The 226,745-nt window shown below is 68.5% G+C and carries 211 protein-coding genes, 1 tRNA gene, 1 pseudogene and 1 riboswitch (2 of these 214 running past the window's edge); of the genes and pseudogenes, 98 read left to right on the top strand and 115 right to left on the bottom strand.

What is annotated here, in order from left to right; genetic code table 11:
• Positions 1-693, top strand: partial view of a beta-ketoacyl-ACP synthase III gene (locus tag AC4HOU_RS10020; protein ID WP_163810442.1) — the 3' portion only. Its footprint begins 339 nt before the window's first position; only the last 693 of its 1,032 coding nucleotides appear in the window; the start codon falls outside the window, past its left edge; the stop codon is at positions 691-693.
• A 24-nt stretch (positions 694-717) separates the two neighbouring features.
• Here the strand turns inward: AC4HOU_RS10020 and AC4HOU_RS10015 are convergent, their stop codons facing one another.
• Complete coding sequence (locus AC4HOU_RS10015; RefSeq protein WP_163810445.1) at positions 718-1,173, bottom strand: SRPBCC family protein; 456 nt, start codon at positions 1,171-1,173, stop codon at positions 718-720.
• A 388-nt stretch (positions 1,174-1,561) separates the two neighbouring features.
• On the opposite strand from AC4HOU_RS10015, the gene AC4HOU_RS10010 reads away from it, so the two are divergent.
• From AC4HOU_RS10010 to mnhG, 11 genes are all read left to right on the top strand, one after another.
• Positions 1,562-3,229 (top strand): NAD(P)/FAD-dependent oxidoreductase, encoded by a 1,668-nt coding sequence (locus AC4HOU_RS10010; RefSeq protein ID WP_163810447.1) that lies wholly within the window; start codon positions 1,562-1,564, stop codon positions 3,227-3,229.
• Positions 3,230-3,238: 9 nt separating this feature from the next.
• Positions 3,239-4,708, top strand: coding sequence for an ATP-binding protein (locus tag AC4HOU_RS10005; protein WP_163810449.1), 1,470 nt, complete (start codon positions 3,239-3,241; stop codon positions 4,706-4,708).
• Positions 4,705-5,061: a UBP-type zinc finger domain-containing protein gene (locus AC4HOU_RS10000; protein WP_194990608.1), complete on the top strand. Its 357-nt coding sequence runs from the start codon at positions 4,705-4,707 to the stop codon at positions 5,059-5,061. The genes AC4HOU_RS10005 and AC4HOU_RS10000 overlap by 4 nt, the downstream gene beginning before the upstream one ends.
• Positions 5,062-5,259: 198 nt before the next feature.
• Positions 5,260-5,688, top strand: a complete 429-nt coding sequence (locus AC4HOU_RS09995; protein ID WP_228806443.1) for a hypothetical protein — start codon at positions 5,260-5,262, stop codon at positions 5,686-5,688.
• 55 nt (positions 5,689-5,743) lie between these two features.
• Positions 5,744-7,981, top strand: coding sequence for an AAA family ATPase (locus tag AC4HOU_RS09990; protein WP_490724397.1), 2,238 nt, complete (start codon positions 5,744-5,746; stop codon positions 7,979-7,981).
• A 186-nt stretch (positions 7,982-8,167) separates the two neighbouring features.
• Positions 8,168-10,993 (top strand): Na+/H+ antiporter subunit A, encoded by a 2,826-nt coding sequence (locus AC4HOU_RS09985; protein ID WP_490724396.1) that lies wholly within the window; start codon positions 8,168-8,170, stop codon positions 10,991-10,993.
• Between the two features lie 150 nt (positions 10,994-11,143).
• Positions 11,144-11,527, top strand: a complete 384-nt coding sequence (locus AC4HOU_RS09980) for a Na(+)/H(+) antiporter subunit C (protein WP_163810457.1) — start codon at positions 11,144-11,146, stop codon at positions 11,525-11,527.
• The gene (locus AC4HOU_RS09975) at positions 11,524-13,119 is read left to right on the top strand and encodes a Na+/H+ antiporter subunit D (RefSeq protein WP_195020177.1); all 1,596 of its coding nucleotides are present in this window, start codon (positions 11,524-11,526) and stop codon (positions 13,117-13,119) included. Before AC4HOU_RS09980 ends, AC4HOU_RS09975 begins: the two co-directional genes overlap by 4 nt.
• The gene (locus tag AC4HOU_RS09970; RefSeq protein WP_194990612.1) at positions 13,116-13,646 is read left to right on the top strand and encodes a Na+/H+ antiporter subunit E; all 531 of its coding nucleotides are present in this window, start codon (positions 13,116-13,118) and stop codon (positions 13,644-13,646) included. The genes AC4HOU_RS09975 and AC4HOU_RS09970 overlap by 4 nt, the downstream gene beginning before the upstream one ends.
• Positions 13,643-13,903, top strand: a complete 261-nt coding sequence (locus tag AC4HOU_RS09965; protein ID WP_036540808.1) for a monovalent cation/H+ antiporter complex subunit F — start codon at positions 13,643-13,645, stop codon at positions 13,901-13,903. The genes AC4HOU_RS09970 and AC4HOU_RS09965 overlap by 4 nt, the downstream gene beginning before the upstream one ends.
• The gene (gene mnhG / locus AC4HOU_RS09960; RefSeq protein ID WP_195020178.1) at positions 13,900-14,250 is read left to right on the top strand and encodes a monovalent cation/H(+) antiporter subunit G; all 351 of its coding nucleotides are present in this window, start codon (positions 13,900-13,902) and stop codon (positions 14,248-14,250) included. The genes AC4HOU_RS09965 and mnhG overlap by 4 nt, the downstream gene beginning before the upstream one ends.
• A 159-nt stretch (positions 14,251-14,409) precedes the next feature.
• Here mnhG and AC4HOU_RS09955 read toward each other — a convergent pair whose 3' ends face one another.
• The 5 genes from AC4HOU_RS09955 to napA form a co-directional block, all read right to left on the bottom strand.
• Positions 14,410-15,726, bottom strand: a complete 1,317-nt coding sequence (locus AC4HOU_RS09955; RefSeq protein WP_195020870.1) for a phosphatase PAP2 family protein — start codon at positions 15,724-15,726, stop codon at positions 14,410-14,412.
• 125 nt (positions 15,727-15,851) lie between these two features.
• The gene (locus tag AC4HOU_RS09950) at positions 15,852-16,997 is read right to left on the bottom strand and encodes a glutamate--cysteine ligase (protein ID WP_104360719.1); all 1,146 of its coding nucleotides are present in this window, start codon (positions 16,995-16,997) and stop codon (positions 15,852-15,854) included.
• 12 nt (positions 16,998-17,009) lie between these two features.
• Positions 17,010-17,723 (bottom strand): superoxide dismutase[Cu-Zn], encoded by a 714-nt coding sequence (gene sodC, locus AC4HOU_RS09945; protein WP_163810465.1) that lies wholly within the window; start codon positions 17,721-17,723, stop codon positions 17,010-17,012.
• 122 nt (positions 17,724-17,845) lie between these two features.
• The gene (locus tag AC4HOU_RS09940; protein ID WP_175585792.1) at positions 17,846-18,394 is read right to left on the bottom strand and encodes a LytR C-terminal domain-containing protein; all 549 of its coding nucleotides are present in this window, start codon (positions 18,392-18,394) and stop codon (positions 17,846-17,848) included.
• A gap of 18 nt (positions 18,395-18,412) precedes the next feature.
• Positions 18,413-18,754, bottom strand: a complete 342-nt coding sequence (gene napA, locus AC4HOU_RS09935) for a nucleoid-associated protein NapA (RefSeq protein ID WP_163810467.1) — start codon at positions 18,752-18,754, stop codon at positions 18,413-18,415.
• 217 nt (positions 18,755-18,971) lie between these two features.
• Here napA and AC4HOU_RS09930 point away from each other — a divergent pair, with 217 nt between their 5' ends.
• From AC4HOU_RS09930 to AC4HOU_RS09890, 9 genes are all read left to right on the top strand, one after another.
• Positions 18,972-19,559 carry a peptide deformylase gene (locus AC4HOU_RS09930; RefSeq protein ID WP_138449983.1) on the top strand — a complete coding sequence of 196 codons (588 nt, stop codon included), beginning with the start codon at positions 18,972-18,974 and terminating at the stop codon, positions 19,557-19,559.
• Complete coding sequence (locus AC4HOU_RS09925; RefSeq protein WP_195020179.1) at positions 19,552-20,532, top strand: N-acetylglutamate synthase, CG3035 family; 981 nt, start codon at positions 19,552-19,554, stop codon at positions 20,530-20,532. The genes AC4HOU_RS09930 and AC4HOU_RS09925 overlap by 8 nt, the downstream gene beginning before the upstream one ends.
• 45 nt (positions 20,533-20,577) lie before the next feature.
• Positions 20,578-21,393, top strand: coding sequence for an exodeoxyribonuclease III (locus tag AC4HOU_RS09920; protein ID WP_195020180.1), 816 nt, complete (start codon positions 20,578-20,580; stop codon positions 21,391-21,393).
• Positions 21,394-21,456: 63 nt separating this feature from the next.
• On the top strand, positions 21,457-22,077 hold the full coding sequence (locus AC4HOU_RS09915; protein WP_163810473.1) for a TetR/AcrR family transcriptional regulator: 621 nt from the start codon (positions 21,457-21,459) through the stop codon (positions 22,075-22,077).
• A gap of 100 nt (positions 22,078-22,177) precedes the next feature.
• Positions 22,178-23,374, top strand: a complete 1,197-nt coding sequence (locus AC4HOU_RS09910) for a homogentisate 1,2-dioxygenase (protein WP_195020181.1) — start codon at positions 22,178-22,180, stop codon at positions 23,372-23,374.
• Positions 23,371-24,546, top strand: a complete 1,176-nt coding sequence (gene fahA, locus AC4HOU_RS09905; RefSeq protein ID WP_195020182.1) for a fumarylacetoacetase — start codon at positions 23,371-23,373, stop codon at positions 24,544-24,546. Before AC4HOU_RS09910 ends, fahA begins: the two co-directional genes overlap by 4 nt.
• A 148-nt stretch (positions 24,547-24,694) precedes the next feature.
• Entirely contained in the window at positions 24,695-25,168 is a 474-nt protein-coding gene (locus AC4HOU_RS09900) for a VOC family protein (RefSeq protein ID WP_195020183.1), read from the top strand.
• Positions 25,169-25,384: 216 nt separating this feature from the next.
• The gene (gene thiC, locus AC4HOU_RS09895; RefSeq protein ID WP_178127494.1) at positions 25,385-27,046 is read left to right on the top strand and encodes a phosphomethylpyrimidine synthase ThiC; all 1,662 of its coding nucleotides are present in this window, start codon (positions 25,385-25,387) and stop codon (positions 27,044-27,046) included.
• A 245-nt stretch (positions 27,047-27,291) separates the two neighbouring features.
• On the top strand, positions 27,292-28,017 hold the full coding sequence (locus AC4HOU_RS09890; protein WP_194991766.1) for an HD domain-containing protein: 726 nt from the start codon (positions 27,292-27,294) through the stop codon (positions 28,015-28,017).
• A gap of 49 nt (positions 28,018-28,066) precedes the next feature.
• On the opposite strand, the gene AC4HOU_RS09885 is transcribed toward AC4HOU_RS09890, so the two are convergent.
• From AC4HOU_RS09885 to AC4HOU_RS09875, 3 genes are read right to left on the bottom strand one after another with little or no spacing between them, the layout of a single operon-like run.
• Positions 28,067-29,053, bottom strand: a complete 987-nt coding sequence (locus tag AC4HOU_RS09885; protein ID WP_324197363.1) for an ABC transporter substrate-binding protein — start codon at positions 29,051-29,053, stop codon at positions 28,067-28,069.
• A 34-nt stretch (positions 29,054-29,087) separates the two neighbouring features.
• Complete coding sequence (locus tag AC4HOU_RS09880; RefSeq protein ID WP_163810486.1) at positions 29,088-29,819, bottom strand: ABC transporter ATP-binding protein; 732 nt, start codon at positions 29,817-29,819, stop codon at positions 29,088-29,090.
• Positions 29,816-30,634, bottom strand: a complete 819-nt coding sequence (locus AC4HOU_RS09875; protein WP_228815173.1) for an ABC transporter permease — start codon at positions 30,632-30,634, stop codon at positions 29,816-29,818. Before AC4HOU_RS09875 ends, AC4HOU_RS09880 begins: the two co-directional genes overlap by 4 nt.
• A 359-nt stretch (positions 30,635-30,993) precedes the next feature.
• Between AC4HOU_RS09875 and AC4HOU_RS09870 the strand changes: the two genes are divergently transcribed.
• Positions 30,994-32,130: a GTP-binding protein gene (locus AC4HOU_RS09870; protein ID WP_163810488.1), complete on the top strand. Its 1,137-nt coding sequence runs from the start codon at positions 30,994-30,996 to the stop codon at positions 32,128-32,130.
• 63 nt (positions 32,131-32,193) lie between these two features.
• Here AC4HOU_RS09870 and AC4HOU_RS09865 read toward each other — a convergent pair whose 3' ends face one another.
• Positions 32,194-33,327: an epoxide hydrolase family protein gene (locus AC4HOU_RS09865; RefSeq protein WP_195020184.1), complete on the bottom strand. Its 1,134-nt coding sequence runs from the start codon at positions 33,325-33,327 to the stop codon at positions 32,194-32,196.
• 90 nt (positions 33,328-33,417) lie between these two features.
• Between AC4HOU_RS09865 and AC4HOU_RS09860 the strand changes: the two genes are divergently transcribed.
• The gene (locus AC4HOU_RS09860; RefSeq protein WP_163810493.1) at positions 33,418-34,071 is read left to right on the top strand and encodes a TetR/AcrR family transcriptional regulator; all 654 of its coding nucleotides are present in this window, start codon (positions 33,418-33,420) and stop codon (positions 34,069-34,071) included.
• Between the two features lie 3 nt (positions 34,072-34,074).
• On the opposite strand, the gene AC4HOU_RS09855 is transcribed toward AC4HOU_RS09860, so the two are convergent.
• Together AC4HOU_RS09855 and AC4HOU_RS09850 are read right to left on the bottom strand one after the other, a co-directional pair.
• Complete coding sequence (locus AC4HOU_RS09855; protein ID WP_195006839.1) at positions 34,075-34,698, bottom strand: NAD(P)-dependent oxidoreductase; 624 nt, start codon at positions 34,696-34,698, stop codon at positions 34,075-34,077.
• A 142-nt stretch (positions 34,699-34,840) separates the two neighbouring features.
• On the bottom strand, positions 34,841-36,091 hold the full coding sequence (locus tag AC4HOU_RS09850) for a KasA/KasB family beta-ketoacyl-ACP synthase (RefSeq protein WP_194991621.1): 1,251 nt from the start codon (positions 36,089-36,091) through the stop codon (positions 34,841-34,843).
• A 31-nt stretch (positions 36,092-36,122) separates the two neighbouring features.
• Between AC4HOU_RS09850 and AC4HOU_RS09845 the strand changes: the two genes are divergently transcribed.
• The 3 genes from AC4HOU_RS09845 (at position 36,123) to thiD (ending at position 38,219) form a co-directional block, all read left to right on the top strand.
• Positions 36,123-36,680, top strand: coding sequence for a TetR/AcrR family transcriptional regulator (locus tag AC4HOU_RS09845; RefSeq protein WP_163810500.1), 558 nt, complete (start codon positions 36,123-36,125; stop codon positions 36,678-36,680).
• 45 nt (positions 36,681-36,725) lie between these two features.
• Positions 36,726-37,244: a nitroreductase/quinone reductase family protein gene (locus AC4HOU_RS09840; protein ID WP_194991622.1), complete on the top strand. Its 519-nt coding sequence runs from the start codon at positions 36,726-36,728 to the stop codon at positions 37,242-37,244.
• Positions 37,245-37,364: 120 nt separating this feature from the next.
• Positions 37,365-38,219, top strand: coding sequence for a bifunctional hydroxymethylpyrimidine kinase/phosphomethylpyrimidine kinase (gene thiD, locus AC4HOU_RS09835; protein ID WP_194991623.1), 855 nt, complete (start codon positions 37,365-37,367; stop codon positions 38,217-38,219).
• Between the two features lie 133 nt (positions 38,220-38,352).
• Here the strand turns inward: thiD and AC4HOU_RS09830 are convergent, their stop codons facing one another.
• The 3 genes from AC4HOU_RS09830 to AC4HOU_RS09820 are packed head-to-tail and all read right to left on the bottom strand — an operon-like array spanning position 38,353 to position 40,265.
• Positions 38,353-39,087 (bottom strand): TetR/AcrR family transcriptional regulator, encoded by a 735-nt coding sequence (locus tag AC4HOU_RS09830; protein ID WP_324197364.1) that lies wholly within the window; start codon positions 39,085-39,087, stop codon positions 38,353-38,355.
• Positions 39,088-39,142: 55 nt separating this feature from the next.
• The gene (locus tag AC4HOU_RS09825) at positions 39,143-39,754 is read right to left on the bottom strand and encodes a PIN domain-containing protein (RefSeq protein WP_195020185.1); all 612 of its coding nucleotides are present in this window, start codon (positions 39,752-39,754) and stop codon (positions 39,143-39,145) included.
• A gap of 52 nt (positions 39,755-39,806) precedes the next feature.
• Positions 39,807-40,265 carry a helix-turn-helix domain-containing protein gene (locus AC4HOU_RS09820; protein ID WP_195020186.1) on the bottom strand — a complete coding sequence of 153 codons (459 nt, stop codon included), beginning with the start codon at positions 40,263-40,265 and terminating at the stop codon, positions 39,807-39,809.
• A gap of 186 nt (positions 40,266-40,451) precedes the next feature.
• Between AC4HOU_RS09820 and cutA the strand changes: the two genes are divergently transcribed.
• Positions 40,452-40,790, top strand: a complete 339-nt coding sequence (gene cutA, locus AC4HOU_RS09815) for a divalent-cation tolerance protein CutA (RefSeq protein ID WP_163817906.1) — start codon at positions 40,452-40,454, stop codon at positions 40,788-40,790.
• Here cutA and AC4HOU_RS09810 read toward each other — a convergent pair.
• Positions 40,787-41,500: an AraC family transcriptional regulator gene (locus AC4HOU_RS09810; RefSeq protein ID WP_228815174.1), complete on the bottom strand. Its 714-nt coding sequence runs from the start codon at positions 41,498-41,500 to the stop codon at positions 40,787-40,789. The genes cutA and AC4HOU_RS09810 overlap by 4 nt on opposite strands.
• Before the next feature lie 16 nt (positions 41,501-41,516).
• Here AC4HOU_RS09810 and AC4HOU_RS09805 point away from each other — a divergent pair, with 16 nt between their 5' ends.
• Complete coding sequence (locus AC4HOU_RS09805) at positions 41,517-42,083, top strand: VOC family protein (RefSeq protein ID WP_228815175.1); 567 nt, start codon at positions 41,517-41,519, stop codon at positions 42,081-42,083.
• 62 nt (positions 42,084-42,145) lie between these two features.
• Here AC4HOU_RS09805 and AC4HOU_RS09800 read toward each other — a convergent pair whose 3' ends face one another.
• Genes AC4HOU_RS09800 through AC4HOU_RS09785 form a run of 4 tightly spaced genes read right to left on the bottom strand, consistent with a single transcriptional unit; the run spans position 42,146 to position 44,406 of the window.
• Positions 42,146-42,619, bottom strand: a complete 474-nt coding sequence (locus tag AC4HOU_RS09800; protein WP_163817900.1) for an SRPBCC domain-containing protein — start codon at positions 42,617-42,619, stop codon at positions 42,146-42,148.
• Positions 42,616-42,981, bottom strand: coding sequence for an ArsR/SmtB family transcription factor (locus AC4HOU_RS09795; protein ID WP_163817897.1), 366 nt, complete (start codon positions 42,979-42,981; stop codon positions 42,616-42,618). Before AC4HOU_RS09795 ends, AC4HOU_RS09800 begins: the two co-directional genes overlap by 4 nt.
• A 51-nt stretch (positions 42,982-43,032) precedes the next feature.
• On the bottom strand, positions 43,033-43,491 hold the full coding sequence (locus AC4HOU_RS09790) for an NUDIX domain-containing protein (RefSeq protein ID WP_194991626.1): 459 nt from the start codon (positions 43,489-43,491) through the stop codon (positions 43,033-43,035).
• A complete protein-coding gene (locus tag AC4HOU_RS09785; protein WP_194991627.1) occupies positions 43,492-44,406 on the bottom strand; it encodes an XRE family transcriptional regulator in 915 nt (304 codons plus the stop codon). It lies immediately after the preceding gene.
• 120 nt (positions 44,407-44,526) lie between these two features.
• On the opposite strand from AC4HOU_RS09785, the gene AC4HOU_RS09780 reads away from it, so the two are divergent.
• Together AC4HOU_RS09780 and AC4HOU_RS09775 are read left to right on the top strand one after the other, a co-directional pair.
• Entirely contained in the window at positions 44,527-44,994 is a 468-nt protein-coding gene (locus AC4HOU_RS09780) for a hypothetical protein (protein ID WP_195006840.1), read from the top strand.
• Positions 44,995-45,000: 6 nt separating this feature from the next.
• Positions 45,001-45,192: a hypothetical protein gene (locus AC4HOU_RS09775; protein ID WP_194992275.1), complete on the top strand. Its 192-nt coding sequence runs from the start codon at positions 45,001-45,003 to the stop codon at positions 45,190-45,192.
• 98 nt (positions 45,193-45,290) lie between these two features.
• Here the strand turns inward: AC4HOU_RS09775 and AC4HOU_RS09770 are convergent, their stop codons facing one another.
• On the bottom strand, positions 45,291-47,027 hold the full coding sequence (locus tag AC4HOU_RS09770) for a GMC oxidoreductase (RefSeq protein WP_194992276.1): 1,737 nt from the start codon (positions 47,025-47,027) through the stop codon (positions 45,291-45,293).
• Between the two features lie 282 nt (positions 47,028-47,309).
• On the opposite strand from AC4HOU_RS09770, the gene AC4HOU_RS09765 reads away from it, so the two are divergent.
• Positions 47,310-48,101 carry a phosphatidylethanolamine N-methyltransferase family domain-containing protein gene (locus tag AC4HOU_RS09765; RefSeq protein WP_194992277.1) on the top strand — a complete coding sequence of 264 codons (792 nt, stop codon included), beginning with the start codon at positions 47,310-47,312 and terminating at the stop codon, positions 48,099-48,101.
• Between the two features lie 45 nt (positions 48,102-48,146).
• Here the strand turns inward: AC4HOU_RS09765 and AC4HOU_RS09760 are convergent, their stop codons facing one another.
• The 7 genes from AC4HOU_RS09760 to AC4HOU_RS09730 form a co-directional block, all read right to left on the bottom strand.
• Positions 48,147-48,767, bottom strand: a complete 621-nt coding sequence (locus tag AC4HOU_RS09760; RefSeq protein WP_163817377.1) for a TetR/AcrR family transcriptional regulator — start codon at positions 48,765-48,767, stop codon at positions 48,147-48,149.
• Between the two features lie 4 nt (positions 48,768-48,771).
• Positions 48,772-49,554 carry an enoyl-CoA hydratase family protein gene (locus AC4HOU_RS09755; protein ID WP_163817375.1) on the bottom strand — a complete coding sequence of 261 codons (783 nt, stop codon included), beginning with the start codon at positions 49,552-49,554 and terminating at the stop codon, positions 48,772-48,774.
• Positions 49,555-49,565: 11 nt separating this feature from the next.
• Positions 49,566-50,726 carry an acyl-CoA dehydrogenase family protein gene (locus AC4HOU_RS09750; RefSeq protein WP_104362114.1) on the bottom strand — a complete coding sequence of 387 codons (1,161 nt, stop codon included), beginning with the start codon at positions 50,724-50,726 and terminating at the stop codon, positions 49,566-49,568.
• A gap of 80 nt (positions 50,727-50,806) precedes the next feature.
• Positions 50,807-52,873: an acetyl/propionyl/methylcrotonyl-CoA carboxylase subunit alpha gene (locus tag AC4HOU_RS09745; RefSeq protein ID WP_195020189.1), complete on the bottom strand. Its 2,067-nt coding sequence runs from the start codon at positions 52,871-52,873 to the stop codon at positions 50,807-50,809.
• 11 nt (positions 52,874-52,884) lie between these two features.
• On the bottom strand, positions 52,885-54,483 hold the full coding sequence (locus tag AC4HOU_RS09740; protein ID WP_163817370.1) for an acyl-CoA carboxylase subunit beta: 1,599 nt from the start codon (positions 54,481-54,483) through the stop codon (positions 52,885-52,887).
• The gene (locus AC4HOU_RS09735) at positions 54,480-55,628 is read right to left on the bottom strand and encodes an acyl-CoA dehydrogenase family protein (protein WP_195020190.1); all 1,149 of its coding nucleotides are present in this window, start codon (positions 55,626-55,628) and stop codon (positions 54,480-54,482) included. The genes AC4HOU_RS09740 and AC4HOU_RS09735 overlap by 4 nt, the downstream gene beginning before the upstream one ends.
• Positions 55,625-57,349: an acyclic terpene utilization AtuA family protein gene (locus AC4HOU_RS09730; RefSeq protein WP_195020191.1), complete on the bottom strand. Its 1,725-nt coding sequence runs from the start codon at positions 57,347-57,349 to the stop codon at positions 55,625-55,627. The genes AC4HOU_RS09735 and AC4HOU_RS09730 overlap by 4 nt, the downstream gene beginning before the upstream one ends.
• A 344-nt stretch (positions 57,350-57,693) precedes the next feature.
• Between AC4HOU_RS09730 and AC4HOU_RS09725 the strand changes: the two genes are divergently transcribed.
• Positions 57,694-57,849 carry a hypothetical protein gene (locus AC4HOU_RS09725; RefSeq protein WP_194992121.1) on the top strand — a complete coding sequence of 52 codons (156 nt, stop codon included), beginning with the start codon at positions 57,694-57,696 and terminating at the stop codon, positions 57,847-57,849.
• Positions 57,850-57,882: 33 nt separating this feature from the next.
• Here AC4HOU_RS09725 and AC4HOU_RS09720 read toward each other — a convergent pair whose 3' ends face one another.
• The 6 genes from AC4HOU_RS09720 to thiO all read right to left on the bottom strand — a co-directional run bounded on the left by AC4HOU_RS09720 (position 57,883) and on the right by thiO (position 63,018).
• On the bottom strand, positions 57,883-58,755 hold the full coding sequence (locus tag AC4HOU_RS09720) for an adenylate/guanylate cyclase domain-containing protein (protein ID WP_194992124.1): 873 nt from the start codon (positions 58,753-58,755) through the stop codon (positions 57,883-57,885).
• Positions 58,756-58,988: 233 nt separating this feature from the next.
• Positions 58,989-59,747 carry an ABC transporter permease gene (locus AC4HOU_RS09715; protein WP_195020872.1) on the bottom strand — a complete coding sequence of 253 codons (759 nt, stop codon included), beginning with the start codon at positions 59,745-59,747 and terminating at the stop codon, positions 58,989-58,991.
• A complete protein-coding gene (locus AC4HOU_RS09710; RefSeq protein WP_490724395.1) occupies positions 59,747-60,700 on the bottom strand; it encodes an ABC transporter ATP-binding protein in 954 nt (317 codons plus the stop codon). The genes AC4HOU_RS09715 and AC4HOU_RS09710 overlap by 1 nt, the downstream gene beginning before the upstream one ends.
• A gap of 242 nt (positions 60,701-60,942) precedes the next feature.
• Complete coding sequence (locus AC4HOU_RS09705; RefSeq protein WP_195020192.1) at positions 60,943-61,716, bottom strand: thiazole synthase; 774 nt, start codon at positions 61,714-61,716, stop codon at positions 60,943-60,945.
• A complete protein-coding gene (thiS, locus tag AC4HOU_RS09700) occupies positions 61,709-61,927 on the bottom strand; it encodes a sulfur carrier protein ThiS (protein WP_163817359.1) in 219 nt (72 codons plus the stop codon). The genes AC4HOU_RS09705 and thiS overlap by 8 nt, the downstream gene beginning before the upstream one ends.
• Positions 61,924-63,018 carry a glycine oxidase ThiO gene (gene thiO, locus AC4HOU_RS09695; RefSeq protein ID WP_195020193.1) on the bottom strand — a complete coding sequence of 365 codons (1,095 nt, stop codon included), beginning with the start codon at positions 63,016-63,018 and terminating at the stop codon, positions 61,924-61,926. Before thiO ends, thiS begins: the two co-directional genes overlap by 4 nt.
• A gap of 52 nt (positions 63,019-63,070) precedes the next feature.
• Between thiO and thiE the strand changes: the two genes are divergently transcribed.
• Positions 63,071-63,769 carry a thiamine phosphate synthase gene (gene thiE, locus AC4HOU_RS09690; RefSeq protein ID WP_163817355.1) on the top strand — a complete coding sequence of 233 codons (699 nt, stop codon included), beginning with the start codon at positions 63,071-63,073 and terminating at the stop codon, positions 63,767-63,769.
• A 57-nt stretch (positions 63,770-63,826) separates the two neighbouring features.
• Here the strand turns inward: thiE and AC4HOU_RS09685 are convergent, their stop codons facing one another.
• Positions 63,827-64,519, bottom strand: coding sequence for an NUDIX hydrolase (locus AC4HOU_RS09685; protein WP_195006843.1), 693 nt, complete (start codon positions 64,517-64,519; stop codon positions 63,827-63,829).
• A 261-nt stretch (positions 64,520-64,780) separates the two neighbouring features.
• On the opposite strand from AC4HOU_RS09685, the gene AC4HOU_RS09680 reads away from it, so the two are divergent.
• From AC4HOU_RS09680 to AC4HOU_RS09670, 3 genes are all read left to right on the top strand, one after another.
• A complete protein-coding gene (locus AC4HOU_RS09680) occupies positions 64,781-66,136 on the top strand; it encodes a GlnX family signal transduction membrane protein (protein WP_163817350.1) in 1,356 nt (451 codons plus the stop codon).
• A complete protein-coding gene (locus AC4HOU_RS09675) occupies positions 66,133-67,098 on the top strand; it encodes a glutamate ABC transporter substrate-binding protein (RefSeq protein WP_194990387.1) in 966 nt (321 codons plus the stop codon). The genes AC4HOU_RS09680 and AC4HOU_RS09675 overlap by 4 nt, the downstream gene beginning before the upstream one ends.
• Before the next feature lie 875 nt (positions 67,099-67,973).
• Entirely contained in the window at positions 67,974-70,127 is a 2,154-nt protein-coding gene (locus AC4HOU_RS09670) for a serine/threonine-protein kinase (protein ID WP_228815176.1), read from the top strand.
• 48 nt (positions 70,128-70,175) lie between these two features.
• On the opposite strand, the gene AC4HOU_RS09665 is transcribed toward AC4HOU_RS09670, so the two are convergent.
• The gene (locus AC4HOU_RS09665) at positions 70,176-71,378 is read right to left on the bottom strand and encodes an acetate kinase (protein WP_194990388.1); all 1,203 of its coding nucleotides are present in this window, start codon (positions 71,376-71,378) and stop codon (positions 70,176-70,178) included.
• A gap of 100 nt (positions 71,379-71,478) precedes the next feature.
• Entirely contained in the window at positions 71,479-73,551 is a 2,073-nt protein-coding gene (gene pta / locus AC4HOU_RS09660) for a phosphate acetyltransferase (protein WP_195020194.1), read from the bottom strand.
• A gap of 69 nt (positions 73,552-73,620) precedes the next feature.
• Here pta and AC4HOU_RS09655 point away from each other — a divergent pair, with 69 nt between their 5' ends.
• Positions 73,621-74,127, top strand: a complete 507-nt coding sequence (locus tag AC4HOU_RS09655; protein WP_163817522.1) for a nitroreductase/quinone reductase family protein — start codon at positions 73,621-73,623, stop codon at positions 74,125-74,127.
• Positions 74,128-74,320: 193 nt separating this feature from the next.
• Here AC4HOU_RS09655 and fgd read toward each other — a convergent pair whose 3' ends face one another.
• Positions 74,321-75,331 carry a glucose-6-phosphate dehydrogenase (coenzyme-F420) gene (gene fgd, locus AC4HOU_RS09650; RefSeq protein ID WP_163817528.1) on the bottom strand — a complete coding sequence of 337 codons (1,011 nt, stop codon included), beginning with the start codon at positions 75,329-75,331 and terminating at the stop codon, positions 74,321-74,323.
• 326 nt (positions 75,332-75,657) lie between these two features.
• Here fgd and AC4HOU_RS09645 point away from each other — a divergent pair, with 326 nt between their 5' ends.
• Positions 75,658-76,416, top strand: coding sequence for an HAD-IIA family hydrolase (locus AC4HOU_RS09645; protein ID WP_228815787.1), 759 nt, complete (start codon positions 75,658-75,660; stop codon positions 76,414-76,416).
• 72 nt (positions 76,417-76,488) lie between these two features.
• A complete protein-coding gene (locus AC4HOU_RS09640; RefSeq protein WP_195020196.1) occupies positions 76,489-77,274 on the top strand; it encodes a thioesterase family protein in 786 nt (261 codons plus the stop codon).
• 10 nt (positions 77,275-77,284) lie between these two features.
• Here AC4HOU_RS09640 and AC4HOU_RS09635 read toward each other — a convergent pair whose 3' ends face one another.
• From AC4HOU_RS09635 to AC4HOU_RS09610, 6 genes are all read right to left on the bottom strand, one after another.
• Positions 77,285-78,433: a serine hydrolase domain-containing protein gene (locus AC4HOU_RS09635; protein WP_195020197.1), complete on the bottom strand. Its 1,149-nt coding sequence runs from the start codon at positions 78,431-78,433 to the stop codon at positions 77,285-77,287.
• 158 nt (positions 78,434-78,591) lie between these two features.
• A complete protein-coding gene (locus AC4HOU_RS09630; RefSeq protein WP_163817513.1) occupies positions 78,592-79,068 on the bottom strand; it encodes a MarR family winged helix-turn-helix transcriptional regulator in 477 nt (158 codons plus the stop codon).
• Complete coding sequence (locus tag AC4HOU_RS09625) at positions 79,065-79,703, bottom strand: DJ-1/PfpI family protein (protein ID WP_195020198.1); 639 nt, start codon at positions 79,701-79,703, stop codon at positions 79,065-79,067. Before AC4HOU_RS09625 ends, AC4HOU_RS09630 begins: the two co-directional genes overlap by 4 nt.
• A 114-nt stretch (positions 79,704-79,817) precedes the next feature.
• A complete protein-coding gene (locus AC4HOU_RS09620) occupies positions 79,818-81,032 on the bottom strand; it encodes an O-succinylhomoserine sulfhydrylase (RefSeq protein ID WP_195006845.1) in 1,215 nt (404 codons plus the stop codon).
• Positions 81,029-81,445, bottom strand: coding sequence for a rhodanese-like domain-containing protein (locus AC4HOU_RS09615; protein WP_163817507.1), 417 nt, complete (start codon positions 81,443-81,445; stop codon positions 81,029-81,031). The genes AC4HOU_RS09620 and AC4HOU_RS09615 overlap by 4 nt, the downstream gene beginning before the upstream one ends.
• Positions 81,446-81,464: 19 nt before the next feature.
• A riboswitch (SAM riboswitch) is annotated at positions 81,465-81,579 on the bottom strand.
• A gap of 65 nt (positions 81,580-81,644) precedes the next feature.
• Complete coding sequence (locus tag AC4HOU_RS09610; protein WP_163817505.1) at positions 81,645-82,115, bottom strand: Rv0361 family membrane protein; 471 nt, start codon at positions 82,113-82,115, stop codon at positions 81,645-81,647.
• Positions 82,116-82,280: 165 nt separating this feature from the next.
• Here AC4HOU_RS09610 and AC4HOU_RS09605 point away from each other — a divergent pair, with 165 nt between their 5' ends.
• Positions 82,281-83,672: an FAD-dependent oxidoreductase gene (locus tag AC4HOU_RS09605; protein WP_163817503.1), complete on the top strand. Its 1,392-nt coding sequence runs from the start codon at positions 82,281-82,283 to the stop codon at positions 83,670-83,672.
• Positions 83,673-83,726: 54 nt separating this feature from the next.
• Positions 83,727-84,596 (top strand): amidohydrolase family protein, encoded by an 870-nt coding sequence (locus tag AC4HOU_RS09600; RefSeq protein ID WP_490724394.1) that lies wholly within the window; start codon positions 83,727-83,729, stop codon positions 84,594-84,596.
• Between the two features lie 6 nt (positions 84,597-84,602).
• Here AC4HOU_RS09600 and AC4HOU_RS09595 read toward each other — a convergent pair whose 3' ends face one another.
• Positions 84,603-85,100, bottom strand: coding sequence for a C40 family peptidase (locus AC4HOU_RS09595; RefSeq protein WP_490724393.1), 498 nt, complete (start codon positions 85,098-85,100; stop codon positions 84,603-84,605).
• 43 nt (positions 85,101-85,143) lie between these two features.
• Between AC4HOU_RS09595 and AC4HOU_RS09590 the strand changes: the two genes are divergently transcribed.
• Positions 85,144-85,419 (top strand): hypothetical protein, encoded by a 276-nt coding sequence (locus AC4HOU_RS09590; RefSeq protein WP_256673559.1) that lies wholly within the window; start codon positions 85,144-85,146, stop codon positions 85,417-85,419.
• Positions 85,420-85,603: 184 nt separating this feature from the next.
• Here the strand turns inward: AC4HOU_RS09590 and AC4HOU_RS09585 are convergent, their stop codons facing one another.
• Positions 85,604-85,927 (bottom strand): hypothetical protein, encoded by a 324-nt coding sequence (locus AC4HOU_RS09585; RefSeq protein ID WP_490724392.1) that lies wholly within the window; start codon positions 85,925-85,927, stop codon positions 85,604-85,606.
• A gap of 146 nt (positions 85,928-86,073) precedes the next feature.
• Entirely contained in the window at positions 86,074-86,556 is a 483-nt protein-coding gene (locus AC4HOU_RS09580; RefSeq protein WP_490724391.1) for a DUF456 domain-containing protein, read from the bottom strand.
• Between the two features lie 276 nt (positions 86,557-86,832).
• Between AC4HOU_RS09580 and AC4HOU_RS09575 the strand changes: the two genes are divergently transcribed.
• On the top strand, positions 86,833-87,927 hold the full coding sequence (locus AC4HOU_RS09575; protein ID WP_195020204.1) for a CaiB/BaiF CoA transferase family protein: 1,095 nt from the start codon (positions 86,833-86,835) through the stop codon (positions 87,925-87,927).
• Between the two features lie 154 nt (positions 87,928-88,081).
• On the opposite strand, the gene yczR is transcribed toward AC4HOU_RS09575, so the two are convergent.
• Positions 88,082-89,569 carry a MocR-like transcription factor YczR gene (yczR, locus tag AC4HOU_RS09570; RefSeq protein ID WP_490724390.1) on the bottom strand — a complete coding sequence of 496 codons (1,488 nt, stop codon included), beginning with the start codon at positions 89,567-89,569 and terminating at the stop codon, positions 88,082-88,084.
• 61 nt (positions 89,570-89,630) lie between these two features.
• Between yczR and AC4HOU_RS09565 the strand changes: the two genes are divergently transcribed.
• Positions 89,631-89,891: a hypothetical protein gene (locus AC4HOU_RS09565; RefSeq protein WP_194989479.1), complete on the top strand. Its 261-nt coding sequence runs from the start codon at positions 89,631-89,633 to the stop codon at positions 89,889-89,891.
• An 85-nt stretch (positions 89,892-89,976) separates the two neighbouring features.
• Positions 89,977-90,540: a methylated-DNA--[protein]-cysteine S-methyltransferase gene (locus tag AC4HOU_RS09560; protein WP_163817171.1), complete on the top strand. Its 564-nt coding sequence runs from the start codon at positions 89,977-89,979 to the stop codon at positions 90,538-90,540.
• A 113-nt stretch (positions 90,541-90,653) separates the two neighbouring features.
• Here AC4HOU_RS09560 and AC4HOU_RS09555 read toward each other — a convergent pair whose 3' ends face one another.
• Entirely contained in the window at positions 90,654-91,061 is a 408-nt protein-coding gene (locus AC4HOU_RS09555; protein WP_490724389.1) for a MarR family winged helix-turn-helix transcriptional regulator, read from the bottom strand.
• 101 nt (positions 91,062-91,162) lie between these two features.
• On the opposite strand from AC4HOU_RS09555, the gene AC4HOU_RS09550 reads away from it, so the two are divergent.
• A complete protein-coding gene (locus AC4HOU_RS09550; RefSeq protein WP_194989480.1) occupies positions 91,163-91,558 on the top strand; it encodes a RidA family protein in 396 nt (131 codons plus the stop codon).
• Between the two features lie 52 nt (positions 91,559-91,610).
• On the opposite strand, the gene AC4HOU_RS09545 is transcribed toward AC4HOU_RS09550, so the two are convergent.
• Both AC4HOU_RS09545 and AC4HOU_RS09540 read right to left on the bottom strand, forming a co-directional pair.
• Positions 91,611-94,211 carry a helix-turn-helix transcriptional regulator gene (locus tag AC4HOU_RS09545; protein ID WP_194989481.1) on the bottom strand — a complete coding sequence of 867 codons (2,601 nt, stop codon included), beginning with the start codon at positions 94,209-94,211 and terminating at the stop codon, positions 91,611-91,613.
• 269 nt (positions 94,212-94,480) lie between these two features.
• Positions 94,481-95,773 carry an adenylosuccinate synthase gene (locus tag AC4HOU_RS09540; RefSeq protein ID WP_163817162.1) on the bottom strand — a complete coding sequence of 431 codons (1,293 nt, stop codon included), beginning with the start codon at positions 95,771-95,773 and terminating at the stop codon, positions 94,481-94,483.
• A 325-nt stretch (positions 95,774-96,098) separates the two neighbouring features.
• Here AC4HOU_RS09540 and AC4HOU_RS09535 point away from each other — a divergent pair, with 325 nt between their 5' ends.
• A complete protein-coding gene (locus AC4HOU_RS09535; RefSeq protein ID WP_178128377.1) occupies positions 96,099-96,758 on the top strand; it encodes a hypothetical protein in 660 nt (219 codons plus the stop codon).
• On the top strand, positions 96,755-97,534 hold the full coding sequence (locus AC4HOU_RS09530) for a site-2 protease family protein (RefSeq protein ID WP_163817158.1): 780 nt from the start codon (positions 96,755-96,757) through the stop codon (positions 97,532-97,534). Before AC4HOU_RS09535 ends, AC4HOU_RS09530 begins: the two co-directional genes overlap by 4 nt.
• 364 nt (positions 97,535-97,898) lie before the next feature.
• Here AC4HOU_RS09530 and AC4HOU_RS09525 read toward each other — a convergent pair whose 3' ends face one another.
• The 3 genes from AC4HOU_RS09525 to AC4HOU_RS09515 all read right to left on the bottom strand — a co-directional run bounded on the left by AC4HOU_RS09525 (position 97,899) and on the right by AC4HOU_RS09515 (position 100,167).
• On the bottom strand, positions 97,899-99,002 hold the full coding sequence (locus AC4HOU_RS09525; protein WP_163817185.1) for an FUSC family protein: 1,104 nt from the start codon (positions 99,000-99,002) through the stop codon (positions 97,899-97,901).
• 76 nt (positions 99,003-99,078) lie between these two features.
• Positions 99,079-99,522 carry a DUF3151 domain-containing protein gene (locus AC4HOU_RS09520; RefSeq protein WP_163817156.1) on the bottom strand — a complete coding sequence of 148 codons (444 nt, stop codon included), beginning with the start codon at positions 99,520-99,522 and terminating at the stop codon, positions 99,079-99,081.
• An 87-nt stretch (positions 99,523-99,609) separates the two neighbouring features.
• Complete coding sequence (locus AC4HOU_RS09515; RefSeq protein WP_195020207.1) at positions 99,610-100,167, bottom strand: hypothetical protein; 558 nt, start codon at positions 100,165-100,167, stop codon at positions 99,610-99,612.
• Positions 100,168-100,372: 205 nt separating this feature from the next.
• Here AC4HOU_RS09515 and AC4HOU_RS09510 point away from each other — a divergent pair, with 205 nt between their 5' ends.
• Both AC4HOU_RS09510 and AC4HOU_RS09505 read left to right on the top strand, forming a co-directional pair.
• A complete protein-coding gene (locus tag AC4HOU_RS09510) occupies positions 100,373-102,175 on the top strand; it encodes an Rv0361 family membrane protein (RefSeq protein ID WP_490724388.1) in 1,803 nt (600 codons plus the stop codon).
• A 98-nt stretch (positions 102,176-102,273) separates the two neighbouring features.
• Positions 102,274-103,332: a fused (3R)-hydroxyacyl-ACP dehydratase subunits HadA/HadB gene (locus AC4HOU_RS09505; RefSeq protein ID WP_490724387.1), complete on the top strand. Its 1,059-nt coding sequence runs from the start codon at positions 102,274-102,276 to the stop codon at positions 103,330-103,332.
• A 9-nt stretch (positions 103,333-103,341) separates the two neighbouring features.
• Here the strand turns inward: AC4HOU_RS09505 and AC4HOU_RS09500 are convergent, their stop codons facing one another.
• Positions 103,342-104,802 (bottom strand): glycoside hydrolase family 183 protein, encoded by a 1,461-nt coding sequence (locus tag AC4HOU_RS09500; RefSeq protein ID WP_194991869.1) that lies wholly within the window; start codon positions 104,800-104,802, stop codon positions 103,342-103,344.
• Between the two features lie 286 nt (positions 104,803-105,088).
• On the opposite strand from AC4HOU_RS09500, the gene AC4HOU_RS09495 reads away from it, so the two are divergent.
• A complete protein-coding gene (locus tag AC4HOU_RS09495) occupies positions 105,089-105,421 on the top strand; it encodes an excalibur calcium-binding domain-containing protein (protein WP_490724386.1) in 333 nt (110 codons plus the stop codon).
• Positions 105,422-105,426: 5 nt separating this feature from the next.
• Here the strand turns inward: AC4HOU_RS09495 and AC4HOU_RS09490 are convergent, their stop codons facing one another.
• Entirely contained in the window at positions 105,427-106,545 is a 1,119-nt protein-coding gene (locus tag AC4HOU_RS09490; RefSeq protein ID WP_490724385.1) for a BTAD domain-containing putative transcriptional regulator, read from the bottom strand.
• Positions 106,546-106,573: 28 nt separating this feature from the next.
• Positions 106,574-107,608 (bottom strand): class II fructose-bisphosphate aldolase, encoded by a 1,035-nt coding sequence (gene fbaA / locus AC4HOU_RS09485; RefSeq protein WP_163817144.1) that lies wholly within the window; start codon positions 107,606-107,608, stop codon positions 106,574-106,576.
• A gap of 225 nt (positions 107,609-107,833) precedes the next feature.
• Between fbaA and AC4HOU_RS09480 the strand changes: the two genes are divergently transcribed.
• Positions 107,834-108,496 carry a DedA family protein gene (locus AC4HOU_RS09480; RefSeq protein WP_228806908.1) on the top strand — a complete coding sequence of 221 codons (663 nt, stop codon included), beginning with the start codon at positions 107,834-107,836 and terminating at the stop codon, positions 108,494-108,496.
• A 5-nt stretch (positions 108,497-108,501) separates the two neighbouring features.
• Positions 108,502-109,188 (top strand): DedA family protein, encoded by a 687-nt coding sequence (locus AC4HOU_RS09475; RefSeq protein ID WP_163817142.1) that lies wholly within the window; start codon positions 108,502-108,504, stop codon positions 109,186-109,188.
• 155 nt (positions 109,189-109,343) lie between these two features.
• Here the strand turns inward: AC4HOU_RS09475 and AC4HOU_RS09470 are convergent, their stop codons facing one another.
• From AC4HOU_RS09470 to AC4HOU_RS09460, 3 genes are all read right to left on the bottom strand, one after another.
• Positions 109,344-110,429: a glycoside hydrolase family 76 protein gene (locus AC4HOU_RS09470; RefSeq protein WP_490724471.1), complete on the bottom strand. Its 1,086-nt coding sequence runs from the start codon at positions 110,427-110,429 to the stop codon at positions 109,344-109,346.
• Positions 110,430-110,551: 122 nt separating this feature from the next.
• Positions 110,552-111,235 carry a TrmH family RNA methyltransferase gene (locus tag AC4HOU_RS09465; protein WP_490724384.1) on the bottom strand — a complete coding sequence of 228 codons (684 nt, stop codon included), beginning with the start codon at positions 111,233-111,235 and terminating at the stop codon, positions 110,552-110,554.
• Between the two features lie 51 nt (positions 111,236-111,286).
• Positions 111,287-111,700, bottom strand: a complete 414-nt coding sequence (locus tag AC4HOU_RS09460) for a DUF4190 domain-containing protein (RefSeq protein WP_324191335.1) — start codon at positions 111,698-111,700, stop codon at positions 111,287-111,289.
• A 183-nt stretch (positions 111,701-111,883) separates the two neighbouring features.
• On the opposite strand from AC4HOU_RS09460, the gene AC4HOU_RS09455 reads away from it, so the two are divergent.
• Both AC4HOU_RS09455 and AC4HOU_RS09450 read left to right on the top strand, forming a co-directional pair.
• On the top strand, positions 111,884-113,254 hold the full coding sequence (locus tag AC4HOU_RS09455; RefSeq protein ID WP_490724383.1) for a sensor histidine kinase: 1,371 nt from the start codon (positions 111,884-111,886) through the stop codon (positions 113,252-113,254).
• Complete coding sequence (locus AC4HOU_RS09450; RefSeq protein WP_490724382.1) at positions 113,251-113,922, top strand: LuxR C-terminal-related transcriptional regulator; 672 nt, start codon at positions 113,251-113,253, stop codon at positions 113,920-113,922. Before AC4HOU_RS09455 ends, AC4HOU_RS09450 begins: the two co-directional genes overlap by 4 nt.
• Before the next feature lie 51 nt (positions 113,923-113,973).
• On the opposite strand, the gene AC4HOU_RS09445 is transcribed toward AC4HOU_RS09450, so the two are convergent.
• From AC4HOU_RS09445 to AC4HOU_RS09435, 3 genes are all read right to left on the bottom strand, one after another.
• Positions 113,974-114,516 carry a dihydrofolate reductase family protein gene (locus AC4HOU_RS09445; protein ID WP_280213387.1) on the bottom strand — a complete coding sequence of 181 codons (543 nt, stop codon included), beginning with the start codon at positions 114,514-114,516 and terminating at the stop codon, positions 113,974-113,976.
• A gap of 70 nt (positions 114,517-114,586) precedes the next feature.
• Positions 114,587-114,892, bottom strand: a complete 306-nt coding sequence (locus tag AC4HOU_RS09440; protein ID WP_490724381.1) for an excalibur calcium-binding domain-containing protein — start codon at positions 114,890-114,892, stop codon at positions 114,587-114,589.
• A gap of 162 nt (positions 114,893-115,054) precedes the next feature.
• Positions 115,055-115,507 carry a nuclear transport factor 2 family protein gene (locus tag AC4HOU_RS09435; RefSeq protein ID WP_490724380.1) on the bottom strand — a complete coding sequence of 151 codons (453 nt, stop codon included), beginning with the start codon at positions 115,505-115,507 and terminating at the stop codon, positions 115,055-115,057.
• A 177-nt stretch (positions 115,508-115,684) separates the two neighbouring features.
• Between AC4HOU_RS09435 and AC4HOU_RS09430 the strand changes: the two genes are divergently transcribed.
• Positions 115,685-116,131 (top strand): DUF3592 domain-containing protein, encoded by a 447-nt coding sequence (locus AC4HOU_RS09430; protein ID WP_163817129.1) that lies wholly within the window; start codon positions 115,685-115,687, stop codon positions 116,129-116,131.
• 48 nt (positions 116,132-116,179) lie between these two features.
• Here AC4HOU_RS09430 and AC4HOU_RS09425 read toward each other — a convergent pair whose 3' ends face one another.
• The 6 genes from AC4HOU_RS09425 to clpB all read right to left on the bottom strand — a co-directional run bounded on the left by AC4HOU_RS09425 (position 116,180) and on the right by clpB (position 123,357).
• The gene (locus tag AC4HOU_RS09425) at positions 116,180-116,872 is read right to left on the bottom strand and encodes a lysoplasmalogenase (RefSeq protein ID WP_490724379.1); all 693 of its coding nucleotides are present in this window, start codon (positions 116,870-116,872) and stop codon (positions 116,180-116,182) included.
• Positions 116,873-116,876: 4 nt separating this feature from the next.
• A complete protein-coding gene (locus AC4HOU_RS09420) occupies positions 116,877-117,935 on the bottom strand; it encodes a beta-ketoacyl-ACP synthase 3 (RefSeq protein WP_163817124.1) in 1,059 nt (352 codons plus the stop codon).
• A gap of 63 nt (positions 117,936-117,998) precedes the next feature.
• The gene (gene pyrE, locus AC4HOU_RS09415) at positions 117,999-118,547 is read right to left on the bottom strand and encodes an orotate phosphoribosyltransferase (RefSeq protein WP_036541023.1); all 549 of its coding nucleotides are present in this window, start codon (positions 118,545-118,547) and stop codon (positions 117,999-118,001) included.
• Positions 118,548-118,663: 116 nt separating this feature from the next.
• Positions 118,664-119,848 carry a hypothetical protein gene (locus AC4HOU_RS09410; protein WP_490724378.1) on the bottom strand — a complete coding sequence of 395 codons (1,185 nt, stop codon included), beginning with the start codon at positions 119,846-119,848 and terminating at the stop codon, positions 118,664-118,666.
• An 85-nt stretch (positions 119,849-119,933) separates the two neighbouring features.
• Positions 119,934-120,731, bottom strand: coding sequence for a DUF5666 domain-containing protein (locus AC4HOU_RS09405; RefSeq protein ID WP_490724377.1), 798 nt, complete (start codon positions 120,729-120,731; stop codon positions 119,934-119,936).
• Between the two features lie 70 nt (positions 120,732-120,801).
• Positions 120,802-123,357 (bottom strand): ATP-dependent chaperone ClpB, encoded by a 2,556-nt coding sequence (gene clpB, locus AC4HOU_RS09400; protein ID WP_195020214.1) that lies wholly within the window; start codon positions 123,355-123,357, stop codon positions 120,802-120,804.
• Positions 123,358-123,697: 340 nt separating this feature from the next.
• Here clpB and AC4HOU_RS09395 point away from each other — a divergent pair, with 340 nt between their 5' ends.
• Both AC4HOU_RS09395 and AC4HOU_RS09390 read left to right on the top strand, forming a co-directional pair.
• A complete protein-coding gene (locus AC4HOU_RS09395; protein WP_163817594.1) occupies positions 123,698-124,855 on the top strand; it encodes an FAD-binding oxidoreductase in 1,158 nt (385 codons plus the stop codon).
• Positions 124,856-124,863: 8 nt separating this feature from the next.
• The gene (locus AC4HOU_RS09390; RefSeq protein WP_163817592.1) at positions 124,864-125,649 is read left to right on the top strand and encodes an FAD-binding oxidoreductase; all 786 of its coding nucleotides are present in this window, start codon (positions 124,864-124,866) and stop codon (positions 125,647-125,649) included.
• Positions 125,650-125,665: 16 nt separating this feature from the next.
• Here the strand turns inward: AC4HOU_RS09390 and AC4HOU_RS09385 are convergent, their stop codons facing one another.
• The 9 genes from AC4HOU_RS09385 to AC4HOU_RS09345 form a co-directional block, all read right to left on the bottom strand.
• The gene (locus AC4HOU_RS09385) at positions 125,666-126,835 is read right to left on the bottom strand and encodes a globin domain-containing protein (protein WP_163817600.1); all 1,170 of its coding nucleotides are present in this window, start codon (positions 126,833-126,835) and stop codon (positions 125,666-125,668) included.
• A gap of 374 nt (positions 126,836-127,209) precedes the next feature.
• The gene (locus AC4HOU_RS09380; protein ID WP_163817589.1) at positions 127,210-127,611 is read right to left on the bottom strand and encodes a heat shock protein transcriptional repressor HspR; all 402 of its coding nucleotides are present in this window, start codon (positions 127,609-127,611) and stop codon (positions 127,210-127,212) included.
• Positions 127,611-128,774, bottom strand: coding sequence for a molecular chaperone DnaJ (dnaJ, locus tag AC4HOU_RS09375; RefSeq protein ID WP_163817587.1), 1,164 nt, complete (start codon positions 128,772-128,774; stop codon positions 127,611-127,613). The genes AC4HOU_RS09380 and dnaJ overlap by 1 nt, the downstream gene beginning before the upstream one ends.
• Before the next feature lie 51 nt (positions 128,775-128,825).
• Positions 128,826-129,506, bottom strand: coding sequence for a nucleotide exchange factor GrpE (grpE, locus tag AC4HOU_RS09370; protein ID WP_490724376.1), 681 nt, complete (start codon positions 129,504-129,506; stop codon positions 128,826-128,828).
• Complete coding sequence (dnaK, locus tag AC4HOU_RS09365) at positions 129,503-131,350, bottom strand: molecular chaperone DnaK (protein ID WP_163817582.1); 1,848 nt, start codon at positions 131,348-131,350, stop codon at positions 129,503-129,505. The genes grpE and dnaK overlap by 4 nt, the downstream gene beginning before the upstream one ends.
• Positions 131,351-131,948: 598 nt before the next feature.
• Positions 131,949-132,593: an HhH-GDP family DNA glycosylase gene (locus AC4HOU_RS09360; RefSeq protein ID WP_490724375.1), complete on the bottom strand. Its 645-nt coding sequence runs from the start codon at positions 132,591-132,593 to the stop codon at positions 131,949-131,951.
• Between the two features lie 45 nt (positions 132,594-132,638).
• Positions 132,639-134,153, bottom strand: a complete 1,515-nt coding sequence (locus AC4HOU_RS09355) for a dynamin family protein (protein WP_490724374.1) — start codon at positions 134,151-134,153, stop codon at positions 132,639-132,641.
• Between the two features lie 4 nt (positions 134,154-134,157).
• Positions 134,158-136,023, bottom strand: a complete 1,866-nt coding sequence (locus tag AC4HOU_RS09350; RefSeq protein WP_490724373.1) for a dynamin family protein — start codon at positions 136,021-136,023, stop codon at positions 134,158-134,160.
• Between the two features lie 35 nt (positions 136,024-136,058).
• Positions 136,059-139,052, bottom strand: coding sequence for an IniB N-terminal domain-containing protein (locus AC4HOU_RS09345; protein WP_490724372.1), 2,994 nt, complete (start codon positions 139,050-139,052; stop codon positions 136,059-136,061).
• A 291-nt stretch (positions 139,053-139,343) separates the two neighbouring features.
• Between AC4HOU_RS09345 and AC4HOU_RS09340 the strand changes: the two genes are divergently transcribed.
• From AC4HOU_RS09340 to AC4HOU_RS09315, 6 genes and pseudogenes are all read left to right on the top strand, one after another.
• Positions 139,344-141,152: an Hsp70 family protein gene (locus AC4HOU_RS09340; RefSeq protein ID WP_490724371.1), complete on the top strand. Its 1,809-nt coding sequence runs from the start codon at positions 139,344-139,346 to the stop codon at positions 141,150-141,152.
• The gene (locus AC4HOU_RS09335; RefSeq protein WP_490724370.1) at positions 141,145-143,634 is read left to right on the top strand and encodes a LuxR C-terminal-related transcriptional regulator; all 2,490 of its coding nucleotides are present in this window, start codon (positions 141,145-141,147) and stop codon (positions 143,632-143,634) included. The genes AC4HOU_RS09340 and AC4HOU_RS09335 overlap by 8 nt, the downstream gene beginning before the upstream one ends.
• A gap of 1,420 nt (positions 143,635-145,054) precedes the next feature.
• A pseudogene (locus tag AC4HOU_RS09330) lies at positions 145,055-145,312 on the top strand (helix-turn-helix domain-containing protein); the annotation flags it as partial.
• A gap of 2 nt (positions 145,313-145,314) precedes the next feature.
• The gene (locus AC4HOU_RS09325; RefSeq protein WP_490724369.1) at positions 145,315-146,499 is read left to right on the top strand and encodes a hypothetical protein; all 1,185 of its coding nucleotides are present in this window, start codon (positions 145,315-145,317) and stop codon (positions 146,497-146,499) included.
• 169 nt (positions 146,500-146,668) lie between these two features.
• Positions 146,669-148,015 (top strand): S1 family peptidase, encoded by a 1,347-nt coding sequence (locus AC4HOU_RS09320; RefSeq protein WP_163816133.1) that lies wholly within the window; start codon positions 146,669-146,671, stop codon positions 148,013-148,015.
• Between the two features lie 375 nt (positions 148,016-148,390).
• The gene (locus AC4HOU_RS09315) at positions 148,391-149,665 is read left to right on the top strand and encodes a S1 family peptidase (RefSeq protein WP_163816056.1); all 1,275 of its coding nucleotides are present in this window, start codon (positions 148,391-148,393) and stop codon (positions 149,663-149,665) included.
• Between the two features lie 417 nt (positions 149,666-150,082).
• On the opposite strand, the gene AC4HOU_RS09310 is transcribed toward AC4HOU_RS09315, so the two are convergent.
• Complete coding sequence (locus tag AC4HOU_RS09310) at positions 150,083-150,826, bottom strand: DUF8020 domain-containing protein (RefSeq protein ID WP_490724368.1); 744 nt, start codon at positions 150,824-150,826, stop codon at positions 150,083-150,085.
• Positions 150,827-151,285: 459 nt separating this feature from the next.
• Here AC4HOU_RS09310 and AC4HOU_RS09305 point away from each other — a divergent pair, with 459 nt between their 5' ends.
• Positions 151,286-154,588: a (Fe-S)-binding protein gene (locus AC4HOU_RS09305; protein ID WP_195020226.1), complete on the top strand. Its 3,303-nt coding sequence runs from the start codon at positions 151,286-151,288 to the stop codon at positions 154,586-154,588.
• A gap of 108 nt (positions 154,589-154,696) precedes the next feature.
• On the opposite strand, the gene AC4HOU_RS09300 is transcribed toward AC4HOU_RS09305, so the two are convergent.
• Together AC4HOU_RS09300 and AC4HOU_RS09295 are read right to left on the bottom strand one after the other, a co-directional pair.
• Entirely contained in the window at positions 154,697-155,056 is a 360-nt protein-coding gene (locus AC4HOU_RS09300; protein WP_195020227.1) for a hypothetical protein, read from the bottom strand.
• On the bottom strand, positions 155,053-155,472 hold the full coding sequence (locus AC4HOU_RS09295) for a hypothetical protein (RefSeq protein ID WP_194990529.1): 420 nt from the start codon (positions 155,470-155,472) through the stop codon (positions 155,053-155,055). The genes AC4HOU_RS09300 and AC4HOU_RS09295 overlap by 4 nt, the downstream gene beginning before the upstream one ends.
• A 227-nt stretch (positions 155,473-155,699) precedes the next feature.
• Here AC4HOU_RS09295 and AC4HOU_RS09290 point away from each other — a divergent pair, with 227 nt between their 5' ends.
• Both AC4HOU_RS09290 and AC4HOU_RS09285 read left to right on the top strand, forming a co-directional pair.
• Complete coding sequence (locus AC4HOU_RS09290; RefSeq protein WP_163816064.1) at positions 155,700-156,929, top strand: acyl-CoA dehydrogenase family protein; 1,230 nt, start codon at positions 155,700-155,702, stop codon at positions 156,927-156,929.
• A complete protein-coding gene (locus AC4HOU_RS09285) occupies positions 156,929-158,077 on the top strand; it encodes an acyl-CoA dehydrogenase family protein (RefSeq protein WP_490724367.1) in 1,149 nt (382 codons plus the stop codon). The genes AC4HOU_RS09290 and AC4HOU_RS09285 overlap by 1 nt, the downstream gene beginning before the upstream one ends.
• A gap of 54 nt (positions 158,078-158,131) precedes the next feature.
• Here AC4HOU_RS09285 and AC4HOU_RS09280 read toward each other — a convergent pair whose 3' ends face one another.
• Positions 158,132-158,662, bottom strand: a complete 531-nt coding sequence (locus AC4HOU_RS09280; RefSeq protein WP_195020231.1) for a YdcF family protein — start codon at positions 158,660-158,662, stop codon at positions 158,132-158,134.
• 118 nt (positions 158,663-158,780) lie between these two features.
• Here AC4HOU_RS09280 and AC4HOU_RS09275 point away from each other — a divergent pair, with 118 nt between their 5' ends.
• The 3 genes from AC4HOU_RS09275 (at position 158,781) to AC4HOU_RS09265 (ending at position 162,547) form a co-directional block, all read left to right on the top strand.
• Entirely contained in the window at positions 158,781-159,596 is an 816-nt protein-coding gene (locus tag AC4HOU_RS09275) for an aminotransferase class IV family protein (RefSeq protein WP_280499199.1), read from the top strand.
• A 157-nt stretch (positions 159,597-159,753) separates the two neighbouring features.
• Complete coding sequence (locus AC4HOU_RS09270; RefSeq protein WP_490724366.1) at positions 159,754-161,076, top strand: UDP-glucose dehydrogenase family protein; 1,323 nt, start codon at positions 159,754-159,756, stop codon at positions 161,074-161,076.
• 145 nt (positions 161,077-161,221) lie between these two features.
• Complete coding sequence (locus AC4HOU_RS09265; RefSeq protein ID WP_228815185.1) at positions 161,222-162,547, top strand: DUF7159 family protein; 1,326 nt, start codon at positions 161,222-161,224, stop codon at positions 162,545-162,547.
• Positions 162,548-162,754: 207 nt separating this feature from the next.
• Here AC4HOU_RS09265 and AC4HOU_RS09260 read toward each other — a convergent pair whose 3' ends face one another.
• Positions 162,755-164,029: a YibE/F family protein gene (locus AC4HOU_RS09260; protein WP_163816074.1), complete on the bottom strand. Its 1,275-nt coding sequence runs from the start codon at positions 164,027-164,029 to the stop codon at positions 162,755-162,757.
• A gap of 560 nt (positions 164,030-164,589) precedes the next feature.
• Entirely contained in the window at positions 164,590-165,837 is a 1,248-nt protein-coding gene (locus tag AC4HOU_RS09255; protein ID WP_163816077.1) for a pyridoxal phosphate-dependent aminotransferase, read from the bottom strand.
• 97 nt (positions 165,838-165,934) lie between these two features.
• Between AC4HOU_RS09255 and AC4HOU_RS09250 the strand changes: the two genes are divergently transcribed.
• Positions 165,935-166,630: a hypothetical protein gene (locus tag AC4HOU_RS09250; RefSeq protein ID WP_194990582.1), complete on the top strand. Its 696-nt coding sequence runs from the start codon at positions 165,935-165,937 to the stop codon at positions 166,628-166,630.
• 6 nt (positions 166,631-166,636) lie between these two features.
• On the opposite strand, the gene AC4HOU_RS09245 is transcribed toward AC4HOU_RS09250, so the two are convergent.
• Entirely contained in the window at positions 166,637-168,013 is a 1,377-nt protein-coding gene (locus tag AC4HOU_RS09245) for a helix-turn-helix domain-containing protein (RefSeq protein WP_163816080.1), read from the bottom strand.
• A gap of 213 nt (positions 168,014-168,226) precedes the next feature.
• On the opposite strand from AC4HOU_RS09245, the gene AC4HOU_RS09240 reads away from it, so the two are divergent.
• On the top strand, positions 168,227-168,676 hold the full coding sequence (locus tag AC4HOU_RS09240) for a hypothetical protein (RefSeq protein ID WP_163816082.1): 450 nt from the start codon (positions 168,227-168,229) through the stop codon (positions 168,674-168,676).
• Between the two features lie 145 nt (positions 168,677-168,821).
• Here the strand turns inward: AC4HOU_RS09240 and dcd are convergent, their stop codons facing one another.
• Positions 168,822-169,403: a dCTP deaminase gene (gene dcd, locus AC4HOU_RS09235; RefSeq protein ID WP_036541157.1), complete on the bottom strand. Its 582-nt coding sequence runs from the start codon at positions 169,401-169,403 to the stop codon at positions 168,822-168,824.
• A 75-nt stretch (positions 169,404-169,478) separates the two neighbouring features.
• Between dcd and AC4HOU_RS09230 the strand changes: the two genes are divergently transcribed.
• Positions 169,479-169,859, top strand: a complete 381-nt coding sequence (locus tag AC4HOU_RS09230) for a VOC family protein (RefSeq protein ID WP_195020235.1) — start codon at positions 169,479-169,481, stop codon at positions 169,857-169,859.
• Positions 169,860-170,007: 148 nt separating this feature from the next.
• On the opposite strand, the gene AC4HOU_RS09225 is transcribed toward AC4HOU_RS09230, so the two are convergent.
• From AC4HOU_RS09225 to AC4HOU_RS09210, 4 genes are all read right to left on the bottom strand, one after another.
• Positions 170,008-171,438: an amidase gene (locus AC4HOU_RS09225; RefSeq protein WP_163816086.1), complete on the bottom strand. Its 1,431-nt coding sequence runs from the start codon at positions 171,436-171,438 to the stop codon at positions 170,008-170,010.
• 100 nt (positions 171,439-171,538) lie between these two features.
• The gene (locus tag AC4HOU_RS09220; protein ID WP_195020236.1) at positions 171,539-172,108 is read right to left on the bottom strand and encodes a hypothetical protein; all 570 of its coding nucleotides are present in this window, start codon (positions 172,106-172,108) and stop codon (positions 171,539-171,541) included.
• Entirely contained in the window at positions 172,105-172,674 is a 570-nt protein-coding gene (locus AC4HOU_RS09215) for a TetR/AcrR family transcriptional regulator (RefSeq protein WP_163816090.1), read from the bottom strand. The genes AC4HOU_RS09220 and AC4HOU_RS09215 overlap by 4 nt, the downstream gene beginning before the upstream one ends.
• A gap of 119 nt (positions 172,675-172,793) precedes the next feature.
• Positions 172,794-172,864, bottom strand: a tRNA-Gly gene (locus AC4HOU_RS09210).
• A 353-nt stretch (positions 172,865-173,217) separates the two neighbouring features.
• On the opposite strand from AC4HOU_RS09210, the gene AC4HOU_RS09205 reads away from it, so the two are divergent.
• Positions 173,218-173,424 carry a hypothetical protein gene (locus tag AC4HOU_RS09205; RefSeq protein ID WP_195020237.1) on the top strand — a complete coding sequence of 69 codons (207 nt, stop codon included), beginning with the start codon at positions 173,218-173,220 and terminating at the stop codon, positions 173,422-173,424.
• Positions 173,425-173,439: 15 nt separating this feature from the next.
• Here AC4HOU_RS09205 and AC4HOU_RS09200 read toward each other — a convergent pair whose 3' ends face one another.
• Complete coding sequence (locus tag AC4HOU_RS09200; protein ID WP_195020238.1) at positions 173,440-173,790, bottom strand: DoxX family protein; 351 nt, start codon at positions 173,788-173,790, stop codon at positions 173,440-173,442.
• Between the two features lie 9 nt (positions 173,791-173,799).
• Between AC4HOU_RS09200 and AC4HOU_RS09195 the strand changes: the two genes are divergently transcribed.
• Positions 173,800-174,519, top strand: coding sequence for a helix-turn-helix domain-containing protein (locus AC4HOU_RS09195; RefSeq protein WP_195020877.1), 720 nt, complete (start codon positions 173,800-173,802; stop codon positions 174,517-174,519).
• Between the two features lie 12 nt (positions 174,520-174,531).
• Here AC4HOU_RS09195 and AC4HOU_RS09190 read toward each other — a convergent pair whose 3' ends face one another.
• From AC4HOU_RS09190 to AC4HOU_RS09155, 8 genes are all read right to left on the bottom strand, one after another.
• On the bottom strand, positions 174,532-175,536 hold the full coding sequence (locus AC4HOU_RS09190; protein ID WP_195020239.1) for a DUF8176 domain-containing protein: 1,005 nt from the start codon (positions 175,534-175,536) through the stop codon (positions 174,532-174,534).
• Positions 175,533-176,753 carry a hypothetical protein gene (locus tag AC4HOU_RS09185; protein WP_195020240.1) on the bottom strand — a complete coding sequence of 407 codons (1,221 nt, stop codon included), beginning with the start codon at positions 176,751-176,753 and terminating at the stop codon, positions 175,533-175,535. Before AC4HOU_RS09185 ends, AC4HOU_RS09190 begins: the two co-directional genes overlap by 4 nt.
• On the bottom strand, positions 176,750-177,073 hold the full coding sequence (locus AC4HOU_RS09180; RefSeq protein ID WP_163816100.1) for a hypothetical protein: 324 nt from the start codon (positions 177,071-177,073) through the stop codon (positions 176,750-176,752). Before AC4HOU_RS09180 ends, AC4HOU_RS09185 begins: the two co-directional genes overlap by 4 nt.
• Positions 177,074-177,235: 162 nt before the next feature.
• Complete coding sequence (locus AC4HOU_RS09175) at positions 177,236-177,733, bottom strand: flavin reductase family protein (protein WP_163816103.1); 498 nt, start codon at positions 177,731-177,733, stop codon at positions 177,236-177,238.
• On the bottom strand, positions 177,726-178,235 hold the full coding sequence (locus AC4HOU_RS09170; protein ID WP_195020241.1) for an NAD(P)H-dependent oxidoreductase: 510 nt from the start codon (positions 178,233-178,235) through the stop codon (positions 177,726-177,728). Before AC4HOU_RS09170 ends, AC4HOU_RS09175 begins: the two co-directional genes overlap by 8 nt.
• A 17-nt stretch (positions 178,236-178,252) precedes the next feature.
• Positions 178,253-179,557 (bottom strand): acyl-CoA dehydrogenase family protein, encoded by a 1,305-nt coding sequence (locus tag AC4HOU_RS09165; RefSeq protein ID WP_195020242.1) that lies wholly within the window; start codon positions 179,555-179,557, stop codon positions 178,253-178,255.
• Complete coding sequence (gene sfnG / locus AC4HOU_RS09160) at positions 179,554-180,669, bottom strand: dimethylsulfone monooxygenase SfnG (protein WP_195020243.1); 1,116 nt, start codon at positions 180,667-180,669, stop codon at positions 179,554-179,556. The genes AC4HOU_RS09165 and sfnG overlap by 4 nt, the downstream gene beginning before the upstream one ends.
• A 127-nt stretch (positions 180,670-180,796) precedes the next feature.
• A complete protein-coding gene (locus AC4HOU_RS09155) occupies positions 180,797-182,188 on the bottom strand; it encodes a styrene monooxygenase/indole monooxygenase family protein (RefSeq protein WP_490724365.1) in 1,392 nt (463 codons plus the stop codon).
• A gap of 96 nt (positions 182,189-182,284) precedes the next feature.
• Between AC4HOU_RS09155 and AC4HOU_RS09150 the strand changes: the two genes are divergently transcribed.
• Complete coding sequence (locus AC4HOU_RS09150; RefSeq protein ID WP_194992498.1) at positions 182,285-182,767, top strand: GAF domain-containing protein; 483 nt, start codon at positions 182,285-182,287, stop codon at positions 182,765-182,767.
• Positions 182,768-182,879: 112 nt separating this feature from the next.
• On the opposite strand, the gene AC4HOU_RS09145 is transcribed toward AC4HOU_RS09150, so the two are convergent.
• Positions 182,880-184,310, bottom strand: a complete 1,431-nt coding sequence (locus AC4HOU_RS09145) for an LLM class flavin-dependent oxidoreductase (protein WP_195020245.1) — start codon at positions 184,308-184,310, stop codon at positions 182,880-182,882.
• On the bottom strand, positions 184,307-185,518 hold the full coding sequence (locus AC4HOU_RS09140; protein ID WP_195020246.1) for an acyl-CoA dehydrogenase family protein: 1,212 nt from the start codon (positions 185,516-185,518) through the stop codon (positions 184,307-184,309). The genes AC4HOU_RS09145 and AC4HOU_RS09140 overlap by 4 nt, the downstream gene beginning before the upstream one ends.
• A 95-nt stretch (positions 185,519-185,613) precedes the next feature.
• On the opposite strand from AC4HOU_RS09140, the gene AC4HOU_RS09135 reads away from it, so the two are divergent.
• The gene (locus AC4HOU_RS09135) at positions 185,614-185,916 is read left to right on the top strand and encodes a DUF1905 domain-containing protein (protein ID WP_309139032.1); all 303 of its coding nucleotides are present in this window, start codon (positions 185,614-185,616) and stop codon (positions 185,914-185,916) included.
• 20 nt (positions 185,917-185,936) lie between these two features.
• Here the strand turns inward: AC4HOU_RS09135 and AC4HOU_RS09130 are convergent, their stop codons facing one another.
• From AC4HOU_RS09130 to AC4HOU_RS09120, 3 genes are all read right to left on the bottom strand, one after another.
• Positions 185,937-186,269, bottom strand: a complete 333-nt coding sequence (locus AC4HOU_RS09130) for a hypothetical protein (protein ID WP_163816121.1) — start codon at positions 186,267-186,269, stop codon at positions 185,937-185,939.
• A 155-nt stretch (positions 186,270-186,424) separates the two neighbouring features.
• Positions 186,425-186,721 (bottom strand): type II toxin-antitoxin system PemK/MazF family toxin, encoded by a 297-nt coding sequence (locus AC4HOU_RS09125; protein ID WP_163816123.1) that lies wholly within the window; start codon positions 186,719-186,721, stop codon positions 186,425-186,427.
• Positions 186,708-186,941 carry a hypothetical protein gene (locus AC4HOU_RS09120; protein ID WP_194992847.1) on the bottom strand — a complete coding sequence of 78 codons (234 nt, stop codon included), beginning with the start codon at positions 186,939-186,941 and terminating at the stop codon, positions 186,708-186,710. Before AC4HOU_RS09120 ends, AC4HOU_RS09125 begins: the two co-directional genes overlap by 14 nt.
• Positions 186,942-187,049: 108 nt before the next feature.
• Between AC4HOU_RS09120 and AC4HOU_RS09115 the strand changes: the two genes are divergently transcribed.
• Complete coding sequence (locus tag AC4HOU_RS09115; protein ID WP_163816127.1) at positions 187,050-187,829, top strand: alpha/beta fold hydrolase; 780 nt, start codon at positions 187,050-187,052, stop codon at positions 187,827-187,829.
• Positions 187,830-187,844: 15 nt separating this feature from the next.
• Here AC4HOU_RS09115 and AC4HOU_RS09110 read toward each other — a convergent pair whose 3' ends face one another.
• Complete coding sequence (locus AC4HOU_RS09110; protein WP_195006855.1) at positions 187,845-188,609, bottom strand: crotonase/enoyl-CoA hydratase family protein; 765 nt, start codon at positions 188,607-188,609, stop codon at positions 187,845-187,847.
• 197 nt (positions 188,610-188,806) lie between these two features.
• On the opposite strand from AC4HOU_RS09110, the gene AC4HOU_RS09105 reads away from it, so the two are divergent.
• The 4 genes from AC4HOU_RS09105 (at position 188,807) to AC4HOU_RS09090 (ending at position 193,236) form a co-directional block, all read left to right on the top strand.
• Positions 188,807-189,568 carry a crotonase/enoyl-CoA hydratase family protein gene (locus tag AC4HOU_RS09105; RefSeq protein ID WP_195020247.1) on the top strand — a complete coding sequence of 254 codons (762 nt, stop codon included), beginning with the start codon at positions 188,807-188,809 and terminating at the stop codon, positions 189,566-189,568.
• A gap of 161 nt (positions 189,569-189,729) precedes the next feature.
• Positions 189,730-190,833, top strand: a complete 1,104-nt coding sequence (locus AC4HOU_RS09100) for a glycoside hydrolase family 183 protein (RefSeq protein WP_163814516.1) — start codon at positions 189,730-189,732, stop codon at positions 190,831-190,833.
• 213 nt (positions 190,834-191,046) lie between these two features.
• Positions 191,047-192,270: an erythromycin esterase family protein gene (locus tag AC4HOU_RS09095; RefSeq protein WP_163814515.1), complete on the top strand. Its 1,224-nt coding sequence runs from the start codon at positions 191,047-191,049 to the stop codon at positions 192,268-192,270.
• A 276-nt stretch (positions 192,271-192,546) separates the two neighbouring features.
• Positions 192,547-193,236, top strand: a complete 690-nt coding sequence (locus AC4HOU_RS09090; protein WP_195020248.1) for a class I SAM-dependent methyltransferase — start codon at positions 192,547-192,549, stop codon at positions 193,234-193,236.
• A gap of 162 nt (positions 193,237-193,398) precedes the next feature.
• On the opposite strand, the gene AC4HOU_RS09085 is transcribed toward AC4HOU_RS09090, so the two are convergent.
• Complete coding sequence (locus AC4HOU_RS09085; RefSeq protein ID WP_163814513.1) at positions 193,399-194,004, bottom strand: alpha/beta hydrolase family protein; 606 nt, start codon at positions 194,002-194,004, stop codon at positions 193,399-193,401.
• A 233-nt stretch (positions 194,005-194,237) separates the two neighbouring features.
• On the opposite strand from AC4HOU_RS09085, the gene AC4HOU_RS09080 reads away from it, so the two are divergent.
• The 3 genes from AC4HOU_RS09080 to AC4HOU_RS09070 all read left to right on the top strand — a co-directional run bounded on the left by AC4HOU_RS09080 (position 194,238) and on the right by AC4HOU_RS09070 (position 198,510).
• Positions 194,238-196,073, top strand: coding sequence for an acyl-CoA dehydrogenase (locus AC4HOU_RS09080; protein ID WP_163814512.1), 1,836 nt, complete (start codon positions 194,238-194,240; stop codon positions 196,071-196,073).
• A 291-nt stretch (positions 196,074-196,364) separates the two neighbouring features.
• Positions 196,365-197,453: a glycoside hydrolase family 183 protein gene (locus AC4HOU_RS09075; protein WP_195020878.1), complete on the top strand. Its 1,089-nt coding sequence runs from the start codon at positions 196,365-196,367 to the stop codon at positions 197,451-197,453.
• Between the two features lie 322 nt (positions 197,454-197,775).
• The gene (locus AC4HOU_RS09070) at positions 197,776-198,510 is read left to right on the top strand and encodes a helix-turn-helix domain-containing protein (protein ID WP_163814510.1); all 735 of its coding nucleotides are present in this window, start codon (positions 197,776-197,778) and stop codon (positions 198,508-198,510) included.
• Between the two features lie 41 nt (positions 198,511-198,551).
• Here AC4HOU_RS09070 and AC4HOU_RS09065 read toward each other — a convergent pair whose 3' ends face one another.
• On the bottom strand, positions 198,552-200,564 hold the full coding sequence (locus AC4HOU_RS09065; RefSeq protein ID WP_163814509.1) for a VanW family protein: 2,013 nt from the start codon (positions 200,562-200,564) through the stop codon (positions 198,552-198,554).
• Positions 200,565-201,739: 1,175 nt separating this feature from the next.
• Here AC4HOU_RS09065 and gnd point away from each other — a divergent pair.
• From gnd to AC4HOU_RS09040, 5 genes are all read left to right on the top strand, one after another.
• Complete coding sequence (gene gnd, locus AC4HOU_RS09060) at positions 201,740-202,771, top strand: phosphogluconate dehydrogenase (NAD(+)-dependent, decarboxylating) (protein ID WP_163814508.1); 1,032 nt, start codon at positions 201,740-201,742, stop codon at positions 202,769-202,771.
• Positions 202,772-202,962: 191 nt separating this feature from the next.
• On the top strand, positions 202,963-203,628 hold the full coding sequence (locus AC4HOU_RS09055; RefSeq protein ID WP_163814507.1) for a hypothetical protein: 666 nt from the start codon (positions 202,963-202,965) through the stop codon (positions 203,626-203,628).
• A gap of 217 nt (positions 203,629-203,845) precedes the next feature.
• Positions 203,846-204,733: an ABC transporter ATP-binding protein gene (locus AC4HOU_RS09050; RefSeq protein WP_195020249.1), complete on the top strand. Its 888-nt coding sequence runs from the start codon at positions 203,846-203,848 to the stop codon at positions 204,731-204,733.
• A 34-nt stretch (positions 204,734-204,767) separates the two neighbouring features.
• Positions 204,768-205,532, top strand: a complete 765-nt coding sequence (locus tag AC4HOU_RS09045; RefSeq protein ID WP_195020250.1) for a DUF2705 family protein — start codon at positions 204,768-204,770, stop codon at positions 205,530-205,532.
• Between the two features lie 74 nt (positions 205,533-205,606).
• Positions 205,607-206,098 (top strand): GbsR/MarR family transcriptional regulator, encoded by a 492-nt coding sequence (locus AC4HOU_RS09040; RefSeq protein WP_163814504.1) that lies wholly within the window; start codon positions 205,607-205,609, stop codon positions 206,096-206,098.
• Positions 206,099-206,107: 9 nt separating this feature from the next.
• Here the strand turns inward: AC4HOU_RS09040 and AC4HOU_RS09035 are convergent, their stop codons facing one another.
• The gene (locus tag AC4HOU_RS09035) at positions 206,108-206,485 is read right to left on the bottom strand and encodes a hypothetical protein (protein ID WP_195020251.1); all 378 of its coding nucleotides are present in this window, start codon (positions 206,483-206,485) and stop codon (positions 206,108-206,110) included.
• Between the two features lie 327 nt (positions 206,486-206,812).
• Here AC4HOU_RS09035 and AC4HOU_RS09030 point away from each other — a divergent pair, with 327 nt between their 5' ends.
• Positions 206,813-208,276 carry an alpha/beta hydrolase gene (locus AC4HOU_RS09030; RefSeq protein WP_195020252.1) on the top strand — a complete coding sequence of 488 codons (1,464 nt, stop codon included), beginning with the start codon at positions 206,813-206,815 and terminating at the stop codon, positions 208,274-208,276.
• A gap of 74 nt (positions 208,277-208,350) precedes the next feature.
• Here AC4HOU_RS09030 and AC4HOU_RS09025 read toward each other — a convergent pair whose 3' ends face one another.
• On the bottom strand, positions 208,351-209,772 hold the full coding sequence (locus AC4HOU_RS09025; RefSeq protein WP_490724470.1) for a lipase family protein: 1,422 nt from the start codon (positions 209,770-209,772) through the stop codon (positions 208,351-208,353).
• Positions 209,769-211,037: a hypothetical protein gene (locus tag AC4HOU_RS09020; protein WP_195020253.1), complete on the bottom strand. Its 1,269-nt coding sequence runs from the start codon at positions 211,035-211,037 to the stop codon at positions 209,769-209,771. The genes AC4HOU_RS09025 and AC4HOU_RS09020 overlap by 4 nt, the downstream gene beginning before the upstream one ends.
• Positions 211,038-211,593: 556 nt before the next feature.
• On the opposite strand from AC4HOU_RS09020, the gene AC4HOU_RS09015 reads away from it, so the two are divergent.
• Complete coding sequence (locus AC4HOU_RS09015) at positions 211,594-212,154, top strand: dihydrofolate reductase family protein (RefSeq protein WP_194991612.1); 561 nt, start codon at positions 211,594-211,596, stop codon at positions 212,152-212,154.
• Between the two features lie 193 nt (positions 212,155-212,347).
• Here the strand turns inward: AC4HOU_RS09015 and AC4HOU_RS09010 are convergent, their stop codons facing one another.
• Positions 212,348-213,670 carry an acetyl-CoA C-acetyltransferase gene (locus tag AC4HOU_RS09010; protein ID WP_163814499.1) on the bottom strand — a complete coding sequence of 441 codons (1,323 nt, stop codon included), beginning with the start codon at positions 213,668-213,670 and terminating at the stop codon, positions 212,348-212,350.
• 270 nt (positions 213,671-213,940) lie between these two features.
• Between AC4HOU_RS09010 and AC4HOU_RS09005 the strand changes: the two genes are divergently transcribed.
• The gene (locus tag AC4HOU_RS09005) at positions 213,941-215,296 is read left to right on the top strand and encodes a 3-oxoacyl-ACP reductase (protein WP_194991195.1); all 1,356 of its coding nucleotides are present in this window, start codon (positions 213,941-213,943) and stop codon (positions 215,294-215,296) included.
• Positions 215,293-216,162, top strand: a complete 870-nt coding sequence (locus AC4HOU_RS09000; protein WP_138451261.1) for a MaoC family dehydratase — start codon at positions 215,293-215,295, stop codon at positions 216,160-216,162. Before AC4HOU_RS09005 ends, AC4HOU_RS09000 begins: the two co-directional genes overlap by 4 nt.
• Before the next feature lie 69 nt (positions 216,163-216,231).
• On the opposite strand, the gene AC4HOU_RS08995 is transcribed toward AC4HOU_RS09000, so the two are convergent.
• The 3 genes from AC4HOU_RS08995 to AC4HOU_RS08985 form a co-directional block, all read right to left on the bottom strand.
• Positions 216,232-217,428 carry a DUF5685 family protein gene (locus tag AC4HOU_RS08995; RefSeq protein WP_195020254.1) on the bottom strand — a complete coding sequence of 399 codons (1,197 nt, stop codon included), beginning with the start codon at positions 217,426-217,428 and terminating at the stop codon, positions 216,232-216,234.
• A gap of 282 nt (positions 217,429-217,710) precedes the next feature.
• Positions 217,711-218,310 (bottom strand): TetR/AcrR family transcriptional regulator, encoded by a 600-nt coding sequence (locus tag AC4HOU_RS08990; RefSeq protein WP_490724364.1) that lies wholly within the window; start codon positions 218,308-218,310, stop codon positions 217,711-217,713.
• 106 nt (positions 218,311-218,416) lie between these two features.
• Positions 218,417-219,580: a glycoside hydrolase family 3 N-terminal domain-containing protein gene (locus AC4HOU_RS08985; RefSeq protein WP_195020255.1), complete on the bottom strand. Its 1,164-nt coding sequence runs from the start codon at positions 219,578-219,580 to the stop codon at positions 218,417-218,419.
• 142 nt (positions 219,581-219,722) lie between these two features.
• Between AC4HOU_RS08985 and AC4HOU_RS08980 the strand changes: the two genes are divergently transcribed.
• The 4 genes from AC4HOU_RS08980 to AC4HOU_RS08965 all read left to right on the top strand — a co-directional run bounded on the left by AC4HOU_RS08980 (position 219,723) and on the right by AC4HOU_RS08965 (position 226,344).
• On the top strand, positions 219,723-220,190 hold the full coding sequence (locus AC4HOU_RS08980) for a universal stress protein (RefSeq protein WP_163814495.1): 468 nt from the start codon (positions 219,723-219,725) through the stop codon (positions 220,188-220,190).
• 109 nt (positions 220,191-220,299) lie between these two features.
• Positions 220,300-221,391: an isochorismate synthase gene (locus tag AC4HOU_RS08975; RefSeq protein ID WP_163814494.1), complete on the top strand. Its 1,092-nt coding sequence runs from the start codon at positions 220,300-220,302 to the stop codon at positions 221,389-221,391.
• Between the two features lie 124 nt (positions 221,392-221,515).
• Complete coding sequence (locus AC4HOU_RS08970) at positions 221,516-221,686, top strand: DUF2613 domain-containing protein (protein WP_081597515.1); 171 nt, start codon at positions 221,516-221,518, stop codon at positions 221,684-221,686.
• A 332-nt stretch (positions 221,687-222,018) separates the two neighbouring features.
• The gene (locus AC4HOU_RS08965; RefSeq protein ID WP_490724363.1) at positions 222,019-226,344 is read left to right on the top strand and encodes an alpha-(1->3)-arabinofuranosyltransferase; all 4,326 of its coding nucleotides are present in this window, start codon (positions 222,019-222,021) and stop codon (positions 226,342-226,344) included.
• A 103-nt stretch (positions 226,345-226,447) separates the two neighbouring features.
• Here AC4HOU_RS08965 and AC4HOU_RS08960 read toward each other — a convergent pair whose 3' ends face one another.
• Positions 226,448-226,745 carry the end of an acyltransferase family protein gene (locus AC4HOU_RS08960; protein ID WP_195020257.1) on the bottom strand. The gene runs 887 nt beyond the window's last position, so 298 of the gene's 1,185 nt are visible here — the last part of the coding sequence; its start codon lies beyond the right edge, outside the window; its stop codon occupies positions 226,448-226,450.

The raw sequence follows: 226,745 nt of genomic DNA, 5'->3' as shown, positions 1-226,745 counted from the left end.
GCGGCCGCCTTCGATATCTCCGCCGGATGCGCCGGCTTCTGCCATGGGCTGGCCCTCGCCTCGGATCTGGTCCGCGCGGGCACATCGAAGAACGTGCTGGTTGTCGGGGTGGAAAAGCTCACGAACACGATCAATCCGACCGACCGCTCCACCGCGTTCCTGTTCGCCGACGGCGCGGGCGCGGTCGTGGTCGGCCCGTCCGAGGAGCAGGGCATCGCGCCCACGGTGTGGGGTTCGGACGGCACCCAGCATCACGCCATCCGCCAGGACAAGGACTGGATGGAGTTCTTCGCCGAGATCGACGAGAAGGGCCTCGACGCCGTCCGGCCGTATCTGGCGATGGAGGGCACGGCGGTGTTCCGCTGGGCGGCGCACTCGCTGGAGAAGGTGTGCCGGGAGGCCATCGACAGGGCAGGCCTGTCCACCGGCGATCTCGACGCGATGATTCCGCATCAGGCGAACGGCCGGATCATCGAGATCATGGCGCGGGTGCTGGAGCTGCCCGAGCATTGCGCGCTCGCGAACGATATCGAGGAGACCGGTAACACCTCGGCCGCCTCGATTCCGCTGGCGATGGAGCAGCTGCTGCGCACCGGGCAGTCCAAGCCGGGCGATACCGCCCTGCTCATCGCCTTCGGCGCGGGCCTGTCCTGGGCCGCGCAGGTGGTATCGCTGCCGAACTGGCAGTCCTGACGGCGCAGGCGAGGCGGGTGCGGACTACGCGCCCGCCTCGACCGCTACCTTGATCTTGGCCAGGGTTTCGTTCATGCCCTTGGTCAGCGCGTCCTCGAAGGCCTGTTCACCGCCGAGCACCCCGTCGATGGCCTTGCGCACGAGCCAGGTGACGCCGTTGGGCACGTCTCGGCGCTCGATCAGGCGGGTACCGGTGGCGCTGGGCTCGAGGGTGTAGCTCCAGACGGTGCGGTTCTCGTTCATCCGGAATGCGAAGGCCTGGTTGGGCTCGTACCGCACGATGCGCGAGGTGGTCGGCCAGCGCTTGAACCCGTCTTTGTTCAGATTGATCGTCCAGGTCCCGGCCTTCGGCGTGCCCAGCGGGACCATTTTGACGCACTGCGGACTGAACTCCGGCATCCGCTTCAGATCGGAGACGACCTTCCAGACCTTCTCCGGCGGCGCGGCGATGTCGATGGCGGCTTCGAGATTGTTCGGCAACACTGCCTCCGGTTATGTGCGACTACGAGTGACGCGCATCCTAATCGTAATGATGGCCAGGTCACATTTTCGCATGTCTGCGGGCCCGAATGTAACGAGCGGCGCACAATGGGGATAGACGAGAGAACACAGCCACCAGCGAACCGCCCGCAACAGTGAGGTGATCGGCCGTGAAACTGCGCTCCCTCCTACATCGTCATCCGCCGCAATCGAGGTCGGCAGCATCGAACCTTCCGCAATTGCCGCTGATCGAACCCGACGGTGAATCCACCCCGCGCGTCGAGGAACGTCTCGAAAGACTGCTCACCCCAAGCGAACTCGAACTGGTACTGCGTCACCGCGTGTGAGCGCACGCTCCGCCGCTACGACAGCAGCGCATACTCATGAGGTGAGTTCCCCCGCTGCACCCAAGCCGGCCATTCTCAGCGTCGACGACGACCCGGGAGTCTCCCGGGCCGTCGTGCGCGATCTGCGCCGCCGCTACGGCGCCGACTACCGCATCCTGCGCGCGGAATCGGGCCCGGCGGCCCTAGAGGCGCTGCGTGAATTGAAACTGCGCGACCAGCCGGTCGCGGTGCTGATCGCCGACTACCGCATGCCGGGCATGGACGGCATCGAATTCCTCGAACAGGCCATGGACCTGCACCCGTACGCGCGGCGGGTGCTGCTCACCGCCTACGCCGACACCAATGCCGCGATCGACGCGATCAACGTCATCGATCTCGATCACTATCTGCTCAAGCCGTGGGATCCGCCGGAAGAGAAGCTCTACCCGGTGCTGGACGCCTTGCTGGAGGCATGGCGCGGCAGCGACCAGAAACCGGTGACCGGGACCAAGGTGATCGGCAATCGATGGTCGCCGCGCTCCTCACAGGTGCGCGAATTCCTGGCCCGCAACCAGCTGCCCTACCGCTGGTACCTGGCCGACGAACCCGAGGGCGCGCGGCTGCTCGAGGCCGCCGGCGCCGATCCGCAGCGATGTCCGGTGGTGATCACCGCCGACGGGCGGGCGCTGCTGCAACCCAGCGACAGTGAACTGGCGGGCAGCGTCGGGCTCAGCACCGAACCGGTCGGCGATTTCTACGATCTGATCGTCGTCGGCGGCGGACCGGCCGGACTCGGCGCGGCCGTCTACGGCGCGTCCGAGGGTTTGCGCACGGTGCTGGTGGAACGCACCGCCACCGGCGGGCAGGCCGGGCAGAGTTCCCGGATCGAGAACTACCTCGGCTTCCCGGACGGCCTGTCCGGTGCGCAACTGGCCGACCGCGCGCGACGGCAGGCCGCCAAGTTCGGCGCCGAGGTGATCACCACCCGCGAAGTGGTCGGACTCGAGGTCAACGGGTCGGCGCGCACCGTGCGCTTCGCCGACGGCGGACGGCTGTGCGGGCACACCGTCATCATCGCGACCGGAGTGGACTATCGGCGCCATCCGGCGCCCGGGGTGGACGAATTCACCGGGCGCGGTGTGTATTACGGCTCGGCGATGACCGAAGCGGCCGAATGCGCCGAACACGACGTCTACATCGTCGGCGGTGCGAACTCGGCGGGTCAGGCCGCGATGTTCCTGTCCCGCAACGCGCGCACGGTGCATCTGGTGGTGCGGGCGGATTCGCTGGAGAAGTCCATGTCCTACTACCTGATCCAGCAGATCGCGCAGACGCCCAATATCCGCGTGCACACCCGCACCGAGGTGGTCGGCGTGGACGGCGACGATCACCTGCACACGATCGTCTTGCGCGACAACGAGACCGGGGCCGAGGAGAAGGCCGCCACCGAGCGGCTTTTCCTGTTCATCGGCGCGGCACCGCAGACCGACTGGCTCGACGGCGTGGTGGCGCGCGACGACGACGGCTACGTGCTCGCGGGCCCCGATCTGCTGGTCGAAGGCTCGCGTCCGGCCGGCTGGGAACTGCCGCGGCCGCCGCATCACCTCGAGACCAGCGTGCCAGGGGTGTTCGTGGCCGGCGACGTCCACGCCGAATCGGCCAAGCGGGTCGCCTCCGCCGTCGGTGAGGGCGCGATGGCGGTCATGCTCGTCCACCGGTACCTGGCGTAGGAGGCGGCCATGGGCTCCGAAATGATCTGCGACCCCACGGAACTGCGGACGCTGTTCCTGTTCGAGAAACTGAACGACGAGCAGCTGGCGTGGTTGTGCGCCGACGGCCGGATCGAACGCATCGAGCCGGGACCGGTCTATCGCGAAGGTGAACCGGCGACCTGTTTCTACGTGCTGATGGACGGCGAGGTGCGGTTGACCAAGCTGTCGGGCGGCCAGGAGATCGAGATGGTGCGCACCGACCATCGCGGCTCCTACGCCGGGGCGTGGGCGGCCTATCTGGGCGAGCGCGCCGATCAGCACTACGGCGGGTCGATGTACGTCACCCGGCCGTCGCGGTTCTTCGTGCTCGATGCCACCACCTTCGCGCGGATGATGCACGAATGGTTCCCGATGGCGGTGCATCTGCTGGAGGGCGCGTTCTTCGGCCAGCGCAACAACAACGCCCGCATCGCCCAGCGGGAACGCCTGCTTGCGCTCGGCTCGCTGTCGGCCGGGCTGACCCACGAACTGAACAATCCGGCCGCCGCCGCGGTGCGCGCCACCTCCGGCCTGCGCGAGCGCATCGCCGGCATGCGGCACAAGCTCGCCATGATGGCACAGGGCAAGTTCGACACCGCCTCGCTGGAATCACTGGTGCGCTTGCAGGAGGAGGCCGCGGCCCAGGTCGCCAAGGCGCCCGAGCTGACGCCGCTCGAGGCCGCCGACCGCGAGGACGTGCTCGGCGAATGGCTCGACGAGCACGGCATCGCCGACGGCTGGGATCTCGCGCCGAACTTCGTGCAGGCCGGTTTCGACGCCGACTGGCTGGACCGGGTGGCCGCGACGCTCGAGGACTGCACCCCGCAGGTGCTCGAAGGCGCCATCCGCTGGCTGAACTACACCATCGAGACCGAACTGCTGATGAACGAGATCGCCGACTCCACCGCGCGCATCTCCACCCTGGTCGGCGCGGCCAAGCAGTATTCGCAGATGGATCGGGCCCCGTTCCAGGTGGTCGATCTGCACGAACTGCTCGACAGCACGCTGGTGATGCTCAACCGCAAGATCGGCGATTCGATCCAGGTGGTCAAGGATTACGACCGTGCGCTACCGCCGGTGCCCTGCTACGCCGCCGAGCTGAATCAGGTCTGGACCAATCTGATCGACAATGCCGTGTACGCGATGGACGGGGCAGGCACGCTGACCATCCGCACCCGCCACGACAACGACTGCGCCGTCGTCCAGATCAACGACACCGGCCCCGGGGTGCCCACCGAGGTCCGCGACCGCATCTTCGAGCCGTTCTTCACCACCAAGCCGGTCGGTGAGGGCACCGGGCTCGGCCTCGACATCTCGTTCCGGATCGTGGTCAACAAACATCACGGCGACATCCGGCTCGAATCCCGCCCGGGTGACACCACATTCACCGTCTGGCTGCCGCTGCACCGGAAAGAGGACGAACCGGCGAATCTGGAATCGACAGGAGATCCGGCATGACCGAGCTACCCGAGGGCATTGATCCGGCCGTTCCGCCGAGCGGGCCCGGCTGCGTGGAATGCGAGGCCGCCGCGGGCTGGTGGGTGCATCTGCGCCGCTGCGCGCAGTGCGGACATATCGGCTGCTGCGACAGTTCACCGCAACAACACGCGAGCAAGCATGCCGCGGCGACCGGCCACCCGTTCATCCAGAGCTATGAGCCGGGCGAGGACTGGTACTGGGATTTCCGCACCGAGGAGATGTTCAGCGGCGGGCCGGAGCTGGCGCCGCCGCATCATCATCCAGAGGATCAGGGTGCGCCGGGCCCGCGGGCGCGAGTGCCCGCCGACTGGCAATCGCTGATCCACCGCTGAGCTGCGGCGACGGGAGCGTTCAGCGATCGATAAGGCGGCGGCAAGGCCCATCGCCGACAGTGGGCCACGCACCTGTCCGCGCGCCCGGCGGGCGCTCGATCCTGTGAGGCACCCATGTCGAAGAACCGTCCCTACCCGGTACGCTGCATCGGACGCGCCGGAGGCTCCGGCGCCGCTGATCACCGGGGAACCCACGATATGAAGCGAATTCCTGCGACGATTCTGTCCATCGGCGCCTTGGCGTTGGTCCTGGCCGGCTGCGGTCCGGACGAGTCCACCGAGGCGAGCGGGCTGCGCAAGGGCACAACCGATACCTCGAGCGCCTCGACCACCACCTCGGCCCGCGCGACCACCACCTCGGAGTCCAGCGAGACCTCCTCGGCGCCCACCACGACGCGCACCGGGGGCAGCACGTCCGGAACCGCTTCGCAGACCACCTGCGCCGAATTCCGCCAGCTCGACATCGCCGCGGAGAAGGCGCTGATCGAGGCGATCCTGGCCGAACACCCGGAAAGCCCGTTCGCGGGCAGCCCCAACGTCGCCCTCGGCACCGCCAAGCTGGTCTGCCTGTCCGACGAGATGGCGAACACTCCGGTCGCCGAAGCCGCGGGCATCGTCGAACCCTGAGTAGCGCCGTCCGCGACGCCGCAGGCGGCGCGAATCAGATGCAGAATGGTCAGCGATGGCTGATTTGGCTCTTACCGCGCGTCTGAATCCCTCTGCCGCCGATGCCCGCCGCGGCGTCGTGCGGTTGCATGCCGAGGTGCTCACCGCCCTCGGGCTGCGGGAATGGGATGGGATCACGCTCGTCGGTTCCCGGCGCACGGCCGCGGTGGCCGGTCTCGCGCCCGCGGGCACGCCCGCCGGGGTGGCCCTGCTCGACGACGTCACGTTGTCCAATGCCGGCCTGCGGGACAGCGCGACCGTGGTGGTCTCACCCGCGACCGTCCACGGCGGTCGGCGGATCTCGGTGAGCGGCTCGGCGCACGCCACCGGGTCGATTCCGGCGGCGACGCTGCGGCAGGCGCTGCTCGGCAAGATCGTCACCGTCGGCGATACGGTCTCGTTGCTGCCGCGTGATCTCGGCCCGGATCTGCCCGCCTCGGCCGCGAGTCAGGCGCTCTCGCGCACCTTCGGCATCGCCTGGACCACCGAACTGCTCACCGTCACCGCCACCGATCCCTCGCCGGGCCCGGTGAGCGTGCAACCCAATACCGCCGTGGACTGGGGGCCTGGAGCCATCGCACCGGTGGGCGGTAACGGCAGGCCCGCCACCGGCTCTGCCCGGGAGGACTCCTCCGCGAGCATGACCGCCGATCCGACCGGCACCGTCGCCGCCGCCGCCCGCTCCGCCCCGATCCCGGTCGAGGATCTGGTGGGCGCACACACCCAGGCGGCCAAGCTCACCGAATGGCTGACGCTGGCCCTCGATGAGCCCGAACTGCTGAAAACCCTTGGCGCATCCCCACATCTGGGTGTGCTGATCACCGGTCCGGCGGGCGTCGGCAAGGCGACGCTGGCCAGAGCGGTCACCGCACCGCGGCGCATCATCGAACTGGATGGCCCCGCCGTCGGCGCCGCCGAGAGCGGGGCACGGCTGCGTGAGGTGGCGCAGGCGGTGGCCGAGGTGAGTTCCGGGCAGGGCGGCATCCTGCTCATCACCGATATCGATGCGCTGCTGCCCGCGACCGCCGACCCGGTGGCCACGCTGATCCTGGATCAACTGCGCGCGGCCATCGCCGAACCGTGCGTCGCTTTCCTGGCCACCACCGCGCATCCGTCCGCGCTCGATCCCCGGCTGCGCGCCCCCGACCTGTGCGATCGCGAGATCGCGCTGACGCTGCCGACGGCCGCGGTGCGCCGGTCGCTGCTGGAACAACTACTGCGCAAGGTCCCGACGGGTGATCTGAAACTCGACGAGATCGCCGCGAAGACACCCGGTTTCGTGGTGTCGGATCTGGCCGCGGTGTGCCGGGAGGCGGCGCTGCGCGCGGCCTCGCGGGCCAATCGCGATCAGGCCGAACCGCAGCTGTGCCAGCAAGACCTGGTCGGGGCGCTCGAGGTGATCCGGCCGCTGTCGCGTTCCGGGATGGAAGAACTGGCCATCGGCAGCCTTGGCCTCGACGACGTCGGCGATATGGCCGAGACCAAACAGGCCCTCACCGAGACCGTGCTGTGGCCGCTGCGGCATCCGGATTCCTTCGCCCGCCTCGGTATCGAACCGCCGCGCGGGGTGCTGCTCTACGGTCCGCCCGGCTGCGGCAAGACCTATCTGGTCCGTGCGCTCGCCGGGACGGGCCAGCTCAGCGTGCACGCGGTCAAGGGTGCGGAGCTGATGGACAAGTGGGTCGGCTCGTCCGAACGCGCGGTGCGTGAGCTGTTCCAGCGGGCGCGGGATTCGGCGCCGTCGCTGATCTTCCTCGACGAGGTCGACGCGCTGGCGCCGCGCCGCGGGCAGAGCTCGGACTCCGGCGTCGGCGACCGGGTGGTCGCGGCGCTGCTCACCGAGCTCGACGGCGTCGAACCGCTGCGTGAGGTGGTGGTGCTCGGGGCCACGAACCGGCCCGAGCTGATCGATCCCGCGCTGCTGCGGCCCGGCCGCTTGGAGCGGCTGGTGTTCGTTCCGCCGCCGGACGCGCAGGCCCGGCTGGCGATCCTGACGACGGCGGGACGGTCGGTGCCGCTGGCCGCCGACGTCGATCTGGCGGCGCTGGCCGAGGACCTCGACGGGTATTCGGCCGCCGACTGCGCCGCGCTGCTGCGTGAAGCGGCGCTGGCCGCGATGCGCCGCGATGTGGCCGCGGCCGACGTCACCGCCGCCGATCTGGCCGCGGCGCGTTCGGTGGTGCGGCCCTCGCTCGACCCCGACCAGGTCGAATCGTTGCGCCGCTACGCCGACGCCAGGGCCGGCGACCGCTGAGGGCGGCGCCGCACCCGGGTCCGACCGGTTTTCCGGCTCTCCTCACCACGGCCGAAAGATCTGCGGAGGTATAGCCGGTTCGGCCGAATATGGCGGAGCACATAGCCACCTGGACACAAGTCCTACTATCCACCCACGTAGGATGGGAGCGCAGCACCCCGCCGCACCGACCCGACGGAGTGAAGTTTGCTCGGAATTCTGCTCGCCCATGCCCTGGCCGCTCTGGTGGCGCCGCTGTGCGTTCGGGCGATCGGTCGCAATGCGTTCTATCTGCTCGCCCTCGTTCCGCTCGGCAGCCTCGGCTGGGTCGCCGCGAACTGGAACGAGACGGTGCGGTCGCGGGTCAGCTGGGCGCCGAGCATCGAGATGAACATCGATCTGCGCTTCGATTCGCTGGCGGCGGTCCTGTGTGCGCTGGTGCTCGGGATCGGGTCGCTGATCCTTTTCTATTGCGGACGCTACTTCGACGACTCCGAACCGAAGCTCGGCATTTTCGCCGCGCAGATGGTCGGCTTCGCCGGCGCCATGTTCGGTCTGGTCACCAGCGACAATATGGTGTTGCTGTTCGTCTTCTGGGAGACCACGACCGTCCTGTCGTTCCTGTTGGTCGGCCACAACTCCGAACAGGCGCAGAGCCGGCGCGCGGCGATCCAGGCGCTGCTGGTGACGGCGGCGGGCGGGCTGGCGATGCTGGTCGGCATCATCATCCTCGGGATGAGCACCGGCAGTTATCTGCTGTCGGATCTGCTCGCCGCCGAACAGCCGCCAAGTGGTCTCGCGGTGAACGTCGCGGTGATGCTGATCCTGGTCGGGGCGCTCAGCAAGTCGGCCATCGTTCCGCTGCATTTCTGGTTGCCCGGCGCCATGGCCGCGCCCACCCCGGTCAGCGCCTATCTCCATGCCGCCGCCATGGTGAAGGCCGGTGTGTATCTGGTGGCGCGGCTGGCGCCGGTATTCGCGACCAACCCGGTCTGGCATCCGGTCGTGCTGGTGCTCGGCGGCGCCTCGATGCTGCTCGCCGGGGTGCGCGCGTTGCAGGTCAGCGACCTGAAATTGGTGCTGGCGTTCGGCACCGTCAGCCAGCTCGGGTTCCTCATCCTGATGGTCGGCATCGGCACGCCCGATGCCGCGCTGGCCGGGCTCGCGCTGATCGTGGCGCACGCGCTGTTCAAGGCCTGCCTGTTCATGGTGGTCGGCATCGTCGATCACGGGGCGGGCACCCGTGATCTGCGTGCGCTCACCGGCCTCGGGCGACGTGCACCGGTGCTGTACGCGGTGGCGGTGGCGGCCGCGCTGAGCATGGCGGGAATCCCGCTGATGGTCGGGTTCGTGGCCAAGGAGGGCGCCCTCGATGCCACCTTGCACGCCGACATCCTCAGTGATCCGGCCCGCATCCTGTTGACCGTGGTGGTGACGCTCGGCTCGATGCTGACGGTCGCCTATAGCGCCCGCTTCCTCTGGGGCGCGTTCGGCGACAAGCCCGGCGTCACCGAACCGGACTGGCATCGCCCCGGCGTCCTGCTGCTCGGCGCGCCGGCCGTACTGGCCGCGGGCAGCCTGGCCGCGGGCCTGGCCGCACCCGGCCTGGACAAGCTGATCAGCCCGTACGCGCGCTCCATCCCCGGGGTGCTCGGCACGCATCTGCTGCTGTGGCACGGCTTCACCGACGTCCTCGCGCTGACCATCGTGATCGTCGCGGCGGGCCTGGTGATCTTCACTTTCCGCGGCCGGATCGGGGAATCTCCACGACCGCTGCTGGGCAACGCCGACCGCGCCTACGACGCCACCCTGCGCGGTATGGACAAGCTCTCGCTGCGGATGACGGGCTCGGTGCAGCGTGGTTCGCTGCCGGTCAGCCAGGCGATCATCCTCGGCACGCTGATCATCCTGCCGTCGGTGGTGCTGGCCATGGGCACCCGCACCGGGGTGCAGCTGCGGCTGTGGGATTCACCGTTGCAGCTGGCCATCGGCGCGATCATGGTGGCGATGGCGCTCGGCGCGACGGTGCTGCGCAACAGGCTGGCCAGCGTGCTGGTCGTCGGCGTCACCGGCTACGGGTGCGGGGTGATCTTCGCGCTGCACGGCGCGCCCGATCTCGCGCTCACCCAGTTCCTGGTGGAAACGCTGACGCTGGTGGTGTTCGTGCTGGTGCTGCGCGCCTTCCCGGCCGAGATCTCCGGCTCGCGCACCGCCGGATTCAACGTCCGGCGGGCGGTGCTCGCGGCCTGCGTCGGCGCCACCGTCACCGTGCTCGGCGCGTTCGCCGTCGCGGCCCGCAGCGCCGAACCGATCTGGCATCGCATTCCCGGCGCGGCCTACGAATTCGGCGGCGGCAAGAACGCGGTGAACGTGCTGCTGGTCGACATCCGCGCCTGGGACACCCTCGGCGAGATCTCGGTGCTGGTCGTGGCGGCCACCGGTGTGGCCTCGCTGGTCTTCCGCAGCAGGCGTTTCGGCAGTGCGCCGCGCGCGGTGGACGCGCCCAACTACCGGCCGGGGCTGGTGAGCTGGCTGCCCGCGGGCCGGCTGGTCGACCGCCGCGAACGCTCGATGGTCATGCAGATCACCACCCGCCTGGTCTTCCCGACCATGATGGTGCTGTCGGTCTACTTCATCTTCTCCGGCCACAATGCCCCCGGCGGCGGGTTCGCCGGCGGTCTCACCGCCGGACTCGCACTGGTGCTGCGGTACCTGGCCGGTGGACCCTACGAACTCGGTGAGGCGCTGCCGGTGGAAGCGGGGCATCTGCTCGGTGCCGGGCTGGCGCTGGCGGCGGGCACCGCGACCACCTCGCTGATCTTCGGCGCACCACCGTTGTCGTCGGCGATTCTGGAGGTCACGCTGCCGCTGCTCGGCCACGTCAAGCTGGTGACCTCGCTGTTCTTCGATCTCGGCGTGTATCTCATCGTGGTCGGACTGGTGCTCGACGTGCTGCGCAGCCTCGGCGCGCGGCTGGACCGCGAGCTGTCCGAATCGCCGGAACCGGCCGAGGTGCGGGAGGCGACCGCATGACCGGGTCAGCGCCCGGAGGAGGCAGCTTGGGTAACCACGGAGGGCGCCCCGGGCATGCGCAGGAGGGCACCGCATGACCGGGTCAGCGCCCGGAGGAGGCAGCTTGCGTAACCACGGAGGGCGCCCCGGGCATGCGCAGGAGGGCACAGCGTGAGTGTGAACCTGACGCTGCTGATCGTCGTCGGCGTGCTGGTGGCCTGCGGGGTGTATCTGATCCTCGAGCGGGCGGTGTCGAAGATGCTGCTCGGCATGATCCTGTTCGGCAATGCGGTGAACCTGCTGGTGCTCACTATGGCGGGCGGGGACGGGAAACCGCCGATCAGCGGCGCCACCGATGACGCCCATGAGGAGATGGCCGACCCGCTGGCCCAGGCCATGGTGCTGACGGCGATCGTGATCACCATGGGCCTTGCCGCCTTCGTGCTCGCCCTCGCCTACCGCTCCTACACCCTGACCACCACCGATGATGTCGAGAACGACCCGGAGGATGTCGGGATCGCGGCCACGCGCGAGCAGGAGGATCCCGAGGAATGATGCTGTCGTCCGACCTGCTGCCGGTGCTGACGCCGCTGCCGGTGCTGATCCCGATGCTCGCGGCCGCGACGACGCTGGTGTTCGGCCGGCGTCCGCGCACCCAGCGCCTGGTCGCGCTGATCGCGCTGTCGGTGGCGGTGGTGGTCTGCGGCCTGCTGCTGTTCCTGGCCGACCGGGATGGCACCACCGCCTTGCAGGTCGGCGCCTGGGAGACGCCGATCGGCATCACCCTGGTGGTGGACCGGCTCGCGGCCGCCATGGAGCTGGTGTCGTCGATCGTGTTGCTCGCGGTCGCCATCTACGGCGCGGGCCAGAACATTCGCGATGCCGATTCCGAGCAACCCACCTCGATCTTCTGGCCCACGTATCTGGTGCTGAGCGCCGGCGTGTCGATGACGTTCCTGGCAGGCGATCTGTTCAACCTGTTCGTCGGTTTCGAGATCCTGCTGGTCGCCTCGTTCGTGCTGCTCACCCTCGGCGCCACCGAGGAACGCATCCGTGCGGGCGTGTCCTATGTGATGGTCTCGATGCTGTCGTCGCTGATCTTCCTGACCGGCATCGCCTTGACCTACGGCGCCACCGGCACGTTGAACATGGCCCAGCTGGCGCTGCGGATGGACGAGGTGCCGGTCGGCATCCGCAATGCGGTGTACGCGGTGCTGCTGGTGGCCTTCGGCATCAAGGCGGCGGTGTTCCCGCTGTCGAGCTGGTTGCCCGACTCCTATCCGACCGCGCCCGCGCCGGTGACCGCGGTCTTCGCCGGCCTGCTCACCAAGGTCGGTGTGTATTCGATCATCCGCACCTACACGCTGATCTTCCCCGACGGCGGCTTCGATAATGTGCTGCTCATCGCGGGCCTGCTGACCATGCTCGTCGGCATTCTCGGTGCGATCGCGCAGAGCGATATCCGCCGACTGCTGTCGTTCACGCTGGTCAGCCACATCGGCTACATGGTCTTCGGGGTCGGCTTGGCCAGCCGGATGGGCCTGTCGGGCGCGGTGTACTACATCGCCCACCACATTCTGGTGCAGACGGCGTTGTTCCTGGTGGTCGGCCTGATCGAACGGCAGGCGGGCTCGGCGTCGCTGCGCAGGCTCGGCGGGCTGGCCGCGGCGAGTCCGCTGCTGGCGATCTTGTTCCTGGTCCCCGCGCTGAATCTCGGTGGGATTCCGCCGTTCTCCGGCTTCGTCGGCAAGGTCGCCCTGCTCCAGGCGGGCGCGCAGAACGGCAGCGTGCTGGCCTGGACGCTGGTCGCCGGTTCGGTGGTCACCAGCCTGCTCACCCTGTATGTGGTGGCGCGGGTGTGGAGCAAGGCGTTCTGGCGGCCGCGCGCCGAGGCCACCGAAGGCCATCTGGCCGCCGCCACGCTGCCGACCCTGGTGGAGGATTCCACCGACACGCTCTACGACGAGCGCGCCGATCCCGGCCGGATGCCCGCCCTGATGGTGACCTCGACCGCCGCCCTGGTCGGGGTGGGGATCGCGCTCACGGTCTGGGCCGGGCCGATCCTGAACATCGCCGACCGGGCCGCCGACGACCTACGCGACCGCGGCGTCTACATCACCGCCGTGCTCGGATCGGAGCCGCGATGAGCCGGGAAACCGTGATCCGGATCGCCGTCCTGTGCTGGCTGGCCGCCGTGTGGGTGGCGCTGTGGGGCCGGCTCAGCGTGGCCAATGTGCTGGCCGGGCTGGTGGTCGGCGCGCTGATCATGGTGACGCTGCCGCTGCCGCGGGTACCCGTCACCGGCTGGGTGCGCCCGGTACCGCTGATCCAGCTGATCGCGGTGAGCATCTATTACGCGCTCGAATCGAGTGTGCAGGTGGCCTGGTTCGCGGTGCGGCCGGCGCCGCCGCCGATCTCGGGCGTGCTGCGGGTGTACTTCAGCTTCAAATCGGATCTGGTGCTCGTGCTGTGTACCAATCTGCTCAATCTCATTCCCGGCACCATGGTGCTGGAACTCGATCGCGAACGCTGCGTGGTGTACGTGCACGTCATGGATGTGGGCAGCGATAAGGCGGTGGACAAGTTCTACAGCACCACCCGCCGGTTGGAGCGGCTGCTGATCGCCAGCTTCCAGCGTCCGGCGGCCCGTTCGGTACCGGAGGTGAGCGCATGATCGTCGTCGCCGTGACGGCCGCGATCCTGTTGGTGGCGGCCGCGGTGATCACCGCCTACCGCACCCTGGCCGGGCCGAGCACCCTTGACCGGGTGGTCGGCATCGACTCGCTGGTGGCGATGGCCATCTGCGGGCTCGCGGTGTGGGCCGCCTACAGCCGCGACACCACCGTGGTGCCCGCCATCGTGGCGCTGGCGCTGGTCGGGTTCCTCGGCTCGGCCGCCGTCTCCCGATTCCGCGTGCGGGACGACCGATGATCGCCATCCTGGACTGGATCTCCGGCATCCTGATCGTGCTCGGCGCGGGCCTGGCCTTCACCGCGGCCATCGGCATCGTCCGGTTCCCCGACACCCTGATGCGCATGCACGCGGCCACCAAACCGCAGGTCATCGGTCTGAACCTGGTGCTGGTCGGCACCATCATCCGGGTCTACGACAGCCCGGACGCCTGGATGCTCGTGCTCGTCGGCCTGTTCACCCTGCTCACCGCACCGGTGATCGCGCATCTGATCGGCCGCACGGCCTACCGCGAGCAACGGCACCGCGACGGGTTGCTCGCCGTCAACGAACTGGGCAACGAGTTGGACCAGCGGCCGGGGAACTGAGCGGCGGGCCGGCTACTCGGCTCATCGCGTCGAATTTCGCGCGATCGAACAGCGCTCGACCAGGGCCGGGGAACCGAGCTCGGGGGCCGGCTACTCGGCTCATCGCGCTCCGCGCCGTCGAACAGCGCTCGACCGGGTGGGAACGAACCCGTGCCGCGCCTACTCGGCCGAGGCTCCGACCGATTCCAGGTCCTCGGCCCGCGCCTTCTGCCGACGGGCGAACCACGTCCCGTGGAACGCCGCCGCCACCGCCGCCAGCAGCGCCAGCACGATGGTGCCCGCGAGCACCGGATACTCCGCCATCGGCACGGCCAGGTAGCGGTAGGAGATCAGCAGCGCGGCCAGCACGAACGCACCGCCTGCGACCAGCCGGATGCGGAACCAACCCCACCCCCGCTCGGGCTCGCGCAGCGCCGACTCCACGGTCAGGCACAGCACCGCGCCCGCCACCAGGTCGACGCCGTAGTGGTAGCCGAAGCCGAGCGTCGCGGCCAGCGTGCACAGCAGCCAGAACATGCCACCCCAGCGCAGCCAGCGCGGGGCCAGGCTGCCGTCGGCAGCCCGACGGGTGTGCAGGAACACCGCGAGCGCCCATGCGGTGTGCATCGACGGCATGCAGTTGCGCGGGGTCACCGAGTCGAAATCCAGCGCCGAGGGATTGCGGTCGATCGGCGGCACCACCTGCGGCCAATAGTTGCCGAGCTGGAATCCGGCGCCGTCGGCGCCGAAGGCGAACATCGGGCCCACCACCGGGAACAGCACATAGATCAGCGGGCCGACCAGGCCGAGCACCAAGAACGTCCGCACCAGGTAGTGGCCGGGCCAGCGTCCGGTCGACACCACCCCGCGCAGCTGCCACACCGCCACCACGATCGCCGCGGCGGGCAGTTCGATGTACACCCAGTGCAGCACCGCCTCGACCGAGGGGCCGAGGGTCTCCAGCACCCGCCCCATCACCCAGGACGGGTCGCCGAGCGCGTGATCGGCGAGCATCACGTATTCGTCGAGCACCTGCGGCTGGGTGAGGATCGTGACGTGCAGCCAGACGTCACCGACCTTGGTGGCCAGGATCAGCAGCGCGCCGAGAGCCGCCGCGTGCAGGGCATTGCGCCGTTCGACGCCGTCCCAGCGCACCAGGGCCAGCACCGCGATCGCGGTCAGCACGATCACCGGGCCATTGCCCACCGTGAACGGCTCACCGGCCAGCATGCGCGCACCCGCGCAGACGACGTCGATGCCGACCGCCGCGCACAGCGCGATGATCCGCCGCCGCGCCGGCAACCCGACCAGCGCCAGCACCAGGCCGGCCCACGGCACCGTCATCGACTTCGGCGTGCCCGCGTAATCACGCCACAGACTCTCCAGCGGACCTTCGAACCCCTGCGTGGACGCCACCACCTGGAGGGCGATCAACAAGACAGGCACGGCGGCGATCGCGGTGCCGAGTGCGAGGACCCGAATCCGAGTACGCGGCATGGACAATCGGGCCGCGGCGCCAACTCTGGAGTTCGGATCTTCGACTAGCACATCGACCATGTTAAACGGCAGGTGAACGTCATCCCCCTGGCCGAGGGAACGTCAGGCGACCACGGCCCGCGCCGTTACTGGTCGAGTTCCTTGACCAGCGCGTCGACCACCGCGACAAGATCGCCCTGTGCGGCCGCCGCCACCTTGCGCTGACGCTGGTAGGAGGCGCCGCGGACGGGGATTTCGGCCACCGAGGCGAGCTCGTCGGCACAGCCGAGCAGTTTGGCCGTCGGCTCCAAACGGTTCAATAGCTCATCGAGGTCATCTGTGACGAGTCGCTCATTACTGTCGGCGTCCACGATGACGATGGCGTCGAGCCCGTAGCGCGCGGCCCGCCATTTGTTCTCCTGCACATGCCACGGCGGCAGGGTCGGCAGTTGTTCGCCGTTGTCCACCCGCCGGTCCAGGTCGACGATGAGGCAGTGGATGAACGCCGCCATCGCGGCCAGCTCGGCGCGGGTGGAGATGCCATCGCAGACGCGCACCTCGATCGTGCCCCATTTGGGTGCAGGCCGGATATCCCAGTGCATGCCGCCGAGCTGTTCGAACACACCGGTTTTGAACTGATCGTGCACGAAATACTCGAACTGGGTCCAGTTCTCGAACTGGAACGGCAGCCCCGCGGTCGGCAGCTGCTGGAACATGAGAGCGCGATTGCTGGCATAACCGGTATCGGATCCCGACCACATCGGCGAGGACGCCGACAGCGCGAGCAGATGCGGATACGACAGCAGCAGCGAGTTCAGGATCGGAAAGACCTTGTCCTGGTGCGACACTCCGACGTGCACATGCACGCCCCAGATGAGCATCTGCCTGCCCCACCACTGGGTGCGCTCGATCAGCTCGTCGTAGTGCGGTGAGCGGGTGAGCTGCTGGGCCGACCACTGCGCGAACGGATGGGTGCCGGCGCAGAACAGGTCGACGCCGAGCGGATCCGCGGCACGGCGCACCGTGTTCATGGTCGCGCTCAGGTCGTCCATCGCCTCGCCGACGCTGTTGTGCACGCCGGTGACGAGTTCGACGGTGTTGCGCAGCAGCTCCTTGGTGACCTGCGGGGTGCCGTCGTGGGCGCGCAGATCACCGACCGAATCGAAGACCGCCGCAGCGGTATTGGACAGATCGCGCGTCACCTTGTCGACGAGCGCGATCTCCCATTCGACGCCGATGGTCGGGCGGGGCGAACCGTGGAAGACAACCCTCTCGATCCCAGCCCCACCCATGCCGGCACGCTCCTACTGGATCACGCCGCAGGCGACCCGGCCGCCCGCGTCGCCGGTCGCGAGGGTCGCCTGATCCGGGCCGGTCCCGCCGGGATGGCTGTAGCGGCTGGGGATATTGGCGAAGTTGTCCGAATCGGCGTGGATGATCAGCGCCTTACCGCGGATATCGGACATGCTCACCTTGTCGGTGGTGGTGACCAGGGTGGCGTTGCCGTCCTCACGCACCTGCAGCGAGGTCAGGTCGCCGCTGGCCGGATGCGCGTTGGCGGCGCCGACCTGCAGGTGGCCACCGGCGGAGAGGAAGTCGCCCGCCGAACCACCGGTGGGTGCCACCGAATTGGGCTCACACTTGCCGACCTGGTGGATGTGCAGGCCGTGGAAACCGGGGCGCAGGCCGTGCGCCTCGATGCTGATCTTCAGGAAGCTGCCCGCCTCGGCGATGTCGGCGGTGCCGACGGTGGTGCCCGCGGCGTCCTTCAGCTCGACCTTGGTACCGCCGGCGGCCGGGGTTTCACCGTGCCCGCCGGCGCCGGTGCTGCCGTGGCCACCGCCGTGACCGCTCTCGGCACCGGCCGGAGCGGGTGAACTCGTCCACACCGGCGGGGTGGTTCCCTGGACGTCACTCGATTCCTGGCTGTTCGTGCAGGCGGTGAGGCCGAAGACGGCGATCGCCAGCACCGGGGTCACGGTCCGCCAGGACGGGCGACGAGTTGTGGACGGTGCCATCGGGGAACTCCTTTACGAGTACCGAGTTTACGAGTAAAGCTGGGTGGACACGTTGTTTTATCGGTCAAGATGATGCCACGCCCGCCGTGTCGCTCGATCCTCGGGCCGTGTCGGACTCTTGATCAGTTACCCGTCACCACGACGACCACGCCGGCGGAACCGCCGCCCAAACCAGGAATCATCGGTGCCACACCGGCGCCCAGAATCGCCGCGACGGCGTCGGCTGCCGCCTTGTCGCCGGCGGCGTTGCCGTAATAGACGGTGGTCGCGGGGATCGTGGAGCCCGCGTAGTTGCCGGCGGACGCGTTGGTCCAGCCGTTGGCCTTCAGCTGGTTCACCGTCCGGGAGGCCAATCCGGCGACCAGACTGTTGTTGAGCACCCGGATCGGCGTCGACTGATCCAGCACCGGGGTGGTGGAGGTGGTGGTGGTCGGGGCCGCCGTCGTCGTGGTCGGTTTCGCGGTGGTGGTGCGCGCGGAGGTGGCCTGCGGAGCCACCGCGACCGAGGTGGTCGTTGCCGGCGCGCTGGTCTCGGCGGCCGTCTCGGTCTCGGAGTCCGCGCTCGACAACGACATCGCGCCCAGACCGGCGAAGACGATGGCCAGTGCGATCAGCACCATCGCCAGCGCTCGCAGCGGGATCCCGCCGGAAGTGGGTTTCGGGTAACTCACCTGTTCGAGCCTAGTCCGTCACACCTGGAATCCGAGCTTGCGCGCGTCACGAGCTTTGCGCCTGCTGGCCCGAAGCCTGCGCAGCCGTTTGACCAGCATCGGGTCGGCGGCCAGCGCCTCCGGGCGGTCTACGAGCGCGTTGAGCACCTGGTAGTACCGGGTGGGCGACATCGAGAACAGCTCGCGGATGGCTTCTTCCTTGGCACCCGCGTATTTCCACCATTGGCGTTCGAAGGCCAGGATGTCGTGTTCGCGGCGGCTCAGGCCGTCGTCATCGGCCTGCTGAGTGGCCGTGACCTCGTCGCTCGTAGAAGGGCTGTCCTGGATTGCGGAAAGGTCCCGCGCTGCTGCGCCGTCCATCTTGCTCCCTCGCCGAGTCACCGTCGGACGAAATGATGCTTGTACGTCGCCGATCATTCAACCATGGGGATAGCCGATCGTGCGGTCTGTCCGACGGCGTGTCCGGTACCAGCGGTTACGCGTCGCGACGGCGGGCCGCGCGCGTTTCCCGGCTTCCGAACGGACCCGCCGAGGGGCGGCGCGCACCGCGCGAGGACGAGGCGGCAAAATTGGGCGCATGGCAATCCTCCCTATCGTCATCGTCGGCGATCCCGTTCTGCACAACCCGACCGAGCGGGTGACTCAGTCGCCGGAGGAGCTGGCCGGGCTGATCGCGGACATGTACGAGACGCTCGACGCGGCCAACGGCGTGGGCCTGGCCGCCAACCAGGTGGGGAAGCCGCTGCGGCTGTTCGTCTACGACTGCCCGGATCAGGCCGCCGACGGCACCGTCACCCGGCGTCGCGGCGCGGTGATCAACCCGGTGCTGGAGACCTCCGAGATCCCCGAGACCATGCCCGATCCCGATGACGACGAAGAGGGCTGCCTGTCGGTGCCCGGCGAGCAGTTCCCGACCGGCCGGGCCGAGTGGGCCAAGGTCACCGGCATCGACGAGCACGGCCAACCGGTGGAGATCGAGGGCAAGGGTTTCTTCGCCCGGATGTTGCAGCACGAGGTCGGCCATCTCGACGGCTTCCTCTACGTCGACGTGCTGATCGGCCGCAATGCTCGCGCCGCCAAGAAGGCGATCAAGCGCAATGGCTGGGGCACACCGGGTTTGAGCTGGCTACCCGGCACCGTGCCGGATCCGTTCGGGCATGACTGATTCCGCAGGTATTCCGCTCGGTCGCCGGGTGGTCATGCGGTATCTGCTGCCGGAGGGCTACCCGCAGCCGATGACGGATGTGATCGGCGAGTTGGTCTCACTCGACCCGCCGACGGTGCGCGGCGCCGACGGCCAGGTGGTGTCGGTGTCGACCGATCGCGTCGTCGCGTTGAAAGCGCTGGGCCCCAGGCCGATCCGTACCCGCGAGATCCGCGCGCTGGAGGCCGCGGCGGCCGACGGCTGGCCCGGCGCCGAGCACGCCTGGATCGACGGCTGGCTGGTGCGCGCCGGTAACGGCTACACCGACCGCGCGAACTCCGCTGTCCCCCTGGGCAATTCCGATGGACCACCGCTGGTTTCGGCCGACGCGCTGCAGCGGATCGGTGCCTGGATGGCCGAGCGTGGCCTGCCGTTGCGGCTGCAACTGCCCGACCGGCTGGCGCCACCGCCGTCGGGCTGGCACACCTGGGGCGAGACGGCGGTGCTCGGGATCGATCTGGACAACTTCGTGCTGCCGCGTGGTCCGTCGATGGTGCGCATCGCCCCCGCCCCCGATGCGGCGTGGCTTGACCTGCATCGCCGCCGCGGGGAGGAACCCGGCGATCCTGCCGCACCGCTGCCCGATCTCGATGTACTCACCTCGGTTCGGGCGGGTGAGGTCCGCTTCGCCTCGCTCGGACTGCCCCAGCCCATCGCGATCGGCCGTGGCGCGCTCACCGTCGCCCCGGACGGCAGGCATTGGATCGGGCTGACCTGCGTGGCGACGGCGGCTCAGCATCGCAGGCACGGCTTGGCCTCGCTGGTGTGCGCCGAGCTGATCCGCTGGGGTCGCGACCGCGGCGCCACCCACGCCTACGTGCAGGTGGAGGCCGACAACGCGGGCGCGCTCGCGCTGTACCGGGAGCTCGGCTTCCTCGACCACCATCACTACCGCTACGCCGCCCCCGGCCCCCGCATCCCGGTGGTCCGGTAGAACGGGATCAGGCCGTTCATTCACCTCTCTTCGACAAGGAACCCCGTGCGCCTCGCGACCTGGAACGTCAACTCGATCCGCTCCCGGATCGACCGAGTCGCGGCCTTCCTCGACCGCCAGGACATCGACGTGCTGGCCATCCAGGAAACCAAATGCCGCGATGACCAGTTCCCCTACGACCGCTTCGACGCGCTCGGCTACGAGGTGGCGCATCTGGGCATCAACCAGTGGAACGGGGTGGCCATCGCGTCCAGAGTCGGGCTGGCCGATGTGGAGTTGGCGTTCCCCGACCAGCCCGGCTTCGACAAGAACGCGGGCGAATCGCTGATCGCCACCCCGGTGGTGGAATCGCGCGCCATCGGCGCCACCTGCGACGGAGTGCGGGTGTGGAGCTTGTACGTGCCCAACGGCCGCGCACTCGACGACCCGCACTACGCCTACAAGCTGGAATGGCTGGCCACCCTGCGCGATAACGCCGCCCGCTGGCTCGCCGAGGACCCGCAGGCCAAGATCGCGCTGGTCGGCGACTGGAATATCGCTCCCACCGACGACGACGTCTGGTCTCCGGAGTTCTTCGCGGGCAAGACGCACACCTCGCAACCCGAACGCGACGCGTTCGCCGCGGTGCTCGACACCGGCTTCGCCGACGTCATGCGCCCCTTCGCGCCCGGCCCGGGCGTCTACACCTACTGGGACTACACCCAGCTGCGTTTCCCACGCAAAGAGGGCATGCGCATCGATTTCGTCCTCGCCTCCCCCGCGCTCGCGGCCACCGCCACCGACGCGGTGGTCGATCGTGAGGAGCGCAAGGGCAAGGGCGCCAGCGACCACGCGCCGGTGATCGCCGAGTTCACCGGCTGAGCACGCCGGTAGCGCGCAGTCCGAGGCTGCGGCGACCGGTCGCGGCACTGATACCGTTGGCGCATGAGTACCGAATCCGCGGTGCGGCCGCGTGCGCAGCATCTCGGGCCGCAACGGCGCAGGCCGCAGGTGCTCGACGCCGCCTTGGCCATCGCCATCGAACAGGGCATCGCGGCCGTCACCATCGCCGCGGTCGCCGAGCGGATGAACGTCACCCGTCCAGTGGTGTACGCGTGCTTTCCCGATCGGGTGGCGCTGATCGAGGAGTTGATCCGACGCGAGGAGGGCTACGTCGCCGACGGGGTGTTCGGCGCATTGCGCGAACGGGACGTCGACGCCGGCGAACCCGTCTTCGTCGAGGGCTTCCGCGCCCTGCTCGAAGTGGTCGCGGCCCGGCCGGAATCGTGGCTGCTGCTCTACGGCAACCCGGACCCGGCCGTCGCTGGTTCGTTCGGCCGTGGCCGCGCGCTCGTCGTGCAGCGCTGCACCCGGCTGCTGCGCCCGACGCTGCGGGCCTGGGGCATCGAGGACGCCGACCGTAAGCTTCCGGTCCTGGTCGAGCAGTGGATCTCGGCCGGTGAGGGCGCAGTGCGCAGCCTGCTCGCCGATGACGGGCAGTGGACGCCCGAGGAACTGGGCGCGTTCGTCGGCGCCGCGGTCTACCGGGCGCTGCGCAACGCCTGAGCCGGGTCGCGAGCACCTCCCATCGCGAGCCGCCCCTGACACCAGTGGTCGCGGCATACGATGGAACCGGCTGTCCGTCCGTTCGGCGGGAGGTGTGGTCATGGCTTTCTATCGGCAGGTGGGGTCGGTGCCGCCGAAGCGGCATACCCAGCATCGCGACGATCAGGGGCGCCTGTTCTACGAGGAGCTCATGGGTGAGGAGGGCTTCTCCGGCGACTCCTCGCTGCTGTATCACCGCGGGCTGCCGCCGGCGATCGTCGAGACGACGGTATGGGAGCTGCCCGATCAGTCGACGACCCCCAATCATCCGCTGCACCACCGGCATCTGCGGCTGCACGAGCTGTTCCCCGGCGACAGCTGGGCCGAGATCGACGTGGTCACCGGACGCCGATTGCTGCTCGCCAATGCCGACGTCCGCCTGTCCTACGTCGTCGCGGGCACCGCCTCTCCGCTGTACCGCAATGCCATCGGCGACGAGCTGGTCTATGTGGAATCCGGCGCCGCCGTGGTGGAGACGGTCTTCGGCGCGCTGCCCGCCCGGCAGGGCGATCAGGTGCTGATCCCGCGGGCCACCACCCACCGGTGGCTGCCGATCGGGCCCGACCCGTTGCGCACCTATGTGATCGAGGCGTCGAGTCACATCGCGCCTCCGAAGCGCTATCTGTCGAAATACGGTCAGCTGCTGGAGAATTCGCCGTACTGCGAACGCGATCTACACGGCCCGGCCGAACCGCTGCTCGCCGTCGGCACCGACATCGAAGTGCTGGTCAAGCACCGGCCGGGTGCACAGATCGCCGGCACCAGAATGGTGTACGCCACCCACCCGTTCGATGTGGTGGGCTGGGATGGCTGCCTGTATCCGTTCACCTTCAATATCAGCGATTTCGAACCGATCACCGGACGGGTGCATCAGCCGCCGCCGGTGCATCAAGCCTTCGAGGGCACCAACTTCGTGGTCTGCAATTTCGTGCCGCGCAAGGTCGACTATCACCCGCTGTCGATCCCGGTGCCCTACTACCATTCCAATGTCGATTCCGACGAGATCATGTTCTACTGCGGCGGGAACTACGAGGCCAGGCGCGGCTCGGGCATCGGGCAGGGCTCGATCTCGGTGCATCCGGGCGGCTACGCGCACGGTCCGCAGCCCGGTGCGTACGAGGCGAGCATCGGAGTGGAATTCTTCGACGAGCTGGCCGTGATGGTCGACACCTTCCGCCCGCTCGAACTCGGCGAGGGCGCGCTGGCCTGCGAAGATCCCGGTTACGCGTGGACCTGGTCCGGGCGGGGCCCGCGGTGAAGACGCGCATCGAGGTCGCGCCGGATGCACCGTTCGGGCCCGAGCATCTGCCGTACGGGGTGTTCGCCCCGGGGGGCGACGAATACCGCGTGGGGGTGCGGGTGGGCGATCACGTCATCGATCTGGCCCTCGCCCTGGACGATCCCGTCTTCGCCCGGCCCGATCTCAATGCCTTTCTGGCGCAGGGCCCGCAGCGGTGGGCGCAGGTGCGGGAGCGGGTGCGCGAACTGGTCGAGGGCGAACTCTCCGCCGATGCGGTCTGCCCGCTGGCCGCGGCGCGGCTGGCGCTTCCGGTGCGGATCGGCGACTACGTCGATTTCTACGCCAGCATCGACCACGCCACGAATCTGGGAAAGCTGCTGCGCCCGGGATCCGAACCGCTACTACCGAATTGGCGGCACCTGCCGGTCGGGTATCACGGCAGGGCCGGAACGGTCGTGGTGTCCGGCACCGATATCGCGCGTCCGCGCGGCCAACGGCGAACCGATTCGGCCACACCGGATTTCGGGCCTTCGCGGCGGCTGGATATCGAGGCCGAGCTCGGGTTCGTGGTCGGCGTCGGTTCCCCACTCGGCAGCTCGATCAGTACCGCCGCCTTCGCCGAGCATGTCTTCGGCGTCGCGCTGATCAACGACTGGTCCGCCCGCGATATCCAGGCCTGGGAATATCAGCCACTCGGGCCCTTCCTCGGGAAATCCTTCGCGACGTCGATGAGCGCGTGGATCACCCCGCTCGCGGCCCTGGAATCGGCCCGGATATCGCCACCGCCGCAGGACCCGGCGCCCCTGCCCTACCTGCGCGAAACCGAACCATGGGGCCTCGATATCGAGCTGGCCGTGCACTGGAACGGCGTTCCGGTGTCGCATCCGCCGTATGCCCGGATGTACTGGTCACCGGCCCAGATGCTGGCGCATCTCACCGTCAACGGCGCCGCCACCCGCCCCGGCGATCTCTACGCCTCCGGCACCATCTCCGGCCCCGCCGCCGGAGAATGTGGTTCGTTCATGGAACTGTCCTGGGGCGGCACCGAGCCGATCAGCCTGGACGGCGCCGAACGCACCTTCCTGCTCGACGGTGACGAGGTCACCATCACCGCCACCGCACCGGCGGCCGACGGTACCCGCCTCGGACTCGGCGAAGTCACCGGACGGATCCTGCCCGCGCACGAATGACTCCGCCGGCACGGTGGCGGGCCTCCTGTCTCGATCTGCCCGATCAGCCGGCCGCCGCTGCGCCGTTCAGCGGAAACCGCGATGAATTCCGCGCGAGCGCGCAGTCTGAATCGATAAGCCCAGTTCATCGAGCGGGAGGACACCGATCATGCAGAAGATCGTCACCAACCTCTGGTACGACGGCAACGCCGAGGAAGCCGCCGAATTCTACTGTTCGCTGTTCCCGGACTCCACGATCATCCGGGTGCTGCGGTTCAGCGACAGCGGGATGGGCGAACCGGGAGCGGTCATGACCGTCGACTTCGAACTCGCCGGTCAGCGCTTCACCGCCATCAACGGCGGCGGCGAGTTCCAGTACACCCACGCGATGTCGCTGCTGATCAATTGCGACAGCCAGGACGAGGTCGATCGGCTCTGGGACGCCCTGCTCGCCGGCGGCGGCACGGAGATCGAATGCGGCTGGCTCTACGACAAGTACGGAGTCCCGTGGCAGGTGTGGCCCACCGAAGCCGATGAATTGCTCACCGGCGATCCGGCCGCGGTCGACCGCGCGACCGCGGCGATGCTGAAGATGAAGAAGATCGACCTGCGGGCGATGCGCGCCGCCTACGAGAACGCCTGATCTGCTCACCCGGTGCGGTATCCGGCGGTGAGTTCGGATGCCGCGCCCAGGTCTGCTCCGGGCGCGCAGCGGGGCGGGTATGGTCGGGCGGGTACGCATCACGCCAACGGGGGCTCGCACCAGCGGGCTGAGAGGACGGCTAGCCCGATGCCGGGCGGATCAGGGCCGTCGACCGTATGAACCTGACCGGGTAATGCCGGCGTAGGGAGGAAAAATATGGGTTCCACCGGCCGTTCCGCGACCACCGCAGGGGTCGACACGGTGACCACCGGCCCGATCGAGGGCAGCGTCAAGCACTACGAAGAGGTCGAGGCCGACGGGCTGACCTTGCGCATCCCGGTGCGCCGGATCAATCTGACCACCGGCGCGCACTTCGACGTCTACGACACCTCGGGCCCGTACACCGACGACACCGCGACCATCGACCTCGAAGCCGGCCTGCCCAAGCTGCGCGACGAATGGCCCAAGCCGCAGATCGACGGCCCGCGCACCCAGCTGGCCTGGGCGCGGGCGGGCATCATCACCGCAGAAATGCGCTATATCGCCGCGCGCGAAGGGGTTTCACCGGAACTGGTGCGCGACGAGGTCGCCGCGGGCCGCGCGGTGATCCCCGCCAACCACCGCCATCCCGAATGCGAGCCGATGATCATCGGCAAGAAGTTCGCGGTGAAGATCAACGCCAATATCGGCAACTCCGCCGTCTCCTCCTCCATCGCCGAGGAGGTGGAGAAGATGGTGTGGGCCACCCGCTGGGGCGCCGACACCATCATGGACCTGTCCACCGGCAAGAACATCCACGAGACCCGCGAGTGGATCATGCGCAACTCGCCGGTCCCGGTGGGTACGGTGCCGATCTACCAGGCGCTGGAGAAGGTCAACGGCGATCCCACCAAGCTGACCTGGGAAATCTACCGCGATACCGTCATCGAGCAGTGCGAGCAGGGCGTCGACTACATGACGGTGCACGCGGGCGTGCTGCTGCGGTATGTGCCGCTGACGGCCAAGCGCGTCACCGGCATCGTCTCGCGCGGCGGCTCGATCATGGCGGCCTGGTGTCTGGCCCACCACAAGGAGTCGTTCCTCTACACCCACTTCGAGGAACTGTGCGAGATCCTGGCCCGCTACGACGTCACCTTCTCCCTCGGTGACGGCCTGCGCCCCGGTTCCATCGCCGACGCCAACGACGAGGCCCAGTTCGCCGAGCTGCGCACTCTCGGCGAGCTCACCAAGATCGCGAAATCGCATGGTGTGCAGGTGATGATCGAAGGCCCAGGCCACGTGCCGATGCACAAGATCGTGGAGAACGTGCGGCTGGAGGAGGAGCTGTGCGAGGAGGCGCCGTTCTACACTCTCGGCCCGCTGGCCACCGATATCGCCCCGGCCTACGACCACATCACCTCGGCCATCGGCGCCGCGATCATCGCCCAAGCCGGCACCGCGATGCTGTGCTACGTCACGCCCAAGGAGCATCTGGGCCTGCCCAACCGCGATGACGTCAAGGTCGGCGTGATCACCTACAAGATCGCCGCGCACGCCGCCGACCTCGCCAAGGGTCATCCCCGCGCCCAGCAGCGTGACGACGAATTGTCCAAGGCCCGTTTCGAATTCCGCTGGGTCGACCAGTTCAACCTGTCGCTGGATCCGGACACCGCCCGCGAATACCACGACGAGACCATGCCCGCCGAGCCGGCCAAGACCGCGCACTTCTGCTCCATGTGCGGCCCGAAGTTCTGCTCCATGCGCATCTCCGCCGACGTGCGCGAATACGCCGAGAAGCAGGGCCTCACCGATGTGGAGGCCATCGAGGCGGGCATGGCGGAGAAGTCCGCGGAGTTCGCCGACGCAGGCAAGAAGGTCTACCTGCCGGTCGTTTCCTAGCAGCACCGAGAAACGCACGCCCCCGGCCGGATTCGGCCGAGGGCGTGCGTTTGTTTCTCAGCTGTCCGGACCCCGCGGTCCATTACCATACCGACAATCGGTAATGACTCGATCAGACGCGGATAGGTGTGGGTATGGACGGCCAGGAAATACGCCAGGCGAATCTCCCCCGTACAGAACCCGCCGCACCGCGGCGTGGTTCGGCATCGGAGGCGCCTGAACGACCGTCTCGACCGCGCGGTGCGATGGACCGCAAGCAGAAGATCGGTTTCGCACTACGCGCCGCTACCGCGCAACTAGCCGGACTGCCCGGTGTCATCAAGACGACGCTGGGCGTCGGCGGCCGCTCGACAGCGGTGGAGCTGCCCGAGGCGCCACCGGACAGCAGACTCACCCGGCGTGCCTTCGAGCTGGCCGAATCCGTCTACTGCGGTGAACTACAGCAGCACTGCCTGCGCTGCTGGTACTTCGGCACAGCGTTCGCACAGATGGCCGGACACCGCTTCGACCCAGAGTTGCTCTACGTCGCAACGCTGCTGCACGACATCGCGCTGACCGATCGGTATCGGCCCACGCCGGAGCAGTCACCATGTTTCGCCGCACACGGCGGGACGGTGGCGCGAGCGCAACTGCTGACGTGGGGAGCCGCGGCTGAATTCGCCGACCTCGTCGAGGAGGCCATCGACCTGCACATGGACGTCAGAGTGGATCCCGCGCAGGGGGTGGAGGCGCACCTGTTGCACGCCGCCGCGCACCTCGATGTCGCCGGCAGCCGGATCGGCGATCTGCCACGTGCACTTCTGGCCGACATCGTGCGGATCCACCCCCGCGACCGGTTCACCGACTCCTTCCTCGTCGCCATGCGACGGGAGGCGCACGAGCGACCGGATTCTCGAGCGGCGGTGATGTGGAAGCTGGGCATGCGAGTTCCGGTGCAGTTGAATCCACTGAACAAGTCCCTGTCCAGTTGACATACACCGAGCGGCATGAGCTCCGTATGGCCGCACGCGACGGCGGCTTCTACTGTTCGAAGCGCTGATCGACGAAGTCGGCGAAGGCGACCTTGCCGGGGATGGCGCCTGCCTCGGTGAAGGCGTCGGCGATTTCCTGTTCGGAGGCGACCACCTCGTCGGTCAGCGGGATCGGCTCTTTGATCGAGCGGGTCCAGGTGGTGCGGGAGGCGTCGACGGGGATGGCGGTCAGTTCGGCGTACTTGGTGGACCACAGCTCGAGGTTGTCCGACGACCACTTGGTGGCCGCGGCGTAGCGGGTGAAGAAGTCGCGGATGGCAGCCGACTTTCCTGGGTCGTCGACGGCCTTGTTCGAGGCGACCCAGAAGTTGTAGCCGTTGGCGGCCTGATCGGCGGAGGCGATGGACTTGGCGCCGACCTCCTTTTCCGCGATGGCGGTGTAGGGATCCCAGACCGCCCAGGCGTCGACATCGCCGCGGGTCAGCGAGGCGTAGCCATCGGCGGGCGCCAGGTAGACCGGTTCCACCTCGTCCAGGCTCAGGCCCGCTTTCTGGAGTTGCAGCAGCAGGTTCGCGTTCGCCGAGCTGCCCTTGGTGACGGCGACCTTCTTGCCCTTCAGATCGGCCACCGAGGCGACCTTCGAGTCCTTGCCGACGAGAATCGCATCGCCCTTACCGGTGGCCGCCAGCGCGCCGACGATCTTGATATCGGCATTCGCGGCGGCACCGAAGATCACCGGGGTATTGCCGGTCTGCGCCAGATCGATGCCCCCGGCTCCGGCCGCCTCGATCAGCGGCGGGCCGGCTGTGAAGGTGGAGAACTCGATCTTGTACGGCAGATTCTCCAGCTGGCCGGAGGCCCGCAAGAGCACCTCGATCGAAATGGCCTTCTGATCCCCGACTTTCAAGGTCACCGCACTGAGGTCCACCGGCCCGCTCGGCGCGGGCGCGGCCTCCTCACCGCATGCGGAGGTGGCGAAGACAGCGGCGGCCACCATGGCCGCACCTGCGAGCCGGAATATCGAGAGTCGTTTCACCAGAACTGCTTTCCTGCGTAGTGGAGCGGGTGGATCAGGCGTCGACGCCGAGTAGCCGCAGCAACCGGGCGACGTGCTCGGCGGCCTCCGGCGACGAATGCGGACGCGGACGGGCGAGATCGATGCGGACCTCATCGGCGATGCGGCCGTGCTCTAGCACCAGCACACGATCGGCCAGTGCGACCGCCTCCGCGACATCGTGGGTAACCAGCAGCACCCCGAATCCGCGTTCGGCCTGCAACCGCAGCAGTAGATCGTGCATGGCCAGGCGCGTGAGCGCGTCAAGGGCGCCGAACGGTTCGTCGAGCAGCAGCAATGTCGGGTGCGCGACCAATGCCCTGGCCAGGGCGACGCGCTGGGCCTCACCGCCGGAGAGGGTGAGCGGCCAGGCCTCGGCGCGCTCGCGCAGATTCACCTGCTCGAGCAGCTGCCGGGCGATCTTCTCGTCGGCCCGGCGATTACGCGGGCTCGGCCGCCCGAGCGCGACATTGCGCACGACCGGAAGCCACGGAATGAGCCGCGCCTCCTGGAAGACGATCGTCGGCTGCGCCTGCACCGTCACTGTTCCGCGATCGGCCTGTTCGAGGCCGCCGATGATCCGCAGCAGCGTCGACTTCCCGGAGCCGCTGCGCCCGACCAACGCGACGATCTCACCGGCGGCGATCTCGACGTCGACGCCATCGAGCACGCTGCGCCCGCCGAAGCTCTTGTCCAGGCCACTGATTCGAGCCGCCGCACGCGCGGCCACTTGCTGGGTGACGGTCATGGTTGGACTCCTCGGTCGACGGACGGACGCCAGCGCAGCGCACGTTGTTCGAGCGCGCGCACGATCGCATCGGTGGCGAGCCCGAGCAGGCTGTAGATGAGCAGCCCGAAGATCACGATGTCGGTGCGCAGGAATTCGCGGGCATTGTTGATCACGAAGCCGAGGCCGGCGCTCGCGTTGATCTGCTCGGCCACGATCAGCGACAGCCAGGCGATGCCGAGACTCTGCCGCGCACCGACCAGGATCTGCGGCAACGCACCGGGCACGATGAGCAACCGCAGGCGTTCGGACAGCGACAGTTGCAGGGTGCGGCTCAGCTCCAGCAGCTTCGGATCCAGCTGACGAATACCGGCGAAGGTATTCAGGTACAGCGGGCAGAACACACCGAGGGCGATCAGGTAGATCTTCGGTTCCTCGCCGATCCCGAACCAGATGATGAACAGCGGGATCAGCCCGAACAGCGGGATGGTTCGCACCATCTGCAATGGCGGATCCAGCACGTATTCACCGGTCGTGCTGATTCCCGCGAGAATGCCGAGCACCAGCGCGAGCACCGCGCCGAGCAGGAATCCGTACAGCGCCCGCTCGCCCGACACCAGCAGCGCCTCGCCCAGTTGCCCGGACCGATACAGCTCCAGCCCGGCGTCGAGCACCACCGACGGCGCGGGAAGTTTCTTCGCCGACACCCACCCACTGCTACTGGCGATCTGCCAGATCACCAGCAGCGCGATCGGAGCCAGTGCACGCAGGAACCCCGGACGTCGATACAGCGGAACCCGCTGCTCGGCCCGCTCGGTGCGCCTCTCCATAAGCATTCGTGCATGATGCGGGCCGGCGCGGGCCCGCCGACAGGGTTGTACTCAGGGTGAATCGATCGCGCGGCCGGTCGGCCGTTTCGTCCCCGTAGAGTCACGCTCCGATGACTTACTGTCCGCCGCAGAAGAATCCGCCGTCCGAGGGGCCCGCCGGGAATCCACCGCCCGCGAACCCACCGCACCCCGGGCCCGGTCCCGCGCCGGCGCAGTATCAGTACCCGCCGCAACCGTACGGTCCGCCGCAGCTGCCGCCCGAGCCGACGTCGACACGGTCGTCGGCCCCCAGATCCAGCACGTCTTCGACACCCTGCGCGGATAGCGCGTGACCGCTCGTTAATGACAATGGTTATCATTAGCGGATGACCACAGCGCAACTACCCGTCACCGTCCTGTCCGGATTCCTCGGCGCGGGCAAGACCACCCTGCTCAACCACATCCTGGCCAACCGGGAGGGTCGCCGGGTCGCGGTGATCGTCAATGACATGAGCGAGGTGAATATCGACGCCGCGCTGGTCGCCGGGCAGGGGCATCTCGATCGCACCGAGGAGAAGCTGGTCGAGCTGACCAATGGCTGCATCTGCTGCACCCTGCGCGAAGACCTCATCGAGGCGGTGGCCCGGCTGGCCGGGGAGGGGCGGTTCGATCAACTCGTCATCGAGTCGACGGGCATTTCCGAGCCGATGCCGGTCGCCGCCACCTTCGACTGGGAGTTCGAGGACGGGTTCAGCCTCGGATCCGTCGCCCGGCTCGACACCATGGTGACGGTGGTCGACGCCTCGACCTTCCTGGCCGAGATCGCCCGCGGCCAGGCGCTGGCCGAACGGAATATGCAAGCGGGCGAGGGCGATGAACGCGGAATCGCCGATCTGCTGGCAGATCAGGTGGAATTCGCGGATGTGCTGCTGATCAACAAAACCGACCTGGTGAGCGAGAGCGCGGCCGGAGCCGTGGAGGCGGCGGTGCGGCGAATGAATCCGCGCGCCAAGGTCTTACGAACCCGCCACGGCGTGGTCGAGCTGAGCGAAGTATTGAACACCGGCCGCTACGACCCCGTCGCAGCAGCCTCCACCGAGGGCTGGGCGGAGGAGTTGGCGGGCGGTCACGTCCCGGAGACCGAGGAATACGGCATCAGCAGCCTCACCTACACCGCCGAACGCCCATTCCATCCGCAGCGGTTGTCCGAGGCGTTGGAACAACTGCGCGGCCTGCTGCGCAGCAAGGGTTTCTGCTGGATCGCGAGTCGATCCGACCTTGCCGCCATCTGGTCGCAAGCCGGGCCGAATCTGGTGTTCGAACCGGCCGCGTGGTGGTCCTCGCTCGAGATCCCGGCCGGGCAGGAGATCGTCTTCATCGGCATAAAGCTCAATCGCGACCATATTCGGGCCCTGCTCGACCGCGCGCTGCTCACCGACGCCGAAATGGATGCGGGCCCGCAGGCCTGGGCGAGCTACCCCGACCCGTTCCCCGCCTGGGGCGAACTCCACGAACACGCCTGAGCCGCCTCCCGCACGGCGACGGCCCAGGTCCGCCGGCGGGACCTGGGCCGGTGCGCGAGGATGTCAGCTCAGCTTCTCGAAGAACTGCCGGATATCGCCGGTCAAGACCGCCGGCGCCTCGTGTGCGGCGAAATGCCCTGCGGCGTCATTGGGTCCGCCGACGACCGAAACGACATCGTAGGAATTCCAGCTGACGATATTGCTGTGGTCGCGTTCGGCGAATCGCCGCATCGACTGGAAATCGCCCGTGAACATGGCCAGCGCGGTCGGCGTCGTAGTCGGCTCCGCGGGCTGCTCGCTCGCATGGGCCTGCTCGTAGTAGAAGCGAATCGAGGTGGGGCCGGTGCCGGTCAGCCAGTACAGCGCGATGTTCGCGATCACGAACTCCTTGTCCAGGCTCTCGCCGAACAGCTGCGCATTCCATCCGAGCAGCCCGAGCGGGGAATCCGCCAGCGCGTACGCCAGGGTCTGCGGCTGCTGGCTGCAGAAGACGTTGAATCCCATCTTGTTGTCCTGGAACCACTTCAGATGTTCGAGCGCAGCCAGGTCGTCAGCGGAAATGCCCTCGAACTCGGCCGGATCGCCCGACGGGAACGAGAACAGCTGGGTGACGTGCACGCCTACCACCCGATCTGGCGCGATCCGGCCGATCTCCGGCGAGATCATCGAGCCGCCATCGTTGCCGATCGCCCCGAACCGCTCATAGCCCAGCTGGGTCATCAGCTCCACCCACGCCTTGGCCGTGCGCTGCACGTTCCATCCGGTGCTGCGGGTCGGGCCGGAGAAACCGAACCCGGGCAGCGATGGGATCACCACGTGGAAGGCGGGTGCGTCGGGCGATTCCGGCGCGGTCAGCAGCTCGATGACGTCGAGGTATTCCAGCACCGAACCCGGCCAGCCATGGGTGAGGATCACCGGCAGCGCGTCCTCGCGCTCGGACCGGACGTGCAGGAAGTGGATGCTCTCACCGTCGATGTCGGCGATGAACTGAGGGTAGGCATTGAGCCGCGCCTCCACCGCCCGCCAGTCGAACTCGTCGAGCCAGTATTCGGCGAGCCCGCGCACCCGATCGCCCGGCACGCCATAGGAATCGCCGACGCCGGGCAGCTCGTCCGGCCACAGGGCGCGCTGCAACCGCTCGGTCAGGTCGTCGAGGCGGGCCTGCGGGATGTCGACAGTGAAGGGACGGACGGTCATGGCGAGCTCCTCGGGATTGGAACGGAATGGTTCGTTCTGTTCACACCGTAACAGAACGGATCATTCCGTTTCAAGTGCTAGCCTGAAGCCATGCCGAAAACATCCGACGCACCAGCTCAGAAGGGGTTGCCCGGCCGCAAGGCCCAGGCCGCCCGCAATGACAGCATCATCCTCGACGCGGCCCGGGCGGTGTTCCTCGCCGATGCCGCCGCCCCGATCTCGGCCGTCGCCGAACGCGCCGGCGTCGGCATCAGCGCGCTCTATCGCCGCTATCCGAGCAAGGACGTGCTGCTGCGCACCCTCTGTTACGACGGCCTGCGCCGTTACAACACTGAAGCCGAAGCGGCACTGGAGGATTCGGATGGCTGGCGCGGTCTCGTCGGTTTCCTGGAGCGAGTGGTGGACGCCGATGTCCACTCCCTCACCGTGCGTCTGGCGGGAACGTTCACGCCGGACGATTCGATCGTGCCCGACGTGCAGCGCTCCGGTGAGCTGACGTCGGAACTGGTCCGGCGGGCCCACGCCACCGGCCGGCTTCGCCCCGAGGTGACCGACCTCGACCTGGGATTGGTGCTCGACGCCTGCGCTGCCGTCGGCACCCCCGAACCCGAACGCACCAGACAATTGCGTCGACGAGTACTCGCCCTGCTGGTCGAGGGCATGGCCGCCGCAGGCGAACTACCCGGTCCCGCACCGCAGCCGGGAGAGTTCGCCTGGCGCTGGCAACCGCGCACCGGCCGGTGAGCATCAGTTCGAGATGCCGACCGCCCGATGCAGATAGGTGCGGTCGGTGAGCTGATCCAGCATGAAATCGGCAATGTCGGCGCGTGAGATCTTCAGCGACAGCCCGGCTTCGTCGCCGGCGAAGCCCTGCCGATAGGTGCCGGTCGCGGGCCCATCGGTGAACGCGCTCGGGCGCACGATCGTCCAGTCGAGATCGCTGGCGCGCACATACTCCTCCTGGCGGACGTGGTCGTTGTAGGCCGGCCGCAGCACCAGGCCGAACAGGATGTACTTCCACAGGAAGTTCAGGTTGGGCCTGCTGTCGCCGACACCGAGGGTGGACTGGCAGATCAACCGCTTGACGCCGTTGCGGCGCATCGCCTCGATGACGGTGCGCGTCCCCTCGGCCCGCACCACCCCCTTGCGGCCGTTGCCGAGTGAGATCAGCACCGCGTCCTGACCCGCGACGGCGCCCTCGACGGCGGCCGGGTCGAGCACATCACCCTCGAGCACCCGCAGGTTGTCGTGGGTGGTGCTCACCCGGCTCGCGTCGCGCGTGAGGGCGGTGACCTCGTGGCCCTGCCGCAAGGCCCGTTCGAGGACGTGGCGGCCGAGGGTTCCGGTGGCTCCGAAGATCGCGATTCGCATGGTGTTCTCCTGAATTCTCGAAAGCTGTTGTTTCGTTGGTGAAACCAGTACACCCGCAGCGATCGAGACGTTCCATGGTCTGCGATCTCGCAAACATAAGCGGGCGTCTCACTCCCGCTCATGATCGCTGGGCTTCAGAACCTCAGGCCCGGCCGAGCGCGAGCGCAACATTGTGCCCGCCGAAACCGAACGAATTGGTCAGCGCGTAGTCGATCCGCTGCGGACGCGCCGCGCCGGCGACGATATCGAGGTCGACGTCCGGATTCTCCAGATTGAGCGTCGGCGGCACGACCTGTTCGCGCAGCGTCAGGGCGGTGATGATGGTTTCCAACGCACCGACCGCGCCGATGGAGTGCCCGAGGGCCGATTTCGGAGCGTAGATCGACGCCGTCGGCGTGACCGCGGTGATGGCATTGGCCTCGGAGGCGTCGCCGATCGACGTCGACGTGGCGTGCGCGTTGACATGCTGGATATCCGAATCCGTCAGTCCCGCGGTGCTGATCGCCTTCCGCATCGCGCGTGCGGCACCGTTGCCCTCCGGTTCGGAGGCGACGATGTGGTAGGCGTCGGAGGTGATGCCCGCACCGAGCACCCTGGCGTGCGGGCGCGCACCCCTGGCCCGGGCGTGGCGCTCGGATTCGAGCACGACCAGCGCTCCCGCCTCACCGAAGACGAAACCGTCACGATCCCGGTCGAACGGCCGCGACGCGCGTTCGGGCTCGTCGTTGCGGGTGCTCATGGCCCGCATCATGGCGAAACTCGCGATCGGCACCGCATGGATATGGCCTTCGACGCCGCCCGCGACGACCACGTCGGCCTCGCCGGTACGGATCAGCCGCCAGGCATGCGCGATCGCCTCCGACCCCGACGAACATGCTGAGACCGGAGCGTAAACCCCTGCCCTGGCGCCGATTTCGAGACTCACCGCGGCGGCCGGACCGTTCGGCATGACCATCGGGACGGTCATCGGCGCCACCTTCCGATAACCGCCCGCGCGCATCGCGTCGACCGCGTCGATCAGGGCGTCACCACCACCGAGGCCGGTACCGATGACGACCGCGAGCCGCTCGCCGTCCACCTCCGGCGCGCCGGCCGCCCGCCACACCCGGCGGCCGAGTACCAGCGCCAGCTGTTCCACATACGAATGCCTGCGCTGCTCGACCCTGGTCAGCTCGCCCGCCGGATTCTCGGCCAGTTTGCCGCCGATCCGGACCGGAAGGCCTTCGGCGAAGTCGTCGTCCAGCGGGCCGATGCCGGTGCGGCCGCGCAGCAGCTCCGACCAGGTCGCGTCCATATCGGCGGCCAGCGAGGTGGTGGCCGCGTACGCCGTCATGACCACGCCGTCCGTCGTCACCGGAGTTTCCGAAGCGACTGTTACATTCACGATTGACATGGATACCTGTACCAATCGCTACAGTCAACCCATGGCCCGCCCTCTCGACCACGCCAAACGCACCGAGCTCCTGGCCGCCGTGGTGCGGTATATCGCCGAGCACGGCCTCGCCGACCTGTCACTTCGCCCGCTCGCCGCCGAGCTCGGCACCAGTTCACGGATGCTCATCTACTACTTCGAGACCAAGGAGAATCTGCTGGTCCAGGCGCTGGCGACACAACGACCCGATATCGCCGCCCTGTTCGCAGGCATCACCGATGCGGCCGCACTGCGGGAGCGGCTGTGGGATTTCTGGGTCGCGAACAGCGCGGGCGAGGGCGTCACCAGTGTCAAGGTGATGATGCAGGTGCTCGGCGCGGCGTGCGCACCCCACGGTCCGTACGCCGGTTACGCCGAGGAGGCCATCGGCGTCTTCGTGCAGAGCCTGTCCGCGGGCCTGCGCCGCGTCGACACCATCGACGACCCGGAAGTCGTTGCCACCCTGCTGATTTCCGGACTGCGCGGCATCCTGCAGGACCGGCTCATCACCGGCGATGCCGACCGCACCGACCGCGCGGCCCGCCGCCTGATCGAGCACACCGTGCGCTGATTCCGGTCCGCCGTTTCTGTCGGTACCCACTGCCATACTGCCGGCATGGCTGAATCCGGTAGCACCCCAGATACCAGCAAGACCATTTCCTACGACGATCCCGACGCCCCCTGGAATCGGGAGTACTCGCCCGAGGAGGTCGCCACCTGGAACGACGACATCATCCGCGAGTTCCGGGAGAACGGCGGCGCGGTCGGCGGCGATTACGCCGGCTCCACCCTGCTCATCCTCACCACCACCGGCGCCAAATCCGGCCGCCCCCACACCGTCGTCCTCGGCGCCCTCTACCGCGACGACACCCTCTATGTCAGCTCCTTCATCGAAGACCGCTACCCCGCCTGGTATCACAATGTCCGGGCGAACCCCGAGGTAACAGTCGAACTCGGCCCCACCACCTACCGAGCCACCGCCGAAGCGCTCACCGGCGAACGCTACGACGAATTCGCAGCCTGGGCGCTCCGCGAGAACCCACTGTTGGCCGATTACCAATCGAAGGTGTCGAAGCCGCTACCGCTGGTGGTGCTCACACTGGGCGAGCCGATCGAGGCGGGCAAGTCCGAATAGCCGGGCTCGAGGTCTGGTCGCAGTCCTCCCTGATGGCTCGACGACGACGCCGACTGCACCGCCCGTCCGGCTCGGGGTGACGTGCGAAACCGCCGACCGGCACCCCGATAAGGTGGGCGGGTGGAATTGCTGCCCTTGGTACCCAGTGGTCGGACGCCGGTTCGGGCGCTCACTATCGCCGGAACGGACTCGGGTGGTGGGGCCGGGATTCAGGCGGATTCGCGGACCATGGCGATGTGCGGGGTGCACGCATGTGTGGCGGTGGCAGCGGTGACGGTGCAGAACTCGGTGGGGGTGAGCGGGTTCCACGAGATTCCGCCGCAGATCGTCGCCGATCAGGTGCGGTCGGTGGTCGGGGATATCGGAGTGGGCGCGGCGAAGACCGGAATGCTGGCGTCGACGGCGATCATCGAGGCGGTAGCGGAGGTCTGCCGGGAGGTAGGTATCGGGCGGGACGGGGAGATTCCGCTGGTGGTTGACCCGGTGGCGGCCTCGATGCACGGTGATCCGCTGCTGCACGAAGAGGCACTGGACGCGGTGCGCAACACACTGTTCCCGATTGCCACCATCGTCACGCCGAACCTCGACGAAGTGCGCCTGATCAGCGGCGTCGAGGTCACCGATGAGGCGAGTGCACGCCGGGCCGCCGAGGCCCTGCACGCCTTCGGGCCGCGCTGGGTCGTGGTCAAGGGCGGGCATCTGCGCTCCTCGGAGAACAGCACCGACCTGCTCTTCGACGGCGAGCAGTTCCTCGAATTCACCGCACCCCGCATCCACACCGGCAACGACCACGGCGGCGGCGACACCCTCGCCGCGGCCCTCGCCTGCGCGCTCGCGCACGGCCACTCGGTGCCGGACGCGTTCGAATTCGCCAAGGAATGGACCCGCCGCTGCCTGGCCGCCTCCTACGACCTGGGCAAAGGCCATGGCCCGGTGTCACCGCTGTGGCGTTTGGAGTCCACGGGCCTGTCGTGACCCGTTTTTGTCGGTGGGTCGGCGCATACTGAGGTCGTCGCGAAGCACCGCTGGCCTCAACGGCGCGGCACAGCGAGAACAGCGTGGTTCGAGTGCACGCGGCACAGTTGGTCCAGCCGCGGGGCGGATTCGCTCACTCCGCGGTGAAAGCGAGGTGCAATGGCTGATCGGCATCGATGGTGAAACCGCTGAGCCTGGCATCCGCGCGGGCCAGGGCCGAGACCATCTCGGTGAGGTAAGCGACGAAACGCTCCACCGGCATCGGATCCTCGCGGAGGTTGGCGCCGAGCCACCAGTCGGTGGCCGAGGCCACCGCACCGAAAACCGAATAGATCACCAGCTCGACACCATTCGGGTCGATCGGACGTTCGTGCACCGTTCCCATGAACAGATCGGCCACCTGCCCGGCCGCCTGCCGCGCCGATAGCAGCGAACGCGGTGACTGCGCTGCACTGTCTCGGCGCTGGGCGAAATGCCCGTTCAGAATGAACCGGAAAACGTTCGGATGCTGCGTCACGACCGCCACGTATTCGTGCGCTCCACGCCGAATCAGTTCGCGCACAGGGTCATTGGTGAGATCGACGCCCTCGACGATCCGCTCCCACAGCAGGTCCCGCATCCGATCCACGATGGCGTCGTACAGATCCGCCTTATCCGCGAAATGCCGATACAGCTTGGGCTTTGCCGCCCCCGCCGCCTTGGCGATCTCCCCCATGCTGACCTCGGGCCCGACATCCCCCAGCGCCCGAAACGCCGCGTCGACGAATTCCGCCCGCACCTTCACCCGATGCTCGGCCCAGCGCTGCGTCCGCGCGTCCACCCGTCGCCCCGGAACCTCCCCCACCCCCCGGCCGCCGCGTTTCACCACGTCCGGGATCGTACTCACCGCCGGCCGACGCCAGCGGTCAGGGAGCCACCCGCCGTCACACCGCGGACAAAGAGGCGAGTACGCGCTCGGCATCCGCCGATTGCAGATGCTGCCTGATCCGTTCGGCAAACGCAGGCGCGCCTGCCTCACGCATCGCTTGAGGCAGTGCCTTCCCCCGGCGAGGAACCCAGTAGGCGAGCTGCTCACAGACCACTTTCCGCACAAGTCGGTGATTGTGGTCGTCGATCAGCGGGAAGAAGTCGTCGGCACTGTGTATCTCGTAGATCAGGTCGTCGATGCCCTCGAAGTCACAACCATTCGCGGTCAGCACGATGTCGATGTCGGCGTGGACGGCAGCACAGTGGACGTGGGCGTCGAACGAATCCGGATAGTCCAGCCCCTTGTCCACGGTGTATCCAGTGATCAGGCTGTTCTCACCAAAGGTCTGGGCGATCTTGCGACGGATACCTCCCACCTGCTCCTCAGCGAGAAATGGGTTGTTCCTTCGCCTGTGGTAGAGGGTTTCGGCCATGATGTCTTCGGTCCAGAAGACCTCGAACATCTCGTGGCCGCCGCGTAGGTAGAGCAGGCTGAGCCAATCTCGAAGAGTGCGGGAGTACAGAATGTTCGCGTCCACAAGCACTCTCGTCGCCCGCCCACCGATCATGCCGACATGCTACAAGTCGGCGAGCAGGCTACGGGTACAGATGGTCTCAGGTTCAGTCGAGCACGCCCCACTCTTCCTCCATGGCGCGGAGTTCGTCGAACGCCCTACTCTGGCGCTCCAATTGGGACCGCCGGAATGCGAGGACATCCCTGCTGTAGAGCCTGGTGTGCGAACCGACCTTGTGGGCTGGAATCTTGTTCTCCCGAACGAGTTTCATCAGAGATGGTCGCGAGACGCGCAGCATTTGCGCGGCGGCGGTTGTTGTCACCTCGTCCGGGATCGTGCCGATGGTGACCGTGGATCCGCGACCGATCAGCTCGACGATCTGCATGACGAGCGCCGACAGCTCGGGCGGCATCCTGAGGCATTGGCCGTCACCGGTGGACAGTGTGACACTCGCCGCCTGAGCTTCGGCGGCGCCGTCAGCGGAGGCCAGCACCTCGCGTGCCTGCTCGACCTCTCGCGGACTGACCGACACAGTGGCTCGCCCATCGCGATGCAGGGTCTCCATCAGTCCTCCTTCCCGAATGCGAATCGCTGTTGCTGCTGGTAGCACACTCAGCCTAGCCGTGTTTCAGTTATATGTGCAACCTTTTTCGGTTACAAATGGAGCAAGACCCCCGATCGGAGACCGAGTGAGAATGTCCCGACCGGCACAGCGTCAGCGCCCTCGGGGCCGCTGCGAGACAATGCCCTCATGTCCGAGGAAATCGTTGATGTCTCGATCACCGCGAACGATCCGGAATGGCTGGCCGAATTCACGCGGAGCCTGATCACCGACCGGCTGGCCGCCTGCGGCAATATCATCTCCGGTGTGCGGTCGATCTACCGCTGGAACGACGCCGTGCACGCCAACGGCGAGAACCTGGTGATCCTGCACACCCGGCGTTCACTGGTGAGCGCGATCATCGAACGCGCCGACGCCCAGCACGCCGACGAGACACCACAGGTGCTCGCCGTTCCGGTGGTGCAGGCGCATCCGGGGTACCGGCAGTGGGTGCTCGATTCCACCCTCGAGCCGACACTGTTCGCCTAGCCGGCGGCCGGGCGAACGGCCACCAGCTCGGCGGGCGTGTACGCGGTCAGCTTCCTGGATTCCCGGATCAGGTGCGGCTGGTCCGAATAGCCTGCGGCCGCTGCGAGTTCGGCAATGCTCGTGCCGGGTGCGGCTGCGGCGAGGCGGCGAAACCGCTGGAAACGCAGAATGCGGACGAGGGTCTTGGGTCCGTAGCCGAAGCTCTCGTCGAAGCGCCGGCGCAACGTGCGTTCGCTGAGGGCGAGTGCGCGGCCGAGAAACGGGATCAGTTGCGCCTGCGGCGGGGTGCCGCGCTCGATCAGCCGGTAGGCGGCGAGCATCGCAGGATCTGTTGTCCGCGAATCTCTTTCGACCGCCAGCAGCCGGGCGAGTGACGCTATCGTCGCCTCGGCCGAGGTCGCGTCGACCCGGCCCGCGAGGCGCCGAGCCCGGGCACCCAAGAACTCAGCGAGATCGACGCGCTGCCCCATCAGTTCCGATGCCGGGACGCCCAGCCAGGCCGACGCGGTAGCGGGCCGGAACCGCAGACCGCAGACGGTCGCACCAGCGGCGAGGACCTCGGTCTGCGGTTCCCGGTCGGGCCCCGCGACCCGCAGCCCGCCATCGATCCACTGCACATCGATGGTGGCGTCCGGGGTGATCAGCACCGGAACAGATCGCTGATCCGGCATCCGGTGGACCCAGGCCCAGCCGAAAGGTCCGATGGACATCGGCTGTTCCCGGTAGATGCCGACCGCGCCGGCGAGTTCCGCCCTCATCGGCAGTGGCCGAAACGTTCAATACCGGAGAGCCGAGGGCAAGCAGGATCGAATTCGAGCGGTCCGGGCCGGTACCGGGATCGCACCGAGTCGACGAAGGAGTTCAGCAGTGCAGCCACGAATCAGCGTCCTCACCATCGGTGTGGATGACCTGCGAAAATCGGTTGAATTCTATCGAGATGGGCTCGGCCTCGTCACCGAGGGGATCGTCGGCACCGAGTTCCCGCATGGATCGGTCGCGTTCTTCGACCTTCAGCCCGGGCTGAAACTGGCGCTGTACGCTCGCGCCGATATCGCCCACGATGCCGGCATCGACCGGTCGGATCGCAGCCCGACCGAGTTCACCATCGGCCACAATGTCGGCAGCCGCGCCGAGGTGGACCAGGTGATGGCGGCGGCGGCCGGGGCCGGAGCCCGGATCGTCAAATCGGCGCGGGACACCTTCTGGGGCGGGTATGCGGGCTATTTCCAGGACCGCGACGACCATTTGTGGGAGGTCGCGTTCAACCCCGCGTTTCTCCCCGAGCAGCAGTAGCCGTCACCTCGAATTCCGGCCGGGGCCGGAATCGACCGGCCGTCGCGGTCGACCCCGCGGCGTTAGGCCTGCGCGGTGAGGTATTCGACGAGGGCGTCGACGATGGTGCGGGTGCCCTCCTCGCGCTGGGCTCCGGTGTCGAAACCGTCCAGGTGAGCGCCGAATTCGACGAGCGTGAACTTGGTTCCGGTCGCGGTGGGCTCGAATTCCCAGGTGGCGACGGATGTGGAGATGTGCTGGCCGTTGACCCACATGTCGTAGGTGTAGACGATGCGTTCGTTATCGACGATGTCGGTGTAGGTGGCCACGAAACGCGAGGTCATCTTCTTCTCGAAGGTGCCCTCGTTGATCTCCTGGCCGCCGACCCGGAAATCGACCGAGACCTCACCCTGCTCCCAGCCTTCTTCATTGCCGAACCATTTGCTCTTGATGGTGGGGTCGGCAAAGGCCTGGAAGGCGACGGCGGGGGCGACGGGCACCTCGCGCTCGATGGTGAACTGGGCGTGGTTGATGGAACGGGTCACAGTGTCGGTCATGGTCGTTCTCCTTCGGTGGTGGTCGTTGATTCGGTGAGCAATGCCTCGAGCCGGTCCACCCGGCGCTCGGCCGGCGGACGCTGCCGCCGCATCCAGTCGATCGCGGGCCCGAAGGCACCGGGAACCAGCTGGTAGGTCCGCACCCGCCCGATCTTCGCCGAGCTGACGATCAGCCCGGCTTCCAGCGCCTTGAGGTGCTGCACGATCGTCGGCATGGCGACCTCGAACGGCGCGGCCAGATCCGAAACCGAAGCGGGCCCCTGCGCCAGCCGCTCCACGATCGCCCGACGAGTCGGATCGGTCAGCGCCCGGAACACACTGTCCAGGCTCCCGTCCGGCTCATCCCGTGAATACTTAGGCACATGCCTAAGTATTCACATCGTTGCGTCTTCGCGCAACCCCTGGATCAACTTTTAGAGCGCGATCTCCCCGTTCTCGAGGAAGACGGTCCGACCGGCTTTGTGTGCAGCGTGGGCATGCCGCAGTCGGCGGGTGAGGCGCGGGATCGTGTAGTCGGCCAGTTCGTCGACGTGGACCCATTGCCAGTGGTCGAGTTCGTCCAGCTGGAGTGTCACTTGCTGTTCGTCACCGAGCCCGCCGCAGTCGAAAACGAAGAGTATCTTGTCGCCGTCGGTGGGAGTCGGTGCCCAATCAAGCGCGAGCAGCCGCACGGGCGGACGGTCGATACCGAGTTCTTCCAGGACTTCGCGATGACATGCATCAGTCGGAGATTCGCCGGGCTCCACGTAGCCCCCGGGGATGTCCCAGCCGTTGCCGTATACCTTGTGCACGAGCAATACCTCGTCACCGCGCACGAATAGGGCGCCGGCAGCAAGACGCGCCCGGGCGAACAGCGGCTCTTCAGTCGACATTCAACACCTCACAATCCGCATTCGTTGGGCAAGACCCTGCAATGCGAACGGCGGGATTCCGCGCGTATTGCGCATCCAGGTAAGCACGAGTTGCCTGCTCAGGTAGTGATGACGGACTTGTTCGGGGGCCGCCTGCTCGGCCGCCAGAACAGCGGTGACCGATTCCTGTTTGCGGCCGGCGAGATTCAGTGCCCGCGCAAGTTCGAGCTGATGGCGAATGCGCCGCTCCAATGGGAGCGCGGAGGTGTCGATGGTCGGACCCAATCGCAGTGCGATCTGCACATCTCCGAGTTCCATTGCGGTACCGACCCTGTGGATGGCCACGTTGGATGGCCCGAACGCCGTCCACAGCCGATTCTGGTCACCGCCCAGCCGCGCGGCCGCGCGATCAGCTTCTGACAGAAACCCTTGCACAATGTCGCGTCTGTCGTCGCGGGCGCCTGCCATCGACCCGACGAGTAACAGCGTCCCGTACACGGAGAGCAGATCCTCACCCGCACCATTCAGATGCCGGTCCAAATAGCCCGCACCCGCATCCACGAGGTCGGCCGCAGGCCGGACACGACCGGTCGCCATCACGGCGAATGCCACCGATCTCAGCAGCGAGCCGACGATCACCGGATCGTCGGTGTGCTGTGCAGCGGCCAGCCCCCGCTCGGCAGCGTTCCACGCCAGATCGGTTTCGCCCAGCTTGGTCGCGACAGATGCTGCCGCCTGGTAGCTCAACGCCAATAGGCGGTGGCCGCTTCCGGTGTCATCGTTCCGGGCGAGGGTCATGGCGGCGGTCAACAGACTTGGCAGCCGCGACGCGGCCAGGCCGAACTTCGAAGCTTGATAAGCCTCGAACACGGCCGTCAAATCTCGCTGGACCGATGCAACATCGAAGGACGCGCGCCCTATGTCCGAGCCGCGCACCCAACAATCTTCCATCGAGCTGGTTCGGAGACCCCGGAAGGAAATTCTGGGGATCTGCGCCGATCAGGGCACAGGCTACGGGTCAAACCGAAACCACCAACGCTGGATGAGGCGGAACCCGTGAACAGCAATGAGTTGGAGGCCGTGCATGCGTGGGCTGCGTACTACCGTCAGCAGTTCCATCTTCCAGCCGAAGAACGCGGCGGTTACGTCCTGCTGCCCGTAACGCACACCGTCGGCATCGTGCATGTGCCGATGGTTCTCGCCGACAGAGTCATGGGATCAATGAGGGCTCGACACTGCTCCGGCCCTGTGCTGGCTCGTCATATCCGCCGGACCTTCGTCGCCGCCGTGGATTACTTGCCCGGACGCGAAGTTATGGAAGCGCTCAGCGGCCACGGCGTCTGCATACCCGTTGCCGGAACGGCGCTGATGCTTCCGACCGGACTCGGGCGCTGGACTCGCGAGGGTGCGTACTGGGTGGAGCAACCGAGACGTGACAAGCTCTTGCCGCCATTGTCGACCGTCGTCACCGCCACACTCGAGTCGACCGGCCGGGCGACCCCGTCGTCAGCCCATCGGCGGTGATTCACGATGGCGCACAAAACGTTCGTCCACGCGGACGGAGTGCTGGCCGAATCGATGTGTCAGGTCTATCTCGTGGACCTGACACCGGCGCGGGCCTGGGAGTTGCGGCATCTGCACCGATTCCATCGGCCCGACGAGTGCATCGTGCACCTCGAGGCGGCGTACCTATTGCTATTGGACGAGAGCGGTTGGCGATGATTCGCTTCGGGTGCTGCGCTCGACAGGAAAGACCGATGCTCGCCTGAGCGCCGTCAGAAACCGGTGGACAGGCGTGGGCCGCAGCGAGCGCGCGACGATTACGCGCCGACCGCGCCGGGTTTCGGGGTGGGCTGCGGCCCGAACCCAACGATCGGCAGGCGCAGCGCGGCCGGGGCGTGGGGTGGGACGATCGGGTGGCGGGGTGGGATCGGGGGGATGCGGCGGTGGGGGGTGCCCATGGGTGGGCGGGTGTCTTGTTCGCCCTTGTTCGGCCAGAGGGCGGCAGCGCGTTCGGCTTGGGCGACGATGGTCAGCGACGGGTTGACGCCGAGGTTGGCGGAGATGGCGGCGCCGTCGACGATGCTCAACGTGGGGTAGCCGTAGACGCGGTGGTAGGAGTCGATGACGCCGTGGTCGGGGTCGGCGCCGATGGCGCAGCCGCCGATGAAATGGGCGGTCATCGGGACGTCGAACAGGTCGGGCCAGGTGCTGCCAGCGGTGGCGCCGAGCTTCTCGGCGACGCGGCGGGTGGCCTCGTGACCTGCGGGAATCCAGGTGGGGTTTGGCTCGCCGTAGCCTTGTTTGCTGGCGAATTTGCGGCCGAACAACCCGCGCTTGGTGTAGGTGGTGATCGAGTTGTCGAGTGACTGCATGACCAGCAGAATCAGCGTGCGCTCGCTCCACTGCCGGGTGCGCAGCAGGCGGACGGTGCGGATCGGCTGCTTCAATGCCACCGGCAGCACCCGCACCCATGGCGGGATCCGGTGGCCGCCGTCGATGAGATAGGTCTGCAACAGGCCCATCGCATTGGAGCCCTTGCCGTAGCGCACGGGTTCGACGTGCGTATCGGGGGTGGGATGGAACGACGAGGTGATGGCGACGCCGCGAGTGATGTCCATATTCGGGTCGACCTCGGTGCGGCCGGCGCCGAGAATGGCCTCGGAATTGGTGCGGGTCAGCACGCCGAGCCGCTTCGAAAGGTTCGGCATGACGCCGGTGTCGCGCATCGTGAACAGCAGCCGCTGGGTGCCCCAGGTGCCGGCGGCCAGCACCACCCGACCGGCGCGGAAGGTGCGCTTCCCGCGCCGGGTCCAGGAACCGGTGCGGTGGGTGTCGACGAGCCAGGTGCCGTCGGGCTGGGGGCGGATCGCGGTGACCGTCGTCATCGGATGCACTTGCGCCCCAGCCTTTTCGGCGAGGCCGAGGTAATTCTTGACCAGCGTGTTCTTGGCGCCGTGCCGGCAGCCGCTCATGCATTCGCCGCATTCGATACAGCCGGTGCGGTCCGGTCCCACTCCGCCGAAATAGGGGTCGGGCACGGTTTTGCCCGGCTCGCCGAAATACACACCGACAGGCGTGGGCACGAACGTCTCGCCGACGCCCATGTCCGTGGCCACCGCCCGGATGACGTCGTCGGCGGGCGTCATATGCGGGTTGCGCACCACCCCGAGCATTCGCGCCGCCTGCTCGTAGAACGGGCTCAGCTCGTCGTCCCAGTCGGTGATATCGGCCCACTGCCGATCGGCGAAGAATGCGGGACCTGGTTTGTACAGGGTGTTCGCGTAGTTCAACGATCCCCCGCCCACTCCGGCGCCGGCCAGGATGAAACAGTCGCGCAGCCGGTGAATGCGCTGAATGCCGTAGCAGCCGAGCTTGGGCGCCCAGAGATATTTGCGCATATCCCAGTTCGTCGCCGCGAACTCGTGGTCGGCGAAACGCCGCCCCGCCTCGAGCACCGCGACCCGATAGCCCTTCTCCGTCAGCCGCAGCGCCGACACGCTGCCACCGAACCCGGAACCGACGATGAGAACGTCGACATCGAGTTCCCCGCTCATCTGCCACCTCCGCCGCCGACGTTAACAGCCGTGGACGTGCGGTTACCCAAAATTGTGCAGTATCGCAACAGTCGCGCGGCGCCCGTTCCGACGCGTCACAATGCGCCCGTCGAGCGGCGACGCCGCGTGCTCCGCCGGCGGATGACCGGAGCGCAGCACCGAACGGAACGGCACGGACGCCGCGCGGCGTGCGATCCGGGTATCGACACAAACTAGAACGTGTTCTACTTTGTTGGTGTCGGCCGAGGCCGGCCCCGCTTCGTCTCGACACCGAGGATCTCGATGGATTGGTACACCGGAAACACCGTTTACGACACGGTGCTGACAATCGCCTTCGTCTTCGCGGCGTTCGTCATCGTGGGCGGGCTGTTCGTGCAGAGCCCGTACGGGCGCTTCGCTTCGGCGAATATCGGCTTCAATCTCAACCCGAAGCTCGGCTGGTGGTTGATGGAGATTCCCGCCACCATCGTCTTCGCCGTGTTCTACCTGACCGGGCCGGACCGCTTCGAGCCCGTTCCGCTGGTCCTGGCCGGAATCTGGCTGTTGCACTATGCCAACCGCGGCTGGTTCTTCCCGCTGTCGATCCGGCAGGTGCCCGGCAAGCGCAGCAGTTTCAACATTTCCGTGCTGTCGGCCGGCGTTTTCGTCACGGCCGTGCACGGCTACCTGAACGGTTCCTTCTTCAGCCACGACTATCTCGACCAGTACGGGACGCAATGGCTGACCGATCCGCGCTTCCTGATCGGCGTCGTGGTCTATCTCGCGGGGTTCTCGCTGTTGGTCCGATCGGAATGGATCGTGCGGAATCTGCGGGACAAGAACGATCCGGGCGCGACCGAATACCGCATCCCGTTCGGTGGCGGATTCCGGTTCGTGAGCAGCCCGGCCTATCTGGGCGAACTGGTGGCCTGGGCGGGTTTCGCACTGCTCACGTGGTCGCTGGCCGGTGTGGTCATCTTCCTGATCACCGCGGGCAATCTGGTGCCGCGTGCGTTGGCGACGCACCGGTGGTACCGGGAGAAGTTCGCCGACTATCCGCGTGAGCGGAAAGCCTTGGTGCCGTATCTGATCTGAGCACCGGACGAACCGACGCGCCGAACCCGGCGGCTCGGCAGGTGCCTACACCGCACGCCCGTTCTCCAGCGCCGCGTGCAGCGTCACCGCCCACTGGTGGACGATCTGCTTACGGCGCGCGGAGTCATCGGTCAGCACGTCGGCGAGCCCGAGGCCACGAGCCATGTCCAGGGTGGCCTGGACCAGGTGGTGGGCCACCGGATCCGCATCGTCGACGCCGAGCGCCTCGACCGCACGGCGGTGCGAGACCCGGCCGAACCGCGCCTCCAGCGGGACGATGCGTTCGCGCAGTGCCGGGTCGGCGGCGGCGTGGGTCCACACCTGCAGGGCCGCTTTGAACAGCGGGCTGGTGTAGGACTCCACCAGACCCGCCACCACGGCCTCGGTGCGCCCGACACCGACGGCGGTGGCGGCAACGGTCGCCGCCTCCGCCTTGGCCTGCTCGGTCCTGGTGTCGAACATGTACTCCAGCGCCGCGGTGATCAGGTCTTCCCTGGTGGGGAAGTGGTGCTGGGCGGCCCCACGCGACACCCCGGCGCGCTCGGCGACGACGGCCACCGTCGCGGCCGCCCAGCCCATCTCGGCCAGACAGTCGATGGTCGCCTCGAGCAGCCGCTGCCGGGTGGCCCGGCTGCGGTCCTGCTTCGGTTCGTGGGGTGTCGCCATGGGCCTATTGTGCCCAGCTGGGTGGGCGCTTCTGCAGGAAGGCCGTCATGCCTTCGATCACCTCGGGGGTGCCGAAGAAGCTGCCGGAGCGCTGCGCGAGTTCCTCGGCTTCGGCATCGAACCCGGCCAGCAATGCGGCATTGACCAGCTTCTTCGATTCCGCCAGCCCCTGCGGTGAGCCCTTGCGCAGCTCCCCGCACAACCGCTTGACCTCGGCCGCGGCATCGTCGGCGGCAATGGTGACGAGCCCGATCTCCTGCGCCACCGCAGTGTCGAATTTCTCACCGGTGAGGTAGTAGCGACTGGCCGCACGCTGGTTCAGCCGCGGCAGCAGAGTCAACGAGATCATGAACGGCGCCATGCCGATCCGCACCTCGGTGAGCGCGAAACTGCTGGACGGACCGGCCACCACCAGATCGCAGGCGGCAATGATGCCCATGCCGCCCGCCCGCACATTGCCGTCGATCTGCGCGATCACCGGCTTCGGCGCGGCCACCAGTCCGCGCAGCACGTCGATCATCTGGCGGGTGCGCTGATCGGCCGCGGTGGCGGGATCGGAGTTCGCGGCCTCGCTCAGATCCGCGCCGGCACAGAAGGTAGTGCCGGTGTGGGTGAGGACGATGCCGCGCACGGCGGAATCGTCGACTGCGCGCTCGATCCCGGCCAGCAGTTCGCGAACCAGCTTGGACGACAGCGCGTTCCGGTTGTGCGGTGAATCGAAGGTCAGCGTGGCGAACCCGTCGGCCACCTCGTAGCGCACGAACGGCGCATCGGTTGTCTCGGTCATGATTGCTCGGCTCAGTAGGACTTCGGCAGACCCAGCGAATGCTGGGCGACGAAGTTGAGGATCATTTCCCGGCTCACCGGCGCGATCCGCGCGATGCGTGCCGCGCCGAGCATGGCGGCCAGGCCGTATTCGCTGGTCAGACCGGCGCCACCGTGGGTCTGGATGGCCTGGTCGAGAGCCTTGATACTCGCTTCGCCCGCCGCGTACTTGGCCATGTTGGCGGCCTCGGCGGCGCCCATCTCATCGCCGGCGTCGTAGAGGGTGGCGGCCTTCTGCATCATCAGTTTGGCCTGTTCGAGCTCGATCTTCACCTGCGCCAGTGGATGCGCGATGCCCTGGTGCGCGCCGATCGGCGTCTTCCAGACGGTGCGTTCCTTGGCGTACTCGACCGCTCGGTCGATGGCGTAGCGGCCCATGCCGACGGCCATCGCGGCACCCATGATGCGCTCCGGGTTCAGCCCGGCGAACAGCTGCATGAGTGCGGCGTCCTCCTTACCGACCAGGGCGCTCGCGGGCAGGCGGACGTCGTCGAGGAACAGCGTGAACTGGTGATCCGGCTCGATGATGTCCATCTCCTGCGGCGTCTTCTGGAAGCCGGGAGCGTCGGTGGGGACGATGAACAGCGCCGGCTTGAGCTTGCCGGTCTTGTGGTCCTCGGTACGCGAGACGATGAGCACGGCCTCGGCCTGATCGACGCCGGAGATGAAGATCTTGCGGCCGTTGAGGATCCAGTCGTCGCCGTCGCGGCGGGCGGTGGTGGTGATCTGATGCGAGTTGGACCCCGCGTCCGGTTCGGTGATGCCGAAGACCATCTTGCCGCTGCCATCGGACAGCTTCGGCAGCCAGGCCGCCTTCTGCTCGTCGGTGCCGTACTTGGTGATGATGGTGCCGCAGATGGCCGGGGAAACCACCATGAGCAGCAGGCCCGCGCCCTGAGCGGCCAGCTCCTCCATCACCAGCGCGAGCTCGTACATGCCCGCACCACCGCCGCCGTACTCCTCGGGCAGGTTGACGCCGAGGAAGCCGAGCTTGCCCGCCTCGGCCCACAGTTCGTCCAGCGGCTCGTTGGCGCGTGCCTTGGGAAGCACGTAGTCGCGGTAGTTGTACTTCGAGGCGAGTGCGGCGACGGCGGCCCGCAGTTCCTTGCGCTCGTCGGATTCGATGAAGCTCATTCCCTACTCCTGTGTCCAATTGGTCATGACCGGGGGCCCTACGTGGTTACGCTTCGCTGCCGCCTCCGGGCCTGACCCGGTCATGACGGATCTTCCGAGGGCTCGTCCACCACGGCGAGCACCGCGCCGACCTCGACCTGCTGGCCGACGGTCACATTGAGTTCGGTGAGGACGCCGGTGGCCGGGGCGACGATGGTGTGTTCCATCTTCATCGCTTCCAGCCACAGGATCGGCTGCCCGTGTTCGACCTGATCGCCGACGGCGGCGCCGAGCCGGATCACGCTGCCGGGCATGGGCGCGAGCAGCGAACCGGCGGCCACCTGATCGGCCGGGTCGGTGAAGCGCGGCAGCCTGCGCACGGCGACCGGGCCGAGCGGAGAGTCGACGCAGACCAGATCGCCGTACCGGGAGACCTCGAACTGCCTGCGCACCGGCCCGCGCTCACCGGGAACCCCGAGCACCACCCGTTCGGGCGACAGGTCGATCAGCTCGAGACCCTCATGGCCCTCGATCTGCACACCGGTACGGGTGAACCGGTAGCGCACCTCGTGGGTACCGCTGACGCGACTCTCATATGACTTGGTCTGCGGAGCAGAGGCGAGATTGCGCCAGCCACTGGGGATTCCGCCGTCCACGCGGGCGGCGCGACGGTTGGCCGCGGAATCGGCCAGCGCAGCCGCCACGATGGACAACGCCTCGTCGGCCTCGCTGACCAGCGGCGCCGACAGCGCCTCGAGACCGTGCGTATCGAAGAATGCGGTGTCGGTGTCACCGGCAAGGAAGGCCGGATGCCGCAGCACCCGTACCAGCAGGTCACGGTTGGTGACCAGGCCGTGCACCTTCGCCCGCTGCAGGGCGGTGGCCAGCAGATGTGCGGCCTCGGCGCGGGTCTCGGCGTAGGAGATGACCTTGGCCAGCATCGGGTCGTAGTGCACGCCGACCACCGAACCGTCCACCACGCCGGTATCGAGTCGCACACCCGGCTGTTCCAGGACGGTGAATTCACCTGCGGTGAACGGGATGTCGAGCTTGTGCACCGGCCCGCTCTGCGGCTGCCAATCATGGGACGGGTCCTCGGCGTAGAGCCGTACCTCGATGGAATGCCCGCGCTTGGCAGGCTGCACCGGCGGCAGCGGCAGCCCCGACGCCACCTGCAACTGCAACCGCACCAGGTCGAGTCCGGTGGTCTGCTCGGTGACCGGATGCTCCACCTGGAGACGGGTGTTCATCTCCAGGAAGAAGAAATCGCCCTTCTCGTCGGCCAGGAATTCGACGGTGCCGGCTCCCTCGTAGCCGATCGCCTCGGCGGCCAAGCGCGCGGCTTCGAAGAGCCGGTCCCGCATGCTGCGTCCATCTGCGCCGCTCACGGCCCCTGCGTGGTTACGCTCCGCTGCCGCCTGAGCTCGCAGCGCGTCGATCTTCTCGACCAGCGGCGACGGCGCTTCCTCCACGACCTTCTGATGACGACGCTGAATCGAGCATTCGCGCTCGCCGACGGCCCAGGTGGTGCCGGCGGTATCGGACATGATTTGGACCTCGATATGCCGCCCGGTCTCCAGGTACCGCTCGCAGAACACCGTCGGATCGCCGAACGCCGATTCGGCCTCGCGCCGCGCCGCCTCGATCTGGCCGGGCAGCTCGCTCAGCTCACGCACCACGCGCATGCCCCGGCCACCACCACCGGCCGAGGCCTTGATCAGCACCGGCAGCTGATCCTCGGTGACCTCGGCCGGATCCAGTTCGGCCAATACCGGAACACCGGCGGCGTCCATCATCTTCTTGGATTCGACCTTCGAGCCCATCTGCTCGATGGCGGCCACCGGCGGACCGATCCACACCAGGCCCGCATCCAGCACCGAACGCGCGAATACGGCGTTCTCGGAAAGGAATCCGTAGCCAGGATGAATCGCGTCGGCTCCGGCGGACAGTGCCGCCTCGATGATCAGCTCACCGCGCAGATAGGTCTCACCGGGGGTATTGCCGGGCAGCCGGATCGCGGCGTCGGCCTCGGCCACATGCGGGGAGTCGGCGTCGGCATCGGAGTAGACCGCGGTGGTGGCGATGCCCATGCGACGGCAGGTGGCGAACACCCGGCGCGCGATCTCACCGCGATTGGCGACCAGGACATTGGTAATCGGAGTTGTCATCGCCGAGCGCCTCACATTCGGAAGACGCCGAAGCCCTCGGCGCCCTGGATCGGGGCTGTGTGAATGGCCGACAACGCCATTCCCAGCACGGTGCGGGTATCGCGCGGATCGATGATGCCGTCGTCGTAGATCCGGCCGGACAGGAACATCGGCAGCGATTCGGCCTCGATCTGCGCCTCCACCATCGCGCTCATCGCGGCGGCGCCGTCCTCGTCGAAGGTCAGGCCCTTCGCCTCGGCGGCGGCGCGCTGCACGATGGTGATGACGCCCGCCAGCTGCGCACCGCCCATCACGGCGGACTTGGCACTCGGCCAGGCGAACAGGAAACGCGGATTGAACGCGCGCCCGCACATGCCGTAATGGCCCGCACCGTAGGAGGCGCCGATCAGCAGCGAGATGTGCGGCACCTTCGAATTCGACACCGCGTTGATCATCATCGAGCCGTGCTTGATGATGCCGCCCTGCTCATACTCCTTGCCGACCATGTAGCCGGTGGTGTTGTGCAGGAACAACAGTGGCGTATTGGACCGGTTGGCCAGCTGGATGAACTGGGTGGCCTTCTGCGATTCCTCGGAGAACAGCACACCGCGCGCGTTGGCGAGGATGCCGATCGGGTAGCCGTGCAGTTCGGCCCAGCCGGTGACCAGGCTCGATCCGTACATCGGCTTGAACTCGTCGAAATCGGAGCCGTCGACGATGCGGGCGATCACCTCGCGCGGATCGAACGGGATCTTCAGATCCGATGGCACGATCCCGAGCAGTTCCTCCGGGTCGTACAGCGGCGAGATCACCTCCGCGCGCGGCTGCGGGCCCTGCTTCTTCCAGTTCAGCCTGCGCACGATGGCGCGGCCGAGCCGGATGGCGTCCTGCTCGTCGGCGGCGAAGTAATCGGCCAGACCCGAGACGCGGGCGTGCATTTCGGCACCACCGAGGGATTCGTCGTCGGATTCCTCACCGGTGGCCATCTTCACCAGCGGCGGGCCGCCGAGGAACACCTTGGCACCCTCCTTGACCATCACCACGTAATCGGACATGCCGGGGATGTAGGCGCCACCCGCCGTGGAATTGCCGAACACCAGCGAGATGGTGGGAATGCCCGCCGCCGAGGCCTGGGTGAGATCGCGGAACATCGCACCACCCGGAATGAACACTTCCTTCTGGGTGGGCAGATCGGCACCGCCGGACTCCACCAGCGAGATCACCGGCAGCCGGTTCTGCTTGACGATCTCGTTGATTCGCAACGTCTTACGCAACGTCCACGGGTTCGAGGTACCGCCGCGCACCGTCGGATCCGGCGCCACGATCATGCATTCGACGCCCTCGACCACACCGATACCGGCGATGGTCGACGCACCCACCTGGAATTCGCTGCCCCAGGCGGCCAGCGGGCACAGCTCCAGGAACGGCGAATCCTCATCGAGCAGCAATTCGATGCGCTCACGCGCGGTGAGCTTGCCGCGCTTGTGATGCCTTGCCACCTTGTCCGGGCCGCCACCGGCGATGGCCTTGGCGAATTCGGCCTCCAGCTCGGCGAGCTTGCCCGTCATCGCCTCCGCGGCCGCGGTGTATTCCGGCGACGACGGGTCGAGGGTGGATCGGAAGGTCGTCATGACTGGTACCCCAATACTTTCGACGCCAGCATGGTCAGGATCTCGTTGGTGCCACCGCCGATGCCGAGGATGCGGACATCGCGGTAGATGCGTTCGATCTCGGATTCGCGCATGTAGCCCATGCCGCCGTGCAGCTGCACGCCCTGGTTGGCCACCCATTCGGCGGTCTCGACGGCGGTGTTCTTGGCGTGGCACACCTCCGCGATCAGGTTCTGCTCCCCCGCGGTGTGCCGCTCGACCAGTGCGCGGGTGTACACCCGGGCCAGGTCGACGCGGCGGTGCATCTCGGTGAGCGTCATCTGTACCGATTGGCGGCTGATCAGCGGACGGCCGAAGGTCTCACGGTTGCGGCACCATTCGAGGGTCAGGTCCAGCGCGCGCTGCGCCTGCGCGTACGCCTGCACCGCGAGGCCGACCCGCTCGCTGACGAACGCCGTGGCGATCTGGGCGAATCCGGTGTTCTCCGCGCCCACCAGGTTGTCCACCGGCACCCGCACATCCTGATAGGACAGTTCGGCGGTGTCGGAGGCCAGCCAGCCCATCTTCTCCAGCCTGCGCGCCACCGTGAAGCCCGGCGTATCGGTGGGCACGATGATCAGCGAAACCCCACCCGCGCCCGGCCCGCCGGTGCGCACCGCGGTGACCACGAAATCGGCGCGGCAGGCCGAAGTGATGAAGGTCTTGGCGCCGTTGATGACGTAGTGGTCGCCGTCGCGGACCGCCGAGGTGGTGAGGTGCCCGACATCGGAGCCGCCGCCCGGTTCGGTGATCGCCAGCGAACCGATCAGGTCGCCGGCCAGCGTCGGCTTCACCCAGCGCTCGATCTGTTCGGTATTGCCGGACCCGATGATGTGCGGAACCGCGATACCGCAGGTCATCAAGGATGCCCAGGCGCCGCCGGAGGCGCCCGCCTGGTGGAACTCCTCGCAGAGAATGACCGTTTCGATCGCATCACCGCCGGACCCACCCGCGGATTCCGGGAACTCGAGGCCGAGCAAGCCGAGTTCGCCCGCCTTCTTGTGCAGTTCGCGCGGGAGTTCGCCGCCGCGCTCCCAGGCGTCGAGGTCGGGCAGGATCTCCCGCTCGACGAACCGGCGCACGGTGGCGCGCAACTCTTTTCGTTCCGGCGTATCCCAGACGCTCATCGGGCACCCTCTAGCAACTCGGTCGGAATATCGACATGACGGGAGCGCAGCCATTCGCCGAGCCCCTTGGCCTGCGGATCGAAACGGGCCTGGTAGGCCACGCCCTTGCCGAGCAGGCCGGAGATGATGAAATTCAGCGCCCGCAGGTTCGGCAGCACATGCCTGGTGACCTCGAGCGAGGCGGTTTCCGGCAGCAGCTCACGCAGCCGCTCGACGGTGAGCGTGTGCACCAGCCAGCGCCACTGCTCGCCGGTGCGCACCCACACGCCGATATTGGCGTCGCCGCCCTTGTCGCCGCTGCGGGCCAGCGCGATGCTGCCCAGCGGGGCGCGCCGAGTGTCGTTGCCGGTGAAGGGTTCCGGAAGCTGCGGGGTCGGCACCGGCTCGAGCGCGCGGGTGTCGGAGGCCTGGGCGATATCGACCCGGGTGCCGTCGGCCAGCACGGCGATATGTGGCACCTCGCTCGCGTCGACGAAGCCCGGCGTGTACACGCCGTAGGGCGAACCGTTGCCCGGCAGGGTGGTGAAGCTACAGCCCGGGTAGCTGGCCAGTGCCAGCTCGACGGCGACGCTGGAGAAGGCCCGGCCCACCTTGTTCGGATCCGGATCGCGCACCACGCAGCGCAGCATGGCGCTGGCCTGTTCCTCGGTGTCGGCGTCCGGACGGTCCAGGCGGGCGAGGGTCCAGTCGAGTTCGGCGGGGCGCACGGTCAGCCAGGATTCCAGCTGACGTTGCGCCAGTTCGGCTTTCGCTTCGATATCGAGCCCGGTGAGCACGAACTCCATCTCATTGCGGAACCCGCCGAGCGTATTGAGCGAGACCTTCAACTGCGGCGGCGGCGCTTCGCCGGTCACGCCGCTGATCAGCACCCGGTCGGTGCCCTCCTGCTCCACGCGAATGGTGTCGAGCCGGGTGGTCACGTCGGGTCCGGCGTAGCGCGCGCCCTGGATTTCGTACATGAGCTGGGCCTGAACCGTGTCGACGGTGACCGCGCCGCCGGTGCCCGGATGCTTGGTGATGACGCTGCTGCCGTCGCGGCGGATCTCGGCGATCGGGAATCCGGGGCGGCCGAGGTCTTCGAGTTCGGTGAAGAAGGCGTAGTTGCCGCCGGTGGCCTGGGTGCTGCATTCGATGACGTGCCCCGCCACCACCGCGCCCGCGAGCCGGTCGTAGTCGGTGCGTTCCCAGCCGAAGTGCGCGGCGGCCGGGCCGACGATCACCGAGGCGTCGGTGACCCGCCCGGTGACGACGATGTCGGCACCGGAATTCAGGCATTCCACGATGCCCCACGCGCCGAGGTAGGCGTTGGCGGTGAGCGGGGAGCCCAGCTCGAGTTCGGCGGCGCGACCGGACAGATCGTCGCCCTCGACATGCGCGATCTTGGCATCCAGGCCCAGCTCGGCGGCGACCTTGCGCAGTTTCTCGGCCAGGCCGGCCGGGTTGAGCCCACCCGCATTGGTGACGATCTGGACATTGCGTTCCAGCGCCAGTGCGAGGCATTCCTCGATCTGCTTGACGAAGGTCTTCGCGTAGCCGAGGCTCGGATCCTTCATCCGGTCCCGGCCGAGGATCAGCATGGTCAGTTCGGCGAGATAGTCGCCGGTCAGCACGTCGAGCGGGCCGCCTTCGAGCATCTCGCGCATCGCGCTCAACCGGTCGCCGTAGAACCCGGAACAGTTGCCGATCCGGATGACGTCCGGATCGTCGGCCAGCCTACTCATCAGCGGTATGCCTCCTGTCGCGCTGGGTCGGGCCGTCGCGGCGATCGCGGGCCACCGCCACGGCGCCCGGAATCCGCGTACGGCACCAGCATCACAGGCAGTCAGGAAAAAATCAAGCTTGCGTGCTTGTTAATTGAGAGCTATCGTCCGCGGCGCATCGTCGCAGGCGAGAAGGCCGGCGGTAGCGGGAGGGCACAGCGGCAGACGCCGCCGCCAGGCGGCAGACAAGCCGCCGCCGGCATCACGGCCCACCCGAGGCAGCCGGTCCGTACCGAGGCCGACGACAGCCCGGCCGGGACGGCCCGACTGCGGGCGCGCGGCCCACAGACGGCACAATCGGCGTCATGTCCTCCAATGTCGCCGTGGTCTTTCTCTTCGCTCTCGCCGGATTCCTCATCGGCGGGGCGTACACGACCTGGAAGACAGCACGTCCACTGGCCATCGCCCTTGGCGTGTGCGCGGTACTGGCGGCGGTGGGCGCGGTCGTCTGGCTCATCTGAACGGCGAGCCCCGAAGTTCCCGGCCGCGAATGATCAAACAGAGGTGAGCCGGAAGATGCGTAGGTCTTCGGGCACACCGCTCAACGGCGCGGCGAACATCCCCCGCCGATACGGCTTCACCGTGTACCCGAGTTCTTCGAGCACCCCCGGCGAAACCGAGCGCAGGGTGGCCTCCGACAGCATGGTGCGGCCGTTGCCGCCCGCTTCCATCACCCGTGCCGCGATGGTGACGTCGACGCCGAGCCAGTCGCCGCCGATCTCCCTCGGTGTGCCGGTGTGCAGGCCGATCCGCATCTGCGGGGTATAGCCGTCCACGCTCACCTCGGCCAGCGCCCGTTTGGCCGCCACGGCCGCCTTCACCGCCGCGTCAGCGGTGGGGAACACGGCCATGACGCCGTCACCCATGCGTTTCACCACCTGACCGCCCCGTTGGGCGATGGGCGGCTCGATGGCCTTTGCCACCCGGCGCAGCAGTTCGAGGGTGGCCTCGTCACCGGCCGACAGCGACCATCGGGAGAACGACACCAGGTCGGTGAACATGACGGTGACTTCCTGGCTGCCCCGGCCGCGCCCCACCCGCTCCAGCGCCGCCTGCCAGACCTGAAGCGCGCCGAATCCGATCTCCCGGGCCGCACTCGGACGGGGACCGACGAACTTCTCCGCAGCCCGCGCGACCGCTCGCGGGCCGCCGGGACCCGAGACCGAGAGCGGATCACCGAAGGACGGATCGCCGGGGAGCTGTTCGCGGGCCTTGCGTAGCGCGCCGATCACGTCCGGGCGCTGATTGGCCGCCGTCATCAGGGCCGCGATCGCGCGCGGCCGGTGGCGACGGGAGGGCCCGGCTTCCGCCGGGGAGTCGACCGCGCCGGGATCGGCGCCGTTCGCTTCCGGTTCCGGTCCGGACACCGCACCGCCGGAAGGTGTTCTGCTCACGCCCCGAGGGTATCCCAGCCGCCCCGCACCGGTGACGCCCGTGAACGGCGCCGGCCCGGTGCGAAAGTTCGCACCGGGCCGGAAAGTACCGCACCGTCCGCCGGGCAGTGGCGGACGGTGCGAGGGGCCGCGGACCTCCCGACAAGGTCTGCTACCCACAACCCGAGTGGCGAGGGAGGGCTACTCGGGTAGTCCATATATTCGGGCTAGGCGTCGCGCTCGTTCACCGCGAACAGCGAAGCACCGAACACGATCGCGACGAAGGCGACGAAGTAGAGCAGGCTGCCCCACACGTTCCAATGCCAGTTGCCCACGGGCTCTTCCACCGCGAGGAAACGGTTGGCGTTGGCGAAGGGCAGGAACGGGGTGACGTTGCGGCCGAAGCTGCCGAAGGCGCCGAGCAGCGGCTCGATGAGCAGCGACCACAGCACGATCAGCGAGATGGCCGCCGCCGACTGCCGCACCAGCACACCGACCGCGATGGCCAGCGCCACACACAGGAAGGTGTAGATGGGCAGGCCGTAGATCGTGCGCCAGTGGCCTTCCAGCACCAGCGTGGCGGAGGCTTCGGACCCGCCGACCAGCTTGCCGACCAGGAACGCGCCGAACGCGAGCACCGTGGTGAGCACGGCGCCGTAGAACCCGACGAGCGCGGTCTTGGTGAGGATCACCAGGTTGCGGTTCGGCACCGCCTGGAACGTGGTGCGGATAACGCCGAAGCGGTATTCGCTGGTCACCGTGAGCGCCGCCATGATCATCAGCACCATGACGCCGAAACCGGACACGCCCGCGGTGACGGTGCCGATGTCGAGCGAGGGCACCTCACCCGATTCGGTCCCCGCCGTGCGCACGACCAGCGCGAACAATGCCGCGAGGCCGAGGCCGAGCACGACGACGATCGCCGAGCACCACCACGGCGACCTGGTCGAGGTCAGTTTGATCCGTTCCGCTTCCAGCACGCCGATCACAGCGCACCTCCCATCACCTGATCGTCGGTCCCGACGCCGCCACCGTGGTACTGCACGGCGCCGCCGGTCATCCGCATGAACGCCTCCTCCAGCGAGGCCCGCTGCGGCGCGAGTTCGAACAGCGTGATGTCGTTCGCGCCCGCCAGCTTGCCGACCGCGTCACTGGTGACACCGGCGATCATGAGGGCGGGGCCGTCCTGGCCGGTGCCGTCCTCGCGCACGGTCATGCCGTTGGAGGTGAGAATGCTGCGCAGCTGATCCAGCTGCGGGCTGCGCACCCGCACCGACGACTCGGAGGCGCGGTCGATGAATTCCTGGGTGGTCGAATCCGAGATGAGCTTGCCGCGCCCGATCACCACCAGGTGTTCGGCGGTCTGGGCCATCTCCGAGAGCAGATGGCTCGACACCAGCACGGTGCGGCCCTCCGCGGCCAAGCGCTGCATGAACCGGCGGATCCACAGGATGCCCTCCGGGTCGAGGCCATTGACCGGCTCGTCGAACAGCAGCACCGGCGGATCGCCGAGCAGGGCGCCGGCCAGGCCGAGTCGCTGGGACATGCCGAGGGAGAATCCGCCCGCGTTCTTACCGGCGACCTCGGACAGGCCGACCAGCCGCAGCACCTCCTCGACCCGCGATTTCGGGATGCCGTTGGAGGCGGCCATCCACTGCAGGTGAGCGCGTGCGGAGCGGTTGGGATGCACCCATTTGGCGTCGAGCAGGGCGCCCACTTCGCGCAGCGGATGGTCGAGGTCGTGGTACGGCCTGCCGTTGATCAGGGCGGTTCCGGCGGTCGGCCGGTCCAACCCGAGGATCATGCGCATCGTGGTCGACTTGCCCGCGCCGTTCGGTCCGAGGAAGCCCGTCACCTGTCCGGGACGAACGGTGAAGGTCAGATCCTGAACCGCGACGGTCTGCCCGTAGTGCTTGGACAGGCCCTTCAGTTCGATCATGCCTACAGCATTGCGCAGATCGCGCCGGCGCGCGTCGGTATAAAGGCTTGTCGTCGGTCATCCTCGAGGATGATCCGTCCCTCGGTGGTACCCCGGGTCGACCCCGAGGGACCGCTGACCGTCGCCGAGGGCGGCACACCGCCGGCGACCGGTCACCGCCGACTCTCCGGCGATGACAGACGAACGGCGGGGCTGTGCATGGCGGCGAATCGGTCTGCCGTCGCGTCAGCCGGGCGAAACGATCAGCCGAGCGCGGGCGAGGACGCCTGCGCCCAGAACCGCTTCGGGATGCGACCCGCCTCGCGGGCCAGCCGTCCCGCGCGCACAGCGTCGGCCATGGCGGCGGCCATGAGAGCCGGTTGCCTGGCGCGGGTGACGGCCGTGGCCAGCAGCACGGCCGAGCAGCCGAGTTCCATGGCCAGCGCGGCATCGCTCGCGGTACCGATCCCGGCGTCCAGGATCACCGGGACACCCGCCTCGGCCACGATCATCTCGATATTGTGCGGATTGCCGATGCCGAGGCCGGTGCCGATGGGAGCGCCGAGCGGCATCACCGCCGCACAGCCCGCCTCTTCGAGCCTGCGAGCCAGGATCGGATCGTCATTGGTGTAGGGCAGCACCACGAAACCGGCGTCGACCAGCTTTTCCGCGGCGTCGAGCAGTTCGATCGGATCGGGCAGCAGGGTGCGCTCATCGGCGACGACCTCGAGCTTGACCCAGTTGGTGTCGAGCGCCTCGCGGGCCAACTGCGCGGTGAGCACCGCCTCGGCGGCCGTGCGGCAGCCCGCGGTGTTCGGCAGCGGGGCGATATCGAGGCGCTTCAACAGATCGAGCACGCCGGTGCCGCCCGCCGCGTCGACCCGGCGCATGGCGACGGTGGTCAGCTCGGTACCGGAAGCCACCAGGGCCTCCTCCAGCACGGCCAGGCTCTCGGCGCCGCCGGTGCCCATGATGAGCCGGGAGCCGAACTGCCTGCCCGCGATCTCGAGCGGGGTATCGGCGGCCAGGTCAGCCACCTTGAACCGCCGTCAGCACGTCGATCTGCCAGCCGCGGCCGACCGGCTCGTCCCAGCGCGATTTCGGGAACACCGCACCGTCGACGGCCAGCGCCACACCCTGACAGGGCAGATCGAGCCGAGTGAGCAGTTCACGCACGGTGAGCGGTTCGGCGAACTCGTGGTCCCGGCCGTTCACGGTGACACCGATGGGCACAGATATCGCGGTCATCGAACTCCTCCTGCGGATGGGACAGCCGGCGCGGACGGCGCCGAGAAGCGTTGCGGATCAGCGGAAGCCACCTCGGGCAGCGGGGCGCCCGCCAGCTCGGCGAGCACCGCGTCGGCGGTGATGGCGGTGGTGAGCATGCCGTTGCGGCCGTGGCCGGTGGCGGCGATGATCCGGTCGGTGAGCCTGCCGATCAGCGGCAGATTGTCCGGTGTGCCCGGGCGCGAACCCGCATTCGCCTCGACCAGTTCGTATTCGCCGATACCGGGCAGGATGGCTTCGGCGTCGGCGATCAGGTCGCGGACGCCGCCGACGGTGACGGCCCGATCGAAGCCCGCCTCGTATTGCGTTGCGCCGACCACGATTCCGTCTTCGCGCGGCACCAGATACACCGGCCTGCCGTGCACCCGGGCCCGGATCACCCGGTTCGGAACGGGCTGTGCACCCGGCCGATGCCGCAGCCGCAGGATCTCGCCCTTGACCGGACGAACGGGCAGCATCGGGCACAGCCGAGCCGAGGCGGCGCCTGCGGCCAGCACGATCTGATCGTGCGGCAGGGCATCGATGTCGTCGACGGCTTCGGCCCGCACCTCGACCCCGACGGCGTCGACGGCCACCCGTAGCGCACCGAGCAACAGCCGGTTGTCGATGGCGGGTTCGGCGGTGGCGAGCATGCCTGCCCGGACGGTGCGGGCCAGTCCCGGCTCGAGTTCGCGCACCCCCGCGCGGTCGAGGATGCGCAGATCGTGGCCGTGGCCGCCGACCCAATCGGCGATGGTGTGCAGGTCAGCGGCATCGGCGGCGTCCAGCGCCACCGTCAGGGTCTGTTCGGCGACGTACACGTCGGTGCCGGTGGTGGCTTCGAGCCGCGCCGCGAAGGCGGGCCAGTGCGCGAGGGCGGCGGCGCCGAAGGCGAGGACGGCGTCCTCACCGGGCCAGCCCTCCGACAGCGGCGCCAGCATTCCGCCGGCTACCCAGGAGGCGCCGGAGGCGACGGCCGGATCGAACAGGGTGACCGTCCACCCGGCCTCGCCGGCCCGCCATGCCGCGGCGAGCCCGATGGCGCCGCCACCGACGACGGCCAGAGTGGGCATCGGTTCCTCCTCGTGTTCGCATACCCACGGTAGCGCGGCTACGGTCGAAGGCGTGCAACCCTCCCACCCGAACCGACCGCTGCCGCCACGGGAGCGCCTGGCTACCGCGCGGTTGTATCTGTGCACCGACGCCCGCAGGGAAAAGGGCGATCTGGCCAAGTTCGCCGAGGCCGCGCTCGCGGGCGGGGTCGACATCATCCAGCTACGCGACAAGGGGTCACCGGGCGAGCAGAAGTTCGGCCCGCTCGAGGCCAAGGCCGAACTCGGCGCCCTCGCCGAATTGAAGGCCGCCGCCCGCAGGCACGGTGCGCTCGTCGCGGTGAACGACCGGGCCGATCTGGCGCTGGCCGCCGGCGCGGACGTGCTGCATCTCGGTCAGGGCGATCTGCCGCCGTGGTACGCCCGGCGCATCCTCGGCCCCGACGTGGTGATCGGCCGCTCCACGCACAATCGCGCCCAGGCCGGGCTCGCCGCCATCGACGAGCACATCGATTACTTCTGCACCGGGCCGGTCTGGGCCACGCCCACCAAACCGAACCGGCAGGCCGCCGGGATCGACCTGGTCCGCTCGACCGCTGAAGCGCATCCGACCCGTCCCTGGTTCGCCATCGGCGGTATCGATACGCAGAACCTGGCGGAAGTGCTGGCCGCCGGGGCCGACCGGGTCGTGGTGGTGCGGGCGATCACCGAGGCTCGTGACCCGGAAGCCGCGGCGCGGGAGTTGAAAGCGGCGTTGCTCGCGAACGTTTGACCGCGACAGCGGCAGCGCGTGGGGCCCGCGCCCGGCACGTGGCAGGCCGATCGCCGATCAGGACAGGATCTGGCCCGTGGTCAACGCCAGCGTGGTCGACGTCTCGACCTGGTGCGCTGCGATGTCCTTCGCGGTCAGCTCCGCGAGCCCCTCGACGATCGTCGCGAAATCGCCCGGCCCGTCGGCCACCGCGTGCAGCCAGATGAAGCCCTGCTCGGCGAGGTCGACGGTGCGTGGGAGGGCCGCGGCCAGGGCCGGAGCCTGGGCGATGCCCGCCAGATCGACGCGCGCGGGCACGGCGCGCAGTTCGGGCCAGGCCAGCGCGAAACCCGGGTGCAGGGGGCGGGCGTCCACTTCGTCTTCCGGTACCCAGGCCAGCTCGACGCTCTCCCGGTTCGCACTGGTCGCCAAGGTGTGCGCCGCGTCGGCGACGACGGTCGTATAGGTCCAGCCACTCGGCGCGCAAGCCGTCACCCGTTCGGCGCGCACCCGCACGTCGGTCGAGGCGATTCCGGCTTCCTCCCATGCCTCGCGGACCGCGGCGTGCATGGGTGTCTCATGGCTGTCGCGTGCCCCGCCGGGCAGCGCCCATGTGCCGCCCTGGTGGCTCCACGGGGCACGATGCTGCAACAGGACCGCCGAGCCGCCGCCCTCCAGCGGCGCCCGCAGCAGTAGGCCGGCAGCCCCGAACTTTCCCCAGTGGCGGACCCCATCCGGTCCGCGCGACCAGCCGTCGCCGTCACCACGCATTTCGCACCATCCTCGTCACCTGGCACTCCCTATAGTGCCGCACGCGCCGCCTCGTGTGGGCGGCCTCCGCGCGACACCCGGCGAACCCGGCCGGGAACGGCGACACGCCACACACATCGGCCTCATGGCACTAACCTTGGCCGGTTGACGACGCCGACGACCGGTCACCGAGGCCGGATGAGTTGTCGGCGCACGGGACGGGGCCGGACAGAATAGGCTCCGAAACAGCGCAAACAGGCGCCCCTGAGCGGGGAGGTGGACATGACGCGGTTGGCAGCGGATCGGGCGGCGGCGGTACTGGAGCCGGCGACCGATTCCGAGCCGCCGAACGGGAGTGGGCGACGGCTCCCGGTGCGTCCGCATGTGCGGGCGATGCGTGAGCAGCTCGACCCGGCCAATCTACGGTCCTTCGCCCGGTCCACGCCGGGCCGGTTGATCGGGGTGGGCCTACTATTGGCCGTGGTGTGCCTGGCCGCCGGTGCGACGACGGCGGCGACGGTCAACGAACGCCAGAACGGGCTCGACGTACTCCTGGTCGAAACCGAACCCGATGCGCATTCCGCACACCGGATCTACACCTCGCTCTCGGTGGCCGACGCCGCCGCGGCGACCGCGTTCATCTCCGGTGGACTGGAACCACAGCACGTGCGCGACCGCTACAGCCAGGCGGTCGGCGAATCGGCGGCCGAACTCGCCGCACTGTCCGGCGAAGGCCCCGACCAGCGGTTGCGCACCGGCATCGCGACCGGGCTCCCGGTGTACACCGGGTTGATCGAGACGGCACGGGCCAACAACCGCAGCGGTTACCCGGTGGGTGCGGCCTACCTGAGCGAAGCGTCGAACCAGATGCAGACCACGCTGCTGCCGATGGCGGGTGAACTCCAGCAGCACCGCTCCGACGCGGTCGACGACGCCCAACGTCGTCATGTCCGGCCGCCGTGGATCGCGATCGCGCTGCTGGTCCTCGCCCTGGCCGGATTGGTCTGGGCCCAAGTCGATTTCGCGCGGCGCTGGCACCGCACGTTCAATCCGGGGCTGCTGCTCGCCGCGGGCGCGGTGCTGCTGTTGCTGATCTGGACGGTGGTGGCGGGATCCATCTCGGCCACCGCGATGATCCGCGGCCGCGATGACGCTGCCCGAGCGGCCGACCGCCTGACCGAGAGCCGCATCCTGGCCCAGCAGGCCAGGTCGGCGGAAACCCTGAAGTTGGTGCGCCGCGACGCCACCGGCGATTACGACCTCACCTACGACGCCAACCGCACCAGGCTCACCGAACTACTCGCCGACGACGCCCCCGGCGCCGCGGACGCTCGTGCGGCACTCGACCGTTGGCATGCCGCGCACCAACGGATGAACGAGGCCCTCGACCGTGGCGATTTCGTCGCCGCCGCGGCGGTGGCGACCGGCCCCGGCGCCGGCGATTCCGCCGCCCAGGTGGACGCCCTCGATCAGGCACTGGCCGCCGGAATCGCCGATACCAGGGACAACCTGCGCGACGACATCTCACAGAGCGCGCGGGTGCTGGATTTCCTCGCCCCGGGCGCGCTGATCCTCGGCATCCTCGGCGCGGCCTGCGTCGCCCTCGGTGTCTGGCCCCGACTGCGGGAGTATCGATGAAAACCGTTCGTACCGCGCTCGTCTTCGCCGCGGTCGCACTGATCGGCGGCTGTACGGCCGAGCCGGTCACCCGCACCGGCATCGACGGTATCGATTTCACCGAGCCGCCGCTGCCCGCGCAGGCGGCCACCATCGCGACCGACGCGAACGTCTCACCCGAACCCGAACCCGATTGCGGCGATCCGACTGCGAGCCTGCGGCCCGACAATGCCGCCGACGGGCCGACTCTCGACGCCATCCGCGCCCGTGGACGGCTGGTGGTCGGCTTGGACGCGGGTTCCAATCTGTTCAGCTTCCGCGATCCGATCAGCGGCGCCATCGTCGGCTTCGACGCCGATATCGCCAGGGAGGTCGCCCGTGATCTGCTCGGCAGCCCGGATCTGATCGAATACCGCAGCTTGTCGTCGGCCGATCGGGAGAAGGCGCTGCAAGAGCATTCGGTCGATCTGGTGGTCAAGACCATGACCGTGACCTGTGATCGGCGGCAACGGGTTTCGTTCTCCACGGTCTATTTGCTCGCGCATCAGCGGGTGCTCGCCGTGAAGGGCTCCGGCATCGAAAGCCTCGCCGACCTGGCCGGTAGGCGGGTCTGTGTGGTGGCAGGCACCACCTCGGTGGATCACATCCGGCGCTACGAGCCCAAGGCCACCATCCTGACCGTGCCCACCTGGGCCGACTGCCTGGTGGTGCTGCAACAGCGCCAGGTCGACGCCGTCAGCACCGATGACTCGATCCTGGCCGGCCTGGCCGCACAGGATCCCTACACCCATATCGTCGGGCCGAGTATCAGCGATGAGCCGTACGGCATCGGCATCTCCAAGGGCAACGACGATCTGGTGCGGTTCGTCAACAAGACCCTCGCCCGTATCCGCGCGGACGGCACCTGGACCCGCATCTACGACCGTTGGCTCTCGGTCCTCGGCGAAACCCCCCGCCCGCCCGAACCGGTCTATCAGGACTGACCATGCACGACACCGGCGCAGGCCCACACGAACCCGCGGCATCCGGCGATGCCGCGGGACCGAGTGCTGCCGCGGATCCCGGTGCGGCCGTGCCCGCCGGGGCCGATCCGGCGGACGCCGAACCCACCCGGCCCTCCGAACGTCCGGCCGGAACCCGAGGCAGGCACGCCAAAGCCGACACCGGTGCGACCCCGAGGCCATCCGATACCGTCCCGCCGCCGGAGACACCGGCCCCGATCGCGGTTCCCGCACCGACAACGATGGTCACGCCCGAGCATGCTCCGGTCGCCGCAGCCGCCGCAGACCTGCCCGGAGCAGCCGAATCGGCTGCGCACCAACCCCCGAGCACCCGGGCCACCCCAGCCGAGCCCGGCGCCACCGAGAACCGACCCCCGGCATTACCCAGCACACCGGCGGTGTCCGGCCCCCACACCGAAGCGGACGCACCACCGTCCCCCGGCACCCAAGCGTTCCCAGGGCCACCCGCCTCCCCCGGCACCCAACTCACTCCCGGCGCCCCAGATCCCCGCAACATCCACACCGACGCCGGCACCCCACCGTCCCCCGGCACCCAAGCGTCCCCGGGGCCACAGGCATCCCCCGGCACCCAAGCATTCCCAGGGCCACCCGCCTCCCCCGGCGCCCAACTCACTCCCGGCGCCCCAGATCCCCGCAACATCCACACCGACACCGGCACCCCACCGGCACCCGGCACCCAAGCGTCCCCGGGGCCACAGGCATCCCCCGGCACCCAGGCATTCCCAGGGCCACAGGATTTTCCCGGCACGCAGCTCGGCCCCGGCACCCAGGCGTTCCCCGGCACTCGAGCAACTCCTGGCCGAGTCCCCACATCAGCGAGTGATTCGGCCGCAACCATGCGCACCTCTGGTCGCAGTGTGCGCACGGCGCTCTCGCGTCCTGCGGTGCGCAAACTGGGTGCCGGGCTGGTGGAGATTCCGACGGTGGAGCCTGCCGACCCGCGCTCGGCGGTGCTCGCGAATCCGGTGGTGGCGGAGGGGAAACGGTTCTGCTGGCGGTGCGGTTCCCCGGTCGGCCGCACCACGCCGACGCATCCCGGCACCACCGTCGGCACCTGTGACAATTGCGGCGCGCCATTCGATTTCCGCCCCTCCCTGCATCCCGGCGACATGGTGTCGGGTCAGTACGAGATCCAGGGCTGCCTGGCGCACGGTGGGCTCGGCTGGATCTATCTGGCGATCGACCGAAATGTCAGTGATCGGTGGGTGGTGCTCAAGGGACTGCTGCACACCAAGGACGCCGAGGCACAGGCCGTCGCGATGGCGGAGCGGCAGTTCCTGGCCGAGGTCGCGCATCCGAGCATCGTCAAGATCCACAATTTCGTGGAGCACACCGGTTCGGACGGCACCACGGTGGGCTACATCGTCATGGAGTACGTGGGCGGGCGATCGCTGCGCGACATTCTCGACAGTTATCCGCGACCCGAGCGGATGCCGATCGCCGAGGCCATCGCCTATGTGCTCGAGGTGCTGCCCGCGCTGGACCATCTGCATTCGATCGGCCTCACCTACAACGACCTCAAGCCCGACAACGTCATGGTGACCGAGGACCAGGTCAAGATCATCGACCTCGGCGCCGTCGCCACCATCGAGGCCTACGGAAATCTCTACGGCACCAGGGGTTTCCAGGCGCCGGAGATCGCCAAGACCGGGCCGACCGTTGCCACCGACATCTACACCGTCGGCCGCACGCTCGCGGTACTGACGGTCGATATGCCGATGGAACACGGCCGCTACCTCGACGGCATCCCCGATCCGGCCGACCATCCCGTGCTGGCTCGGCACGAGTTCTTCTACCGGCTGCTGCTGTGCGCCACCGACCCGGATCCGGCGCGCCGCTTCCCCTCCGCCCGCGCCATGTCCGCGCAGTTGGCCGGCGTGCTGCGCGAGATCCTCGCGATGGAGACCGGCGTCGAACATCCACAGCTGTCCACAGTGTTCAGTCCACAGCGGGCCGGGTTCGGCACCGAGGAACTGCTGGGACAGACCGACGCCTATGCCGATGGCGTTCCGCGCAGCAGCAAGTTGTCCGCGCGTGAGGTGGCCCTCGCCCTTCCGGTGCCGGTCGTCGACCCGGCTGATCCGTCCGCACCACTGCTGTCGGCCGCCGTGCACCCCGACCCCGAGCATGCGCTCGAGGCCCTGGACGACGCACGCGAACGCGCCGCCGCCGACCCGGACAACGCACCGCCGAATCTCGAGACGGAGCTGCGGCTGGCCGAGGCACGGGTACATCTGGATCGCGGGGAACCGGCGGCCCTCACCCATGTCCTCGCCGGTATCCCGGCCGCCGAACGGGATTGGCGGGTCGATTGGTACACCGGCCTGGCCGAGCTGGTCGAACTCGATTTCGAGAAGGCCTTCGCCCGCTTCGACGCGGTGCTGAGCGTGCTGCCCGGTGAGATCGCACCCAAGCTGGCGCTCGGCGCTACCGCGGAACTGGTACTGCAACACTGGGATTCGCCCGATCCCGAGCAGTGGCGCGCGTACGCGGAGAAGTTCTACGCGACCGTCTGGCGCACCGATCACGGGGTGGTGAGCGCGGCGTTCGGTCTGTCCAGGCAGCTGATCGCGGCCGGCCGGGTCGACGACGCCGTCCATGCCCTCGACGAGGTCCCAGCCACCTCCCGTTACTTCACCACCGCGCGGATGACGGCGGTCCTGCTCCTGCTCACCGCGGCTGCGCCCGCCGAACTCGATGAGACCACCGTGCAATTCGCGGCCGCTCGAGTGCAGGCCTTGCCGTCGAACGAGCATCGCGCGGTGCAATTGCGCTTGCTGGTGCTCGGCACCGCCCTGGCCTGGTTACAGGCCGGCCACACCCCCAAACGCCCGGACGCGACGCTGCTGGGCGAGCCGTTCACCGAACGCGATCTGCGCGACGGCACCGAATCCGGCCTGCGCACCCTTGCCCGCATCTCCCCCAATCGCACCCATCGCTACGCACTGGTCGATCTCGCCAACGCCATCCGGGCACAGACCTGGTTCTGAGCGCGCCGGACGCTCCGATCCGTAACGGGGACCGGAGGACACCGACGCCTATCCGTGCTCTGCCACGACCGTCTGCGCCGCCCGCGCGATGGCGAGTTCCTCGTTCGTCGGCACGACGAGCACGGCCACCTCCGCGTCCGGAGGCGAAATGATCCGCGCCGAACGGTCTTTCGCCGTGTTGCGCTCCGGATCGACCGCGATGCCGAATCGCTCGAGCCCGGCCAGGGCGTCCGCGCGGACATCGGGGCTGTTCTCCCCGACCCCCGCGGTGAAGGTGATCGCGTCCACCCCGCCGAGCTCGATCAGGTAGGCACCGAGATAGCGGCGCAGCCGGTGGATGTAGACGTCGTAGGCCAGCCGCGCGGCCTGATCACCGCCATCGATGAGCCTGCGCAGTTCACGGAAATCGTTGACGCCGGACAGTCCCTTGAGTCCCGAATTCCGGTTGAGCAGTTGGTCGACCCGGTCGATATCCATGTTCGCGGTGCGCATCAGATGCGCGATGATGCCGGGATCGAGGTCGCCGGAACGCGTGCCCATGACCAGGCCTTCGAGCGGGGTCAGGCCCATGGTGGTATCGACCGCCCTGCCGCCCCGGATCGCCGACGCCGAGGCGCCGTTGCCGAGGTGGAAGACGATCTGCGAGACCTCTTCCGGCGCCCGCCCGAGCACTTCGGCCGCCCGCCGCGATACGTACTCGTGCGAGGTTCCGTGAAACCCGTAACGGCGAATACCGTGCGCCTGCGCGACTTTCGCGTCGATCGCGTAGGTTTTCGCGGCGTCGGGCAGATCATGGAAGAACGCGGTATCGAACACCGCCACCTGCGGGGTATCGGGCAGCAGTTCTCGCACGGCTTCGATACCCATGACATTGGCCGGATTGTGCAGCGGTGCGAGCGCGGACAGTTCGGAGATGGTGGCGATGGCGCGATCGTCGAGCAGGGTCGGCCGGTAGAACACCTCGCCGCCGTGCACCACCCGGTGCCCGACCGCGGCCACCCCCTCGCCGGACAGGTCGTGCCCGGACTCGGCGAACATCCGGAACGCCAGCCGCAGCCCCGCGGTGTGATCGGCGATCGGTCCGCGCCGCTCGACCGTCTGCCCGTCCACGGTGTGTTCGACCCGGCCGTCGTCCTCACCGATGCGCTCCACCAGGCCGGACGCGGCGACGATCCCGGATTCGGGTTCCAGCAGCTGATATTTGATCGATGACGAGCCGGAGTTGATGACCAGCACCCGTTCGTTACCCATCACGCCTCCTCCGCCGGCGCGAGCACCGCACCGCCACACCACCGGTAACCCGCCCCCCCGACCCGCTTGTTCCGCGCTGTGACCGGCCGGACAGCCGGGCTCATTCGCCCTGCGCCTGGATCGCGGTAATGGCGACGGTATTGACGATATCGGTGACCAGCGCACCGCGAGACAGATCGTTGACCGGCTTGCGCAGACCTTGCAGCACCGGACCGATCGCGATCGCACCCGCGCTGCGCTGCACCGCCTTGTAGGTGTTGTTACCGGTGTTGAGGTCGGGGAAGATGAACACCGTTGCCCGCCCGGCGACTTCGGAATCGGGCAGTTTGGCGTCGGCCACCGTCGGCTCGATCGCGGCGTCGTACTGGATCGGGCCCTCCACCAGGAGCTGGGGCGCGCGCTCACGGACCAGTTTGGTGGCCACCCGCACCTTGTCCACATCGGCGCCGCTACCGGATTCACCGGTGGAGTACGACAGCATCGCCACCCGCGGATCGATCCCGAAGCGCTCGGCGGTCGCGGCCGAGGAGATCGCGATATCGGCCAGCTGCTCCGAGGTCGGGTCGGGCACCACGGCACAGTCGCCGTAGGCGAGCACCCGGTCGGCCAGGCACATCAGGAACACGCTCGACACCGTGGACACGCCGGGCACCGTCTTGATGATCTCGAACGACGGCCGGATGGTGTGCGCGGTGGTGTGCGCGGCACCGGACACCATGCCGTCGGCAATGCCCTTGTGCACCATCATGGTGCCGAAATAGGAGATGTCGGTGACGGTTTCGCGGGCCCGCTCCAGCGTCATGCCCTTGTGTTTGCGCAGTTCGGTGTACTCCCGGGCGAACTCTTCGAGGTGTTCGGAAGTGCGCGGATCGAGCACCTCGGCGTCGGCGATGTCGACGCCGAGTTCGGCGGCGCGGGCCCGGATCGCGGTCTCGTCGCCGAGGATGATCAGGTCGGCGATCTTGCGCTGGAGCACCCGGCCGGCCGCGCGCAGGATCCGGTCGTCGTCGCCTTCGGGCAGCACGATGCGTTTACGGTCGGCCCGCGCCCGCTCGATGAGCTGGTATTCGAACATCTGCGGGGTGACCACCGTCGAGCGTGGCACCTCCAGCCTGCGCAGGAATTCGCCGGCGTCGACGTGCTGTTCCATCAGCGCCAGCGCGGTATCGACCTTGCGCGGATTGTCGGCCGACATGCGGCCGCGGGTGCGGTGCGCGGCGCCAGCGGTGTCGTAGGTGCCGAGGTTCGTGGTGAGGATCGGCAGCTTCGGCTTCAGACCCGTCATCAGGCGGGCGATGGCCGGATGCGGCAGCAGGCCGCCGTTCATGATGATGCCCGACAGCGACGGAAAGCCTTCGGCCTCATGCGCGTTCACCACGCTGAGCAGCACGTCGGACCGGTCGCCCGGTGCGATGACGACTTCCCCGTCTTCCAGCCGTTCCAGAATGTGCTCGGCCGTCATCCCGCCGACCATGATCTTCATGGCCTCGCGATGCAGCAGCTCCGGGTCGCCGCTGTACATCTCGCCGTCGATCGCGGCGCACAGTTCGGCCATGGTCGGCGCGATCAGCAGCGGCACTTCCGGCAGCGTCCACGACGGCACCTCGAAACCGGACAGCTCCGCGCACACCTGTTCCAGCTGATCGGGAGCGCAGCGATTGGCGATGATCGCGACCAGTTGCGCGTGCTCGGCCGACAGCTCCGACGAACACAGCTCGGCCAGCTGCTTCACCTCGTCGGGAGTGCGCTCGGAACCACGTACCACCAGCAGCACCGGGGCACCGAGATTCACCGCGATCCTGGCGTTGTAGCGCAGCTCGCTCGGGCTGGCCACGTCGGTGTAATCGCTGCCGACCACCACCACCGCGTCACAGGACCTGGCGACCTCGTGGAAGCGCATCACGATCTCGCTGATCGCGGCGTCCGGATCGGCGTGCACCTGCTCATAGGTGACGCCGATGGCCTGCGCGTACTCGATATCGGCCGTGCTGTGCTCGAGCAGCAACTCCAGGATGTAGTCGGGCTCGTCGGTGGAGCGGGTGATCGGCCGGAACACCCCGACCCGCGCGGTGGTCGCGCACAGCATCTGCAAGACGCCGAGCGCCACCGTGCTCTTGCCGGTGTCGCCTTCGGGTGACGCGATGTACACGGTGGACAGAGCTAGGTCGGCCATATCGCAGAGCTTAGTGAACCGGCGGCAATCGGACCGGGTGACGTTCGCCCCGCCGATATAGTCCCCGGAATGGCCGAGCCGTTTCCGAATACGCAATGGGGTTCCCGCGACAGTCTGCTCTCGCGGCTGGCGCATCCGATCGCCGCGAGCAAGCCCGGATCGTGGTTGATCCGCACGCTGACCCCCGCCGACCGCGCGGTGCTGCGCCGTACCAACGGCAAGCGCACCCTGCTCGGGCCGATCGGCGCGCCGGTCATCCTGCTCACCAGCACCGGACGCAAATCCGGGCAGCCGCGCACCCAGCCGCTGCTGTACGTGCACGACGGCGACACGCTCTACGTGGTCGGCAGCAACTTCGGCCAGGCCCACCACCCCGCGTGGACGGCGAACCTGCTGGCGAATCCGGCGGCGACGGTCGTCATCGCGGGTGAAACGATCCCGGTCACCGCGACGCCGGTGCCGGACGATGCCAAAGACGCCATCTACGAGCGATTCGTGGAAGTCACCCCGGCATACGCCGCGTACCGCGAACGCACCACCCGCGATCTGCGCATCTTCGCGCTCACCCGCGCCTGATTCGCGCCTGTCCGGGCGATGCCCGTCGAGCGCATGGTCATCCGGCACGGGCGGCGACCAGCCGATCGCCTACGCCGGCATCCGGATCCGCGTGCCATCGGCGTGCTCGGTCGACACCGGCGCCGACGACCTCTCGCGGCGGTAACCGGAGATCATGGCCCGGCCCACCGTACGAGCCGGGCCCGGCAGCCGACTAACCCAGCGCCCGCAACCGCGGCGCCAGATCGCGCTGGAACAGATCCAGGAACCGGCGCTGGTCGTGCCCGGGGGCATGGAAGACCAGGTGGTTGAGGCCCGCGTCCAGGTACGGCTTGATCTGGGCGACGGCGTCGTCGGGATCGCTGGCGACGATCCAGCGCTTGGCGATCTGCTCGATCGGCAGGGCGTCGGCGGCGGCCTCCATCTCGATCGGGTCGGTGATGGAGTGCTTCTGCTCGGCGGTCAGCGACAGCGGCGCCCAGAACCGGGTGTTCTCCAGCGCCAGTTCCGGATCGGTGTCGTAGGAGATCTTGATCTCGATCATCCGGTCGATATCGGCGACCTCGCGGCCGGCCTTGGCCGCGCCCTCGGCGACGGCGGGCATCAGCTTCTCGGTGTAGAGGTCCATGCCCTTGCCGGAGGTGCAGATGAAACCGTCACCGGCGCGGCCGGCGTACCTGGCGACCAGCGGGCCACCGGCGGCGATGTAGACGGGGATACCGCCCTTGGGCACGTCATAGATCGAGGCGCCGACGGTGCGGTAGTACTGCCCGTCGAAATCGGTGCGCTCGCCGGTCCACAGCGCGCGCATGAGCTCCACCGACTCGCGCAGCCGTGCGAAACGCTCCTTGAATTCCGGCCATTCGCCGGTGTAGCCGGTGGCGATCTCGTTGAGCGCCTCACCGGTGCCGACGCCGAGCATCACCCGGTTCGGATACAGACACCCCATGGTGGCGAAGGCCTGCGCGATCACCGCCGGGTTGTAGCGGTAGGTCGGGGTGAGCACGGAGGTGCCGAGCAGGATGCGCTCGGTGCGTTCACCGGCCGCGGCCATCCAGGCCAGCGAGAACGGCGCGTGCCCGCCCTTGTGCCGCCACGGCTGGAAGTGGTCGCTGACCGTCGCGCTGTCGAGGCCGTGTTCCTCGGCCAGCACCGCCAGCTCCACCAGCTCCCTCGGCCCGAACTGTTCGGCCGACGCCTTGTACCCGAGTTTGAGATCCGCCACCTGCGCCACTCCTGTCGCTTCGTGCGGGGTAACCGCACACCATTGCACCGCTTCCGCGATCGCCCGATACAGCCGAGGGCCGCCGGGGATTGTTCCCGGTGCCGCGCCCGATATCGCTGCCGCGCCGCACTGAGCGCGACCCGCCCTCGACCATAACCAGCGCTGCCCGGCTGCTGAACCCCCGCCGGGAGAATCGCCGCTCGGACGCACTGGCCGGGCGCGCATAGGGGTGATGTGTCACGCAATGCGGGCCGCGGCGCGGCCGATAGCGGACAATTGGCCGGGTGACCTCTGCAGACGATCGGATCCTTTCCTACCTGACCGATATGGACGGTGTGCTCGTGCACGAGGATCATCTGATCCCCGGCGCCGACGAGTTCCTCGCCGAACTGCGCGACAAAGAGATCCCGTTCCTGGTTCTCACCAACAACTCCATCCGCACGCCGCGCGATCTCCAGGCCAGGCTGCGCCACAGCGGGCTCGACATTCCGGAGTCGGCGATCTGGACCTCCGCGCTGGCCACCGCCACCTTCCTCAACGATCAACGCCCCGAGGGCACCGCCTATGTGGTCGGCGAATCCGGGCTCACCACGGCATTGCACGAGATCGGCTACGTGCTCACCGACAGCGACCCGGACTATGTGGTGCTCGGCGAGACCCGCACCTACTCGTTCGAGGCGATCACCACCGCGATCCGGCTGGTCGAGCGCGGCGCCCGGTTCATCGCCACCAACCCCGACGCCACCGGCCCCTCCCGCGACGGCGTGCTGCCCGCGACCGGATCGGTCGCCGCCCTGATCACCCGCGCGACCGGCCGGGACCCGTACTACGTCGGCAAACCCAACCCGCTGATGATGCGCTCGGCGCTGCGCCGCATCGGCGCGCATTCGCGGACCAGCGTCATGATCGGCGACCGCATGGACACCGACGTCATCTCCGGGATGGAGGCGGGCATGCGCACCGTCCTGGTGACCTCCGGCATCTCCAGCCGCGCTTCGGTCGAGCAGTACCCGTACCGCCCCACCCTCGTGGTGGATTCGGTCGCCGATCTCATCGGCCGCACCGAGACGCCGTTCGCCGGCTGAGCGGCGGGCCCGCGGAAAGCGGCACGTGTTACCTTTCGCAGAACGAACGATCGCGCGAAGGGTGCCGACGGGATGGTCAGTTTCTTCACCACCGACGGGGACCTGCTCGTCCCGGAACGGTTCGCGGTCAGCCGCTGGTCGTCGAATCAGATCGGCGGCACCGGCGTCTGCGCGGCGCTGGCCAGGCAGCTCGAACGGCATTGCCCGGCGGGGTTTGTTCCGGCCCGGCTGACGGCCGATCTGTTCCGGCCGGTGCTGAACGAGCCGCTCGCGGTGCGCAGCGAAGTGGTGCGCGAGGGTAAGCGGATCCTCGTGGCCGATGCCGAAATCGTGCAGAACGACGAGGTACGGGCCCGCGCGACCGCGGTGTTCCTGACCACCGGTTCGGAGCCGCCGGGCCAGGTGTGGAGCCCGGAGCTCGAGCTGCCGGTGCCGGAGCGGCGCCTCTCCCCCGAGGGTGAGCGCGGCCTGTTCAAGAGCGGCGACCAGGAGTGGACCCATGACATCGCCGCGAACCAGAACGCCGACCGCAAGATCTCCTGGCACAGCCTGCCGCCGCTGGTCGCCGGCGAGGAGATCACGCCATTCCAGCGCGCGGCGTTCCTCGGCGACTCCACCAACCATGTGTGCCATTGGGGTTCGGACGGCCAGGGCTACATCAACGCCGATATGACGCTCACCCTCGCGCGGCTGCCGATCGGTCACGAACTCGGGCTGCGCGCCGACAACACCATTGCCTCGGCGGGCATTTCGGTCGGCTCGGCCACCCTCTACGACCGCACCGGCCCGATCGGCACCTGCGTCGTCACCGCACTCGCCAACGCCCACCGCCAGATCGATTTCACCGCGCCGCGCTGACCTCGGCGGCCTACAGCGCCGCGTACACCGCCTCGACGAGGTCGTAGGCGCGGCGATCGCCCGCGAGCCCGTCGCGGCGCAGATTCGGGATGAAGGCGAACGCGACATCGTGGTCCGGGTCGCCCAGGCCGATCGAACCTCCCGCGCCCGGATGGCCGAAGGCGCTCGCGCGGGCCGCGGGCGGCAGCCGGAAGCTGGGCGATGGCCGCATGAAACCGAGCCCGAAAGCGCTGTCCAGCAGCAACACCTCATCGGCTCCGCGCACCCGTTCACGGATGGCCTCGCGCACTGTGTCCGGGGCGAGCAGCCGGCCACGCAGCAGATCGCGATAGAAGGTGGCAAGCGCGCGCGGGGTGGTGACCATCCCGGCGCCGGGCCAGCCGCCACCCAGCACAGCGGGATCGTTGTAGGAGCCGGCCGGATTCGTGGAGGCCCGCATGAGCAGCGAACCGGGGTCGCGGTAGGCGGCGGCCAGGTTCTGCACCGTATCGTCGCCGATCGCGAGTTCTTGTGCTGTCCACTGCGTCTGGGATTCCGGCGGGAAGCCGACGCGGGCCGCGCGAGCAGCTACCTCGGCCGGGGCACCTATCCACAACTCGCTACCGATATGCGCCCGCACGAACTCGCCGACCGTGTCGCCGGTGCGCCGTCGCACCAATTCGCCGACCAGCCAGCCGAAGGTCAGCGCGTGATAGCCGTGCCGTGTCCCCGGTGTCCATATCGGCTCCTGCGCGGCCAGGCGCGCGGCCATCGCCGCGGCGTCGGCGGCATCGGCGGGAGTCAGCGGCTGCGTGAACGCGGGTAGTCCGGCGCGGTGGGTCAGCAGGTCTTCGGTGGTGGTGTTCTCCTTGCCGAGCCTCGCGTACTCCGGCCACCAGCGGGCGACCGGCGCGGTGGGGTCGATGCCTTCCCGCTCGGCGACCATCAATGCCGCCGCCGCGGTGACGGCCTTCGTGCACGAGAACGACACGCATGGCGTATCCCGATCCCAGGCCCGCCCCGTCTTCACGTCCGCCACCCCGCCCCAGAGATCGACGACCGGCTCACCGCCGACGAAGACGGCCACGGCCGCCCCCGTATCCCGGCCGTCGGCCAGGTTGGCCTCGAACACCTCGCGTACCGCGCGAAACGCTGGATCGCATCTGCCGTCGACCGCCATAGCGAAATTAGAACACGTTTCAGCCCCGGCGAGCAGCCGTTTCATCCTGCGACCCACGACAGGTGCAGGGGTTACCCCGCAGGCCGTCTCGCCGCGGCCGTCGTCGATGGAGCCCGAGCAGGTCCCCGGACACGCCGGGTCCGCGACCGACTGCCCGCCTATTCGCGCGGTGTGCCGATGACGTCGAGCGCCGCACTGAGGCGCACCAACGCGGCAACGGTCGGCGCGAAATCGGGGCCGAGTTCGTCGGCCAACCGCTGGGCCATCACCGCATGGTGCGGACGGATCAGGGCGATCGCCGCGCGGCCGGATTCGGTGACCGCCACCAGCTTGGCGCGCCGGTGCGCCGGATTGGGGCGGTACTCGGCCAGCCCCTTGTCGACCAGCAGGTCCGCGATGCGCTGCACGCTCTGGCGGGTGATGCCCATGGCGCGGGCGATGCCGGCGACCGACTGCGGCCCGCGCAGCACGGCGCCGAGCACCTGCCACCAGGCCGCCGTCATCCCGGCCGGGGCGGCCAATTCCTCGGCGATGGCGAGGAATTGGCCGTTCAAGCGGAATGTGGTGATCGCCGCGGTACTGAACAGATCCTGCTCGGCATGGGCGGCGACAGACCGGCCGGAATCGACACTCACGAGGCCGCCGCCTTGGCCTCCCACTCGGCCAGCACGGGGTACGCGGACGCATCGCTCTTGGCGAACAGCCGGTACCAGGCATCGAGCACCTGCGGCTCGAACAGGTCGAGCCTGGCGAAGATCTCCCGGGCGAATTCCCATGGCGCGGAGGGGCCCGCGGTGATCAGGTCACCATCGGTGACCGCGGGCGCGTCGACATAGTTGGCCGCCCCGGCATATCCGCTCGCGGCGAGGTATTCGGCGGCGCCGCTGGTGTGCCGGCGCTCATCGAGCAGGCCCTCTTTGGCGAGGCCGAAGGTGGCACCGCAGATGGCGGCGACCGGAACGCCCGCTTCGAGGAACTTCCGCGCCGCGTAGGCGAAACCACTGAGTCCGCCGCGGTCCCACAGTTCCGATCCCGGCAGGATCAGCAGCGCACTGTCGGCGGCGTCGAGTTCGGCCAGCGCCAGATCCGGCACGATGCGCATCCCGCCCATGGTGGTCACGGTCTCGCCCATCGGCGCGACAGTGCGGACCTGAAAGCTACCGGGTTCGCGCTGCAAACCCACGTTGTGGTTGATCTGCGCGATCGCCGCACCCACTTCCCAGTCGGCGAGCAGATCGTAAACGGCTACGTGCACTGTCTTCGTGGTCATGACAGTATGCTGTCATGTTTGACAGGATGCTGTCAATACCTCGGATGTGAAAAAGGGCCGGCACCACCGGGCACCGGCCCTTTCCGCAGCGTACGGACGCCGCGGCGAGCGAACTCAGCTCAGCGCGTGCTCCAGATCGCCGAGCAGATCCTCCACATCCTCTAGCCCCACCGAGATGCGCACGACACCGTCGCTGAGCCCGATGGTGGCGCGTCCCTCCGGCCCCATCGCGCGATGGGTTGTGGTGGCCGGATGGGTGATCAGGGTCTTCGCATCACCCAGGTTGTTGGACAGGTCGACGATGCGCAGCCGGTTCAGCACCTCGAAGGCGCGCTTCTTCGCCTCGTGCTCGGGCGCCTTCAACTCGAAGGTGACAACGGTGCCGCCGCCGCTCATCTGACTCGCGGCCAGGTCGTATTGCGGATGCGATTCCAGGAACGGGTATTTCACCCAGCTGACAGCGTCGTTGCCCTCCAGGAACCGCGCGATCCGCAGGGCGGATTCGGTCGAATGCTTCACCCGCAGCGGCATCGTCTCCAGGCCCTTGAGCAGCGTCCAGGCGTTGAACGGGCTGAGCGCGGGGCCGGTGTGGCGCATCAGATTCTTGACCGGCCCGCCGATGTAATCCGCGGAACCGAGGATCGCACCGCCGAGCACCCGGCCCTGCCCGTCGATGTGCTTGGTGCCCGAATACACCACCACATCGGCACCGAGCTCGAAGCCGCGTTGCAGCAGGGGCGTAGCGAAGACGTTGTCCAGCACCACTTTCGCGCCCGCCGCATGGGCCAGCTCGCTCACCCGGCGCACGTCGACCAGGGTCTGCATCGGGTTGGCAGGGGTCTCGAAGAACACCGCGGTGGTCGGCACCGACAGCGCCTGCTCCCACTGGTCGAGATCCTCGCCGTCGACGAACACCGTCTCCACGCCCCAGCGCGGCAGAATCTCGTTGCACACCACGAAACACGAACCGAACAGACTGCGCGCGGCCACCAGCCGGTCACCCGCACCGAGCAGCGCGCCCAGCGCGGTGAAGACCGCTGCCATGCCGCTGGCGGTGGCGAAGCACGCTTCGGCGCCGTCGATCAGCCGCATCCGCTCCTCGAAGGTGGCGACCGTCGGATTGCCGTAGCGGGAGTAGACGAAATGCTCGACGTCACCGGTGAACGCCGCCTCGGCCGCCTCCGCACTCTCGTAGACGAAGCCCGAGGTCAGGTAGAGCGCTTCGGAGGTCTCCTCGAACCCAGAGCGCCGCAGGCCGCCGCGCACGCCGAGGGTGGCCGGACCGACGCCCTCCGGCAGCGGCCGGTCGAACGCACCGCCGGTGATCACGACTGCCGCCAGGGCAGGCCGTCGGCACGCCAGCCGGCGCTACCGCGGTGACCGAACTCGTCGAGCGGGCCCTCGAACCCCTCGCTGACGTTGTACGACGGCTCGATGCCCGCGCTGGTCGCCAGGCTGGCGGCATGCGCCGAACGCTGGCCGGAGCGACACAGGAACACCACCGGGGCATCCGGGTCACGCCCGTCGAGGATGGTGCGCAGCTGCTGGGCGAACTCGGGATTACGCGCGCCGGTGCCGTCGACCCATTCGATCAGCACGGTCTGCCGGTCGATGGCGCTGGTGTCGGGGATGCCGACGAATTTCCATTCGGCCTCGGTCCGCACGTCCACCAGAACCGCCCGGGGATCGTCGCGCAATATCTCCCACGCCTGTTTCGGAGTGATGTCGCCGGCATAAGTCATGTGTGGCACCTTCCTCGAGAATCCGCACTTGCCGCATCTGGCTTCGATGCGCGCCAGGTCGTCACCCGGAGCACCCCACCGCGGAGGAGGGTTGCCGGCCAGCAAGCCGGGGCTTGACGCTGGCACTCATGACCTGAAATGAGATTGCCTGGCCGGGGGTTGCCCTGTCAAACCCCCGATCAGGGCCTTGCGCTGGGGTTCAGTGGCAGACCAGCCAGGTGTTGTCGACCCGTTTCAGGGTCCAGTTCCCGGCTGCCTCGGCGCCATCGACCTTGCTGGTGACGGTGGCGGTCGCGCGGTCGCCCTCGACCTTCAGATCCTCGAGTTTCGTGATTTCTACGGCTTTTCCGGTCTCGCCTTCGTCCAGCCTGCCCGCCATCGGCGAGCGCTTCGGATCGAAGTCCGGGCACACCGCCTCCTCCGGCGGAAGCAGGCCGTAGCGCGAACTCACCTCACCGAAGTCACGCACCGCGGCGGCTACCCGGTCGGCCTCTGTGACATTTTTCTCAACCGGCGAGACCAGCTCGGCGATGACGATGACGGCGAGCACGAGCGCCGCGATCACCGCGGCGATGATGAACGGCGCCATCGACCGGGTCGAATCGCCGGATTCGGGCTCGTCGCCCGGTTCGCGCCGGGCCGCGCCCGGATCTGGCTGCTGATCGCTCATGAGCTGATGATCCCTTGGTCCCCCGAGGCCACTCGCGAGGCCCCCGATAGAATCGGCGGGATCGCGGCCGGTGCCGTGCAGGTGAAATCCAGCCGTGCGTCAAGTTAGCCTAAGCTAAACACCGACGCCCATTAACTGTCTCGACCAATAAGGTGCGCGTAAACGATGACCGAACAGACCGCAGCTGCACGCCCGCTCCGCATCGCGATCGTGGGTGCCGGACCGGCCGGTATCTACGCCGCCGACGCGTTGATGAAGTCGGATGCGGATGTGTCCATCGACCTCTATGAGCGCATGCCGGCGCCGTTCGGCCTGATCCGCTACGGCGTCGCCCCCGACCACCCGCGCATCAAGGGCATCATCACCGCCCTGCACAAGGTGCTCGACAAGCCGCAGGTTCGCCTGCTCGGCAATATCGATTACGGCTCCGACATCACCCTCGACGACCTGCGGGTCTACTACGACGCGGTGATCTTCTCCACCGGCGCCAACGCCGACCGCGCCCTGCCGATCCCCGGTATCGACCTGGACGGCTCCTACGGCGCCGCCGACTTCGTCTCCTGGTACGACGGCCACCCGGATGTGCCGCGCACCTGGCCGCTGGATGCGGAGAAGGTCGCCGTCCTCGGTGTCGGCAACGTCGCGCTGGACATCGCGCGCGTGCTGGCCAAGACCGGCGACGAACTGCTGCCCACGGAGATCCCGCCGAACGTCTACAAGGGCCTCAAGGAGAACAAGGCCGTCGAGGTGCACGTCTTCGGGCGTCGCGGCCCGGCGCAGGCCAAGTTCACCCCGCTGGAGCTGCGCGAACTGGATCATTCGCCGACCATCGAGGTCATCGTCGATCCCGAGGACATCGACTACGACGAGGGCTCCGAGGCCGCGCGCCGCCACTCCAAGCAGGTCGACATGGTCGCCAACACCCTCGAGCAGTGGGCCATCCGCGATCAGGGCAACCGCCCGCACCGGCTCTACCTGCACTTCTTCGAGTCGCCCGCCGAGGTGCTCGGCGACGAGAACGGCAAGGTCGTCGGCCTCAAGACCGAGCGCACCCAGCTCGACGGCACCGGCAACGTCAAGGGCACCGGCGAGTACAAGACCTGGGATGTGCAGGCGGTCTACCGCGCCGTCGGCTACCTGTCGCAGAACATCACCAACCTGCCCTTCGACGATCAGGCCGGCGTGGTGCCCAACGAGGCCGGCCGCGTGCTGGCCGACGAAGACGCCGACGGCAAGGCGCGCTACATGCCCGCCACCTACGTCACCGGCTGGATCAAGCGCGGCCCGGTCGGCCTCATCGGCCACACCAAGGGCGACGCCAACGAGACCGTGGCCTGCCTGCTCGACGACAGCAAGGACTTCACCCCCGCCGAACGCCCCGAGCCCGAAGCGGTGATCGAGTTCCTCGAGGGCAAGGGCATCCCGTTCACCACCTGGGACGGCTGGTACCGCCTCGACGCCCACGAGCGGGCCCTCGGCGAACCCGAAGGCCGCGAGCGCGTCAAGGTCGTGGAACGCGAGGACATGCTGCGCGCCAGCGAGCCGCACAAAGTCTGACCGCTCCCCGGGATCGGGGAGGCGCGAAATCCGACGCTGAGGCATGCTGTACACGTGTTCGATGCCCATGTCCACATCATCGATCCGCGGTTTCCGCTGATCGAGAATGAGGGCTACCTGCCGGAGCCCTACACCATCGATGACTATCGAAAGCGTATGTCGCGCTTCGACATCACCGGTGGGGCCGTGGTCAGCGCGTCCTTCCAGGGCAGCGATCAGAGCTATCTGCGGGCGGCGCTGGCCGAACTCGGCGAGGGCTGGGTCGGCGTCACCCGGCTGCCGCTGGACGCGGGTGACGAGGAGATCGTCGAGCTGGACAAGGTCGGGGTGCGGGCGCTGCGGTTCAACCTCAAGCGTGCCGCCGCCGACATCGCCGCCATGACATTGCAGGCGGTGCGCGCCTACGAGCTCGCGGGCTGGCATGTCGAGGTCTATATCGACGGTCAGATGCTGGCCTCGCTGCAACCGGTGGTGTTGAAGCTGCCCGCCCTGTCGGTCGACCACATGGGCATGTCCGAGGAAGGACTGCCGTTCCTGCTGGATCTGGTCGACCGCGGCGCCAGGGTGAAGGCCACCGGGTTCGGCCGCGTCGACATGGAGGTCGCCGCCGCGCTGCGCCGCATTCACGCGGTGAACCCGGAAGCCCTGATGTTCGGCACCGACCTTCCGGGCACCCGTGCGGGCAGGCCGTTCGAAGACTCGGATGTCGACCTGATCTGCGACGTGGTCGGCACCGATATGCACAAAGTGCTCGAAGACAACGCCCGCGCCTTCTACCGGCTGCCGCCGGTCCAGCGGCCGATCGCCGACCCCGATCCGACACTTCCCTTGCACGCCCCGCCCGCGCCTACCATGCCTATTCCGCGCGCGGAGCTGCCGAAATCAGGAGCGACGGATACGGTTCCGCTGCCGATCGTGGAGTGAGATCGGTCAGTATCGGCGGGCGCCGGCGAATGGCATTGCCGCCATATCGGATTCGACGACGCCTTCGCCGGACGTCGCGGCGTGAATGACCTTGCCGCCGCCGGAGTACAGCGCCGAGTGCCCGCCACCATAGAACGACACCAGGTCGCCGGGGCGTAGATCGTTGCGCGAGACGGGAGTTCCGGCGGCCAGCTGCTGATGGCTGGTACGCGGTAGGTCGACGCCCGCATGGCGGTAGGACCACTGCACCAATCCGGAGCAGTCGAAGGAATGGGGCCCGGTCGCGCCGGGGACGTAGGTCGCGCCGAGCTTGCTGCGGGCGGCGGCGATCGCGGCCTCGCCACGGGTCTGCTCGGGGACGGACGCGGGTGCTGGTGGCTGCACGCCCGGGAGCTGCGGTAGGGCGAACGGTAGCGGTGGGATGGTGAGGTCGATCGGCTCGACCCGCACCGGCATGAGCTCGGCCCTCGCGGGCACGATGGCCGGAATTTCACCTATTTTCACCTGGGGAATTTCATGTGCCGGAATGTTGTCGATTTTCGGAGCCGTGAAGCTGTCCGGCACGGTGTCCAACGGAGTTTCGAATGTGCCGATTCCTGGAACTACCAGCGGTTGCGCCGTCGCCGAGCCGGTGGCCGGTAGCAGCGCCACCGCCGCGGCCGACCCGAGTGCCAGCAGCAATACCCGGCGCAACCGGCGAGAATATCGAACGTCGTCGTCAGATGATGCCATGATGCGGTCCTCCGATGCTCACATCGAGGCCGATGGCGGACGAGCGTTGTTCACCACGGCCTTCGAATTGATTCGAAAAACGTCACGGTGATCTGTTCGGTCCAGTCGATCCGAGCGTCGATCTTTCAGTCATCGGCATGACGAGTACAGCGGAACACACCTCTGCCGTATAACGAAGCAATAACGAACCGTTATCACGAGTTAATTACATCTGATTATTCGAAAAATCTGAGCCGTGAACGCCGGGTCGTCGCCCGCAAGCCACCCGGGGCCGCTCACCGCCTCGCGAGCCGCTCCTGCTCCTTCTGGTAGGCCCGCCACGCTTGCTGCGTCGGCGTCGGCCTGGTGGTGAGCGCTTTCCAGTCCGTCGTCCGAACGAAGTTCACCACCATCAGCACCGGAAGGATGAACGCCTGGAAGAAGATCAGATAGCTGCCACCCTCGAACACGAACGCCAGATACCCGGCGTAGGCGAGGAATCCCGCCCCGAACGCCCCATTGAGCCACCGCGAGGCCTCACTCTGCCCGGCCTTCACAGCAGCCATCACCAGCATGAGCGTGCCGCTGAACACGAGCATCCAGACATACCAATCGAACACGGAGGTTCCTCCCGAGCCATCGCACCGCCCTCCGGCAGCACACCTGATGCCGCCAAGACAACCGCCCGCACCTTGCCGAACCCTTTCGAATCCCTTGCGCGCCGCCAACAGCGGCGGCGGGCACGGCAGCCGTCGCCGTCTCCGGCCTAGACGACGATCGCGGCCGCCAGCCAGACCCCCGCTGCCAGCAATGCTCCGAGCAGTTCCACCAGAATCGACAGGCCAACGCCCTTCACCGCATGCCACGTGGACTGCCAGGCCAGGCGTTGACCGCGGACCCGCTGGAGTTCGGAGATGTACACGCCGGCAATGAATCCCACGAACAGGCCGACGACCGGAATGACGAAGAAACCGATGATGCCGAGGATGGCGCCGAGGTAGAGGGAGCGGTTGGGTACGCCTGCTTCCTTCAGTTTCCGGCCGGGCCAGGTGTATTTGGTGACGCCCGAGATCACCAGCAGCACAGTGGTTATGGCGAAGACGGCCCAGGCGGTCGCGCCACCGGTGAGGAAGGCCCAGACGGCGATGGCGGCGAAGATCAGGATGACGCCGGGCAGGATGGGGATGACGATGCCGAGCAGGCCGACCACGATCACCAGGCCGACGACGATCTCGCCCCACACGCTCACTGACCAGTCCCTCCGTTGTCGGCGCGGCGGCCTCGACAGCACCGGCCCGTCCTGATGCGCTCGCGCCGTCCGACCGAAGCACGCAGCCGCGTACCGCCCGGTCGCCGGGCGAACCTTATGTCCGGATTCTGTCCTATCGGGCCAGGTCGTGCAGCATGGAGGTACGGGTCACAGCGGGCCGAGTTATTGTCGTACTGTCAATACGTCTCCGGGCGGCTCCCGGTGACGAGCACCGGCCCCCGGTGCGCAGGATTCGACGACGAACCGAGGTAGGGCGTGAGCACTCCATCCACCACGCAGGGCCCGCTCGCGGGCATCCGGGTTATCGAACTGGCCGGCATCGGCCCAGGTCCGCACGCCGCACTGCTGCTGGCCGATCTCGGCGCCGACGTGGTGCGCGTGCAGCGGGCGGGTCAATTGCCCGGCGGATTCGACCGCCCGCAGCTGCGCGGCCGCACCATCGTGGAGGCCAATCTCAAGGATCCGGCCGATGTCGAGAAGGTGCTCGGACTGCTCGACAAGGCCGACGTGCTGATCGAGGGTTTCCGTCCCGGCGTCACCGAACGCATGGGCCTCGGCCCCGACGCGGTGCTGGCCCGCAATCCGCGCCTGGTGTACGGCCGGATGACCGGCTGGGGCCAGTTCGGCCCGATGGCCGACCGCGCGGGCCACGACATCAACTACATCAGCCTCACCGGCGTGCTGCACGCCATCGGCCGCAAGGGCGAGCGTCCGGTGCCACCGCTGAACATGGTCGGCGATTTCGGCGGCGGCTCGATGTTCCTGGTGTTCGGCATCCTCGCCGCGCTGGTGGAACGGCAGACCTCCGGCAAGGGGCAGGTCATCGACGCCGCGATGGTCGATGGCGCCCTTGCCCTTTCGCACATGATCTGGGGTATGCGCGGTTCCGGCGCCTGGTCGGAGGAGCGCGGGGTGAACCTGCTCGACACCGGCATGTCCTTCTACGACACCTACGAGACCGCGGACGGCAAGTACATGGCCGTCGGCGCGATCGAGCCGCAGTTCTACGCGCAGCTGCTCGCCGGGCTCGGTATCGATCCCGAGGGCCTGCCCTATCAGATCGACCCGGCCGGCCAGGACACCCTGAAGAAGCTGTTCGCCGAACGCTTCCGCACCAAGACCCGCGACGAGTGGACCGAGATCTTCATCGGCACCGACGCCTGCGTCACCCCGGTGCTGACCTTCTCCGAAGCCACCGAGAACGAGCACATCGTGGCCCGGGAAGCCCTGCTCGACCTGGAGAACATCACCCAGCACGCCCCCGCCCCGCGCTTCTCGCGCACCCCGAACCCCACCCCCACCCCGCCGCCGACCACGGCGACGCCGATCGAATCGGTGTGGGCGGACTGACCCGAAAACCACTGAACGGCCGGGATTCTGGGAATCCCGGCCGTTCGGCGTGTCAGGGCCGGACCGATACCGGCCTCCGACATCGGCCCCGGCTCCCGCGTCGGTATGCGGCCCCGTCCCGGTGCCGGGTATCGCCCGTCGGCGGCGCGCACCCTCAGTAGCAGGTCAGCGGCTGGAGTGGTTCTGCCGCACGCGGACTCAAGGTTTCATAGGCGCGGGCGATGGATTCGGCGGCGCGGCGGAGGTCGGCCTCGGGGTGGGTGAAGGGCAGGCGCAGGAACCGTTCGAAGGCGCCCTGCACGCCGAAGCGCGGGCCGGCGGCGAGCAGGACGCCGTGGTTCGGGGCGGTGGCCGCCAAGGCGGTGGAGACCGGGGCGGGCAGCTGTGCCCACAGCGACATTCCGCCCGCACCGGGGGCGACATGCCACTCCGGCAGGTGCTCGGCCAGGGCATCCAGCAGCGCGGCCCGCTGGTCGCGCAGTTGGGTGCGGCGCCGGGCCAGGATGGTGTCGGCGTGTTCGAGCAGATAGGTGGTGGCCAGCTGATCCATCACCGGGGTGCCCAGGTCGACGGTGGCGCGGATGCCGAGCAGGCGGGTGATCAGGGACTGGCCCGCGCGAATCCAGCCGACGCGCAGACCGCCCCAGAACGACTTCGAGGCCGAACCGATGGTGATGATCTCGGTGCCGCGAGCGAACGCCGCGGTCGGCGGGGGTGGCACGTCGTCGGTGAGCGCGAGATCGGCCATGGATTCGTCGACGATGATCGACATCCTGGTCTCCCTGGCGATAGCGGCGAGCTCGGCGCGGTCCTCGGCCGGCATGAGCAGCCCGGTCGGATTGTTGAAATCCGGCACGAGATAGGCCAGCGAGGCTGCGGTCTGCCGGGCGGCGCTGCGGATTCCGTCGAGATCCCAGCCCGAATCCGGGCGCAGCGGCACCGGCACCGGGCGGGCGCCGACATCGCGGATGGCTTCGATGGCATTGGGGTAGGTGGGGTGATCGATCAGCACCCGCGCGGCCGGCGGAGCGAGCACGTTGAGCAGCAGCCGCAGGCCGTGCTGGGCGCCGAGGGTGACCAGGATCTGATCCGGGTCGGTGGGCAGGCCACGCTCGGTATAGCGGCGCGCCACGGCCTCCCGCAGCGCCAGCACGCCGACCGGATCCATACCGTGCGTGCCGAGGTAGGACGGAATGCCTTGCAGCGCAGTGGTGTACGCCTGCTCCATCTCCGGGGGCGCGGTCATGGCGGCGTAGGTGAGGTCGACGGTCGGCTGATCGGAACCGGCCATCATGGCGAGGATGCCCTTGGCCGGGCGGCTGCCGTCGTGCTGGATGCTCGGCGGCAGCGCGACCGTGCTGCGCGAACCCTGCCGGGTGATCAGGTATCCGTGTTCGCGCAGCAGCGAGTAGGTGGAGGTGATAGTGGTACGGCTGACGCCGAGGGTGGCGGCGAGGTCGCGTTCGCTGGGCAGGGCGATGCCGAGTGGCGCGCGACCGTCGTGGATGAGCAGCCGGATCCCTTCGGCCAATGCCAGGTAGGCGGGGCGCGCGGGTTTGCGCGCGGCCCCGTCGGGTTCCGGGTCGCGCCAGCTGCCGAGGTCGCGAGCCAGGCCCGCCGCACCGATCACACGTGTCGCCATACAGGCCAGTATTGCGGTAGTGGCTCTTTATCGGCAAGGCCAGTTGGCGCACGCTGGGCGAATGACCCTGTTCGTCACCCTCGCCGTCATCGTGACCTTCAGCCTGCTCGGCTACTACTACGCGCCTCGCCACACCGAGGAGGGTTGGCAGGTGGATCGGCTGCGACCGCGGGATCCGCTCAGCAACCTGCCGGTCTCGCACTACGATGAACAGCGCTTGTTCCGGGACATCGCCGCGGTGTATGCCCGCCGCGAGGACGAGGACCCGAGCGACGATGACGCCCCGGGGCGACGGCGGGGTCGCGCTGAGCCGTCGACGTGATCGACTCGACGAACGGAGCAGTCCAGTTTTTCCCACTGGACTGCTCTGACCGCACTTGTCGGTGGTACCGGGCAGACTGTCGGCTATGAACGCAGCAGTCGGCGCGCCGGTGACGGCGGCACTGTTCGATACGGCGATCGGTACCTGTGCGATCGCGTGGCGCGGCGGCGCGGTCGTGCGATTTCAGCTACCCGAGGCGAGCCTGGAGGCCACTCGCGCGCGGATCATGCGGGAGAGCCCGGAATTCGGTGCGGTGACCGAATCCGAACCGGGCGCAGCGATCGCCGACGCCATCGCAGGCATTCGAGCCCACCTCGACGGCGAGCTGGACGACCTGCGCTGGATCCCCCTGGACACCAGCACCATCCCGCAATTCCATCGGTCGGTGTACGACATCACTCGCGATATCGACCCCGGACACACCCTCAGCTACGGCGAGGTGGCCGAACGGGTCGGTGCGGCGGGCGCGGCCCAGGCCGTCGGCCAAGCCCTCGGCCGCAATCCGATTCCACTGATCATCCCCTGCCACCGGGTCCTCGCCGCCGATCACGGCCTGCACGGATTCTCCGCACCGGGCGGCATCGGCACCAAACAGCGATTGCTCCAGATCGAACGGACGCCAGGAATCGGCGAACCGACCCTCTTTTGAGCGTTGATGGAGCCCCGCGCCGCCGGGCTCATCGTGGGGTTCTTTGCCGGGGCGCACCTTTCGGGACGTCTGCCGCCAGGAGGCCCGGCATCCGATGTCGGCCCGATCCGCGATCACGCGCGGAGCTTGGCGACGAATTCGCTCAGCCGGGCATCGGCAGATGCCTCGTCCAGCGCCTCGGCCAGTGCGTCCCGGTAGGTCGGCTCGGCCCTCTGCTGCATCGTTCGGCCCTCTTCGGTGATCACCGTGTACACGCCGCGGCGGTCCTTGGGGCATAGATCGCGACGGGTGAGACCCCCCGATTCCAAGCGGGCGACCAGACGGCTGACCGAGCTCTGGTTGAGGCCGATCAGCTCAGCCAACTCTTGCATACGCAGCTCGCCATTCTCGGCCTGCGCCAGCCGGCACAGGGACTGGTACTCCGACAGCCCGATGCCGTGGCGTCGCTGCATCTCCTTGGCCAGCCGCTGGTTCACCCTGCCGTGCAGCGCCACCAGCTGATCCCAGATCGCTTCGTCCACGATTACCGCCTTCCCGGTTGACATCAGAGTACATGCAGTGACAACATCTGCATGCACTTACATTTATTGCATGTACATGCAACCTAGGGAAGGAAGTGGCCATGACCGCACAGCGCATCGAGAAGATCGCGACCACACCCGATTGGTACGCGCCGTACAAGATCTCGCAGGCAATCGCGGCCAACGGCCTGCTGTTCGTCTCCGGGCAGGCGGGCATCGACGAGCAGGGGCGCACCGTCTCGGACGACTTCCTGACCCAAGGGCGGCAGGCCTTCGCCAATATCAAGCGAGTCCTGGCCGAGGCGGGGGCCGACCTCGGAGACGTGGTGAAGGTCGGCATCTTCGTCACCGATATGGCCGCCAACCTCGACAAGATCATTCAGCTCCGCGGCGAATTCCTCAGTGAGCCCTACCCCGCCGACACCTTGCTCGAAGTGTCTTCCCTCGCTCAGCCCGACTGGCAGATCGAAGTCGAAGTCACCGCCCTCGCTCGCTGACTCTCGATCCACCTTCCCGGAAGGAAACGCATGTCCGACATCCGTCGAGACGTCAGCCCGAGGTCTCCCCGCGCAGCAAGGCGGCCAGCGACTCCCGGTCCGTCACATCCATTTTGATGCACGCCCGATACAGGTGGCCCTCCACCGTTCGCACCGAAACCGTGAGCCGGTCCGCGATCTGGCGGTTCGTCAGACCCGCGGCCACCAGGTTCGCGATCTCGCGTTCCCGGGCAGTGAGCGGAAGTGGTTGCGCCGCTTGCCGAAGCGCGGGCGTGCTCGCGCCACCGCAGGCCGCGGCGAGCCGGTTCGCGGTAGCCGCCGATTCCAGCAGACGGCGGCGGTCACCCGCACGTTCATGAGCCGAGGCGGCTTGCGCGGCCGCATCGGCGGCCGACAACATCGCACCGATACGCTCGAATTCCGCTGCGGCGGCATCGAGTCCCGGCCCATCGTGAGCGGCCAGGGCGACGGCGTGACGGGCCTGCACCTGCACCAGCCCGCCGTCGACCTTGGCGGCGAGATCGGCGAGCCTGCCCGCCACCGAATGCTCACCGAAGCGGGCCGCGGTGTGCAATGCCATGGCCTCGATGGCGTGCTGATGGGCGCGGGCGGCGGCGTCAGCGGCGTTCACGGCAATGCGGATGGCGGGCGTGATCGTGCCCTCGGCGCCGGCCAGCCACGCCTTGGCGATCTCGAGCTGCGGTTCGTAGACGGCGCTGTGCCTGCCGCCGCGCTCGGTCGCCCCCGCGATGGCCTCGGCGGCGTCACCGGCCCGGCCGAGCGCCGAATACGCCTCGGCCAGCCGCAACCGCGCCGGAAACATCCATGCCGCAGCGCCTTCGGTGGTCAAGGCGGCCAACGCCTGCTCGAGATGTTCGATACCGTCCGGGAACCGGCCCTGCGCCACATCGACGGTGCCCTGCAAGATCTTCGACATCCCCCAGGCCAGATACTGCCCCGGCGCCGAGTAGCCGAAATAGGCGGTGGCGCAGCGACGCGCGCCTTCCATGTCACCGGTGAAGGTGAGCGCGAGCACCTCGGCATGGGTGGACATGAAGCGGTTGAGCCCGTCGATATGCGATTCGACCTCGTGCCCGCGCTGGGCGTACTGCCTTGCGGCCTCACCGCGGCCCATCAGCGCCAGCGCCAGGCCGCCGCCGAAGGAGGCCCACCACACCGCCCAGGGCGGGGCATCCTCGGTGTTCATCACCGACTCGGCGTCGTCGAACGCGTCGTCGATGCGGTTCTCGTTCACCGCGCACGCCGAGGCCAAACCGGTGAGAATCGCCGCGATCTTCGGATGACTCACCTTGGAACGCACCAACGCGAGCACCTCATCGGCACGGTCGGCATCACCCATGGCCCACAACAGATTCGACACCCGGGTGCTGCCCCAGCGCGCCAGCTGCACCTCGTTGAGCTGGTCCGGATCGAAGCTGGCCAGAGTGCGTTCGGCCTCGATGCGATGGCCCTGCCACAGCAGCGCCCGCGCCAGCAGATCCGCCGACTCCACGCCGCCGCGACGTTCCACCGCCGCCCGCGCGAACCGTTCGCCCAGGGGCAGATTCGCCAGACCGATCGCATCGGCGGCCGCGGCTTCGAACAGTTCCAGATCGGCGGATTTATCGCTGTCCAGGGCCAGTTCGGCCAGCCGGATCCGGTCGGCGGCGGAGTTGATCGGCCGCTCGCTCAACGCCGAATACAACCGTCCGCGCAGGCGCCGCGCCGAAGCGATTCCCAGCCTGCGCCGGATGACCTCACCGAACAGCGGATGGTTGTAGCGCACGACCAGTTCGTGCGAGTTCTCCACCACCCGGATGACACCGCGGTTCTCGGCCGCCTCCACCGCCTCCTCACCGGCCAATTCGGCCATCACCTCGAGGTCGATGGGCTCGCAGAAGGTGAGCAGCTCCAGCACCCGCAGCACCGGCTCGGGCAGTTGTTCGACCCGATCCTCCAGCAGCGCCGCCAGTTCCGAGGTGACCGCGGCGCGTCCGCGCAACTGCCAGACCCCGTTGACCTGACGCAACGAACCGGCTTCCAGCGCACCTTCGACCAGGTGCCGCAGGAACAGCGCATTGCCGCCGGAGGATTCCCACATCAGATTCGCGGTGAAGCCCTCGAGCTGACCGCCGAGCATCGACTCCACCAGATCCACGCTCTGCCGCTGGCTGAACGGGTTCAGATCGATGCGCAGCAGATGGCCGTCCTTCCACAGTGAGGTGACCGCATCGGGCACCTGGACTCCGCTGCGCACGGTCGCGACGATGCGGGCGGCGCGGTCGATCGCCAACTGCAACAACAACGTCGCCGACAGTTGATCGAGCAGATGGGCGTCGTCGACGCCGATGATGATCGGCCCGTCGGCGAGCAGCGCCTCGCGTGCGGCCGACATGAACGTCACCGGATCGTGCGCGGTGTACACCCCGACCATATGGGCGAACACGCCGAGCGGGATGCTGCGCGCCGACTCGGTGCCTGCCACCCAGCGCACATTGCCGCCCACCGCCGCCGTGGCCTGTCTGGCCAGGGTGGTCTTGCCGACGCCCGCGTCTCCGGTGAGCACCGCGCCGACCGGGCCGTCACCGGTGAGCGCGGAGCGAATCGCCTCGAATTCGGTCGCGCGTTCGATCATCGGCCAGTTCCGAGCCATTCACATACTGTATCTTTTTGCGCCGCCTGCGGCGCCGCGGTTCGCGGCCCCTGGATGTCTCGCGGCTCAGTGACCGTTGCTTGCCTTCGGCGTGCGCAGCGATCGCTGAGACGCGAGACGGGCCGCGAACTTTGGGGCTCGGTCTCGCTTCGCTCGAAAACGCAGGCTGACCGGGCGTTGTATCGGATGCGGACGGTTTCCGACCGATGACTTCTGGTCCCAGCCGGTGCGGGCCCCGAGCACGGCGTCTGCCGCTGTTCGGGTGCGGGCTAAGGCGCCAGTACGTCGTGGCGGACGATCGTCTGATCGCGGCCGGGGCCGACGCCGATGCAGGACATGCGCGCCCCGGACAGTTCCTCGAGCCGCCGCACGTAGGCCTGGGCGTTGGCGGGCAGGTCTTCGAAGGTCCTGGCGTGCGAGATGTCTTCCCACCAGCCCGGCATTTCCTCGTAAATGGGCTTGGCGTGGTGGAACTCGGTCTGGGTGGTCGGCATCTGCTCGACTCGTTCACCGTCGACGTCGTAGGCCACGCAGATCGGCACCGTCTCCAGGCTGGACAGCACGTCGAGCTTGGTGAGGAAGTAGTCGGTGATGCCGTTGACGCGGGTGGCGTAGCGGGCGATCACGGCGTCGAACCAGCCGCAGCGGCGAGCCCGGCCGGTGGTCACGCCGACCTCGCCGCCGGTCTTGGCCAGGTAGGCGCCGGACTCGTCGAACAGCTCGGTCGGGAACGGGCCCGATCCGACGCGGGTGGTGTAGCACTTGAGGATGCCGAGCACAGTGCTGATCTTGTTCGGCCCGATGCCCGCGCCGACGGCCGCGCCGCCGGAGGTCGGGTTGGACGAGGTGACGTACGGGTAGGTGCCGTGGTCGACGTCGAGCAGAGTGCCCTGCGAGCCTTCCAGCAGCACCGTCTCGCCACGCTCGAGCGCCTGATTGAGCTTCAGCCGGGTGTCGCTGATGCGGTGCTTGAAGCGCTCGGCCTGCTCGAGCACCTCGTCGACCACCTGCTGCGGTTCCAGCGCGCGGCGGTTGTAGATCTTGACCAGCACCTGGTTCTTGAACTCGAGGGCGGCCTCCACCTTCTGGGTGAGGATCTTCTCGTCGAGCACGTCGGCGACCCGGACGCCGACGCGAGCGACCTTGTCCTGGTAGCAGGGGCCGATACCACGGCCGGTGGTGCCGATCTTGTTGTTGCCGAGGAAGCGTTCGGTGACCTTATCGATGGCCACGTGGTACGGCATGATCAGGTGCGCGTCGGCCGAGACCAGCAGGCCGGAGGTGTCGACGTCGCGCTGCTCGAGGCCGGCGAGCTCGTCGAGCAGCACGCCGGGGTCGATCACGACACCGTTGCCGATGACGTTGGTGACGCCGGGGGTGAGGATGCCGGACGGGATCAGATGCAGTGCGAAGTTGTCACCGTTGGGCAGCACCACGGTGTGGCCGGCGTTGTTGCCGCCCTGGTACCGAACCACCCATTGCACGCGCCCACCGAGTAGATCGGTAGCTTTGCCCTTGCCCTCGTCGCCCCACTGGGCGCCGATGAGGACGATTGCCGGCATGGTCGTGTCTCCTACGGTTCGACGCGCAACACCGTGTGTGTTGCAGCTACCTGCCCGTATCGAGGCGGTGGCCGGAAGCACAGTCTAGTCGACCCCCCGTGGCGGCCCAGTCGGGCCACGCACCGCGCGCCCCTTCCGACCCAGGTCGCGCTCTCTCCCCGGACAGACCGCGACCACAAACAACGGCCGACGCAAAACGAACACGGCCGCAGGCGGCGCACATCAAACACAGCTATGGTTGCTGCTAGCGGACTGACAGTCGTCCGGGTGAACGGGTAGGACGACCGACGGGAGTCGGCCGGATTCGAGGAGGGTGTACGGCAGTTTGAGTACCCACGTTCTCCGTTGCGACGGCGCACCGGTACCGATTGCCCTCGCCTCCCAGCCGACCACCCAGACCGATGCGATTCCCGATACCGGCGAGATCGATGAACTGCTTCCGGTGCTCGCCGCCGACAGCTTGCCCCGGTTGATCGTGCTCGGTGACGACGCCGCGCTGGCCGCGGTGCTCACCCATCTGATGCGCACCGAGCGGTTGAATGTGGAGGTCGGCTACGTCCCGGTCGACAAGACCTATGGCTCCCGCGCCTATGAGACGGGCACCGGCAACGCGGCCGCCAAACGCGCGCTGGAGGGCCGCGCCACCGAGGTGCCGCTGATCCGTGACGACACCGGAACGGTACTGGTCGGGCGCGCGACGCTGGTGGGTGTCGGGGGTGAAAAGCTCGAGGGCGAAGCGTACGTCGACGACACGCTGTTGTTCTCCGGCAAGGTCGCCGCCATGCTCGTCTCGCCGACGCTGGAATTGCCCGGCGTGCGCGCCACTGTCCAGCGCGGCGTGCGGAAACGACGATGGGTCAGCGGCCGCGCCGCACAGCTCGGCACTCCGGGGGCCCGTGTCACCCGGGACGGCATCGCCGGCGAACGCACCGTGCCGCGATCGACCTTCTACCGCCATCACGAATCCTGGCTGCTGGTCCGATGAGTTTTCCCGCCCGGGCCCGCCGCTCCGGTGCGGTGCGGCCGAGCCCCATATTTCTGCTGGTCGTCGCGATCACGGTGCTGGGCGGGGCGCTGGCCTGGGACGCCGATCTGGACTCGGTGCGGGCCAAGGCGGGCGTGTTCCTGCTGGTGGTGTTCGGCTGGATCGTCAGCCTGTGCCTGCACGAATTCGCGCACGCGTATGTGGCGTGGCGAGCCGGTGACCGCGAGGTGGAGCTGCGCGGCTATCTGACCCTGAATCCGTTGAAGTACAGCCATCCGCTGCTGTCGATCGTGTTGCCGATCGTGTTCATCGCACTCGGCGGTATCGGCCTGCCGGGCGGCGCGGTCTATGTGCACGCGCACAATTTCTCCACCCGGATCCAGCGCATCATCAGCGGTGCCGGACCCGCGGTGAACGTGGCGTGCGCGGCGCTGCTGCTGATCGTGCTCCGGTTGTTCGGCAGCGCCGAGGAACATGCCGCGTTTTGGTTCGGGCTGAGCTTCCTGGCGTTTCTCCAGGTGACGGCGGCGCTGCTGAATCTGATACCGATTCCCGGGCTGGACGGGTACGGGATCCTGGAGCCGTCGCTGAGTTATCAGACCCGCCGCGCACTCGACCAGTTCAAGCCGTTCGGGATGCTGATCCTGTTCGCGCTGCTGTTCACTCCGGCGATCAACCAGGTGTTCTTCGACGCGGTGTACGCGCTCTACGAGCTGTCCGGGGTGCCGTCGCTGTGGTCGCGCTGGGGCGGTTATCTCACCCGGTTCTGGACCTGAGACGACGCAGGGCCGCCCGGTCGATGGACCGGACGGCCCTGGTCTTCGCCGGCGCACCGCGGCCCCAGCGCACCGGTCACCACACCAACAATGGCCGGTTGCGCGTCGCGGTGTGCGGCGAAGTAGGCGACCGCGCCACCCCTCGTCGGCTCGGTCGGTTCTCACCGTAGGGAGCGGCGGACGGCCTCGCCCGAGTAGCGGACTACGCGAAGATCGCTCGCGCGGCGGCAGTACCGTCCCGCGCCGCACGCAGGCGCCGCGGGCACACCAACGGCGAGTCGAGTAGTCGGTTCGCCGGCACCGGTTCGACGCAGGTCAGCGGCCGGACCGGGGTGTTGCGGGGCCCTCGGGAAACGTTCCGGCCTCAGTCCTCCGGCCGTACATACGGATTCGGCACCGTCGGCGGCAGCAGCGCGATCGCGGAGATGCGCTGCATACCGCAGACCTGCATGAGATCGACCACCGTCGAACGCACCTGCGCGAACACCACATGCGCCGAAAGGCCGGCCCCGGCAACGAGCTCCGGGCGCGCGCCCTTGGCCACCGAGCGCAACACGCGCGCGGCCTCGGCCTGATCGGGTTGCTCACCTGGGTCGGCGAGCATCATCCTGCGCACCACGTCGACCGCGTGACCGAGGCTTTCCACCTCGTCGATCAGGCGCGGATCGAGGATTTCGTCGTCGCGCACCAGGGTGAGGCCGCGGCGCAGCAGCACGCGAGTGTTGCGGACGGCGTTGTCGAGTGGGTCGGCTGTGGCACGGATGCGTTCGAGCCGTTTACGGGAATTCCAGTACAGCGGGGAGATACGGCTGATCTCCCGGCCGCCTTCCAGGGTTTTGCGCAGCGAGTCCAGCTGCGCCTGGGTGGCGCGCACCGCGGTCAGCGCGTTGTGCACCTTGTCGGCGTCCTGTTCGAGCAGGCCTGCCGCGCCGTCGATGAGCGACTTGCCCATCACGCCGAGGATTTCCGCGGCCTGCTCCCTGGCCCGGCGCACCGGATGCAAGGGGATCGCGGCCACGACGACCACCCCGACCAGGCCGCCGACGAGCGCATCGATCATCCGGGAGAACCCGCCACCCGCGGTCGGCGGCATCAGCGTGGCGACGAGCACGGCCGAACCGGCCGCCTGCATCGCGATGATGGTGCCGCCGTCGAGAAACACCGCAAGGCTCATGGCCACACCGACGACCAGCGCGATCTGCCAGACACCTGTCCCGGCCTGGGAAATGAACAGATCACCGATGCCGATGCCGACCGCGACGCCGACGACGAGTTCTACCGAACGGCGCAGCCTGGCGCCGAAGGAGATGCCGATCGACACCACCGCCGCCGTCGGCGCGAAGAACGGTTGCGTATGCCCGATGAGATAGTGCGCGACGAACCAGGCAAGCGCGGCGCCGAGCGCGCACTGCAGGATCGGCAGCGCGGATAGCCGAAGACGTGTCCATGAACTGCGCAGCCGGTCCATGCCGCCGGCCCGGGCGAGGGCGACGCGAGAGGTCGGGTCGATCAACTCGGGAGCTGTCCGGTCGTGGTGCCGGCGATCAGTCCAGGCCCAGTTCCGCGGCGGCGCGCGGATCGCAATCCTCGAGCAGGTCGAGGCAGCGGGCGTATTCGTCGGATTCGCCGATGGCCCGCGCGGCCCTGGCCAGCGCGCCGACACTGCGCAGGAAGCCCTGGTTCGGCTCGTGGCTCCACGGCACCGGGCCGAAACCCTTCCAGCCGTTGCGGCGCAACAGATCGAGGCCACGGTGGTAGCCGGTGCGGGCGAAGGCGTAGGCCGCGACGACATCGTGGTCGACGCCCTGCCCGGCGGCCTCCGCGCGGGCGAGCGCGGCCTCGGCCAGATGCGCCCACGCGATCGAGGCGGCCGGATGATCGGCCGCGACCTGCACCGGATCGGCCTTGGCGAGGAGCGCGTCCTCGGCATCGGAGATTTCCGGCAGCAGTACCGGTTGCGGTCCGAGCAGATCACCGAACGAGGTCATGGGCTTCATTGTGCACCGCCGGTGCCCGGAGGGCATGTGCGGGCCGAACGCGGCGGGCCAATGGCGGCCTGGGTGGGACGCGGGCCATTAGGCTGGCCGTCGAAGTTCACAATGTTCCGCTGAGCGAGGGGTAGTGGTGTCCGACCCGAACGACGACAAGAACCCGGTGCGCAAACCCGCCGACGCCCGCACAACGGACGAACCGGCCGCACCGCCCACCTCTGCCGCCGACGGGACCGAACCCACCTCGCCGACCGCTTCGGACGCCACGGACACTGCGCGCGCCACCGACACCACCGACGCCGACGCGGACGCCCCCACCAAGGCGTTCGCGCAGGTCGACACCGGTACTGCGGGGAACAGCCGCGCGGCCGACTCGGGCGCCGGTTCCGAACCCGAACCGACCTCGGGCTCGGACTCGGGCACACGCTCGGACTCGGCCTCGGACTCAGGCGCGAATTCGGGCGCGACCTCAGGCTCGGCCTCGACGCCGCCGGGCTCCGGCCCGGACTCGGACACGACCTCAGACTCGGGCTCGACCTCGCGCCCGGACTCGGACACGACCTCAGACTCAGACTCGGGCTCGACCTCGCGCCCGGGGTCGGGCTCGGGCTCGGGCTCGGGTACACGCTCGGACTCGGGCAAGTCGGCTCCTGCGGCCGCCGAAACGTCCGGTCCGGCAGACACATCCGATGACCCCGGCGCAGAGACGGCCGAGATCTCCCGTGACCGGATCGTCGAGCGCGGCGCCCGAGAATCCGCCGGCACGCCCGCCTCCGGCGCGTCCGCCACCGGGTCCGGCGCAGCCGGCTCCCCCGCGACCGGATCTTCTGGATCCGAAAACGCTCCGGTGGCAGCAGTGCGCGAGGATGGCCGGGCCCACCCGAAATCCGGCGAGCGGCAGCGCAGTGCGGGTGCGGCCACCGGGGCCGGGGCGGGCACATCACCCGCCGACTCCGGCGTGAATCCCCCCTCGCCACAACCACCCACTACAACCGACAGCGAAGCCGACGCCGAGACCGAGGCGATCGCCACATCCGGCACAGCGCGGAAGGACGATGCGGCCGGCGCGTCACCGGACGACGGCGCCGATGCGAAAACGGTCGCCATGCGGCGGGTCGACCCCGCAAGTGGCGGCACGGCCGGAAGTGGGGCGAGCGCGACGGAAGCGGCGGCCGCCTCCGACAAGAGTGGGTCTCGCGCTGCTGCCGCAGGTGCCGCAGGTGCGGCGAACGCTCCTGGTGGGCGTGCCGCCGAGGCGGGCAAGCCACCGGCAGGCCCATCGGGTGCAGGCCACGGCGCCGATGCTGCCGGTGCCGACGCGACAGCCGATTCCGGCGGTCCCCGCGCCGATGACGACTCCGCAGGCGACGCCACCGAATCCGGATCGCCTACGGCACCGGCGGCCGCTACCTCGTCCGAGGACGCCGCGACCGTCCAGATGCGAGCCGTACCGAACCCGGCCGACGCCCAGACCGTCGCTATTCCCGTGCAGCGGGCGGGCGGTACCGATCGCGTGGCGAGTGGCGGTGCGCGGCAGCCGCTGAGTAAGCCGCCGAGCACACCGCGCCCGGCCGCGGGCCCGAAGCAGGCGGGGGCGCATGGGCCGTCGGGACCCGAGCACGGTGGCGTGCCGCCGCAGGGCAAGCGGCCGCAGCCGGGAACGACCAACAAGGGCGAGGCCGAGCGAGAGACTCCACAGCAGCCTGCGCCCGAACGAGGCGGGCCGCAGAGTCGTGGGCCGCAGGGCCGTCCACGGCAAGGTGGTGCCGAGCAGGGCGGTCCGCACCAAGGTCCGTCGGCCGGGCCATTGCAGAAGGCACCGCAACAGCGCGGGCCGCAGAGCTCCCCCGGTGGGCCGAAGCACGGCGGTTCCGCGCAGGGCACGCCGCAGCAAGGCGGCCCCGGTGCAAGGGGGCCGAAGACACCACAACCGCAAGGTGGCACCGGAGGCCCGCAACAGGGCGCGCCGCACCAGGGCGATACGCCGCAGGCAGCGGGCGCAGCGGCAGCGGGCGCAGCGGCGGCGGGCGCAGCGCAGCAGGCGTCTGGCAGCAGACAGCGTCCGGGAAGTGCGCCCTCTCCTGCGGATATGCAGCCGACGACGCCCGCGCAATCGCTGGCGGGTGGCCCGCGTCCGCCGCAGCCACGTGCGGTGGCGGCGCCGCAACGAGTGGAGCCGGCCGCCCCTGAACCGGCGGCCGAGGCCGGTCGCCGCCCCAGCCGGTGGCTGCTGGCCGTGGCCGGAGCCGTGGTGCTGGTGGTCGGGCTCATCGCGGTGCTGCTGGTCGCCGTGGTGGGCGGAGACGACAATTCGCCCGAGGCACAGATCCGCAACACCATCGGCAGCTACACCCGGGCGTTGCAGGACGGTGATCTGGAGACGCTGCGCTCCACCACCTGCGGCACGCTGCACGAGTTCTACCGGGGCATTCCCGACGATCAGTTCGCCGGGGTGCACCAGCAGTCGGTGGAGCAGGGCAGCATCCCGGTGGTCGAGAACATCCAGGCCATCCGGATCACCGAGAACACCGCCATCGCGCAGGCCACCGTCTACACCAAGGCGGATCCGGCGCGCTCGGCACGGACGTTCGATCTCCAGCACACCGAGGACGGATGGAAGGTCTGTGACCCGCCGGACAGCGCGCCGTAACGATCCGGCGGCGATGTCGCCGTATCCGGTATCGAAGGTCACAGTTACCCCCTTCTAGCTGGTCGCTGGTCCGAATCGCCAGTAGCATTGCCCGGATCATGGGCAGGGAACAATCGATGGCGCGGCCGGACGAGGTGGTGCGGACGGCAACGCTCGCGGGGCGGCGATTCCGGATCCGGGATCACTACGAGGTCGGCCGGGAAAAGATCCGCGAGTTCGCGCGCGCGGTGCAGAACGATCACCGCGCGCACCAGCACGAGGTCGATGCGCGCAAGCTGGGCTATGAGGGCATCATCGCCCCGCCCACGTTCGCCTCGGTGATCGGCATGACCGCGACCAGGGCGCTGCTGGATTCGGTGCTCACCGAATACGACCTGTCCCAGATCCTGCAGACCGACCAGGTGTTCCGGGTGCATCGGCCGATGGTCGCCGGTGACCGGATCACCAGCGAGGTCGAGATCGAATCGATCCGCCGGTTCAACGACAACGACTTCATCCACGTGAACTTCGTGTTGAAGAACCAGGACGACGAGATCGCGCAGGTGGGTTCGTCCACGATCGTGGCAAGGCGCGGGGTGGAGGTGGCCCCCGATATCACCGAAGCGGTCGCGAACATCATGATGCACGGCCGCGCCGATGCCGAGCCCACCGCGCTCGGCGAGCTGGACGCGCTCATCGAATTGGACGCCGATGCCCTCGACACCACGACGACGCCGCCCCCGGCCCCGGTGCATGCCGTTCCCGAGTTCGATCGGCTGTCGGAGGGTGCGCAGATCGAGCTCGGTACCTCCTGGCTGACCCGCGGCGATCTGGCGAATTACGCGGGCGTGTCCGGCGACTCGAACCCCATCCATTTCAGCGAACACGCCGCCAAACTGGCGGGCCTGCCGACGACGGTGGCGCACGGCCTGCTCACCATGGGCCTGGCCGGCGGCAAACTGACCTCCTGGCTGGGCGATCCGACCGCGATCGAATCGCTGAGCGTGCGCTTCGCGGGATATGTGCCGGTGCAGGCCGACGCTCGCAGCGCCGTCGAGTTCTCCGGCAAGATCAAGAAGCTGGATCCGCAGCGGCGCACCGCGACCGTCGTGCTATCCGGGACATCGCAGGGCCGCAAGCTTTTCGGTCGCGCGATCGCCGAGGTCAGGCTCGGCTGAGGCCCGGCCTCACTCCAGCTTCGCGTGCATCAGGTAGACGTTGTAATCGCTCCACGTGGTGATGTTGAAGTACAGGTCGTCCCCCGATGACCACGGGTGGATGAATCCGCCGTACAGCTCCGGGTAGTCGCGCACCGTCACCGTCGGCGTGCCATCCGACCACCCGCCCTGCGGCGAATTCGCTTCGCGCACAACGATGGCGGCCTTGGCGGTATCGAGGTAACTCATCTGCCAGACATCGCGCTCGGCGTCGTATCGCACCGACAGCTCACCGGCCGGCCCGTTGACGATCGGGGTGGCCGAGCCCGCACCGCCCACCGGCGTCCAGGATCCGTCGCGCCAGTACTGATACGCGGTGGTGTTGAGAATCTGATCCTTGGGCACTCGTGCCAGCCCGACGGCACCGAGCCGGGTATTCGGCGTGCCGAACACGTACACGTGCTCACCGTGCGGAACCATCGCGCTCACTTGGAAATTCGCGAGCCCGAAGATGTTGTCCCAGCGCGCGTGCGGATCCTTGGTCCAGGTCTGGCCGTGATCGTCGGAGTAGGCGATGCCGCCGTAGTTGGTGAAGAAGGTGCCGGGCAGGCTGTTCCAGGTCCGAATCGACATGTAGCTCATGTACTGCCGCTCACCCAGCGCGAAACCCGAGGTGGGGATGGTGGTGACCTCCACGTTGTCGAGTTTGCGGCTGGAGAGCACCTCGGCGGCGTGGCAGCGGCTGTCGGTGACCATCCGGTCGTAGGTCATGCCGTCGTCCAGCCTGCGATCGGTGCTGAAGGCCAGCACGTTGCTGCGCCAATCGCCGCCCATGCCGCCCGGCGGATGGAAGCCGCGACCGACAGTGTCGCCGAAGGCGGTGGCGATCTCGCCGGGCGCCGATTCCCACATGATGCCCAGGTCGGTGCCCTGCACCTGCCAGCGCTTATCGGTGCGGTTGACCGAATTCGCCCCGGTCTGCTTGGCCACCTCGCGCACGGCGCCCACCTTCGGGGCGGCCGGGGCCGGGGATTGCGGCGCGGCTTCGACCGGTGGCCGCACCGGCGGCGGGGGCGGCGGAACCGGCCCGGGATCCGGGCCTGGACCAGGAATCGCGAAGTGGAACGGCTTGGGGCTCAACAAGATTTCCGGGATGCCGAGCTGCTCGGCCAGGCTCGGCGGCGGTGCGGGCTCATCGGTGAGGTCCGGGCAGGGATTCATGCACGGATCGGCGGGCAGCTCCATCTGCACCCTGGTCGGCTTCGGCTCCGGCGGCTGCGGTGGCAGCACCGTGATCACCGGATAGGGGATCGGCACCTCGAGCGTTTCCGGGATCAGCGGTTCATGCGTCGGCGCCGGATCACTGCGGCACGGCCCGCTGCCCGGCACACCGTCCTGCGGTCCCGCGCCCGCCGGCACCGGCTCCGCGCACACCAGCACACCCGCGCCGAAGACCACCGCGCCGAGCGCGGCCATCACCCGCCTCGCCATCGTCGACCCCTCGTTCCATGGCTGAAGTTCGCACCAGCGTGTGACCCTACCGGCCGAAGATCATCTGCTACCGCCGAACGAGGCCGACGCGCACCAGTGCGATGTGTTCGACCAGCAGGATCCGCAGGCGAACGGCCGGTTCCGAGCCCGCGGCGCGCATCTGCGCCGACCGGCGAGCCGAAGCCACGAGGGCTCGGCCAGCGGGTGGTTTTCGCGCGCGATCACGCGGATAATCGGCGGGGAATCGCCCCCATCGCAGCCCGCCAGCGTTCTCAGGATCTACCTCATGAAGATTCCGCTCATCCCCCGCCGGGCGCTCCCCGGTGCCGCGGCCGCTTGCCTGGCCGGCGTGACTATCGCGCTCGCGCCTTTGGCCATCGCCGCGCCGGACCGCACCGACGGCCACAGCACCACCGACTGGCAGACCTCACCGAATCAACTCGACGAACCGCATCAGCGACCTACCGGATCGACCACACCGAAGGCATCGCCGTTCTACCTGACCTGCGGTGAAGCCCGTCGCGACGGTGAGGCACCGATCCGGCAGGGCCAGCGCGGATACTCACTGCGGCTCGACCCCGATCACAACGGTGTCGCCTGCGAACCCGGCGAGCCGTAACGGCGCTAGCGCGCGGCCTGGAAGACCAGCACCGTCCCCCCGATACGGATCGCGTCACCGTCGGCCAGCAGCGCGCCGGTGTCGATCGGGAGTTCGTTGACGAAGACGCCGTTGGCCGAATGCAGATCCTTGATCAGCAGCCCGGCCCGGCTCGGCATGATCTGCGCGTGATAGCGGCTGGCCTTCGGATCGTCGATCACCAGGTCGTTATCGGTCATCCGGCCGATGCGCAACCCCGCCTGGGCGACGACGACCGCGCGACCGTCCGGCATCAGGATCTGGCCGCTGCGCACCGCGCTCGGCACCTCGGTGACGGTATCGGTCATCGCCGCGGCCATCCGCTCGGCCCGCTTGAACTCCACGGTGTTCAACGGTTCCTGGCGCAGCACCCGCTGCTCGAGCTCGATCAACGCCGGGCCCGGATCGATGCCGAGTTCGTCGGCGAGCACGGTGCGCACCCGGCGACAGGCATCGAGGGCGTCGGCCTGGCGACCGGACAGATACAGCGCGGTGATCAACTGCCCCCACAGCGGTTCGCGCAGTGAATGTTCGGTGGTCATCGCCACCAACTCCCCGACCACCGAAGACGCCCGCCCGCAGGCGATTTCGGCGTCGATGCGGGCGGAGGCGGCGAGCAACCGCTCCTCGTCCATCGCGGTGGCGAAACCGTCGGCGAATTGCAGGCCCGCCAGATCGGCCAGTGCCCGGCCGTCCCATTCGCGCAGCGCGGTTCCGAACAGGTGGGCGGCCGTGGCATGGTCGCCCACCTCGGCGGCCCTGGCGGCGGCATCGCGGGCGGCCTCGAACCGGCCGAGATCGCAGGCCTCCTCGGCGATCTCCAGCCGATAGCCGGAGGACTCGGTGCGCAACACGGCGGCCGGGTCGATACCCGAATTACGCAGTGCCTTACGGATATTCGAGACGAATACCTGCAGGCTCGCGGCGTAGGAGTCGGGCGGATCCTCGTTCCACACCATGTCGGCCAGCGCCATCGACGACACCGCGCGACGCCGATTCACCGCCAACGCCGCAAGCAACGCCCGCGGCTTGGGCCCGCCGACCGCCACCGGCTCACCGCCGACGAGCAGCCGCACGGGCCCGAGCAGGCGCACCTCGAGACTCATGTGCTGTTGCCCCCGCCAGGGTTGTGGGTCAGGCGCTGATCGACCGTCCCGCGGACTTCAGATCATTGCATGCCTCGACCACACGCGCCGCCATGGACGCTTCGGCCTTCTTCAGGTAGCTACGCGGGTCGTAGGTCTTCTTGTTGCCGACCTCGCCGTCGATCTTGAGCACACCGTCGTAGTTGCTGAACATGTGGCCCGCGACCGGCCGGGTGAAGGCGTACTGGGTGTCGGTGTCGACGTTCATCTTCACCACGCCGTAGCGCAGCGAATCGTCGATCTCGGACTTCAGCGAGCCCGAACCGCCGTGGAAGACGAAGTCGAACGGCTGTGCGTCGGCGCCGAGGCCGAGCTTGGCCGCGGCCACCCGCTGACCCTCGGCCAGCACCTCGGGACGCAGCACCACGTTGCCCGGCTTGTACACACCGTGCACATTGCCGAAGGTGGCCGCGAGCAGGTACTTGCCGTTCTCGCCGGCTCCCAGCGCCTCGATGGTCTTCTCGAAGTCGGCAGGGGAGGTGTAGAGCTTCTCGTCGATGGCGGCCTCGACACCGTCTTCTTCACCGCCGACGACGCCGATCTCCACCTCGAGGATGATGTTGGCGGCCTTGGTGGCCTTCAACAGGTCCTTGGCGATCTCGAGGTTCTCATCGATCGGGATGGCCGAACCGTCCCACATGTGCGACTGGAACAGCGGGTTGCGCCCGGCGTTCACCCGCTCCTGCGAGATCGCGATCAGCGGCCGGACGAATCCGTCCAGCTTGTCCTTGGGGCAGTGGTCGGTGTGCAGCGCGATGGTGACGTCGTACTTGGCCGCCACCACGTGCGCGAACTCGGCCAGCGCGACAGCACCGGTCACCATGTCCTTCACACCCTGGCCGGAACCGAACTCCGAGCCACCGGTGGAGAACTGGATGATGCCGTCGCTACCGGCGTCGGCGAAGCCCTTGATCGCCGCGTTGATCGTCTCCGACGACGTGCAGTTGATCGCGGGGAAGGCAAAGGAGTTCGCTTTGGCCCGACCGAGCATCTCGGCGTAGACCTCCGGAGTCGCGATGGGCACTGTGAAGACCTCCGTTTTGTGCGGCAAAAAGACGATTTTGTCAGCCCCACCCTAAGCCAGCAGGCTTTCCGCCGATATCAGGGGATCATTGCGCCATTTCGCTGCCTCCTCCGCGCCTTGACCGGGGCAGGCGGGGGATGACCCGGTACTGTGGGCCGGGTGATTGCGCTCGCAGCCTCCGACGCGGTGACAAGCAACCTTGCCTTGACTCAGTTGCTCGATCCGATGTATCTGCTCACCGAGTCCTGGCTGCGGCACGCCGTCCTCCCGGCCATCCTGGTCATCGTCTTCATCGAGACCGGTCTGCTGTTCCCGCTGCTGCCAGGCGACTCGCTGCTGTTCACCGGTGGCCTGCTGGCCGCGCAACCGGATCCGCCGGTGTCGATCTGGGTGCTGGTGCCCGCCGTCACCTTCATCGCCTTCGCCGGTGACCAGTCCGGCTATTGGATAGGCCGGGCCATCGGGCCAGCGCTGTTCCAGAAGGAAGACAGCCGCTTCTTCAAGAAGCACTACGTCACCGAGACGCACGCGTTCTTCGAAAAACACGGCCCGAAGACCATCATCCTGGCCAGGTTCGTGCCGATCGTGCGTACCTTCATGCCGGTGCTGGCCGGCGTGTCCACGATGAACTACCGCAAGTTCGTCGCCTTCGACATCGTCGGCGCGATCCTGTGGGGCGGCGGCGTGACCGTCCTCGGCTACTTCCTCGGCAATGTCGCGTTCATCCGCGACCACGTCGAGGCGATCTTCCTGCTCATCGTGTTCGTGTCGATCCTGCCCGGCATCATGGCCGTCGCGAAGAAGCTGCTCGGCCGCGGTTCGGCCGAGCAGGTGGATCCCGCCCGTGATGTCGAGCTGACGGCGTCGACGAACGAGACCACGCGCTGATCGCAGTGACGCCGGCGTCCTCCACCCTCGCATTGGGCAGCTTCGAACCGCTGATCTCGGCGGGCCCCGCACTCGTCTGGACGATCGTGCTGACGTTCGTCTTCCTGGAGTGCGCCTTCATCATCGGCCTTTTCCTGCCCGGCGATTCGATGCTGATCACCGCGGGCGTGGTGATGGCCTCGCATGCCTCCGGTGAGGCGCAGGTCTGGGGCCTGTCGCTGGGCACCATGGTCGCGGCCATCGCGGGCAATCAGGTCGGTTACGTCGTCGGCAGCCGCACGGGCCACCATCTGGTGGCCCGCAAGAACGGCCGCTACATCAACACCCGCAACCTCGCCCGGGTCTCCGAGATGCTGCACCGGCACGGCTTCGTCGCGGTGCTCGTCGCCCGCTGGATCCCCTGGGTGCGCACCCTCTGCCCGATGGTGGCCGGCGCGGCGGGCATGGATCACCGCAAATACACCATCGCCAGCACCATCGGCGCCGTGCTCTGGGCCCCGGTCCTGCTGCTCATCGGCTACTACGCCGGCGGCTTCATCCAGCGCGTCCCCTGGCTGATGCCCGCCGTGGTGATCGTGCTCGTCGTCGGCCTGATCATCGGCACGATCCTCGGCATCCGCCAGTACCGCCAGGAGATGGCGCAGCCGGTCGAGGACTTCGACCTGGATGCGGCGGGAATGCCGGAGCACTGAGCGGCCGCGCGTGCCCGGTCCGCTCGTAGGTACCCGACGGACCGGAACAGCACTACGCTCGAGTGCTGGTCAGGGCGTCGAGGCCGATCTCGACCCGATTTCCCGCGAGGTCGAGGGTCGTCGTGGTCGAGCTGTCGGCCACCAGTTCGTGGGGTTCACAACCCCGCCGCGCTCACCATGTGCGCTGCTTCCACCAGCATCCAGCCCGACAACTGCACCGACAGATCGCGTTCGGGCACCTTCGACGACGTCACCGAACCACCCGAGGTGAAGTAGCCCGCGCCGGAACTGCCGCCGGGCAACTGTGCCGGTTTGCTCCAGTCGTGGCCGAACAGCGGTTCGCCTTCGACTTCGAGCCGGTTCGCCCACGCGGCCTTCGCCGAGGACAGCACGATCGATGCCGCGCACCGGCGGTCGGCTTCCTGTTCGGCGTCGTCGCCGGGCAGCATCAGGGCCACCAGGGCGAGATAGCGGATCAGGATGCCGTTGAACAGGCCGCCGTCACCGCCGCCACCGCCCTGGACGACGCCGCGCGTGGTCATCCGATCCTCGACAGCGGTGAGCAGGCGATGGACTCGCGCGAGATGTTTCGCCTCGCCGGTGTGCACGGCGAGTTCGGTCTCCACACCGAGCACGACGCCCTGGCAGTAGGTGAACACCGGGCGCTCGATCTCGCCGGAGGGCAGGTGGATGCCGTCGAGGATCAGGCCGGTTTCGGGGTCGCGCAGGGTGGCGTCGAGCCAGTCGGCCATCTCGGCGGCGCGTTCGTGGCGGCCGAGCCGCAGCAAGGCGATGGCGGCCGGGCCGTTGGCGGGCGCGTTGAAGTAGTCGGCGCCCACCCGCCACGGGATGCCGCCGCCGGTGTCGGGATCCCAGGATTCGTAGAGTTCCTTTTCCAATGCGAGCAGCGCGCCCGCCGCGTCGGCGTCCTGGGTGCGCTGCGCGCGTTCCAAAGCGATGGCCAGCCACGCCATGTCGTCGTAGTAGCGGTTGGTCCACCCGGTGATGTTGCGCAGCCGGTGCGAGCGGGCGAGCGCGCTGATGCGCTTGCGGCGCGCGGGGGTCGGCACGCGGGTGGCGGCATCGACGGCGCAGTCGATCAGATGCGCTTGCCACCAGTAATGCCAGGACAGGAACAGCCGCTCACGTTTGGTGGCGGGCCAGCCGACCACGCCGAGGGTGGTACCGGGCAATCCCCACAGCGGGCGTAGATGCCGGGAGATGATCGCGGATTCGGCCATATCGGCGCGTTCGGACCACAACGCGGGCGTCGGCTCGCTGAATTCCCCCTGACGCCGTGCGTCCCTCCGCGTGGTCATAGCTCAATGGTGCCAGGTCGGCACCGGGTTTCGCCGCCCAATTGTTACCAGGCTGTGGTCAGATCGGCATGTTGCCGGATCCACGCGTGCATGGCGATGCCCGCGGCCACGCCGGCATTGATGCTGCGGGTGGATCCGAACTGCGCGATCGACACCGTCAGCGTCGCGGCGTCGCGGGCATGATCGGTGACCCCGGGGCCCTCCTGCCCGAACAGCAGCAGGCACCGTCGCGGCAGCCGAACCGTTTCCAGCGGAACCGATCCGGGCACATTATCGACCGCGACGACGGTGAGATCCTCGCGCCGTGCGAATTCCAGCAGCGCCGCGATATCGGTGTGATGCTCGATGTGCTGATAGCGGTCGGTGACCATGGCGCCGCGCCGATTCCAGCGCCGCCTGCCGACGATGTGCACCGCCGCGGCGGCGAACGCGTTGGCGGTGCGGACGACGGTGCCGATGTTCGCGTCGTGCCCGAAGTTCTCGATCGCGACGTGGAAGGGATGCCTGCGCGCATCGATGTCGGCGACGATCGCCTCGCGCGTCCAATACCGGTAGGCGTCCACCACATTGCGGCGATCGCCTTCGGCGAGCAGCACCGGGTCCAGTCGTGGATCCTGCGGTGGCTGCCCGCCGAACTCCTCCGCCCACGGGCCGACGCCATGCGGATGCTCGCCCCATTCGGTGGGGCCGGGGAGCTGTTCCGGCAGGTCCGGCACGAGATCGGTCACGCCGTCGATGCTAATTCCCGAGGTGGGAGCCCCCGAGCCCGGCAGGGCGAACTAGGCCGAGACGCCGATCGCGATGACGACGATGATGATGTACAGAATGAAGAAGACGATCGAGATGATCAGCAGGATCGACGAGATCATCCCGCAGATGTAGCCCGCCTTGACGTTCCCCCGACCCCCGATCATTCCCCCGGAAGCATCGATCTCGGCCAGCGCCTTCTTGCCCATCGACCACGCGAACGGGCCGAGGATGCCGCACATCACCAGGCTGAGGATGCCGAGCACGAGAATGGTCGTGGCCTGCGGATGATCCTGCTGCGGCCCGTAACCGTAGGGCTGTGCGTAGCCGTAGGGCTGCGGCGCGCCATAGGGCTGTGACGGGTAGGGCTGTGACGGGTAGGGCTGAGAAGCATGCGGCTGCGAGCCATACGGGTCTTTGCCGAGGTCCGGCGGCGGGTAAGTCATGCCGGTGATGTTATCGGTGCCGCGGCTTCCCGTCGCCTGGCAGCGAGCACCGAAGTGGTGGTGGCGGCGACGTATGGGCGCAGGCGCACCGGGTGATGGGCGAGGATGGTAGTGCGAGCTACACCATCGACCCGGTGGTCAGCGCCCTCGATCGGGCCATCCGCCTCGACAACCATGGAGCTCATGACCGATTCTTCCGTCACTCAGACGCTGGTGCTCGACACACCGGCCACCGAGGAACCGACCGGGATGCGCGTGCTGCGCGCTGTGCTGCGTGCGCCCTTCACCGCACGGACCTGGAAAGAACTCGCCTATCTGATCCTGGCGTTGCTGCTCGGCATGCTCGGAACGGGCTATGTGTACCTGGCCGGCGGCCTCGGCGTCTTCGTGGCACTGACCATCATCGGGATCCCGGTGCTCGCGCTGGTGATTCTCGGCGGCAGGCTCTGGGGCCACGTCTACCGTGCGCTGGTGCGTGACCTGCTCGGCACACCGCTGGACCCGCCGCCGCCGTTCGCCCCGGCCTCCGGTCTGTTCGGATTCTTGAAGGCGGCGTTCACCGATATGCCGAGCTGGCGGGCGCTGGCATTCGTGGTGGTGCAGTCGATCGTCGGGATGGTCGGCGGGTATTTCCTGCTGATCGCGACCGCGATGATCGGGTTCACCGCGATCTCACCGCTGCCGTGGTACCTGTTCACCCCGACCAATATCGACGAGAACGGCGTGGAGCGGCATTCGCTGGCCCAGTTCGGCGACTTCTACATCGACACCTGGCCGCGGGTGCTGGGGTTCGCGGCGCTCGGCGTGCTCGGCTGCTTCGCGCTGCCGTGGCTGTTCCGGGTGGTCTGCCTGGTGCATCGGCAGCTGGCGATCTGGCTGCTCGCGCCGACCGCGCGGGACCGACGGCTGGCCGATCTGCAAGAAAGCAGGCGGGTGGCGGTCGAGGATTCCGCGGCCACACTGCGCAGGCTCGAACGCGATCTGCACGACGGCACCCAGGCACGGCTGGTCACCATCGCGATGGCGCTCGGCCGGGCCGAGGAGCGGCTCAGCCACGGCGCCGACGCCAGCGACCTGATCGCCGACGCGCACGCTGGCACCAAGGAAGCGCTGGCCGAGCTGCGCGAACTGGTGCGCGGAATCCATCCGCCCGCTTTGGAATTGGGCCTCGAACCGGCGCTGGAGACGCTGGCGGCGCGCTGCTCGGTGCCGGTGGAGCTGCGGGTGCATCTGCCGGTGCGACCGCACCCGGCGATCGAGGCCATCGCCTACTTCTCCGTCGCCGAACTGCTGACCAATGTGGTGAAACACGCCGGTGCGACCCATGCGTGGGTGTCGGTGCTGCCCTCGGGTGATGATGCGCTGGTGGTTTCGGTCCGGGACAAAGGCAGCGGCGGTGTGCTGCAACCGATTCCGGGCGAGCCGGTGGCAGGCAGCGGGCTGGCCGGGCTGGCGGCGCGGGCCGCGAGCGTGGACGGCGGCCTCACCGTCGACAGTCCCGTCGGCGGGCCGACCGTCGTCACCATCACCCTGCCGACAGCGGGCCCGCGATGAGTACCGGGGCCACCCAACCGGATTCGCTGCGCGTGGTGATCGCCGAGGACAGCGCCATCCTCCGCGACGGACTGGCCGGGCTGCTCGCCGAACGCGGGCATCAGGTGGTGGCGATGGTCGGCGACGCGACGAACCTGTCCGAGGTGGTAGCCGAACACGCACCCGACGTCGCCGTGGTCGACGTCCGGATGCCACCGACCTACACCGACGAGGGCTTGCTCGCCGCCATCGAACTACGCCGCAAATTCCCGCTCACCGGCGTGCTCGTGTTCTCCCAATGGGTGGAGACCCGCTACGCCACCGAATTGCTCGCCGCCGGTGCGAACGGCGTCGGCTACCTGCTCAAAGACCGGGTCGCCGACGTCCGCGAATTCATGGAAGCCCTCGACCGCGTCGCCACCGGCGGCACCGCACTCGACCCCGAGGTGGTGAGCCAACTGATGGGCGCCTCCCGCCAGCAACAGGCCCTCGACCGGCTCACCCCGCGCGAGCGCGAAGTGCTCGAGCTGATGGCCCAGGGCCTCACCAACGCCGCCATCGCGCGCTCCCTGACCGTCACCGAACGGGCGGTCGAGAAGCACATCGGCAATATCTTCACCAAGCTCGATCTGCCGCCCTCGGACACGCATCACCGCAGGGTGATGGCGGTGCTGCGGTTGCGGAGGTAGCTACGGCACGCTCCGTCGAGTGCCCGCAGTACGTGGCCACAATCGGCGAACTCAGCTCAACCGGTAGGCGAGCTTGGCGAACTGCCCCATCTGCTCGACCTCGACCAACCGCATTCGGTCCGAGAGGATTCGGCGCGGCAGGAGTGGGGCGCCGGACCCGAGGGTGACCGGGGTGATGCCGACGATCACCTCGTCGAGTAGGCCGGCGTCGGCGAACTGGCCGGCGAGTTCGCCGCCACCCACTATCCAGATATCGCGGTCGGCTGCGGCTGTGGTCATCTGGGCGTGGACAGGGCGGACGTCGCCCGAAACGAATCGGAGGTTCGCTCCGGGGATCGGGGGCAGATCGCGGTGGGTGAATACCCAGCACGGGCGGTCACCGTAGTTATCCGGCCAGTAGTCGGGTGGGTTGTTGGCTGCCATCCATTCGTAGGTTGTCGCGCCCATGCACATGGCGCCGACGCCGCGCAGGAACTCGTCGATGTCGCTGGTCGCAGTATCGGCGTCGGCTATGGCCAGCAGCCAATCCAGGGAGTTGTTCTGGTCGGCGATGTAGCCGTCGAGGCTGGTGGCGGTGTAATAGCGGGTCGTCATGGTGTCCGATCCTGGCACCGAACCCTGCCATCTTCTGTCAAGTTATGCCCGACCTGCCTCCCGACGGCGGCTATTCGCAGGCGATTCCGTCGTTGTCGCGATCGAGGTGCGGTGCGTAGCCGGGGTCATCACGGTGCAGGGGTGCCACGCCGGCGTCGCGGGCAGCGTCGCAGTTCTTGTAGTAGACACCAGGCGCGGGTGCTCCGGGCGCAGGCCGGGCGGGCGGGCAGAACTGGGCCGAGCCGGAGTTGCAGAGCAGGTCGGTGAGCGGATCGGCGGATGCTGCGGGTGCCGCAACGAGCAAGGCGGAGGCGGCGAGCACCCCTGCGGCAGCTACACCCAGAGCATGTGCCGGACGATGAATCGAGAGTGTCATGTGGACTTCCTGATGTCGGGCAGGAGAAGAACCCCCTGGCCACAAGCCATTTCTTGGTTCCGGAGCGACCCGGGACGGAGGGCTCCCCCCGACAGGAGACGACCGTGAGCCCACGGTAGCAATGACCCGTGGGCAACGGCAGGCAAATTACGGAAAATCGACCTATAAATTCCGTGCAGCGGGAACCGGGGCGGGTGTCGTCGCGTCGGCGATCGCCTGGGTGTCCCAGTAGAACGGACAGATCTCGGCGATGCGCGAATTCTCCATGCGCAAGGTTTGCAGGATCGGGAAGTCGAGTTCGCGGCCGGTGGCGCGGGCTCGGCCGTGGATTCTGGTGTGGACCACGGCGGTGCTGCCGGTGGCGAGGAACTGCTGGTCGAGGACGTCGAAAACCTCCCAGACGGCACTCATGGCGGTGAAGAAGCGTTCGAGACCGGCGTGGCCGCGCCAGATTCCGCCGTACGGGAGGGCGTCGGCCTGGTAGAGGACGACGTCCGGGGAGAAGTACGGCGCAAGGGTGGCGAAGGAGGCTCGGCCCGGGCCGCCTGCCGCGAGATAGCGGGCTTCGGCGGCGTACATGGCGGTGAGGACGTCGAGCGTGGTCGGGTCGGACATGCATCCGAGCATGTCGCCGGATGACCGCCGACGCTGGCGGCAAACGGACGTCGCATCCGGTCGGCGAGGTTCGGCCGATGCCGCGGCCGGCCGCTTCAGGAGGTGCCGCCGGCAAACCAGCGGCTTCCGGTTACGGCGCAGCTCACGGGCCTATCCTGGATGCGTGGGGTGATGGTGATGGACCACGTACGCGTGCTGCGAGTGGTGCTCGGGGTGACGGCCGGGTACCTGATCCTGCTCGCGGTGTGGCTGGGGTGGGTGGTGCAGCATACGCCGGACGGGACCGTCCCGTTCCAGATCATGGCGCTGGTCGGGATCTTCGGGTCGGGCATCGGGATCGGGCTGATGTGGGTGGAGCGGCCGTCGAAGGCGGATCGCCGGCTGGCGCGGCACGGTATCGAGGGGTGGGCTCGGGTGGAGCATGTGCGGCCGTTGGCGTGGACCGATCATCACAGTGAGCTGACCGAGTTGGATCTGGAGTTCACCGTGCCGGGAGCCGAAAGTTACCGGGGCACAGTTGTGTACGACGTGACACCGGCCGACAAGGAACGGCTGGCGATCGGGGAGGTCATCTCGATCCGGGTGGATCCGGAGAACCGGGATCGGGTGCTGTTCTGCCTGTGAGCGAGGCCGGCCGGAATCAATGCCGCCCACCGAATCGGTTGCGCGAGTTCAGTTCCGCCGCTCGTGCGCCTTCGGATCCGCGAGCAGGTACTGCGCCGCACCATACGTCGCGAGGATGACGCCCTCGGTCACTCGCCGCGCACGCTCACCTCGCGCGAACACACGGCGCAGCACGATCAACCCGTCGGACACGGTGAACAGCAACGCGCCGAGACCGAGGCGGCTGCGCGGATCCGCGTTCGGGATATTCAGCCCGGCAACGTTTTCCGCACCCGGCGCCAGCCCCGGATCGGAGGCGAGCACCGCGGCGGTGCCGAGCGTCGCTCCGTAGGCGGTGAGCGGGGCCGCGATCGCGGGCGCCTTGGCACGCAACAACGCAGCGGCACCGATCCACGCCAGCACCCTCGGCACCGCGACGGCCGGAACCGGCCGCGCACCATATCGCCACCACAGCGACGCGTATCCGGCCTGCATGACCGCGAACGACGACGCACCCGCGATCAGCCTGCGGTCGTCATCCGGGTCGATGAGCAGCACGTCGCCGACGGTGGCGGCGCCGAGCGAACTCAGCAGCACGGTCCGGTCGGTGGGATCGAGTTCAGCGGAACTGCGCGCGACGTCGGCCGCCAACAGCGGCATCATCAGCGGCTTGGCCACCCACTGGAACTTGTCACGACCGGTGAGCGCACCGAACACCGTGACGGCGGTGGCGGCCAGATACCCGGCGCGGAACGGGCGCATACCGTCAGAAGCTCGGCTCGGCGGGCTTCGGCGGCAGGGTGACGACCTGCCCGGCATAGCTGAGCCCGGCACCGAAGCCGAGCAGCAGCGCCAGCTGACCGCCCTTGGCCTTGCCGGTGACCAGCATTTCCTCCATGGCCAGCGGAATCGACGCGGCCGAGGTGTTGCCGGTGTTCTCGATGTCGTTGGCCATCGGGATGTCCTCGGCCAGGCCGAGGTTCTTCTTCATCAGCTCGTTGATGCGGGCATTGGCCTGGTGCGGGACGAACACCTCGATGTCCTCCTTGGACACCCCGGATTCCTCCAGCGCGGCCGACAGCGCACGCGGCAACGTCACCGCGGCCCAGCGGAAGACCTTCGGGCCCTCCATGCGCAGCGACATCCGCCCGATCGGCTCGACCGCGGGATCGGTGCCCTGCAAAGCCTGAGCCTTGTTCATGAATTCCAGGAAGTCGACGTCCTGGGCGATGGCCTCGGCGTTCTCGCCGTCACTGCCCCACACCGTCGGGGAGATACCGTTCTCCTCGCTCGGCCCGACGACGACCGCGCCCGCGCCGTCACCGAAGATCATCGCGGTGCCGCGATCGGTCGGGTCGAGGCCGACGGTCATCGTCTCGGCACCGATGACCAGCACATATTCGGCCGAACCGGCGCGGATCAGGTCGGCGGCGACACCGAGGCCGTAGCCGAAACCGCCGCAGCCGGAGGTGAGGTCGAAGGCGGGGATGCCGTTGATGCCGAGGTCGGCGGCAATGGTGGGCGCGCCGTGCGGGGTGAGCTTGAGCCAGCTGGAGGTGCACAGGATCAGCGCGCCGATCTTGGAGCGGTCGATGCCGGTGTTGTTCAGCGCGCGATCACCGGCGGCCGCGGCGATCGAACGCAGCGTTTCGTCGCCACTGATCCAGCGACGGTTGCGGATGCCGGTGCGCTCGTAGATCCACTGATCGGTGGAGTCGAGGACCTCGCACACCTCGTCATTGCTGACCACGCGCTGCGGCCGGTAAGCACCGATACCGAGCATCGCGACATTGTCGCGGCCCTTCTTGACTGCAATGCTCACCACGGCGACTCACACGACCCTTCAACTACCGAATAAATCAGCACCAGGCTAGCGGAGGGCAACTACTCAGCCCAGAGCCAGATCCTTCAGCCCGAGAATCGAGCGGTACTCCAGCCCCTCGGCGGCAATGACCTGATCGGCGCCGGTCTCCCGGTCCACCACGGTCGCCACGCCGACGACGGTCGCGCCGGCCTCACGCAGCGCGCGCACGGCGGTGAGGGGCGAGTTACCGGTGGTGGTGGTGTCCTCGACGACCAGCACCCGCTTGCCGACGATGTCGGGGCCTTCGATCTGCCGCTGCATGCCGTGGGTCTTGGCGGCCTTGCGGACCACGAACGCGTCGATCGGACGGCCGGGGGCGTGCATCACGGCCAGCGCCACCGGGTCGGCGCCCATGGTGAGCCCGCCGACGGCGTCGAAATCCCAGTCGGCAACCAGCTCGCGCAACAGTTTGCCGATCAGCGGGCCGGCCTGGTGGTGCAGCGTCGCGCGACGCAGGTCGACGTAGTAGTCGGCCTCTTTACCCGAGGACAGGGTCACCTTGCCGTGCACGACGGCGAGTTCGCGCACCAGCGCCGCCAAACTGTCCCGGTCGGTTGTTGCCTGATCGATCATCTGAGTCCTTCCGCGTGTGTTCAACGAGTCGCGTCACAGCGGTTTCGGCGAAGTCCGCCCGCCAGCACCTGCGCGTCAAGGGTACGGCGTGCGCTGTCGGCGCTGAGCAGAGCGGGTTACTTCGGCACCGGACCCTGATATGGGCGGAATCCGGGGTGGAACGGGCCGCCGGGTAGCTGCGGCGCGTCGTCGTCGGAGGCGGGGGCGCGGAAGTCGCCGGGGCGGCTGCTGCGGTCGACGGATTCGATGCGTTCGGCGACCCGCTCCTCCCGCGCGGCCGGGCGGGCGTCGGGGACGACGGCCAGGCTGGGGCGCCGGGCGGACGGCGGTTCGGGGGCGGGCCCGTCGGGACGGCTCGCGGGATCGCGATCCCGGCCGGTATCGGCCGAGGCGGGACGGGCATCGTCGGACCTGGATGGGGGCCTGGCCCCGATCACGCCCGCATCGGGCTCGGATTCGGCGGGCTCGGGTTCGTCGTAATCGGAATCGTCGTAGTCGGCGTCGTCATAGTCGGAATCGTCGTAGCCGGTGTCGAATTCGTCGTAATCGGCATCGTCGGGATCGGGCTCGGGATCGCGGAACCGGGCCGGGGCGACGCGAGCCGGACGCTCGACGGGCTCGTCGACCTCGGCCGCCCTGGCGCGGGCGCGGCCCTGCGACCGCCCGCCTTCGGGGTCGAGTCCGCGCGGCTCCGCGACCGGCGGCAACACGTGCAGCAGACCGGACAGCCGCAGCACCGCGTCGATGGCGGTCTCCCATTCCTTGGCCGTGGTGCCGACCGAGAGCATGCCGAGGGTCCAGTTGCCCTCGCTCCACAGCATCTGCACCGTCTCCGGCAGCGTCTCGATGAAGGCGACCATGCGCTGGTCGACGGCATGCCTGGCGATTTCCGGGTTGGTCGCGAAGACCACGCGATCACCGATGGCGCCGAGCAGTTCCAGATCGTGGTCCTTGGGCGGGGAGGCGGTCTTCAGCCGCATATCGACGTCGATATCGGAGCCGATCTGCCTGCGCACGGCCACCAGCGTCGCCGAATCCTCCAGGTCGAACAGCACGAACTTCTCGCCCTTGCGGATACCGGAGACCACGTCGACCGCGGACAGATAGCCCAGCTTGGCCAGCGCACCGCGCCGCCACGTCGAGGGCAGCGCCGGTTCCACCGACACATACGTATAGCCCTGGGCCTTGGCCCAGACCTGGCGCGCGTGACCGGTCCGCTGCCGCTGGAGCCGATCGAAATACAGCAGTACGACCGCACCCACGAGTGCGATCGCCGCCAACCCGAACCACATAGCCGTCATCGTCGTCTAGCCTATCGAGCCGACCGGGGGTTTGCCCGGCACCACCCGCGCGCGCCGCAGCGTTTGTGGCCGATCACGAAACTTGTCATCGTCCGCCGCCGGGAAGTGCGGTGCTGATGATGATCTTCGCGTGAATCGACCCGTCAGGGGCCTTGTCACCCTGGACGACCACGAGTTCGCCGGTGGGCAGATCTGCGGGCGATCCACCCGACAGCGAGATCACCTGGGTGTTCGCGTCGGTGGTCACCGTGACGGTCGCGCCGCCGATCGAGCTGACGGTGAGCGTGCCCGCGTTGTTGGCGGTGATGGTGCCCATGGTCGCGCCGATGCCGTCGATGCCCTCGATCCCGGGCAGGCTGGGGATGACCAGCGGCGGCGTGCTCGGGCCCGGCGTCGCGTTCGGGGTGCGGCCGGCGGTGGGCAGCGAGGACGTCGCGGAGTCACTGGCCGACGGGGTGGAATCGCCACCGCCGAACAGCAACCCGGCGACCGCACCGGCGACCGCGATCAACAGGACCACGGCCAGCCCGAGCCCGATCCACAGCCCGGTGTTGCGCTTGGGCGGGCGCGGCGGTTCACCCGAGGGCGGCATCGCGCCGAGACCGCCCATCGCCGCCGGATCGGGGGTGGGCTGGGTCGGCGGCTGCCACTGCTGAGCTTCGTACCCGCCCCACTGGCTGTCGTAGGTGGGTAGTTCGCGCGTCGGGTTGGACGGCGGCTTCCACGGCTCGTACTGGTCACCGCCCGGATACGCCGTCGGCCCGTAGGCCTCGGTGTACTCGGTGGTGTGCAGCGGATCGGTGCCGGAACCACCCGGCGAACCCAGGTGTTCGGTCGGCGAATCGTCCGGCCGCTGCCCCCACGGATCGTTCGGGTTGGTCATGCACCCAGCGTACGAGGGACGGGCGCCACGAGCATTCCTGTCGGAACACCGCGACGCCCGCCGCACCCGATCACCTGCCGACGACGAGTCCGTCCCCGTCGGGGCTGACGCCGACCTTGACGGTGTCGCCATCGGTGATCTCGCCGGCCAGCAACTCCTTGGCGAGGGTGTCGCCGATGGCCTGCTGGATCAGCCTGCGCAGCGGCCGCGCACCGTAGACCGGGTCGTAGCCGCGCACCGCCAGCCAGAACCGGGCCGAGCCGCTGACGTCCAGCGTCAGCCTGCGCTGGGCCAGGCGCTTCTGCAGCTGGTCGAGCTGGATGTCGACGATGGACTCGAGCTGTTCCTCGTTGAGCGCATGGAACATCACGACGTCGTCGAGCCGGTTCAGGAACTCCGGTTTGAAGGCCGAGCGCACGGCGTTCATCACGAAGTCCTTGTCGCCACCCGCACCGAGGTTGGAGGTGAGGATGAGGATGGTGTTGCGGAAGTCGACCGTGCGGCCCTGGCCGTCGGTCAACCGGCCCTCGTCGAGGACGGCGAGCAGGATGTCGAACACATCCGGATGCGCCTTCTCGATCTCGTCGAACAGCACCACGGTGTAGGGCCTGCGCCGCACCGCCTCGGTGAGCTGGCCGCCCTGGTCGTAGCCGACGTATCCGGGCGGCGCGCCGACCAGCCGGGCCACCGAATGCTTCTCGCTGTACTCGCTCATGTCGATGCGGACCATGGCGCGTTCGTCGTCGAAGAGGAAATCGGCCAGCGCCTTGGCCAGCTCGGTCTTACCGACGCCGGTGGGACCGACGAACATGAACGAGCCGGTCGGCCGGTTCGGGTCGGCGACGCCTGCCCGCGCCCGGCGCACGGCGTCCGACACCGCCTGCACGGCCTCTTCCTGACCGACCACGCGACGGCCCAGTTCGGACTCCATGCGCAGCAGCTTCTGGGTCTCCCCTTCGAGCATGCGGCCCACCGGAACCCCGGTCCAGGACGAGACGACTTCGGCGATGTCGTCGGGCCCGACCTCTTCCTTCAGCATGACTTCGCCGTCACCGGCCGAGGCAGAGGCCTTCTCGGCCTCGGCGAGCTGCTTTTCCAGCGTGGGGATCTTGCCGTAGCGCAGCTCGGCGGCCTTGCCGAGATCGCCGTCGCGTTCGGCCCGCTCGGAGGCTCCGCGCAGCGATTCCAGCTCCTCCTTGAGCGCGCGGACCTGGTCGATGGCGTTCTTCTCGTTCTGCCAGCGGGTGGTGAGCTGGTTGAGCTTTTCCCGGTCGTCGGCCAGTTCCGAACGCAGCTTCTCCAGCCGCTGCTTGGAGGCCTCGTCGGTTTCCTTCGCGAGCGCGACCTCTTCGATCTCGAGCCTGCGCACCGCGCGTTCGACCTCGTCGATCTCCACCGGACGCGAATCGATCTCCATGCGCAGCCGCGAGGCCGATTCGTCGACCAGGTCGATCGCCTTGTCCGGCAGGAACCGGGAGGTGATGTAGCGGTCGGACAGGGTGGCCGCGGCGACCAGCGCGGAGTCGGTGATGCGCACGCCGTGGTGCACCTCGTAGCGCTCCTTGATACCGCGCAGGATGCCGACGGTGTCCTCCACCGACGGCTCGCCGACCAGCACCTGCTGGAACCGGCGCTCGAGCGCGGCGTCCTTCTCGATGTGCTGGCGGTACTCCTCCAGCGTGGTGGCGCCGACCAGGCGCAGTTCACCGCGGGCCAGCATCGGCTTGATCATGTTGCCCGCGTCCATCGCCGATTCACCGGTGGCGCCCGCGCCGACGATGGTGTGCAGCTCGTCGATGAAGGTGATGATCTGCCCGGCGCTGTTCTTGATGTCTTCGAGCACGGCTTTGAGCCGTTCCTCGAATTCACCGCGGTATTTCGCACCGGCGACCATGGCGCCGAGGTCGAGCGAGATCACCGACTTGCCACGCAGCGATTCCGGTACGTCACCGGCGACGATGCGCTGGGCCAGCCCTTCGACGATGGCGGTCTTGCCGACGCCGGGCTCACCGATGAGCACCGGGTTGTTCTTGGTGCGCCGCGACAGCACCTGCACCACTCGGCGGATCTCGGTATCGCGGCCGATCACCGGGTCGAGCTTGCCGGAGCGGGCGGCCTCGGTGAGGTCGGTGGAGTACTTCTCCAGCGCCTGGTAGCTGCCCTCGGGGTCGGGGTTGGTGACCCGGGCGCTGCCGCGGACGGCGGTGAAGGCCTCGCGCAGGGCGTCGGCGGTGGCGCCGTACTTGGTGAGCAGCATGGTGATATCGGAATCGCCCTCGGCCAGGCCGACCATGACGTGCTCGGTGGACACGTACTCATCGCCCATCTCGGTGGCCAGTCGTTGAGCCGCGGTGATCGCGGCCAGCGCTTCGCGGCCGAGCTGGGGGGTGGTGGTGGCACCGGTCGCGCTCGGCAACCGGTCGATGATCTCTTGCGCCTCGCGTCGTACGACCGCCGGATCGGTCCCGACGGCCTTCAGCAAGGGGGCGGCGATGCCGTCGGTCTGATCCAGCAACGCCACCAGCAAGTGCGCCGGACGAATCTCCGGGTTACCCGCGGCCGAGGCCGCTTGCAAGGCAGCGGTCAGCGCCGCCTGGGTCTTGGTGGTGGGATTGAACGAGTCCACAAAGCACCTTCCTACTGGTCGATAATTTCCCCGGTGCCGAGTGCGTACAGCGGCTGCCTTCGCCGTCGGCACGGTGTCCTTCGGTTCAACGTTGGAAAGGTTGAGTCTGTTCCGCTCAACTTTGCCGATTCTAGCGACTGCGGCACGCCGGACTCGACCCGAACGCTACGCCGCGACCGTGACCGGTGAACCGGTGTTGCGCATCCAACATGTGACAAATGCCGGTAACCTGCCCATACCCACATGACCACGGCGTTTTCAGGGATACTTGCCTCGACGGAGGACCGCCGGTTACGGGTAGGTCCCCGGGCAGCTCTTCGAGGGAAAGGAAGCCCACGCCGTGGATGCGCGTTCGGCTGCGCTGGTCCGCGCCAACTTCCGTTCGGTGGTCGATTCACCGCACGGACCCGAGCGGTTGATCAGTGCGTTTTATGGTCACCTGTTCGCCGAGAATCCCGGGCTGCGGGATCTGTTCCCGCCCGCCATGGATATGCAGCCGAAACGCCTGGTCACCGCCATCCAGTACATGCTCGATCATCTCGAGGACTGGGACCGGGCACAGAAGTTCCTCGAACAGCTGGCCCGCGATCACCGCAAGTACGGCGTCGAAGCCTCCCATTACGACCTCGCCGGCCGCGCCCTGTTCGCCGCCGCCCGCACCTACAACGGTGCCGACTGGAGTGATGAACTGGCCGACGGCTGGCGCGATGTCGCCCTGCTGATCTCGGCCGCCATGGCCATCGGCGCCAACTCCGACGATTCCCCGCCCTACTGGGAGGCCACCGTCGTCGGGCACCGGCATGTGCTCGACGATCTCGCCATCGTGCGGCTGCAATCCGACAGCCCGATCCCCTATCAGGCGGGCCAGTACGTGCCGGTCGCGGTGCCGCAGCGGCCGAAGATGTGGCGGTATCTGTCGCCGGCGATTCCGGCCAATCCCTACGGCGAGATCGAATTCCACGTCCGCAAGGTCCGCGGTGGCTGGGTGAGCCCGGCCATCGTCAACGAGACCACCGTCGGCGACCGCTGGCTGATCGGCGGCCCGCTGGGCGGGCTCCATGTGGATCAGGAAAGCGGCCGGGATGTCTTGATGATCGGTTCGGGCACCGGCATCGCGCCATTGCGCGCCCAGCTCATCGAGATGGGGCAGCGCGGCATCAACCCGCGGGTGCACTTCTTCATCGGCGGGGTGTACCCGTGCGATCTGTACGACGTGGAGAACATGTGGCAGCTCTCGCAGAGCAACCCGTGGCTGACGATCGTTCCGGTGTGCGAGCAGAAGACCAACCCGTGGTGGTATCCGCATCCCGCTGCCGACGCGCCCTACGGCATGCACCGGCGCCTGGTCGGTAATCTCGGTGCGGTGGTCGCCAGCTTCGGGTCGTGGTCGGATCGCCAGATCCAGATCGCCGGCTCGGCGAAGATGATCGCCGATACCCGGCGCGCGCTGCTGGCAGTGGGCACACCGGAGTCGATCATCAGTTCCGATCCCGTCTGAGAGTAGGTATGGACATCGATCCGCATGCGCCACGCAACGGCGCGATTCCGGAAGCGCCCGTGTGGAAGTCGACCGTGGTCGGACATCATCGGCTGCGTCATGATCTCGCGGTGATCCGGCTGATCGGCGAGTTCGTGCCGTTCACCGCCGGGCAGTCGGTGGAGGTGCGGGTACCGCAGTTCCCCGGTCTGCGGCGGCGCCTGTCCCCCGCCCTGCCGCCCTCGCTGGACGGCAAGCTCGAGTTCCATGTGCGCACGGTGCCCGGCGGCTGGTGCAGCGGCGGGATCGTGGCCGATACCGCGGCCGGCGACGAGTGGACGATCGGCGCACCCGCAGGCACCTTCTTCGTCGATCCGGAGGGCGACGAGGTCGTGATGATCGCGGGCGGCACGGGTTTGGCGCCGATGCGCGCGCAGATCCTGGAACTGGCTCGTCGCGAGGTGCAGCCGCCGACCTACCTGTTCGTCGGCGGTGCATCGCCGCGCGACCTGTACGCGGCCGACATGCTGACGCTGCTGGCCGAGGAATTGCCGTGGCTGACAGTGGTTCCGGTGGTGGAGACCCCGGACGATCCCGATCTGCCGGACGAATGGTACGAGCGTTCCCGGGTGGATATCGGCTTCGCACCCGATGAGATGCTGTACGGGACGCTCGCGGAGGTGGTCGGCTCGCACGGCGCGTTCGACCGGCACCAGGTGCTGGTGTGCGGCTCGCCCGGGATGACGCGCGCGACCGTGCAGCGGCTGCTCGACACCGGGACACCGGCGGAACGAATTCAGTGGGAGGGCGGCTGATCCGGCCGCTCATGGCTCAGAAGAGCGGATCGTGACGAATGTTCATGGCTCGGGTCCCGGTAGCCATCAACCGGAACTTGGTGGTCTGCACCATCGAAGGTGAGCCGACGATCTGCACATCACGGTCGGCCCATGCGCCGTAGCCGGCGACGATCTTTCCGATCTGCCCGGTCACCCGTGGTTCGAGGCCGGGCCAGGTTCTTTCCGATTCGCCGGAATCGTAGTACCACCACGGATTCTCGGCGCGTTCGGTCACCGGCGTGACGGTGAGCCATTTGTTGGCGACCGCGAGCCGGCTCAGCGTCTCCAGGTCGTAGAGATCGCACGGATGGTGGCCGCCGACGAACAGGTGCACCTTCGGATTGATGCGTCGCTGTGACATTGCCATGAGCTGGGCGCGAAGCGGTGCGATACCGGTGCCGCAGCCGATCATCAGCATTTTGCGTTTGACGTTGCGCGGAATTCCCAATCCGCCCAGCGGGGAGCCGAGCAGCCACTGATCACCGACCGCGGTGTTGCCGACCATCGCCGGGCTGACCCAGCCACCGAGGACCGAGCGAATATGGAATTCGATCTCGCCGTTGGCATTCGCCGGGACCGCTGGCGACATATAGCGCCACATCCGCGGCCGCGAGGGGATCTGCACGCTCAGATATTGGCCCGCCGCGTATTGCATCGGCTGGTCCAATTGCAGCCGGATCACCGCCAGATTGCGGAGCACCTCGCGGCGTTCGACGACCGTTCCGGTCCACACCGGCGGTGTGCTCTCCTGTTCGGCGGCGCCGATCATGGTGTCCGAGATCAGCGCCAAGCCCTCGGTCCAGGCGCGTTCGACCTCGTCGGTCCACATCTCCGAACCGGCGAATCGGCGCATGGCCGTCTTCAACGATTCCGATACCGCCGTGTAATGGGCCCGCTGGACCCCGTACTTGCGGTGATCGCGGCCGAGCTGGGCGAGGAAGGGCAGCAACTTTTCCGGCTCCTCCAGCCGGTCGAGCGCGTATCCGATGGCCTTGACAAGGCGGTCACGCTGCGCGTCCATCGCCGCGGGAAAATAATCGCGGACACCCGGATATTCGGTGAACAAGATCGCATAAAACGACTTGGACAACCGCTCCGCCCCACCCTCTTCCGCGGCAACCGCTTTGAACGTCGTCCTGATCAACGCGACGGTCCGCGAATCCATATGCGCCACAACCCCATTTCGCATTCGAGCACTATCCGTGCCGGCGAGTGAGGTGCTGCGGGACACTCGTCAGCAGCCGTGGCTTTGGAGTGTAGGCGAGGTTTGCCGGCAGTGGAATGGACGGACGAAACATCCCACGTGCAATTCCGACAAAACAAGGGTATGGCGTACGAATTCGCGACGAAACCGACTGAAGGACTGGATAAAACGGGTGAAATCCGTCACTCGACCACTCAATATGCAAGCTTCACAATGAAGTTCGCATCCGACAGCGATCTGTCGGCAAATCCGAAACGTTCCCGGACGGACCTCGGGCCCCGACCCGGCCCACGAGCGGAGCCGGGCCGGGGCCCGAGAACTCATCCGGCGAACGGCTACCGGCGATGCCGCGGCTGCCACACCACCAGCGCGGTGCTGCGCTGCGGCGGGGTCAGATCCGCGCGGTAGTTCGCCCGCGCGCGCTCCAGTTCCGCACTCAGCTCGGCGACGCGCTGTTGCAACTGTTCGACCTGATTGGTGAGTTCGATGATGCGTTTGATGCCCGCCAGGTTGACGCCCTCGTCCTGGGACAGCCGCTGCACTTCGCGCAACAGCTCCACATCCCTTGCCGAATAGCGTCGCCCGCCGCCCGAAGTGCGTTGTGGCGTCACCAGCCCCAGCCGGTCATACGTGCGCAGCGTCTGCGCATGCATACCGGCCAATTGGGCCGCCACCGAGATCATGAAGTACTCGGCTCGCGACGGCCCACCCGACGCCTGCTTCGGATCTCCGGACATCACGCACCTGCCCATCCTGCTCGCGGATCGAAACCGCTGGCCTTCTCCGCCTCCTGCAGCGCCCGCAGCGCCTCGGTGGCGTTGTCATCCAGTTTCTGCGGCACCGCAACCTTGACGGTGACCAGCAGGTCACCGGCTCCGCCGCCGCGCTTGGGCACACCGCGGCCGCGCACCCGCAGGATGCGGCCGTCGGCGGTGCCCGGAGGCACCTTGACCCCGACCCGGCCCTCCAGCGTCGGCACCGACACCGTGGTGCCGAGGACCAGTTCGCTGTAGCTGACCGGCAGTACCAGGGTCAGGTCGTCGCCGCTGCGGCCGAAGACCCGGTCCTGGCTGACGTGCACGGTCACGTACAGATCGCCCGAGGGCGCACCGCGCAACCCGGCCTCGCCCTGCCCGGCCAGCCGGATCCGCTGCCCGTCCGCCACACCAGGAGGGATGCGGACGGTGATGGTGCGGGTCCGGTTCTGGATACCACTGCCATGGCAGTCCACGCACGGGTTGTCGATGATCGAGCCGGTACCGCGGCAGTCGTCGCACGGTTCACTGAACCCGAACGCGCCCTGGTTGCGGCTGATCACGCCGGTGCCGTTGCAGTGCGGGCAGACCCGTGGGCTGGTGCCCGGCTTGGCGCCGCTGCCGTGACAGGTGGTGCACGGCGACGGACTGGTCATCCGCAGCGGGACGGTGGCGCCCTGCGCGGCCTCACGGAACCCGAGGGTCGTCTCGGTCTCCACATCGGAACCGCGCCGGGGCCGGCTCGCCGATCGCGTGCCGCCCCGGTTGAACAGACCGCCGAACAGATCGCCGAGGCCACCGTCGGCACCGGTGGCACCGGCACCGAAGATGTCGCCGAGGTTGAACTCCTGCGAGAATCCGCCACCGGCGCCGCCGGGGGTGAATCCACCGCGCGGATAACCACCGCCGGCGAACAGCCTGCGCGTCTCGTCGTACTCCTTGCGCTTGACCGGATCCGACAGCACGGCATGCGCCTCACTGACGGTCTTGAACCTCTCCTCGGCCTTGGTGTCGCCGGGGTTGGCATCCGGATGCAGGTCACGCGCGAGCTTGCGGTAGGCCTTTTTGATCTCGTCCTGCGAGGCGCCGGAGGAGACGCCCAGCTCCTTGTAGAAGTCCTTTTCGATCCACTCCCGTTGGCTCACCGGGCATCTCCTCCTTTCGTTCCTCTTGTACGGTGCGGCTCGGCCGCGCTCTTATCCTTCGTCGGTGCCGGCATCAGCATCCGATGCCTCGGCCTGGTCCGGTGCGGGGGCTTCGCCCTGGTCGGCGGGGGCGGTGGTGGGCAGATCGCCCACGCCGTCGGTTACCCCCACCAGCGCGTGCCGAAGCACCCGGTCACCGAACCGATAACCCTTGCGCATCACGAGGCCGATCACCGGATAGTGTCCGGAACCCTCGTGCTGCACCGCCTCGTGCAGAGTCGGATCGAAAGGCTCACCCTCCGAACCGAACTCCTCGAGACCCTGTTTGCGCAGTGCGTCGCTCAGCTTGTCGGCAACCGACTTCAGCGGCCCCGATTCCAGATCGCCGTGCGCCCTGGCGCGATCGAGATCATCGAGCACGCCGAGCAATTCGGTGACAACGCCGGCCTTGGCCGCGTCGATCGCGGCCTTGCGGTCGCGCTCGACCCGGCGCCGGTAATTGGCGTACTCCGCGGTCAGACGCTGCAGGTCGGCGGTGCGCTCGGCGAGCTCGACCGCGGCGTCGGACACGGGTACCTCGGCGGCGTCGACCTCGGCGGCGTCCGGCTCGGCCGGGGCGGAACCATTGCCCGCCCCGGCAGCCTCCCTGACCTCACCGTTCTCGGGATCGATCTTGCGCTTGTCGACGAAGCTGATCGGCTCCTCGGAGTTCCCAGCGTTCGCGTTCGTCACTTCTTCTCCGTGTCGACCGGCTCGTCAACGACCTCGGCATCGACGACCTGATCGTCGTCGGCCGTCGCGGAGGCACCGTTACCGGACGCGGCGGCGTCGGCGGCGGACGACTCGTAGATCGCCTGGCCCAGCGCCTGCGACTCGGTGGCCAGCTTCTCCACGGCCGACTTGACCGCGGCGATGTCGGTGCCCTTCAGCGCCTCGTTCGCCTCGGCGATGGCCGCCTCGACCTTCTCCTTGACGTCGGCGGGCACCTTGTCCTCGTTGTCCTTGATGAACTTCTCGGTCTGGTGCACCAGCGACTCGGCCTGGTTGCGGGTCTCGGCCTCCTCGCGGCGGGCCTTGTCCTCGGCGGCGTGCGCCTCGGCGTCCTTGACCATCCGGTCGATCTCTTCCTTGGACAGGCCGGAGCCGTCCTGGATCTTGATCGTGTTCTCCTTGCCGGTGCCCTTGTCCTTCGCGGTGACGTGCACGATGCCGTTGGCATCGATGTCGAAGGTGACCTCGATCTGCGGCACGCCGCGCGGGGCCGGCGGGATGCCGGTCAGCTCGAAGGAGCCGAGCAGCTTGTTGTGCGAGGCGATCTCGCGCTCACCCTGGAACACCTGGATCTGCACCGACGGCTGGTTGTCGTCGGCGGTGGTGAAGGTTTCCGAACGCTTGGTCGGGATGGTGGTGTTGCGCTCGATGAGCTTGGTCATCACGCCACCCTTGGTCTCGATACCCAGCGACAGCGGGGTGACATCGAGCAGCAGGACGTCCTTGACCTCACCCTTGAGCACACCGGCCTGCAGGGCGGCGCCGACGGCGACGACCTCGTCCGGGTTCACGCCCTTGTTGGGCTCCTTGCCACCGGTCAGTTCCTTGACCAGCTCGGAGACGGCGGGCATACGGGTGGAACCACCGACGAGCACGACGTGGTCGATATCGGAGACCTTGATGCCCGCATCCTTGATCACGGACTGGAACGGCGCGCGGGTGCGGTCGAGCAGGTCCGAGGTGATCTTCTGGAACTCGGCACGGGTGAGCTGCTCGTCGAGGAACAGCGGGTTCTTGTCCGCGTCGACGGTGATGTAGGGCAGGTTGATCGAGGTCGACTGCGAGGACGAGAGTTCGATCTTGGCCTTCTCGGCGGCCTCACGCAGCCGCTGCATGGCCATCTTGTCCTTGGTCAGGTCGATGCCCGAGGTGCCCTTGAACTTGTCGACCAGCCACTTGACGATGCGCTCGTCCCAGTCGTCACCACCGAGGTGGTTGTCACCGGAGGTGGCACGGACCTCGACGACGCCCTCGCCGATTTCCAGCAGCGAGACGTCGAAGGTGCCGCCACCGAGGTCGAAGACCAGGATGGTCTGTTCCTTGTCGCCCTTGTCCAGGCCGTAGGCCAGCGCGGCCGCGGTGGGCTCGTTGACGATGCGGAGCACGTTCATGCCCGCGATCTGGCCGGCTTCCTTGGTGGCCTGACGCTGGGCGTCCTCGAAGTAGGCCGGGACGGTGATGACCGCGTCGGTGATCTCCTCACCGAGGTAGGCCTCAGCGTCACGCTTCAGTTTCATCAGCACGCGGGCGCTGATTTCCTGCGGGGTGTACTTCTTGTCGTCGATGCCAACGGTCCAGTCGGTGCCGATGTGGCGCTTGACGGAACGGATGGTGCGGTCGACGTTGGTCACTGCCTGGTTCTTCGCCGGCTGGCCCACCAGCACTTCGCCGTTCTTGGCGAACGCGACGACCGACGGCGTGGTGCGCGAACCCTCCGAGTTGGCGACGACGACCGGCTCACCACCTTCGAGAACGGCGACGACCGAGTTCGTGGTCCCGAGGTCGATTCCGACCGCACGAGCCATTGTTTCCTCCTATTTTTCGATGCCTGTGTGGTGTCGGGGCTATCAGCCCATATCGGCGCTTACCGCGCCATGGACCAGGCCCCTGACACTGCACGGAGCACGGTCCCAGCAACACTGAGCGTGGTCGGCTCAATCCTGCCCGTCGGCCACACCGGGCGTCAAGTCAAACTTGAGTCGAACACACTCAATGTTGCTCGATCAGCTCAACCAGCGGTGGTCAGGGTCTATTCCCCGGGGGCGAGGATTTTTTCTCGCAACCCGTCACCGCCTCGCCCATCCTCCTCCGCACACCGACAGCCGACCGGTTCGTCGAACCGAGGCGGCATGCGCGCGGAGGCGCGGCTCAGTCCGGCCGCCCGACCCCGGACGGGCGCATGAACAGGGTGGCCAGCAGCGCCGCGGCGAGCAGGGCAGCGCAGAGGTAGCTCGACAGTTCGACGGCCGAGGACATCGCTTCGCGGGCCGCGGTGGCGACGGGTTCGGTGGCACATGATCGGCGCGGCGAGGCATGCAAGTAGGTAATCAGCCCGGCCGCGTGACTCTCGCCGATGCGTCGGCCACCGACGATAACCGAGGTGGGAAGCAACGGCCCGCCCGCTCACCGCTTACCGGTGCGCACGTCTTCGGCGATGTCGTCGTCGAGGGTGACGCGGACCAGGGCGGCGGCCAGGTCGGCGACATGACCGCGCGGGGCCAGCTCGGCCAGGCGGTCGGGGTCGGTGGGCAGGTCGACGCGTTCGGCGCCGTGTAGTGCGCGCTCGTCGAAATGCGGGCGCGCCCAGGTCCACACGTCCTGCACCTCACGCAAGAAGATGTCGGCGCCCACCGGGCCGATGCCCTTGAACTGCTGGAGGAGTTCGGCGGCGCGGGTCGGGTCGTGGTCGACCTCATCGGCGAGTTTGCGCAGGTCGCCGTCGTAGCGGTCCAGGATGGTCGAGGCCATCGCACCCAAGCGGGAGGCGGTCGACTCGTCGTATCGGCGGTAGTGCGCCCGGCCGAGCGCGTCCACCAGTTCCTGCCAGTCGGCATCGGCGACGCGCTGCGGCGTGCGGTAACCGCTATCGATGAGCTCCTTGGCCGCGTCCACCGCGAGATCGGCCGAGATTCGCGTGCTGAGCAGCTCCGACAGCATCAGTAGCTGGAACAGCGGGGCCGGTGTGTCGGCCAAATGGATGCCCGCCGCGGCGGCGTACCCGGTACCCGCCCGGTCCAGCAACGCGTGCACCACATCTCGCTGTCCCATCCCTTTCCAGTGTGCAGCCCATGCGAGCGCGACGCACGGATCAGCTCACATCCGTAGCGTGAGCTGGGCGAGAATGCCTTCGGCACTGCGCGCCGCGGTGCGGCAGGCGGTGGCGGTGAACTGGTCGGCCAGCGGATGCTGGGCGCGCGCACGCCACTTACGCGCGGCGGCCACAGCTTCGGCACGCTTGGTCCCGGCATCGGTCTCGGCGGGTAGGCCGAGCCGCAGATGCGCGGCTACGCCGGAACCGCCGATGAGCCTGATCAGTTCGGCCAGCTCGGATGCGGGCAGGCCGGGTTCCTCGGTGCGCAACCGGCCGAGCAGACGCAATTCGGTGAAACCGTGATTGTCGGCGAGCAATGTGCGCACCTGCGGCAGCAGCGAATCGGCGGCGGTGCCGGGGTAGGCGGTGAGCACCCGGTCCAGCGCGCTGAGCGCCGAATGGGCCTTGAGCTGATCGGCGCGCTGACCGAACTGCACGTCGAGTACCGAGCGCAATTCGTTCACCCCGCTGCGCTCGGTGAGTTCGGCGGCAAGCGTCGTCGAATCGCGAGCGCCGAGCCGCACCAGGGTGATCGCGAGCCTGATGCCGAACAGCCCGAAACGATCGGCGAGCTGGGCGCGCAACTGCGGCGCGACCGGCAGCGGCAGATCGGGACGGGCGAAGCGGTCGGCGGACAGCAGCGCGGCCGACAGTTCCTCCATGGGCACACCTGCCAGCGCCTCGAACGCGGCGAACTCCTGCTGGCGCAGCGTCGCCGCCGCGAACGCCAGCAGCCCGGCCACCGGGATCACCGCCTGGCACAATCCGGTCCGTTCCAGTTCGGCGGCGAACCCGGCGGCCACCTCGCGCGCCGAATGCAAGGCGTCGATGCGGCCTGCGCCGATCTCGTCGGCGCGCGAGACCACCCCGATCACACCGAGCGGGCCCGCGCCGCCACCGGCGGTCCCGACCCGTTCCAGGAACCGGATGTCGGCCTCGTCGAGCCTGCGCAACAGGTAGACGACGGCGTCGGCGCCGGGAATGCTCGTATCCTCCGGCGTCAGCAGGCGGGCGGTGCGGGCCGACACCTCACGTGACAGCGACGACGTGCCGGGGGTGTCGATGATCGTGGTGGCGGCCAGGGTCGCGGCAGGCCACTCCACCTCCAGGTGGTCCACCTCGCGCCGCCCGGGCGCGCCCCAGTTCAGGCCGTCGAGATCGAAGGTCAGGCCGTGCGCGCCGGCACCGCGGCGCACCACCACGTTCGCCGCGCGACCGTCGGCGGAGAAGGCGGTGACCGCGGGCGTCGGCCCGTTGCGATACCAGGTCACCACCCGCGTGCACTCGGTCGCGTCGGTGGGCGCGATCTGCTGGCCGACCAGCGAATTCAGCAGCGTGGATTTGCCCGCTTTGAGCGAGCCGGCCAGCGCCACCCGCAACGGCTGGTCGAGCCTGCGCGCACAGTCGGCGAGCAACCCGCGCGCCCGCGGCACCTCCGCCAGTTCCCGGCGCGCCGCCCCGATCAGCCCGCGTGCCTGCGTCACGATTCCCGGCTCGGTCTCGAGCTCCGCTCTCACGCGGTCACCGTACCGGGCTGATATCCGGCGCCGCCGCCGATCCCGTCTCGGTAGACCTCATCGCCGGCGGACGCAGGGCGTCGGCGTGATTACGCAGCGCGGCCACCGCGCGCAGCTGACGTTCCAGCTCCGCGCAGCGTTCGGCGTGGCGGGCGGACTCCATGGTCGCGGCCTCCTGCGCGGCGCGCAGCGAATCGTCGATGGAACGCAGACTGCGTTGCGCGACGCCGGTGTAATGGTCACGCAACGCTCGGTGGATGCGATGCAGGCGATCCTTGGATTCCTTGCCTGCCTGGAACGCCACATCGTCGACGTAGCGGCGGACCGCGACCTTGGCCTCGTTGCGTCGCTTGGCGAGCCGGGCCTGCGCGTCGTCGCGGAACGCTTTGCCACCGACCAGCACACCCGCGCCCAGCGAGATCGGGTTGAGCAGGGCCAGCCCGGCGAACGTGCTGGCCAGGCCGACCATCAGCACACCGCCGTACGAACCGCGCATACCGACCAGCAGCTTGCTGCCGATACCGATATCGGGTTCCAGATCCGCGAGAGTGACCGCCGCCGAGCGCGATTGATCGTCCTGCTCACCCGGACGCACATCGGGCAGATCGACCGCGCCGAGTTCGATGAAATGCTCGGCCACCCGCTCACTGAGCTTCTCCGCGCGCGCACCCGTCCACAACAGGTTGTCACCGAGGGCCGAATCGACTGTCCCGGTGAGCCATTCCTCGATGCGCGCCCAATGCCTGCCCGGATCGTGATCGTCTATCCATTCCTCGGCGGTGCGGGCGACGGTGCGCAGCCGGTCGCGCAGATCGTGGTCGACGTCGCCGGCGAGATCGGTGATCCCGTCGGCGAGAGTCTGCTGCCAGGCCGCTGTGCGGCGATGCAATTCCTCGGCGGCCGCCTTGGCCGCCTGCAGCTCCGCGACCGCGGCCGCGCCCTGCCGTGGATCGCGCAGCGCGACCAGCTCGCTGCCGAGGGCGAGCGCCAGATGTTCGGCCGCCGAATGGATATCGCGGGACACCGCGATCCGCGTCGCCCGCTGATCGCGCGCCACCACCTGCTCGCGCAGGAACTGGAAGAGCACGCCGAACCCGGATTCGGCGCCGAGCTGCTTGTCCTGTAACCGCAGCGCGTGCGAACGCAGCAGCGACGACACCGCGATAATCGGCACCGGCAGCTGGGCGCGATCCAGATGGGCGCGATCGGCGGCGGCCACCTGACGCCAATGCGGATACAGGTCGATCTTGGTGAGCACCAAGGCCACTGCCGGGCAGAGCTGGCGGACCTGCCGCAGGAACGCCAGCTCGGGTTCGGTGAGTTCGGTGGAGGCATCCGAGAGCACCAGCACCGCATCGGAGGCCGGTGCCATGCCCAGAATGGTTGCCGTGCAGTTGTTTCCCTGGCCGATGCCAGGGGTGTCGACGAGGACGATGCCGTCGGCCAGCAGCTGATTCGGGGCGGTGATCTCCAAGCGGGTGGCTCGGCGATCGGCCACCACCGGGGTGCGGGTGGCGGCGGCGATGTCGTCGACGTGCACGCGCTCCTCATGGGCCCGGTCGGCGCTGGTGAACACCAGGTGGGCAGCGGGCGCCGGGCCGTGCGAGAGCACCGTCGGCACGGTGGTGGTGGCGTCGTCGCCGACCGGGCAGAGATCGCTGTTCAACAGCGCGTTGACGAACCGGCTCTTGCCCTGATCGCGCTGGCCCGCGATCACGATCCGCCGCCGCGGATCGCGGACCCGGTCGGCCGCTGTTTCCAGGCGGGCGACCAGGTCACCGCGATCCGCGGCGCGGGCAGCGGCAATGGTCTCACCGAGCACCGCGAGCAGCGACGCCGCAGGCGGTGTTGTGGTGGCCGGTACAACCATCTCGGTTGTTCTCCTTCTCGGTGCGACCGTCGTGGTCAGAGCAGAGCGTCGTCGTCCGCAGTGGGCGAGGTGGCCGCGGCGCCGGTGTCGGCGAACAGGCCGGACTCACCCGAACCGCTGAGGCCACCGTCCAGGCCGGAACCGAAGGCGCTGGAGACGTCGACGGTGGACCAGGTGCTCGCGGTGGAGTCGATGCCGGAGCTCGCCGACATCCCGAGGTCGGCCGTGGAGTCAGCGGCGGCGTCGACGGAGCCACCGAAGCCTGCCACGGCATCCGTACCGACCGTCCCGGCGGCGCCACCGAGGCCGGTCTCCAGACCGGCACCCAGCTCACCGGTGGCTCCGATCGCCGAATCGATGCCGCCGGAGACACCGGTCTCCAGACCTGTCCCCAGCTGTCCATCGAATTCGCCCGCGGCATCCGCGCCCGCGGACAGCCCACCGCCGAGCTCGGCACCGGCGCCCGCGACGCCGTCAACCGCGCCGCTCACACCGGCAGCGAGGTCACCGGCTGCGCCGACGCCTGTGGACAACCCCGTTTCGAGGCCTGTCCCCAGCTGTCCGCCGACACCGGTCACCGCGTCGGCCGCAGCGCTCACACCCGCACCGAGGCCTGTGGCGGTATCAACACCTGTGGACAACCCGGACTCCAGGCCCGCGCCCGCGCTCGAGCCGAAGTCGCTCTCGAATTCACCCACAGCTTCCACAGCGCCATCCACACCCGCGGACAGGTCGGTTTCCCCACCGAACAATCCGCCGAGACCCAGTTCGAGCCCGGTGCCCGCTTCGCCCCCACCCTCGATGACGCCCTCGAGTCCGGTGCTCACACCGCCACCGATCTCGGCCCCGGCACCGACCACTGTCCCCAGCCCAGCGGCCATCGTCGCCCCCAGATCGGCGCCGGCCTGCGCCCCACCTTCGGCGCCACCGGACACCGCGCCCTCGAGCTGCGAGCCCACTCCGGCGCCGAGCCCCACACCGGCATCCACAGCTCCGTCCAGTCCCGCGCCAACGGCGCCGGCCAGATCGGCTCCGGCCTCGACCGCACCCGCAGCCCCTGTGGACAACTCCGCTCCCAGATCCGCAGCACCATCCACAGCACCACCGACACCCGCCGCCAGCTCACCACCGCCGCCGACGACGCCACCCGCACCGGCCTCGATCCCCGCACCGATGTCACCGCCGAGCCCCACACCAGTCTCGAGCGCGCCATCAATCGCGCCACCCACACCCGCACCGAGGTCACCCCCGAATTCCAGACCGGAATCCACAGCACCACCGACACCCGCCCCCAGCTCACCACCGAGCTCCAGACCGGAGTCGATGGCACCGCCGACCCTCCCGTCGAGGTCGGTATCCACAGCCCCACCGATGCCTGCACCGAGGTCGCCGCCAAGCTCCAGACCGGAATCGATCGCGCCGCCGACACCCGCACCGAGGTCGCCAGCGAGGTCCAGACCGGAATCGATCGCGCCGCCGAGTCCCGCACCCAGCTCACCACCCAGTTCCAGGCCTGCGTCCGACGAGCCGCCGAGGCCCAGTTCGAGCCCGCTGCCGACGGAACCGCCGAGGTCCAGCCCGGTGTCGATCGCACCGTCGAGGTCGGCGCCCAGCTCGCCACCGAGTTCCAGACCGGTGTCGATCGCGCCACCGACGGCCCCACCGAGGTCGGTATCCACAGCACCGCCGATGCCGGCCCCGAGATCGCCACCCAGTTCCGCGCCCAGCTCGCCACCAAGGTCCAGACCGGTGTCGATCGCGCCACCGACGGTCCCACCGAGGTCGGTATCCACAGCCCCGCCTATGCCTGCCCCGAGGTCGCCGCCGAGTTCCGCACCGATATCGAGCGCGCCATCGATCGCGCCACCCACGCCCGCGCCGAGGTCACCACCGAGCTCCAGTCCGGTATCCACAGCCCCGCCGACGCCCGCACCGAGGTCACCCCCCAGGTCCAGCCCACCGCCGATGGCGCCGCCGAGGTCCGCGCCCAACTCACCACCAAGATCCAGACCGGTATCGATCGCGCCATCAATCGCGCCACCCACGCCCGCGCCGAGGTCACCACCCAGTTCCGCACCGGTATCCACAGCACCGCCGACACCCGCGCCGAGGTCACCCCCGAGGTCCAGCCCGCCGCCGATGGCGCCGCCGAGGTCCGCGCCCAGCTCACCACCAAGATCCAGACCGGTGTCGATGGCGCCGCCGACGGTCCCACCGAGGTCGGTATCCACAGCTCCGCCGATTCCTGCGGCCAGGTCGCCACCCAGTTCGAGGCCTGCGTCGATCGCACCATCGGCTACGCCGCCCACGCCGGCTCCGAGGTCGAGCCCGGTGTCGATCGCGCCGTCCAGCACCGCGTCGAGGTCGGTATCGATCGCACCACCGATCCCGCCGGCCAGACCACCACCGAGCTCCAGGCCCGTATCGATCGCACCGCCGATGCCGGCCGCGAGGTCACCACCCAGGTCCAGACCGGTATCGATCGCACCGCCGATCCCGCCCGACAGATCCCCGCCGAGGTCGATGCCGGTGTCGATGGCGCCGTCGACTATCGCGCCGAGGTCGATGCCGGTGTGCGCGCCGCCGCCGAGGTCGATGCCGGAGCCCAGGTCGAGGTCGATGCCGGTGTTCGCGCCACCGCCCAGATCGATGTCGATGCCGGTATTCGCACCACCACCCAGATCGATGTCGAGGTCGGTGTCGGCGGAGCCGCCGAGGTTCAGGCCGAGGTCGGCGCCAAGGTTCAGGCCTGCGTTTGCGGCCGCTCCGGCACCTACCGCGCCCACGGCGCCGATGGCGGCGCCTGCGGCGGCCTGGGCGCCGGCGGCGATGATCGCCGTCAGCTGGGAGCCGCCGCTGACCAGGGCCGATTCGGCGACCATCGGGGCTACGGCGGTGATGTCTTCTGGCGTGACGTCCGGCAGCCCGGCGGAGGCGAGGGCCTGGCAGGGGTTGAGGCAGTAGCCGGCCGCGGCTTCCGGGTCGCGCAGCAGGTCGAGGATGAACTCGAGAATCGCGTTGGGTGTCATCGAGAATCTTCTCCTGGGCTCAGCGGACCAAGATCCGCGGTCGTTGGAATGCATTTCACGCTAGGGACGCGAGTCGTTACTCCGGAACGGGGCAAAGCCCCACATTCGCGGCCCGGCACCCATTAGGGGCATTCGATCGGTTAGGGGAAATTCCCCGTATCGCCCCGAGCCGGTAACAGCGGACACGCAGCAACCGACATGCGGGTTGAGTCGGGCAGCGTCCCGATTCGTTTCCTGATCAAACAATCTCGGCATCGGCAGCGGCACTCGGTTCGAATGGGGATCTTCGGCATGACACAGCGTCTGGCGCTCGGCATTACCGTCGGGTCGGCGAATTCGGTTGCCGTACTGGCAAGCCGGGACGGCGAACCCGGCATCGACAGCGCCTCGGTGCTGACCCATCCGACCGTGCTCCGCCTAGTTCCCGGCGCGCCCGCGCTCTTCGGCACCGAGGCCATCGACGGCGGCAGGCACGCGCCCGGTGTGCGGATCGACGGTTTCGTGTCGCGAGTCGGCGACCCGGTGCCCATGCTCGCCGACGACGGCACCTCGCATACCGCATCCGACCTGGTAGCCACGGCAATCACGCGTCTCGTCGAGGAGTCGGCCGCCCCCGGCGCGACGGTGGTCGCCTGCCATCCGGCGCACTGGACCGCGCACACCGTGTCCGTGCTGCGCACCGCGCTCGACGACGCGGGCGCGGCCGATGTCGCGTTGATACCGGAACCCGTTGCGGCAGTGCGCTGGTCGTGCGCCGCGGGCCGGACCACCGGCGACGGCGCCGTACTCGTCTACGATCTCGGCGCGACCGGCCTGACGGTCTCGGTGGTGCGCACGGGTGATCGAATCGAGTTGCTCGGCGCTCCGGCGCATTCGACCGATATCGCCGGCGCCGAATTCGATCTGCTGACCATGCGCTATGTGCTGGCAAACGCTCCCACCGGAATTGATGCCGACCCCTTCGACCCCGCCGTCGAACGCGAATTGTCGGCCCTCCGGGAACGCTGCCAAATTGCGAAAGAAGAGCTTTCCACACATACCGCGACCGTGGTCACAACCGGCCCCGACGGCGCCACGGTCCGGCTGGTCCGCGACGAACTCGAAGATCTACTCCGCGCTCCGCTGCGCGATTCCATGCACCTGATCCGCGACGCGGTGCATCGCGCCGGCATCGATATCGGTGACGTCCACCAGGTTCTGCTGACCGGCGGTGGCGGTGCGATCGGGCTGCTCGCCGAACTGATCTCCTCCGAGTTCGGCCTTCCGGTGGTCTCGGCCGCCGAGCCGGCGCACACCAGTGCTCTCGGCGCGTCGGCCCTCGCGGCCGATCTCGCCGACACGGCAGTCGAAACCGTCTCGTTCGCCGCGATCGGCCACCTGCCCGACGAGTCAGACGAGCCGGCCACCGAGTCGGTACGCCCCGTGTCGGCACCGACCCCGCTCCCCCTCCCGGTCGACACCCGCAAGCCGGGAGCTGCCCGAACTCGCCGGCGCCGGATCGCCATCGTCGCGGCCGCCGCGGCCGCCCTCGGGCTGCTCGCCACCGGCACCGTCGCGGTCAGCACGGGCGCCGGGACGGGCACCCAGCATCCTGCCGCCCCTGAGCACACCTCGTCATCGACGGCAGGCACGCCCGGGACGGCCGGTGGGCCGACCACCGCCGGAGCTGGATCGGCGGCCACCGGCGGCACCGCAGGCACCGTCGCCGATGCCGGGACATCGAAAGATGGTGCCGGTCAAGCGAACCCCTCGACGCCGGGGGCGGTCACCGTCGTCAACTCACAACGCGAGGGTGCCCCCGCCGGTCCGGCCGGTTCGGCACCATCGCCCGCTGCCCCCGGGCCGGGCCAAGCGCCACAGCCCGCACCCCAAGCCCCCGCGCCCGCGCCGCAAGCCCCGCCGCCTGGACCGCAATCACCTCCGCCCGGGCCGGCTCCGCAACCACCGGCACCGGCCCCGCAGCAGCCGCCGGCGCAGACGCCGAAGCTACCCACCGACGGCCTGACCGACACGCTCGGTGAGACCGTCGAGGGTGTCGGCGGCACCGTGGGCACCGTGCTGCGCGCGCCGGGCGAGATACTCGGCGGTTCCGGTGGCTGAACCGGTACCGGCCGCGGCCTTCGATACGCTGCCCTGCGCCCGGGAGCTGTTCCGGGAACTGGATTCCGAAGCGCCCATGGTGCATCTGATCCGGGGACGTTCCGGCACGGGTAAGTCGACGCTGCTCGAGGCGGTGCGCGCCAGACTGCGCGAGCGGGGCGTCAAGGTCTTCGACACTCCGGGTGACGATGGTGCCCCGGCCGGCGCGGCCCTGGTGGTCGACAACGTCGACGTGCTCGACCACGCCGAGCTCGAATCGCTGCGCGCCGCCATCGATTCCGGCGCATGCACCGTCGTCGCGGCGGGCCGCCCCCGCCATCACGATCCGCGGCTGCGGGCCCTGTTCGACGCGGCCCTGCGGCGCGGTCGAGTCGTCGAGCTGCGCCCACTCGGTGTCGCCGAGATCGCCCCGTTCGCCAGAGAACTCGGTCTGTCGGTGCCGCGTGCCGTGGCCGCGCACATCCACAAGCAGACCGACGGGATCCGCGGCGGTGTGGTGGCGGCGTTGGCGGCGGCCAGTCAGGGCCGCCTCGATGCGGGCATCGACGCCGTCGACGCCGCGGTCGACGGCTGGGCGAGGACGGTCCTCACCGATATCGATCCGGCCCTGCTCGACACGCTGGCCGTCGCCACCACCGGAAGCGGTTTGGACGCAGGCGAACTCACCGAGGTCCTCGGCGTCGATGCCGGCACCGCCCGCGATCTGATCGACCGCGCCAGGGCCACCGCCCTCATCACCGACGCCGATCTGCTGCTCGCGCCTGCCGTGCGGCCGCTGCGCGCACTACTCGGCGAACGACGCTTCCTGACGATTCAGCGCGATCTACTCACGGCCCGCCTGGATGCCGGGCTACTGCGCGATCACACCGCCGTCTTGCTGGCCGAATCCGGCGTACGCGACGCGCGCCTGGCCGAATTCCTCTGCACCGCAGCCGAGAACAACGGCAACGACGCCGTCCGCTATTACGCCGCGGCCGCGCAGGCCGGCGCGAACCGCGACGCCATTGCGGTGCGCTGGGCCCACGCCGCGGCCCACGACGGCGATTACGACACCGCGCTGCGGCTGGCCGAACCGTTGCTCGCCCGCGACGACGCCCCCGTCGCGAATCTCGCTGCCGCCGTGCGCCTCTGTGCCTGCATCCTGACTCGGCGCGGCCTGACCGATCGCGCCGCGCGCCTCTACGCCTGGCTCGGTCCCGAGCGCGCGGGCGCCGAGTGGGCCGAAGGCGCAGCGGTCCTCTACCTCTCCGGTGACGCCGAGACGGCCGCGGCCATGGCGACAGGCGCGGGCCGCTGGCCCCCGACCGAAGCGAACACCCCCATCCGGCTCGTCGCCGAGGCGCTCGGCCATTCCCTGCACGGACGTCCGGGCGATACCGCGAACGCGATCGCCACCCTGGTGCGCGCCACCCACTCCACCACCACCCGCTTCGCGCCGTGCACTCCCACCGCGGCCGCGACCCTGCTCTGCCTGAGCACCGGGGATCCGGCCCGCGCCGCCCAGACGCTGCGCCGGGCGAACGCGAGCGGCGCCCAGTTGCCGGTGCTCTCGGCCTGGACGGCCCTGGCCTGCGGTGACGAAACCGGCGCCACCACCGCCCTCGCCGCCGTCGACTGGGATCGCCTCGACGTCCGCGACGCGCTGCTCGGCCATGCCGCAACGGTCGGTCTGGCCCGGCGCAGCGGTGATCAGGCCGCGCTGACTCAGGCCTGGCAGGCGGCCCAACCGCTGCTGGACGAGGTGGAGGCGGATCTGCTCACGCTGCTCCCGATCGGCGAGCTATGGCTGGCGAGCATCCGCTGCGACGACGAACACCGGATGACCGCGCTCGTCGAGGGCGCCAACACACTGCTCGACCGGCTCGGCCATCCGCCGGCCTGGGCCAACCTGTTCCACTGGTACGGCGTGCAGGCCGCCATCGCTCGCGAGCGCCCGGACGAACTGCTGCCGCACGCTCATGCGCTCAAGGCCGCCGCCGAGTCGGGCGACCGGCACGCGGGCGCCCTCGCCGACGCAGGCCGCACCTGGGTGCTGGTGCTGCGCGGCGAGGTGCGCGCCGACCGGGTGGAGGCCGCGGTGGCCGCGCTCGGTGCGATCGGGCTGAGCTGGGACGCGGCCCGCTTGGCCGGAGACGCCGCGCTGGCCGCGCCCGATTCGGCCACCGCCACCTCGCTGCTCAAGTTGGCGCGCACCGTGCGCGCCGATGCCCGTCCGTCGGCGCTCGCCCCGATCACCCCGCCACGACGTGCCGCCACCAGCGCCGACACCGGCGACGACGGGCTGCTCAGCGACCGGGAGAGCGAGGTCGCCGAATTGGTGCTGCTCGGCCTGACCTATCGGGAGATCGGCGCCCGGCTCTACATCTCGGCCAAGACCGTCGAACATCACGTCGCCAGGATCCGCAGGCGCCTCGGCGCTGGTTCGCGCTCGGAGCTGCTGGCCATGCTGCGCGCGATGGGGTACGGATCGCTGCTGGTCTGACGCCCGGCGGGCCGTTAACAGCGGCGATGCCGAGATCGAAATCGTCGATGGGAGGACGCAAACACTCGAACGCCGTGCGCACTACGCCTAGGCTCGAACGGGGGTTCAGATGACAGCCGAGATCGCGAACAACACGAATCGACCGAGACGCAACGGTTCACCACCGGACACCGATCCACCGGCGGCGAACGTAGCCGCCCTTACCGCCGCGCGGTCCGGCGCGATCGATGACACCGCCGTCACCCGCACACAGCCGCCGGCCGGGTTCAGGTCGGCCGAGCGCCGTGGCGCCGACCCAGGGCCCGGCCACCGATTCGAGTCCATGCCGTTCGCGCAGGCGATGTTGCGCGAACTGAACCGCCGCGACGGCCCACCACCGGTCTACCTGGTCCGTGGCCGCGCAGGCACCGGGAAATCCGCGCTGCTCGGCGCCGCCCGCGACCTGCTGACCTCGCACAACGTCAAGGTGTTCGACGATCTGGCGACCTTGCCGAAACGTCTGCTCGCCGACACCGAGCACGAGGCCGCGGCCCGGCGCGCCGTGCTCATCGATGACATCCACCTGCTCACCGCCGATGACATGCAGATGTTGAGCGCGGTGGTCGGCGCCCGCCGCCACACCGTCGTCGTCGCGGCGCAGCCACGCCCGCACGACCCCGACCTGCGCGCCCTCACCGAAACACTGGCCGGGCACGGCCGGGTGATCGAACTGCGCACGCTCGGCCTGCCGGAGTTGATGTCGTTCGCGCGGGAACTCGGGCTGCTCGTGCCGCGCCCGCTCGCCGAATACATCCATGCCCGTACCGGCGGGATTCGGGCAGGCATCGTCGCCGCCCTGCGCGCTGCCTGCGCGGCCCGCCGCGAGGCCGCGGTCGGCGCGGTGGACCTCGCCGTCGCCGGCTGGGCCACGAACCTGCTCGCGGGTCTCGCACCGGAGCTGCTCGACACCCTGGCCGTCGCGAGCGCGGGCACCGGCCTCGATGCGAGTGAGCTGGCCGAGGTGTTCGATATCGATTTCGCCTCCGCCCAGGATCTCGTCGACCGGGCCAGGGCGACTGCCCTGGTGACCGACGCCGATCTGCTGCTCGCGGCGGCCGTCGATCCGCTGCGCGCCCAGCTCGGCGTCCAGCGATTCGTCACGGTACAGCGGCGGCTGCTCATCACTCGGCTCGACGCGGGCCTGCTGCGCCCGGACACCGCGATGCTGTTCGCCGACTCCGGGGTACGCGATCCGCGATTGGCCGACTTCCTCGTCTCGGCCGCCGATCGCGCCGGCGGCGTCGAGGCGGTGCGCCTCTACTCGGCGGCCGTGGCGAGTGGTGCCGATCCCGGTGCGATCGTCGATCGCCGGGCGCTGGCCGGCCACCACATGCACACGACCGTCCCCACCGAGCCGACGCCGCAGCCGAACCCCACGCCGCCCACCCCGTTGACCGACCGCGAGCAGCAGGTCGCCGAGCTGCTGCTGCTCGGCCTCACCTACCGCGAGATCGGGTCGAGGCTCTACATCTCCGCCAAAACCGTCGAGCACCATGTGTCCCGGATACGGCGCCGGATCGGTGCCGGGTCCCGAGCAGAGTTATTGTCGATGCTCAGCGCAATGGGACACGGCCCGCTACTGGTGTGGCCGTCGCGCGGAACGATCCGGATCGAGCAGGACGCCGAAGCGAGGACATGAGGATGGCCACTGGGGTGGGCCTGCGTATCGCCGCCGAGGAGTGCACCGCGGCGATCGTGACCAACGACGGCGAGCCGGAGTACATCGTCCGTGAGCCGGTACTGCACATGTCCGACGAGGGCGACGCCGAACTCGGCGGCACCGCGCCGGCCGGGCACACCCACACCATCACCGGATTCGCCGAAGCCGTCGGCGACCCGGCCGGGATCTCGGTCGACGACGGACCCGCCTACCGGGCCGAAGACCTGGTGGCCACTGCCCTGTTCTGCCTGATCAATCTCACCGCCGACCATTTGAACGGCGCCGCGGAGTTCTACGCCACCCATCCGGGCGACTGGCCGCAGCAGCAGGTCACCGCCCTGCGCGATGCTCTCGACTATCTGGGTCTGCGTTCGGTGGTGCTGGTCAGCGAGGCCGAACTGCCCGCGGCGAGCGAACTGCCCGCCGACGCGGGCGCCGACACCCCGGCCCGGGTGTACGCCTACGGTGCTGCCGCCACGGCACTGACCGCGGTGCTGGCCACGCCCGCGGGCAACACCCCGCCGGATCCGGCGACGGCCGAGAACTCGACCCTCGACACCGACGTGATTCCCGCGGTCCCGGCTCCGGAGCCGACGGCGCAGGCGTATTCGGCCGCGATCCCGATCGCCGAGCCGCCCGCCACCGAGATGGCGGCCGAGATGGCCGCGGTCGCCCCCGAGACCACACCCGCCGAACCGGCCGCGACAGCCGAGAAACCGGCCGCCAACAGCCGCACGCCCGTGCTGATCGCGGTGGCGGCGCTCGTGGGTCTGATCCTCGGTGGCATCGGCGTCGCGGTGCTCTTCCGCGAGGACGACAGCACCCCCATTCCGCCGATACCCGATGCCAAATCCGAACAGGTGACGGCGAGCCCCACCCCGCCCGCACCGCCGCCCGGCCCGCTTCCGGTCGCACCGCCACCGACCACCGTGGCCCCGCCGGTCACCGAGGAGCCGCCGGTGACGGCAGCGCCGACGACCGAACCGGAGCCCGCGCCCGAGCCGCCGCCGAGCGAACCGCCGCCCCCGCCCACCTCGGAGCCGCCCATCAGCACCGGCAGTTCGTCGACCAGCCCGAGCCGGACGACGACGACCACCCGTCCGTTCCAGCCGATGCCGCAGCTGCCGCTGCCGCCCGCGCTGGAAATCCCCGGCACCCGCCGATAATCGCCGACCAAGTGGCGACGGGTGTGATGTGTGGCATAAAGTGATCCGCTGACCGGTCACAGCGGTATCCCGCGCACCACCGGTTCATAGCTCCACGTAGGCTGTGCGCCAACGGATTCTGCCCGTGGCCACGGATTACCTGGCACATCTGTGCCGACGAAGGGACTTCATGCGCAAGTCGGTGGCGCGTCGCGCCGCGGTCAAAGCTGCCATCGCCTCGACCGTTCTCCTCGCCCCCATGTTCGGCACCAGCCCCGCCGTGGCCGAGGCCCCGCAGCTGAAACCCGGTGAGCTACCGGCCGAGCTGGTCCAGGCCATCTCGCGCGACCTGAAGATGACCCCGACCGAGTATCTCGACCGTTCGGCACGGGCCCAGCAGCTGAGCAGCTACGCCCGCGAGTTCCGCGCCGAACGCCCGGACGCGTTCGCCGGCGCCTGGATCGGCACCGACGGCAAGCCGGTCGTCGCCGTCACCTCGCCGGACGCCGCCAAGATCGCGGCGGCCGACGGCTACCAGACCCGCCTGGCCCCGGTCTCGGCGGACAACCTGGAAACCTCGCTGACCCAGCTGAATCAGTGGATCGGCACGCTGCCGAACGAGCTGTCGAGCGCGATCAACTCGGTGGCCATCGACTTCCTCAACAGCCAGCTCGTGCTCAGCGTCGCCAACACCCCGGTGGGCCACATGCTGAACCTGCCGACGCTGATCGCCAACGTCAAGGTCATCCTCTCGCCGGGTGGTGGCGGCCCGGTCGAGCGTCGCCCGATGGGCGGCGACACCTACATCAGCGCCCCCGGCTCGCTGAAGGACACCGCGCTGCGCGGGGTCGATGTCTGCTCGTTCGGCTTCAACAGCGTCGACGCCGCTGGTAACGCGCTCAATATCAGTGCCGGACACTGCAATCCGAATCTGGGCAAGGGCGATCAGCAGGCCGGGGTCTACATGCCCAACGTGCGTGACATTCCGGCCAGCCCGGAGCTCGGCACCTTCGTGCGGGCCAACCTCGGTGGTCAGAGCGGCCTGGATTACTCGGTCATCAAGCTGAACGACCGCGCGGTGCGGGCAGGCATGGACCAGCCGTCGGTGCGCGGCGCCAACGGCACCACCCTCACCGTCACCGGCATCGCCGATCCGGTGATCGGCGCCCCGGTCTGCAAGTCGGGCCAGTCGTCCACCTTCACCTGCGGCTTCGTGGTGGCCGATCGGGTGGAGACGCAGCTGTTCACCGCCGACGGTGAGTCCAAGACCGTGCGCGGCTTCGCCAGCACCGCCTGCACCCTCGGCGGCGACAGCGGCGGCGCGATCGTCTCGGGCACCCTTGCCCTCGGCATCACCAGCGGCTCCAACGCCGCCGAGGCGCCCAGCTGCGACGAAGCCAATATCGCGCTGGCCCAGTACGGCGGCACCGCGACCCTCGGCATCCCGATCCGGCCGATCCTGGCCGACATCAACGCCTCCGCCGGTGGTGGGGTCGGCAGCGGGATCACCGTGCGCACCCGCCCGAACGCGGGCTGAGCCGCAAGGCTTTACGAACACGGTCCCGGGCCGTCCGAGCGCTGAATGTCGGCGTGCGGGCGGCCCGGTCCGCGTTTTCGCCGAGGCTGCCGGCTCAGGTAGCGCCGACGGTGCGGTATCGCGGGCGCGGCGACTCTGTACTCGTGGCGGTCGGCGGTTTTCGTGGCGCCCGACAAGGTCATCGGCACAAGATCAGTGGCGACCTACAACTCGGCGCCGTATCCGGCCCCGTACCCCGCCTGATCTGTCCGGATTCGAGCAAACCGGTCGGCCGAACAAGTAGGCATCGGAGGCTGGAGCCCATATAGTCTGGTCATGCTCCTGCCACGCATAGGTCATTTCCGGTCGCCCCGGACAGCTCCGCAACGGACTGGGATGCGAAAAGCCGCGATCGCCGCCTCGGCCGCGATCCTGCTGTTCGGCCCCACCGCAGCGGTCGCGTCAGCCCAGCCCGACACCGAACCCGGGCTGCCCGCCGAGCTCATCACCGCGGTCTCCCGCGATCTGAAGATCTCGGCCGACGAATACCTGCGCCGCGCCGACCTCGCCCAGCAGGTCGCCGCGTTCGCGGCCACCGCGCAGCGGCAGTTCCCGCAGGTGTTCGGCGGTGCGTGGCTCGACGACGCGGGCAAGGCCGTCGTCGCCCTCGCGCCGGGCTCCGGCATCGACGAGGCTCGCGCGGCCGCCGAATCCGCCGGATTCGAGGTGCGCAACGTCGCCAAGAGCCAGTCCGCGCTGCGTGGCGAGAAGAGCGCGTTCGAACGCTGGCTCGACGAACAGCCGGAGCCGGTGGCCTCGCTGGTGCGCGGCGTCGTCATCGACACCGTCAACAACAGCATCGCGGTGCGGGTGGACAAGCCCGGCCTGCCGATGCCGAGCTTCGTCGACCCGGCCCGCGTCATCGTGATGGCCCCGCCGGTCGCCGGTGAGGCGCTGCCGTCGGCCGATCCGATCGCCGAGGTCACCGGCGCTTCGCTGGCCGGTGGCGACGGCTACGCCTCGGTCGCCGGGCGCACCTCGCTGCGCTGCTCGTTCGGCTTCAACGGCGTCGACCGGGACGGTGCCACCGTCAACGTCACCGCGGGCCACTGCAACCCCGACATCGCCAGCGCCGGCGGCGGTAACGCCGCCGCCGTGCACGAGCTGCTGCCCGGCGACAAGCTCGGTGGCAAGCTCGGCACCTTCAGCAAGTCCGTGCTCGGCAACCAGGACTACTCCATCGTCCGCATCGCCGATCAGGCCCGGGATCGCTTCGCCAACAACGCTGTTCGTGTGCCCGGCGCCGCTCCGATCCTGGTCGACGGTGTCGCGACGCCCGTCGTCGGCGCCCCGGTCTGCAAGTCCGGTTCCCGTACCGGCTTCAGCTGCGGTGTGGTCAACGCCGTCGATCAGACCGTGCAGGTCGGCGACCGCCAGCTCACCCAGAGCTTCTCGGCCAATATCTGCGCCCTGCCCGGCGACAGCGGCGGCCCGATCGTGACCGGCCGTCTGGCCCTCGGTATTTCGAGCGCCTCCTCGGTGGCCGACTTCCCGGTCTGCGAGATCCCCAACCTGATCGGCGCCCTCACCGGCAACACCCCGCAGCTGTTCGCGCAGCCCGTCAGCGTGGTGCTCTCGGACAACCCGGGCCTGCGGATCCGCACCAACTAGGTTCTACGCTCGGCAGAGACGTCGAGAGGCCGGCAGCATACGTGCTGCCGGCCTCTTTCGTTCTACGGGCACTCAGTCCCGTTGGCGCCGCGCGCTCGTACCCACTGACGCCGCTCATGTCGGCCTATGACTCATTACCGCCTGATCGGCCCGCAGGGGCGCGAACCAACGAGGGATGAACCCTGGGGTTACCCCCAGGATTTTCGGATGCTCAACGGGGCCCGCGTGGCGGCGGACCCGCAATGTGGGCGCCGGAACATCCGTTGACCGGCCCGAGGGCGTTGCACATCGAGCGCGACACCCCACAAGGCGCGTATTTCGGGACGGCCGACCCACCGGACGGGGCCGAAAACGCAAACCGGCCCGCCCCTTTCGGGACGGGCCGGTCGCTCGCGGCGCGAACTGCCTCTAAGGCAATTACTTGCCGCCCTTCATGTTCTCGTCGGACCACTTGGTGGTGCCGGCAGGCGCGTTCAGGGTGTTGATCAGGTCCATACCGGCGATCGCCAGGGCAGGACCGCCGACAGCGATCGTCCCGAGGATGCCGCCGATACCGGCGAACGCGACGATAGTCGGGATCGCCGCGATGCAGCCGACGATGGTGAGGCACTCGACGAGACCGACTGCCGTGCCGATCAGACCGCCGGCGACCACACCGATCGCGGTGCCGAGAAAGCCGCCCACCGCGGTGGCGATGCCGAACTGGCTGGCGAACTCGTTCTGAGCGCGCTGGTTCTCGATGGGCGAGGCCACCGGCTTGAGGCCGAGGTTCACCGCATTGACCTTCTTGTCGGCCAGCTTGTCGGCAGGAACAGCGGCCTTGTCCGGAGTCAGCTCGAGGACCTTGCCCTCTTCCTTGACCACGGGCTTCACCGGAACCTCGACGTCGGCGACGTTGAAGGCGATCGGCAGCGAGACCACCGTCGCGCCCTTGTCGTCCTTGATCAGGTAGACGTCGTCTTCCTTGACGTCCATCGAGGACTTGGCCAGCTCGAAGGTGCCGTTCTTCAAGGTGGTGACGACGGTCTTGTCGACCAGCTTGACGGAATAGCTGATGGGCTGCGCCGCCTCGGCCGCCGGTTCAGCGTGAGCCGTGCCGAACCCCATGGCCATCGCGCCGGTCACCATCGCGGCAATCGCGGTGGTCTTGCGGAGTTTCATTCAGTTTCCAATCCATCATCAGGTTGTCCGTGCACCGATGACGCCCACGTGCGAGCTCAATCATTTCGGCCGGCAACTCCGAAATCCCCTCCGAGCATTGTGAACACAGGCACACAGAACAGAACGCCGTGAGCCTAGTCGAACGAAAGTCCAGATGCGAGATTCATTACGTATAGGAACGACCGCAAACGGGTAAGCCTGTCCTTATCTCATCGGGGTAGCGCATGCCCTTTACGGTGTTGAACAGCTCGAGTCGCATAAAGGCGGACCTGTCTTGTGTGAGCTTGATCACAGCAGAATCCGCGGTCAACCCCCAGGAAGATGGGGCACCACCCGATCGCAGATCCTACGCTGGACACCACAAGTTACCGGCGGGTAACTTACTGGCAGTTAGGATACGAGCCATCCCGAGGCGCACAGCCTCGACAGCTCGTGTTGCCTCTAAAGAAAGGTCGCGACATGAATGCCCTGACCGTGACGCTGGGCACCCTTGGAGCGGCGCTCAGCCTTCTCTGTTGGGTGTCGTTCTTTGGCGGCGCCGGAACAATGGTGCGGACGATCATGATCGGTCAGTCCGCTCCCGATCGGTGGCGGCCGTTCTTCCCGCGCTTCAAGCAGATGCTGGTGGAGTTCATCGCGCACACGCGCATGAACAAATTCCGCACCGTCGGCTGGGCGCACTGGCTGGTCATGATCGGCTTCCTCGCGGGTGCGCAGTTCTGGTTCATGGCCTACGGGCAGACCTTCAAGCCCACCTGGTCCTGGCCGTTCATCGGGGAAACCTGGTGGTTCCACCTGGGCGATGAGATCCTCGGCGTCGGCACCGTCGTCGGCATCGTGACGCTGATGGTCATCCGCCAGCTCAATCACCCGCGCCTGCCCGCGCGACTCTCCCGTTTCAGCGGGTCGAAGTTCGGCCCTGCCTACTTCGTCGAGTGGGTCGTGCTCAGCGAGGGCATCGGCATGGTGCTGGTCAAGGCGGGCGTGCTGTCGCTGCACGGCCATTCCAGCTGGACCGACCCGGTCACGGGACAGCTGGCCAAGGTGATCCCCGCCAACGTCACGCTGATCTCGATCTTCGCTTTCATCAAGCTGATGTCCGGCATGGTCTGGCTGTTCGTGGTCGGCCGCAACATCACGTGGGGTGTTGCCTGGCACCGCTTCTCGGCCTTCCCGAACATCTACTTCAAGCGTGAAGACGACGGCGGCGTGGCCCTCGGCACCGCCAAGCCGATGATGTCCAACGGCAAGGCCCTGGACATGGAGAACGTCGACCCCGATACCGACACCCTCGGTGCCGGCCGGATCGAGGACTTCTCCTGGAAGGGCTGGCTGGACTTCACCACCTGCACCGAATGTGGTCGCTGCCAGTCGCAGTGCCCGGCCTGGAACACCGGTAAGCCGCTGTCGCCGAAGCTGCTGATCATGTCGCTGCGCGACCACGGTTACGCGAAGGCGCCGTACCTGCTGGCCGGTGGCCGCAAGGACATGGGCGGCGACGAGGTGGGCCTGGTCGACGCCGAGGGCAAGCCGGACGAGGCCAAGCTGGCCAAGATCTCCGAGGCCGCGCGCGCGGAGGCCGAGCGTCCGCTGGTCGGCGGCGAGGACGTCAGCGGCATCATCGATCCCGAGGTGCTGTGGTCGTGCACCACCTGTGGTGCGTGTGTCGAGCAGTGCCCGGTGGATATCGAGCACGTCGACCACATCATCGATATGCGCCGCTACCAGGTGCTGATCGAGTCGGAGTTCCCGTCCGAGCTCGCCGGTCTGTTCAAGAACCTGGAGAACAAGGGCAACCCGTGGGGCCAGAACGCCAAGGATCGGCTCAACTGGATCAACGAGCTGGACTTCGACATCCCGGTCTTCGGTAAGGACGCCGACAGCTTCGACGGCTACGAATACCTGTTCTGGGTCGGTTGCGCCGGTGCCTACGAAGACCGCGCCAAGAAGACCACCAAGGCCGTGGCCGAGCTGCTGGCCACCGCTGGCGTGAAGTTCATGGTGCTGGGTCAGGAAGAGACCTGCACCGGTGACTCGGCGCGCCGCGCGGGTAACGAGTTCCTGTTCCAGCAGCTGGCGCAGCAGAACATCGAACTGCTGGACTCGGTGTTCGAGGGTGTCGAGCAGAAAAAGAAGAAGATCGTCGTCACCTGTGCGCACTGCTTCAACGCGCTCAACAACGAGTACCCGCAGGTGGGTGGTACCTACGAGGTGGTGCACCACACCCAGCTGCTCAACCGGCTGGTGCGGCAGAAGCAGCTGGTGCCGGTGGCGTCGGTGTCGCAGAACGTCACCTACCACGACCCCTGCTACCTGGGCCGGCACAACAAGGTCTACAACGCTCCGCGTGAGCTGATGGAGGCCTCGGGCTCGAATCTGGTCGAGATGCCGCGCCACGGCGAACGGTCCATGTGCTGTGGCGCCGGTGGTGCCCGCATGTGGATGGAAGAGCAGCTCGGCAAGCGCATCAATATCGACCGCGTGGACGAGGCGCTGACCACCAACCCGGCCAAGATCGCCACCGGCTGCCCGTTCTGCCGCGTCATGCTCACCGACGGTGTGACCGCGCGCCAGGAAGACGGCAAGGGTGAAGGTGTCGAGGTCGTCGACGTCGCCCAGCTGATGCTGGACGCGATCGAGCGGGTCGAGCCGACCAAGTTGACCGAGAACCTGACCGTCATCCAGGAACCGAAGGCCGAACCCGAGCCGGAACCCGAGCCCGAGCCCGAGCCCGAGCCGGTCGCCGAGGCCGCTCCGGCTGCGGCGAAGGCCGCTCCGACCGGTGGTGGCCTGGCCATGAAGGGCCCGGCCAAGGCTCCCGGTAAGGGTCTCGGCATGAAGGGCGCGGCCAAGGCACCCGGTGCGAAGGCTGCCGCTCCGGCCGCCGAGACGGAGGCCGCGGCTCCGGCCCCGGCCAAGGGTCTGGGCATGAAGGGCGCCGCGAAGGCACCCGGCGGCAAGGGCCTGGCCATGAAGGGCGCGGCGAAGGCGCCCGGCGCCAAGGCCGAGGCTCCGGCCGAGGCCGCTGCCGAGACTCCGGCCGCTCCGCCGGTCAAGGGTCTGGGCATGAAGGGCGCGGCCAAGGCGCCCGGCGGCAAGGGGCTCGCGATGAAGGGCGCGGCCAAGGCTCCGGGTGCGAAGGCCGCGGCTCCGGCCGAAGCCGCGGCTCCGGCTGCCGAGGGACCGGAGGCGGGCACCGAGACGGCATCGGCTCCCACCGAGACCAAGCCGACGGTCGCCGCCAAGGGTCTCGCCATGAAGTCCGGGTTCAAACGCCCCGGACCGAAGGCGCCCGGCGCCAAGGCTCCCGCGGCCGCTCCGGTGGAATCGGCTCCGGCCGAAGAGGCTGCGACGGAATCGGCCCCGGCCTCGGCTGACTCGGCTCCGGCGCAGGCCGCGACCGAATCCGCTTCGGCGCCTGCCGAATCCATGCCGACCGTGGCGGCGAAGGGTCTTGCCATGAAGTCCGGGTTCAAGCGCCCGGGACCGAAGGCGCCCGGCGCCAAGACTCCGGCCGCGAGCCCGGCTCCGGCCGACTCGGCTTCGACCGAGCAGACTCCGGCTTCGTCCGAATCGGGTTCGGCTCCGGCGGAATCCGCATCGGCTGCCGCGGAATCGGCTCCGGCCACCGCCGCATCGGAATCCACCGAGGCGGAGACGCCGGCGAACGGCAACGGCGCATCGGATGCCCCGCTGCCCACCGCCAAGCCGGGTGGTCTCGGATTCAAGTCCGGTGCGAAGGCTCCTGGCCGCAAGAGCTGAACCACCACATCCGAACAACCATGATTCGACCCGGGTCCCGCACGGCGGCCCGGGTCGAATCATGTCAGCGGCCCGCGAAATCCGCAGGGCCAGAGGGATTGCCGGACCCTACTCGGTCTCCTTCGGATGGCCGGGCATGCAACGCTCCAAGAGGACACGCCCTGCGGTCTTGCTGCCCTTCGGCGCGTGTTCGACGAAGTACCAGAGCCTGCCGCCGTCGCTGAACTTGTATTGGTATCGCTCGTAGGTCCGCCCCTGATGTGTGCCGTACCGGAATCCGCCTTTGAGCGTGTACAACCTCGCCGAGATTCGTTCCGGCTCTCGGGTTAGCACATCCCATGCGTCGACCATGGCATTACGAGCCGCGGCCAGGCAGTCGGTCCAGCCTTTTTGCGCCTCACTGGTGATAAAGATGATCTCGTACTCGGCTCGCTTCAGCGGTCGCGGGACGCCCCGCTCCTTGCTCACTCGTCGGCCCCGGGATTCGGCACCGGCACAGGCTCATCAAGGTAGTGAAGATCGGAGCCGTCCACGTGAATCCGAGGATCAGCGTATGCCTCCGCAGTGTCGCGCCACGCGGCGAGGACAGTGGTCAGCCGGGCCAGCCGACCGACGGCGAGACCGCCGCGCGCATTGTTGAGGAAGTCGGCGACAAAAGCCGGCCGCTGATCTTCGGGCAGCAATTCGATCCACGGAAATGCGATGGTCAGCCGATCGACCACCTTGCCGAGCAGCTCATCGTCGAGAGCAATCGCCAGCAATTGGGTCAGCGCGCTCAGAGTCTGCTGGTTGGCATCGGACTCCGCGGCATCGCTGAGTCGCACGGGCGGCGCGGATCGGCGAACGAGTGTCACGTCACCGTTCTTCTCCATCGCCTCGATCACCCGGTTCGGGTCCCGTAGGAACTCCGACCATGTCGCAGATGTACCCATACCCTCAGTATGTCAGAACTACTTCTGATATCTAGGCCACGGTTGGGGTGGCCGCGCCGAGCAAAACTTGATGGCATATGCCTTCAGTTTGACTCCATGCGAGAATTGCGGATAACTTCTCTCATGGGTGCCCGGAACGCGGGCGCTGCGGCGACTATGCACAGCCCTCGGGAGTATGGATGGATTTCGACTGGTCGGAGGCCGATTCGGCCTTTCGGGACGAGGTGCGGGAGTTCCTGCGGGAGAAGTTGACGCCGGAGCTTCGGGCGGCGGGGCGGTTGGCAACGAGCGTTTATCCCGACCATGAGGCCAGCATGCGGTGGCAGCAGATTCTGCACGAGCGCGGCTGGGCCGCGCCCACCTGGCCGGTGGAGTACGGCGGCTGCGACTGGACCCTCACCCAGCACTACATCTTCAACCGGGAACTGGCACTGGCCGGTGCGCCGCCGCTGTCGCCGATGGGCATCCGGATGGTGGCGCCGGGCATCATCGCCTTCGGCACCCCCGAGCAGAAGCAGTTCTTCCTCAACGGCATCCTCACCGGCGAGGTGTTCTTCTGCCAGGGCTACTCCGAACCCGAGGCCGGATCCGATCTCGCATCGCTGACCATGAGCGCGGTCGAGGACGGCGAGGACTTCATCTGCAACGGCAGCAAGATCTGGACCACCCACGCCACCGAGGCGAACTGGATCTTCTGCCTGGTCCGCACCTCGCGCACCGGCAAGAAGCAGCAGGGCATCACCTTCCTGCTGATCGATATGACCTCGCCGGGCATCGAGGTCAGGCCACTGGTGATGACCTCGGGCGAGCAGGTGCAGAATCAGGTCTTCTTCGACAATGTGCGGGTGCCGAAGAGCAATGTGCTCGGCCGCGTCGATGAGGGCTGGTCGGTGGCCAAGTACGTGCTCGTGCACGAACGCGGCGGCGCGGCCGCGCCCGCGCTACAGGTCATGGCCAAGGATCTGGCGGAGGCGGCGGCCGAGCAGCCCGGTCCGGACGGGGAACCACTGATCGACGATGCCGGATTCGCCGCGCGACTGGCCGATGCCCGCATCCGCGCCGATGTGCTGGAAATCCTCGAATACCGGACGATCTCGGCGCTGTCGCAGGGCCGCGACCCCGGACCGGCCTCGTCTATGCTGAAGATCCTCGCCACCGAACTGAGCCAGCAGCTCACCGAACTGGCGTTGCTGGCAGCCGGACCGCGCGGACGGGCCTACCAGCCGCATGCCACCAAACCTGGTGGCCCGATTGCCGAGTTCACGCCACCGGCCGATGGTTATCACAGCGGACCGCAGTGGCAGGCCGTCGCGCCGCTGCGTTATTTCAACGACCGCGCGGGTTCGATCTACGCGGGCAGCAACGAAATTCAGCGGAACATTCTCGCCAAGGCAGCATTGGGGCTCTGATGGACTTCTCACTCACCGATGAACAGCAGTTGCTGCGCGATTCCGTCGCGGGGTTCCTGACCGCGCGGTACGAGCTGGAGAAAAGTCGCAGCGCGGCCAAATCCGTGGCCGGCTGGCAGCCCGAGATCTGGCGCGGATTCGCCGAAGAGCTGGGCATTCTCGGCGCCACCCTGGCGGAGCGGGTCGACGGCATGGGCGGCGGTCCCACCGAATTGATGGTCATCGCCGAGGAATTGGGGCATGCCCTGGTGGTCGAGCCGTTCGTCGACACCGTCGTGGTCGGTGGCGGATTGCTGTCGCGAGCGGGCGGTGAGCGGGCCGACGCGGTGCTGCGGGACATCGTCGCCGGTAGTGCCCGCACCGCGTTCGCGGCGCTCGAGCCGTCGGCAGGGGAATCCGCGCACGATATCTCGCTCACCGCCCGCAGGGACGGCGACGAATGGGTGCTCGACGGTTCCAAGATCGTGGTCACCAGCGCCCCGCTGGCGACGCATCTGATCGTCAGCGCCCGCACCGGCGGAGACCGGCGCGATCGTGACGGTGTTTCGCTGTTCCTGACCGAATTCGACGCGTCGGCACCGTCCACGGGACTCGAGGTGCACAGCTATCGCACGATCGACGACCGGCAGGCCGCCGACCTCACCTTCACCGGCTTCCGCCTGCCTGCCACGGCCTTGCTCGGCGCCGAGGGCGAAGCGACCGCGATCATCGAGGCGACCCTGGAGGAAGCGATCGCCGCGGTGGCCGCCGAATCGGTCGGGCTGATGCGCAAGGTCGTCGCCGACACGGTGGAATACAGCAAACAGCGGCAGCAGTTCGGCCAGCCGATCGGCCAGTTCCAGGTATTGCAGCACCGCATGGTGGATATGTACATGGAACTCGAACAGGCCACGGCCGCCGCCTATTTGGCTGCCTTCGCGCTGTCGGGCTCACCGTCGGAGCGGGCGCGCGCCATTTCGGCGGCGAAGGTGACCATTGCCCGGGCCGCACGTTTCATCGGTCAGCAGTCGGTGCAATTGCACGGCGCGATGGGCATGACCGAGGAACTGGCCATCGGGCACTATTTCAAGCGGCTCACCGCGATAGAAAACGAATTCGGTTCCAGCGCCTATCATCTGAACCGCTACGCGCGTCTGACCAGACCGTGAGAGCCCGCGCTGCCCGGAATCCGCCGCCGGGCAGCGCGGCGTTCGACTGCGCATCTAGCAGTTCTCGAACGCCGCCTTGACGTAACCGGCGGACTGATAGAGATAGTCGTAAGCCCAGCGCGCCACCGAAAGCCGCGGCTCCGGATCCACGAAAAGCAGTTCCCCGGACCAGCATTTGCCGAGAATGTAGCGCGCGCGCGAGATATGCGGTGTGAACGTCACCACGATCACGCGCGTCCAGCCCTCCTCGCGCGCACGGCGCGCCAGGTAGCGGCCCTCGCCGCGAGTCGTGCGCGGGTCGGGGTCGAAGCATTCCACCTCGAAGCTGTATCCGCCGTGGCAGATCCGGTTCACCAACGCGCTGTGTTCGTAGGGATTGGATACCAGCACCCGCGGTGCGTAACCGTCCCGGGCGAGGGTCAACCCCAATTCCTCACGTCCGTCGTGGGCGCCACCGAGAATCAGAATCGCGTCGGCAGGAGCGGGGCCCTCGGTCTGTGGCCGCACATATACCGGCCACAGTGCCGCCGTGACGATCGCGAGCACCGCGCAGACGACGAGCACAGTCCCGCCGATCCGTCGCATCGGCCGATCCTATCCACGCCGTCCACCAGCGGTGATGCATGGCCGCGCCGAGCGGGCGGGCGCGCTCTCCCCGTTCTGGCTTGACCTTGACACCGGTATCAAGGCTTACCGTCGCCGCATGAGCACATTTCCCGCACTGGCATTGATCGACGGGCAGCCCGCCGATCCGGACACACTGGTATCCCACGCCTTCGCCGGCTTCGCGCATTTCACCGCGATGCAGATACGCGACAGCGCCGTGCGCGGGCTCGACCTGCACCTGGACCGATTGGCCGGAGCCTCGCGAACGCTGTTCGGCGCCGACCTCGCACCCGAACGGGTCCTCGCCGATCTGCGGACCGCGGTCGCCGGCTCGCCGCCCGATCTGTCGCTGGTGCTCACGGTGTTCGACTCCACCGGGGAATTCACCGGCACCTCCGCCGAACCGTCACTGCACACGCTCATCCGGACCGCGGCGCCCGCGAACGGACCGTGCGGCCCCCTCTCGCTCGCGATCTACGAACACGAACGGTTCATGCCAGAGATCAAGCATGTCGGTGAGGGCGCCAAGACCTACTACCTGCGCCGCGCTCGGGCGGCGGGGTTCGACGACGCCGCCTTCGTCGACCGGCAGGGCCGCTTGTCCGAAGCCTCCATCTGGAATCTGGCGTTCTGGGATGGGGAAACGGTCGTCTGGCCGGAGGCGGCGGTGCTCACCGGCACCATGATGGGCATCGTGCGCCGCCGGCTGCACGCGGCCGGGATACCGCAGCGGACGCAGGCGATCCGCCCGACCGACCTGCCCGGCTTCGGCGGCGCGGTGGTGCTCAATTCGTGGACACCCGCGATAGCGGTGGACCGGATCGGTGAGACCAGGCTGAGCGGTTCCTCGGAGCTGGTCGGCGTACTGCACACGGCACACGCATCGGAACCACCGACTTCCCTGGCGGACTGACGGGATATCGCCCTGGCAAGGCGGCTTCGCGCATCCAGACCACCGCGGCGGGCGAACCCGCAGGTCAGGGAAGTTTCCACTCCCTGTACATCTATTGTTGCCCGGACTCTTGCCTCGGTGTGGCGGAGTAGCCACCGGCGCGGCTTACCAATCGATCATGCGATGCACAGTCTTCGGAACCGGGTACCTGGGGGCCACGCACGCCGCGTGTATGGCCGAACTCGGGCACGACGTGATCGGGGTGGATGTCGATCCGGGCAAGGTCGCAAAGCTCTCCGACGGTGTGGTGCCGTTCTACGAGCCGGGTCTGGAGGCGGTGCTGCGCCGCAACCTGGACGCCGGACGGCTGCGCTTCACCACCTCCTACGAGGAGGCGGCCGCGCATGCCGATGTGCACTTCCTCGGGGTCGGCACGCCACAGAAGAAGGGCGAATACGCCGCCGACCTGAAATACGTGCACGCGGTGATCGACGCGCTCGCGCCGATGCTCGAGCGACCGTCGGTGATCGTCGGCAAGTCGACGGTCCCGGTCGGCACCGCCGCCGAACTCGGCGCCCGCGCCAGGGCTTTGACCTCGACCGATATCGAAGTGGCATGGAATCCGGAGTTCCTGCGCGAGGGCTTCGCGGTGCAGGACACGCTGCGCCCGGACCGGCTGGTGCTCGGTGTCGACCGCGACCGCGCCGAATCGGCATGGGTGGAACAACTGTTGCGCGAGATCTACGCCGACCTCATCGCCGCCGACATCCCGTTCCTGCTGACCGATTTGGCCACCGCTGAGCTGGTGAAGGTGTCGGCGAACGCCTTTCTGGCCACCAAGATCTCGTTTATCAACGCGGTCTCGGAGGTGTGCGAGGCCACCGGCGCCGACGTCACCGTGCTGGCCGACGCCCTCGGCTACGACGCCCGCATCGGCCGTCGCTTCCTCAACGCGGGCCTCGGATTCGGCGGCGGATGTCTGCCCAAGGACATCCGGGCCTTCATGGCGCGCGCCGGTGAACTCGGCGCCGACCACGCGCTGACCTTCCTGCGCGAGGTCGACAACATCAATATGCGCCGCCGCACCAAGATGGTGGATATGGCAACCAAGGCCTGCGGCGGATCGCTGCTCGGTGCGAATGTCGCGGTGCTCGGCGCGGCCTTCAAACCCGAATCCGACGATGTGCGCGATTCGCCCGCGCTCAACGTCGCCGGAATGATGCAGCTACACGGCGCCGTTGTCACCGTGTACGACCCGAAGGCGCTGGAGAATTCGCGCCGGGTGTTCCCGACCTTGAACTACGCCACCTCGGTGGCCGAGGCCTGCGATCGCGCGGACGTGGTGCTTGTGCTGACCGAATGGTCCGAATTCACCGCGCTGCGGCCGCACGACCTGGATCCGGTGGTGCGGGCACGGTCCATCATCGACGGCCGCAACTGTCTCCTACCGGCCACCTGGCGGGAGGCCGGATGGGTGTACGCGGGGCTCGGCACACCGTAGAGTTGCCAGTCGAGGCGGGGGCCATCAGGTAAACGGCCAGCACTGCCGCGAACTCCACAGATCTCGGTCGGTAGGGTTCGGGGACGAGCCGCCGCGTGCAGACGATGCGGGCTCACATGTCGTGGAGCGGGAAGATGAGCAGCTGATGGGTTCGGTACTGGGAGTTGCGGTGGGGGCCTGCGCCGTTCGGCTGGCCCGCCCCCACGCCGGGTACCAGCACGAGCATCTGGCCGCGCGGTCCTTCGACCTCCAGACCGTCCCGGTAGCCGAGCAGGACCCGGCCGAACTCGCCGCCCAGGCCGTCGGGGTGACGCTGGAGGCGTCCGCCGATATCGCCGCAGCGGCCATCGCCTACCGCACCGACCAGCAGGCAAGGGCGCTCCGCGCGGCCATGGCCAAACAGCAGGTCACCAACTACGAGCTGGTTCCCGAACTCAACGCGATCGTCGAATTCGCCGAGCGCAGCGGCGATATCCGCGGGGCGTCCATGCTCGTCGTCTACGACCTCGGGAGCTCGGGGCTGTCGGTGAGCATCGTCGACGTCGAGACCAGGCAGGTCCGGCACACCGAACGCACCAGCGATATCAGCGGCGACTACATCGACTCACTGATCCGCGAACAACAGATCGCCTCCGGCCGCATCGCGCACCCGCACGATCCGTCCGGTTTGGCGCAGCTGGACGCGTTGTGCAGGCAGGCCAAGGAACAGCTGTCGAGCAATACCGCGGTGGCGTTGCCCAGCGAGCAGGGCCTGGTGTTGCTGGCGCAGGAGAATTTCGAAGCGCTGATCACGCTCGCGGTGGAATCGTCCGCGCGGATGGCGCGCGAGGTGGTGATGCGCTCCGGTATGCCCGTCAACGGCGTGCTGGTGGTCGGCGGTGGCGCCCGGATTCCGCTGGTAGCGCGGGTTTTGGAGCATTCGCTAGGGCTGCCGGTCGTGGTGCCGGAAGATCCGGAGACGGTCGCTGCCCGCGGCGCCGCACTGCTGGCCCGAGCCGTGCGCGCACCGCGTCCGGTCGCGACGACGGCTGCGCGCCCTGCCCCGGACCCGGCCTTCGCCGACGACGAGCTGGCCCCGTCGTGGCTGTCGGCGCCCACCGAACGCAGGCGCGGGCGCCGCGAGATCAGCGGTGCCGCGTTGACGGTGAGCGCGCTGGCGGTGGTGGCCGCCATCGGTCTCGGGCTCGGCTACGGCCCGCAGGTGCTGGAACGCGATTCCCACACCAGCGAGGGCAACACCTCACCACTGCCGACCACACCGTCGAAGGCGAGCGCGCCGCTCCCGCAGACCGCGGTGCCCACCACCACCGAGGCCGAGGAAGCCATCGCCGAGCCACCGCCGCAGCGTCAGCGGCCGGACGAGCCCGCGCCCACCACCGTCGGCCCCAACACCATCGTGGTGGTTCCCGGGCTGCCGCCGATCATCGTTCCGACGATCCCGCCGCTGTTCCCTCCGCCGCCGCCGGGCTGAGCCGGCTTCCGACGCCGAGCGGCTCGTCGTTCGCGTGCCGCAGCGGTTGGTCACCTGCCGGTCCGTGTTCCGGTCCGCGCGGTCGGCGTGAGCAGCACCGCACATGGGCCGACCAATGGGCGGGCAGGTCCGCGCGGCGGACGGTCGGTCACCCGAGATGCGGACACCGGATCCGAACAGCCCGCGCGAACACCACCGCGACCGAACTCAGGCCTTCGCGTGGCGCGGGCGGTTGGTCACCTTCGGTGCGGGTTTCCCCGATCCGAACGGCCGCGCGAGCAGCACCGCGATACCGGTGGTCAGCGGCACCGACAGCGCGAGCGCGATACCGCCGACGGCCGATCGCGCGATCTCGATGGCCACGGCGTCGCCGACCAGTACGTCACGGATCTCCCGGCCCGCGACGCTGAACAACAGCAGCAGCGGCAGCGCACCACCGGCGTAGGCGAGCACCAGGGTGTAGACGGTGCTGGCGATGTGGTCGCGACCCACCCGCATGGCGGCGGCGAAGATCTCGCGGCGCGAGGCACCCTCGTCCAGCGCCGCCAGTTCGAAGGCGGCCGAGGCCTGGGTGATTGTGACGTCGTTGAGCACACCGAGCGAACCGATGATGAAGCCCGCCAGCAGCAGCCCGGTGATGCTGACGTGTTCGAGGTAGGTGGCGACGTTGGTGTTCTGCTCCTCCGACAGCCCGGTCAGGTCGGTGACGCCGATGGCGATCCAGGACAGCACCGCCGCGAGCACCATCGAGGTCAGTGTGCCGAGTAGGGCCGAACTGGTCCGCAGGTTCACGCCGTGCGCGAGGTAGAGCACCGCGTACAGGATCAGCGAGCCCGCGACCAGCGCGACCGGGATGGCCGGCTTGCCGTCCAGCAGGGCGGGCAGCATGAACATCACCAGCACGCCGAAGGCGAATCCGAGTCCGAGAAGTGCGCGCAGTCCACGCCAGCGCGCGACCACGATGATCACCACCACGAAGGCCAGGGCGATCAGCGTCAGCGGCAGGCCGCGCGCGTAGTCGTCGAAGGAGTAGAGCGGGGTTCCGTCGGGCGCGGTCTGCCGGACGATGCGAATGTGGTCGCCCGCTTTCAATTCCGGCTGCCCCGGCCCCGGAGCGATCTCGAGCAGCGTGTGATTGCCCTCGTGCGGCCCGGATTCGATGGCGATCAGGCTGCGCTGGCAGGTGTAGGCGTTGGTGGCGGGCGGATCCGGTTTGTCCGCGAACACCTTGCCGAGCGACGGACTGCCGCAGGCCCCCATGTCCTGCAACACCACGGTCCCCGCCTCGGTCTGCACCGCCCCGCCCCCGGCGTTCTGCATCGGCAGCGGAATATCCACCTGCTGCTCACTGGGCCACAACGCGATGGTGGCGATCACCACGACCACCCCGATGACCGCTAGTAACCCGACAACGACCCGCGCAGCGGTAGCCCCGATGGCAATCGGCCCGGAGTGATCGTGATGGTGATGGTGGTCGCTCACGCGCCGAGCTTAATGGACGTGGTTTTCAAGAGCACCGGAAGCGGTCGAGACAACCACCGAGCCCAGATTCCCCCACCAAAGAGACCTTTCACCGCCCCACAGGATCCAGATACCCACCAAGCACGGACCCGACCAACCGCCCCAACCCCAATCGGCCCAGCTGGTCTTTCTCCCCACCGCACCAACTGATCTCGCAAGATCCGGGTAACTCACCGGGTACGGGCTAACTCGCCTTTATGCAATACCGCCGGCCGCCAACGCAAAGAACCCCGCGTCTAAGTCTGGCCAAAAAAACGCGGAGAGGCGGGCAAGCCGGCGGAGAGCAGGGGGATGTCTCCGCCGGCCGCAGGGTGGCGCCCAGGGGGGTAGGCAGCCTGACCCACAAGGTCGGCTTGTCCAGGGGGGGTAGACAACCCGACCGGGCGCTCGAAAGCGCCGATGCCTACTGTACACAAAACAACTTGTTTTGCGCTAGTAAGTCTCCAAAAACCGCGATTAGACGAACATGAAGTCTGTTTTCACCGCAGGAAGCAGGGGCTGGTCCCGTTGACGGCAATGCGCTACTGGCGGTAGCTGGACAGGAAGTTGCCGAAGCGTTCGATGGCGACGGCCAGGTCACGGGCCCACGGCAAGGTGACGATCCGCAGGTGGTCGTGGTTGGGCCAGTTGAACCCGGTGCCCTGGACCATCAGGATCTTCTCCTGCAACAGCAGGTCGAGGATGAGCTTGGCGTCGTCGTGGATCTCGTAGACATTCGGGTCCAGCCGCGGGAACGCGTACAGCGCGCCCTTCGGCTTCACGCACGAGACGCCGGGAATCATGTTCAACCGCTCCCAGGCCACATCGCGCTGCTCCAGCAGCCTGCCGCCGGGCAGGATCAGATCCTCGATGCTCTGGTGGCCGCCGAGCGCCACCTGGATGGCGTGCTGCGCGGGCACATTCGGGCACAACCGGGACGAGGCCAGTAGGTCGATGCCCTCGATGAAGCCGGCCGCGTGCTCCTTCGGACCGGTGATCGCCAGCCAACCCGACCGGTAGCCCGCCACCCGGTAGGCCTTGGACAGGCCGTTGAACGTCAGGCAGAGCAGGTCCGGTGCCAGCGTCGCCAGCGAGATGTGCTTGGCGTCGTCGTAGAGGATCTTGTCGTAGATCTCATCGGCGAGCAGCAACAGCTGATGTTTGCGCGCCAGGTCGACCAGCTGCTGCAACACCTCGGTGGAGTACACCGCGCCGGTGGGATTGTTCGGGTTGATCACCAGCAGCGCCTTGGTCTTGTCGGTGATCTTCGATTCGATGTCGGCGATATCGGGCTGCCAGCCGTTGGACTCGTCGCACAGGTAATGCACCGGCGTGCCGCCCGCCAGGCTGGTCATCGCGGTCCACAGCGGATAGTCCGGGGCGGGGATGAGCACCTCGTCGCCGTTGTTCAGCAGCGCCTGCATGGTGATGGTGATCAGCTCGGACACACCATTGCCCAGGTAGACGCTGTCCACGTCGAGCTCGGGGAAACCGGGCACCAGCTCATAGCGGGTGACGATGGCGCGCCGGGCCGACAGGATCCCCTTGGATTCGGAGTAGCCCTGCGCATAGGGCAGGGCGGCGATGATGTCGCGCATGATCACATCGGGGGCCTCGAACCCGAACGGCGCCGGGTTGCCGATGTTGAGCTTGAGGATGCGATGCCCCTCGGCCTCCAGCCGTGCCGCATGCGCGAGTACCGGTCCACGGATCTCGTAGACGACGTCCTGCAGCTTCGTGGATTGCTCCAGAACACGCGGCGGGCGATGCGGATGATGACCAGTGCTCACCGCTCCATGGTGCCATCCTCGGCAATTCTCGCTCCGGGTCCCCGCCTCGCCGTCGCGTAGGGTGACCGGCGTAACTGTGGGCGGAGGAGACCGGGCGTTGGACAGCAGCAACAGCGGGGGCGGCTGGCAGAGTGGGCCGATGGGCCCGGATCACGGCTGGCAGAGTGGGTTCGGGCCGGGGACTCAGCCACCGCCGGGGGCGCCGATGCCGAACCCCGCCTTCGGCGCGCCGCTACCACCTGGACCACCACCCGGCCGTGGGCCCGGTCGCCGTATCGCGTTGATCGGCGTCGCCGTGCTGGTGGCCGCGCTGGTGATCGGCGGCGTCGGAGTCGCGATCGGCGTGACGATCAGCGACTCGGACCCGGTCGAGCAGGCCCGGCCGACGACGACCGCGCGGCCGTCAGCGCAGGATTCCCGCGAGGCGGCCCGGCAGGCGGCGTGCGATTTCACCGCCATCATGACCACCTACGACTACCGCGATCTCGAGTCGTACAAGCGGTCGGTCGACGCCGGCTCGACCGGAACGTTCAAGAGCGATTTCGACAACACCTTCCCCGACCTGAGCAACCTGATGGTCACGATGCAGATGTCGTCGACGAGCTCCGCCAACGAGTGCGTCTATCTCACCGGGAACGGCAAGCGGGCCGAGGTGAGCGTCCATGCCGACTACACCGTGACGAAAGCCTTCGAACCGGCGCCACGGAACGAGCGCCAGTCGTTCACCGTGACGATGGAGCGGGTCGACGGCCGGTGGTTGTGCTCAGGAATGGCTCCCGCCGAACCGAAATAGCGGAGCTCAGCCCGCCGACCCTGCCGCGAGCCCGTTGGCGGCGGTGCTCCCGCAGAACTCCTCGATGCGCTCGTCCAGCGCGGCGGCTTCGGTCGCGCCGTCGAAGGTGGGCGCGGCGAGGCGGCGGCGGACGCCGGTGAGCCGTTCCTCCAGTTGGGCGATGCGTTTGTCCTCGGCGAGGCCGAGCACCGGATGCAGGGCCTCGCTCGCGCCGTCGAGGCTGCCGTTGATCAGGTGCGCGGCCGCCGAATCCACCCGGGCCAGGGCCTCGGCGCCGTAGGAGCGCTGCCATGCCGGGCCGGTGGAGTACAGCTCGATCGCCTGCTCGGTCGCCGCGAGGGCGGGCTCGGCCATGCCGAGATGGATGTAGGTGGCGCCCGCGTAGTACTGCGCCTTCGCGTCCGGGAAACCGAAGACGCCGCCGATGCCATCGTGCAGGGTGTCCGAACCGGAGCCGTCGCGGGCGTCGGTGGCCGCGCGCAGGCAGCGCTCGGTATCGGCGGCACTGCCGATCTTGGACCAGATCCTGGCCTCGATATTGCTCAATCGCACCCGCGCGGTGGCCGAATCGGCGAATTCCAATCCGCTCTGGGCCAGTTCGACCGCTCGGCGTGGACGCTCCGACCAGTACTCGATGAGCGCATGCATGCCCCGGGTCCACGCGCGTAATCCGTTGTGCCCACATAATTCGGCATAGGCCCTGGCGGCGCGGATCTGTTCGGCGGCGGCATCGTAATGGCCGAGATCGGTACTGGCGTTGGCGAGCAACCCGGACAAGCTACCCGCGAGCAGATACAGATGACTGGTATCGGCGGGACGCTGCTGCCCCTCCAGCAAGCGATACACCCGCCGCCGCACCCGCAGCATCTCCACCACCATCGGGACCGGCGGAATATGCACGTAGTCGTTGGCGATTCGGGTGACGTCGGCGTCGAGCTGTTCCAATGTCATCGCGCCGATATTGGTGCTCTCGGCCCGGCTCGCGTGTTCACTGGCCTCGTGGGCAGCCGCCATTATCAGATCCCTCTCCGAAATCGCTGCTAACGCATCGCCTCTCACCGCGCCGGCGTCTATGAGGTCCAAGAGTTCCGCGTCGCTGGAATAACTGCTGTGCGCCGAGTCGCCGGCTCGCGCGTCGAATCGCGGTGTGGCGGGCTGACTGATCAGCTCCGCGAACCGTGCCCGCACCACATCGTCGGACCTGGCCAGGGAGGTATCGAGCGCGGCCTGGTTCACCGGGCGCGGATGAACCCGGCTGCCGCCCGCTTCCCATTTGGATACCAGGCGCTGGTGCACCCCCAAATGGGCGGCAAACTCCCGGATACTCATCCGCATGGCGTCGCGCAGCGCCCGGGTCTCCTTCCCTGACCACTGCCGGACCACGTTGTCTTCCCTTCGAACGAAACGTCCCCCACAGGTTACGAGCAAATTGTGAGCGCTGCCACATGCCTTTTCGACTCGAATAACTGGCAGCGCAAGGGCAGTGGAACGCCGGCGGGTCGGCGCTTGTGGCGCGCCGGGCATTACCGCGAGCCTGGAATCGGTGGCGAATCCGACTCCGACCGGCCCGGCGTCAGCGGGCCAGGGGGCTACGCGATGAACGTGGAAAAACTGAGGACGATCGACGATTGGGCGGCCTTCTACCGGCACGAATTCGGGCTGGTGGTCACCGAACGCGGCGGGTTCGTGATGCTACCGATCACCGCGAGGGCCTGCGTGATTCACCTACCCACCTGGCGCGCGGAGAAGGTCCGTGCGGCACTGGCACAGCAGGGCGTGCGAGTTCCCATGCTGGCCAGGCAGATCCGTTGGAGCTTCCTGGCCACCCCGGACAGCAGGCCAGGCGCGCAGCTCATGGAGGTGCTCAACCGCCTCGACATCGGCATACCCGCTGTCGGCAGTGCCGTCATGCTGCCCACCGGCCTCGGTCGCTGGACCAGAGAAGGCTGCTACTGGGTCGAGCCTCCGGAGCGAGGCCGACGACTGCCGCCGCTGTCGACGATCGTCACAGCCGCGCTTGCGGTGGGTGCGGATCGGCCCGACTAGAGCGGTCGGTCGCGCTCGGTCCCGGCGCATAGACGAGGAAGCTGTGCGCCGGGCCGGGCGGGGGGACAGGATCGGCGCGGGCGCCGGTCCTGATCGATACCGGAAGATGGTGCCGGTGCCGACGTCGGCCCGTTCGCGCCGGGAGCTACCGGTCCAGGCTCGGCAGCGGGAAGTTCAGGTACGCCTTCGACGGCGTCGGGCCCCGCTGACCCTGGTATTTGGAGCCGGTGGCGGCGCTGCCGTAGGGGTTCTCGGCGGGGCTGGTCAGCCGGAACAGGCACAGCTGACCGATCTTCATGCCCGGCCACAGCGTGATCGGCAGGTTCGCCACATTCGACAGCTCCAACGTGATGTGGCCGCTGAACCCGGGATCGATGAACCCCGCGGTGGAATGGGTGAGCAGGCCGAGCCGGCCCAGACTCGACTTACCCTCCAGGCGGCCCGCCAGATCGTCGGGCAGGGTGCACACCTCCAGCGTGGAGCCGAGCACGAACTCACCCGGATGCAGCACGAACGGCTCACCGGGCGCGGGCTCGACCAGACTGGTCAGCTCGTCCTGCCGCTGAGCCGGGTCGATATGGGTGTATCGGGTGTTGTTGAACACCCGGAACATCCCGTCCAGGCGCACGTCGATGCTCGACGGCTGGATCAGGTTTTCCTGGAACGGCTCGAGCCCGAGACGCCCACCGGCGATCTCCGCGCGGATGTCACGATCGGAAAGCAGCACGCGCACGAGCGTAATGGCAGGCCATCGCGGCCCGGTCACCGGGAAGTTGTCGGACCCCTGCGGCATCATCGGCCCATGTCCGATTCCGACGCAGGCAGCCACCGTCATCACGCCATCGACTACATCGAAATCGCCGTCACCGATCTGCCCGCGGCCAAACGCTTCTATACCGAGGCGTTCGGGTGGCAGTTCAACGACTACGGACCCGCATACGCCGGCATCCGAAACCCGGCCGGAGCGGAAAACGCCGAGGTCGGCGGGCTGGCGCTGGCCGAGCAGGTACGTCACGGCGGGCCGCTGGTGCTGCTGTACTCCGACGATCTGGACGGCTCGGTGCGGGCGGTCGAGGCCGCGGGCGGGACCGTCGTCAACGGGCCGTACGAATTCCCGGGCGGTCGGCGATTCCACTTCACCGATCCGAGCGGGAATGAGCTCGGGGTGTGGGCGCAGAAGTAGTTCGGCCAGGACGAGGCGTCGGTTCCGCGCGGGACCGAGCCGGGTACCACCTCGAGCCGAGGCGTAGAACCACACCCGGCCCGCGGCTTCTCCTGATGCCGCGAGGTCCTGTCGTGCGCTTCGGTCGGCGCCGACTCGCCCGGAGCGGCTAGCCGGCGACCCTTTCGCCGGCGCTCTGCACATCGGTGATCCGCGGGAATGGGCTCGCGGCCTCGAACTGGTAGGCCAGATCGAGCAGCGTACGTTCGGCGCCGTGCCGGGCCGACAGCTGGATCGAACCGGGCAGGTTCGCCGACATGCGCCCGTGTGGCAGCGATACCGCGGGCCCGCCGCCGACATTGTTGAGCGGGGTGAACCCGACGTAGTCGACGAGCTTGGCGAACAGCTCGTCGAACGGCAGGTTCGGGGAATGATCGCCGAGCAGCGGCGCCGGATGCGAGAGCACCGGGGTGAGCAGCACGTCGACGTCGGTGAAGTGGGCGTCGTAGATCGCGGGTGCGGTGCGGAGCCTTCGCACCGCGCGCATGACGCTCAGCGGCCGGCTCGTGGCCAGCGCCGACAGGCCCTTGGTGAACGGATCGCGCAAACTCGGATCGAAATGTTTGCGCTGCGCGATCCGGAACGAGGTCGACAGCAAAGCCGCCACCGCCGCCCAGTACAGCTTGAAATCCTCGATGAACTGCTCGTCGACCTGGAGCCGGGTTTCGACCAGCTCATGGCCGAGACCGGCGAAGACGGCAGCCGCTGAGTCGAGGATCGCGCCGGTCTCTTCATGCACGGCCCGACCGCGCACGTCGTGGCGGATCACGCCGATGCGCAACCGCCGCTCGCTCGGGCCCTCCACCAGGCCGATGGGTGGAAGTTTGGTGTTGGTGTGGAAGCGTTCGGCGGCCGCCAGATAATGCGCGGTATCGCGGACCGAGCGGGTCAGCACGCCCTCGGCCACCAGGTGCACCGGTAGCTGCCTGGCGCCGGGCTGGTCCAGCAGCCGGTTGCGGGTGGGTTTCAAGCCGACCAGGCCGTTGGCGGCGGCCGGGATGCGGGTCGAGCCGCCGCCGTCATTGGCGTGCGCGATCGGCACCACACCGGCCGCGACCAGCGCCGCGGATCCGCCCGAGGACGCGCCCGCCGAGTAGTCGGTGTTCCACGGGTTGCGTGTCGGCGGACGGTCGGCGTATTCGGTGCTCGCCGTGAGCCCGAACTCCGGCAGCGTGGACTTGCCGAGCGCGACGAACCCCGGATGCAGGAACTGCGCGCCCGGCCCGCTGGTACGTGCGGCCGGATGCGGATCGAAGGCGGCCGAACCGTGGCAGGTGGGCAGCCCGGCGATATCGGTGTTGTCCTTGACGAAGGCGGGCACCCCGGAGAACACCCCAGAGGCCGGCTGCGCGGCCCGCGCCCGCGCGAAGCATTCGGCCTGAATCGCGTTGAGCTGCGGGTTCACTCGCTGCGCTCGTTCGATCGCGGCCTCGATCACTTCGGCCCGCCCCACCTGCCCGTCGCGGATCGCGGCGGCCAATGCCACCGCGTCCATCTCGCCCAGCGCGTCGTCGGTGAATGCGTGCGTGGTGGTGCTCATGTGCTGGGTGTTCCTTACGTCCGGTGCGTGCGGGGCGATCCGGCTCGAACAGTGGATCGAGAACGCGGTGCCTGCCACTGCTTTCGCAGGATAACGATCCTCATGCCGCCGCGCCGCTCCTCCACGGTTCGCGCAGGTCAGCACCCCCGGCGTCCAGGGGAAGCAGATGCGCCAACAGCAGCTTGATCAGCAATACCGGCGCGAACCAGAGCAGTTCCTGCGGGACGGCGATCAGGCTGGTCACCACGACCACACCGAACGCGGTGGCCGCGAAGGCGATCGGGCGGCGCAGCGCCTCCGGCGTCCCGGTCACGATGACGGCACCGGCCATAGCCACCGTGTAGATGACGACCGCTGCGGCCCACCCGAAACCGGGTGCCACCGCCGCCAGGATGAACGGTTGCAGATGCGCTGCGACGAAGCCCAGGTGATGGATCCACGTCCGGCCAGGGCGGTGATACCAGCGTTTGGCCGAGGTCAGCGCATTCACCACCGCGCCACCGAACAGGTCGAAGGCGATGACGGTGACCACCGCGACCGCGAGCCAGGACCACCCGGCCGTTGCCGCCAGCGCGAATCCTGTTGCCGCCCCGCAGACCGCGGAACCGAAGCCGAGACCGACCTCCGACCGGGTGGCGCCCGGCGCGATCAGCCGATCGATGAGATTCATCGCCGGATTCCTTCCACGCAGATCTGGAGCACCGGGTCGACCAGATCGCGTAGCGATAAGTCGGGGTCGACCAGGGCCTGCACCAGACATCCTTCGATCGCCGCGACAATGACCGCCGCGTGCCGCGCGCCGACCCCCTCCCGTAGTTCCCCCTGCTCGGCGGCCTCGGCCAGCAGTCCTGAGATGGCGGCGCGATAGTCGCGATAGACGCCGACCAGATCGATGGGCGGATTCGCGGCCCACACATCCAGCAGAACCCGCACGTGATCGGGATGGGAGTCCAGCATCTCCATCGCGCCACGCACGAGTCGGGCGAGCCGTTGCAGCGCGGGCCCCTCACCGAGGTGGGCCAGTACCTGCTCGGTCTCGGCCATGTAGCTACCGAAGACGCCGCTGAGCAGTGCATCCCTGCTGTCGAAATACAGGTAGATGGTGCCCTTGGCGATCCCCGCCTCGGCCGCGACATCGTCTATGCGCGAGGCCGCGAACCCCTTGCGGGCAAACACCTTCGCGGCGGCATCAAGGATTTCCTGCCTGCGTGCGGCACGATCGACTACTTTCGGCATAGCCCCATAATGAATGACCAGTCAGTCATAAACAAGCCTCTGCGACCGTCATCGTTCGGCGAGCTTCCTCCGCACAAGCAAAGGCCCCGAGTGACTGATCACTCGGGGCCTTCTCTTTGAGCCGATGACGGGAATCGAACCCGCGCTGTCTGCTTGGGAAGCAGAAGTTCTACCATTGAACTACATCGGCCTACGCGTTCGCGCGTCCGCGAGCTTATCAGACCGGGCGCTGCGCTGGTCAATTCTGGTGGGCCCGCGTGGGGCTCATTCACCGCCGTCACTACGTCGTCCGGTGCGGAATACTGTCGGCGTTCGCCTCGGCCGCGGGGACGCCGTCACGTGCGGCGTCACGGCTCTTGATCGATGGGGTCGCGTGGGTCGATCCCCGTCGCGCTCGGGGGTGCACCCGCGCGCTGTTTCGGTTCGCGCCTGGACGCCTCCTCCGCCCGCACGTCGGCGCCCGGGAAAGTGACGTCTGGGCGTCGCGGCCGCGGCGGGATAGTTTTCTCACCCGGGGGCACAGCTGAGTGAAAGAGAGACCCCATGCGTAAGACAGCCGCCGCCGTCACCGTGACGGCCGCCCTCCTCGTCCCCGCACAGCTGGCCGGTTCCGGTATCGCCGCCGCCGATCCGGTGCGGCCGGTGAGCACCGGCTCCGCCGAGATGCCACCCTCCTGCGTGGGCAAGATCAATCCGATCGTGTTCTTCCTCCAGTCGCTGTCGGGTACTCAGCCTCGGCACTGTCTCTGATCCGCCGCACGGCGCTCACCCGGCTCCCAGCGCGACATATCCGCCCCACACGAGGTACATGGCGTTGACCGCGACGCCGGCGGCTTCGGCTCGGCGGGCACCGGTCCCGGTGCGCAGGCGGTCGAGCCAGAGCAGCAGGTAGACCGCGAGCATGGCAGCGGCGAGCCAACCGCCGACTGCGCGCCAGGCGGGCACGATGACCATCGCGCCGATCACGATCTCGGCGATGCCCGACACGGCGACAAGCTGTTTCGGCCCTGGCAACCAGGACGGCACCAGGCGCGCGAAGTATGCGGGGGCCAGCAGGTGTGCGAGGCCGCAACCGATGAGGAACAGTCCGAGCAGAGTCGCTGCGATAGCGTGCATGTGGTGAGCATGTCGCCGGACGGCCTGTGGCGGCTTGAACGAAACGATCGCCGCGTCGTGTTCGCCTGCGACGAATCGGCGGCCGTGTTCGCCGATACCGGAACCGCGGCGGTCGGCCGCCATGAACATCCGGCCTGGAAACTTCTGCTTCCGCTCGGCGATGGTCCGGCGGAGGTGGCGCGCACCGGTCGGCTCACCCCGCCCGCGGTCCTGATCCCGCCGCAGTGGCCGCATTCCAGCCGCATCTCCGGCGGCTACATCGGCGTCTTCGTCGACATCCCGCTGCTGCCGCGCGGTGTCGGCCCGATCGCGCTGTCGGCGCTGGACAAGCGCAGGCTCCGTGCTGCGCTGGCGATCCACGACGACCTCGACGGCGTCCCCGACCTCGAAGCGGTGCGCCGGGAGCTCCTGCTGCGCACGGGGCGGGGCGACCACCTCGATCCACGGGTGGCCCTGGCGCTCGAGCAGCTGATGGCGGCGCCCACCCTGGCCGACCTGGCACGGACCGTCGGACTGTCCGCGCCGAGGTTACGTCGCCTGGTCCACGAGCAGGTCGGTGTTCCGCTGGCGCGGCTGCGCCGGTGGCGACGGCTGCGCACCGCCATCGGCGTGCTGCCCGCAGGGTCGGTGGCCGATGCGGCCGCGCACGCGGAGTTCGCGGATCAGGCGCACCTCGCGCGGACCGCGCGGGACATGGTCGGGCGCGCGCCGTCGTCACTGCTGATCTAGCGCCGGATCGCCTCAGCTCGGCGCCTTTTCGATGCGGGTGATGCGGGTGTGGCCGTCCAGGGTGGCGACGGTGATGATCTGGTGGAAGGTGTCGGGGGGCTCGCCGGGGTACTGCTGGACCAGGTCGACGAGGAAGCGCTCGGGAGCCGAATCGGCGAGCGGGGTGATGGTGACGCAGTAGCGGGTGCCGAGCGGGACCTGGGCGATGCCGCGGTCGATGCCCGCGGCATCGGAGACCGCGGCGTCGGCGGTGACGAAATTGCGGGCGCGGTGGCCGTCGCGGGCGACGTAGTAGGCGTGTTCGAAGCCGAAGATCGCGTCGGCGCCGGAACCCGTTCCGCCGGTAGGCGTTCCGGAGACCACGGCTCCGCCGGTGCCGTCGAGCTGCTGCACGCAGCCGTCGGCGGCGTAGGGCGGCGCTTCGGCGGGCGATTCGGGCGGTGCCGACGTGGGCGTGCCCGTGGCGGTCGGCAGCTGGTTGCCGCCGTTGGGCTGCTCGGCCGAGTCGGGTGCTTGTCCGCGGACGTCGGCGGTCACGGTGCGCTTGTCGTCGCCGTCGGTCGAGGTCGAGATGACGACGGCGACAGCTGCGATCCCGATGGCCAGCCCCACACCCATCAGGATGCTCAGCGCGCGGCCGCCGCTGCCACCGTCATCGCTGGTCGAGCGCTTCGCCCGGGGTTGACGTCGGCCGCCACCGATCTTTCCGCTGCGATCGATCAGCGGCGGCAGCAGCGACGGCTCGTGGTCGCGGTAGGCGGCGACGGTCTCCTCGGGGGCGTCGTACTCCGGCTCCTGCTGCCACTGCTCGAGGTCGTCGGCGGCGGGTTGTTCGGTGGCGGCGGGCGGTTCCAGTGGGCCGGTGGGGGTTTCGAGCCAGTCGTCCCAGCTGCCTTCCCGTTGCCCGGGCCCGTCCGGCGGCGCGGCGGCCGCAGGTGGCGGCCTGCGCCTGCGCCCGCGTTTGCGCGGCGGTACCCGCACCATCGGCAGCCCGGGGTCGAACGGGTTGTCGCTCATCGGTCGTCGTCGGCGCCGATCGCGGGTGCGGTGACCATGGTCGGCAGGGCCGCCGGAACGGTCACGCCGAGCTGGCCCGGCCGCGGCTTGCGTTCCTGATCGCCGCCGCCCTGGCCGGTGCCGGGCGGAACGACCATGCCGCCGTGGTGCCCACCCGAAGGCGGCGGTGGTGCGGCGAACGGGCCACCGCCCGCGCCGCCGTCGTCGGACGGCTTGGGCTCGGCCGGAATCGAACGCGGCGGCGCCGGGGGCGGGGCCGCCATCGCGGCACCGGGGGCGGACGGGGCCGTCTCCGGTTTCGGCGCGGGACCGCCACCGAAGTCGAATGCCTTCGGCGGGACCGGGCTCCCCGGAGTGCCGGCGGGTGCGGTCGAGGCGGGGCCGGTCTCGGCGTCGTCGGCTTTGTCCGGGTTGAGGGCCCGCTCGATCGCGGTGCCTGCCTGGGCGCCGACCGTGTCGACCACTTTCAGGCCCACATCGGCGATCCGGTCGATGATCTTCGTGCCGAGTTCCACCCCGGCATCGATGGCGGTGGTGCCGAGCTGCACACCCGCCGCCACGAGCTGCTGCTGCAACTGCAACTGCATCACCAGCGCCGGGTCCATCGGCTGGCCCGGCACGGTGCCCGGCACGGTTGTGGTGGTTCCGGGGATGGTGGTGCCGGGGGTGGTGAGCACACCCTGCGGGGTGGTCATCGTCATCGGACCCATATCGCGCAACCGCTGCCGATGGCCGTCCATTTCGCCCTGGGCGGTGTTCACCACGCCGAGTGCCTCCCGGATGGCTTGGGCGGCACGGTCGATCACGGCGTCGGTTTCCGGGGCGGAGGTGGCGGTGTCCAGGATGGCGCGGGCGTCCCGCCGGAAATCGTCGATGATGACGTCGACCTCGCGGGCGGCGCGGCTGCTGGTGCCGTGCGCGTCCGACAGCAGCGCCGCGTACTGCGGCCCCCGGTCGGCCACCGCGCCGATCTCACTGCGAGTGGTGCGGATGACGGGAACCGCGGTCTCGGCGGCCTGGCCCGACCACGACGATTCCAGCGCGTGCAGACCACGGGTCTGGGTGGATTCGGTGGCGTCGGCGGTGGCCGAGGCGGTGGTCAAGGCGCCGAGCACCTGCTGATCGGGCGCGGGTGCGCCCGAGCCGAGCCCGGAACGCAAGCGCCGCAGCGGTTCGGCCAGCACCGTGACCATGGGCGGATCGGAGATCGGTTTCATGCCTGCTCACCCGCCCGGCCGAGTGCGGTGGCGGCGGTGGCGTCCAGGTCGGCGGCCGCGGCGGCCTGCCCCTGCACCGTCTGCCCGTAGGCGGTGACCAGCGTCGCGGCGGTGGTCAACGCGGTGTGGTCGTCGGCGACGGCCGCGACGAACTCGGTCGCGAAATCGGCGCCGAGCAGCCCGACGCCCGCGGCGATACGAGAGATATCGGTGCCAGGCTCCAATTGGGCCGCCGCACCCGCGAGCTCACCTGCCACCTGATCCGCGACCACCTTGTAGGTGTTCACCGCATCCGGATCGATCCGCACAGTTCGCGCCACTTCGGCCCCCTTCGCTCGTCGTTCGGGTACGACTGGACTGTAGAACAAAAGCCCTGACCCAGCGTCTTCCACGATGGGTTACCCAGCGGGACACCGCAACCCCCACGACCGAAACCGGACGCCCGCGCGTGTCGCGTCCGGTGGACGACAGCGCGTCGAGGCTCAGCCGGCGCGCAACAGCCGGAAGCGGGAGCCGTGGAAGATGAGCGGTTCGCGGTGCGGATGGGTGGCGATGCGGTCGACGCCGAGGATGACGACCTGGTGATCACCCGCAGGGACCTGCGCCTGCACGGTCCCTTCGATCCAGGCCGAGGCACCGTCGATGAACACCGCGTCACCACTGCCGTGATGCAGTTCCAGCCCCTGGAAGCGGTCGGCGGACCGGCTGCCGAGTGCGCGGGCGGCATCCTGCTGTTCGGTACCGAGCAGGCTGAGCCCGAGCTGATCGGCGCCGGTCAGGCGCGGCCAGGTGGTCGAGGTGTTCTGCACGCAGAACGACACCAGCGGCGGATCGAGCGAGACGGGCACGAAGGTCGCCACCGCCAAACCGTGCGGCACCCCGTCGAGCTGCGCGCAGACCGCGACGACACCGCTGGGGAAATTCGCGAACGCGCGGCGCAGTCCGGCGCCGTCGGCGGGTGCGGAGAACAGTTCATCCATGGTTGGCCACTCCTGTTCCGGCCAGCGCCGCGACCGCCGGGCGCCACCGCTCGGCGTAGCCGGCGATGACGCCGTCTTCGCGGAAGGTCTGATCCGACAGATAGAGCCCGGGCAGGGCCGTCGCCCCCAATTCCACCAGCACGGGCTTGAGCAGCAAGTCCGGCGCGAGGGCGTGTGCCGGTCCGGCGCCGAGCATCAGCGGTACGGCGACCACCCCGGCCAATCCGGTGCCGCCGTCGAACTGTTCGAGAAACAGCTTCAGCAGGCCGGTGTAGGTGGCCTTGAAGGTGGGGCTGGCGAATACCACCAGTTCGGAGGCGGCCACCGTCCGTACCGCCGCGCCGACCTGTGGATCGCCCCACGACAGCAGGGCGGGTCCGAACGACACCAGATCCACCACGGCCGGTTCGGATTCCGGTTGCAGGGTTTCGGCGAGCAGCCTCGCCGCGGCCAGGGTGCGCGAGGCCGGTTTCGGATTGCCGACGACCACCGTCACTGCCACTTTCGTCTCCTCACTTCTCAGATCACACCGTGCAGCGGTGGCGGGGTGCCGTGCAGCACCGACCGCCCGATGTGCTGGTACTTCCATCGGACCGGATCGTGCAGGGTATGGGTGCGGGCATTGCGCCAGAAGTGGTGCAGGTTGGCTTCGGCTGCGGCGCTGCGGGTCCCGGAGACCTCGAACAGCGCGGCGGATACGTCGTTCGCCGCGCGATCGGCGACGACCTTCGCGGTGGCGACCGCGATCGAGGCTTCGGCAACGCTGTCCGGCGTCGTGGCACCGGGCGGGTCGTGCCGTGGCCGAGCGCCCGCCGCCTGCGGTCGAGCCCGGTTGTCCTGCGGCAGATCGGCGGTGCGCTGTGGACCCTCTGCCGTGGCGGCGTCGACGGTTGCCGCAGCAGCCGACAATGTGGCCTCCGCCGTCCGCACGGCGACCGCCAGTTCCCCGAAACGCTGGACCAGCAGTGGATCGTCCACGGCCCGGTCCACCGCTGCCTCGAACCACGGCCTCGACTTGGTGCGCACGAATTCCGTTGCCGCGTCGAGCGCTCCGCGGGCGATACCGGTATCGATCGCCGCGTGGAGCAGCTGCGCGAACGCGCCGTAGCCACTGGGCGCGCCGACCGCTGCCGCCCGGGCGACCAGCTGATCGCCGGAGACCAGCACCCCGTCGAATTCGACGGTGCCGCTGCCGGTGGTGCGCTGGCCGATGCCGTGCCAGTCGTCGATGATCCGTACTCCGTCGGTGTCGGCCGGCAGGAAGGCGACGTACTCCCCCGGCGGCAGGCCGGACCGGCTCTCCGGGTCGTCGAGCCTGGTGAGCACCGCGAGGATGTCGGCGAACAGTGACCCGGTGCAGTAGAACTTCGTGCCGTCGATGCGATACCCGGAAGCCGCCGGGCGGACCGTGGTGGAGATATCGGCGACCGTCGAACCCGTGCGCTCGGACTGTGCATTCGCGATCCGGGCGCCGTCCAGCACCGCACCGAAATACCGGCTCCGCTGCTGCGGCGAACCGGCCAACCGCAGCAGGTTCAGGTACACGAAGTGGCTGTGCGGGATCTGCGCGATATTCGGATCGGCCGCGGCGAGTATGCGCAGCACGTCGGCTACCACGCTCGGCGGCAACTGCGCGCCACCGAACTCGGCGGGCACGGTGATGGCGAGCAGTCCAGAGGAGGACAGCTGATCTATTTGCGCATAGGGCAACTCGCGTTCCCGATCCCGCGCCGCCGCGCCGCCGGCGAACTCGTGCGCGAGCCGGATGGCCACCGCGCGGGCCTGCGCGGCCGAGGTGATGCGGGCGGCGCCGACGGCGGTCATCGTCCGGCCGCGACGGGCGTGCGCGCCGCCTCCAGTTCCCGTACCAGCGGCAGCACCTTGGCCCCGAAGTATTCGATCTCCTCCTGGAAGTGCAGGAATCCGCCGAGGATGAGGTCGACGCCGAGATCGCGGTAGGCCACGATCCGTTCGGCTACCTGCTCGGGTGTGCCGATCAGCTGGGTGCGGAATCCGTCGTTGTATTGCACGAGATCCTCGAAGGTGGAGTCGGCCCACATTCCCTTGCCGTCGCGGGTGGCGGCGCCGGCCTGCTGGACCGCATCGCGGAAACCCTGCACCGCGGGTTTGTTCGCCTTCTCGATGATTTCGCGGAGGGTATCGCGGGCTTCTTTCTCGGTGTCGCGGGCGATGATGAACCCGTTGAGGCCGAACTTCACCTCCCGCTGATGCTCGCGGGCGACCGCGCGCAGATCGTCCAGTTGTTCGGTGACGCCGTCGAAATCCTTGCCGTTGGAGAAGTACCAGTCGGCGTAGCGGCCACCATTGCGGCGGGCCGGGGTCGAGTTACCGCCTTGGAACAGTTCGGGATTGGGGCGTTCCGGGGTATTGAGCGGTTTCGGCTTCAGCGTGAAATCACGGATGCGGTAGAAATCGCCGCCGTAGTTCACATTGTCCTCGGTCCAGATCTTGCGGATCACCTCGAGGAATTCTGCGCTGCGCCGGTATCTTTCGTCGTGTTCGAGCCATGGTTCACCGAGCGCGGTGAATTCACCGGCGAACCAACCGGACACCACGTTGATGGCGAATCGGCCGTTGGACAGATGATCCGCGGTCGCGCCGAACTTCGCCAGCACCGCCGGATGCCACAGTCCGGGATGCACCGCCGCGATCACCTTCAGCCGCTCAGTGGCGCCGAGCAGGGCCAAGCTGAACGAGGTGGACTCGTGCTGGAATTCCGCGCCGTAGGAGGCGGTATAGCGCACCTGCGAGAGCGCGTACTCGAAACCATTGTTCTCCGCGGTCTGCGCCAGTTGCTTGTTGTACTCGAAATCCCAGCTGGTGCGCTGCTCGATATCGCTGGTCACCAGGCCACCACTCACATTGGGCACCCAATAGGCGAACCGGATCCGGTCGGCGATCTGCTCGGTGGTCATAGTTGCTCCAAGGTCGGGTTCGTCGGGCCGCCGGGCCGGTGCCGGGCGGACGGTCGGCGCACCATCCACTTCAGCACCGGGCCGGTGGCCGGACGAGGGTTTGAATCTGTGCGATCGGATCGCCGGGTCAGCCCACTGCCAGCGCGGGCGCGAACGACGACCGCTCGAACCGGCCCGCCGGTGCGAACCGGCCGAGCAGCTCGGCGGCGTCGACCCCGGTGACCTGCGTGATGTAGGCGGCGGCGTCGGCAGCCGAATCGATGGCGAGCAAGGGCTGCGGCCGGTGCAGCAGACCCACCAGCGCCGACGCGAACCGCGGTTCGACGGCCGCGGCCGCGGCCGCGAAGAACGGTTCGGCGATCTCCCCGAGCGCGGGGTCGCTGAGGAACAGCCTGGTCACCTTGTTCGCGGCGTCGCTGCGGGCGGCGAGGAAGCTGTCGTACTGCGCTTGCAACCACGCCGCGTCGAACGGGCCGTCGTGCACGGCGGCCGCCGCGATCAGCCGCTGGGCCTGGATCAAGCCGCTCTGGGCGCCCTGCCCGGCGATCGGGTCGTAGGCGACCGCGGTGTCACCGAGCGCGGCGACCACATGCCCGTTGGCCGTATGCCCGACTCCGGCCCGGACCACCGGCCGCACCGCGCCCTTCAGCCAGGAATGCGGGTCCTCGGCGATCACCTCGGTGGCGAGCACTTCCGGCAGATCCCATTCGGCGAAATCGCGGTAGAGGTCCTTGACGATGCGCAGCGCGGACTCGGCGGAATCGGCTGCGGCGAAACGCGATTCCCATTCGCTGCCCGGGCGGGCCCAGCCGAGGAACGCCCAGCTCGGGCCCGCGTCCTTGTGCAGATACGGGCCCCACCAGCCTTCGCCCTGGTCGGCGATGATGGAGAAGCCGCTGTGCGCTCCGCCGGCCTGGCCGCGGTGGGCGAACACGCCCTGATCATGGCCGAGCCCGGTGACGGTGACGGTCAGCAGGGAACGTTGTGGCTTGTCGTAGACGGTGCGCTGCGGATCGATGGCGAACAGCTCGGACAGTCCGGCCTTGCCGGTCGCGACGAGGGTCAGGTCATTGGCGGCCGCGATGGTGTCCAGCGTTTCGGGTGTGACCGGTTCGACGAGGAAGGCGCCGCCGCGCTCCCGGAAGGTGCTGAGCCGCTCGTCGGCTTTGAGCCTGGTGTCGACCGCGACGCCCACATAGCCGTCGAACTGTCCGTCGAAGGCGATGAGCTCGGCCTTGTCCGGCCCGACGATGCGCGCGCTGAGCCCGGTGTGCCTCGGCGCGCGCCCGGTGTAGCTGTCCAGTCCGAGCGCGGCCTCGGCCTGCTGGGTCTCACCGAATTCGAGGGCGGTACCGGTGGCGGGCACATCGTCGCGGAGCGCACGCTGATCGCGATCGCTGTAGAGGGTGACGTCGAAGCCTGCGTCGAGCAGGCCGAGCGCCGCAGTGACGCCGGTCTGGCCGGCGCCGATCACCGCGGCCGAACGGGTGGAGCGGGAAGCGGAATGCTGCGTTGTCATGGGTGAATGGTGCTGGTGGCCAATCTCTTCCGGCAGTATTGCGATCACGCAGAATCAATAGGGAGACCGTATGACGATGACGCATACCATGGCGGCATGTCGTTCACCGTCACCGAACTGAGCGGGGACCGCACCGAGCAGTACCGCGGTCTCGCCGAACAGGCGCGGGCACTGGTCGCCGGCGAATCCGACCGGATCGCCAATGCCGCGAACCTGTCCGCGCTGCTGTTCCACACCCTGGCCGATCTCAATTGGGCGGGCTTCTATTTCTTCGACGGGCACGAGCTGGTGGTGGGGCCGTTCCAGGGCAAGCCCGCCTGCGTGCGGATCGCCCTCGGCCGCGGGGTCTGTGGCACCGCCGCCACCACCCGCGTCACCCAGCTCGTCCCCGACGTGCACGCCTTCCCCGGCCATATCGCCTGCGACGCCGACACCCGCTCGGAAATCGTGGTCCCGCTGGTGCGGCAGGGTGAGCTGGTCGGGGTCCTCGATCTGGACAGCCCGCTACCCGCTCGCTTCGACACCATCGACCGCCTCGGGCTGGAGGCGGTGGCCGGGATATTTCTCGGCTCGTTCTGAACGGGGCGGCGCAGGGCCTGGCGCCGGGCCGCAGGCCGCGCGTGCCGATTCGGCCGACACCCCTGTTCGACTGCCCGGTGGACCGGATCAACCGCTCTCCGGTCCGTCCGATCTACACCGACGGCGCTGCCGCGACTCGACGGACGGCCTCGTCCGGCAGGGCCGTCGATCCAGGACCACCCAGCCGGTAGCGCGCTCCACGATGTTCCTCAGGAAGCCGATCACCGGCGCCGAAGAGCGCATTGCGCAGCGTGCCCGGTTGATATTCGGTGGCATAGACACCGCGCTCGGTCAGCACCGGAACCACGTGCCGGACAATGTCTTCGAAGCTGCCGGGAGTGATCGCGTAGGCGAGGTTGAAGCCGTCCAGATCGGTGCCGTCGACCCATTCCTGCAAGCGGTCGGCGACGGTTTCGCCGGAACCGACGAAGACCGGGCCCATACCGCCGATACCCGCCCACCGGCCGATATCGCGGACCGTCCATTCACGTCCGTCATCGTCGAATTCCTGGAAGGCCGCCACCGCGGATTGGATCGCGTTGCTCTCGACTTCGCCGATCGGGTCGTCGAGGTCGTATTCGGACAGGTCGATACCCATCCAGCCGGACATGAACACCAGCCCGCCCTCCACGCTGGCGTAGGACAGGTACTCCTCGTGTTTGCGTTGGGCGGCGTCGTCGGTCGCATCGGTGATGATGGTGGCGAGGGCGTAGATGCGGGCGGCGTACCGATCCCGGCCCGCAGCCTCGAGGGCGTCGCGCACCCGCGCGACCGTCTGCGCGAGCACCCGTTTCGACGGTCCCGCGATGAAGATCGCCTCGGCGTTCTCGGCCGCGAACCGCACCCCGCGTGGTGATGCGCCCGCCTGATAGATGACGGGGGTGCGCTGCGGCGACGGCTCCGACAGATGCACACCCGGCACGGTGAAATGCTTGCCACGGTGCCCGATGTGGTGCACCTTGGCCGGGTCGACATAGATGCCGCGTTCGCGGTCGCGGACCACGGCGTCGTCCTCCCAGGAACCCTCCCACAGCTTGTAGAGCACCTCGAGGTATTCGTCGGCCTGGTTGTAGCGCTCATCGTGATCGAGCTGATCGTCGGCGCCGAAATTCCGGGCCGCCGAAGGCAGATAGCCGGTCACCACATTCCAGCCGAGCCGCCCCTTGGTGAGGTGATCGAGAGTGGACAGCCTGCGCGCGAACGGATACGGATGCTCGAATCCGGTGCCGGTGGTGATGCCGAAGCCGAGATGCTCGGTGACCGCGGCCATCGCCGACACCAGCAGCAGCGGATCGGCCAGCGGGATCTGCGCGGCCTGGCGCAGCGCGGCGGTGTCGTCGCCGCCGTAGACGTCGTAGGTGCCGAGCACGTCGGCGATGAAGATGCCGTCGAACCGCCCGCGCTCCAACAGTTTCGCCAGCTCGGTCCAGTAGGACAGGTCTTTGTAGCGGTGCGATTGATCGTCGGGATGGCGCCACAGCCCGGGTGACTGATGGGCGACGCAGTTCATATCGAAGGCATTGAAACGGATCCGCCTGCTCATCGGGCCACCGCCTCGCCGCGCGCACCCGCGCTCCACGCGAACGGCAGGTCGGTGCCGTTGAGCAGGTGATCGCCGATGGCCCGTGCCTTGAAAATCGCCGGATTGTGCACCGAGATGGTGCGGGCATTACGCCAATGCCGGTCCAGCCGCAGCCGCTCCGAGACCACCGACGCCCCACCCACCTCGAACAGCTGGGTGGTCGCCGCGAGCACGGTATCGATGACGCCGAGCTGCGCCTGCGCGGCCGCCAGTTCGGCTGCCGCCAGCGATTTCTCGTCGGTCGCTCCGCTGGCGAGCACCTCGTCGAGCACATCGGCCACCGCCAGCACACTGGCCCGAGCCCCGAACGCGGCCGCCGACAGCCGCCCGATCACCTGCTGCACCAGCGGATCGGCGCGCGGCAGATCGGCGGCGGCATGGGTGTAGGTGCGGGTGCGTTCGACGACCCAGGCCCTGGCATCGCGTTCGGCGCGCGCGGCGATGCCTGCGAGCACGGCGAGCTGGACCAGTTGCAGGTACGAGGTCGCGTAGGTGGGGCCGGGCGCACCGTAGCCGGGGCCGAGGATGCGTTCTTCGGTCACCACGACGTCGGTGAATTCGGTGGTGCCGCTGGCGGTGAGTCGTTGCCCGAAGCCGTCCCAGTCGTCGTGCTGCCGGACCCCGTCGGCGTCGGCGTCGACCAGCACCCCCACCCGCTCGCCGTCGCGGTCGGCGGCCACCAGGATGTGATCGGCGTAGAGCGAGCCGGTGCTGTAGTACTTGACGCCGTTGAGCAGCCAATGGTCACCCCGAGGGGTGAGCGTGGTCCGGTAGCGGTCGACGGCGCCCACACCCGGCTCGGTGATGGCATTGCCGACCAGCGTGCCCGCCCCGACCGCGCGCAACCAGGCGTCGCGGGTCGGGCCGGGTTCGGCGAGCAACTGATCCTCGACGAAGGAGAAATGCACCCGCAGCGCCTGCGGCAGATTGGATTCGGCGGCGGCGAGATCGATGAGCAGCCGGAACAGCTGGCGGACGGTCACGCCGAAGCCACCGGCCTCCACCGGGGCCCGCAGCGCGCCGAAACCTGCCGCTTTCAGCCAGCCGATTTCCTCGTGCGGCAACCGCCGGTCGATCTCCCGCTCGACCGCGCCCGCGGCGATCCGGTCGAAAATCGGCGCGAAGGTCGCGTCCAGCTCAGCGTCGGAAACAGATGTCGCGGATGTCATCGGCCAACGATCACCCAACGCGCCGCCGAGATCACCGGTTACGCGCAGCGCGATCGAAACGCACACCTGTCGGTGCCCCGGGCTATGGTCGCGTCGTGACTGGCGAGCGGTACACGTTTACGGCGCGCGTGTGGGAACACCACGGGCAGGGCGCGTGGCATTTCGTCGATCTGCCCGAGGACATCGCCGATGAGATCGAGGAGATCTACGGGCACCGCTCGGGCGGGTTCGGCTCGGTGCGGGTCCGGGTCACGATCGGTGGCAGCCGATGGTCGACGTCGCTGTTCCCCGACAAGTCCAGGGGCACGTATGTGTTGCCGGTGAAGAAGCCGGTCCGCGTCGCCGAGGATCTGGTGGCCGGGTCGCGGGCGCGGATCGAGATCGTCATCGCGATCTGATCCGCGCGCCGCTCATCGGGTCAGCTCGGCAGCTTCACGCATTCGGTGACGATCTTGGCCTGCGCCGAGCGGGTCTTGTCGGCGTCTTCCTTGCTCATGCCGAAGTTCTCCGCGTCCGGCGACTGTGGGTCGTGCTCGCCGGACAGCAGCGTGCGCAATCCGTCTTGGGAGATGCCCTCGGCGACAAAGACCTTCGCCACGCAATCGGCGAGCGCCTTGTCCTGCATGCCCTTGTCCTGCATGGATTTGGACAGGTCCGCCTCCGTGACGGTGGCCGCCTCGGCATCGCTGCTGCCGCACGCAGCCAGCAGCGGCAGGGCGATGAGCGCCGTGGCAATCAGCTTGATCCGCACCGAATTCCTCTCTCAGGGGTGTAGCAGCCGGGCCGGCGAGGGCGCCGGGCCGGCGGGTCCGCATCGCGTGACGGCGCGGATCCACGCCCGTGTGTAGTCGTAGCGATACGGAGTCCGCAACCCGAAACGGCGTTTTCGGGGTATTCCACAGGTACTCAGAGATCCATCGCGGCGCGCAGCGCGGTATCGAGGCGATCCATCGTCTCGGCGTCGGCCTCGTCCACCCGTTCGGCCAGCCAGCCGCGATAGATCCGGCCGATATTGCCCGCGTGCACCCAGCCGAGCGAGCCGAGCGGGACGGCGAGGATGTCCTGCGGATCCTGCTCGAGCAGTTCGGCGGCGATCAGCCAGGGGCGCGGGGATTCGTTGATGCCGTCGCTGCTGATGAGCACGACGGTGCGGTGCGGTGCCGATCCGTGCGGGTGATACAGCCAGAGTTCACCCCTGCGCACGCATCGCCTCCTCCGCGGCGGCCATCTCGGCCGCGTCTCTGGCCGCCTGAGCTGCTACCTCGGCGGGCTCGGGGATGGGCCCGACGCCGGTGCGCACGGCTTCGCGGCGCGCGGCCTTGGAGATCCAGGCCGACGGTGACATTCCCGCGCGGGCGGCGGCCTGCTCGGCGAACGACCAGGCGGATTCGTCCAGCGAAAGGGTGACCTTACGCGTTGCCATACCATTTATCGTACCGCTCGCCGGGCCGCCTGCCCACCCGCAGGAACGGCAACTGACGTCGCCTGCCTGCTGTTAATCTGACGGCTCACGAGCGATCGGAGTCCCACGATGAGCACCCTGCGCCATGACCGATTCGGCACCGGCGAACCGCTGGTGCTTGTGCACGGCGTCGGCAGCCGCAGGCAGGTGTGGGAGCCGATCATTCCGGCGCTGGCCGAATCCTTCGAGGTGATCGCGGTGGATCTGCCGGGTTTCGGCGAATCGGCGCCGTTGCCGCACACCACCGTCGGCACGCTCGCCGACGCCCTTGCCGATTTCCTCGCCGCCGAGGGCATCGAGCGTCCGCACCTGGCGGGAAATTCGATGGGCGGCGGTATCTCGCTCACCCTCGGCGCGCGCGGGCTGGCCCGCTCGGTGACGGCCTATTCGCCGATCGGTTTCTGGGATACCCCCGGCCGGATCTGGTGCCAGCAGTCGCTGGGCAAGTCGAAGGCCATCGGCAACCGTCTGCGCCCCGCGCTGCGGAAAGTGCTCGGCACCGCGGCCGGGCGGACCGCCTTCCTGAGCTTGGTCATCGGCAAGCCGTGGGCACTGGATACCGAGACCGCCGTCGCCACCGCCCTCGGCGCCATGGACGCCCCCGGCTTCGACGACGCCCTCGCCTCCTTCGCCGACTTCCGCCTACCCGACCCCGGCGCCCTGGCCGGCCTCCCGGTCACCATCGCGTGGGGCAACCGCGACATCCTGCTCACCTACGCCACACAGGCGCGCCGGGCCAGGGCCGTGCTGCCGGAAGCCGAGCACATCACCCTGCGCGGCAGCGGGCATACGCCCTTCTACGACGACCCGGCCGGCTGCGCCCGAGTACTGCTCGATCGGCTCGGTTAGCACGCGGCCAGATGGTCAGCGTCCCTGCCACTGCGGCTCGCGCTTCTGCGCGAAGGCCAGCGCCCCCTCGGCGGCATCCTTGGAGAACAGTGCGGGCAAGGCGACCTCGCCCTGTTTGGCAAAGGCCTCGGCGCTGCTCCAGTCCGGCGATTCGTCGATGATCCGCTTGCTCGCCGCGACCGCCAGCGGCGCCGCCGCGGCGATCTCGGCGGCGAGTTCGAGGGCGGTATCGAGCGCACCACCCGGCTCGGTGACCCGATTGACCAGGCCGAGCTGATACAGCCGCTCGGCGCCGATCCGCCCACCCGTCAAGGCCAATTCGGCCGCGGTGCTGCGCGGTAGTCGCTGCGTCAGGCGCAGTACGCCACCGCCCGCCGCGACCAGCCCGCGCTTGACCTCGGGGATCCCGAACTGCGCGTCGCGGGCGGCGACGATCATGTCGCCGGACAGGGCCAGCTCGAACCCACCGGCCAGGGCATAGCCCTCCACCGCCGAGATCATCGGCTTGGCGGGCGGTTTCGCCGCGATCCCGAGCGGCCCGCGATGCGGCGTCATCGGCATCTCGCCGCGCGAGGCGGCGACCAGATCCATTCCGGCGCTGAATGTGCCGCCCGCACCGGTGAGGACCAGCACCCGGGCCTGCACATCGGCTTCGAACGCGTCCACGGCCGCCTCGATGGCCTGCGCGGTGGCCAGATCGATGGCATTGCGGGCTTCCGGACGGTTGACGGTCAGCACGGTGATCGCATCACGCCGTTCGACCAGCACCAGATCGGTCATGGGATGTCCTCTCGATGGGCAGCACCTGGCCGTCATGGATCGTCGACGACCACCGGGATCGACACTATTCGAGCCGGGCCCCGCGTGACCCGGCTTCGGCTCGCTCTCCCGCTCAGCGAACCGATGCCACGGACCGTGGGCCGCGGCGTGCCCGAAAGCGCCCCACGGACGAACTTACCGCAGAGTAAGATAATGCCATGGGCTCACACATCGCGGTGCGGTTCGAAGGTGAACGCGCCTACGTCACGCTGAACCGGCCGGACAAGCACAACGGCCTGACCATCGAGATGCTGCGCGATCTGGTGAGCGCCGCGCACGCGGTGGCCGAGCGGCGCGACGTGCGCGCGGTCATCCTCTCCGGCGCGGGGCCGAGCTTCAGCAGCGGACTCGATATCGCCGCGGCCACCGGCGATCCGCTCGCCATCGTGCGCAACTTCGTTCCGCTGCCCTGGCGCGGCACCAATACCTTCCAGGAGGCCTGCTGGGCCTGGCGCCGGCTGCCGGTTCCGGTGATCGCGGTCGTCCACGGGCGCTGCTACGGCGGCGGCCTGCAGCTGGCGCTCGCCGCCGATTTCCGTTTCGCCACCCCCGATTCCGAATACTCGGTGATGGAGGTGAAGCACGGTCTCATTCCGGATATGTCCGGCACCGCGACGCTGGCCCGGCTCGTCGGCGCCGATCAGGCCCTGCTGCTCGCCATGACCGCCGACACCGTCGGCGCCGCGCACGCCGCCCGAATCGGGCTGATCACCGAGATCAGCGCCGATCCGATGGCCGAGGCCGAGAAGCTCGCCGACCGCATCGCGGCCCGTCCGCCCGACGCCGTCGCCGCCGCCAAGCGCCTCATCGACCGCGCCTGGCACGCCTCGGCCCGCCGCGCGTTCGCCCTCGAGCGTGCTGCGCAGTTGCCGCTGATCGTGCGGCGAGCATTGGGATCGGGTGGAAAAACACCGAAATAGGTTTGGGAATCGCCCGGTCGCAGGCGCAACCCCCCAATTCTGGGGATTTCACTGCTAGCATTTCCGACGATTTGCCAGCCAGTCGAAATGTGGTGCACGACACACGCGTGCGTTCCGTGGATCGAGGCCCGTTTCGGCGCGACCCCGGAGGGCCCACCCCTGTGAGCAGAACCGCGTCCATCCTGATGTCCGCGCTCGCGGGCGCCTCGGCCCTGCTTCTCACCGCGACCGCCCCGGCCACGGCAAACCCTAACGCCATCAACCCGATCCCGGTGCTCAACGGCACCAACGGCCTGCCGAACCTGCCGGGCCGCACCCAAGCCGTCTTCCAGGTGACGGGCATGGCCAGCCCCAACGTCACGCAGAACTACAACGTGCTCGGCACCGACCTCGGCATCATGTGGGACAACGGCCACGGCGAGATGCTCACCGCCTTCGGCGATACCGCGGGCCTCGGCTTCCCGAACCTGCTCGCGGGCAGTATGTGGGCGTGGCGCAGCAATATTCTGGTGCGCAGCCACACCAAGGATCCCTCCGGCGGCATCTACTTCGACAGCGTGGTGCGCGATGTCTTCGGCCAGGCCCGCGATCTGATTCCGAGCCCGAAGATTCCGTTCCTCGAGATCAGCCGCATCCCCACCGCGGGCATCTCGGTGGGCGGCGTGCAGTACATGAGCACCATGTCGGTGAAGACCTGGGACGCGCCCGGCGAATGGACCACCAACTTCTCCGGCCTGGCCGCCTCCGCCGACAACGGCGAGACCTGGGCCGATCTCACCGCCACCCGGCGCCCGAACGAGGGCGGCAACGCCAACTTCCAGATGAACGCCTTCGTGAAGGACGGTGGCTTCGTCTACGTCTACGGCACGCCGTCCGGCCGCGACAACGCCGCCTACATTTCGCGGGTGCGTGAGCCGGATATCCAGAATCTCGGCGCCTACGAATACTGGGACGGCGCCGGCTGGATCCGCGACGTGAACAAGGCGGCGCCCATCATGCACGGCGTCGGCGAGCTGTCGGTGATGTACAACGACTATCTCGGCCAGTTCATCTCGCTCACCACCGATCCGTGGAACTCGGTCGTCATGCGCCGCGCGTCCTCGCCGGTGGGTCCGTGGAGTGCGCCCGAGGTGCTGATCGATACCCGGGCGTTGCCCACCGCCTATGCGCCCTCGATCTTCCCGTATCAGACCGGGAGCGATCTCTACTTCCTCACCACGGTGCACAGCCAGTACAACGTGCTGCTGATGCGCACCCGCCTGTAGACCCGACCCAAGGTCGTCGATGCCCGCGCTGCCCGGCGCGGGCATCGTCGCGTTTCCGAGCCCGCGCACAGCTCGGCTGACGGCAGCAGCATTACGCGTCGACGGACCAGCCCCGCGGCACCCGTGCGATCGAAGGCCCGATGACGAGCTTGACCTGAACAAAGGTTGATGTACGAGCCTGGGGATCACACACGATCAACCGGGAGGACCATCATGACCGCGCAACTGATCTCGGACATCGCCGAAACCCAGCAGTGGCTGCGGGCACGCGCCCGCCCGCTGCGCACCGAATCCGACGCCGTCGGCGCCGATCTCGATCCGCTGATCGCGCGACTCGCCGAGGCGAGCGTCGTGGGCATCGGCGAGTCGACCCGGTTCTCCCGGCAGACCTTCGGCGTGCGCGAGCGCATCTTCCGGGCGCTGGTGCAGCAGCACGGTTTCCGGGCCCTGGCGATCCAGGACGGCGCCCGCTCCGGCGAACGGCTCGACGCCTACGTCCGCACCGGCCAGGGCGATCCGGCGACAGCGCTCGCCGGGGCCTGGCGGCCGTGGCGGACCGCGGACATGGTGGCCGCCCTCGACTGGATCCGCGCGTTCAACGAACAGCATCCCGACGACCCGGTCACGGTGTTCGGCATCGAACCGCCCGCCGCCGAACCCGCCGATTACGACGCCGTGCTCGATCACGTCCGCACCGAGGCACCGGATGCGCTGGCACAGCTGCGATCCCATCTCGATCCGATCCGCACCGCGCACCGCGTGGACGAACATGTACAGCGTCACCAGGGGATTCATCCCGGCCGCCCGTTCATCGAACACGCCCGTGATGCCCTGCACCTGATCGAACAGCTGGCCGGGGTCCCCGAGGAGATCGCCGCGCGCATGCGGATGATCGTCGATTTCCATCAGTACAGCGTCGCCGGTCAGGGCGGATTCGCCAGGGACGAGCGGCGTTCGGCCGAGACCATCATCGAGCGGCAGCGACGGACCGGCGCGAAGATCGTCTACTGGGACGGGATCGGTCATACCGCGGGTGCCGACGCCGGAGTCGGGCGCACCGACCCGGCCCTATTCCGCGGCGCGGGGGTCCATCTGCGGGCCGAATTCGGCGCGCAGTACCGCGCCGTCGCGGTCGGCTTCCATCACGGCGATCTCGGTGTCGCGATCGCACCGGACCCGGCGCCCGACTTGATCGACGCCCAGCTCGGCGCGATCGATCTGCCCGCCTTCTTCGTCGACCTGCACGGCGACGCTCCCGAACCGGTCGACCGGTGGCGGCGCGGGCCGGTGAAAATGCGCACGATCAGCGGGATCTACGACCCGGCCAAGGACGATGAAGCCTTCATCACGGTCGGCTCGCTCGCCGACGCCTTCGACGTGCTGATCCACGTTCGTGCGTCGACGCCCGTGGAGTGGCTGCCGGAGTTCGCCGCCTGATCGCGCGGTCGCACAGTCGGGGACGGGCCCGGTGACACCGGTTCACAACGACAGCGAACGAGACCAACGCACGCGTGATCGCGAGCGCAGCCGCGCAGCGGGCCGAATGCGCCGGGTCGGAGCGGTGACGCGCGGCGGGGTTTTGCCGGGGTGTCACGCTGACCAGCTCGCCCCTAGGTGCGGGCTGGTCAGCACTGGGCTCACGGACCGCTGAGGCGGGCAGCGGGGCCGCCGGGTTGCCGAGGCACCCCGGTGGGTGTCAATACACTGGCCGCTATGGACGCGGCCGAATGGGATGCGCGGTACGCGCAGGGTGAATTGGTGTGGGGCGCACCGCCGAACAGCACCGTGGTGGAGCACGTCTTCGGGCTGGATCGGGTGACGCCGCTGCATCCGGGCCCCGACGGCGTCGTCCCCGATCTGCCGCGCGCGCTCGACCTGGCCTGCGGCGAGGGCCGCAACGCGCTGTGGCTGGCCACCCACGGCTGGCGGGTGCACGCGGTGGATTTCTCGCAGGTGGGCATCGATAAGGGGCGCACGGTCGCGACCCGGCTGTCGCGCTCGGTCCGGGAGCGGCTCACCTGGCAGTGCGCCGACCTCACCGATTTCGAGTCGACCGGCATCACCGGCCCCTACGAGCTCGTGCTGATGGTGTTCCTGCATCTACCCGCCGCCCAGCGCCGCCCCCTGGTGCGGCAGGTGGCGCGACTGCTGAGCCCGGGCGCCACCCTGCTGGTGCTCGGCCACGACAGCACCAATCTCACCGACGGTTACGGCGGACCACAGGACCCGGAGATTCTGTTCACGCCCGACGACATCGTCGCCGATCTGGCGGGGCTCCCCGATATCCACATCAGGGTCGCCGACCGCATTCAGCGCCCCACCGAGGGCCGCGACGCGATCGACGCCCTGGTCATCGCGTCCCGGGCGGATCTGGAACCGGAGCAGCCGGCGCCGTCCGACTAGGGGAACAGTCCACAGGTCGTGGCCGCTGGACTGTGGACCGGACGGCACGATCAGTCGTCGCTCTGCACCAAGGCGCGTCAGATATCGCCCCGGCCTCAACAGGCCGGGAAGCCCTGTGTCCGTCAGCGGTCGACGCCCGTGCGCGCGGTCCGGGCCAGTGGGCTATCCGACGACGCTCCATCGCGTCAGCCATCTGCCCGCCGTCGCACCGATGACGTCGAAGCCCGTCCGGAAAGAATGCGGCTGACCCGGGATAACGCAGACCTCGGCGGCATCGCCCGGATCCGGGATGCCGAACGGGTCGCTACCGCCGTTGATCACCACCACCTCGATATCGCCGGTCGCCAGCAGCTCATCGCGCCGGGATTTCTCCGGCTTACCCGGCGGGTGCAGCGGGAACGCCAGCGCGATCACTCCGCGCGCGCCCACCTCGATCGCGGTCCGGCACGCCACCCGCGCCCCGTTGCTGCGCCCACCCTGGATGAGCGGCAGCTTCTTACCCACCCGCCTGCGCACGGCCTCGACGATCTCCACCCAGGCCGCGTCCTGTTTCACCGCCGATCCTGGCGCCCGCCCGCCCGCGACCCGGTACGGCTGGGTCACCAGGCCCACCGCCCCACCGGCGTCGAGGGCCGAATCGCGAACAGCCAGAATGTCTTTGGTATCGACGCCGCCGCCCGCGCCGTGGGTCAGCAGCAGGAGGAACCCGGCGCCGCGCGGACGGCGCAGCTGCACCTCGGCGGGCCCGGCACTCGTCTCGATCCGCACACCTCACAGTAACCGCAGGTCAGCTGCCAGCCGCCGGCCCGGCGAGGGGTGGCGTGTTCATCGCGTCACATTGGCTGATTTCGTCTTTGCGACCGCCTTACTGGCCGGTAATATGGCGAATAAGTTACCCGCGAGTAGCATGCGGAAAACCGGTATGGCTACCCGGAGGCGACAACGGGCGGGAACGGCAGAACAACCGACCGCACCAACTCGATGGAGAGTGAGTAGCAGACATGGGCCATTACAAGAGCAACGTCCGCGACCTGGAGTTCAACCTCTTCGAGGTGCTCGGCATCGGCTCGGTGCTGGACAGCGGCGCCTACGGTGACCTGGACACCGACACCGTGAAGGAAATGCTCAACGAGGTCCGGCGCCTGGCCGAGGGCCCGCTGGCCGACTCCTTCGTCGAGGGCGACCGCAACCCGCCGGTCTTCGATCCGGAAACCCACACCGTCACCCTCCCCGAGGCCTTCAAGAAGTCCTACCGCGCCCTGGAAGACGGCGAGTGGATGAAGGTCGGCGTCCGCGAGGAGCTCGGCGGCCTCGGCGCCCCCTCCAGCGTCGTCTGGGCGTTGAGCGAGATGATCCTCGGCGCCAACCCGCCCGCGCAGATGTACGGTGCGGGCGCGGGCTTCGCGCAGGTCTTCTACAACAACGGCACCGATGAGCAGAAGAAGTGGGCTCAGATCATCGCCGAGCGCAACTGGGGCGCCACCATGGTGCTGACCGAGCCCGACGCGGGCTCCGACGTCGGCGCCGGCCGCACCAAGGCCATCAAGCAGGAGGACGGCTCCTGGCACATCGAGGGCGTCAAGCGCTTCATCACCTCCGGTGACTCCGACGACCTGTTCGAGAACATCATGCACCTGGTGCTGGCCCGCCCCGAGGGCGCGGGCCCCGGCACCAAGGGCCTGTCGCTGTTCTTCGTGCCGAAGTACCACTTCGACTTCGAGACCCAGACCCTCGGCGACCGCAACGGCGTCTTCGTCACCAACGTCGAGCACAAGATGGGCATCAAGGTCTCGGCCACCTGTGAGGTCACCTTCGGTGGCCACGGCATCCCCGCCAAGGGCTGGCTGGTCGGCGAGGTGCACAACGGCATCGCGCAGATGTTCGACGTCATCGAGAACGCGCGCATGATGGTGGGCACCAAGGCCATCGCGACGCTGTCGACCGGTTACCTGAACGCCCTCGACTTCGCCAAGGAGCGGGTGCAGGGTGCGGACCTGACCCAGATGACCGACAAGACCGCGCCGCGCGTCACCATCACCCATCACCCGGATGTGCGTCGCTCGCTGGCCATGCAGAAGGCCTACGCCGAGGGCCTGCGCGCGGTGTACCTCTACACCGCCGCGCACCAGAACGAGGACATCGCCCAGCTGGTCTCGGGTGCGGACAAGGACACCGCGTTCCGCGTCAACGATCTGCTGCTGCCGATCGTCAAGGGCGTCGGTTCCGAGCGCGCCTACCAGTACCTGACCGAATCGCTGCAGACCTTCGGTGGCTCCGGCTTCCTGCAGGACTACCCGATCGAGCAGTACATCCGCGACGCGAAGATCGACTCCCTCTACGAGGGCACCACCGCCATCCAGGCGCAGGACTTCTTCTTCCGCAAGATCGCCCGCGATCGTGGTGTGGCGCTGGCGCACGTGGCCGGCCAGATCCAGAAGTTCATCGACGCCGAGGCGGGCAACGGCCGGCTCAAGGGTGAGCGCAAGCTGCTCGCCACCGCGCTCGAGGATGTGCAGGCCATGGCCGCCACCCTGACCGGGCACCTGATGGGCGCCCAGGAGCAGCCGACCGAGCTGTACAAGGTCGGCCTGGGTTCGGTGCGCTTCCTGCTGGCCGTCGGTGACCTGCTCATCGGCTGGCAGCTGCTGCGTCAGGCCGAGGTGGCCGGCGCCAAGCTGGACGAGGGCGTCACCGGCGCCGACGAGGCGTTCTACAAGGGCAAGGTCGCGGTCGCGCAGTTCTTCGCCCGCAACGTCCTGCCGGAGCTGACCGCCACCCGCACGGTGCTGTCCAACCTGGACAACGACATCATGGAGCTCGACGAAGCCGCTTTCTAGGCCGGCCCGCCTCTCCGGGATTCTGGCCGGATTCAGGTGCCGTGGGAGTCGCGTTGGCGGCCGGCGGTGAGTGCCGGGGTGGGTTAGCCCGTACCCGGTGAGTTACCCGGATCTTGCGAGATCAGGTGGCAAGTAGAGCACAAGCGAATGAGCGGCTCGGAATTTCCGGGCCGCTCTTTCGTGTATCTGGGGGCGGTGTCCGTGTTTCCGTCTGGCGGGTGTCGGCGGGCCCGGATAAGGTTCTCCTTGCGTTCGAACCGGGTGGGATCTGTCCAGGAGGAAACGGTGAAGCTGAACCGATCGTTGGCCACGCTTGCCCGCGTCGGAGCGGTGGGTGCGGTGTGTTCGATGGTTCTGGCGGGGCCCGCCATCGCGGATCCGAACAATGTCAATCCGATTCCGGGGCTGAACGGTCAGCCGCGCGGGTTGCCCGCGCTGCCCGGGCCCACGCAGGCGATCTTCCAGGTCACCGGCATGGACAGCCCGAACCGGACGCAGAACGTCAACGTGCTCGGCACCGATCTCGGCATCATGTGGGACGACGGGCGCGGCGGCATGATCACCGCCTTCGGCGACAGCGCCGGGCTCGGTGTGCCGAACCTGCTCGCGGGCAGCGTGTGGGCCTGGACGAGCAACGTGCTGTTCCGCAGCCATGATCCCGACCCGTCCGATGGCATCATGTTCGACGGCGCTGTGCCCAATCCACTGCCGAGCCCCAAGATTCCGGGCATCGAGATCAGCCTCATCCCCACCGCGGGCATCTCCGTGGGCGGGGTGCAGTACATGTCCATGATGTCGGTGCGCAGCTGGGGCGATCACGGCAAGTGGGACACCAATTTCGCGACCCTCGCCGTCTCCGGTGACGGCGGCCAGACCTGGGCCCAACTGCCCACCACCCGCCGCGCCAACATCGACGGATTCGAGAAGTTCCAGCAGAACGCCTTCGTCAAGGCCGGCGGCTACGTCTACAAGTACGGCACCCCGGCGGGCCGCGACCACGCCGGCTACATCTCCCGGGTCAGAGAGCACGAGATCGCCAACCTGGACGCCTACGAATACTGGGACGGCCGCGGCTGGAAGCCCAACGACGCCAAGGCCGCAGCGCCGATCGTCGGCGGCGTCGCCGAACTGTCGGTGCAGTGGAACGACCACCTCGGCCAGTACGTCATGCTCACCACCGACCCGTTCAACTCCGTCGTGCTGCGTACCGCCCCCGCCCCCGAGGGCCCGTGGAGCCCACCCCGCACTCTCGTCGAAGCCGCCGCCCTCCCCACGGCCTACGCCCCGATGATCTACCCCTACCAAACCGGCGGCGACCTGTACTTCATGCTCACCGTGCACAACCAGTACAACGTCATCCTGATGCGCACCCCGCTGTAACGCGGGCCGGTAACGCCGACTTCTCCCCGGACCGAGGCGATTTCGCGCCGATGTGCTCGGCGCCGCCCGCTTCTGCGGTGCCCGTTCAGGTGTGCCATACTCTGCGCGCGATACCGATTGCCTTTCGCTGCAAAGCTTTCGAAGGCTGGGGTAACGAATGAGCGACGACTCGGTGCAGGAATGCGCCGAGGTAGGGATCGGCGCCTATCGTTTGCCTTCTCGGTACCGAGTTCTGCGCAATGTGACATCCGGCGCGGCAGAGGCGATTTTCGGCGCTCCGCTGTGCCGGTTTCGTGGTTTCAGGCGAAAGCGGTGAGGGGACATGATCGAACAGCGCTACACGATCGGCGAATACGTTCGGGAACGGCGGCATTCGGTAGGAATGAGCTGCGGCGAAATGGCGGTGCGGGCGCGGGTTCCGCGAGTGGTCGCCGAAGAGGTCGAAAGCGGTGCACGCGAACCCAGTTCGGAAACCCTGTCGCACCTGTTCGACGCCTTGCAGGTTCCGGTGTGGTTCCGCGCGCATATCAGCAGCCTGACCCGCCCGGACTTCCTGCCGAGCGGGCTCGGCGCGGCACCGGACACCCCGACGCCCGACGATCTGGCGGATCTGCGCAGCCTGACCCATCCCGCGTGCTTCCAGGTATTTCCGACCTTCGATATCGTCGCCGCCAATTCCGCTTATCAGCGGTGGTTTCCCGGTGTGGAAGCGGGGACGAACGCGCTGGAATGGATGTTCTTGAACCCGGCCGCGAAAGCGGTGCTGCCGGAATGGGCAGCGGAAGCGCGGCTGCTGGTGAATGCGTTCCGGGTGCTGTCACCGGGGCTCGCCGACGACAAACGGATCGCTGAGATCGCCGACCGCTGCGGACGCGCACCGGAATGGGATCAGATGTGGGCGGCACCGCTGCGGCCCGAGGAGCTGCACCGCGATCGGGTGCTGGTGCGCGACCCCGTCACCCGGCGCAACCGCGGCATGATCGCACGCATCTACGCGCCGGAATTCCCGCGGCGGCCGTGGATGCTGTACCGGCTGGTGCCCGGCGCGGGGCGCTGACCACCGCGCGCCGAGCCGCCTCGGGATGACCGGGCCGGCCGCTACTCACATTTGACGATCGGGATCGGATCGTATTTCACGGTCCGGGTGGTCCGCGAAACTTCCCTGCCGGTAGCGATATCGGTGATCACCCGGGTGTCGCTGACGGTGAAACCGTCCGCGCCCTCGGTAGCGATGCAGCCATCACCCTTGGGCAGGGTGATGGTCTTGGGTTTGGTCGGCTTGGTGCGTTCGCCGGTGATGGATTCCACCTCGACGGTCTTGGTGCCCCAGATCCGCACGGTCACTTCGGAATTGTTCGCGGAGGCCTCGATATAGATGCCGTTGGCGGTGTTGTTGCGGAAGCTGAGGTCGATGGCGCCATCGAAGACCGTCGCTTCGCGGGCTGCCGGATACCGCGAGATGTAATAGCTGTGCTCGGTGTGACCGGCGTCTTCCAGACCGGCGAAATAGGCCGCGTTGTAGAGCGTGGTGGCGAACTGGCTGATACCGCCGCCGACCGCCTTGCTCGGCCGGCCGTGGTCGATGATGCCGGATTCGACATAGCCCTCGGCGGTGCCGCGCGGGCCGGTGAACTCGTTGAGCGAGAAGGTTTCTCCGGGTTTCACGACGGCGCCGTTGACCTTCCTGGCGACGGTCCGGATATTCACCCCGGACGGCCCGCTGAATCCGCCGGTGGTGAATTCGCCCATCGGCTCCACGATGCCGAGGCCGGCAGCCGCTTCGGTGGTCAGCTTCGGCTCCACCTTCTCGTACACCGCGGGCGCGGTGCGCTGCGGCGCGGGCGCGGCCAGCAAGGTCGCGAGCGGTTCGAGGGTCTTCTGCCAGTTGATCTTGTCGCCGACCACCGACGGAACCACCGTCGGTTTGCCGCCGGTGAGGGTGAAGGTCGCGTCCTTGGGCTCGACCTCGGACTCCTTCAGCTGCGGAGCCAGCAGGTCGGTGGCGACCTTCTGATCGATGCGCGGGGTCAGACCGCCGTTGCCGTCCGGCGCGAACGACACGATGGTGGCGATCTGCTCGGGAACCAGCTGGGCCTTACCGCCCTTACCGTCGAAGATCACCGGCGCCGACACCGCGGGCTGGGCGATCTGCTGCAACGCCTGGTCGATCGCGTCCTGGCGAACGGCGACCGGGGCGGGTACCACCGGCAGGTTCATCGGTGTGCCCGCGACCCAGTTGTGCACGAGCACCTCGCGGGCAGCGGCCGCATCGAGCACTCGGCCGGGGACCGGAGCCACCGCCACCGGCCGAGCGTTCTCGAAGACGATGGTGCCCTCGACGGTGGGGCGGTCGTGCACCCGCAGCGCGTCGAACGTTTTGCCGAGCGCCTGCTCGTCGACGGCGGTATCGACCTCCACCGTCTCGGTGCCGAACAACGAGGTCAGGCGGGTGATCGGGTTGAGCGGCTGATCGCCGATCCGATCCCAGGTGCCGTCCCAGTCGACGCTGAGACCCGCTGAGCCCGGCACCAGGGTGGTCTGCACATCGCCGATCGTCACGGGCAGTTCCCGGCCCGCTCGACCATCCAATTCGGCGCGCAGCTGGGCGTCGGCCGCGGATTTGTCCATGCCGCCGATCTCGACCCCGGCGACCACCACACCACGCGGCACCTCACCGGAGGACATGGCCAGGTCGGCCACATAGCCGAGCAGGCCGAGGCCGAACAGGGCGCCGACCGCGATACCGATCTTGCGTGCCTTCGGCGACTGCATGATCTGCAGGAACTCGGGACGCTTCTTCGATTCCTCCGGCTGCCGGGAAATCGGGCGACGCTCGCCCGGTGCGCGTGGGGCCGGTGGGCGGGGCGGTTCGGCGCCCGCCGAGCCGGCTTCGAGGTCTGCCCGGCTCTGCTCCGAGTAGGCGTAGGCGGCGGTTTTCTGCGTTCCGACGGTGTCCTCGGACGGAGCGTGCGAGGCCCACTCGCGCTCATGCGCGTTCTCGGGGCCGTTCTCGGCCTGGGCCGGTTCGTTCGCTGCCGACGCCGTGGACCCGAATCGCAGCGTCGGCTGGGCACCACCTGCCGTCCCAGCGGTCGGCGGGACCGCGCTCATCACCTCCGTGGGCGATTCGCCTGCGTCCGGGTGAGCGGCGCCCCTCGCCACATCGGCAGCCGGGCCGTGACGACCTGCGCTGCTGCGCGAGCCTCCGGCTCGGTGGTTGTGCTCGATCGCCAGCGCGTCGGTCGCGATGACGTCATCGTCCGGATGGGCCGTGGGTGCAGCCGATGTCGGCGGGATCGGGAGCCGACGGGTCAGCGGTTCGTTCGGTGTCGCATCGGTGGGCCGGACCTGCTCCGAGTGCGACCGGGGCGGATCGGGCTGGACGGGCAGCCGCTGCGTCAGATGCTCGGGCGGCGAATCATGCCTCTGCTGCGGGCCCGGCTCATGCGCGGGCCCCCGCCGGGAATCGCGCGCGAGCCCCGGGCGCGAGTCGTGCGCGAGCCCCTGGCGCGGATCGAACGCGCTGTCCGGCGCTGGCCCCGGCGGATCGGCGGGCATCGGGATCCGGAGGGTCGCCCGGTCGAGCGGCGAACTCGCGCGACCGAACCCCGGCGCAGGATCGGAGGCAGGCTGTTCGACGCGTGGCCGATCCCCCGGGGCGACGCCACCCGGCTGGGGACCGCCGGGGCGCTCGGCACGCGGATTTTGTGCGGGCCGCTCGGCACCGCGCGGATTTTGCGCGTTTAGACCCGGCGCCGCCGGTGAATCCTGGGGCTGCGGGTGCCGATGGTCCGCGAGCGGCTCCTGCGCCTGCTGGGACTCCTGTGCCGACCGACCCTGCTCGGCCTGGAGGCGCTGTTGCTGCTGGGCGCGGGCCGATTCGAGGAACTGTCGTAGCCCGCCGTTGGTGGGCTGTGCGCGGCGGGCGGGCTCGGATCTCTCGCCGCGTCCGGTGTTCGACTCGCCGGTCACGAATCGTCCTCCCCACATCGGGTTACAAGTTTTCCAGCGCGGTGCGCGCTCGCCCAACGATAACGGTCGGCACCGACCACGTCAGTGCCGCACAGATCACACTGGACCGCGACCCAGCAAACGATCGGCAAAGACGCAGTTCGCACACCAAAAGGCTCCGTGCAGTTGCCGGGTCGGGGGTCTGGCAACTACACGGAGCCGATCTGTCTATCGGCGCCGCATTCGCCGCGTTACACCCGCCTGCCACATCAATTTTCTCCGGCGCGGGACAATCGTGCGCGACCAGGGGTGACGACGAGCGAGGAGATGATGGCATGCAGCTGGGAATGATCGGCCTCGGCCGGATGGGCGCCAACATCGTGCGCCGGATCGTCGCCGACGGGCACACCGCCGTCGGCTATGAACGCCACGCTCCGCATATCGACGAACTCAGCGCCGAACTGGGCGCCTCGTTCTCCGGAACCACCGATCTGGCCGAGTTCGTCGGCAGGCTGGAGACGCCCCGTGTGGTGTGGGTGATGATCCCGGCAGGCGCGACCGGCGCGGTCATCGACCAGGTCGCCGAACTGCTGGAGCCCGGCGACATCATCATCGACGGCGGCAACAGCCGCTACCACGAGGACATCGAACGGGCCGAGCGACTGGCCCCCAAGGGCATCCACTACGTCGATATCGGCACCTCCGGTGGTGTTTTCGGCCGCGCCCGCGGTTTCTGCCTGATGATCGGCGGCGAGGCCGACCAGGTGAAGTACCTCGACCCGCTCCTGCGTTCGATCGCGCCCGGCGTGGACGCGGCGCCGCGCACCCCCGGTCGCACCGGGGAGCCCTCCCCCGCCGAACAGGGGTATCTGCACTGCGGACCGGCCGGCGCGGGGCATTTCGTGAAGATGGTGCACAACGGCATCGAGTACGGCGCCATGGCCGCCTACGCCGAGGGTCTCAACATCCTGCACAAGGCCGATTACGGCGCCGAGTACGACGGCGGCGCGCATTCGGCCGAGGAGACCCCGCTCGAGCATCCCGAGTACTACCGCTACAAGATCGACATTCCCGAGGTGACCGAGGTGTGGCGGCGCGGTTCGGTGGTGGCCTCCTGGTTGCTGGATCTGACCGCCGCCGCCCTGCACGCCGACCCGAACCTCGACTCCTTCGGCGGCCGCGTCTCCGATTCCGGCGAGGGTCGCTGGACCATCGACGCCGCCATCGACATCGGCGTCCCGGTTCCCGTCCTTTCCGCCGCGCTGTTCCAGCGCTTCTCCTCGCGCGGCGAATCCCACTACGCCGACAAGATGCTCTCCGCCATGCGCAAGGCCTTCGGCGGCCACAACGAGCTGCCGCAGGAATAGGACGCCGCAGTCTCTTCTTGACGTGCGCGTCAACGATTGCGCTTCGGGTAAGCGGGATATATTCGGCGCGACCGGCGGACCGGGTGATCAGGATCATCGGCTGTTGCGCGTGCGGATCGGCGCTGTCGAGGTGTCGACTCTAGGTACCGAACGACCGTCGTGCTGCGGCGGGAGGCTAGGAGGCTGGATCTATGCTGCGGGAATTCCTGGACAAGGGTGTGGTGTCGGCGCTGGATCGCGCCGCGCACGCACAGGCGCCGGTGGTGACGAAGTATGCGGCGTGGCTGCGGGACCGGCATCCGGAGGAATCACCCGACGAGATCGTGCGGCGCCTGGAGCGGCAGTACTTGATCGCGGTGACCGCCAGCGGTGTCGGTGTGGGGTTGAGTGCGGCAGTGCCAGGCGTGGGCACGGTGGTGGCGTTGTTCGCGACCGGCGCCGACACGCTGGTTTTCCTGGAGGCCTCGAGCGTGCTGGCCACCGGGGCTGCAGCGGTGCACGGGATGACGCCGGAGGAAGTCCTCGACGACCATCTCGTCTCGGCCGTGGTCCTCGGCCAGGCCGGGACGAAGGCATTGGGACAAACGGCGGGCCATGCCGCCGGCAAGTGGGTCGATGTGCTCGGCGACCGGATCCCGGTGCTGAACCGCATGGACGATTCGTACATGAAGCGCTTCCTGGTCCAGTTCGTGGTGAAACGCGGTGCGCTGATGTTCGGCAAGGTGATCCCGGCCGGTATCGGCGCGGTGATCGGCGGCGTCGGCAACAACGCCCTCGGGCGGACCGTGATCGCGAACTTGCGCAGCACGCTGGGGCCGGCGACGTCGGCCCAGGAACCCGCGCCGGTCAACGCCTGAACGGTCGCGGCGGCCTGAACTCGCCGGCTCCCTTGTCGGTGCGCCGGCCCGCCGGTGACACATAACCCCAGGTCATAGGCAAACCAAGCCCGCGCGATTACGAAGTTCCCCGCAGAACGCTTGACACGTTCTTTGTGTTCAGTCTTTACTGAACACATCAGTATTTACGGAACACGCGAGTCCCCACCGGCCACCGGAATCCTCTGCAAGGAGCATCATGACCACCGCCGCCATTCGCACCGAGGGCCTCACCAAGCACTACGGCAAGCATGTCGCGCTCACCGACCTGCACCTCGAGGTGTTCGAGGGTGAGGTGTTCGGATTTCTCGGCCCCAATGGGGCGGGCAAGTCCACCACCATCCGGATCCTGCTCGACCTGATCCGGCCGACGTCGGGCCGGGCGGAAGTTCTCGGCATGGACCCACGCGCCGGCGGAGCCGAACTGCGCCACCGAATCGGTTATCTGCCCGGCGAATTGGCGATCGAGGGCCGCCATTCGGCGCGCGAACTGCTGACCTTTCTCGCCGACCGGCGCGGCGACGTCGCCCGGCGGCGCATCGTGGAACTGGCCGAGCTGCTCGACCTCGATCTGTCCAAGAAGGTCGGCTCGATGTCGAAGGGCAACAAGCAGAAGGTGGGCATCATCGCCGCCTTCATGCACAATCCCGCCCTGCTGATCCTGGACGAACCCACCTCCGGGCTCGATCCACTACTGCAACAGCGCTTCCTGGACCTGGTGACCGAGGCGAAGAACAATGGCCAGACGGTGTTCATGTCCTCACACATCCTCACCGAGGTGCAGCAGACCGCCGACCGCGCCGTCATCATGCGGGCCGGGAAACTGCTCGGCACCGAGAACGTCGAGGATCTGCGCAGGCGTTCGCCACGCGCGGTCGAGCTGGTATTCGGCGAGGAGATCTTCCCCGACGATTTCGCCCGGCTGCCCGGTGTACGCGATCTCGACATCGAGGGCAGCACGCTGCGCTGCACCACCGAAGGCGAGGTGGATTCGCTGTTCAAGGTCGCCGCCAAATATCAGCTGGTCAGTGTGCTGTCCAACGAACCGGACCTGGAGCAGATCTTCTTCAGCCGCTACGGCCGCTGAGCCCATATTTCCTTTCCGCACAGGAGCATTCGCCATGTCGAGCACCGTTTTCACCCAGACCTTGAAAGAACAGCGGCGCGGCCTGATCGGCTGGTCGATCGGCCTTGCCATCGTCCCGATGATCTACCTGCCGTCCTACCAATCGCTGAAAGAGCAGGGCTCGCTGGATATCCAGCAGAACAGCATGTACGACGCGATGGGTTTGAGCGATTTCGCCAGCGGCACCGGGTTTCTCAACTCCACGGTGTACTCGCTGATGGGTTTGCTGCTGATGCTGATCTTCGCGGTCACCATCGCCACCAGAACGGCCACCCAGGAGGAGAACGGCAGCCTGGATCTACTGCTGGCCCAGCCGATCAGCCGGACCGGACTGTTGGCGCAGCGTTTCGCCGCACTCGCGGTGCAGGTCGCGGTCGTCACGGCGGTGCTGACAGTGAGCGTGATCGCCGGCGCGAACTCCGGCAACCTCGAGGTGGAGACCGGAAATATCGTCGCGGCCAGTGCCGGGCTCGGGCTGCTCGCCCTGTTCGCCGGGGCCGTCGCGCTGCTGGTCGGCGCGGCGACCGGTAAGCGTTCGCTGGCACTCGGGGTGGCGGCGCTGCTCGCCGTCGCCGGTTACCTGGCCAACAACCTCGGCGACGACTGGCTGCGCAAGCTTTCCCCGTTCTACTACGCCAACGGCGATTCCCCGCTGGTCAATGGCTGGAACGCCGGGCATCTCGCGGTGCTGGCGGTGGGCGGCGGCCTCGCGCTGATCGCGGCGCTGGTGTGCTTCGGTCGCCGGGATCTGGCGGTGTGACGAACACGTCAGGGGCGGGCCGAGCCGGCCCGCCCCCTTTTCCCGTTTCTCCCGCCGGAAGGGATACTCGACCGATGACCAGTTCGGAACGCGACCCAGCGGCCCCGACCCCGGAGCAGTTGGCCTTCGTCGAGGATTTCGCGCTCGTGCTCGAACGCATGGGCCTGGTCCGCATGACCGGCCGCGCCATGGGCTGGCTGATGGTCTGCTCGCCGCCCGAGCAGACCTTCGCCCAGATCGCGGAGGCCTTGCAGGCGTCCAAGGGCTCCATATCCAACGCCCTGAAGAACCTGACCACGATGCGCTGGGTCGACAAGATCTCCAAACCCGGCGACCGCAAGGACTACTACATTCTGCGCGCGGGCGTGCTCCCCGAGCTCACCCGCCAGCAGAGCACCCAGTACGACGATCTGACCGCGATGACCTCCCGCGGCCTTGCCCTGTTCGCGGACCCCGACGGCGAGCAGGCCTCCCGGGTCCGCGAAATGCACGAGTTCTTCGTGTGGATGGGCAAAGAACTTCCGGCGTTGATCGACCGCTGGTACGCCGAACACCCGCGGGCCTGACGCGCGGCCTCACGCCTTTCGGCCGCGCACCCACGCGTACACGAAGCCCAGCGTGAAGCCGAGGTGCACGACGAGGAACACCGCGGCGAGGTCGCGGGCATCGCCGCTGAACACACCCCAGACATCGTTGGCGGCGACGGCGCCGAATCCGACAATATTGGCCGGCACCACACTGGCCTGCATCGCCGCCGGCTCCGCATTACGCGAGCTCCAGTTCAGCACCGCGATCCCCAGCAGCGGCCCGCCGAGCAGGCGAAGCAGGGCGATCAGTTCCGGCGACGGATCGTCGGGGACCGCGCCGACGCCGAACTGCGCGGGCACGAATATCAACGCCAGGCCGATGCCCGCGAGATAGATCGCCGTGGTCACGAAGAGCGGCTTGAGCATACGAACACCTCGGAATAGGACTGCGACGAATTCAGGATCGCAGAAATCCGCCGGCGCGGCGCGAGAAATGGGGCTCGATCACCGGGCCCGCGTCTGCACCCCCTTGTGCCCGTCGCTTGTGACGATCACCTGAGACACGGCAGAGGGTCGAGGCCGGATTCGTCCGCATGCCGAGAAATCCTCACCGTTCGACTGATGAGCCGCTGAGGGCGCGGCGGCGAACAAGCGTTGTCGCGCCCAGTTCGGCCGCGATATCCTGCTGGCCTGGAGGGGGTTCATATGCGAGGCAGTCGGTTTCGACAGTTCTGCATTGCCGTCACGGCTGCCATGATCATCGGTCCGACGCTCGGATCCGGTGCCGGCATCGCTACCGCGGAATCGGGGTTGGAGCGATTCGAGCGACAGCATGTGGAGTGGCAGGAGTGTTCGGACCCCGATCTGGCCGCCGTGCGCGGCGAATGCGCGCAGATCAGGGTGCCGCTCGATTACGGCGTGCCCGGCGGCCGGACGATCGGCCTCGCCATCTCGCGCGTGCCCGCGACCGATCCGGCGCGGCGGCGCGGTGTGCTGCTGACCAACAGTGGCGGTCCGGGCGCGCCGGGACTCGACCCGGGCAATGCGGTCGGGAACGGGCTGTCGGCCGAGGTGCGCGCGTCCTACGACCTCATCGGATTCGATCCGCGCGGAGTCGGGCAGTCCACGCCGGTCGACTGTGGATGGCCGCCGGGGCGGGTGCCGGGCGGCGATGGGCAGCCGGGTGCGGATCGTGCGGCCTTCGATCGCGATGTCCAGCGGGCCGCGCAGTTGGCGGCGCTGTGCCTCGGGGCGGAGGGCGGTGCGCTGCCGCATATCAATACCCGCGATACCGCGCGGGATATGCGGATGATCGCCGCGGTCCTCGGTGAGTCCACGATCAGCTATTACGGGCCTTCTTACGGCAGCTACCTCGGTGCCGTGTTCACCCAGATGTTTCCGGAACACAGCGACCGGATCGTGCTGGACAGCGTGGTCGACCCGGAACGGTACTGGCTCGGCACGTTCCAGGATTCGGGGGTCGCCAATGAGGCCGCACTGGCGGACTGGGCGGAGAAGGTAGCCGCCGAGCAGCAACAGTTCCAGCTCGGGGACAGTGCCGCGACCGTGCTGGCCACCGTTGGCGACCTCATCACGCGAGTGGCGCAGCGACCGATCGAAATCGCCGGGTTGACGGTCGACGACGACATCTTGCTCACGACGTTGAACCTCGCGCTGTCGTTCGGGCCGTATGCCGCTCAGCTGGCCGAGCTCCTGCATCAGCTCCGAGCCGTCGCCGATGGGGCCGCGGTAGCACCGATTCCACTGTGGGAGAACGTGCGTGGCTGGGTCGGCGGGAGCAGGATGTTCGAGGCGCATATGGCCGTCAAATGCGGCGACGTCGCCGCACCGCGCGATCCCGAGTGGTATTGGCGCAATATCGAACGCAGCCGGACCGAGCAGCCGATCTTCGGTCCGCTGTTCAACAACATCGCACCGTGTGCGTTCTGGCCCACGCCGCTCGAACCGCCCACCCGGATCCGGCATTCCGTGCCGGTGCTGCTGTTGCATGCCGACGGCGATATCCGCACCCCGTATTCGGGCGCGACGTCCATGCGCCGCCTGATGAGTGGATCGCGACTGGTCACGCTGCGTGATGTGCGTTGGCACGGCGTGCTCGGGCTCCCGAGTACCTGCGTGGCCGAGGCCGTCGACGCCTTCCTTCTGGACGGCTCACTACCGACGACCGATATCGAATGCCGGCTCGACCCAGCCTGATGGACCGGGCCGGCACCACACAGCCTCACGCAGATCGCGACCCTACTGGCCGCGAAGGTTGTGCCGCCCGCACATCAATCGAACTGCGCGTCCAGCCAATCAATGGTCTGCATACCGAAAAGATCGGTGCCCCAACCGTAGAGGTCGGTGATCATGCGGATCATGCTGCAATTGGAGGGCGCGTAGGTGACATCGGTTCCCTTGGAGCGGTAGATGTCGGCCAGTTCGCGCGAATCCGCGGCCGGCACCAGGGACATGAACGAATCGTCGGCGGCGCAGGAGGTGATGAGCACCTTCGACTCCGGCGCGCCCGCCTGCCCGAGGATGTTGTCGTCGTAGGCGCGCTGGAAAGCGGGCTCGTCGGCGGGATTGAGGCCGGAGGTGAACAGCATCTTCAGTGGCACGAACGGCATGCCGAAGTAGGCCGGGGTCTGGCATTGGGTGCGGAAGAAATCGGCGATGGCTTTGCCCGCGGGGTTGAGCTTTTCGTCGATCTTCATCTCGGGGTACCACGGTTCGAGTCCGAGCAGGGTCGCGAAGGCGAAGCCGGAACCGACCGAACCGTCGGCCACGCGCATGAAGTTGCGCGGCTTCACCACCATCCCTTCCAGAACGGTGGCTTTCACGTCCAGGTCCGGCGCGTAGGTGGGCTGGAGTTCGGCGGAGAAACCCGCGCCGACGCCGCCGCCCGCGATACCGAACAGACCCACCTGAGCCTTCGGGTCCAGGCCCGCTTCGCGGAAGTTCAAGGCCGCGCGGGCACCGTCGAGCTGGGCGTGGGCGGCGAACTTGCCGGCGAACACGCCGTGCGGTTTGCGGTCGGCGTCATTGCCGACGTCGGAGATCATGACCGCGTAGCCCTTGCCGAACAGCATGGCCAGCGGGCCGAGCGCCGACCAGGAGGCGCCGTCGAGCGGATCGCCGCCGGTCCACTGGGTGCTCGGGTGGCAGGACCAGCCGACGCTGTCGTTGGCTTCCTGATACGAGATCAGCTTGCGCTGGTCGTTCGGCTTACCGTCGACCGGGATCATCAGGATGCCGGTACTGATCACGGGCGTGACGCCGTCGACGCCGGTGGTCACGTACATCAACTTGTAGGCGTCGAGGTTCGCCGGTTTCACGCCGGAGAACATGACGTCGACCTTCTTGGATTTCAGGACCGTGCCGGGCTTCTCGTCACCGGTGAGCGGAGGTTCCTGATAGAAGGGGTCGTTGGCGAGCAGGGCCTGGAAGGCTTCGCCCGGTGCGGCGAGGGTGGCACCCTGGAGCGTGCCGACCACATAGCCGTTGAACACCTCGCCGAGGCCAGGCGTGCGCGGCGGCACGAAGGGTTCGGGCGGTGCGGGTTCGGGCTGCGCGAAGGCGATTCCGGCACCGGCGAACAGGGTCAGCGCGGCCGCCGACAGCGCGGTCAGCGGGCGGCGCAGCGATGATCGAGTACCACCGCTTGGCCGGCGCCGCTCCGAGTGCATGAATCGTGCTGCCTTCATGGTCAGTTCACCGCCATTTCCGCGCCCACCGGCGTCACCTTCATCTGCCGCACCGCCGAATCCAGCAGCTGCGGGATATTCAACAGCGGGCGATGCGATTCCATTTGCATTTCGTACGGCGTGCGCATAACCGCTTCCAGTGCGGGCCAGTTGTTTTCGACCTGCCACTTGTATTTCGGCAGCAGCTCGTTCGTGATGTATTCCCAGCGGGCATCGAGCACCGACCAGTTCCACTCCGGCAGCGGCATCGTCAGCAGCGCGGGGCGGCCGTCGGCCATCGTGAACGGAATACGCACGGGCTTGAATTCACGCGGCGGAGCCACGCCGGCCACCGACGGCGACCCGGCCGCGCCGCTGACGTAGGTGATGGCCTCACCGACCGCGCCCTTATAGGCCCGGACCGCATCCCACTGCCCGCCGATCGCCCAATCTTGTTCGCGGCGCAACAGGGTGGCATTGCCCGCGGCGATCCGGTCGCGATCGCCGGAAGCGATATCGCGCCAGGCGTTCATGATGTCGGCGCCGAAGAGCCCGGCGGCCTGGAATTCCTCCAGCGCGGGCAGCCCTCCGGTGACGTATGCGTCGTGCATGGGCATCAGATCGGAGAAGATGTTCTTCTGCATCACCAGGATCATCCCGATGATGTAGTGCAGATCCGCCGGCGTGATCTGCGGTCCCGCTTCGGCCAGTGCGGCCAGCCCGCGCGGCAGCATCGCGACGGCCTGCGGGCCCGCGGTCTGTTCGACCGCGCCGATCACCCCGCGCGCCGACTCCGACAGGCCGGGCAGCGAATAGATGTTGCTCATCAGCTCGAAATCGATGAGGCCGCCACCGAAATCGGCGCCGACCTGGCCACCCATGCCCGCCCACTGCAGTTCCCGGTGGGCCAGTTGCAAATCTTCGTAATAGCGGTACGACCTGATCAGGTTCTGCCGGTTGGCCTCGACGCCGGCCCGCGGATTCCACGCTCGCAGCTCGATTCCGGCCTTGTTGGTGGCGTCGACCAGCCAGTTTTGGTAGAGCAGGGCGGCGTAGCGGGTGGGGGCGACGCCCGCGCCGCGGGCCTGGTCGAGCAGGCCGCGCAGTTGGGCCGCGTCGTAGGGCAGGTCCGGATGTACTCCGCCCGGTCCCGCTTCGGCATTGCGGTTCACCAGCGGCAGGTCCAGATAGCGGTCCAGATCATCGGCCGCGGCCGGCGTCGCGGCCAGGCCCACTCCGACTGCGGCAGCGAGCAGCACCACTGCCGCGCGTAGCACTATTCCGATGCGCATCAGCCGTTCAGCCTTCCTCTCCGCACGCTCGATTTCTTGACCTCGAATTCAAGAAATGCGCGGTGTGACAGCACATTTCCCGCGGATAGCCACATTCCGAACAGACCGGCTCGGATGCCGAAACACCGATCGATCTCCACCCGGCCCCGACAGCCCAGCAGGTTACGAGCAGGTAAACACACCCTGACCGGCAAAATCAACCCTGCCACGCGCCAAGGCTCACGTCCGCGGAATCGGCGGAATCGAGCGGAGATCGCCTGGTAATCGCGCGACTATCGGCAGCGAGTCGCGGCAAACCCCGCTCGAGTTTCGATGCGAAGCAATGGAAAAGATCACAGAACGGTAACGTCAGGTGGTTCTATAGCGAATGCGACGCCTGACCCGCAAACGAGGCCGGATAGCAGCGAGCCGGTAGCGGACCGAACTGCCACCGCCCCACAGGGACCGACTTCGGCTTCCCGTCCGTGTCGGCCGTTCCGGCGTTCCGGGCCGGGTCGACCGGGAATGATGAGGGCGTTCCGCCCGAGTCCACGGCCCCGTCACCGAGGAGGTACCGGTGCTTCCCGTCACGTACTCGATGAGCGTTTCGCTGGACGGTTTCATTGCCGGCCCCGGCGACGACATCAGCTGGACCGCCCCGGAGCCGGAAGTCTTCCGCTTCCACATCGAGCAGACCCGCGACCTCGCCGGGATCGTGTGTGGGCGCAAGTTGTACGAGACGATGCTGGTGTGGGAGACCGCCGAGGAGACCATGACCGACGAGGCGGAATTGGAGTTCGCCCGGATCTGGCGGCCGATCCCGAAGGTGGTGTTCTCGACGACCCTGGAATCAGTGCAGGGCAATGCGCGCCTGGCCACCGACGACCTTGCCACCGAGGTCGGGCGGCTGCGGGATCGACCAGGCGACGGCGTGGTGGAGATCGGCGGGGCCACGCTCGCCGCGGCCGCCATTGCCGAGGACTTGATCGACGAGTACCGCCAGTTCGTCTACCCGATCATCGTCGGCGCGGGCACGCCGTACTTCCCGCCGCGCGCCGAGGCGCTCGAGCTGGAACTGGTGGAGTCGCGGGCGCTGAGCCCGCGCGTCGCCTACCTGCGCCACCGGCGCACGCGCTGAATTCCGCGGGCAGCCTCGAAATCCGCGCGGCACGCGCCTCGTAAGAAGCCGCGCGCCTCGTAAGAAGCACTAGCGGGTGGGAGGAGCGGAGGATGGCCGGCGATCCGCACTTTACCCACAACTGAAAGGGTGGCACCCGGCCAGCCGCCGGATGCCACCCTGCACATCGGGATTCGCGCGAACGCGGAGCGGATCAGCGCTCCAGGATCGCGACGACGCCCTGCCCACCCGCGGCGCAGATGGAGATGAGCGCGCGGCCGGAACCCTTCTCGGCCAGCATCTTCGCGGTGGAGGCCACGATGCGGCCGCCGGTGGCGGCGAACGGGTGGCCCGCGGCCAGCGAGGAACCGTTGACGTTGAGCTTGCTGCGGTCGATCGAGCCGAGCGCGCCGTCCAGGCCGAGGCGCTCCTTGCAGTACTGGTCGGACTCCCAGGCCTGCAGGGTGGCCAGCACGACCGAGGCGAAGGCCTCGTGGATCTCGTAGTAATCGAAATCCTGCAGGGTCAGGCCGTTGCGGGCGAGCATGCGCGGCACCGCGTAGGTGGGCGCCATCAGCAGCCCGTCCGGGCCGTGGATGTAATCGACGGCGGCGACCTCGGAATCCACCAGGTGCGCGAGCACCGGCAGGTTGCGCTCGGCGGCCCATTCGTCGCTGGACAGCAGCACCGCGGAGGCACCGTCGGTGAGCGGGGTGGAGTTACCCGCGGTCATCGTCGCGTCACCGGCCTTGACGCCGAAGACCGGCTTCAGGGTGGCCAGCTTCTCGATCGAGGAGTTGGGGCGCAGGTTGTCATCGCGGGTCAGCCCGAGGAACGGGGTGATCAGATCGTCGAAGAAGCCGCGATCGTAGGCGGCGGCCATGTTCTTGTGCGACAGGTAGGCCAGCTCGTCCTGGGCCTCGCGGGCGATGCCGAATTCCTTGGCGGTGATGGCGGCGTGCTCACCCATCGACAGGCCGGTGCGCGGTTCGGCGTTGCGCGGGATCTCGATGCCGAGCATGCTCGGGCGCAGCTGGCCGACCAGCTTCAGGCGGTCCTTGTTGGTCTTGGCGCGGTTGGCGTCGAGCATCCATTCGCGCATCCCCTCGCTGACGCCGATCGGCGCATCGGAGGTGGTGTCGGTGCCGCCGCCGACGCCGGCGTCGATGCGGCCCGCCGCGATGGCGTCACCCACGGTGACGATGGCCTGCAGGCCGGTGCCACAGGCCAGCTGCAGGTCGTGCGCGGGGGTGTAGGGGCTGAGCTTGCTGCCGAGCACGCTCTCGCGGATCATGCCGTGCTCGCCGACCCGCTTGAGCACCGCGCCGCCGACGACCATGCCGAGGCGCTCGCCCTGCAGGCCGAAGCGGCTGACCAGGCCGTCCAGGGCGGCGGTGAACATGTCCTGGTTGGAGGCGTGGGCGTACGCCTTGTCGGAACGAGCGAACGGGATCCGGTTACCGCCAACGATCGCGACCGGACGCGGCTGCTTGGTGGTGGTGGCCGTGCTCTTCGTCGAACGGGCTTTGCTAGTCACTCGAGTCTCCAAGGTCTCGTCGGGATCTTCCGCCGCGCCCCGGACGCTGGTGCGGAACCCCTCCACACGGTTCGGCGCCCGGTCGCAATCGGTTTACATTAAACTTACTCTGGAGTAAGTTTGTTGTCGATACCGCACCCCGCAATTGTGCGCTCGCGCACCTCACGGGCGATGCCTGCGCCGCTGGTCAGGCAGCCTATGGAGTGTTGCGAGCGCAAACAGGGGGACGCACCGACATCCAAGACATCGAGCACAGAAAAGGTGGGAATCGTGGCAGCCAAGAGCAAGGGTGCACCCAACCTCTACGGATCGTTCGTCCATTCCGCCCCCGGCGCCTTCCTGGCGAGCAAGCTGGGCCTGCCGCAGCCGGAAACCCTGCGGCGCTACGTCAAGGGTGAGCCCGCACTGCCGGGCCCGGTGCTGCTGGGCGGTAAGGGCCGGGTCGCCGAACCGATCCGTGCCCTGCTCACCGACTACACCTTCGCCGACGCCCCCAGCCAGGGCACCAAGTACGGCGCACTGGTCTTCGACGCCACCGGCATCGGCACCATCGAGGACCTCTCGCAGCTGTTCGAGTTCTTCCAGCCGGCCATGCGCAGCATCGCCGCCTCCGGCCGCGTCGTCGTCATCGGCACCACGCCGGAACTGGCTTCCAGTGTCGACGAGCAGATCGCCCAGCGCGCGCTCGAGGGCTTCACCCGCAGCGTCGCCAAGGAACTGCTGCGCGGCGCCACCGCCCAGCTGGTGTACCTGCACCCGGAGGCCTCCGCCGCCGCCACCGGCCTGGAATCCACGCTGCGGTTCCTGCTCTCGGCCAAGTCGGCGTTCGTCGACGGCCAGGTGATCCGGGTCGGCAAGGACGACGCCGTCGCCCCCGCCAGCTGGGACCGCCCGCTCGAGGGCAAGGTCGCCGTGGTCACCGGCGCCGCCCGCGGCATCGGCGCCACCATCGCCGAGGTCTTCGCCCGCGACGGCGCCCAGGTGATCGTCGCCGACATCCCGGCCGCCGGTGAGGCGCTGTCGGAGACGGCGAACAAGGTCGGCGGCACCGCGCTCGCGCTCGACGTCACCGCCCCCGACGCCGCGCAGAAGCTGGCCGAATTCGCCACCGAACGCTTCGGCGGCATCGACATCATCGTGCACAACGCCGGCATCACCCGCGACAAGCTGCTGGCCAACATGGACGAGGGCCGCTGGAACTCGGTCATCAACGTCAATCTGGCCGCGCCGCATCGCATCACCGAGGGCCTGGTGTCCTCCGGCGCGCTGCGGGCCGGTGGCCGCGTCATCGACGTGTCCTCCATCGCCGGTATCGCCGGTAACCGCGGCCAGACCAACTACGGCGCGTCCAAGGCCGGTGTCATCGGCATGGTGAACGCCGAGGCGCCGAAGCTGGCCGAGAAGGGCATCACCATCAACGCCGTCGCACCCGGTTTCATCGAGACCGCGATGACCGCCGCCATCCCGCTGGCCACCCGCGAAGCCGGCCGGCTGATGAGCTCGCTGCTGCAGGGCGGCCAGACCGTGGACGTGGCCGAGACCATCGCCTTCTTCGCCAGCCCGGCGTCGAACGCGGTGAACGGCAACGTGGTTCGCGTCTGCGGTCAGAGCCTGATCGGAGCATGATGACCGAGACCATCACTCTCACCGAGCCGCCGAAGAACGGCAAGCTGTACCTGAAAGCCGCGCTCGGCTCGGTACCGCTGCCGCTGGTCTCGGCGCGTAAACCGACGCTGCCCGACCGCGAGATCAAGCTCGACGGCGTGCGGGTCGATCCCGATCACCTGGCGGCCTACTGCCGGGCGACGGGCCTGCGGTTCGGTGATTCGCTGCCGCTGACCTACCCGTTCATCCTCACCTTCCCGGTGGTGATGCAGCTGGTGGTGCAGCGCGACTTCCCGTTCGTCGCGGTGGGTGCGGTGCACGCGGAGAACGTCATCGAACGCACCCGCGAGATCTCGGTCAGCGAACCGCTCGACATCACCGCCCATATCGAGAATCTGCGCGAGCACCCGAAGGGTCTGCTGGTCGACGCGATCAGCGAGATCCGGGTGGGCCGCGAGCTGGTGTGGCGTCAGGTCACCACCTTCCTGCACCAGCAGCGCACCTCGCTCTCGGGTGGGCCCAAGCCCGAACCCAAACCCGACGAGGTGCCGCCGCCCCCGCTGCGCACCCTGCGGGTGGATCAGCCGACGATCACGCGGTACGCGGCTGCCTCCGGCGACCACAACCCGATCCACACCTCCGCTCTCGGCGCCAAGGCGTTCGGGTTCCCGAAGCCGATCGCGCACGGCATGTGGTCGGCGGCAACGGTTCTCGGCTCGATCGAGGGCCGGATTCCGGAGCAGGTCACCTACTCGGTGAAGTTCGGTAAGCCGATCTTCCTGCCGTCGACGGTGAACCTGTACGCCGATCAGGCCGACGGCGGCTGGGATCTGGCGCTGCGGCACCCGAAGAAGGGGTATCCGCATCTGACGGCCACCTTGCGCTGAATCGGATGGACTCGATGGGAGCCGCGCATCTTTCGGGGTGCGCGGCTCTTTCCATGCGTGCGCTGCGATTCAGCAGTCGCAACCGCATCCGTCGCAGCAGCACCCATCGCAACAGCCGCCCCCGCCTTCGCCCCCACCGCAGCAGCTGCCGCAGTTCGAGCAGCATTCGGCGCCGTCACAGCAGTTGCCGAGGTTGTTCTTCCACCAGGCTTCTTTCTGTTCCCCGCTGCACGGGCTGGTGTGGTCGGCACAGCATGCGTAGCCGGTGCAGTAGACGCCGAGCACGATGGTGAGCGCCTCACCGATGCCCGGGCGGCGGGTCGGCGGGCGATGGCGGGTGCGCTGCGCCCGCGCCCCGGGGCGCGGCTCGGACTCTTGCCGCGGCACCGAGCAGGCGTGTGCGGCCAACACACCTACCCCGCCTCCGATGCGGCGCACCAGTGCCCGTAGCGGATCGAGCAGCATCCACCGGACGGCGGGCTCGTCGGCGAGGTCGGTGGACGCCAGCGCCGCGCGCAGCCGCGAATCCGATTGATGCAGCAACTCATACGCTTGCGGCATGCCGGTGCCGGTGGCAGCGAGCGGGTTGAATCTCCCGCGTTCGCGATCGGCGTCGAAATCCTCGATGGCGTCCGCGAGATGGGCGATCCGGCCGAAGTGGCCGCCCGCCTCGCGCAGTGCCGCGATATTGTCCGGCCGGTCGGCGAGCACCGCCGAATGGGCGAAGAATTCCGCTGCGCACATCCGGCTCGGCTCGGTCAGCTCGTCGAGGGAGAGCAGGTGGGCGCGGCGTTCACGATCGGATTGCGAATCGAGTGCCGCCACGAGCGGTTCCACATCGAACCCGATCAGCCGGGCCTGGCGTCGGGCGGCGTCGGCCCAGCGGCTCGACATCTTCGCCATCGGGCGGCGGGTCAGCGCGGGGCTGTCACCGTCATCGACATGGTCGCGAATCTCGGCCGCCCCCAACAGCAGTGACGCCGTCGAGGCCAGCATGATCCCCTTCGAATCGGCCGTCGCGACCTGTGCGCGTCGCATACCGCGCAGCGCGCACGGACCGGCGGTGGTCCGCTCCGCCCGCCCTTCGAGCTGTGCCTCGGTGAGCATGCTCAACACGATCGCGTCGGTATTGGTAGCGCTGCGGGCCAGTTGCCCGTGCCCGTCGCGCAGGCCGAGACACAGTCCACACATATGCGCCTGCCACTGCCCCGGATCCACCCCGTACTTCGCCGCGCTGTGCGCGCACGGCTTCAGCAACCCGAACAACTGTCCCCTCCGCAAGTCTTGCCGACATCCCCGGCCCCGTAGAACGCATCGAACTCTCGCACCTGCCGCGCCGGGCGGCAACTCCGCCGGCCCTCACCCCAACGTCGCCGTGGCGAACAGAAATCGACTTCACGCACCCGACGCTGCGCCGGTACGCACGGTGGTCGCTCGGGCCGGCAGTCACGACCCGCTCGCACTGACACCGCACCCGCCGAAGTGCATGCGACCGAGACGTCAGTGCGGGCGGATCCCCTGCCGAACCGATGCTCCCCGAAACCGGGGTTATTCGGCCTTCTTGCGGCCAGCCAGACCACTCCACGCCAGATCGTCGAGCAGGTCGACGGCCTTGGAGACTTCGATCCGCCCGGTGGCGACGCGGTCGGCGATGGCCTCGCCCGCACCGATCACGGCCGCCGCGACGACGTCGAAATCGGTGCCGGGTTCGGCGTGCTTGGCGCTGGATTCGAGCAGTTTGGCGGTCAGTTCGATGACGCGCTCACGGGCGTTCTCGATTTCGGAGGCGAAGGCTTGCTGGCCGATGGCCTGGCGGTAGAGCACCTGCCAGGAATGCCGGTTGTGGTCGACGAAACCGAGGAAGCCTTCCAGCGCGGTGCGCAGCTGTTCGTGCGGGGACAGCAGCGGATTCCCGGCCGGTGCCACGGATTCGATCAGGCGCAGGCCCTCGCGCTGGATGCAGGCGCGGAACAGATCGTCCTTGGAACCGTAGTAGAGGTAGAGCATCGGCTTGGAGATCTTGGCCTCGGCGGCGATGGCGTCCATCGAGGTCTCGTGGAAACCCTTACGCGAGAACACCTCGACGGCGGCGTCGAGCATTTGTTGCTCACGAACCGCCCGAGGAAGTCGCTTCGTTCCGCCCGCCATCCGCTCTCCTACTACAGGGTGAACACCCTATATTACTCCAAGGTAAGTTCTTGTTGGACAGATTTGCCCGGCAGTCGCTCAGAATGGGTTGTGCCCAGCGCGGCTCTCAGCAGTGCAGTGGCGCACCCTTGAACCACGCCATCCGCAATACCGACGCATCCACCTGCGCGATGGGCAGCCGCCCGCTCCACACGGCCTGCTCGAGCCGGTCGAGCACCTGCGGAACAGCATCGGTGGTGATCCACAGCGCGTTGTCGGCACCGGCCACCAGCGAGGCCTCCACCGCCTCCGGGATGCTCATGCGGTCGGTGATGGCCGCCATGCCGCCGAGATCATCGGTGAAGATCGGGCCGTCGAAGGGGGCCGCGCCGTAACCGGTGCCCTTGCGCAGCAGTTCCATCGCCGCCGGGCTGATGCTGGCGGGCACGTTCGGCGCCGTCAGCCCGGGCACGTCCAGATGGCCGACCATCACACCCGCGCCCGAACCCACCAGGTCGCGGAAGGGCACCAGATCGCGGTTCTGCAACTGATCCAGCGGTGGGGTGCGTACCGCGCCGAGATGCGAATCGCCGGAACCGGCGCCGTGCCCGGGGAAATGCTTCATGACCGTGCCGACCCCGACCTCGCGCATCGCGCGGATGTAGGCGCCGGCGTACTCGGTGACGACCATCGGATCATCGGAGAAGGACCGGTCGCCGATCACGGAGTTGTCCGGCTGGCTGCTGACGTCGACGTCGGGCGCGAAATTCACCGTCACGCCGAGGTCTTTGAGCGCCTTACCCCGTTCCAGGGTGGCGGTGTAGAACTCCTCGGTGGTCATCGTCTCGGCGGTCTGCCGCGCCGAGGGTGCGGGGCCGATCAGGTCGCTGACCCGCGATACCCGCCCGCCCTCTTCGTCGATGGTGACCATCAGCGGCACGTTCGCCGCCGCCTTCACCTGCTCCACCTGGCCGTCGGCCAGCAGCGACTGATCGGTCCAGCCGCCGATGAAGATGCCGCCGACCTGGTGATCACGCACCACGGCCAGCGCGTCGGCGGTGCTGTTCACGCCGACGGTGAGCAGCTGGGCCAGCTTCTGGCGCGGGGTGAACTTCGCCAGATAGTCGGCCGAGCAGTCGCGCTCGCGGGTCGTGGTGGCACCCGGCGTCGCCGCGGGGGTCGCTTCGGTGGCGACCGGACGCGTGGTGGCCGAGTTTCCGGCGTCGCCGCCGGAACAACCGGTGGCGATGGCAGCCAGTACCGCGAACAGGACGAGAGGCGTCTTGCGCATGTATCGACGGTAATCCGCGCGCCCGGGTCGGCGGTAATCCGTTCGGCGTGCCGGGGTAGCCGCGCGCCCGCGCGGGAGCGGCTCACCGGCCCGCTCCGGGAGTAACCTGAGGACGTAGCCAGGAGACCACCGGGAGGTCGCCGTGTCCTGCGATCTGATGCTCATCGCCTATGACGGATCCGAGCACGCCAAACGGGCCATCGAATACGCCGGACGATTCCTCACCGCCGACCGCGCCGTCGTGCTCACCGCATGGGAGCCCATGGTGCGCCAAGCCGCCCGCATCTCCGGGCTGTCCGGGGTGATGCAACCGGAATGGGTTCCCGACGAGGAGATCGAGGACGTCGCCTACGTGTCGGCCCGCGAAACCAACCGCGAGGGCGTCCGCCTGGCCGCATTGGCCGGGCTCAACGCCGAGGCCAGAACCGCCGAATGCACCTCGACGATCTGGAACGCCATCGTCGAATGCGCCGACGAACTGAACGTCGACATCATCGTCGCGGGCACCCGCGGCGCCACCGGGATCCGCGCGCTGCTGCACAGCAGCGTGGCCGACGCGGTGCTCAAGCATTGCCATCGGCCGGTCTTCCTGGTCCCGCCGGAGAAATGAACCGTCGAGCCGGGCACGGTTGCTGGTTGCGCCTGCGCGCGATGAGATCTACGTCGCCCCGGCGGACGTAGCTCACCAACTCGGGGAAATCCGGGGCTACCGTCGGGCTATGGACGGGTTCTTGCTGGCAACCCCGGACGGAGTGGTCCGGGCGCACGACACGCGCGCCACCTTCGACGACGCACAGCGGGCAGTCACCGCGCTGCGCGACCGAACGGCCGCGATGGTGGTGGGGGCCCTGCCCTTCGACCCGCGGGAACCGGCGGCGTTGAGCGTGCCGGGACGGGTGGAACACACCGCGGGCCCGTGGCGCCCGGCCGCGGTTCCCGAGCTGCCGCCGGTGAGCGTCATCAGTGAGTTGCCGAGCACCGGCGAGCACCTGGCGCGGGTGGCGAAACTGGTCGAACAGCTCGGCGATACCCGGCAGCCGTTGCGCAAAGTGGTCGCGGCGCGTTCGGTGCTCGCGGCCGCCGACGAACCGCTGGACGCGCAGGTGGTGGCCGCGCAGTTGCTCACACGACATCCGCGCGCACACGTCTACGCGGTGGATCTGACGCCGGCCGGACGCCCGGGCGAGACGCTGGTCGGCGCGACACCGGAGGTGCTGGTCTCGCGGCACGGCACGACCGTCACGCTGCACCCGCTCGCGGGCACCCTGCCGCGCCTGGCCGATCCGGACGCCGACGCCGTGCAGGCCGGTGAACTGCTTGCCAGCACCAAGAATCGCGACGAGCACGCCTTCGTCATCGACTGGATCGCGGAGAAACTGCGCCCGCTGTGCAGCTCGCTCACCATCCCGGACGGCCCGGAATTGGTGCAGACCCAGCAGGTCTGGCATCTCGGCACCCCGATCACCGGCACCCTGCGCGACCCCGCGCCCACTGCCCTCGAACTGGCGCTGCTGCTGCATCCGACGCCCGCCGTCTGCGGCACGCCCACACCGCAGGCCCTGGAGGCGATCATCGAGCTCGAAGGAGATCGCGGGTTCTACGGCGGGGCCGCAGGCTGGTGCGACGCGGACGGTGACGGCGACTGGGTGGTGGCGATCCGCTGCGCCGAGATCGCGGCCGATGGACTGTCGCTGCGCGCCTTCGCCGGCGGCGGGATCGTCGCGGCCTCGGAGCCGCGCGTCGAACTGGACGAGACGACCGCCAAACTGCGTACCCTGCTCGACAGTCTCAATTGCGCGCTGCCTGATTGACCCCCGTCACCAGCCGATCCGGAAATATCTTTTCGCTATAGCAGACCTGCGCGTACGCGAATCCCCGAAGTCCTGCTAGGTTGGCCGGGAATACCTGCCTTCCGCGAAGTATTGGAGTGCCCCGATGAAGTTTGCTGTACCTGGTGCCGCTAGTGCGGTCGCCGGCGCCGTCCTGGGTGCGATCGCGGTGTTCATCATCACGGCGGCAGTGCAGCAGAACACCCGCCCGGAGATCGACCGCAGCGGCGACGCCGACTCCTCGCTGTTGAACAACGTCGAATACGGCAGCCGCTGATCCACACCCGGTTTTCCACGGATCGCTCGCGCCCGGCGCGAGCGATCCGCTAGCTGCGGTGCCCGCCGATCTCGCGCAGCACCGCGGCACGAACACCCGCGCGAACCTTCCACCTCATCGCCGCCTGCCGTCCACGCGGCGCCGCATTCGCACCTCGATCGACCACCGTCGAGCCCTGTCCGCGATTCGCTCCGCGCCACCGCGTCGTCCGGATCGCCGCTACGCCGCGATCCCCCGCCTGAACAGGCTCGGCTGCGTGGGCCCGGCGCAGGGCGCGGCTACCCTCGCGTGTGCTCGCTCCCATGCCCGCGACGCCGACTGATACGAACGTGATGCCCGACGACACCAGAACCCCCGTGCGCCCACCGGCGGCCGACCGGCCGGCCACGGGCGCCCGCGACGCGGCAAGGGCACCCGCGGAGACCGCCCCGCTGGGGAGGCGCTGGTTCGCGGGCACAGTCGTCGCCGCCTTCCTGCTGACCTTCCTCCAGGCGCCCGGACTCACCGTCGCCGACACCAAATACGACCTGGCCGAGAACCCGCTCGGCTTCCTGGACCGCGCCTCGCACATGTGGAGCAGCCAGGCCCCGATGGGGCAGGTGCAGAACCAGGCCTACGGATACTTCTTCCCGCACGGCAGTTTCTTCTCCCTCGGCGATCTGCTCGGGCTGCCCGCCTGGGTGACCCAGCGGATCTGGTGGGCGCTGCTGTTGCTCGCCGGCTTCTGGGGAATCGTCAAGCTGGCCGAAACGCTCGGCATCGGCAGTCGCGGCTCGCGCGTGATCGCCGCGCTGGCGTTCACACTGTCACCGCGGGTGCTCACCACGCTCGGGTCGATCTCCTCGGAGACCTTGCCGATGGTGCTTGCGCCGTGGGTACTGCTGGCTCCGGCCGCGCTCGGCACGGCCTATCAGCGACGGCGCGGTGGCGCGCGCTCACCCGCGGGCAGTGCGCTGGCCTTGGCGCTGATGGGCGCGGTGAACGCGGTGGCGACCGTCGCCGCCTTCCTGCCCGCGCTGCTGTGGTGGGCGTCGTATCGGCCGAATCGCCGCTGGTGGCGGTTCACCGCGGCATGGATTCCGCTGCTTGTGCTCGCCACGTTCTGGTGGGCGGTGCCGCTGCTGCTACTCGGCCGGGTGAGCCCACCGTTCCTCGACTACATCGAATCCTCCGGCGTCACCACCCAGTGGGCCTCGCTCGGTGAGGTGTTGCGCGGCACCGACAGCTGGACGCCGTTCGTCTCGCCCGAACGCATCGCGGGCGCGGTGCTGGTCACCCAACCCGCCGCGGTGCTGGCCACCGGCCTGATCGCGGCGGCGGGCATGGCCGGACTCGCCATGCGGTCGATGCCGGGACGCGGCCGGCTGACGTTGATCCTGTGCGTCGGACTGGTCGGCATCAGCGCCGGATACGTCGGCGAACTCGGCGGTCCCTTCGCCGAATCGGTGCGCGTATTCCTGGATTCGACCGGCGCCCCGCTGCGCAATGTGCACAAGCTCGAACCGCTCATCCGCATCCCGCTGGTACTGGGTCTCGCGCATCTGATCGCCCGCGTGCCGCTGCCCGCCTCGGTACCGATGCCGGTCTGGCGCAGCGCGTTCGCCCATCCCGAACGGGACCGGAAAGTCGCGGTGACGGCGTTGATCCTGACCGCCCTCGCGCTGTCCACCTCGCTGGCCTGGACCGGCAAGCTGGCCCCGCGCGGCGCCTACGACGAGGTCCCCGAGTACTGGCGCCAGACCGCGCAGTGGTTGAACGACAATGCCGCCGACACGCGTGCGCTGGTGGTGCCCGGTGCGCCGTTCGGCAGCCAGGTGTGGGGCCTGACCCGCGACGAACCGCTGCAGGCGCTCGCGCGGACGCCGTGGGCGGTACGCGACGCGGTGCCGCTGAATCCGCCCGGCACCATCCGCGCGATGGATTCGGTGCAGCGGCTGATCGCCGACGGGCGCCCGTCGGCCGGGCTGGCCGCGACGCTGGCCGGGCAGGGAATCGGCGTGGTGGTGCTGCGCAACGACCTGGACCCGGACACCTCGCGGTCGACCCGGCCCATGCTCGCCCATCAGGCGCTCGACCATTCGCCGGGGCTGCGCAAGGTGGCCGAGTTCGGCGATCCGATCGTCACCGGCGTCATCGCCGATGGGCTGGTCGCCGACGGCGATCTGCGCCCGGCGTACCCGGCCGTCGAGATCTACCGGGTCGACATACCGACGCCGGGAACCCCGGCCGAGCTGCGCAGTGGCACCGGCGCACCGGACGAGCTGCCCGGCGCCTACACCGTCCCGCTGAGCACCGTGCCCACGGTGCAGGGCGGGCCGGAAGTGCTGGAGCGGCTCAATCGCGATCCCGGTGCCGGCGCCGAACCCCGGCTGCTCGCGGCCGACCGGGAACGCGCCGGACTGCCCATGGGGCCGGTGACCATCACCGATACCCCGATGGCGCGCGAAACCGATTTCGGCAAGGTCGACAACCATAATTCGGCGCTGCGCGCACCCGACGACGCGCGCCGCACCCACAATCTGGTGCCCGACTATCCGGTTCCCGGCGCGGAACCGGTGCGCGGCGAATGGTCCGGTGCGACCGTCACCGCGTCCAGTTCCGCCGCCGACGCCACCCAGATCGGCGGTTCCGCGCCGGGTAGCTCCACCGCGGCCGCCGTCGACGGCGATCCCGCCACCGGCTGGGTCAGCAATGGCGCCGAACGCGCGGTGGGCCAATGGCTCCGGCTCGATCTCGACCAGCCCATCCGTGCCGGACTCTTGCGGTTGACGACCAGCGCGGCCGCCATCGGCGATCCGGTGAAGTGGGTGGAGGTGCGCACCGCCAACGGCAGCGTGTCCGCGCGTATCTCCGAACCCGGTGCGCAGGTGTCGATTTCGCTGCCTGCCGGGACGACCAGCTGGATGACCATCACCGCCATCCGCACCAGGGATGGCACGGCGGGCGGCCAGTTCGGCATCAGCGAACTCACCCTCGACGACTATTCGGTCCGCGACGCCCCGGTGCGCGTCGACATCCAGCACCGCACGGTGCTCCCACCCGCACCCGAGGCGGCGACCGTCGCCGGCTGGGATCTCGGCCAGGAATTCCCCGGCCGCAGCGCCTGTTTCGACGCGCCCGATCGAGTGCGCTGCGGGAAGGGCCTGGCACTCGCGCCGGAAGAACTCGGCGCCTTCCAGCGGACGCTGTCGGTGCCCGACGGAGTGACCGTCACGCCCGAGCTGACCGTGCGGACCCGGCAGGGACCGGCGCTCGAAGCCCTGCTCACCGATCCGCGCCGCCCGATCGCGCGCGGCAAGTCCGACGTGGGCGACCTGCGCGGTTCGGCGTTCGCCGCCACCGACGGCGACCCGCGCACCAGCTGGACCGCACCCGAGGACTCGGTGCGAAACCTGCTCGGCGCCAGGCCCACCCTGACCATCGAGCTGCCGGAACCGGCGCTGGTGACCGGCCTCGACATCACCTCCTCGCTGGGCGGGCTGCCCGCCGCGCCGACCTCCGTCGCCGTGAACCTCGGCAATGGACCGCAGGTGCGCGAACTCGACGACGAAACCACCCGGATCTCGCTGCACCCCACCGTCACCGACCGCATCGAGCTCACCGTGCAGAGCTGGGATTCGGTCCTCGACCGCACCGCGCTCGGCTTCGCCCAGACCCAGCCGCCCGGCCTGGCCGAGGTGTCGGTACTCGGGCCGGACTATCCGGCGCCCGCCGACCCGGACCGGTTGATCACGGTCGGCTGCGCGGACGGGCCGACCGTGGCATTGGGTGGCGTGGTCTTCCAGACCTCGGTCACCGCGACCGCTGCCGAACTACTGTCGGGCGCACCGGTTTCCGCGCGGGTCTGCGGAATCGATGCGGCCCAGACCGATCCGGGTGCGGCAGCTGCCGATTCCGACGACGCCTCAGGTGCACCGGACTCGGCGCCGAGCCCGGCCGTCGACCTGTTCCCCGGCCGCGTCGACGTGATCGCCGCCCCGACCGAGCTGTTCTTCGTCGACCGATTGCGGCTGGACGATCCCGCGGTCGACCCGGTGCCGGATCCGCCGGTCGCCGGCGGGCCGCGACTGTTGGTCCTTCCGCTCAGCACCAACGTCGGCTGGACCGCCGAAACCGCCGACGGTCGTGAACTGGACCCCGTCGTGGTCGATGGCTGGAAACAGGGCTGGCTGCTGCCCGAAGGCACGCAAGGCCCGATCACCGTCGCATTCCCCGTCGACCGCTGGTATCGCCTGGCCATTTTCGGCGGGCTGCTGCTGTTGATCCCCCTTGCCGCCCTCGCCATTCCACGCCGCGGCCGCCCGCTGCCCGACAGCCCGGCCCCGCGCACCTGGCGTACCCGCTGGGTCCCCGCCGTCGGACTCGCCGCCGCCACCACGATCATCTCCGGCCCGGTCGGCACCGCCCTCACCGCGGCCGGCCTCGCCCTGATCCGCTTCGTGCCGCGCATCCCGCGCACCGCGCTGGTCGTCGTCGCCGGCGTGGGCACGACCATTTCGGCGGCCGCGCTGTCGACGGGACCGTGGCGCTCCCCCACCGGTTATATGGGTGGTTCGCTGTGGGTGCAGCTGCCCGCCCTCGTCGCCGTCATCGCGGTCGGGATCGCCGTTCTGCCGCCACGCAAGGGTGGGTCGCCCGAGTCCGATCAGTTGCCGTAGGGCGAGCCGGCAGCCGGATGCCACGAATACGCTGAGCCGCAGGTCATCCGATCGCCGTACGGGTTCGGCGGCGCGGCGATGGGCCGATTGCCGTCGGTAACCGCTACGCGTCGGCCGTCTGCTCCGCCTTGCGCGCCGCTGCCAGCTGCTCGCGGCGGCGCACGTAACGGCGCACCGGCTCTTCGATCAGGGCATAGCTGGCGGCGGAGATGGGCAGGGTGATCGCGATGGTGAGGGTGAGCACGAGCAGGAAATCACCGCTGAACGGCACGATGCCGAAGACCGGGAAGACGATCGACAGCACGGCGAGATGCCAGATGAAGATGCCGTAGGACCAGCGGCCGATCGCCTGGCAGGCGGCGGATTCCAGCCATCGATGCGGCTTCTTCTCGGCATCGCGC

It is taken from the genome of Nocardia sp. JCM 38205, from assembly GCF_058222935.1.
This window is presented reverse-complemented; position numbering and strand designations above follow the sequence as displayed.

Bases quoted from the DNA above. Each gene is read 5' to 3' on its own strand.
- AC4HOU_RS10005 (WP_163810449.1), top strand. From the start codon at position 3,239: ATGGGCTCCGAAATGATCTGCGACCCCACGGAACTGCGGACGCTGTTC.
- AC4HOU_RS10000 (WP_194990608.1), top strand. From the start codon at position 4,705: ATGACCGAGCTACCCGAGGGCATTGATCCGGCCGTTCCGCCGAGCGGG.
- AC4HOU_RS09995 (WP_228806443.1), top strand. From the start codon at position 5,260: ATGAAGCGAATTCCTGCGACGATTCTGTCCATCGGCGCCTTGGCGTTG.
- AC4HOU_RS09990 (WP_490724397.1), top strand. From the start codon at position 5,744: ATGGCTGATTTGGCTCTTACCGCGCGTCTGAATCCCTCTGCCGCCGAT.
- AC4HOU_RS09975 (WP_195020177.1), top strand. From the start codon at position 11,524: ATGATGCTGTCGTCCGACCTGCTGCCGGTGCTGACGCCGCTGCCGGTG.
- AC4HOU_RS09970 (WP_194990612.1), top strand. From the start codon at position 13,116: ATGAGCCGGGAAACCGTGATCCGGATCGCCGTCCTGTGCTGGCTGGCC.
- AC4HOU_RS09965 (WP_036540808.1), top strand. From the start codon at position 13,643: ATGATCGTCGTCGCCGTGACGGCCGCGATCCTGTTGGTGGCGGCCGCG.
- mnhG (WP_195020178.1), top strand. From the start codon at position 13,900: ATGATCGCCATCCTGGACTGGATCTCCGGCATCCTGATCGTGCTCGGC.
- AC4HOU_RS09955 (WP_195020870.1), bottom strand. From the start codon at position 15,726: ATGCCGCGTACTCGGATTCGGGTCCTCGCACTCGGCACCGCGATCGCC.
- AC4HOU_RS09950 (WP_104360719.1), bottom strand. From the start codon at position 16,997: ATGGGTGGGGCTGGGATCGAGAGGGTTGTCTTCCACGGTTCGCCCCGC.
- sodC (WP_163810465.1), bottom strand. From the start codon at position 17,723: ATGGCACCGTCCACAACTCGTCGCCCGTCCTGGCGGACCGTGACCCCG.
- napA (WP_163810467.1), bottom strand. From the start codon at position 18,754: ATGGACGGCGCAGCAGCGCGGGACCTTTCCGCAATCCAGGACAGCCCT.
- AC4HOU_RS09930 (WP_138449983.1), top strand. From the start codon at position 18,972: ATGGCAATCCTCCCTATCGTCATCGTCGGCGATCCCGTTCTGCACAAC.
- AC4HOU_RS09925 (WP_195020179.1), top strand. From the start codon at position 19,552: ATGACTGATTCCGCAGGTATTCCGCTCGGTCGCCGGGTGGTCATGCGG.
- AC4HOU_RS09915 (WP_163810473.1), top strand. From the start codon at position 21,457: ATGAGTACCGAATCCGCGGTGCGGCCGCGTGCGCAGCATCTCGGGCCG.
- AC4HOU_RS09910 (WP_195020181.1), top strand. From the start codon at position 22,178: ATGGCTTTCTATCGGCAGGTGGGGTCGGTGCCGCCGAAGCGGCATACC.
- AC4HOU_RS09900 (WP_195020183.1), top strand. From the start codon at position 24,695: ATGCAGAAGATCGTCACCAACCTCTGGTACGACGGCAACGCCGAGGAA.
- thiC (WP_178127494.1), top strand. From the start codon at position 25,385: ATGGGTTCCACCGGCCGTTCCGCGACCACCGCAGGGGTCGACACGGTG.
- AC4HOU_RS09890 (WP_194991766.1), top strand. From the start codon at position 27,292: ATGGACCGCAAGCAGAAGATCGGTTTCGCACTACGCGCCGCTACCGCG.
- AC4HOU_RS09880 (WP_163810486.1), bottom strand. From the start codon at position 29,819: ATGACCGTCACCCAGCAAGTGGCCGCGCGTGCGGCGGCTCGAATCAGT.
- AC4HOU_RS09875 (WP_228815173.1), bottom strand. From the start codon at position 30,634: ATGCTTATGGAGAGGCGCACCGAGCGGGCCGAGCAGCGGGTTCCGCTG.
- AC4HOU_RS09870 (WP_163810488.1), top strand. From the start codon at position 30,994: ATGACCACAGCGCAACTACCCGTCACCGTCCTGTCCGGATTCCTCGGC.
- AC4HOU_RS09865 (WP_195020184.1), bottom strand. From the start codon at position 33,327: ATGACCGTCCGTCCCTTCACTGTCGACATCCCGCAGGCCCGCCTCGAC.
- AC4HOU_RS09860 (WP_163810493.1), top strand. From the start codon at position 33,418: ATGCCGAAAACATCCGACGCACCAGCTCAGAAGGGGTTGCCCGGCCGC.
- AC4HOU_RS09855 (WP_195006839.1), bottom strand. From the start codon at position 34,698: ATGCGAATCGCGATCTTCGGAGCCACCGGAACCCTCGGCCGCCACGTC.
- AC4HOU_RS09850 (WP_194991621.1), bottom strand. From the start codon at position 36,091: ATGTCAATCGTGAATGTAACAGTCGCTTCGGAAACTCCGGTGACGACG.
- AC4HOU_RS09845 (WP_163810500.1), top strand. From the start codon at position 36,123: ATGGCCCGCCCTCTCGACCACGCCAAACGCACCGAGCTCCTGGCCGCC.
- AC4HOU_RS09840 (WP_194991622.1), top strand. From the start codon at position 36,726: ATGGCTGAATCCGGTAGCACCCCAGATACCAGCAAGACCATTTCCTAC.
- AC4HOU_RS09825 (WP_195020185.1), bottom strand. From the start codon at position 39,754: ATGATCGGTGGGCGGGCGACGAGAGTGCTTGTGGACGCGAACATTCTG.
- AC4HOU_RS09820 (WP_195020186.1), bottom strand. From the start codon at position 40,265: ATGGAGACCCTGCATCGCGATGGGCGAGCCACTGTGTCGGTCAGTCCG.
- cutA (WP_163817906.1), top strand. From the start codon at position 40,452: ATGTCCGAGGAAATCGTTGATGTCTCGATCACCGCGAACGATCCGGAA.
- AC4HOU_RS09810 (WP_228815174.1), bottom strand. From the start codon at position 41,500: ATGTCCATCGGACCTTTCGGCTGGGCCTGGGTCCACCGGATGCCGGAT.
- AC4HOU_RS09805 (WP_228815175.1), top strand. From the start codon at position 41,517: ATGCCGACCGCGCCGGCGAGTTCCGCCCTCATCGGCAGTGGCCGAAAC.
- AC4HOU_RS09800 (WP_163817900.1), bottom strand. From the start codon at position 42,619: ATGACCGACACTGTGACCCGTTCCATCAACCACGCCCAGTTCACCATC.
- AC4HOU_RS09790 (WP_194991626.1), bottom strand. From the start codon at position 43,491: ATGTCGACTGAAGAGCCGCTGTTCGCCCGGGCGCGTCTTGCTGCCGGC.
- AC4HOU_RS09775 (WP_194992275.1), top strand. From the start codon at position 45,001: ATGGCGCACAAAACGTTCGTCCACGCGGACGGAGTGCTGGCCGAATCG.
- AC4HOU_RS09770 (WP_194992276.1), bottom strand. From the start codon at position 47,027: ATGAGCGGGGAACTCGATGTCGACGTTCTCATCGTCGGTTCCGGGTTC.
- AC4HOU_RS09765 (WP_194992277.1), top strand. From the start codon at position 47,310: ATGGATTGGTACACCGGAAACACCGTTTACGACACGGTGCTGACAATC.
- AC4HOU_RS09760 (WP_163817377.1), bottom strand. From the start codon at position 48,767: ATGGCGACACCCCACGAACCGAAGCAGGACCGCAGCCGGGCCACCCGG.
- AC4HOU_RS09755 (WP_163817375.1), bottom strand. From the start codon at position 49,554: ATGACCGAGACAACCGATGCGCCGTTCGTGCGCTACGAGGTGGCCGAC.
- AC4HOU_RS09750 (WP_104362114.1), bottom strand. From the start codon at position 50,726: ATGAGCTTCATCGAATCCGACGAGCGCAAGGAACTGCGGGCCGCCGTC.
- AC4HOU_RS09745 (WP_195020189.1), bottom strand. From the start codon at position 52,873: ATGACAACTCCGATTACCAATGTCCTGGTCGCCAATCGCGGTGAGATC.
- AC4HOU_RS09740 (WP_163817370.1), bottom strand. From the start codon at position 54,483: ATGACGACCTTCCGATCCACCCTCGACCCGTCGTCGCCGGAATACACC.
- AC4HOU_RS09735 (WP_195020190.1), bottom strand. From the start codon at position 55,628: ATGAGCGTCTGGGATACGCCGGAACGAAAAGAGTTGCGCGCCACCGTG.
- AC4HOU_RS09730 (WP_195020191.1), bottom strand. From the start codon at position 57,349: ATGAGTAGGCTGGCCGACGATCCGGACGTCATCCGGATCGGCAACTGT.
- AC4HOU_RS09725 (WP_194992121.1), top strand. From the start codon at position 57,694: ATGTCCTCCAATGTCGCCGTGGTCTTTCTCTTCGCTCTCGCCGGATTC.
- AC4HOU_RS09710 (WP_490724395.1), bottom strand. From the start codon at position 60,700: ATGATCGAACTGAAGGGCCTGTCCAAGCACTACGGGCAGACCGTCGCG.
- thiS (WP_163817359.1), bottom strand. From the start codon at position 61,927: ATGACCGCGATATCTGTGCCCATCGGTGTCACCGTGAACGGCCGGGAC.
- thiO (WP_195020193.1), bottom strand. From the start codon at position 63,018: ATGCCCACTCTGGCCGTCGTCGGTGGCGGCGCCATCGGGCTCGCCGCG.
- AC4HOU_RS09685 (WP_195006843.1), bottom strand. From the start codon at position 64,519: ATGCGTGGTGACGGCGACGGCTGGTCGCGCGGACCGGATGGGGTCCGC.
- AC4HOU_RS09680 (WP_163817350.1), top strand. From the start codon at position 64,781: ATGACGCGGTTGGCAGCGGATCGGGCGGCGGCGGTACTGGAGCCGGCG.
- AC4HOU_RS09675 (WP_194990387.1), top strand. From the start codon at position 66,133: ATGAAAACCGTTCGTACCGCGCTCGTCTTCGCCGCGGTCGCACTGATC.
- AC4HOU_RS09670 (WP_228815176.1), top strand. From the start codon at position 67,974: ATGCGCACCTCTGGTCGCAGTGTGCGCACGGCGCTCTCGCGTCCTGCG.
- AC4HOU_RS09665 (WP_194990388.1), bottom strand. From the start codon at position 71,378: ATGGGTAACGAACGGGTGCTGGTCATCAACTCCGGCTCGTCATCGATC.
- pta (WP_195020194.1), bottom strand. From the start codon at position 73,551: ATGGCCGACCTAGCTCTGTCCACCGTGTACATCGCGTCACCCGAAGGC.
- AC4HOU_RS09655 (WP_163817522.1), top strand. From the start codon at position 73,621: ATGGCCGAGCCGTTTCCGAATACGCAATGGGGTTCCCGCGACAGTCTG.
- AC4HOU_RS09645 (WP_228815787.1), top strand. From the start codon at position 75,658: ATGGACGGTGTGCTCGTGCACGAGGATCATCTGATCCCCGGCGCCGAC.
- AC4HOU_RS09640 (WP_195020196.1), top strand. From the start codon at position 76,489: ATGGTCAGTTTCTTCACCACCGACGGGGACCTGCTCGTCCCGGAACGG.
- AC4HOU_RS09635 (WP_195020197.1), bottom strand. From the start codon at position 78,433: ATGGCGGTCGACGGCAGATGCGATCCAGCGTTTCGCGCGGTACGCGAG.
- AC4HOU_RS09625 (WP_195020198.1), bottom strand. From the start codon at position 79,703: ATGACCACGAAGACAGTGCACGTAGCCGTTTACGATCTGCTCGCCGAC.
- AC4HOU_RS09615 (WP_163817507.1), bottom strand. From the start codon at position 81,445: ATGACTTATGCCGGCGACATCACTCCGAAACAGGCGTGGGAGATATTG.
- AC4HOU_RS09610 (WP_163817505.1), bottom strand. From the start codon at position 82,115: ATGAGCGATCAGCAGCCAGATCCGGGCGCGGCCCGGCGCGAACCGGGC.
- AC4HOU_RS09605 (WP_163817503.1), top strand. From the start codon at position 82,281: ATGACCGAACAGACCGCAGCTGCACGCCCGCTCCGCATCGCGATCGTG.
- yczR (WP_490724390.1), bottom strand. From the start codon at position 89,569: ATGGCGACACGTGTGATCGGTGCGGCGGGCCTGGCTCGCGACCTCGGC.
- AC4HOU_RS09565 (WP_194989479.1), top strand. From the start codon at position 89,631: ATGACCCTGTTCGTCACCCTCGCCGTCATCGTGACCTTCAGCCTGCTC.
- AC4HOU_RS09560 (WP_163817171.1), top strand. From the start codon at position 89,977: ATGAACGCAGCAGTCGGCGCGCCGGTGACGGCGGCACTGTTCGATACG.
- AC4HOU_RS09550 (WP_194989480.1), top strand. From the start codon at position 91,163: ATGACCGCACAGCGCATCGAGAAGATCGCGACCACACCCGATTGGTAC.
- AC4HOU_RS09545 (WP_194989481.1), bottom strand. From the start codon at position 94,211: ATGGCTCGGAACTGGCCGATGATCGAACGCGCGACCGAATTCGAGGCG.
- AC4HOU_RS09540 (WP_163817162.1), bottom strand. From the start codon at position 95,773: ATGCCGGCAATCGTCCTCATCGGCGCCCAGTGGGGCGACGAGGGCAAG.
- AC4HOU_RS09530 (WP_163817158.1), top strand. From the start codon at position 96,755: ATGAGTTTTCCCGCCCGGGCCCGCCGCTCCGGTGCGGTGCGGCCGAGC.
- AC4HOU_RS09525 (WP_163817185.1), bottom strand. From the start codon at position 99,002: ATGGACCGGCTGCGCAGTTCATGGACACGTCTTCGGCTATCCGCGCTG.
- AC4HOU_RS09520 (WP_163817156.1), bottom strand. From the start codon at position 99,522: ATGACCTCGTTCGGTGATCTGCTCGGACCGCAACCGGTACTGCTGCCG.
- AC4HOU_RS09505 (WP_490724387.1), top strand. From the start codon at position 102,274: ATGGGCAGGGAACAATCGATGGCGCGGCCGGACGAGGTGGTGCGGACG.
- AC4HOU_RS09500 (WP_194991869.1), bottom strand. From the start codon at position 104,802: ATGGCGAGGCGGGTGATGGCCGCGCTCGGCGCGGTGGTCTTCGGCGCG.
- AC4HOU_RS09495 (WP_490724386.1), top strand. From the start codon at position 105,089: ATGAAGATTCCGCTCATCCCCCGCCGGGCGCTCCCCGGTGCCGCGGCC.
- AC4HOU_RS09490 (WP_490724385.1), bottom strand. From the start codon at position 106,545: ATGAGTCTCGAGGTGCGCCTGCTCGGGCCCGTGCGGCTGCTCGTCGGC.
- AC4HOU_RS09480 (WP_228806908.1), top strand. From the start codon at position 107,834: ATGTATCTGCTCACCGAGTCCTGGCTGCGGCACGCCGTCCTCCCGGCC.
- AC4HOU_RS09470 (WP_490724471.1), bottom strand. From the start codon at position 110,429: ATGGCCGAATCCGCGATCATCTCCCGGCATCTACGCCCGCTGTGGGGA.
- AC4HOU_RS09460 (WP_324191335.1), bottom strand. From the start codon at position 111,700: ATGACTTACCCGCCGCCGGACCTCGGCAAAGACCCGTATGGCTCGCAG.
- AC4HOU_RS09455 (WP_490724383.1), top strand. From the start codon at position 111,884: ATGACCGATTCTTCCGTCACTCAGACGCTGGTGCTCGACACACCGGCC.
- AC4HOU_RS09450 (WP_490724382.1), top strand. From the start codon at position 113,251: ATGAGTACCGGGGCCACCCAACCGGATTCGCTGCGCGTGGTGATCGCC.
- AC4HOU_RS09445 (WP_280213387.1), bottom strand. From the start codon at position 114,516: ATGACGACCCGCTATTACACCGCCACCAGCCTCGACGGCTACATCGCC.
- AC4HOU_RS09440 (WP_490724381.1), bottom strand. From the start codon at position 114,892: ATGACACTCTCGATTCATCGTCCGGCACATGCTCTGGGTGTAGCTGCC.
- AC4HOU_RS09435 (WP_490724380.1), bottom strand. From the start codon at position 115,507: ATGTCCGACCCGACCACGCTCGACGTCCTCACCGCCATGTACGCCGCC.
- AC4HOU_RS09430 (WP_163817129.1), top strand. From the start codon at position 115,685: ATGGACCACGTACGCGTGCTGCGAGTGGTGCTCGGGGTGACGGCCGGG.
- AC4HOU_RS09425 (WP_490724379.1), bottom strand. From the start codon at position 116,872: ATGCGCCCGTTCCGCGCCGGGTATCTGGCCGCCACCGCCGTCACGGTG.
- pyrE (WP_036541023.1), bottom strand. From the start codon at position 118,547: ATGATCGATCAGGCAACAACCGACCGGGACAGTTTGGCGGCGCTGGTG.
- AC4HOU_RS09410 (WP_490724378.1), bottom strand. From the start codon at position 119,848: ATGACGGCTATGTGGTTCGGGTTGGCGGCGATCGCACTCGTGGGTGCG.
- AC4HOU_RS09405 (WP_490724377.1), bottom strand. From the start codon at position 120,731: ATGACCAACCCGAACGATCCGTGGGGGCAGCGGCCGGACGATTCGCCG.
- AC4HOU_RS09390 (WP_163817592.1), top strand. From the start codon at position 124,864: ATGGACATCGATCCGCATGCGCCACGCAACGGCGCGATTCCGGAAGCG.
- AC4HOU_RS09385 (WP_163817600.1), bottom strand. From the start codon at position 126,835: ATGGATTCGCGGACCGTCGCGTTGATCAGGACGACGTTCAAAGCGGTT.
- AC4HOU_RS09380 (WP_163817589.1), bottom strand. From the start codon at position 127,611: ATGTCCGGAGATCCGAAGCAGGCGTCGGGTGGGCCGTCGCGAGCCGAG.
- dnaK (WP_163817582.1), bottom strand. From the start codon at position 131,350: ATGGCTCGTGCGGTCGGAATCGACCTCGGGACCACGAACTCGGTCGTC.
- AC4HOU_RS09360 (WP_490724375.1), bottom strand. From the start codon at position 132,593: ATGGGACAGCGAGATGTGGTGCACGCGTTGCTGGACCGGGCGGGTACC.
- AC4HOU_RS09350 (WP_490724373.1), bottom strand. From the start codon at position 136,023: ATGGTTGTACCGGCCACCACAACACCGCCTGCGGCGTCGCTGCTCGCG.
- AC4HOU_RS09345 (WP_490724372.1), bottom strand. From the start codon at position 139,052: ATGACACCCAACGCGATTCTCGAGTTCATCCTCGACCTGCTGCGCGAC.
- AC4HOU_RS09340 (WP_490724371.1), top strand. From the start codon at position 139,344: ATGACACAGCGTCTGGCGCTCGGCATTACCGTCGGGTCGGCGAATTCG.
- AC4HOU_RS09325 (WP_490724369.1), top strand. From the start codon at position 145,315: ATGGCCACTGGGGTGGGCCTGCGTATCGCCGCCGAGGAGTGCACCGCG.
- AC4HOU_RS09320 (WP_163816133.1), top strand. From the start codon at position 146,669: ATGCGCAAGTCGGTGGCGCGTCGCGCCGCGGTCAAAGCTGCCATCGCC.
- AC4HOU_RS09315 (WP_163816056.1), top strand. From the start codon at position 148,391: ATGCGAAAAGCCGCGATCGCCGCCTCGGCCGCGATCCTGCTGTTCGGC.
- AC4HOU_RS09310 (WP_490724368.1), bottom strand. From the start codon at position 150,826: ATGAAACTCCGCAAGACCACCGCGATTGCCGCGATGGTGACCGGCGCG.
- AC4HOU_RS09305 (WP_195020226.1), top strand. From the start codon at position 151,286: ATGAATGCCCTGACCGTGACGCTGGGCACCCTTGGAGCGGCGCTCAGC.
- AC4HOU_RS09290 (WP_163816064.1), top strand. From the start codon at position 155,700: ATGGATTTCGACTGGTCGGAGGCCGATTCGGCCTTTCGGGACGAGGTG.
- AC4HOU_RS09285 (WP_490724367.1), top strand. From the start codon at position 156,929: ATGGACTTCTCACTCACCGATGAACAGCAGTTGCTGCGCGATTCCGTC.
- AC4HOU_RS09280 (WP_195020231.1), bottom strand. From the start codon at position 158,662: ATGCGACGGATCGGCGGGACTGTGCTCGTCGTCTGCGCGGTGCTCGCG.
- AC4HOU_RS09275 (WP_280499199.1), top strand. From the start codon at position 158,781: ATGAGCACATTTCCCGCACTGGCATTGATCGACGGGCAGCCCGCCGAT.
- AC4HOU_RS09270 (WP_490724366.1), top strand. From the start codon at position 159,754: ATGCGATGCACAGTCTTCGGAACCGGGTACCTGGGGGCCACGCACGCC.
- AC4HOU_RS09265 (WP_228815185.1), top strand. From the start codon at position 161,222: ATGGGTTCGGTACTGGGAGTTGCGGTGGGGGCCTGCGCCGTTCGGCTG.
- AC4HOU_RS09240 (WP_163816082.1), top strand. From the start codon at position 168,227: ATGAACGTGGAAAAACTGAGGACGATCGACGATTGGGCGGCCTTCTAC.
- AC4HOU_RS09230 (WP_195020235.1), top strand. From the start codon at position 169,479: ATGTCCGATTCCGACGCAGGCAGCCACCGTCATCACGCCATCGACTAC.
- AC4HOU_RS09225 (WP_163816086.1), bottom strand. From the start codon at position 171,438: ATGAGCACCACCACGCACGCATTCACCGACGACGCGCTGGGCGAGATG.
- AC4HOU_RS09220 (WP_195020236.1), bottom strand. From the start codon at position 172,108: ATGAATCTCATCGATCGGCTGATCGCGCCGGGCGCCACCCGGTCGGAG.
- AC4HOU_RS09215 (WP_163816090.1), bottom strand. From the start codon at position 172,674: ATGCCGAAAGTAGTCGATCGTGCCGCACGCAGGCAGGAAATCCTTGAT.
- AC4HOU_RS09205 (WP_195020237.1), top strand. From the start codon at position 173,218: ATGCGTAAGACAGCCGCCGCCGTCACCGTGACGGCCGCCCTCCTCGTC.
- AC4HOU_RS09200 (WP_195020238.1), bottom strand. From the start codon at position 173,790: ATGCACGCTATCGCAGCGACTCTGCTCGGACTGTTCCTCATCGGTTGC.
- AC4HOU_RS09195 (WP_195020877.1), top strand. From the start codon at position 173,800: ATGTCGCCGGACGGCCTGTGGCGGCTTGAACGAAACGATCGCCGCGTC.
- AC4HOU_RS09190 (WP_195020239.1), bottom strand. From the start codon at position 175,536: ATGAGCGACAACCCGTTCGACCCCGGGCTGCCGATGGTGCGGGTACCG.
- AC4HOU_RS09185 (WP_195020240.1), bottom strand. From the start codon at position 176,753: ATGAAACCGATCTCCGATCCGCCCATGGTCACGGTGCTGGCCGAACCG.
- AC4HOU_RS09175 (WP_163816103.1), bottom strand. From the start codon at position 177,733: ATGGATGAACTGTTCTCCGCACCCGCCGACGGCGCCGGACTGCGCCGC.
- AC4HOU_RS09165 (WP_195020242.1), bottom strand. From the start codon at position 179,557: ATGACCGCCGTCGGCGCCGCCCGCATCACCTCGGCCGCGCAGGCCCGC.
- sfnG (WP_195020243.1), bottom strand. From the start codon at position 180,669: ATGACCACCGAGCAGATCGCCGACCGGATCCGGTTCGCCTATTGGGTG.
- AC4HOU_RS09155 (WP_490724365.1), bottom strand. From the start codon at position 182,188: ATGACAACGCAGCATTCCGCTTCCCGCTCCACCCGTTCGGCCGCGGTG.
- AC4HOU_RS09150 (WP_194992498.1), top strand. From the start codon at position 182,285: ATGTCGTTCACCGTCACCGAACTGAGCGGGGACCGCACCGAGCAGTAC.
- AC4HOU_RS09145 (WP_195020245.1), bottom strand. From the start codon at position 184,310: ATGAGCAGGCGGATCCGTTTCAATGCCTTCGATATGAACTGCGTCGCC.
- AC4HOU_RS09140 (WP_195020246.1), bottom strand. From the start codon at position 185,518: ATGACATCCGCGACATCTGTTTCCGACGCTGAGCTGGACGCGACCTTC.
- AC4HOU_RS09120 (WP_194992847.1), bottom strand. From the start codon at position 186,941: ATGGCAACGCGTAAGGTCACCCTTTCGCTGGACGAATCCGCCTGGTCG.
- AC4HOU_RS09115 (WP_163816127.1), top strand. From the start codon at position 187,050: ATGAGCACCCTGCGCCATGACCGATTCGGCACCGGCGAACCGCTGGTG.
- AC4HOU_RS09110 (WP_195006855.1), bottom strand. From the start codon at position 188,609: ATGACCGATCTGGTGCTGGTCGAACGGCGTGATGCGATCACCGTGCTG.
- AC4HOU_RS09105 (WP_195020247.1), top strand. From the start codon at position 188,807: ATGGGCTCACACATCGCGGTGCGGTTCGAAGGTGAACGCGCCTACGTC.
- AC4HOU_RS09095 (WP_163814515.1), top strand. From the start codon at position 191,047: ATGACCGCGCAACTGATCTCGGACATCGCCGAAACCCAGCAGTGGCTG.
- AC4HOU_RS09090 (WP_195020248.1), top strand. From the start codon at position 192,547: ATGGACGCGGCCGAATGGGATGCGCGGTACGCGCAGGGTGAATTGGTG.
- AC4HOU_RS09080 (WP_163814512.1), top strand. From the start codon at position 194,238: ATGGGCCATTACAAGAGCAACGTCCGCGACCTGGAGTTCAACCTCTTC.
- AC4HOU_RS09070 (WP_163814510.1), top strand. From the start codon at position 197,776: ATGATCGAACAGCGCTACACGATCGGCGAATACGTTCGGGAACGGCGG.
- AC4HOU_RS09065 (WP_163814509.1), bottom strand. From the start codon at position 200,564: ATGAGCGCGGTCCCGCCGACCGCTGGGACGGCAGGTGGTGCCCAGCCG.
- gnd (WP_163814508.1), top strand. From the start codon at position 201,740: ATGCAGCTGGGAATGATCGGCCTCGGCCGGATGGGCGCCAACATCGTG.
- AC4HOU_RS09055 (WP_163814507.1), top strand. From the start codon at position 202,963: ATGCTGCGGGAATTCCTGGACAAGGGTGTGGTGTCGGCGCTGGATCGC.
- AC4HOU_RS09050 (WP_195020249.1), top strand. From the start codon at position 203,846: ATGACCACCGCCGCCATTCGCACCGAGGGCCTCACCAAGCACTACGGC.
- AC4HOU_RS09045 (WP_195020250.1), top strand. From the start codon at position 204,768: ATGTCGAGCACCGTTTTCACCCAGACCTTGAAAGAACAGCGGCGCGGC.
- AC4HOU_RS09040 (WP_163814504.1), top strand. From the start codon at position 205,607: ATGACCAGTTCGGAACGCGACCCAGCGGCCCCGACCCCGGAGCAGTTG.
- AC4HOU_RS09035 (WP_195020251.1), bottom strand. From the start codon at position 206,485: ATGCTCAAGCCGCTCTTCGTGACCACGGCGATCTATCTCGCGGGCATC.
- AC4HOU_RS09030 (WP_195020252.1), top strand. From the start codon at position 206,813: ATGATCATCGGTCCGACGCTCGGATCCGGTGCCGGCATCGCTACCGCG.
- AC4HOU_RS09020 (WP_195020253.1), bottom strand. From the start codon at position 211,037: ATGCGCATCGGAATAGTGCTACGCGCGGCAGTGGTGCTGCTCGCTGCC.
- AC4HOU_RS09000 (WP_138451261.1), top strand. From the start codon at position 215,293: ATGATGACCGAGACCATCACTCTCACCGAGCCGCCGAAGAACGGCAAG.
- AC4HOU_RS08990 (WP_490724364.1), bottom strand. From the start codon at position 218,310: ATGGCGGGCGGAACGAAGCGACTTCCTCGGGCGGTTCGTGAGCAACAA.
- AC4HOU_RS08985 (WP_195020255.1), bottom strand. From the start codon at position 219,580: ATGCGCAAGACGCCTCTCGTCCTGTTCGCGGTACTGGCTGCCATCGCC.
- AC4HOU_RS08975 (WP_163814494.1), top strand. From the start codon at position 220,300: ATGGACGGGTTCTTGCTGGCAACCCCGGACGGAGTGGTCCGGGCGCAC.
- AC4HOU_RS08970 (WP_081597515.1), top strand. From the start codon at position 221,516: ATGAAGTTTGCTGTACCTGGTGCCGCTAGTGCGGTCGCCGGCGCCGTC.
- AC4HOU_RS08965 (WP_490724363.1), top strand. From the start codon at position 222,019: ATGCCCGACGACACCAGAACCCCCGTGCGCCCACCGGCGGCCGACCGG.